Source organism: Terribacillus saccharophilus, from assembly GCF_046592895.1.
Taxonomy (GTDB): Bacteria; Bacillota; Bacilli; order Bacillales; family Amphibacillaceae; genus Terribacillus; species Terribacillus saccharophilus_D.
Genome location: NZ_JAWVPU010000004.1, coordinates 1 through 228,399, shown reverse-complemented (window position 1 = coordinate 228,399; position 228,399 = coordinate 1). Strand labels below are relative to the sequence as shown.

Annotated in this window: 240 protein-coding genes, 1 tRNA gene, 2 riboswitches and 1 other annotated feature (1 of these 244 only partly in view); of the genes, 159 read left to right on the top strand and 82 right to left on the bottom strand. The window is 43.2% G+C overall.

Going from position 1 to position 228,399, the window contains the following annotated elements:
• Nucleotides 1-499: the 3' portion of a YhcN/YlaJ family sporulation lipoprotein gene (locus SFC66_RS13975; RefSeq protein ID WP_411219352.1), read on the top strand. Its footprint begins 113 nt before the window's first position; only the last 499 of its 612 coding nucleotides appear in the window; the start codon falls outside the window, past its left edge; its stop codon occupies nucleotides 497-499.
• Nucleotides 500-532: 33 nt separating this feature from the next.
• Here SFC66_RS13975 and ltaE read toward each other — a convergent pair whose 3' ends face one another.
• Nucleotides 533-1,561 carry a low-specificity L-threonine aldolase gene (gene ltaE, locus SFC66_RS13970; RefSeq protein ID WP_411219351.1) on the bottom strand — a complete coding sequence of 343 codons (1,029 nt, stop codon included), beginning with the start codon at nucleotides 1,559-1,561 and terminating at the stop codon, nucleotides 533-535.
• Nucleotides 1,562-1,783: 222 nt separating this feature from the next.
• On the opposite strand from ltaE, the gene SFC66_RS13965 reads away from it, so the two are divergent.
• Genes SFC66_RS13965 through SFC66_RS13950 form a run of 4 tightly spaced genes read left to right on the top strand, consistent with a single transcriptional unit; the run spans nucleotide 1,784 to nucleotide 4,968 of the window.
• Nucleotides 1,784-2,422 (top strand): class I SAM-dependent DNA methyltransferase, encoded by a 639-nt coding sequence (locus tag SFC66_RS13965; protein WP_411219350.1) that lies wholly within the window; start codon nucleotides 1,784-1,786, stop codon nucleotides 2,420-2,422.
• Between the two features lie 12 nt (nucleotides 2,423-2,434).
• A complete protein-coding gene (locus tag SFC66_RS13960; RefSeq protein WP_411219349.1) occupies nucleotides 2,435-2,899 on the top strand; it encodes an S-ribosylhomocysteine lyase in 465 nt (154 codons plus the stop codon).
• A gap of 9 nt (nucleotides 2,900-2,908) precedes the next feature.
• The gene (locus tag SFC66_RS13955; RefSeq protein ID WP_411219348.1) at nucleotides 2,909-3,835 is read left to right on the top strand and encodes a PLP-dependent cysteine synthase family protein; all 927 of its coding nucleotides are present in this window, start codon (nucleotides 2,909-2,911) and stop codon (nucleotides 3,833-3,835) included.
• Nucleotides 3,832-4,968 carry a bifunctional cystathionine gamma-lyase/homocysteine desulfhydrase gene (locus SFC66_RS13950; protein ID WP_411219347.1) on the top strand — a complete coding sequence of 379 codons (1,137 nt, stop codon included), beginning with the start codon at nucleotides 3,832-3,834 and terminating at the stop codon, nucleotides 4,966-4,968. Before SFC66_RS13955 ends, SFC66_RS13950 begins: the two co-directional genes overlap by 4 nt.
• Before the next feature lie 16 nt (nucleotides 4,969-4,984).
• On the opposite strand, the gene SFC66_RS13945 is transcribed toward SFC66_RS13950, so the two are convergent.
• Nucleotides 4,985-5,755, bottom strand: a complete 771-nt coding sequence (locus tag SFC66_RS13945) for a type 1 glutamine amidotransferase domain-containing protein (RefSeq protein ID WP_411219346.1) — start codon at nucleotides 5,753-5,755, stop codon at nucleotides 4,985-4,987.
• 113 nt (nucleotides 5,756-5,868) lie between these two features.
• Between SFC66_RS13945 and SFC66_RS13940 the strand changes: the two genes are divergently transcribed.
• Nucleotides 5,869-7,236: a dipeptidase gene (locus SFC66_RS13940; protein ID WP_411219345.1), complete on the top strand. Its 1,368-nt coding sequence runs from the start codon at nucleotides 5,869-5,871 to the stop codon at nucleotides 7,234-7,236.
• A gap of 83 nt (nucleotides 7,237-7,319) precedes the next feature.
• Nucleotides 7,320-8,726 (top strand): SpoVR family protein, encoded by a 1,407-nt coding sequence (locus tag SFC66_RS13935; RefSeq protein ID WP_411219344.1) that lies wholly within the window; start codon nucleotides 7,320-7,322, stop codon nucleotides 8,724-8,726.
• A gap of 27 nt (nucleotides 8,727-8,753) precedes the next feature.
• Here SFC66_RS13935 and SFC66_RS13930 read toward each other — a convergent pair whose 3' ends face one another.
• A complete protein-coding gene (locus SFC66_RS13930) occupies nucleotides 8,754-9,119 on the bottom strand; it encodes a thiol-disulfide oxidoreductase DCC family protein (RefSeq protein WP_411219343.1) in 366 nt (121 codons plus the stop codon).
• 164 nt (nucleotides 9,120-9,283) lie between these two features.
• Here SFC66_RS13930 and SFC66_RS13925 point away from each other — a divergent pair, with 164 nt between their 5' ends.
• The 4 genes from SFC66_RS13925 (at nucleotide 9,284) to SFC66_RS13910 (ending at nucleotide 11,543) form a co-directional block, all read left to right on the top strand.
• Nucleotides 9,284-9,592: an MGMT family protein gene (locus tag SFC66_RS13925; protein ID WP_411219342.1), complete on the top strand. Its 309-nt coding sequence runs from the start codon at nucleotides 9,284-9,286 to the stop codon at nucleotides 9,590-9,592.
• A 48-nt stretch (nucleotides 9,593-9,640) separates the two neighbouring features.
• Nucleotides 9,641-10,213 (top strand): nucleotidyltransferase family protein, encoded by a 573-nt coding sequence (locus SFC66_RS13920; protein WP_411219341.1) that lies wholly within the window; start codon nucleotides 9,641-9,643, stop codon nucleotides 10,211-10,213.
• Complete coding sequence (locus SFC66_RS13915) at nucleotides 10,203-10,727, top strand: GNAT family N-acetyltransferase (RefSeq protein ID WP_411219340.1); 525 nt, start codon at nucleotides 10,203-10,205, stop codon at nucleotides 10,725-10,727. Before SFC66_RS13920 ends, SFC66_RS13915 begins: the two co-directional genes overlap by 11 nt.
• Nucleotides 10,728-10,889: 162 nt before the next feature.
• Complete coding sequence (locus SFC66_RS13910; protein WP_411219448.1) at nucleotides 10,890-11,543, top strand: class I SAM-dependent methyltransferase; 654 nt, start codon at nucleotides 10,890-10,892, stop codon at nucleotides 11,541-11,543.
• Nucleotides 11,544-11,575: 32 nt separating this feature from the next.
• Here SFC66_RS13910 and SFC66_RS13905 read toward each other — a convergent pair whose 3' ends face one another.
• Nucleotides 11,576-11,710, bottom strand: coding sequence for a small, acid-soluble spore protein L (locus SFC66_RS13905; protein ID WP_411219339.1), 135 nt, complete (start codon nucleotides 11,708-11,710; stop codon nucleotides 11,576-11,578).
• A gap of 139 nt (nucleotides 11,711-11,849) precedes the next feature.
• Between SFC66_RS13905 and SFC66_RS13900 the strand changes: the two genes are divergently transcribed.
• The 6 genes from SFC66_RS13900 (at nucleotide 11,850) to map (ending at nucleotide 15,814) form a co-directional block, all read left to right on the top strand.
• Nucleotides 11,850-12,602 carry a C39 family peptidase gene (locus tag SFC66_RS13900; RefSeq protein WP_411219338.1) on the top strand — a complete coding sequence of 251 codons (753 nt, stop codon included), beginning with the start codon at nucleotides 11,850-11,852 and terminating at the stop codon, nucleotides 12,600-12,602.
• Nucleotides 12,603-12,681: 79 nt separating this feature from the next.
• Nucleotides 12,682-13,209: a mismatch-specific DNA-glycosylase gene (locus SFC66_RS13895; RefSeq protein WP_411219337.1), complete on the top strand. Its 528-nt coding sequence runs from the start codon at nucleotides 12,682-12,684 to the stop codon at nucleotides 13,207-13,209.
• The gene (locus SFC66_RS13890; RefSeq protein ID WP_411219336.1) at nucleotides 13,206-13,961 is read left to right on the top strand and encodes an SDR family NAD(P)-dependent oxidoreductase; all 756 of its coding nucleotides are present in this window, start codon (nucleotides 13,206-13,208) and stop codon (nucleotides 13,959-13,961) included. The genes SFC66_RS13895 and SFC66_RS13890 overlap by 4 nt, the downstream gene beginning before the upstream one ends.
• 82 nt (nucleotides 13,962-14,043) lie before the next feature.
• Nucleotides 14,044-14,184 (top strand): YjcZ family sporulation protein, encoded by a 141-nt coding sequence (locus SFC66_RS13885; RefSeq protein WP_411219335.1) that lies wholly within the window; start codon nucleotides 14,044-14,046, stop codon nucleotides 14,182-14,184.
• A 361-nt stretch (nucleotides 14,185-14,545) separates the two neighbouring features.
• Nucleotides 14,546-14,968 (top strand): phosphate-starvation-inducible protein PsiE, encoded by a 423-nt coding sequence (gene psiE, locus SFC66_RS13880; protein WP_411219334.1) that lies wholly within the window; start codon nucleotides 14,546-14,548, stop codon nucleotides 14,966-14,968.
• Nucleotides 14,969-15,058: 90 nt separating this feature from the next.
• The gene (map, locus tag SFC66_RS13875; RefSeq protein ID WP_411219333.1) at nucleotides 15,059-15,814 is read left to right on the top strand and encodes a type I methionyl aminopeptidase; all 756 of its coding nucleotides are present in this window, start codon (nucleotides 15,059-15,061) and stop codon (nucleotides 15,812-15,814) included.
• 38 nt (nucleotides 15,815-15,852) lie between these two features.
• Here the strand turns inward: map and SFC66_RS13870 are convergent, their stop codons facing one another.
• Nucleotides 15,853-16,713 (bottom strand): cation diffusion facilitator family transporter, encoded by an 861-nt coding sequence (locus SFC66_RS13870; RefSeq protein ID WP_411219332.1) that lies wholly within the window; start codon nucleotides 16,711-16,713, stop codon nucleotides 15,853-15,855.
• Between the two features lie 118 nt (nucleotides 16,714-16,831).
• Between SFC66_RS13870 and SFC66_RS13865 the strand changes: the two genes are divergently transcribed.
• The 6 genes from SFC66_RS13865 (at nucleotide 16,832) to SFC66_RS13840 (ending at nucleotide 21,678) form a co-directional block, all read left to right on the top strand.
• Nucleotides 16,832-17,056 (top strand): hypothetical protein, encoded by a 225-nt coding sequence (locus SFC66_RS13865; protein WP_411219331.1) that lies wholly within the window; start codon nucleotides 16,832-16,834, stop codon nucleotides 17,054-17,056.
• A gap of 90 nt (nucleotides 17,057-17,146) precedes the next feature.
• Nucleotides 17,147-18,406 carry an MFS transporter gene (locus SFC66_RS13860; protein ID WP_411219330.1) on the top strand — a complete coding sequence of 420 codons (1,260 nt, stop codon included), beginning with the start codon at nucleotides 17,147-17,149 and terminating at the stop codon, nucleotides 18,404-18,406.
• An 82-nt stretch (nucleotides 18,407-18,488) separates the two neighbouring features.
• On the top strand, nucleotides 18,489-18,728 hold the full coding sequence (locus SFC66_RS13855; protein ID WP_411219329.1) for an IDEAL domain-containing protein: 240 nt from the start codon (nucleotides 18,489-18,491) through the stop codon (nucleotides 18,726-18,728).
• A gap of 122 nt (nucleotides 18,729-18,850) precedes the next feature.
• A complete protein-coding gene (locus SFC66_RS13850) occupies nucleotides 18,851-19,687 on the top strand; it encodes a M15 family metallopeptidase (RefSeq protein WP_411219328.1) in 837 nt (278 codons plus the stop codon).
• 314 nt (nucleotides 19,688-20,001) lie between these two features.
• Nucleotides 20,002-21,387 (top strand): class II fumarate hydratase, encoded by a 1,386-nt coding sequence (fumC, locus tag SFC66_RS13845; protein WP_411219327.1) that lies wholly within the window; start codon nucleotides 20,002-20,004, stop codon nucleotides 21,385-21,387.
• Nucleotides 21,388-21,474: 87 nt separating this feature from the next.
• Entirely contained in the window at nucleotides 21,475-21,678 is a 204-nt protein-coding gene (locus SFC66_RS13840) for an alpha/beta-type small acid-soluble spore protein (protein ID WP_411219326.1), read from the top strand.
• A gap of 46 nt (nucleotides 21,679-21,724) precedes the next feature.
• Here SFC66_RS13840 and SFC66_RS13835 read toward each other — a convergent pair whose 3' ends face one another.
• Entirely contained in the window at nucleotides 21,725-22,606 is an 882-nt protein-coding gene (locus SFC66_RS13835) for a PucR family transcriptional regulator (protein ID WP_411219325.1), read from the bottom strand.
• A 113-nt stretch (nucleotides 22,607-22,719) separates the two neighbouring features.
• On the opposite strand from SFC66_RS13835, the gene SFC66_RS13830 reads away from it, so the two are divergent.
• The 8 genes from SFC66_RS13830 (at nucleotide 22,720) to SFC66_RS13795 (ending at nucleotide 31,606) form a co-directional block, all read left to right on the top strand.
• Nucleotides 22,720-23,826 carry a DUF445 domain-containing protein gene (locus SFC66_RS13830; RefSeq protein WP_411219324.1) on the top strand — a complete coding sequence of 369 codons (1,107 nt, stop codon included), beginning with the start codon at nucleotides 22,720-22,722 and terminating at the stop codon, nucleotides 23,824-23,826.
• 73 nt (nucleotides 23,827-23,899) lie between these two features.
• The gene (locus tag SFC66_RS13825; RefSeq protein WP_411219323.1) at nucleotides 23,900-24,250 is read left to right on the top strand and encodes a YlbF/YmcA family competence regulator; all 351 of its coding nucleotides are present in this window, start codon (nucleotides 23,900-23,902) and stop codon (nucleotides 24,248-24,250) included.
• Nucleotides 24,251-24,366: 116 nt separating this feature from the next.
• Nucleotides 24,367-25,596 (top strand): metallophosphoesterase family protein, encoded by a 1,230-nt coding sequence (locus SFC66_RS13820; protein ID WP_411219322.1) that lies wholly within the window; start codon nucleotides 24,367-24,369, stop codon nucleotides 25,594-25,596.
• The gene (locus SFC66_RS13815; protein ID WP_411219321.1) at nucleotides 25,593-28,403 is read left to right on the top strand and encodes an AAA family ATPase; all 2,811 of its coding nucleotides are present in this window, start codon (nucleotides 25,593-25,595) and stop codon (nucleotides 28,401-28,403) included. Before SFC66_RS13820 ends, SFC66_RS13815 begins: the two co-directional genes overlap by 4 nt.
• An 87-nt stretch (nucleotides 28,404-28,490) precedes the next feature.
• Nucleotides 28,491-29,039: a GbsR/MarR family transcriptional regulator gene (locus SFC66_RS13810; protein WP_411219320.1), complete on the top strand. Its 549-nt coding sequence runs from the start codon at nucleotides 28,491-28,493 to the stop codon at nucleotides 29,037-29,039.
• Between the two features lie 67 nt (nucleotides 29,040-29,106).
• Nucleotides 29,107-30,054, top strand: coding sequence for a 3'-5' exoribonuclease YhaM (gene yhaM, locus SFC66_RS13805; RefSeq protein WP_411219319.1), 948 nt, complete (start codon nucleotides 29,107-29,109; stop codon nucleotides 30,052-30,054).
• A gap of 42 nt (nucleotides 30,055-30,096) precedes the next feature.
• Nucleotides 30,097-31,362 (top strand): MDR family MFS transporter, encoded by a 1,266-nt coding sequence (locus SFC66_RS13800; RefSeq protein ID WP_411219318.1) that lies wholly within the window; start codon nucleotides 30,097-30,099, stop codon nucleotides 31,360-31,362.
• Nucleotides 31,363-31,426: 64 nt separating this feature from the next.
• On the top strand, nucleotides 31,427-31,606 hold the full coding sequence (locus SFC66_RS13795) for a sporulation YhaL family protein (protein WP_411219317.1): 180 nt from the start codon (nucleotides 31,427-31,429) through the stop codon (nucleotides 31,604-31,606).
• A gap of 56 nt (nucleotides 31,607-31,662) precedes the next feature.
• Here SFC66_RS13795 and SFC66_RS13790 read toward each other — a convergent pair whose 3' ends face one another.
• Both SFC66_RS13790 and SFC66_RS13785 read right to left on the bottom strand, forming a co-directional pair.
• Entirely contained in the window at nucleotides 31,663-32,541 is an 879-nt protein-coding gene (locus tag SFC66_RS13790; protein WP_411219316.1) for a peptidylprolyl isomerase, read from the bottom strand.
• 153 nt (nucleotides 32,542-32,694) lie between these two features.
• A complete protein-coding gene (locus SFC66_RS13785) occupies nucleotides 32,695-33,231 on the bottom strand; it encodes a metalloprotease family protein (protein WP_411219315.1) in 537 nt (178 codons plus the stop codon).
• Nucleotides 33,232-33,403: 172 nt separating this feature from the next.
• Between SFC66_RS13785 and SFC66_RS13780 the strand changes: the two genes are divergently transcribed.
• Entirely contained in the window at nucleotides 33,404-33,751 is a 348-nt protein-coding gene (locus SFC66_RS13780) for a DUF1878 family protein (protein WP_411219314.1), read from the top strand.
• Here SFC66_RS13780 and SFC66_RS13775 read toward each other — a convergent pair.
• Nucleotides 33,748-34,221, bottom strand: a complete 474-nt coding sequence (locus SFC66_RS13775; RefSeq protein WP_411219313.1) for a GbsR/MarR family transcriptional regulator — start codon at nucleotides 34,219-34,221, stop codon at nucleotides 33,748-33,750. The genes SFC66_RS13780 and SFC66_RS13775 overlap by 4 nt on opposite strands.
• Nucleotides 34,222-34,523: 302 nt before the next feature.
• Between SFC66_RS13775 and SFC66_RS13770 the strand changes: the two genes are divergently transcribed.
• The 3 genes from SFC66_RS13770 to SFC66_RS13760 are packed head-to-tail and all read left to right on the top strand — an operon-like array spanning nucleotide 34,524 to nucleotide 37,506.
• The gene (locus SFC66_RS13770) at nucleotides 34,524-35,720 is read left to right on the top strand and encodes a quaternary amine ABC transporter ATP-binding protein (protein WP_411219312.1); all 1,197 of its coding nucleotides are present in this window, start codon (nucleotides 34,524-34,526) and stop codon (nucleotides 35,718-35,720) included.
• Nucleotides 35,713-36,567, top strand: a complete 855-nt coding sequence (locus tag SFC66_RS13765; protein WP_411219311.1) for an ABC transporter permease — start codon at nucleotides 35,713-35,715, stop codon at nucleotides 36,565-36,567. Before SFC66_RS13770 ends, SFC66_RS13765 begins: the two co-directional genes overlap by 8 nt.
• Nucleotides 36,568-36,618: 51 nt before the next feature.
• Complete coding sequence (locus SFC66_RS13760) at nucleotides 36,619-37,506, top strand: glycine betaine ABC transporter substrate-binding protein (protein WP_411219310.1); 888 nt, start codon at nucleotides 36,619-36,621, stop codon at nucleotides 37,504-37,506.
• 223 nt (nucleotides 37,507-37,729) lie between these two features.
• Here the strand turns inward: SFC66_RS13760 and SFC66_RS13755 are convergent, their stop codons facing one another.
• On the bottom strand, nucleotides 37,730-38,098 hold the full coding sequence (locus tag SFC66_RS13755) for a YtxH domain-containing protein (protein WP_411219309.1): 369 nt from the start codon (nucleotides 38,096-38,098) through the stop codon (nucleotides 37,730-37,732).
• A 73-nt stretch (nucleotides 38,099-38,171) separates the two neighbouring features.
• Nucleotides 38,172-38,597 (bottom strand): HIT family protein, encoded by a 426-nt coding sequence (locus SFC66_RS13750; protein ID WP_411219308.1) that lies wholly within the window; start codon nucleotides 38,595-38,597, stop codon nucleotides 38,172-38,174.
• A 446-nt stretch (nucleotides 38,598-39,043) separates the two neighbouring features.
• Here SFC66_RS13750 and SFC66_RS13745 point away from each other — a divergent pair, with 446 nt between their 5' ends.
• Genes SFC66_RS13745 through SFC66_RS13735 form a run of 3 tightly spaced genes read left to right on the top strand, consistent with a single transcriptional unit; the run spans nucleotide 39,044 to nucleotide 41,723 of the window.
• On the top strand, nucleotides 39,044-39,790 hold the full coding sequence (locus SFC66_RS13745; RefSeq protein WP_411219307.1) for an ABC transporter ATP-binding protein: 747 nt from the start codon (nucleotides 39,044-39,046) through the stop codon (nucleotides 39,788-39,790).
• Entirely contained in the window at nucleotides 39,783-40,997 is a 1,215-nt protein-coding gene (locus SFC66_RS13740) for an ABC transporter permease (RefSeq protein ID WP_411219306.1), read from the top strand. The genes SFC66_RS13745 and SFC66_RS13740 overlap by 8 nt, the downstream gene beginning before the upstream one ends.
• Nucleotides 40,998-41,009: 12 nt before the next feature.
• Nucleotides 41,010-41,723, top strand: a complete 714-nt coding sequence (locus SFC66_RS13735) for an EcsC family protein (RefSeq protein WP_411219305.1) — start codon at nucleotides 41,010-41,012, stop codon at nucleotides 41,721-41,723.
• 34 nt (nucleotides 41,724-41,757) lie between these two features.
• On the opposite strand, the gene SFC66_RS13730 is transcribed toward SFC66_RS13735, so the two are convergent.
• Nucleotides 41,758-42,921, bottom strand: a complete 1,164-nt coding sequence (locus SFC66_RS13730; RefSeq protein ID WP_411219304.1) for a M20 metallopeptidase family protein — start codon at nucleotides 42,919-42,921, stop codon at nucleotides 41,758-41,760.
• 124 nt (nucleotides 42,922-43,045) lie between these two features.
• Nucleotides 43,046-43,507, bottom strand: coding sequence for a ferritin-like domain-containing protein (locus SFC66_RS13725; protein WP_411219303.1), 462 nt, complete (start codon nucleotides 43,505-43,507; stop codon nucleotides 43,046-43,048).
• A gap of 125 nt (nucleotides 43,508-43,632) precedes the next feature.
• On the opposite strand from SFC66_RS13725, the gene SFC66_RS13720 reads away from it, so the two are divergent.
• Nucleotides 43,633-44,265, top strand: a complete 633-nt coding sequence (locus SFC66_RS13720) for a phosphatase PAP2 family protein (protein WP_411219302.1) — start codon at nucleotides 43,633-43,635, stop codon at nucleotides 44,263-44,265.
• 37 nt (nucleotides 44,266-44,302) lie between these two features.
• Here the strand turns inward: SFC66_RS13720 and SFC66_RS13715 are convergent, their stop codons facing one another.
• Nucleotides 44,303-44,797: an antibiotic biosynthesis monooxygenase family protein gene (locus SFC66_RS13715; RefSeq protein ID WP_411219301.1), complete on the bottom strand. Its 495-nt coding sequence runs from the start codon at nucleotides 44,795-44,797 to the stop codon at nucleotides 44,303-44,305.
• A 168-nt stretch (nucleotides 44,798-44,965) separates the two neighbouring features.
• Here SFC66_RS13715 and SFC66_RS13710 point away from each other — a divergent pair, with 168 nt between their 5' ends.
• The 4 genes from SFC66_RS13710 (at nucleotide 44,966) to hemY (ending at nucleotide 50,697) form a co-directional block, all read left to right on the top strand.
• Complete coding sequence (locus tag SFC66_RS13710) at nucleotides 44,966-47,146, top strand: transglycosylase domain-containing protein (protein ID WP_411219300.1); 2,181 nt, start codon at nucleotides 44,966-44,968, stop codon at nucleotides 47,144-47,146.
• Nucleotides 47,147-47,270: 124 nt separating this feature from the next.
• Entirely contained in the window at nucleotides 47,271-48,320 is a 1,050-nt protein-coding gene (gene hemE / locus SFC66_RS13705; protein ID WP_411219299.1) for a uroporphyrinogen decarboxylase, read from the top strand.
• A 15-nt stretch (nucleotides 48,321-48,335) separates the two neighbouring features.
• Nucleotides 48,336-49,283 carry a ferrochelatase gene (hemH, locus tag SFC66_RS13700; protein ID WP_411219298.1) on the top strand — a complete coding sequence of 316 codons (948 nt, stop codon included), beginning with the start codon at nucleotides 48,336-48,338 and terminating at the stop codon, nucleotides 49,281-49,283.
• The gene (gene hemY / locus SFC66_RS13695; RefSeq protein ID WP_411219297.1) at nucleotides 49,276-50,697 is read left to right on the top strand and encodes a protoporphyrinogen oxidase; all 1,422 of its coding nucleotides are present in this window, start codon (nucleotides 49,276-49,278) and stop codon (nucleotides 50,695-50,697) included. Before hemH ends, hemY begins: the two co-directional genes overlap by 8 nt.
• Nucleotides 50,698-50,714: 17 nt before the next feature.
• On the opposite strand, the gene SFC66_RS13690 is transcribed toward hemY, so the two are convergent.
• The gene (locus tag SFC66_RS13690; protein ID WP_411219296.1) at nucleotides 50,715-51,110 is read right to left on the bottom strand and encodes an MmcQ/YjbR family DNA-binding protein; all 396 of its coding nucleotides are present in this window, start codon (nucleotides 51,108-51,110) and stop codon (nucleotides 50,715-50,717) included.
• Nucleotides 51,111-51,216: 106 nt separating this feature from the next.
• Nucleotides 51,217-51,774, bottom strand: a complete 558-nt coding sequence (locus tag SFC66_RS13685) for a DUF6434 domain-containing protein (RefSeq protein WP_411219295.1) — start codon at nucleotides 51,772-51,774, stop codon at nucleotides 51,217-51,219.
• A gap of 157 nt (nucleotides 51,775-51,931) precedes the next feature.
• Here SFC66_RS13685 and SFC66_RS13680 point away from each other — a divergent pair, with 157 nt between their 5' ends.
• The 4 genes from SFC66_RS13680 to SFC66_RS13665 all read left to right on the top strand — a co-directional run bounded on the left by SFC66_RS13680 (nucleotide 51,932) and on the right by SFC66_RS13665 (nucleotide 55,621).
• On the top strand, nucleotides 51,932-52,663 hold the full coding sequence (locus SFC66_RS13680) for an MBL fold metallo-hydrolase (protein ID WP_411219294.1): 732 nt from the start codon (nucleotides 51,932-51,934) through the stop codon (nucleotides 52,661-52,663).
• Nucleotides 52,664-52,754: 91 nt separating this feature from the next.
• The gene (lplA, locus tag SFC66_RS13675) at nucleotides 52,755-53,750 is read left to right on the top strand and encodes a lipoate--protein ligase (protein WP_411219293.1); all 996 of its coding nucleotides are present in this window, start codon (nucleotides 52,755-52,757) and stop codon (nucleotides 53,748-53,750) included.
• A 51-nt stretch (nucleotides 53,751-53,801) separates the two neighbouring features.
• Entirely contained in the window at nucleotides 53,802-54,971 is a 1,170-nt protein-coding gene (locus SFC66_RS13670) for a M48 family metalloprotease (protein ID WP_411219292.1), read from the top strand.
• Nucleotides 54,972-55,096: 125 nt separating this feature from the next.
• Entirely contained in the window at nucleotides 55,097-55,621 is a 525-nt protein-coding gene (locus SFC66_RS13665) for a competence protein ComK (protein ID WP_411219291.1), read from the top strand.
• On the opposite strand, the gene SFC66_RS13660 is transcribed toward SFC66_RS13665, so the two are convergent.
• Complete coding sequence (locus SFC66_RS13660) at nucleotides 55,569-55,958, bottom strand: YhjD family protein (RefSeq protein WP_411219290.1); 390 nt, start codon at nucleotides 55,956-55,958, stop codon at nucleotides 55,569-55,571. The genes SFC66_RS13665 and SFC66_RS13660 overlap by 53 nt on opposite strands.
• 199 nt (nucleotides 55,959-56,157) lie before the next feature.
• Here SFC66_RS13660 and SFC66_RS13655 point away from each other — a divergent pair, with 199 nt between their 5' ends.
• The 4 genes from SFC66_RS13655 (at nucleotide 56,158) to addA (ending at nucleotide 64,743) form a co-directional block, all read left to right on the top strand.
• Entirely contained in the window at nucleotides 56,158-56,805 is a 648-nt protein-coding gene (locus SFC66_RS13655) for a TVP38/TMEM64 family protein (RefSeq protein WP_411219289.1), read from the top strand.
• A gap of 54 nt (nucleotides 56,806-56,859) precedes the next feature.
• A complete protein-coding gene (gene lepB, locus SFC66_RS13650) occupies nucleotides 56,860-57,402 on the top strand; it encodes a signal peptidase I (RefSeq protein WP_411219288.1) in 543 nt (180 codons plus the stop codon).
• 128 nt (nucleotides 57,403-57,530) lie between these two features.
• Nucleotides 57,531-61,034, top strand: a complete 3,504-nt coding sequence (gene addB / locus SFC66_RS13645) for a helicase-exonuclease AddAB subunit AddB (RefSeq protein ID WP_411219287.1) — start codon at nucleotides 57,531-57,533, stop codon at nucleotides 61,032-61,034.
• A complete protein-coding gene (gene addA, locus SFC66_RS13640; RefSeq protein ID WP_411219286.1) occupies nucleotides 61,018-64,743 on the top strand; it encodes a helicase-exonuclease AddAB subunit AddA in 3,726 nt (1,241 codons plus the stop codon). Before addB ends, addA begins: the two co-directional genes overlap by 17 nt.
• Nucleotides 64,744-64,779: 36 nt before the next feature.
• Here addA and SFC66_RS13635 read toward each other — a convergent pair whose 3' ends face one another.
• Nucleotides 64,780-66,099: a DUF2254 domain-containing protein gene (locus tag SFC66_RS13635; protein ID WP_411219285.1), complete on the bottom strand. Its 1,320-nt coding sequence runs from the start codon at nucleotides 66,097-66,099 to the stop codon at nucleotides 64,780-64,782.
• A gap of 173 nt (nucleotides 66,100-66,272) precedes the next feature.
• On the opposite strand from SFC66_RS13635, the gene SFC66_RS13630 reads away from it, so the two are divergent.
• Nucleotides 66,273-66,548 (top strand): GNAT family N-acetyltransferase, encoded by a 276-nt coding sequence (locus SFC66_RS13630; RefSeq protein ID WP_411219284.1) that lies wholly within the window; start codon nucleotides 66,273-66,275, stop codon nucleotides 66,546-66,548.
• Between the two features lie 36 nt (nucleotides 66,549-66,584).
• Here the strand turns inward: SFC66_RS13630 and SFC66_RS13625 are convergent, their stop codons facing one another.
• Nucleotides 66,585-67,199, bottom strand: a complete 615-nt coding sequence (locus SFC66_RS13625; protein WP_411219283.1) for a PH domain-containing protein — start codon at nucleotides 67,197-67,199, stop codon at nucleotides 66,585-66,587.
• A gap of 117 nt (nucleotides 67,200-67,316) precedes the next feature.
• Between SFC66_RS13625 and SFC66_RS13620 the strand changes: the two genes are divergently transcribed.
• The 4 genes from SFC66_RS13620 to SFC66_RS13605 all read left to right on the top strand — a co-directional run bounded on the left by SFC66_RS13620 (nucleotide 67,317) and on the right by SFC66_RS13605 (nucleotide 71,923).
• A complete protein-coding gene (locus tag SFC66_RS13620; RefSeq protein WP_411219282.1) occupies nucleotides 67,317-68,522 on the top strand; it encodes a DUF418 domain-containing protein in 1,206 nt (401 codons plus the stop codon).
• Between the two features lie 60 nt (nucleotides 68,523-68,582).
• A complete protein-coding gene (locus SFC66_RS13615) occupies nucleotides 68,583-68,963 on the top strand; it encodes a YisL family protein (protein WP_411219281.1) in 381 nt (126 codons plus the stop codon).
• 114 nt (nucleotides 68,964-69,077) lie between these two features.
• Entirely contained in the window at nucleotides 69,078-70,925 is a 1,848-nt protein-coding gene (asnB, locus tag SFC66_RS13610; protein ID WP_411219280.1) for an asparagine synthase (glutamine-hydrolyzing), read from the top strand.
• 149 nt (nucleotides 70,926-71,074) lie between these two features.
• Entirely contained in the window at nucleotides 71,075-71,923 is an 849-nt protein-coding gene (locus SFC66_RS13605; protein WP_411219279.1) for a YitT family protein, read from the top strand.
• 33 nt (nucleotides 71,924-71,956) lie between these two features.
• Here the strand turns inward: SFC66_RS13605 and SFC66_RS13600 are convergent, their stop codons facing one another.
• Entirely contained in the window at nucleotides 71,957-72,220 is a 264-nt protein-coding gene (locus tag SFC66_RS13600; protein ID WP_411219278.1) for a NifU N-terminal domain-containing protein, read from the bottom strand.
• A gap of 120 nt (nucleotides 72,221-72,340) precedes the next feature.
• Here SFC66_RS13600 and SFC66_RS13595 point away from each other — a divergent pair, with 120 nt between their 5' ends.
• The 4 genes from SFC66_RS13595 to SFC66_RS13580 all read left to right on the top strand — a co-directional run bounded on the left by SFC66_RS13595 (nucleotide 72,341) and on the right by SFC66_RS13580 (nucleotide 78,002).
• Entirely contained in the window at nucleotides 72,341-72,766 is a 426-nt protein-coding gene (locus tag SFC66_RS13595) for a hypothetical protein (protein ID WP_411219277.1), read from the top strand.
• Nucleotides 72,767-72,861: 95 nt separating this feature from the next.
• Complete coding sequence (locus tag SFC66_RS13590; RefSeq protein ID WP_411219276.1) at nucleotides 72,862-74,430, top strand: diguanylate cyclase; 1,569 nt, start codon at nucleotides 72,862-72,864, stop codon at nucleotides 74,428-74,430.
• Between the two features lie 13 nt (nucleotides 74,431-74,443).
• Nucleotides 74,444-74,806 (top strand): response regulator transcription factor, encoded by a 363-nt coding sequence (locus tag SFC66_RS13585; protein ID WP_411219275.1) that lies wholly within the window; start codon nucleotides 74,444-74,446, stop codon nucleotides 74,804-74,806.
• Nucleotides 74,799-78,002 carry an ATP-binding protein gene (locus SFC66_RS13580; protein ID WP_411219274.1) on the top strand — a complete coding sequence of 1,068 codons (3,204 nt, stop codon included), beginning with the start codon at nucleotides 74,799-74,801 and terminating at the stop codon, nucleotides 78,000-78,002. The genes SFC66_RS13585 and SFC66_RS13580 overlap by 8 nt, the downstream gene beginning before the upstream one ends.
• Before the next feature lie 44 nt (nucleotides 78,003-78,046).
• On the opposite strand, the gene SFC66_RS13575 is transcribed toward SFC66_RS13580, so the two are convergent.
• The 3 genes from SFC66_RS13575 to SFC66_RS13565 all read right to left on the bottom strand — a co-directional run bounded on the left by SFC66_RS13575 (nucleotide 78,047) and on the right by SFC66_RS13565 (nucleotide 79,292).
• The gene (locus tag SFC66_RS13575; protein ID WP_411219273.1) at nucleotides 78,047-78,214 is read right to left on the bottom strand and encodes a DUF3813 family protein; all 168 of its coding nucleotides are present in this window, start codon (nucleotides 78,212-78,214) and stop codon (nucleotides 78,047-78,049) included.
• A gap of 1 nt (nucleotide 78,215) precedes the next feature.
• Nucleotides 78,216-78,359 (bottom strand): hypothetical protein, encoded by a 144-nt coding sequence (locus SFC66_RS13570; protein WP_411219272.1) that lies wholly within the window; start codon nucleotides 78,357-78,359, stop codon nucleotides 78,216-78,218.
• 105 nt (nucleotides 78,360-78,464) lie between these two features.
• A complete protein-coding gene (locus tag SFC66_RS13565; RefSeq protein ID WP_411219271.1) occupies nucleotides 78,465-79,292 on the bottom strand; it encodes a Cof-type HAD-IIB family hydrolase in 828 nt (275 codons plus the stop codon).
• 155 nt (nucleotides 79,293-79,447) lie between these two features.
• On the opposite strand from SFC66_RS13565, the gene SFC66_RS13560 reads away from it, so the two are divergent.
• The 3 genes from SFC66_RS13560 (at nucleotide 79,448) to SFC66_RS13550 (ending at nucleotide 81,031) form a co-directional block, all read left to right on the top strand.
• Complete coding sequence (locus SFC66_RS13560; protein WP_411219270.1) at nucleotides 79,448-80,212, top strand: prolyl oligopeptidase family serine peptidase; 765 nt, start codon at nucleotides 79,448-79,450, stop codon at nucleotides 80,210-80,212.
• Nucleotides 80,213-80,295: 83 nt separating this feature from the next.
• A complete protein-coding gene (locus SFC66_RS13555; protein WP_038559343.1) occupies nucleotides 80,296-80,607 on the top strand; it encodes a metal-sulfur cluster assembly factor in 312 nt (103 codons plus the stop codon).
• Nucleotides 80,608-80,698: 91 nt separating this feature from the next.
• Nucleotides 80,699-81,031 (top strand): hypothetical protein, encoded by a 333-nt coding sequence (locus SFC66_RS13550; RefSeq protein WP_411219269.1) that lies wholly within the window; start codon nucleotides 80,699-80,701, stop codon nucleotides 81,029-81,031.
• Between the two features lie 29 nt (nucleotides 81,032-81,060).
• Here the strand turns inward: SFC66_RS13550 and SFC66_RS13545 are convergent, their stop codons facing one another.
• Nucleotides 81,061-81,240 carry a DUF2929 family protein gene (locus SFC66_RS13545; protein ID WP_411219268.1) on the bottom strand — a complete coding sequence of 60 codons (180 nt, stop codon included), beginning with the start codon at nucleotides 81,238-81,240 and terminating at the stop codon, nucleotides 81,061-81,063.
• 107 nt (nucleotides 81,241-81,347) lie between these two features.
• Here SFC66_RS13545 and SFC66_RS13540 point away from each other — a divergent pair, with 107 nt between their 5' ends.
• Nucleotides 81,348-81,938: a hypothetical protein gene (locus SFC66_RS13540; protein ID WP_411219267.1), complete on the top strand. Its 591-nt coding sequence runs from the start codon at nucleotides 81,348-81,350 to the stop codon at nucleotides 81,936-81,938.
• Nucleotides 81,939-81,958: 20 nt separating this feature from the next.
• Here SFC66_RS13540 and SFC66_RS13535 read toward each other — a convergent pair whose 3' ends face one another.
• Nucleotides 81,959-82,168 carry a hypothetical protein gene (locus SFC66_RS13535; RefSeq protein WP_411219266.1) on the bottom strand — a complete coding sequence of 70 codons (210 nt, stop codon included), beginning with the start codon at nucleotides 82,166-82,168 and terminating at the stop codon, nucleotides 81,959-81,961.
• Between the two features lie 232 nt (nucleotides 82,169-82,400).
• On the opposite strand from SFC66_RS13535, the gene fabF reads away from it, so the two are divergent.
• Both fabF and SFC66_RS13525 read left to right on the top strand, forming a co-directional pair.
• The gene (gene fabF / locus SFC66_RS13530; RefSeq protein WP_411219265.1) at nucleotides 82,401-83,639 is read left to right on the top strand and encodes a beta-ketoacyl-ACP synthase II; all 1,239 of its coding nucleotides are present in this window, start codon (nucleotides 82,401-82,403) and stop codon (nucleotides 83,637-83,639) included.
• A gap of 204 nt (nucleotides 83,640-83,843) precedes the next feature.
• On the top strand, nucleotides 83,844-84,596 hold the full coding sequence (locus tag SFC66_RS13525) for a YjbA family protein (RefSeq protein WP_411219264.1): 753 nt from the start codon (nucleotides 83,844-83,846) through the stop codon (nucleotides 84,594-84,596).
• A 36-nt stretch (nucleotides 84,597-84,632) separates the two neighbouring features.
• Here the strand turns inward: SFC66_RS13525 and trpS are convergent, their stop codons facing one another.
• Nucleotides 84,633-85,619 (bottom strand): tryptophan--tRNA ligase, encoded by a 987-nt coding sequence (gene trpS / locus SFC66_RS13520; protein ID WP_411219263.1) that lies wholly within the window; start codon nucleotides 85,617-85,619, stop codon nucleotides 84,633-84,635.
• Between the two features lie 56 nt (nucleotides 85,620-85,675).
• Nucleotides 85,676-85,881: a binding site (T-box leader), on the bottom strand.
• A 50-nt stretch (nucleotides 85,882-85,931) separates the two neighbouring features.
• Nucleotides 85,932-86,288 carry a DUF3899 domain-containing protein gene (locus SFC66_RS13515; protein ID WP_411219262.1) on the bottom strand — a complete coding sequence of 119 codons (357 nt, stop codon included), beginning with the start codon at nucleotides 86,286-86,288 and terminating at the stop codon, nucleotides 85,932-85,934.
• Between the two features lie 324 nt (nucleotides 86,289-86,612).
• Between SFC66_RS13515 and SFC66_RS13510 the strand changes: the two genes are divergently transcribed.
• The 11 genes from SFC66_RS13510 to pepF all read left to right on the top strand — a co-directional run bounded on the left by SFC66_RS13510 (nucleotide 86,613) and on the right by pepF (nucleotide 99,345).
• Nucleotides 86,613-88,310: a peptide ABC transporter substrate-binding protein gene (locus SFC66_RS13510; RefSeq protein WP_411219261.1), complete on the top strand. Its 1,698-nt coding sequence runs from the start codon at nucleotides 86,613-86,615 to the stop codon at nucleotides 88,308-88,310.
• Between the two features lie 127 nt (nucleotides 88,311-88,437).
• Entirely contained in the window at nucleotides 88,438-89,364 is a 927-nt protein-coding gene (opp3b, locus tag SFC66_RS13505) for an oligopeptide ABC transporter permease (protein ID WP_411219260.1), read from the top strand.
• 3 nt (nucleotides 89,365-89,367) lie between these two features.
• Nucleotides 89,368-90,528: an oligopeptide ABC transporter permease gene (opp3C, locus tag SFC66_RS13500; protein ID WP_411219259.1), complete on the top strand. Its 1,161-nt coding sequence runs from the start codon at nucleotides 89,368-89,370 to the stop codon at nucleotides 90,526-90,528.
• 14 nt (nucleotides 90,529-90,542) lie between these two features.
• Nucleotides 90,543-91,592 (top strand): ABC transporter ATP-binding protein, encoded by a 1,050-nt coding sequence (locus SFC66_RS13495; protein ID WP_411219258.1) that lies wholly within the window; start codon nucleotides 90,543-90,545, stop codon nucleotides 91,590-91,592.
• The gene (locus tag SFC66_RS13490) at nucleotides 91,589-92,533 is read left to right on the top strand and encodes an ABC transporter ATP-binding protein (RefSeq protein ID WP_411219257.1); all 945 of its coding nucleotides are present in this window, start codon (nucleotides 91,589-91,591) and stop codon (nucleotides 92,531-92,533) included. Before SFC66_RS13495 ends, SFC66_RS13490 begins: the two co-directional genes overlap by 4 nt.
• A gap of 185 nt (nucleotides 92,534-92,718) precedes the next feature.
• Nucleotides 92,719-93,918, top strand: a complete 1,200-nt coding sequence (locus tag SFC66_RS13485; RefSeq protein WP_411219256.1) for a putative glycoside hydrolase — start codon at nucleotides 92,719-92,721, stop codon at nucleotides 93,916-93,918.
• A 90-nt stretch (nucleotides 93,919-94,008) separates the two neighbouring features.
• Nucleotides 94,009-94,599 (top strand): GNAT family N-acetyltransferase, encoded by a 591-nt coding sequence (locus tag SFC66_RS13480; RefSeq protein ID WP_411219255.1) that lies wholly within the window; start codon nucleotides 94,009-94,011, stop codon nucleotides 94,597-94,599.
• A gap of 226 nt (nucleotides 94,600-94,825) precedes the next feature.
• Nucleotides 94,826-95,221 carry a transcriptional regulator SpxA gene (gene spxA / locus SFC66_RS13475; RefSeq protein ID WP_093726917.1) on the top strand — a complete coding sequence of 132 codons (396 nt, stop codon included), beginning with the start codon at nucleotides 94,826-94,828 and terminating at the stop codon, nucleotides 95,219-95,221.
• A 281-nt stretch (nucleotides 95,222-95,502) separates the two neighbouring features.
• On the top strand, nucleotides 95,503-96,171 hold the full coding sequence (gene mecA / locus SFC66_RS13470; RefSeq protein WP_411219254.1) for an adaptor protein MecA: 669 nt from the start codon (nucleotides 95,503-95,505) through the stop codon (nucleotides 96,169-96,171).
• Nucleotides 96,172-96,280: 109 nt separating this feature from the next.
• Nucleotides 96,281-97,396, top strand: a complete 1,116-nt coding sequence (locus SFC66_RS13465) for a competence protein CoiA (protein ID WP_411219253.1) — start codon at nucleotides 96,281-96,283, stop codon at nucleotides 97,394-97,396.
• Between the two features lie 131 nt (nucleotides 97,397-97,527).
• Nucleotides 97,528-99,345 (top strand): oligoendopeptidase F, encoded by a 1,818-nt coding sequence (gene pepF / locus SFC66_RS13460; RefSeq protein WP_411219252.1) that lies wholly within the window; start codon nucleotides 97,528-97,530, stop codon nucleotides 99,343-99,345.
• Between the two features lie 14 nt (nucleotides 99,346-99,359).
• On the opposite strand, the gene SFC66_RS13455 is transcribed toward pepF, so the two are convergent.
• The 5 genes from SFC66_RS13455 to SFC66_RS13435 all read right to left on the bottom strand — a co-directional run bounded on the left by SFC66_RS13455 (nucleotide 99,360) and on the right by SFC66_RS13435 (nucleotide 102,637).
• On the bottom strand, nucleotides 99,360-99,545 hold the full coding sequence (locus SFC66_RS13455) for a hypothetical protein (protein WP_411219251.1): 186 nt from the start codon (nucleotides 99,543-99,545) through the stop codon (nucleotides 99,360-99,362).
• 235 nt (nucleotides 99,546-99,780) lie between these two features.
• Nucleotides 99,781-100,578 (bottom strand): alpha/beta fold hydrolase, encoded by a 798-nt coding sequence (locus SFC66_RS13450; RefSeq protein ID WP_411219250.1) that lies wholly within the window; start codon nucleotides 100,576-100,578, stop codon nucleotides 99,781-99,783.
• 102 nt (nucleotides 100,579-100,680) lie between these two features.
• The gene (locus SFC66_RS13445) at nucleotides 100,681-101,559 is read right to left on the bottom strand and encodes a ClpXP adapter SpxH family protein (protein ID WP_411219249.1); all 879 of its coding nucleotides are present in this window, start codon (nucleotides 101,557-101,559) and stop codon (nucleotides 100,681-100,683) included.
• Complete coding sequence (locus SFC66_RS13440; RefSeq protein ID WP_411219447.1) at nucleotides 101,556-101,960, bottom strand: globin domain-containing protein; 405 nt, start codon at nucleotides 101,958-101,960, stop codon at nucleotides 101,556-101,558. The genes SFC66_RS13445 and SFC66_RS13440 overlap by 4 nt, the downstream gene beginning before the upstream one ends.
• A 98-nt stretch (nucleotides 101,961-102,058) precedes the next feature.
• Nucleotides 102,059-102,637 (bottom strand): CYTH domain-containing protein, encoded by a 579-nt coding sequence (locus SFC66_RS13435; protein ID WP_411219248.1) that lies wholly within the window; start codon nucleotides 102,635-102,637, stop codon nucleotides 102,059-102,061.
• Nucleotides 102,638-102,768: 131 nt separating this feature from the next.
• Here SFC66_RS13435 and yjbM point away from each other — a divergent pair, with 131 nt between their 5' ends.
• Genes yjbM through SFC66_RS13420 form a run of 3 tightly spaced genes read left to right on the top strand, consistent with a single transcriptional unit; the run spans nucleotide 102,769 to nucleotide 105,079 of the window.
• The gene (gene yjbM / locus SFC66_RS13430; protein ID WP_411219247.1) at nucleotides 102,769-103,398 is read left to right on the top strand and encodes a GTP diphosphokinase; all 630 of its coding nucleotides are present in this window, start codon (nucleotides 102,769-102,771) and stop codon (nucleotides 103,396-103,398) included.
• 14 nt (nucleotides 103,399-103,412) lie between these two features.
• Complete coding sequence (locus SFC66_RS13425; RefSeq protein WP_411219246.1) at nucleotides 103,413-104,210, top strand: NAD kinase; 798 nt, start codon at nucleotides 103,413-103,415, stop codon at nucleotides 104,208-104,210.
• 5 nt (nucleotides 104,211-104,215) lie between these two features.
• Complete coding sequence (locus SFC66_RS13420; protein ID WP_411219245.1) at nucleotides 104,216-105,079, top strand: RluA family pseudouridine synthase; 864 nt, start codon at nucleotides 104,216-104,218, stop codon at nucleotides 105,077-105,079.
• Here the strand turns inward: SFC66_RS13420 and prpE are convergent.
• Both prpE and SFC66_RS13410 read right to left on the bottom strand, forming a co-directional pair.
• Nucleotides 105,068-105,805 (bottom strand): bis(5'-nucleosyl)-tetraphosphatase PrpE, encoded by a 738-nt coding sequence (gene prpE, locus SFC66_RS13415; protein WP_411219244.1) that lies wholly within the window; start codon nucleotides 105,803-105,805, stop codon nucleotides 105,068-105,070. The genes SFC66_RS13420 and prpE overlap by 12 nt on opposite strands.
• A 62-nt stretch (nucleotides 105,806-105,867) precedes the next feature.
• Nucleotides 105,868-107,046: an FtsW/RodA/SpoVE family cell cycle protein gene (locus tag SFC66_RS13410; protein ID WP_411219243.1), complete on the bottom strand. Its 1,179-nt coding sequence runs from the start codon at nucleotides 107,044-107,046 to the stop codon at nucleotides 105,868-105,870.
• Between the two features lie 232 nt (nucleotides 107,047-107,278).
• Between SFC66_RS13410 and mgtE the strand changes: the two genes are divergently transcribed.
• Together mgtE and SFC66_RS13400 are read left to right on the top strand one after the other, a co-directional pair.
• A complete protein-coding gene (gene mgtE, locus SFC66_RS13405; RefSeq protein ID WP_411219242.1) occupies nucleotides 107,279-108,643 on the top strand; it encodes a magnesium transporter in 1,365 nt (454 codons plus the stop codon).
• Between the two features lie 128 nt (nucleotides 108,644-108,771).
• The gene (locus SFC66_RS13400) at nucleotides 108,772-109,221 is read left to right on the top strand and encodes a CotO family spore coat protein (RefSeq protein ID WP_411219241.1); all 450 of its coding nucleotides are present in this window, start codon (nucleotides 108,772-108,774) and stop codon (nucleotides 109,219-109,221) included.
• A 43-nt stretch (nucleotides 109,222-109,264) separates the two neighbouring features.
• On the opposite strand, the gene SFC66_RS13395 is transcribed toward SFC66_RS13400, so the two are convergent.
• On the bottom strand, nucleotides 109,265-109,753 hold the full coding sequence (locus tag SFC66_RS13395; protein WP_411219240.1) for a CotY/CotZ family spore coat protein: 489 nt from the start codon (nucleotides 109,751-109,753) through the stop codon (nucleotides 109,265-109,267).
• A gap of 221 nt (nucleotides 109,754-109,974) precedes the next feature.
• Between SFC66_RS13395 and SFC66_RS13390 the strand changes: the two genes are divergently transcribed.
• Nucleotides 109,975-110,247, top strand: a complete 273-nt coding sequence (locus SFC66_RS13390) for a hypothetical protein (RefSeq protein WP_411219239.1) — start codon at nucleotides 109,975-109,977, stop codon at nucleotides 110,245-110,247.
• An 86-nt stretch (nucleotides 110,248-110,333) separates the two neighbouring features.
• Nucleotides 110,334-110,615, top strand: coding sequence for a hypothetical protein (locus SFC66_RS13385; RefSeq protein ID WP_411219238.1), 282 nt, complete (start codon nucleotides 110,334-110,336; stop codon nucleotides 110,613-110,615).
• A 4-nt stretch (nucleotides 110,616-110,619) separates the two neighbouring features.
• Here SFC66_RS13385 and SFC66_RS13380 read toward each other — a convergent pair whose 3' ends face one another.
• From SFC66_RS13380 to SFC66_RS13365, 4 genes are all read right to left on the bottom strand, one after another.
• Complete coding sequence (locus SFC66_RS13380) at nucleotides 110,620-111,300, bottom strand: DUF421 domain-containing protein (protein ID WP_411219237.1); 681 nt, start codon at nucleotides 111,298-111,300, stop codon at nucleotides 110,620-110,622.
• 83 nt (nucleotides 111,301-111,383) lie between these two features.
• Complete coding sequence (locus SFC66_RS13375) at nucleotides 111,384-111,806, bottom strand: GNAT family N-acetyltransferase (protein ID WP_411219236.1); 423 nt, start codon at nucleotides 111,804-111,806, stop codon at nucleotides 111,384-111,386.
• 2 nt (nucleotides 111,807-111,808) lie between these two features.
• Nucleotides 111,809-112,321, bottom strand: a complete 513-nt coding sequence (locus SFC66_RS13370; protein WP_411219235.1) for a 2'-5' RNA ligase family protein — start codon at nucleotides 112,319-112,321, stop codon at nucleotides 111,809-111,811.
• 93 nt (nucleotides 112,322-112,414) lie between these two features.
• Nucleotides 112,415-113,140, bottom strand: coding sequence for an alpha/beta hydrolase (locus SFC66_RS13365; protein WP_411219234.1), 726 nt, complete (start codon nucleotides 113,138-113,140; stop codon nucleotides 112,415-112,417).
• Nucleotides 113,141-113,295: 155 nt separating this feature from the next.
• Here SFC66_RS13365 and SFC66_RS13360 point away from each other — a divergent pair, with 155 nt between their 5' ends.
• The gene (locus SFC66_RS13360; RefSeq protein ID WP_411219233.1) at nucleotides 113,296-113,892 is read left to right on the top strand and encodes an HD domain-containing protein; all 597 of its coding nucleotides are present in this window, start codon (nucleotides 113,296-113,298) and stop codon (nucleotides 113,890-113,892) included.
• 105 nt (nucleotides 113,893-113,997) lie between these two features.
• Here the strand turns inward: SFC66_RS13360 and SFC66_RS13355 are convergent, their stop codons facing one another.
• Genes SFC66_RS13355 through pgaC form a run of 3 tightly spaced genes read right to left on the bottom strand, consistent with a single transcriptional unit; the run spans nucleotide 113,998 to nucleotide 116,524 of the window.
• Nucleotides 113,998-114,867: a polysaccharide deacetylase family protein gene (locus SFC66_RS13355; protein WP_411219232.1), complete on the bottom strand. Its 870-nt coding sequence runs from the start codon at nucleotides 114,865-114,867 to the stop codon at nucleotides 113,998-114,000.
• Nucleotides 114,864-115,313, bottom strand: coding sequence for a poly-beta-1,6-N-acetyl-D-glucosamine biosynthesis protein PgaD (pgaD, locus tag SFC66_RS13350; RefSeq protein WP_411219231.1), 450 nt, complete (start codon nucleotides 115,311-115,313; stop codon nucleotides 114,864-114,866). Before pgaD ends, SFC66_RS13355 begins: the two co-directional genes overlap by 4 nt.
• On the bottom strand, nucleotides 115,274-116,524 hold the full coding sequence (gene pgaC / locus SFC66_RS13345) for a poly-beta-1,6-N-acetyl-D-glucosamine synthase (protein WP_411219230.1): 1,251 nt from the start codon (nucleotides 116,522-116,524) through the stop codon (nucleotides 115,274-115,276). Before pgaC ends, pgaD begins: the two co-directional genes overlap by 40 nt.
• Before the next feature lie 297 nt (nucleotides 116,525-116,821).
• Between pgaC and SFC66_RS13340 the strand changes: the two genes are divergently transcribed.
• Both SFC66_RS13340 and SFC66_RS13335 read left to right on the top strand, forming a co-directional pair.
• A complete protein-coding gene (locus SFC66_RS13340; RefSeq protein ID WP_411219229.1) occupies nucleotides 116,822-118,081 on the top strand; it encodes a DUF5068 domain-containing protein in 1,260 nt (419 codons plus the stop codon).
• A gap of 117 nt (nucleotides 118,082-118,198) precedes the next feature.
• On the top strand, nucleotides 118,199-118,486 hold the full coding sequence (locus tag SFC66_RS13335) for a hypothetical protein (RefSeq protein WP_411219228.1): 288 nt from the start codon (nucleotides 118,199-118,201) through the stop codon (nucleotides 118,484-118,486).
• A gap of 130 nt (nucleotides 118,487-118,616) precedes the next feature.
• On the opposite strand, the gene SFC66_RS13330 is transcribed toward SFC66_RS13335, so the two are convergent.
• Entirely contained in the window at nucleotides 118,617-118,919 is a 303-nt protein-coding gene (locus SFC66_RS13330; protein ID WP_411219227.1) for a hypothetical protein, read from the bottom strand.
• A gap of 293 nt (nucleotides 118,920-119,212) precedes the next feature.
• Between SFC66_RS13330 and SFC66_RS13325 the strand changes: the two genes are divergently transcribed.
• The 5 genes from SFC66_RS13325 to SFC66_RS13305 all read left to right on the top strand — a co-directional run bounded on the left by SFC66_RS13325 (nucleotide 119,213) and on the right by SFC66_RS13305 (nucleotide 124,336).
• Nucleotides 119,213-119,285: transfer RNA gene (locus SFC66_RS13325), tRNA-Val, on the top strand.
• 262 nt (nucleotides 119,286-119,547) lie between these two features.
• Nucleotides 119,548-120,795, top strand: a complete 1,248-nt coding sequence (locus SFC66_RS13320; protein ID WP_411219226.1) for an SAVED domain-containing protein — start codon at nucleotides 119,548-119,550, stop codon at nucleotides 120,793-120,795.
• 181 nt (nucleotides 120,796-120,976) lie between these two features.
• Nucleotides 120,977-122,011, top strand: coding sequence for a nucleotidyltransferase domain-containing protein (locus SFC66_RS13315; RefSeq protein ID WP_411219225.1), 1,035 nt, complete (start codon nucleotides 120,977-120,979; stop codon nucleotides 122,009-122,011).
• 6 nt (nucleotides 122,012-122,017) lie between these two features.
• Nucleotides 122,018-123,847, top strand: coding sequence for a ThiF family adenylyltransferase (locus SFC66_RS13310; RefSeq protein WP_411219224.1), 1,830 nt, complete (start codon nucleotides 122,018-122,020; stop codon nucleotides 123,845-123,847).
• Between the two features lie 12 nt (nucleotides 123,848-123,859).
• Nucleotides 123,860-124,336 carry a Mov34/MPN/PAD-1 family protein gene (locus SFC66_RS13305; RefSeq protein WP_411219223.1) on the top strand — a complete coding sequence of 159 codons (477 nt, stop codon included), beginning with the start codon at nucleotides 123,860-123,862 and terminating at the stop codon, nucleotides 124,334-124,336.
• Between the two features lie 616 nt (nucleotides 124,337-124,952).
• On the opposite strand, the gene SFC66_RS13300 is transcribed toward SFC66_RS13305, so the two are convergent.
• The 4 genes from SFC66_RS13300 to SFC66_RS13285 form a co-directional block, all read right to left on the bottom strand.
• Nucleotides 124,953-125,588 (bottom strand): hypothetical protein, encoded by a 636-nt coding sequence (locus SFC66_RS13300; protein ID WP_411219222.1) that lies wholly within the window; start codon nucleotides 125,586-125,588, stop codon nucleotides 124,953-124,955.
• Entirely contained in the window at nucleotides 125,548-125,868 is a 321-nt protein-coding gene (locus SFC66_RS13295; RefSeq protein ID WP_411219221.1) for an ATP-binding protein, read from the bottom strand. Before SFC66_RS13295 ends, SFC66_RS13300 begins: the two co-directional genes overlap by 41 nt.
• 97 nt (nucleotides 125,869-125,965) lie before the next feature.
• Nucleotides 125,966-127,108, bottom strand: a complete 1,143-nt coding sequence (locus SFC66_RS13290) for a site-specific integrase (protein ID WP_411219220.1) — start codon at nucleotides 127,106-127,108, stop codon at nucleotides 125,966-125,968.
• A gap of 55 nt (nucleotides 127,109-127,163) precedes the next feature.
• Nucleotides 127,164-127,349 carry a helix-turn-helix transcriptional regulator gene (locus tag SFC66_RS13285; RefSeq protein WP_411219219.1) on the bottom strand — a complete coding sequence of 62 codons (186 nt, stop codon included), beginning with the start codon at nucleotides 127,347-127,349 and terminating at the stop codon, nucleotides 127,164-127,166.
• A 424-nt stretch (nucleotides 127,350-127,773) separates the two neighbouring features.
• Between SFC66_RS13285 and SFC66_RS13280 the strand changes: the two genes are divergently transcribed.
• From SFC66_RS13280 to SFC66_RS13240, 9 genes are all read left to right on the top strand, one after another.
• Entirely contained in the window at nucleotides 127,774-128,400 is a 627-nt protein-coding gene (locus tag SFC66_RS13280; protein WP_411219218.1) for a hypothetical protein, read from the top strand.
• 99 nt (nucleotides 128,401-128,499) lie between these two features.
• On the top strand, nucleotides 128,500-128,634 hold the full coding sequence (locus SFC66_RS13275; RefSeq protein ID WP_411219217.1) for a hypothetical protein: 135 nt from the start codon (nucleotides 128,500-128,502) through the stop codon (nucleotides 128,632-128,634).
• Nucleotides 128,635-128,802: 168 nt separating this feature from the next.
• Nucleotides 128,803-128,991, top strand: a complete 189-nt coding sequence (locus SFC66_RS13270; protein ID WP_411219216.1) for a hypothetical protein — start codon at nucleotides 128,803-128,805, stop codon at nucleotides 128,989-128,991.
• Entirely contained in the window at nucleotides 128,981-130,288 is a 1,308-nt protein-coding gene (locus SFC66_RS13265; protein WP_411219215.1) for a recombinase family protein, read from the top strand. Before SFC66_RS13270 ends, SFC66_RS13265 begins: the two co-directional genes overlap by 11 nt.
• A gap of 73 nt (nucleotides 130,289-130,361) precedes the next feature.
• Complete coding sequence (locus SFC66_RS13260) at nucleotides 130,362-131,966, top strand: recombinase family protein (protein WP_411219214.1); 1,605 nt, start codon at nucleotides 130,362-130,364, stop codon at nucleotides 131,964-131,966.
• Between the two features lie 687 nt (nucleotides 131,967-132,653).
• Entirely contained in the window at nucleotides 132,654-133,496 is an 843-nt protein-coding gene (gene licT, locus SFC66_RS13255; protein ID WP_411219213.1) for a BglG family transcription antiterminator LicT, read from the top strand.
• 120 nt (nucleotides 133,497-133,616) lie between these two features.
• Nucleotides 133,617-135,485: a beta-glucoside-specific PTS transporter subunit IIABC gene (locus SFC66_RS13250; protein ID WP_411219212.1), complete on the top strand. Its 1,869-nt coding sequence runs from the start codon at nucleotides 133,617-133,619 to the stop codon at nucleotides 135,483-135,485.
• A 52-nt stretch (nucleotides 135,486-135,537) separates the two neighbouring features.
• Entirely contained in the window at nucleotides 135,538-137,010 is a 1,473-nt protein-coding gene (locus SFC66_RS13245; RefSeq protein WP_411219211.1) for a glycoside hydrolase family 1 protein, read from the top strand.
• 97 nt (nucleotides 137,011-137,107) lie between these two features.
• Nucleotides 137,108-137,995, top strand: a complete 888-nt coding sequence (locus tag SFC66_RS13240; RefSeq protein ID WP_411219210.1) for a DMT family transporter — start codon at nucleotides 137,108-137,110, stop codon at nucleotides 137,993-137,995.
• 198 nt (nucleotides 137,996-138,193) lie between these two features.
• On the opposite strand, the gene SFC66_RS13235 is transcribed toward SFC66_RS13240, so the two are convergent.
• Nucleotides 138,194-138,607 (bottom strand): Rrf2 family transcriptional regulator, encoded by a 414-nt coding sequence (locus SFC66_RS13235; protein WP_411219209.1) that lies wholly within the window; start codon nucleotides 138,605-138,607, stop codon nucleotides 138,194-138,196.
• A gap of 534 nt (nucleotides 138,608-139,141) precedes the next feature.
• Between SFC66_RS13235 and SFC66_RS13230 the strand changes: the two genes are divergently transcribed.
• Nucleotides 139,142-140,119 (top strand): alpha/beta hydrolase, encoded by a 978-nt coding sequence (locus tag SFC66_RS13230; protein ID WP_411219208.1) that lies wholly within the window; start codon nucleotides 139,142-139,144, stop codon nucleotides 140,117-140,119.
• Between the two features lie 570 nt (nucleotides 140,120-140,689).
• Nucleotides 140,690-141,787: a Gfo/Idh/MocA family protein gene (locus SFC66_RS13225; RefSeq protein ID WP_411219207.1), complete on the top strand. Its 1,098-nt coding sequence runs from the start codon at nucleotides 140,690-140,692 to the stop codon at nucleotides 141,785-141,787.
• A 198-nt stretch (nucleotides 141,788-141,985) separates the two neighbouring features.
• On the opposite strand, the gene SFC66_RS13220 is transcribed toward SFC66_RS13225, so the two are convergent.
• A complete protein-coding gene (locus SFC66_RS13220) occupies nucleotides 141,986-142,534 on the bottom strand; it encodes a TetR/AcrR family transcriptional regulator (RefSeq protein ID WP_411219206.1) in 549 nt (182 codons plus the stop codon).
• A gap of 218 nt (nucleotides 142,535-142,752) precedes the next feature.
• On the opposite strand from SFC66_RS13220, the gene SFC66_RS13215 reads away from it, so the two are divergent.
• Entirely contained in the window at nucleotides 142,753-143,739 is a 987-nt protein-coding gene (locus SFC66_RS13215) for an LLM class flavin-dependent oxidoreductase (RefSeq protein WP_411219205.1), read from the top strand.
• A gap of 214 nt (nucleotides 143,740-143,953) precedes the next feature.
• On the opposite strand, the gene SFC66_RS13210 is transcribed toward SFC66_RS13215, so the two are convergent.
• Nucleotides 143,954-144,787, bottom strand: a complete 834-nt coding sequence (locus tag SFC66_RS13210; RefSeq protein WP_411219204.1) for an oxidoreductase — start codon at nucleotides 144,785-144,787, stop codon at nucleotides 143,954-143,956.
• A 135-nt stretch (nucleotides 144,788-144,922) separates the two neighbouring features.
• Here SFC66_RS13210 and SFC66_RS13205 point away from each other — a divergent pair, with 135 nt between their 5' ends.
• On the top strand, nucleotides 144,923-145,567 hold the full coding sequence (locus SFC66_RS13205; protein ID WP_411219203.1) for a TetR/AcrR family transcriptional regulator: 645 nt from the start codon (nucleotides 144,923-144,925) through the stop codon (nucleotides 145,565-145,567).
• Nucleotides 145,568-145,960: 393 nt separating this feature from the next.
• Here the strand turns inward: SFC66_RS13205 and SFC66_RS13200 are convergent, their stop codons facing one another.
• A complete protein-coding gene (locus SFC66_RS13200) occupies nucleotides 145,961-147,046 on the bottom strand; it encodes a hypothetical protein (protein WP_411219202.1) in 1,086 nt (361 codons plus the stop codon).
• A 181-nt stretch (nucleotides 147,047-147,227) separates the two neighbouring features.
• On the opposite strand from SFC66_RS13200, the gene SFC66_RS13195 reads away from it, so the two are divergent.
• From SFC66_RS13195 to SFC66_RS13165, 7 genes are all read left to right on the top strand, one after another.
• Nucleotides 147,228-147,560: an ArsR/SmtB family transcription factor gene (locus tag SFC66_RS13195; RefSeq protein ID WP_411219201.1), complete on the top strand. Its 333-nt coding sequence runs from the start codon at nucleotides 147,228-147,230 to the stop codon at nucleotides 147,558-147,560.
• A gap of 18 nt (nucleotides 147,561-147,578) precedes the next feature.
• Complete coding sequence (locus SFC66_RS13190) at nucleotides 147,579-148,847, top strand: NAD(P)-binding domain-containing protein (RefSeq protein ID WP_411219200.1); 1,269 nt, start codon at nucleotides 147,579-147,581, stop codon at nucleotides 148,845-148,847.
• 99 nt (nucleotides 148,848-148,946) lie between these two features.
• Nucleotides 148,947-149,333: a GNAT family N-acetyltransferase gene (locus SFC66_RS13185; RefSeq protein WP_411219199.1), complete on the top strand. Its 387-nt coding sequence runs from the start codon at nucleotides 148,947-148,949 to the stop codon at nucleotides 149,331-149,333.
• 867 nt (nucleotides 149,334-150,200) lie between these two features.
• On the top strand, nucleotides 150,201-150,662 hold the full coding sequence (locus SFC66_RS13180; protein WP_411219198.1) for a hypothetical protein: 462 nt from the start codon (nucleotides 150,201-150,203) through the stop codon (nucleotides 150,660-150,662).
• Nucleotides 150,663-150,958: 296 nt separating this feature from the next.
• Nucleotides 150,959-152,716 carry an ABC transporter ATP-binding protein gene (locus SFC66_RS13175; RefSeq protein ID WP_411219197.1) on the top strand — a complete coding sequence of 586 codons (1,758 nt, stop codon included), beginning with the start codon at nucleotides 150,959-150,961 and terminating at the stop codon, nucleotides 152,714-152,716.
• Nucleotides 152,717-152,816: 100 nt separating this feature from the next.
• Entirely contained in the window at nucleotides 152,817-154,544 is a 1,728-nt protein-coding gene (locus SFC66_RS13170; protein ID WP_411219446.1) for an ABC transporter ATP-binding protein, read from the top strand.
• A 145-nt stretch (nucleotides 154,545-154,689) separates the two neighbouring features.
• The gene (locus tag SFC66_RS13165; protein ID WP_411219196.1) at nucleotides 154,690-155,190 is read left to right on the top strand and encodes a MarR family winged helix-turn-helix transcriptional regulator; all 501 of its coding nucleotides are present in this window, start codon (nucleotides 154,690-154,692) and stop codon (nucleotides 155,188-155,190) included.
• A 273-nt stretch (nucleotides 155,191-155,463) separates the two neighbouring features.
• Here the strand turns inward: SFC66_RS13165 and SFC66_RS13160 are convergent, their stop codons facing one another.
• Entirely contained in the window at nucleotides 155,464-155,658 is a 195-nt protein-coding gene (locus tag SFC66_RS13160; protein WP_411219195.1) for a hypothetical protein, read from the bottom strand.
• 913 nt (nucleotides 155,659-156,571) lie between these two features.
• Between SFC66_RS13160 and SFC66_RS13155 the strand changes: the two genes are divergently transcribed.
• The 5 genes from SFC66_RS13155 to SFC66_RS13135 all read left to right on the top strand — a co-directional run bounded on the left by SFC66_RS13155 (nucleotide 156,572) and on the right by SFC66_RS13135 (nucleotide 162,423).
• Nucleotides 156,572-157,753, top strand: a complete 1,182-nt coding sequence (locus tag SFC66_RS13155; protein WP_411219194.1) for a sensor histidine kinase — start codon at nucleotides 156,572-156,574, stop codon at nucleotides 157,751-157,753.
• 14 nt (nucleotides 157,754-157,767) lie between these two features.
• Entirely contained in the window at nucleotides 157,768-158,421 is a 654-nt protein-coding gene (locus SFC66_RS13150) for a response regulator transcription factor (RefSeq protein WP_411219193.1), read from the top strand.
• Nucleotides 158,422-158,517: 96 nt separating this feature from the next.
• On the top strand, nucleotides 158,518-160,719 hold the full coding sequence (locus SFC66_RS13145; RefSeq protein ID WP_411219192.1) for an MMPL family transporter: 2,202 nt from the start codon (nucleotides 158,518-158,520) through the stop codon (nucleotides 160,717-160,719).
• 131 nt (nucleotides 160,720-160,850) lie between these two features.
• Nucleotides 160,851-161,273, top strand: a complete 423-nt coding sequence (locus SFC66_RS13140) for a MarR family winged helix-turn-helix transcriptional regulator (RefSeq protein ID WP_411219191.1) — start codon at nucleotides 160,851-160,853, stop codon at nucleotides 161,271-161,273.
• Nucleotides 161,274-161,400: 127 nt separating this feature from the next.
• Nucleotides 161,401-162,423 carry an NADH:flavin oxidoreductase/NADH oxidase gene (locus SFC66_RS13135; RefSeq protein WP_411219190.1) on the top strand — a complete coding sequence of 341 codons (1,023 nt, stop codon included), beginning with the start codon at nucleotides 161,401-161,403 and terminating at the stop codon, nucleotides 162,421-162,423.
• 101 nt (nucleotides 162,424-162,524) lie between these two features.
• On the opposite strand, the gene SFC66_RS13130 is transcribed toward SFC66_RS13135, so the two are convergent.
• On the bottom strand, nucleotides 162,525-163,373 hold the full coding sequence (locus SFC66_RS13130; protein WP_411219189.1) for a nucleotidyltransferase: 849 nt from the start codon (nucleotides 163,371-163,373) through the stop codon (nucleotides 162,525-162,527).
• Nucleotides 163,374-163,722: 349 nt separating this feature from the next.
• On the opposite strand from SFC66_RS13130, the gene SFC66_RS13125 reads away from it, so the two are divergent.
• The 4 genes from SFC66_RS13125 (at nucleotide 163,723) to SFC66_RS13110 (ending at nucleotide 167,207) form a co-directional block, all read left to right on the top strand.
• A complete protein-coding gene (locus SFC66_RS13125) occupies nucleotides 163,723-164,232 on the top strand; it encodes a DUF402 domain-containing protein (RefSeq protein ID WP_411219188.1) in 510 nt (169 codons plus the stop codon).
• A 115-nt stretch (nucleotides 164,233-164,347) separates the two neighbouring features.
• Nucleotides 164,348-165,178 carry a glycerophosphodiester phosphodiesterase gene (locus SFC66_RS13120; RefSeq protein WP_411219187.1) on the top strand — a complete coding sequence of 277 codons (831 nt, stop codon included), beginning with the start codon at nucleotides 164,348-164,350 and terminating at the stop codon, nucleotides 165,176-165,178.
• Nucleotides 165,179-165,251: 73 nt separating this feature from the next.
• Nucleotides 165,252-165,821, top strand: a complete 570-nt coding sequence (locus SFC66_RS13115) for a hypothetical protein (RefSeq protein ID WP_411219186.1) — start codon at nucleotides 165,252-165,254, stop codon at nucleotides 165,819-165,821.
• 519 nt (nucleotides 165,822-166,340) lie between these two features.
• A complete protein-coding gene (locus tag SFC66_RS13110) occupies nucleotides 166,341-167,207 on the top strand; it encodes an SDR family oxidoreductase (protein WP_411219185.1) in 867 nt (288 codons plus the stop codon).
• 40 nt (nucleotides 167,208-167,247) lie between these two features.
• On the opposite strand, the gene SFC66_RS13105 is transcribed toward SFC66_RS13110, so the two are convergent.
• The 4 genes from SFC66_RS13105 to guaC form a co-directional block, all read right to left on the bottom strand.
• Complete coding sequence (locus SFC66_RS13105) at nucleotides 167,248-168,213, bottom strand: aldo/keto reductase (RefSeq protein WP_411219445.1); 966 nt, start codon at nucleotides 168,211-168,213, stop codon at nucleotides 167,248-167,250.
• A 234-nt stretch (nucleotides 168,214-168,447) separates the two neighbouring features.
• Complete coding sequence (locus SFC66_RS13100) at nucleotides 168,448-168,615, bottom strand: hypothetical protein (protein ID WP_411219184.1); 168 nt, start codon at nucleotides 168,613-168,615, stop codon at nucleotides 168,448-168,450.
• Nucleotides 168,616-168,734: 119 nt separating this feature from the next.
• Complete coding sequence (locus SFC66_RS13095; RefSeq protein ID WP_411219183.1) at nucleotides 168,735-169,052, bottom strand: antibiotic biosynthesis monooxygenase; 318 nt, start codon at nucleotides 169,050-169,052, stop codon at nucleotides 168,735-168,737.
• Nucleotides 169,053-169,170: 118 nt separating this feature from the next.
• Entirely contained in the window at nucleotides 169,171-170,154 is a 984-nt protein-coding gene (guaC, locus tag SFC66_RS13090; RefSeq protein WP_411219182.1) for a GMP reductase, read from the bottom strand.
• A 154-nt stretch (nucleotides 170,155-170,308) separates the two neighbouring features.
• Here guaC and SFC66_RS13085 point away from each other — a divergent pair, with 154 nt between their 5' ends.
• Nucleotides 170,309-170,962 (top strand): reverse transcriptase-like protein, encoded by a 654-nt coding sequence (locus SFC66_RS13085; protein WP_411219181.1) that lies wholly within the window; start codon nucleotides 170,309-170,311, stop codon nucleotides 170,960-170,962.
• Nucleotides 170,963-170,987: 25 nt separating this feature from the next.
• On the opposite strand, the gene SFC66_RS13080 is transcribed toward SFC66_RS13085, so the two are convergent.
• The 3 genes from SFC66_RS13080 to SFC66_RS13070 all read right to left on the bottom strand — a co-directional run bounded on the left by SFC66_RS13080 (nucleotide 170,988) and on the right by SFC66_RS13070 (nucleotide 171,994).
• Nucleotides 170,988-171,374 carry a hypothetical protein gene (locus SFC66_RS13080; RefSeq protein ID WP_411219180.1) on the bottom strand — a complete coding sequence of 129 codons (387 nt, stop codon included), beginning with the start codon at nucleotides 171,372-171,374 and terminating at the stop codon, nucleotides 170,988-170,990.
• A gap of 100 nt (nucleotides 171,375-171,474) precedes the next feature.
• Nucleotides 171,475-171,756, bottom strand: coding sequence for a hypothetical protein (locus SFC66_RS13075; protein ID WP_411219179.1), 282 nt, complete (start codon nucleotides 171,754-171,756; stop codon nucleotides 171,475-171,477).
• Between the two features lie 109 nt (nucleotides 171,757-171,865).
• Nucleotides 171,866-171,994: a hypothetical protein gene (locus tag SFC66_RS13070; RefSeq protein WP_411219178.1), complete on the bottom strand. Its 129-nt coding sequence runs from the start codon at nucleotides 171,992-171,994 to the stop codon at nucleotides 171,866-171,868.
• 144 nt (nucleotides 171,995-172,138) lie between these two features.
• On the opposite strand from SFC66_RS13070, the gene solA reads away from it, so the two are divergent.
• The 13 genes from solA to SFC66_RS13005 all read left to right on the top strand — a co-directional run bounded on the left by solA (nucleotide 172,139) and on the right by SFC66_RS13005 (nucleotide 186,403).
• Nucleotides 172,139-173,305, top strand: a complete 1,167-nt coding sequence (solA, locus tag SFC66_RS13065) for an N-methyl-L-tryptophan oxidase (protein WP_411219177.1) — start codon at nucleotides 172,139-172,141, stop codon at nucleotides 173,303-173,305.
• 162 nt (nucleotides 173,306-173,467) lie between these two features.
• Entirely contained in the window at nucleotides 173,468-173,638 is a 171-nt protein-coding gene (locus SFC66_RS13060; RefSeq protein ID WP_411219176.1) for a hypothetical protein, read from the top strand.
• 218 nt (nucleotides 173,639-173,856) lie between these two features.
• Entirely contained in the window at nucleotides 173,857-175,362 is a 1,506-nt protein-coding gene (locus tag SFC66_RS13055) for a murein hydrolase activator EnvC family protein (RefSeq protein WP_411219175.1), read from the top strand.
• 85 nt (nucleotides 175,363-175,447) lie between these two features.
• Nucleotides 175,448-176,227: a nucleotidyltransferase domain-containing protein gene (locus SFC66_RS13050; protein WP_411219174.1), complete on the top strand. Its 780-nt coding sequence runs from the start codon at nucleotides 175,448-175,450 to the stop codon at nucleotides 176,225-176,227.
• 689 nt (nucleotides 176,228-176,916) lie between these two features.
• Nucleotides 176,917-177,705 carry a 5'/3'-nucleotidase SurE gene (gene surE, locus SFC66_RS13045; protein WP_411219173.1) on the top strand — a complete coding sequence of 263 codons (789 nt, stop codon included), beginning with the start codon at nucleotides 176,917-176,919 and terminating at the stop codon, nucleotides 177,703-177,705.
• A 13-nt stretch (nucleotides 177,706-177,718) separates the two neighbouring features.
• Entirely contained in the window at nucleotides 177,719-178,738 is a 1,020-nt protein-coding gene (locus SFC66_RS13040) for an ABC transporter substrate-binding protein (protein ID WP_411219172.1), read from the top strand.
• Nucleotides 178,739-178,755: 17 nt separating this feature from the next.
• Entirely contained in the window at nucleotides 178,756-180,462 is a 1,707-nt protein-coding gene (locus SFC66_RS13035; RefSeq protein ID WP_411219171.1) for an ABC transporter permease, read from the top strand.
• Complete coding sequence (locus tag SFC66_RS13030; RefSeq protein WP_411219170.1) at nucleotides 180,459-181,535, top strand: ABC transporter ATP-binding protein; 1,077 nt, start codon at nucleotides 180,459-180,461, stop codon at nucleotides 181,533-181,535. The genes SFC66_RS13035 and SFC66_RS13030 overlap by 4 nt, the downstream gene beginning before the upstream one ends.
• A gap of 87 nt (nucleotides 181,536-181,622) precedes the next feature.
• Nucleotides 181,623-181,994: a DUF2513 domain-containing protein gene (locus SFC66_RS13025; RefSeq protein ID WP_411219169.1), complete on the top strand. Its 372-nt coding sequence runs from the start codon at nucleotides 181,623-181,625 to the stop codon at nucleotides 181,992-181,994.
• A 353-nt stretch (nucleotides 181,995-182,347) separates the two neighbouring features.
• Complete coding sequence (locus tag SFC66_RS13020) at nucleotides 182,348-183,358, top strand: mannonate dehydratase (RefSeq protein ID WP_411219168.1); 1,011 nt, start codon at nucleotides 182,348-182,350, stop codon at nucleotides 183,356-183,358.
• Between the two features lie 30 nt (nucleotides 183,359-183,388).
• Entirely contained in the window at nucleotides 183,389-184,378 is a 990-nt protein-coding gene (locus SFC66_RS13015; RefSeq protein ID WP_411219167.1) for a Bug family tripartite tricarboxylate transporter substrate binding protein, read from the top strand.
• A gap of 55 nt (nucleotides 184,379-184,433) precedes the next feature.
• The gene (locus tag SFC66_RS13010) at nucleotides 184,434-184,886 is read left to right on the top strand and encodes a tripartite tricarboxylate transporter TctB family protein (RefSeq protein WP_411219166.1); all 453 of its coding nucleotides are present in this window, start codon (nucleotides 184,434-184,436) and stop codon (nucleotides 184,884-184,886) included.
• 11 nt (nucleotides 184,887-184,897) lie between these two features.
• A complete protein-coding gene (locus SFC66_RS13005) occupies nucleotides 184,898-186,403 on the top strand; it encodes a tripartite tricarboxylate transporter permease (protein ID WP_411219165.1) in 1,506 nt (501 codons plus the stop codon).
• Between the two features lie 454 nt (nucleotides 186,404-186,857).
• On the opposite strand, the gene SFC66_RS13000 is transcribed toward SFC66_RS13005, so the two are convergent.
• Nucleotides 186,858-187,010 (bottom strand): DUF4021 domain-containing protein, encoded by a 153-nt coding sequence (locus tag SFC66_RS13000; RefSeq protein WP_411219164.1) that lies wholly within the window; start codon nucleotides 187,008-187,010, stop codon nucleotides 186,858-186,860.
• A 74-nt stretch (nucleotides 187,011-187,084) separates the two neighbouring features.
• Nucleotides 187,085-187,354 carry a hypothetical protein gene (locus SFC66_RS12995; protein ID WP_411219163.1) on the bottom strand — a complete coding sequence of 90 codons (270 nt, stop codon included), beginning with the start codon at nucleotides 187,352-187,354 and terminating at the stop codon, nucleotides 187,085-187,087.
• A 223-nt stretch (nucleotides 187,355-187,577) separates the two neighbouring features.
• Here SFC66_RS12995 and SFC66_RS12990 point away from each other — a divergent pair, with 223 nt between their 5' ends.
• The 5 genes from SFC66_RS12990 to SFC66_RS12970 all read left to right on the top strand — a co-directional run bounded on the left by SFC66_RS12990 (nucleotide 187,578) and on the right by SFC66_RS12970 (nucleotide 190,709).
• Nucleotides 187,578-188,180, top strand: coding sequence for a cell wall hydrolase (locus SFC66_RS12990; protein WP_411219162.1), 603 nt, complete (start codon nucleotides 187,578-187,580; stop codon nucleotides 188,178-188,180).
• A gap of 183 nt (nucleotides 188,181-188,363) precedes the next feature.
• Nucleotides 188,364-189,188, top strand: coding sequence for an SDR family oxidoreductase (locus SFC66_RS12985; RefSeq protein WP_411219161.1), 825 nt, complete (start codon nucleotides 188,364-188,366; stop codon nucleotides 189,186-189,188).
• A gap of 117 nt (nucleotides 189,189-189,305) precedes the next feature.
• Nucleotides 189,306-189,761, top strand: coding sequence for a MarR family winged helix-turn-helix transcriptional regulator (locus SFC66_RS12980; RefSeq protein WP_411219160.1), 456 nt, complete (start codon nucleotides 189,306-189,308; stop codon nucleotides 189,759-189,761).
• Nucleotides 189,758-190,402, top strand: coding sequence for a nitroreductase family protein (locus SFC66_RS12975; protein ID WP_411219159.1), 645 nt, complete (start codon nucleotides 189,758-189,760; stop codon nucleotides 190,400-190,402). The genes SFC66_RS12980 and SFC66_RS12975 overlap by 4 nt, the downstream gene beginning before the upstream one ends.
• A gap of 13 nt (nucleotides 190,403-190,415) precedes the next feature.
• Nucleotides 190,416-190,709 carry a putative quinol monooxygenase gene (locus SFC66_RS12970; RefSeq protein WP_411219158.1) on the top strand — a complete coding sequence of 98 codons (294 nt, stop codon included), beginning with the start codon at nucleotides 190,416-190,418 and terminating at the stop codon, nucleotides 190,707-190,709.
• 61 nt (nucleotides 190,710-190,770) lie between these two features.
• On the opposite strand, the gene SFC66_RS12965 is transcribed toward SFC66_RS12970, so the two are convergent.
• Nucleotides 190,771-191,541: an arylamine N-acetyltransferase family protein gene (locus tag SFC66_RS12965; protein ID WP_411219157.1), complete on the bottom strand. Its 771-nt coding sequence runs from the start codon at nucleotides 191,539-191,541 to the stop codon at nucleotides 190,771-190,773.
• A 97-nt stretch (nucleotides 191,542-191,638) separates the two neighbouring features.
• A riboswitch (guanidine-I (ykkC/yxkD leader) is annotated at nucleotides 191,639-191,735 on the top strand.
• A 45-nt stretch (nucleotides 191,736-191,780) separates the two neighbouring features.
• Between SFC66_RS12965 and SFC66_RS12960 the strand changes: the two genes are divergently transcribed.
• The 3 genes from SFC66_RS12960 to SFC66_RS12950 all read left to right on the top strand — a co-directional run bounded on the left by SFC66_RS12960 (nucleotide 191,781) and on the right by SFC66_RS12950 (nucleotide 195,904).
• Nucleotides 191,781-192,119 (top strand): DMT family transporter, encoded by a 339-nt coding sequence (locus tag SFC66_RS12960; protein ID WP_411219156.1) that lies wholly within the window; start codon nucleotides 191,781-191,783, stop codon nucleotides 192,117-192,119.
• Nucleotides 192,119-192,433 (top strand): DMT family transporter, encoded by a 315-nt coding sequence (locus SFC66_RS12955; protein WP_411219155.1) that lies wholly within the window; start codon nucleotides 192,119-192,121, stop codon nucleotides 192,431-192,433. The genes SFC66_RS12960 and SFC66_RS12955 overlap by 1 nt, the downstream gene beginning before the upstream one ends.
• Before the next feature lie 432 nt (nucleotides 192,434-192,865).
• On the top strand, nucleotides 192,866-195,904 hold the full coding sequence (locus SFC66_RS12950) for a metallophosphoesterase family protein (RefSeq protein WP_411219154.1): 3,039 nt from the start codon (nucleotides 192,866-192,868) through the stop codon (nucleotides 195,902-195,904).
• Nucleotides 195,905-196,175: 271 nt separating this feature from the next.
• Here the strand turns inward: SFC66_RS12950 and SFC66_RS12945 are convergent, their stop codons facing one another.
• The 5 genes from SFC66_RS12945 to SFC66_RS12925 are packed head-to-tail and all read right to left on the bottom strand — an operon-like array spanning nucleotide 196,176 to nucleotide 200,394.
• Nucleotides 196,176-196,838, bottom strand: coding sequence for an SOS response-associated peptidase (locus tag SFC66_RS12945; protein WP_411219153.1), 663 nt, complete (start codon nucleotides 196,836-196,838; stop codon nucleotides 196,176-196,178).
• 41 nt (nucleotides 196,839-196,879) lie between these two features.
• On the bottom strand, nucleotides 196,880-197,617 hold the full coding sequence (locus SFC66_RS12940) for an energy-coupling factor transporter transmembrane component T family protein (RefSeq protein WP_411219152.1): 738 nt from the start codon (nucleotides 197,615-197,617) through the stop codon (nucleotides 196,880-196,882).
• Nucleotides 197,610-199,214, bottom strand: coding sequence for an ABC transporter ATP-binding protein (locus SFC66_RS12935; protein ID WP_411219151.1), 1,605 nt, complete (start codon nucleotides 199,212-199,214; stop codon nucleotides 197,610-197,612). The genes SFC66_RS12940 and SFC66_RS12935 overlap by 8 nt, the downstream gene beginning before the upstream one ends.
• Nucleotides 199,211-199,789: an ECF transporter S component gene (locus tag SFC66_RS12930; RefSeq protein WP_411219150.1), complete on the bottom strand. Its 579-nt coding sequence runs from the start codon at nucleotides 199,787-199,789 to the stop codon at nucleotides 199,211-199,213. Before SFC66_RS12930 ends, SFC66_RS12935 begins: the two co-directional genes overlap by 4 nt.
• The gene (locus tag SFC66_RS12925) at nucleotides 199,786-200,394 is read right to left on the bottom strand and encodes a YkoF family thiamine/hydroxymethylpyrimidine-binding protein (protein WP_411219149.1); all 609 of its coding nucleotides are present in this window, start codon (nucleotides 200,392-200,394) and stop codon (nucleotides 199,786-199,788) included. Before SFC66_RS12925 ends, SFC66_RS12930 begins: the two co-directional genes overlap by 4 nt.
• A gap of 78 nt (nucleotides 200,395-200,472) precedes the next feature.
• Nucleotides 200,473-200,577, bottom strand: a riboswitch (TPP riboswitch).
• Nucleotides 200,578-200,719: 142 nt separating this feature from the next.
• Between SFC66_RS12925 and SFC66_RS12920 the strand changes: the two genes are divergently transcribed.
• Together SFC66_RS12920 and SFC66_RS12915 are read left to right on the top strand one after the other, a co-directional pair.
• The gene (locus SFC66_RS12920) at nucleotides 200,720-201,664 is read left to right on the top strand and encodes a magnesium transporter CorA family protein (RefSeq protein ID WP_411219148.1); all 945 of its coding nucleotides are present in this window, start codon (nucleotides 200,720-200,722) and stop codon (nucleotides 201,662-201,664) included.
• Nucleotides 201,665-201,743: 79 nt separating this feature from the next.
• Nucleotides 201,744-203,009, top strand: a complete 1,266-nt coding sequence (locus tag SFC66_RS12915) for an erythromycin esterase family protein (RefSeq protein ID WP_411219147.1) — start codon at nucleotides 201,744-201,746, stop codon at nucleotides 203,007-203,009.
• A 69-nt stretch (nucleotides 203,010-203,078) separates the two neighbouring features.
• Here SFC66_RS12915 and SFC66_RS12910 read toward each other — a convergent pair whose 3' ends face one another.
• The 3 genes from SFC66_RS12910 to SFC66_RS12900 all read right to left on the bottom strand — a co-directional run bounded on the left by SFC66_RS12910 (nucleotide 203,079) and on the right by SFC66_RS12900 (nucleotide 205,277).
• Complete coding sequence (locus tag SFC66_RS12910) at nucleotides 203,079-203,831, bottom strand: PAS domain S-box protein (RefSeq protein WP_411219146.1); 753 nt, start codon at nucleotides 203,829-203,831, stop codon at nucleotides 203,079-203,081.
• 143 nt (nucleotides 203,832-203,974) lie between these two features.
• Nucleotides 203,975-204,199, bottom strand: coding sequence for a sulfurtransferase TusA family protein (locus SFC66_RS12905; protein WP_411219145.1), 225 nt, complete (start codon nucleotides 204,197-204,199; stop codon nucleotides 203,975-203,977).
• 16 nt (nucleotides 204,200-204,215) lie between these two features.
• A complete protein-coding gene (locus tag SFC66_RS12900) occupies nucleotides 204,216-205,277 on the bottom strand; it encodes a YeeE/YedE thiosulfate transporter family protein (protein ID WP_411219144.1) in 1,062 nt (353 codons plus the stop codon).
• 179 nt (nucleotides 205,278-205,456) lie between these two features.
• Here SFC66_RS12900 and SFC66_RS12895 point away from each other — a divergent pair, with 179 nt between their 5' ends.
• The 9 genes from SFC66_RS12895 (at nucleotide 205,457) to SFC66_RS12855 (ending at nucleotide 212,332) form a co-directional block, all read left to right on the top strand.
• Nucleotides 205,457-205,912, top strand: a complete 456-nt coding sequence (locus SFC66_RS12895; protein ID WP_411219143.1) for an immunoglobulin-like domain-containing protein — start codon at nucleotides 205,457-205,459, stop codon at nucleotides 205,910-205,912.
• 11 nt (nucleotides 205,913-205,923) lie between these two features.
• Entirely contained in the window at nucleotides 205,924-206,814 is an 891-nt protein-coding gene (locus tag SFC66_RS12890) for a TIGR01777 family oxidoreductase (RefSeq protein ID WP_411219142.1), read from the top strand.
• Between the two features lie 160 nt (nucleotides 206,815-206,974).
• Entirely contained in the window at nucleotides 206,975-207,448 is a 474-nt protein-coding gene (locus SFC66_RS12885) for a DinB family protein (protein WP_411219141.1), read from the top strand.
• Nucleotides 207,449-207,643: 195 nt separating this feature from the next.
• The gene (locus tag SFC66_RS12880; RefSeq protein WP_411219140.1) at nucleotides 207,644-208,405 is read left to right on the top strand and encodes an SDR family oxidoreductase; all 762 of its coding nucleotides are present in this window, start codon (nucleotides 207,644-207,646) and stop codon (nucleotides 208,403-208,405) included.
• 178 nt (nucleotides 208,406-208,583) lie between these two features.
• Nucleotides 208,584-208,892 carry a DUF2178 domain-containing protein gene (locus SFC66_RS12875; protein WP_411219139.1) on the top strand — a complete coding sequence of 103 codons (309 nt, stop codon included), beginning with the start codon at nucleotides 208,584-208,586 and terminating at the stop codon, nucleotides 208,890-208,892.
• Nucleotides 208,893-209,096 (top strand): helix-turn-helix transcriptional regulator, encoded by a 204-nt coding sequence (locus SFC66_RS12870; RefSeq protein WP_411219138.1) that lies wholly within the window; start codon nucleotides 208,893-208,895, stop codon nucleotides 209,094-209,096.
• A 176-nt stretch (nucleotides 209,097-209,272) separates the two neighbouring features.
• Nucleotides 209,273-210,973 (top strand): DNA-binding protein, encoded by a 1,701-nt coding sequence (locus SFC66_RS12865; RefSeq protein WP_411219137.1) that lies wholly within the window; start codon nucleotides 209,273-209,275, stop codon nucleotides 210,971-210,973.
• Between the two features lie 57 nt (nucleotides 210,974-211,030).
• Nucleotides 211,031-211,243, top strand: a complete 213-nt coding sequence (locus SFC66_RS12860; protein ID WP_411219136.1) for a DUF6366 family protein — start codon at nucleotides 211,031-211,033, stop codon at nucleotides 211,241-211,243.
• A 204-nt stretch (nucleotides 211,244-211,447) separates the two neighbouring features.
• Complete coding sequence (locus SFC66_RS12855; protein WP_411219444.1) at nucleotides 211,448-212,332, top strand: diacylglycerol/lipid kinase family protein; 885 nt, start codon at nucleotides 211,448-211,450, stop codon at nucleotides 212,330-212,332.
• 13 nt (nucleotides 212,333-212,345) lie between these two features.
• Here SFC66_RS12855 and SFC66_RS12850 read toward each other — a convergent pair whose 3' ends face one another.
• A complete protein-coding gene (locus SFC66_RS12850; RefSeq protein WP_411219135.1) occupies nucleotides 212,346-213,389 on the bottom strand; it encodes an LCP family protein in 1,044 nt (347 codons plus the stop codon).
• 146 nt (nucleotides 213,390-213,535) lie between these two features.
• Between SFC66_RS12850 and SFC66_RS12845 the strand changes: the two genes are divergently transcribed.
• Both SFC66_RS12845 and SFC66_RS12840 read left to right on the top strand, forming a co-directional pair.
• Entirely contained in the window at nucleotides 213,536-213,859 is a 324-nt protein-coding gene (locus tag SFC66_RS12845; protein ID WP_411219134.1) for a thioredoxin family protein, read from the top strand.
• A gap of 85 nt (nucleotides 213,860-213,944) precedes the next feature.
• Nucleotides 213,945-214,166, top strand: a complete 222-nt coding sequence (locus SFC66_RS12840) for a hypothetical protein (RefSeq protein WP_411219133.1) — start codon at nucleotides 213,945-213,947, stop codon at nucleotides 214,164-214,166.
• Here the strand turns inward: SFC66_RS12840 and SFC66_RS12835 are convergent.
• On the bottom strand, nucleotides 214,163-214,951 hold the full coding sequence (locus tag SFC66_RS12835; RefSeq protein ID WP_411219132.1) for a serine/threonine protein kinase: 789 nt from the start codon (nucleotides 214,949-214,951) through the stop codon (nucleotides 214,163-214,165). The genes SFC66_RS12840 and SFC66_RS12835 overlap by 4 nt on opposite strands.
• A 125-nt stretch (nucleotides 214,952-215,076) precedes the next feature.
• Here SFC66_RS12835 and SFC66_RS12830 point away from each other — a divergent pair, with 125 nt between their 5' ends.
• Nucleotides 215,077-215,916 (top strand): SPFH domain-containing protein, encoded by an 840-nt coding sequence (locus SFC66_RS12830; RefSeq protein WP_411219131.1) that lies wholly within the window; start codon nucleotides 215,077-215,079, stop codon nucleotides 215,914-215,916.
• Nucleotides 215,917-215,928: 12 nt separating this feature from the next.
• Nucleotides 215,929-216,093, top strand: coding sequence for a type II toxin-antitoxin system antitoxin (locus tag SFC66_RS12825; RefSeq protein ID WP_411219130.1), 165 nt, complete (start codon nucleotides 215,929-215,931; stop codon nucleotides 216,091-216,093).
• Nucleotides 216,094-216,124: 31 nt separating this feature from the next.
• Here SFC66_RS12825 and ilvA read toward each other — a convergent pair whose 3' ends face one another.
• The 9 genes from ilvA to ilvD form a co-directional block, all read right to left on the bottom strand.
• The gene (gene ilvA, locus SFC66_RS12820; RefSeq protein WP_411219129.1) at nucleotides 216,125-217,066 is read right to left on the bottom strand and encodes a threonine ammonia-lyase; all 942 of its coding nucleotides are present in this window, start codon (nucleotides 217,064-217,066) and stop codon (nucleotides 216,125-216,127) included.
• 62 nt (nucleotides 217,067-217,128) lie between these two features.
• Complete coding sequence (leuD, locus tag SFC66_RS12815; protein WP_411219128.1) at nucleotides 217,129-217,713, bottom strand: 3-isopropylmalate dehydratase small subunit; 585 nt, start codon at nucleotides 217,711-217,713, stop codon at nucleotides 217,129-217,131.
• A gap of 12 nt (nucleotides 217,714-217,725) precedes the next feature.
• Entirely contained in the window at nucleotides 217,726-219,141 is a 1,416-nt protein-coding gene (gene leuC / locus SFC66_RS12810; protein WP_411219127.1) for a 3-isopropylmalate dehydratase large subunit, read from the bottom strand.
• Nucleotides 219,142-219,159: 18 nt separating this feature from the next.
• The gene (gene leuB / locus SFC66_RS12805; RefSeq protein ID WP_411219126.1) at nucleotides 219,160-220,245 is read right to left on the bottom strand and encodes a 3-isopropylmalate dehydrogenase; all 1,086 of its coding nucleotides are present in this window, start codon (nucleotides 220,243-220,245) and stop codon (nucleotides 219,160-219,162) included.
• A 22-nt stretch (nucleotides 220,246-220,267) separates the two neighbouring features.
• Nucleotides 220,268-221,809 carry a 2-isopropylmalate synthase gene (locus SFC66_RS12800; protein ID WP_411219125.1) on the bottom strand — a complete coding sequence of 514 codons (1,542 nt, stop codon included), beginning with the start codon at nucleotides 221,807-221,809 and terminating at the stop codon, nucleotides 220,268-220,270.
• Entirely contained in the window at nucleotides 221,787-222,833 is a 1,047-nt protein-coding gene (gene ilvC, locus SFC66_RS12795) for a ketol-acid reductoisomerase (protein WP_411219124.1), read from the bottom strand. Before ilvC ends, SFC66_RS12800 begins: the two co-directional genes overlap by 23 nt.
• Nucleotides 222,834-222,856: 23 nt before the next feature.
• A complete protein-coding gene (gene ilvN / locus SFC66_RS12790) occupies nucleotides 222,857-223,381 on the bottom strand; it encodes an acetolactate synthase small subunit (RefSeq protein ID WP_411219123.1) in 525 nt (174 codons plus the stop codon).
• Nucleotides 223,378-225,111, bottom strand: a complete 1,734-nt coding sequence (gene ilvB / locus SFC66_RS12785) for an acetolactate synthase large subunit (protein WP_411219122.1) — start codon at nucleotides 225,109-225,111, stop codon at nucleotides 223,378-223,380. The genes ilvN and ilvB overlap by 4 nt, the downstream gene beginning before the upstream one ends.
• Nucleotides 225,112-225,428: 317 nt before the next feature.
• On the bottom strand, nucleotides 225,429-227,096 hold the full coding sequence (gene ilvD / locus SFC66_RS12780; protein ID WP_411219121.1) for a dihydroxy-acid dehydratase: 1,668 nt from the start codon (nucleotides 227,094-227,096) through the stop codon (nucleotides 225,429-225,431).
• A 389-nt stretch (nucleotides 227,097-227,485) separates the two neighbouring features.
• Here ilvD and SFC66_RS12775 point away from each other — a divergent pair.
• On the top strand, nucleotides 227,486-228,399 hold a 914-nt coding region (locus SFC66_RS12775), incomplete at its 3' end, for an NTTRR-F1 domain (RefSeq protein ID WP_411219120.1).

The window sequence follows — 228,399 nt, the reverse complement described above, 5'->3', positions numbered from 1 at the left end:
GACTCGGTACAATAATACAGACAATAACTTGGTGCATCGAAACAGCGATAACACAATGGATGTAGATGACCGCCAGAAAAATGGAGATGACCAGCAGCCGCGTTACCAAGTTGCGGATGATGTAGCGAAGAAAGTGGAAGAAGTGGAAGGCGTAGATAAAGCATACGTATTCACGACTGACAATAATGCTTTTGTAGCGGTTGATTTGAATAACAATGACAACGATACAGGAAACAATGATAACAACTCAGGAAATAATGGTGACGGCAATACAGCAACAGGAAACAATGACGTGACTGACAAGATGAAAAAAGACGTGGAAAAAGCAGTGAAATCAGTGGATGAAGATCTCGACAACGTATATGTCTCCACTGACCCGGATTTCCTTGGTATGGCAGAAGATTATAACAATAAAATCGATCAAGGTCAGCCAGTAAAAGGCTTCTTCCTCGAATTCGGTAATATGCTGAATCGAGTGTTCCCGAACAACGAAAGATAAAAACAGAGGCTCCTACGATGGGAGCCTCTGTTTTTAATTTGGCTGTTTTGTCAGGGAGGAAGCAACAGCCAATGCTTTTTTGATGGCACCTTTGCCGACATCATAATGAGTTACAAAACGGACGCTAGTAGGTCCAAAAGCATTAGCCAGGACTTGCTGTTCTTTAAGCAGCTGAACATAAGCGTCTGCTGTCATACCTGTTTCTTTGACATCAGCCAGTACGATATTCGTTTCCACTTTATTAAGAATTTCGATACCTTCGATCTCAGCCAAACCTTCCGCTAACAATTTGGCATTGTCGTGGTCATCCGCGAGACGCTCCACATTATCCAGAGCCACAAGACCAGGTGCTGCCAATATGCCGGCCTGACGCATACCGCCTCCAAGACGCTTTCTCCATTTCCGGGCTTTATCGATGAATACCTTGGACCCTGCCAGGACAGAACCGACAGGTGCTCCCAAACCTTTGGATAAACAAACCTGTACCGTATCGGTAAGCTGCGCATATTTGGCTACACTGATACCTGAAGCGACAGAAGCATTGAATAAACGGGCACCATCCAAATGAATCGGGATTCGATGCTCGCGCGCTATTTGAGCGATCACCATCATATTCTCAATCGGAATGACAGCACCGCCTGCTTTGTTGTGTGTATTCTCCAGGCAGATCAAGCCGGTTTCGGGGAAGTGGATATCGTCCTTCCTGATCGCAGCGGCCAATCCCTCCGGGCATATTGCGCCGCGCTCTCCCTTCAATGTACGCGTCTGCACACCTGCAAATATGGATGTGGCTGCTCCTTCGTAAAGGAAGATATGTGATTCTTCTTCCAGGATGATTTCATTACCAGGGTTGCAATGAGAGAGTACAGCGATTTGATTCCCCTGAGTACCGCTTGGTACGAATAGTGCGGCTTCCTTTCCAAGTAAATCGGCAACCGTTTCTTCTAACTCATTAACAGCTGGATCCTCACCATATACATCATCTCCGACTTCTGCTTCATAAGCAGCTTTTCGCATCGCTTCAGATGGCTTGGTGACCGTATCGCTACGCAGATCGATCATGGCGAACACTCCTCTCTATTTCCTATTATATAGTATGAATTTATAACATTTCCACTATTTTTAAAGTTGTTATAAGGTGTTGTTTTACCGTAGATGGGAATATGACTGACGATGCATCTTTTTATTGAATAAACTATAGTACTATGGTATTCTTCAATCATAAACACTATAATTCTTATTTGATTACTTGGATATTGATTAGATTATTCATGAGGTGATGAAATGGGCCGCGAATTTATCGATATGTTCGATAAATGGGCAGAGACGTATGATGATACGGTCACTGGCCAAGATCCGCAATATAAAGAAGTATTTGATAAATATGACGAGATACTGCAGACAGTCGCAGACGCTGCAGAAGGATATACATTGGAGTTCGGTGTTGGAACAGGTAATCTTTCCGAGAAATTACTGGCTAGAGGATTGCAGGTGACAGGTATCGAGCCATCCAAAGAAATGCGGGAGCATGCTTCCCGGAAATTCCCGCAGCTTCAAATCGTCGACGGAGATTTTCTCTCGTTTCCCGAACCCGGGCAGCAGGTTTCTACCATTGTCAGCACATGGGCCTTCCATCACTTGACGGATGAGGAGAAAGGGCAAGCAATGGAAAGCTACGCAGAACTGCTCGAAAAAGGCGGGAAAGTCATTTTTGCTGATACTGTATTCTCCAGCGCTGAAGCTCGCAGCACGCTGATCCAGGAAGAAAAGGATAAGGGAAATGACAGACTTGTCCAGGATCTGACCACGGAATATTATACGACGATGGAAGTGCTTCGTCACATTTTTCAAACCAAAGGATTTCATGTTACATTTAAGCAAATGAACCGCTTCGTCTACTTGATCACAGCAGAAAAAGCATAAGGAGAGACACTGATGACAAAGAAAATGAATGTAGAAAGTTTTAACCTGGACCATACGAAAGTAGCAGCACCATACGTACGCTTAGTCGGCATTACGGAAGGAACGCAGGATAAAGTATATAAATACGATATTCGTTTCAAGCAGCCCAATAAAGAATATATGGAGATGCCGGGTTTGCATTCCTTGGAGCATTTGATGGCTGAAAATATCCGCAACCACATCGAAAACATCCTCGATATCGGGCCGATGGGATGCCAGACTGGTTTTTATGTTTCCATCTTGAACAATGACAGCTATGATGAGATTCTGGATGCTTTGGAAAAGACATTGCAGGATGTGCTTGATGCGACGGAAGTGCCAGCTTGCAATGAAGTGCAGTGCGGCTGGGCAGCTAACCACAGTCTGGAAGGTGCACAGGAGATTGCCAAGGAAATGCTTTCCAAAAAGAATGAATGGCGTCAAGTTTTCGCCGAATAGAGGGAGAAAATGGCTGTTTACAATTCAGTACACGAACTGATAGGAAATACACCGATTGTGCAAATAACGAACTTTTCTCTGCCGGAGGGAGTTCGTTTATTTGCGAAGCTGGAGTTTTATAATCCTGGAGGCAGTGTAAAAGATCGCCTGGGTGTCAATTTGATTGAGGATGCGTTCCGGACAGGAAAACTGAAAGACAATGGCACGATCATCGAACCGACAGCGGGAAATACGGGTATCGGGATTGCACTTGCTGCACTGAAGCATAAAGTATCCGTCATCTTCTGCGTGCCGGAAAAATTCAGTCAGGAAAAACAAGAGCTGATGCGGGCGCTTGGTGCAAAAGTGATCAATACGCCTACTTCCGAAGGGATGACAGGCGCTATAAATAAGGCTGCCGAGCTGCTTGATGAGATTCCTGGCAGTTATTGTCCGCAGCAGTTTGCCAATCCGGCTAACCCGGAAACCTATTATAAGACACTTGGTCCTGAGATATGGCGGGACCTGGAAGGTAAAATCGATATCTTCGTGGCCGGAGGCGGTACGGGTGGTACGTTCATGGGAACGGCCCGTTACTTGAAGGAACAGAATCCGGACGTGAAGACGGTGATTGTCGAACCGGAAGGCAGTATTTTGAACGGTGGTGCTCCAGGTTCACACCGGACGGAAGGTATAGGGATGGAATTTCTGCCGGAATATATGGATGCTGCTTATTTCGATGCAATTCATACGATATCGGATGATGATGCATTTCATTACGTAAAAGAGCTGGCTGCCGGTGAAGGACTCCTTGTGGGGAGTTCCTCTGGATCTGCTTTCGCTGCAGCGCTTAAAGAGGCGCAAAAAGCGAAACCTGGGACAACGATTGTCACCATATTCCCTGACAGCAGTGAGCGTTATCTCAGTCAGCGGATTTACCAAGGAGGGTTAAAATGAAACGAAAAACAAAAATGATTCACGGTGGCATTACATCTGACGAAAAAACAGGAGCGGTAAGTGTACCGATTTACCAGGTAAGTACGTACAAACAGCCAGGTCCTGGTGAACATACTGGATATGAATACTCCCGTACTGGCAACCCGACACGCCATGCTTTGGAAGAAACGATCGCTGCATTGGAGAATGGTAAAAGAGGCTTTGCCTTCAGTTCGGGGATGGCGGCGATCACTTCAGTGATGATGCTGTTTGAAGCAGGCAGCCATATCGTCATGACCGATGATGTGTACGGCGGCAGCTACCGTCTTGCAACAAAAGTACTGACGCGCTACCAGCTGGGACACACATTTGTAGACACAAGTTCGCCGGAAGCTGTTGAACAAGCAATCACAACGGAGACAAAAGCCATTTATGTCGAGACTCCTACCAATCCATTATTGAAGATCACCGATATCAGTAAAATGGCAGAGATTGCGAAAAAGCATGATTTGCTGCTGATTGTGGACAATACGTTTGCAACGCCGTATTGGCAAAACCCAATCGACCTTGGGGCCGATATCGTTCTTCATAGTGCTACGAAATATATTGGCGGCCATAGTGATGTTGTCTCCGGCCTAGCAGTCGTGAACGACGATAAATTAGCTGAAGAACTCCACTTCATCCAAAACTCTGCAGGTGCAGTACTCGGACCGCAAGACAGCTGGCTGCTGCTTCGCGGCATCAAAACGCTTGGTATCCGTATGGAAGCCATCGAGAAGAATAGTGCCAAGCTTGTCGAATTCCTGAAAGTTCATCCTGGTGTGAGCACGATTTATTATCCAGGTCTGCCAGAGCATAAAGGGCATGACATTGCTGCAAGCCAAGCAGAAGGTTTCGGCGGTATGATTTCGTTTGATGTCGGCAGTGGGGAAAAAGCTGATCAAGTGCTGCGGAAGACAAAATACTTCATTTTAGCGGAAAGCCTTGGAGCTGTTGAGAGTCTGATTTCGCTTCCTGCGAAGATGACGCATGCTTCCATACCGCAGGAGCGAAGAGCGGAGTTGGGAATCACTGACGGTTTGATTCGGATCAGCGTGGGAATTGAAGATAGCGAGGATTTGATTGAAGATCTGAAACAAGCGATGGAAGATTAAGTAAAGCCAGTCCCGATCAAGGGGCTGGCTTTCTTCTTAGGATTTGCTCTTCTTCAGGAATTCTGAGGACAGCGCGGAAGGAACGCGGATTCTCGGCAAAGTCTTTTTGTTCCAAGCGGCTGATGACAGCTTTGGCAACAGCTTTGACGCTAGCAGGATTTTGACCGGTGATCACTCTGTCGTCTGCTTCCACATGTCCCTTGAATGGAACGGCAGCTTTACGATACGTGAGTGCGCGTATTTTCAGGTTTTCCTCCAAGGAATAATGGATTTCGTGTTTGTTCAGGCTGGCAGTTTCTTCCCGATCGGAATACCCTGTCACTGTTTTGTCCTGAAGCAAGTAGGTGCCATCGGAAAGTTTAACATTCAATAATGCTGCTGGTCCGTGGCACACTGCTGCGACGACTCCGCCATTTTCATAAATATCCCTTGTGAGCTGCTGCAGTTCCTCGTTTCCAGGGAAATCCCACATCGTTCCGTGTCCGCCCGTAAAGTAAATGGCATCATAATCGGATGCATTCACATCTTTCGGGGATAGACTATGCTCCAGCAATCTTCTAAAGCCTGGTGCGCGGTAGTATTTTCGCAGCTTGTGACTTTTGAAAAGGCCGGTAAGGCTGCGGTGATCCAATGGAATATTACCGCCTTTTGGACTGATGACTGTCATGATGTGACGATTTTTTAGTTTATCGTAGAAATTAGTCAGCTCACTGAACCAAAGCCCTGTCGTATGAGGTGTTTGCTTCAGGCTGTCGTGGTTGGTTGCAACAATCAATACATTGCCCATTGTTCTCCTCCTGACATACTGTGTGTTTTTTAATAAATTCCACCTGCAAGTACATGCTAAACAAGAATCTGCTTATTTATGCTACACTAGAAAGAAAAGAAAGGGTGGCGCATATGACGAATCAAGTTGTCGCTTACTTACAGGAAAATCGAAAGCAGTTGCTGGAGCGGTTATACACGTATCTTCGCATACCGAGTATCAGCACAGATAGTACATATAAAGAAGATGTTGCAAAGACAGCCGCCTTTACGGCTGATTACTTAAAAGAAATCGGATTCGATAAAGTGACGATTCAGGAAACTGAACGTCATCCGATCGTAACAGGGGAGTATATGGGTGCAGGCCCTGACAAGCCAACTGCACTATTTTACGGCCATTATGACGTGCAGCCGGCAGACCCGCTTCCGCTTTGGGACAGCGAGCCATTCGAACCGACAGAACGCAACGGCCGAATTTATGCCCGCGGTGTGAGCGACGATAAAGGTCAAGTATTCATGCACCTGGCTGTGTTTGAAGCATTCATGAAAACAGAAGGCGCACTGCCGATCAACGTGAAGGTTTGTATCGAAGGGGAAGAGGAAATCGGAAGCACGAATTTGCATGCGGTGCTGCACGAGCAAACCGAGCAGTTCCAAGCCGATTTTGCCATCATCAGCGATTCCGGAATGGTGGAAGCAGGACAGCCAACGATGCTGTACGGTTTGAAAGGTGCAGCTGCACTGGAGTTCAGTGTATACGGACCAGACCGCGATTTACATTCCGGTATGTATGGCGGCGCTGTCCGCAATCCGCTGCAGGCCTTGGCTCACATCCTGAGCTCTTTGAAGGATGAAGAAGAAGTTGTCCAAGTAGAAGGCTTCTATGATGGAGTGGAAGAACTGCCAGAGGAAGAACGCAAACTGATGGCCCAAGCGCCAGGGGAAGACTTCGTCCAGACAGTCGGTGTCCCGGAAGCGGTATCTGAAAAAGGCTACAGTGCAAAAGAACATACGATGGCACGTCCTACTTTGGAAATCAACGGCATGTACGGCGGTTATCAAGGAGAAGGTACAAAGACAATCATCCCGGCTGAGGCAACAGCGAAAATCACCAGCCGTCTCGTGCCTGGTCAAGATCCAGTCGATATCGTCGAAAAGATTACGGCACATATCAAGAAGCATGCACCTTCTGGTGTGCGTGTCGAGGTTAGACCGGAGCCGTTCAAAGCGAAAGCATATAAAGTCGATCCGAATCATCCATTGATTCAAAAGGCAGCACAAAGTCTGACACAGGCATTCGGCAAGGAAACAGTCTTCGTTCGCATGGGCGGATCGATTCCTGTTGTCGAATGGATTGATACTGTGTACAAAATGCCGGTAGTTCTGCTCGGTTTCGGTACCCCGGAAGACAGACTGCACTCCCCGAATGAAAGCTTCCCGCTGGAAAGCTTTGATAAAGGCATGGAGACGCTCGTTTATTATTATCAAAAAGTAAGTGAATAATGAAAAGACGCCCAGTTGGGCGTCTTTTTTCCATTTCCCCGGCATATGTATGAATACTATTACGTACAAAGGGGAGAAAGCCCGTGCTGCAATCCGACCACATCGCATTGGAAAGGGCTATTGGGGAGATCACGGAAATCGCGAAGGGCTTCGGTCTGGATTTCTACCCGATGCGCTATGAAATCTGTCCGCCTGAGATCATTTATACATTCGGTGCTTATGGTATGCCGACGAGATTCACGCATTGGAGCTTCGGGAAACAGTTCCACAAGATGAAGCTCCAATATGATCTTGGCTTGAGTAAGATTTATGAGCTCGTTATCAACAGCAATCCGTGTTATGCCTTCTTATTGAATTCCAATAGCCTTATTCAGAATAAATTGATTGTTGCCCATGTGCTTGCCCACTGTGATTTCTTCAAGAATAATGTCCGATTCCAAAACACCAATCGAAACATGGTCGATAGTATGGCTGCTACCGCAGAACGGATTGCTGCTTATGAAAAAGAATTCGGCAAAAAGGAGGTCGAGGACTTCCTCGATGCCGTACTGGCAATCCAGGAACATATCGATCCATCCTTGCTGCGTCCGAAGCTTGGTTGGGAAGCAGACGAAGAGGATGAAGAAAGTCCGGAAAAAGCAACGGAATATGATGACCTCTGGTTTGTGAACCGAGAGAAATCGAGAGAAAAAAATGAAAGAAAACGAAAAGCATTTCCGCCTCGACCGGAAAAAGATATTCTTTTATTTATAGAAGAATACAGCCGGACGCTGGAAGACTGGCAACGGGATATCCTGACAATGATGCGGGAGGAAATGCTGTATTTCTGGCCGCAGCTGGAAACGAAGATCATGAATGAAGGCTGGGCATCCTACTGGCATGCGCGTATCCTTCGGGAAATGGATCTGACAAGTGATGAAGCGATCGAGTATGCAAAACTCAATGCTGGTGTTGTCCAGCCGTCTCCATCACAGATCAACCCATATTATCTTGGCATTAAGATATTTGAAGATATCGAAGAAAGATTCGACAATCCGACAGATGAAATGAAACGATTTGGTGTGAAGCCAGGTTCGGGCAGGGAGAAGATGTTCGAAGTTCGGGAAATAGAGTCTGATATATCGTTCCTCAGAAATTACCTGACAAAAGAACTTGTACACAGGGAAGATATGTATTTGTTCCAAAAGCAAGGCAATGAGTATAAAATCACGGATAAAGACTGGGAAGCGGTCCGTGACCAGCTGATCACGATGCGTGTAAACGGCGGTTTTCCATATTTAACTGTTGTAGACGGCGATTATATGTCCAATGGCGAGCTGTATTTGAAGCATCATTATGAAGGCGTCGAATTGGATTTGACTTATTTGGAGCGGACCCTGCCGCATTTCTATCAACTATGGGGAAGATTCGTTCATATGGAAACATATATCGAAGGAAAGCATGTACTTTTCAGCTATGAAGGAAAACGCGTTTTGAAGAAGTACCTTTAAAAAAGAAGGGGCGGCCGCCCCTTCTTTTTAAATTGCGCTTAATTCTTTTGTACCGAACCAATCATGGCGGTTATCAGATACCCATTTATACAATGATTCCAAATAAGGATCAAGGAATGGCAGATATAAGATCCATCCCAACACTGCAGTAACCGGCAGCAATGTCAAAATCTTCTTGACGGTTTCATGACCTTTGTAAATGTCGCCTTTGAAAGACATCATATGGATTCGTTCATACACATCACCCTTGGCAAGGAAACGGAAACGTTCGTAATTCTCGATATTCTGTACCGGAATCCATCTAACGTTATCAAGCCAATCCAATTTTTGGATCACTTGCTTTGCAGTCGAACAAAGGGGGCAGCTTGCGTCAAAAAATACAATATGCTTCATCACACATTCTCCTCTCGTTTACTACATAGCCCCTCAGGCATGATGTTAAACAGTAGATGTTTATTAGACTATTTAGGTAGAGTTTATCATACTTCTTTTCCATTTTCACAGCAGATGGAAGTTTGCTATACTAATTGACAGATAGTTCTAAAAAAGGAGGGTATATGATGGATCCCTTCACCGAAAACGTGATACATATCATCAAATCGATACCAAAAGGAAAAGTCATGACCTATGGCCAAATCGGTGCAGCAGCAGGCAGAGCACGCGGAGCCAGGCAAGTATCCCGGATACTGCACAGCTTGAGCCGGAAATATGATCTGCCATGGCATCGCGTCATCAGTGCCGATGGCAGATTGAAGATAAAAGATGTGGAAACAAGGAATGAACAGCTGGAGAGATTGTACGAAGAAGGTTTGGAAATCTTGGATGGGCGGGTGGATTTGGAGGCGTATCGATATGAGCCTCTATGATGTACGCCGAGTAATCCAAAGCGTGCGGCTGTCTGGTGAGGAAAAGTAATGCTAAAGACAAAAGAAGATATAATACTAGCAATCCAACAAGATGAATGGATGATGGAAGTGCTGAAAACAGCAAGTGAACTGCGTCTTCCGGATCAATGGATTAGTGCTGGATTCATCAGGTCAAAGGTATGGGATATACAACACGGATTTAAAAATCGGACGCCGCTTGCGGATGTTGACGTTGTTTATTTCGATGCTTCCAATACAGAGGAAGCAACTGAAAAAAGACATGAAAGTTTGCTGAAGGATATGATGCCATGCGTGCCATGGTCGGTAAAGAACCAGGCACGGATGCATTTAGTCAATAATATGCCCGGCTTCCATAGTGCAGAGCATGCGATTGCCTGCTATCCGGAAACGGCGACAAGTATTGCTGTTAAATTGGATGCAGACGAACTGAGTTTGGTGGCGCCGCATGGAGTGTCGGATTTGATTATGTGCACTCTTGCTCCGACGCCATTATACACAAAAGGATCAAGCTATCATTCTGTCTTTTTGAATCGAATGAAACGAAAGCCTTGGCTCAAGCAATGGCCACAAGTCAGACTGGAGGGATTTTATGGACAATGAAGTAGTAATCAGACCGCCAAGAGAAGAAGACGGCCCTACGCTATGGAAACTGAAATACGGAGAAGAAGAACCGGAATGGAAGAAATGGGATGCGCCATATTTTACATTTCTGCGTTTGCCTGAGGAGGAATTTTTGGCGTGTTTTCGTTATGGGGATGATTCCCCGGAATTATGGGTGATCGAAACAGATGACAAGATCATTGGTACGGTGGGTTATTATTGGGAACATGAGCCTTCCAAATGGCTGGAGATGGGCATCACGATTTTTGAGCCGGCTTATTGGAATGGCGGTTATGGAACGGCCGCGATGAAGCAGTGGATCACGCATTTATTCGATAGTATGCCGTTGGTGCGCGTCGGTTTTACGACTTGGTCGGGAAATAAACGGATGGTGCGTCTTGGAGAGAAGCTCGGGATGACCATGGAAGCCCGCATGAGGAAATGCCGATTTTATAACGGGGAATATTATGACTCCATTCGAATGGGACTGCTCCGCGAAGAATGGAATAAGTGAAGAAATACACAAATTGTAGTAATTATTTCTTTACAATCTTTTTTGTGAATTTCCCTTTCATCCTTGTCTAAACGTGTTACACTATGCTTAGTAAATTCTTTGTAAATTAATTTACCTTAATTATGTATAACACTCTATGCTGGGGGATATGGCGCTGTGAGTATGATGTTACAAACTTACTGGAATAGTCGTTTTGAAGCAGGGGACATTTGGGGTACGGAAGCAACACCATCAGCTGTGATGGCTTATCCGTATTTTGCAGCGTATCAAGCAAAGCAATTGTTTGTGCCTGGATGCGGATATGGAAGGAACAGCAACTTCTTCGGAGAATATTCTTTTGAAGTAACAGCTTGTGATATTTCTGAAGTGGCAATTGAGCGGGCCAGCAGCCACGCGAAATCTGCTGGATTGGCCAATGTAAATCACTTTGTCGGGGATTATTTGAATTTACCGTTTCCTTCGACAGAAAGATTTGATGGCATTTATCTATCGAATATACTTCATATGTATACAAAAGATGAAAGAGAGTCATTATTCAATCATTTCACATCATTGTTGCGTAAGGATGGATTATTGATTTTCTCTTGTCTTTCAGCACGCGATGAAAAACTTTATGGTGCTGGGGTGGAAATGGAAAAGGATACTTTCTTCATGCATGACCGGATCGCGCACTTCTTCCAGGAAGAAGAATTGTATGCAATGCTTGAAAAAGAGTATCAAGTTGTCGAGATGACACTTCATAAACAGCGAGTGGATTTCCAAGCTGGTGCGGAACAAGATGCACAGCTTTGGTTCGTTGTAGCACGTAAAAAGTAAAGCACAGCCTCTAGCTCAGAGGCTGTGCTATTTTATATCTTCGTATTCTTCTTCTTGGCGCGCTGTTCCAGCTGGCTTTTTGGCTCCTGATTAGCAGCATCTTCTGGCAAACCTTGTTTATTCACGCTTACAGCCGCTTTTTCACTTTGGCTCTTTTTTCTGCTCATTTCCAATCACCTCCTGATTAGTATGCTATTTGTCCTGAGTTTTATTAAAAAATTGATGTATATTGTAATGGTTAGTTTGGCTAATTTATAATAGGAATCATGAACATATGCTAATCACCTCAAACAGGAGAATCTATACATGAAGAATAGGTATGTTGTTATTTTAATGTGCTTGGCGGCTTTTTCCCTTGTGCTAGCGATCTTGACTTATCAGAATCGTTCCGATGAATCACGTGCGGATTCAGATATCTCACTGCGGAAAGAAGAAATCTCCGGAAAAGAAGGAAGTATACAAACTTCTGCAGTGGAAGATGGGCCAATGGATGTTCCGCTTATCAATCAGATGGATGCACCGCAACTGTATAATGGCTGTGAAGTGACAAGCTTGGCGATGGTGCTTCAGTATGCAGGCTTTGACGTGTCCAAAACGGATTTGGCAGATCAGATTGCTTATGTACCATTGAATTATGACAATGGTCTGCGTGGTGATCCGAATGAAGGATTCGTCGGGGATATGCCGAACGGTCCGGGGCTTGGCGTTTATCATAAGCCGGTAATGGATATTGCAAAAAATATTGCCGGTGATAAAGCGGTTGATGTGACTGGGAAATCAGTCGAGGAAGCAATATATAGCCCCTTGGAGGCTGGTAAGCCGGTTTGGATCATTACTACTTCCAGCATGGCGCCAGTTGACGATATGGAAACGTGGAATACGCCGAATGGAGAAGTGGATGTTACTTACAGCGTCCATAGCGTTGCAGTCACAGGTTACAATGAGGATAAAGTTTTCGTTAACAATCCATATGGGCAAAAAAACCAGGAAGTGGACCGGGAAAGTTTTGAAAGAGCTTGGGAGCAGCTCGGCAGCCAGGCAATTTATATCAATGCTTAAGAAAAGCACAGCGCTGCTGTGCTTTTTTTGCTTCCTGCCAAAGTGCAAGCTACAATGGAATAGAGCGGGAGGTGCTGAAATGGAACTTGAGCCGATACCGGATCATATCAAAAAGGGATTGCGGCTATTATTCATCGGTTTTAATCCGAGTGTCCGCTCCGCCGAAACCGGTCATCATTACGCAAACCGGAATAATCGGTTTTGGAATATCCTTCACCAAGCAGGTATCACCGAAAGGAAATATGAACCTTCTGAAGACCAGGAACTGCTTGATAGAGGCATAGGATTGACTAACATAGTAGCCAGACCGACCAAGGCAGCGGCCGATATCACGAAGGAAGAATACATAGAAGGGGCGCAGCTGCTCCGGGATAAACTTGCTTATTTTCGTCCGCAGGTGGCGTGCTTTGTCGGTAAAGGTGTCTATCAGCAATACAGTAAAGTGAAACAAACAGGCTGGGGTATACAGCAAGCTTCGGTAACCAAAGACGTGATCGAATTCGTGGCACCATCTTCGAGCGGGCTTGTACGCATGCCAATGAAAGAAATAGTCAGTATCTATGCTGACATACCGAATATTTTACGTGAATTGGAGGAGACAAAATGAAAACTGCAGTCGTAACGGGTGCATCTCGTGGATTGGGAGAAGCAATTGCCAAGCAGCTGATGGATAAAGGGATACAAGTGGTCGGAGTGGCAAGGAAAGATAGTGCTGTTCTTCCTTCTTACAAGGGGCTGAAAGACGCTGGATACACGTATCAATATGGCGACTTGCAGGATACGGCTGAAAGTGCCATAACTTTTGAGAAGCTGGCAGCAAGTATATTTTCCAAAGCTGATGATACTGTCATCTTAGTGAATAATGCTGGTGTTGTCGGACCAATTGCAACAGCTGATGCATACAGCTTGGACGAATTGGAAGCTCACCTGGCAATCAACCTGACCGCACCGATGCTGGCGTGCTCCATTTTTCTCAAATACGCCAAGAAATATAATAAGCCACTAGTGATAGTGAATGTAACATCAGGCGCTGCGGAGCGGTCCGTGCATGGCTGGAGTGCCTATAGTACCTCGAAAGCAGGGCTGAACCGCTATACAGAAACTGTTGCGCTGGAAGAAGCGGAAGCTGGTACAGGTAATATTGCCATCGCTTATAACCCTGGTATCATGGATACGGACATGCAAGCTGACATACGCTCCAGTGAACCGGAGAATTTCCAAGAAGTCCAAAAGTTCAAAGATTATGTCACCAATAATTCATTGAGAGACCCGATGTTCGTTGCCGGTGTGCTGGCAGGGATACTTACAGGAGAGCATATAGAAAGCGGCAAAATATATGCTGTGAAGGATTATGTTTAACTAGGGGTAATAGGTATCTGCCCTTTCCTTTCTGGGTTCTGTACATACAATGCAGTATCCTGTAAGAAAGGGAGGAAGGAAAATGTCTAAAGAATATGAGGGAGGCTTCGGCTTCGCATTTCTTGTTGTACTGTTCATCCTTTTGATCATTGTCGGTTCATGCTACGTTGGTGGCGGGAATAATGGTTACGGCCATGACTACGGATATGGATGCCACTATTGATATATAAACGAAGAAGCTTTGCACTAATCTGTGCGAAGCTTCTTTTTATGGGTTGACGTCTAGCGGTCAGCTGATAGCAGCATCCGTTTGCTGGTAAGGATTAAGGTAGCAAGCAGTCCCTGCTGTCAAAAATATTCAGTAAAGGGATGCGAAAATCTACTGCTGCAGAACATTAGGAAAGCAGGAGTATGGGATATGGTCTGTATCTCCAATGGGATAAGCATGAACAACCGCTTCTGTCTGCTACTCCCACTCTGACTCGATTTCCCGGATCAAAGCTTTTTTTATGAAAGCCATTAACCTCACTGCATATAATGCCAATGCATCCAATATATTTAAGACAAGTCTGGGAGGGGTGCATATGCGTGATTTACAGAGGAAAACAGCTTATATCGCTGTTTTCTTACAAACAGTATTGAATTTTACGCTGACGATCCTCGCGTTGATCCTTGTCGTTTTTCTACTGAAAAAAACTATTTTCATCTTTGATGTGCTCCTTATCCGAAGCGATGAAGTCAGCTATTTTTACTTGGCTGAAGCTATCATCGTTTATTTCCTTTATTTTGAGTTCATCAGCTTGATCATCAAGTATTTTACGCATAATTATCATTTTCCGCTCCGTTACTTTATCTACATTGGCATTACGGCGATCATCCGACTCATCATAATCGATCACCAGCATCCGCACACGATCCTTTTGTATGCGCTGGCGATTGTCCTGCTTGTATTTGCGCTGATGATTGCAAATCAATCCAATTTGAAAGAAGATGATCAATTGGATTGAATACCAGCGTAACGATTTAAACGGATCGGCATAATATGATACACTCTATAGTGGAAAAGTAAGCTTTGTCGTTGGAAAGGAAGAAAAGATATGATCAATCGAAAAAGTGCGCGTGAAATAGAAATGATGCGAGCTGCTGGTGAGCTGCTTGCCAATATTCATAAAGAAATACGCGGTAGGATAAAGCCGGGTATCACAACCTTGGAAATCGACCAGTTTGTGGAGAAATACTTGGAAAAGCACGGTGCAACAGCTGAACAGAAGGGCTACAACGGTTATGCTTATGCTACTTGTGCTTCCATCAATGATGAAATCTGTCATGGTTTCCCAAGAAACGAACCATTGAAAAACGGGGATATCGTGACGATTGATATGGTCGTGAATTTGAATGGCGGATTAGCCGACTCCGCTTGGACGTATGCTGTCGGGGAAATCAGCGAGGCAGCACAGCGCTTGCTGGATGTGACGAAAGAATCATTGTATAAAGGGATCGAGAAAGCACAGCCGGGCGCTCGGATCGGTGATATCGGCCATGCTATCCAGCAATATGCAGAAGCAGAAGGATATGCTGTGGTGCGCGATTTCACAGGTCATGGAATTGGACCAACGATCCATGAAGAGCCGCATATCCCTCATTTTGGCTTGCCGAATAAAGGACCTCGTTTGAAAGAGGGCATGGTCATCACAATTGAGCCTATGCTCAATATCGGCGAATGGGGCAGCCAGATGGATGATAATAATTGGACGGCCCGCACAATTGACGGTTCATTGTCCGCTCAATATGAACATACGATCGTCATCACAAAAGATGGCCCTGTGATCCTGACAAATCAAGAAGAAGAATAAAAGAGGAGCCTATACCGCTGCACCGGTATAGGCTTTTTCTATGGTTCGATATGGATGAAAGTATGGAAGATGTCGTGTTTTTTTACCAATAGCTTTTCCAGCCTTTCCGTGATTGCATGGCTTTCCTTCACATTAAGGGTGGCATCGACGCGGATGATGACATCGACAAGGGATTGATTGCCATGCAGACGGGCCTTGATTTCGACTACTTCCAGGACGTCTTTATCCTCCAGGATGCTATGGCGGATTTTTGACAACCTGTCCACATCGTATCCGTCTGTCAGGGAATATGTTGCATCGTAGAAAATATCCCATGCTGTTTTGCAGATCAGTATGCCGACGATGAATCCTGCCAGCGGATCAAGCCAATAGTAGCCGAATTGCGCTCCGAAAATTCCTACGAAAGCACCTATACTGACCATCCCATCTGAGCGGTTATCCTGGGCGGCAGCCATGAGGGCTGGACTTTTGATTCGCTTAGCCAAGGCATAGTTATAACGATACACAAGCATCATGATTAAGCTTGCTCCCAATGCAGTCCAGCCTGTCAGCATATCCGGCTGGACATAATCCGGCTCAACCAATCGTTCCAAGGTATCGAATAGTACATGCAGTCCAACGGAGATCATAATGAATGCTGCGACGAGTGATGCGATGGTCTCTGCTCGGAAATGCCCATATCTATGGTCCAGATCAGGCGGCTTGCGTGAGATGCGCAGACCGATCAGTACTGCGACAGAGGCTGCGACATCTGTTGTATTGTTCAGCCCGTCCGCAAGCAGAGCATCGGAATCACCGATATAAGCGACGAGCAGTTTGATGAGTGACAGCAGCACGTATGCTGCAATACTAAGTAAAGCCCCTCTCTCACCAGCTCTCAGGTTATCATACTGGCCCATATGTAAAATTTCCTCCGATCTGATTCTGGAGCAGGAACGGTTAGTGCATGTCCAGAATGGGTACAAGATAATACATTATATTCTTATGCTTGACCATTATACGAAGGGGTTGAAAAAAATGAGCCAGGAAAAAATCATCATTGAGGGAAGTTTGGATGGGGTAAGGTTTTATAAAGAACTGGATATCGTAATCGGCCCCGACGAAGGGACACCCGAACGGGCAATCATACGTTTTTACGGAAGTGAAGCAGACAGTTTCGAGAAGCTTGCCAGGGAGAATGGCTGGCGCAATTGCTATTGGACTTATGCTGATGATACGGCTCTGCTGCAGCAGGCCACTTGATCCCAGTCTTTGCTGGGATTTTTTTATTGGATAAAAACCATCTCTCTTGCAGAAAATGAAAGTAGTTTGCGAAAGGCAGGAGAGTAATATATGGGTGAAAAGACCAAATCAACAGGTAAATCTCCAAAGGAAATGCGCTGGGCAATAGTGTCACTGGCATCCATTCCTTTGATCATGACACTTGGGAATTCGATGCTGCTGCCAGTGCTCCCATTGATGGAGGATGAACTGGGTATAACGAAACTTCAATCAAGTTTCATCATAACGTTCTATTCCATCGTCGCTATCATTTTCATACCCATTGCCGGATTTTTGTCTGATCGATTCGGGCGTAAAGCAATCATCCTTCCTTCGCTGGTCATTGCAGGAGCAGGGGGACTGATAGCAGGGATTTTCTCTGTTGGCAGCGATAATCCATACGTATGGATACTGATAGGAAGAATCCTTCAAGGTATAGGAGTGGCGGGAGCAGCACCAGTCGTGCTGCCGCTTGTCGGGGATATGTTTGAAAAAGAAGAAGATGTGAGTGCAACGCTTGGTATCGTGGAAACAGCCAATACATTCGGAAAAGTATTGAGCCCGGTGCTTGGTGCGCTTCTGGCGGGCTTTCTTTGGTATTTGCCGTTTTACGCCATTCCTGTATTTTGTGCAATTTCCTTTTTGCTTGTCTTATTTCTTATCAAAAAGCCGAAAGATGATAAAAAAGGAAATGACTTCAAAACATTTCTTAAGAATACGAAAAAAACATTTCATGAACATGGCGGCTGGCTCACGGCAACCTTCCTGATCGGTGCCATTCTGATGTTCATCCTCTTCGGTATTCTTTTTTATTTGAGTTCGGTACTGGAAGAAAAGTATGGCATGCATGGCATACTGAAGGGAGCCATTTTAGCGATTCCGCTGGCGGCATTATGTCTGGCCTCTTATCTGACAGGTAAATGGATCAAAAACAATGGTAAACTGATGAAATGGATTACTTTCACCGGAGTTACCGTAGCAGGAGTCGTGACAATCGCGCTTTATTTTTCAAAGGGGATTGTCTTCATGATGGCGGTATTCCTCGTAGCAGGCGTAGGAATCGGAGCTGGGTTGCCATGTCTGGATTCCTTGGTTACAAGTAATATGGAAAAGGATGTGCGCGGTACGATCACTTCTTTGCTGAGCGCCATGCGGTATGTCGGCGTGGCAGCTGGCCCACCCGTGGTCGCCGTCTTGTTGAAGACGGAACTTATCTGGCTGATTGTGACGTTTGCCGGAGCGGCATTCATCGCTGCTTTACTCACATTGAAATTCATCAAACCGCCTGATCCAAAGGAACATAAACACCATCCTGTTCCGCATTTACATTAATTTAATTAACAAATCAGAAAATTGTTGCAAAATTAATGTAAATCCCGCATAATGGAAAAAAGGAACCAGGGGGAATCGTTCCATGAAAAAGCATAAAGTTGTCTATCGTCTGCAAAGAACGAAGAGGAAGCGTGCTTATGTTACTGCAAAGCGGGAGATTACATTTGAAGTGAAGCTTGCCACTAGACTTATGCTGGATGAATTTTACTTTACCTGGAATAAAAACAGATTGGAAGTTCTGATTAACGAATGTATCGATAACAGAGATGAAGAACGATTCAAGGAATTGAGTGCAGCTTATCGCCCATATATATTGGATTGATTGATAAATTTCACAGGACCTGCTTAGCCACTCGGACAAGGCAGGTCTTTTTACGTGCGAAAAAAATCTCCGCCTATGCTATAATATCCTAAAAACCAGATGTGCGAAGAGGAGATTCAGCAATGAAGCGTTTGATGCTGTTTGCTGTGCTTAGTGCTGTGTTGGTAGCAGCTGGATGCCAAAGTCAGCAAACAAGCCAGGAACAAGATACGAATGAAAACAAGACAACTGAGAAACAGATGGAGAATCAGCAAGCGGAAAAGCAGGATCAGAGTGATGAGGAAGCAGAACAAACTGCTGATGCAAAACCAGATCAGCATCAAGTGGAAGCTGATGATGTTGTCGGCACCATCGAAAAACCGGTGACTGTTGATAACCCTGACAGCATCGAAGTAGTGGTGAACAAAACAAGAAAATTCCCTGATGGTTGGGAACCGAAGGACTTAGTCGAGCCGAATGTCCCTTTTTACTTTGATGAGCATTTGGAAAAGCGCAAGATGCGTAAAGAAGCGGCTGGGGCATTGGAAGAACTGTTTGCTGCAGCCCAAAAAGATGGAATGGAGCTCGTTGCAGCTAGCGGCTACAGATCGGAAGCAAGGCAAAAAGAGATATACGAAAATAATGTAGCCACGCAGGGACAGGAAGAAACGGATAAAGTATCTTCCCGACCTGGACGGAGTGAGCACCAGACCGGATTGGCCATTGATTTGACATCTGCTGAGATGGCATTGGCTCTCGAGGAAACGTTCATCGATACGGATGAAGGGAAATGGCTTGCTGAGCATGCGCATGAGTATGGATATATCATCAGATACTTGGATGGCAAGTCTGATATAACAGGCTATAGTTATGAGCCATGGCATATTCGCTATGTTGGGAAAGACCTAGCAAAACAGATATATGAAGAAGGAACGACGATGGAGGAGCACTTCCAAATGAAGTCGGATCTTAAATCCTGAAAAAGAGCCACTGCCCATAAGGGTGGTGGCTCCAATTTATGTGATGGGAGGTCACATACATAATCAGCGGCATAAACGGTATGCCTAAATCTTACTTGTCCAAATGTGCTTGCAGTTGCTGCACGAAATTTAGTTCAATGATCAACACAACTTGATTCTACCATATTGCAATCAGGAAAGGTACCCAAATATATTAAATTTTTTCAAAAATGAAAAGATAACCGAACAGCAGATGGTGAGAGCCGCAAAGAGGGCATTTTTTTGATACAATATAAGTGTCTTATCAATAGAAGAATCGGGAGAGGGGAAGTAAAATGGAATTTCGTACGGAGAAAGATACAATTGGAGAAATCCAAGTACCTGCAAATAAGTATTGGGGAGCACAAACGCAGCGCAGCAAGGAGAATTTTCCGATTGGTTCAGAACGGATGCCGAAGGAAATTGTATACGCTTTCGCTTTGCTGAAAAAAAGCGCAGCTAAAGCAAACCATGAATTAGGATTACTTGAAAAAGATAAAAGTGATGCAATCGGCTATGCCGCTGATCAGATTACAAGCGGTGGTTTGGATGATCATTTTCCGCTTGTTGTCTGGCAGACAGGCAGCGGCACACAATCCAATATGAATGTGAATGAAGTCATTGCATTCGTGGGGAATAAATGGCTGGAAGAACAAGGGAAAGAAGTGCGTCTGCATCCGAATGATGATGTCAATAAATCACAGAGCTCCAATGATACGTACCCGACAGCTCTACATATTGCAGCCGTGTCACAGCTGGAAGATACGGTGCTTCCTGCTTTGGAGCAGCTCAAAAACACGCTGAAGGAAAAATCGGATGCTTATCAGGATATCGTGAAAATCGGCCGCACCCATTTACAGGATGCCACGCCGCTTACACTGGGACAAGAGATCAGCGGCTGGCATCGCATGCTGGAAAAATCTGAGCAAATGATCAAGACAAGCCTGCCATATGTACAGGAACTGGCTATCGGCGGAACAGCAGTCGGAACCGGTTTGAATGCACATCCTGATTTCTCCGAAAAGGTCTGTCGGGAATTATCAGCTGCAACTGGTAAGGAATTTCGTTCTGCGATGAATAAATTCCATGCCCTGACAAGTCATGATGAAATCGTATTTGCTCATGGTGCACTGAAAGGGCTGGCAGCAGATATGATGAAAATCGCCAACGATGTCCGCTGGCTGGCAAGCGGCCCGCGCTGCGGGATTGGTGAAATCGAGATTCCTGCAAATGAGCCGGGAAGTTCCATCATGCCGGGTAAAGTGAATCCTACGCAAAGCGAAGCCGTTACCATGGTAGCTGTCCAGGTGATGGGAAATGATGCAGCGATTGGATTTGCGGCGAGTCAAGGGAATTTCGAGCTGAATGTATTCAAACCAGTGATCGCTTATAACTTCATCCAGTCTGCTCAGCTATTGGCTGACAGTATGGTTTCCTTCAATGACCGTTGTGCAGTGGGACTTGAACCGAATCGAGAAAAAATCGCTAAGAACCTGCAAGATTCGTTGATGCTGGTGACAGCTTTGAATCCGCATATCGGGTATGAAAATGCCGCAAAGATCGCCAAAAAAGCATTCGCTGAAAATACAACGCTGAAAAAAGCGGCAGTAGCAAGCGGATTACTGACAGAGGAACAATTCGATTCTTACATCAAACCGGAAGAAATGACGTATCCAAAGTAAATGCCATGTTTGACCAGCAGTTCCAATAAGTAAGCCTGATAAATAGCGCCTTCTTGCCCAAACTATAGGCATAGGAGGTGAACAAACATGGCGAACAACAACAACTCAAATCAATTGGTAGTACCTGGCGTACAACAAGCAATCGATCAAATGAAATACGAAATCGCTCAAGAATTCGGTGTGAATCTTGGCGGTAGCGAAACTTCCCGTGCTAACGGTTCTGTCGGCGGAGAAATCACGAAACGTCTTGTAGCTTCTGCTCAGTCCCAGCTTAGTGGCGGTCAATTCTAATTTCATACTGATGGCAAGAGAGGCACCCTCATGGGTGTCTCTTTCTTCATGGAAGGTTATGAAGTGCCAAGTAAAGCGCAAAAGCATCTTGGAATCTGCGAATGTCGAGCCCTGTTTTTTCTGTCAGTTTCTCTAGCCGATAATTCAAGCTATTGCGGTGTATGTACAGTTTTTTTGCTGTCAGGGTAAGGTTTTGGTTACATAGGAAATACATACGCACAGTCCGCAGCAATTCATCATCTTCATGCATACCTTGTAAAATATGGTGCACGATATTTTGTCGGTCGGTTTCTGAAAGCAGTGCACTGATCAAATCGGGGACAGCATCCTGGAAATAAAGTACATGTTTGGCCGATTGGGCATCAAATTGCTGATAAGCTTTGGAAAGCCATGGATACTGTGCTGCAGCGTTCTCTGCAGAGGACTGCCAAGGACTGATGAAAAGGCGAAGTGAAGCGGAAAGGTCATACATAAGCATATCCAGTATCTCTTCGTAAACAATGAAATCCGCCTGACGGCTTTCGACGATTAGGCCCGTTTGTTTTGTGAACCAAATATATGCAAGCGGATCATCAGTCAAATTATCGATTGCTTCTTGGAATGCTTCTGCTTTGATATGTCCTTCGATCTTAAAGAAAACAAAGCGGCAGCCATTCTCATACAGCGGATCTTTGTCTAATCCTTCCGACTTTCCGCGCTCAAGCAGCAATTCATGCCAAGCAGTATCGAGGCTGCTTCCATTGGGATGGCTCATTGGTGAACCTATAAGATGCAGCAAGGCCAGTTCACGATTGTTCAGCTGATTGGCGGGAAAACCCACCATCTCTCCATCCTCCATACGCAACCAATGGTAATCACTTGTATCGATGCTTTCGAAACTCTCCATCTTCACAACCCCTGGGAATAGCTTTTCCAGTTCTTCAAGCATGTACACCTCTCCTATCTAGACAAGCTGTTTCTTTGTAATTGGTGTTAATTGTATTATACTAAAACCCAAGTAAACAGAAAGGTCGATAAAACATGAATAGTGGAGATATTTGGTTGGTTTTATCCATGGCGATTGTGGGTGCATTGATAGGCGGAGTGACAAACTACATGGCAATCAAGATGCTGTTCAAGCCCCACCGTGCCATTTATATAGGAAAATGGCGTATTCCCTTCACCCCAGGACTGATCCCAAAACGCAGAAGTGATTTGGCACGATCTCTGGGAAAGACAGTGGTCGATCATTTGCTTACGCCCAAGGGGATGCAAGCCAAACTGGTTGATGATGACTTTCAGGCGAAGGTCAATGAATGGGCAAAGCGTGAAGTGCTCCGGCTGATCAGGAGCGAGCGGACACCTCGGCAGCTGCTGTCAGACCTTGATATATCGCTCGATACAGCTGATCTTCATGCAAGGGCAGCACAATTTTTAAGCAAGCAGTTGGAAAAACAAGCAGATAAAGAGCTGGGAAGCTTGTTACCGGAGGAATTGAAAGCTAAAACAGATGAAGCGGCTCAATTGGCAGCCTCACACATTCAGCAGATGCTTGTTGCGTATGTGGATAGCTATGATGGCCGGAGGAAAATACAAGAGCTCGTCCAAAACTTTTTGCAAGGAAGAGGTTTTCTTGGCAGTATGCTGTCTTCCTTTATGGATCCAAACAGTGCCGTCGACAGAATTCAGCCTGTGATCGTGGAATCAGTCGGCGCTGAAGGCACATATCGCTTTCTCCATCAGCTGCTATCCCGCGAGCTGGATAAGCTGATGGAGAAGAAAGTTGGCGATTTAACGGAAACGGTCGGCAAGGAAACGCTCGATGACGCAATACAGCAAGCGGTAACGAAATCGATCCCATTGGATACAATGCTCGATACACCGATTAACGTTTATATGAAGGGTATCGAAGACAAAGTTATCGAGGAGAAGCTATCCTTGCTTGTTCAGCGCACCTTGCTGCGGGTTTCGGAACAGATGCCTGCGATCATGGAGCAAATGGAGTTATCCAAGATGGTCGAAAATGAGGTGTCTGCTTTTCCACTGGAGCGCGTCGAGGAATTGGTATTGGCGATCTCCAACAAAGAATTCAAACTCATAACGTATCTTGGTTTCGTCCTTGGCGGCGTCATCGGGATCTTCCAAGGGATCATCGCACTCTTCATTTGATGGCTTGAACTATACAAGCGACCAGTCGGTTTGTTATAGTGGAACTTGAGTAAAAATGAGGAGGTACGTACCCATGGCTAATATGTACGATCATGCGTATGAACTAGAAAAAGCAATCCGCGAAAGTGATGAATTCAAAGGCTTGAAAGCCGCTTACGATACGGTAATGAACGATCCATCTTCCAAGCAGATGTTCGAAAACTTCCGTAACATCCAACTTGAATTGCAGCAAAAACAAATGCAAGGTCAAGAAATCACGGAAGAAGAAGTACAAAAAGCACAAAGCGTAGTACAAGTCGTTCAGCAGGACGAACAGATTGCTAAGCTGATGGAACAAGAACAGCGTTTGAACATTGCAATCAATGACATTAGCCGCATCATCACAAAACCGCTGGAAGAACTATACAGCCAGCCGGAGGAGTAAGTGAAATCTCCTTCTTGCCTTTAAGGCAAGGAGGTTTTTTTTGTTTTGAAACCGAACGTGCATTCGCAAGTGCGGCGTGCTACTATAGAAGCAAACAGATACAGAAAGGAAAAGCCATGCAGCCTAAATTGACTTTCATCCATGCTGCTGATCTGCATTTGGATAGCCAAATGGAAGGTTTGACCATTGCGCATCCCGCGATGAAAAACCGTCTGCAGAACAGTACATTTCAATCCCTGAACCAGTTGGTGCAATCTGCCATCGATTTTAATGTTGATTTTGTCCTGCTGGCCGGGGATATCTTCGATTCCAATAGACAATCCTTAAAAGCGCTTGTCGCTTTGCGTGAAGCGTTCAGAATGCTTGAAGAGCACCGAATCGAAGTATACATGCAATATGGGAATCACGATTTTACCGGAAAGCAGCCAATGATGAGTTACCCGGAAAACGTACATATTTTCCCATCTGAAAAAGTGGAAACCTTCTTTTATGAAAAAAATGGAGAGCGAGCTGCTGCCATTCATGGATTCAGTTATACAACCAGACATATCGAATCAGGAAAGGTACAGGAATTTCAAGTAGCGGGGCAAGGATTGTATCAGATAGGAATGCTTCATGGCAGCCTGGCAACAGGCGGAGCAGCGGATGTATACGCACCTTTCAGAATCGAAGAATTGAAGCGTACAGGCTTTGATTACTGGGCATTGGGGCATATCCATAAACGGGAAATTCTATCCGAGCAGCCGCCGGTTGTCTATCCTGGGAATATACAGGGCAGACATCGTAAGGAATCAGGCGAAAAGGGCTGTTATCTGGTCGAGATGGAAGGGCAATCCTGTGATATGACTTTTGTACCTTTGCAGGATATCCGATTTGAAGAAGTGGTGTTTGTCTTGAAAGAAGCAATGGCCATCCATGAAGTGGAAAAAGAGTTGATGGAGCAATGCCTGGTATGGGGGGAGAGATTTAGCGAGGCAGTCCTTCATGTATCTTTCCAGGGAGCGGTGCATCAACTGCTGGAATGGGAACAACAAGACAGGCTGGATGAACTGCTTGATATCGTGAATGAACAGCAGCTTTCCCTTGGGAGGCAGCTTGTATTGGCAAGCTATACGATTCTGCCATCGATCGATATAGAGGAAGACCAGCTGCTGGAGCGCAATGATTTCACGGCTGCATTACTGACCAATGAGTATCTGCCGGATGAACTGAGACATACGCTTGGGGAGCTTACGAATAATCGCCAATTTCGTAAAATCAAACAGTACTATTCGGAAAGCGAAATGAAGGATATGCTGGAGGAAGCAAAACAGCTGCTGCTTCAAACGCTATGGGAGGTGAAATGAGCATGATCATCATGGGAGGACATGTATATGCTTTTGGAAAGCTGCATGACTATACTTTTGATTTCCAGGGTAAATCACTCGTCATCATCCAGGGAGACAATGAAGCTGGCAAATCCACATTGAAAGCATTTATCTTTTACATATTATTTGGGATGCGCTCCCGTGAATTGGATCTCTATATACCAAGGAATGGCGGCACACCTGGCGGAAGACTGCAGTTATCGTTCCCTGACGGTGTGGTGACCGTGGAGCGGATCCGCAATCAGCATGATGGACAGGCTGTATGTTATACAGTCATGGGGCAGCAGGATCAAAACTGGCTGGAAAAACGCCTTGGTGGCGTGGATGCCGCAGTATTCCAGCAAGTATTCTCCGTGGATACAGAGACACTTGTTTCCTTGCAGATGACAGACAGAGAACAGTTGGGAAAAGTGCTGCTTGATGCAGGACAATCGGGTGCTGCGGCTATTCATAAACTGGAAAAAAGGCTGCAGCAGGATTTACAGCAATTATTCCGCCCTCAAGGAAAAAAGCCGAAGATCAATAGCATGCTGCAGTCCTATGCTGAACAGGAACGTCTTGTACAAGCGTTGGAGCAAAAGGAGTCAGCCTACCTGCCCGATAAAGATAAGCTGGAGAGAGTGCAAAGGAATATAGCTGACTTGCAAACACAAAAAGCCGACCTTCGGGGAAAGATAAATGTACAGAATCAGATAATGCAAGCCATTCCGTGGCAAAAGAAAATAGCTTTTACAAAGGAGCAGCTGCAGAAGTTGGCTTTTGTGGATACATTTCCTCATGGAGGACTTGAACAGCTACAAGAAATGCAGCATCTGCTACAGCCCCTCGAGGCACAATTGCATGTTCACACAAACGAAGCAGCTGTGATGGATGCAGAGTTGGGGAAGGTACAAAAGCAGCTGATGGATGATGATGCATATGATGAACTTTATGATCTGACCGTCAGGATTGATTGGGATGTGAAGAGAAAGCATATCCATGAGCTGGCAGAAGAGCATGACAGGCTGATGAATCAAGCAAACAGCGTCCGGTCAATTCATCCATTCCCCGAACGATTCATCAACGATGACTCGCTGCAAAGAGCGCAAGCAGAATGGCGCCCGATGCAGGAGGAGGCGATGATCCTCCAGGCAGAAAGCGATCGTACGGATCAATACATCGCGTCGAAAAGACAGGAACTGAATAAACTGGACCAGCTTCAGGAACGGATCCAGCAGGAGCTGCTTTCGGAAAAAGAATATCGGGAGCTTCACAGCGAGAAGGACAAGAAACATGACACATATCATTCTCGGAAGGGGATAGTATCCCCTATCTTGCTTCTGCTAGTTTTTGGAGTGCTATTAAGTGGTATTGGTATTGTGACGGCAAGCTGGATCATGACCGGAAGTGGCTTTTTCCTGCTGGGTGGTGCCGTTTTGTTTTGGCGCAATGGTTCCAAGCTCTCCGGTACATCTTCCTATACGATGGAAAAATTGACGGAACAGCAGGATTTGCGAGTTCGCTCGCGCCAGTTGGAAGAGCAGCGGCATCCATCGGAGATACAGCTGGCGGAACTGCAGCATCAACAGTCTGAACAGTTGATACGAAAAGAAAAACTGCAGCAGAAAGTGGATATGTATCGCAAGCAGCTGCCATTTCTGCAGCATATTCCGCTTGCTGACTGGCTGCAAGCAACACAGGAATGGAAAGCCATGGAGCAGCTGGAGCAAAGTATTGAAAGAGCTAAGCAAGAAAGAGAGCAAGAACGTCATCATTACGAAAGTCTATTACACAGGCTTCGTGCAATAGCAGAAGTATCTGATGATCTAACTGTCGAGGAATGTATCAAACAAGCAGAATATATGCGTGAAACGCAGCAAAAACTAAGACACGCCAAGGAGCAGCTGCTTGGACGGTTGCATGAAAACAAACAGCAGCTGGGTATGCTGAAAAAGCAAATCAAGCCTTTGCAGGAGCAGAAAGCGCAGCTGTTTGCAAGCGCTGGGGCAGAAGATGACCGACAGTTCCAGCAGCTGTGGGAATCCTATCGGAAAAGGAAGCAGCTGGCTGATGAGCTGGCGCATTATCAGCTACAGCTGGAATCAATCCTGCCTGATGGACGATATGTGGAAGAATATCTGTATGAGCCAGAGGTGGTGGAAAAAACTATAGCCAGTCTGGAGATGGAGCAAGAAGTTGTGGAAGCAGATCTGGATGGATGCCGGCAGCAGGCGGCTACGCTGCAAGTCAAGCTGGCAGATCTGGAAGCCGATACGGAAGCATCGGCTGCTTATCACGAATTACAGCGACAAAAACAGCTGCTCACAGCTGCAGGACGAAAATGGGCGGTAAGGAAAATGGCGTATGAAATGCTGCAACAAACTAAACAATCGTTCCAGGAAGAAAGATTCCCGAAGGTTTTGCAGGAAGCAAGCAGGTTATTCGCAAAAGTGACAGACACTTATACAGCCCTCATTTTGAATGAAGAGGGGAAGTTGATCGTAAAAGACGAGCACAGCAGGATGATCGAATTAGAACGATTGTCGCGAGGGACGATCGAGCAGCTATATGTTTGTTTGCGGCTGGCTCTTTCACGTTTTCTTGGTGTCGGTCAAGGCATTCCATTACTGATTGACGATGCATTCAGTCATACAGATCAATCTAGAAGAGCCCGGTTTTTGCCTGTGCTTGAAGCGGCTGCAGATGTCCAGCAGATCATTTTATTTACTTGGGAAAGTCCAACAACTGAATGGATGCGCGATTCTAAAGTGGTTCGGCTTGGAAAAACGCAGAAAACTAGTTTTTGATAGCGCTTTTGCATTCGCAAAAAGGTAAAGATAATGGTAAACTGGTTAAGATAAAAATTGGATTATTGTATGCTGGAGGGTCGGGCAGTGCCGAGTAACGAAGAAAATTGGACTAAATATGAGGAAACGATCGAAAAGTTCATACAGGTCATTGCCAAGAATATGAATTTATATGGTATCACCTCATCTGTTGGACGCCTATATGGTGCGCTTTATTTTGCGGATCGACCAATGACATTGGATGACATGAGGGATGCTCTGGAAATGAGCAAAACGAGCATGTCCACAGGTGTCAGGGCTTTGGCGGATATGAAAATGGTGGAGCCTGCATATAAAAAGGGTATGCGGAAGGATCTATATAAATCGGAGGAAGACTGGTACAAATCTTTTACATCTATCTTCGGGAATAAGTGGGAGAAAAGCACCCAAACAAACTTGGAAGAAGCGGAGGAGACGATTGAGGAGCTGAAGCAGCTGAAAGAAACAGTCGATGATTCCACGCTGATCGAAAAGATCGATCGGGATATCGATCGCTTGCTTTATGCGCGTGATTATTATGAATGGCTGCTGCAATTCATCAATGTAGTCGAATCAGGAGAAATATTCAAATACGTTCCAAAGCCGCCAAAGAGATAAGGGCATTGGAGCATGATGCCCTTGCTAGCATAGTAAGGGCTGTATTTATGAGGGAGGAGAATTAGCGTTGAAAAAAGGGATCGGGTATTTTCAAGTAGGAGATAAGTTTGACAGCTATTTGCTGATCAAACAAGCAGACAAGGCAATTGCAAGTAACGGAAAAGCTTTTTTGACCTTGATACTAGGTGATGATACCGGAGATATCGAGGCGAAGCTATGGGATGCATCACCAGCAGATGAACAACGATATCAACCAGATCAAGTGATCAAAGTCCAAGGAGAGGTGAACGCATTCCGCGGGCGTTTGCAGCTGAAAATCCAGGCTATCCGTTTATCTGAACCAGCTGATGGTGTACATGCACATGATTTTGTCAAACGGGCACCGCTTTCCAAGGAACAGCTGCTGGAGGAATTGACATCATTCATTTTTGAAATGGAGAACCCGAATTTACAACGGATAAGCCGGTATTTCGTTTCCAACCATCAGGAACAGCTGCTTGCTTACCCTGCGGCCGTGCGCAATCACCATGAGTTCGTTTCCGGGCTTGCGTTCCATGTGGTATCAATGTTGAGGATCGCACGTGAATTGAAGAATCTATATCCTGAGATCAATAAGGATTTGCTTTATGCTGGAATCATCCTTCACGATATCGGTAAATTGCGGGAACTTTCCGGTGCGACCAGCCCTACTTATACGGTCGAAGGCAAGCTGCTCGGCCATATTTCCATCATGTCAGATGAAATTGCCCAGGCTGCTCGGGAATTGCAAATTGAAGCCGAGGAAGTCATGGTTTTGCAGCATATGATTCTAAGTCATCATGGCAAAGGGGAATGGGGCAGTCCGAAGCCGCCGCTAGTGCGGGAGGCAGAGCTTCTGCATATGATCGACATGATCGATGCGAAAATGAACACATTGCAGCGTGTGATGGATAAAGTGGCACCTGGGGAATTCTCCGAACGTGTCTTTTCATTGGAAAACCGCAGTTTCTACAAGCCTGCTTTTGAGCGGGAGTAAAAGCAAGGGATAGAGAGAAAACAGTAGAATAGAGGGAATATTATGAGATGGAAGGATTGGGATCGTAATCTTAAGATCCGTTTGCTTGGGGAAGCAATGATGAACTTCCTGTTCTGGGCATACTTCCCGTTCATGACAATCTTTTTTCAAGATGCTTTCGGGAAGGACAAAGCAGGCTGGCTGCTTATGCTTTCCCAAGTACTCTCCGTGCTTGCAAGCTTGATAGGAGGATATTGTGCCGATCGTTTTGGCAGGAGGAGAATGATGAGTATTGCTGTCGCTGGTCAATCCATCACTTTCTTGGTATTTGCATATGCCAATTCACCATGGTTGACTTCTTCAGCTTTGACTTTCCTTGCGTTTAGCTTTCTCGGAATTTGGAGTGCATTGTATTCACCTGCATCACATGCAATGGTGGCCGATGTGGTAGAGGAGAAACATCGGGCTTCTGTTTTTGCCATCTTTTATACTAGTTTGAATATTGCGGTTGTTGTCGGGCCGCTGATTGGCACAGTATTATTTTATACGTATCGTTTCCAAATGCTGATGGCTGGTTTTGTCCTGACAGCTGTGTTGTTTGTCATCATGCAGATTTTCGTAAGGGAAACGGTTCCGAAAAAGGAACAGACCAAAGCGGATCATGCTGTATGGTATAAAGCTGTCTGGCAAGAACTGCAGGCATATCGGATCATTGCCAAAGACCGGACATTCCTGCTGTTCATCGTGGCGGGTGTATTGGTCGCGCAAACATTCATGCAGCTTGATATCCTGATTGCTGTCTATACGAGTGAAGTCATCTCGAATCAGACTGTATTCGCATTAGGTGATTTCAATATGCAAGTGGACGGAAAGCAAGCATTTTCAATCATCCTGGCATTCAATGGATTATTGGTTGCTTTGTTTACCGTGTTCATATCGAAATTCATCACGAAATTCCGCATTGCCCGTGTGTTTGTAGCTTCCAGCATTGCGTATGCTGCAGGCATCTTCCTGTACGGGATGACCGAAAGCTTTTGGATCTTTGTTATTGCCATCACCTTATTTACGATCGGTGAGCTTATGGTAGTTGGTTTACAAGAAAGTTTTGTAGCATCATTGGCATCCGAAGATAGCAGGGGGCAATACTTTTCTGCAGCCAGTCTGCGTTTTACGTTCGGCAAGCTGTTGGCGCCTTTGAGTCTGGTGCTTGTCAGCTACATGAATTATAAGCTGACATTCATTCTTCTTGCTTTATTGGCTCTGGTAAGTGCCTTTGTTTATAATACGATGTTCAAGCGCTATCATAGAGAGCAAAGAACCCTCTCTTGATCTTTGTCATGAATCCTTGTCCGATGGCATAGATATTACACAACAAGGACAAGGGGGTATTACAATGCCAGATATTCCAATGTGGGTCTTGCTTGTTTTCCTTTGCATGATCGGCAGTGGCTTCATGGCATTCCGGACGCAGCGGCATGATTACCAAACAGAGCAGCAGTTCATCGAGCGGGAAGGAAATGTATATATGGAGCGCATGGAGGAAGAAAAAGCGAAACGTGCAAATAAAAAGTAATGAAAAAGACCGAAACGAATTGGGGCCATCCCAATGGTTTCGGTCTTTTTTCATGATCAGCCGGAAGTTGTTGGTGTTGAAGTCATTTTTTCGACTAAATCTTCGTATTTATCGATTTTGATATCAAAGTCTGCATCTTTCAGTACTTTGTTTAATTTCTCTTGTTGTTCAGCGGTATCCACTTTTTGGAGAGCAAGCTGCATCTTGATATCGTCACGTTCATCTTCCAAGGAACCGACTTTCTCTTCTGCATCACGCGTGTCATCCAATCGGATGATATGCCAGCCGAAGCTAGACTCTACAGGATCACTGATTTCACCTTTTTTCAGTTTATAAGCTGCATCCTCGAAGGCTGCATCCATCGTACCTGCAGGGAACCAGTCAAGGGAGCCTTTTGTTTCCACGGATGCTGTATCAGTTGAGTAGTCTTTAACAAGCTTGTCCCAATCTTCGCCGTCATCAAGCTTTTGTTTTACTTCTTTTGCCGTTTTTTCATCCGCAACCAAGATATGGCTTGCGTTCAGATCTGTCTTCATATGATCATAGCGTTTTTGGATTTCGTCATCAGAAACATCGACGCCATCTGTAATAGCTTTTTGCTGAAGGATGTTAGTCTTAACTGCTTCACGCAAATCATCTTCATCCGCAAATCCGGATTGCTGCAAAGCTGCTTCGAAATTGTCTTTATATTGATCCTTCATTTTCTTTACTTCTTTATCAATTTCGTCTTTGCTTGCATCGTATTTATCATCAAGTGCCTTTTCCAGAACCATAGTCTGCAGCACTTGGGAACCGTATTTGTCACTCAGTTCCTGATAATAATCCTCTTTAGAAATATCCCCAGCTTTTGATTCTACCACTGTCTCACCTGAACCACATGCTGATAAAGCGACAACGCTTGTCGCGAATACTGCAGCGATAGCCAATTTCTTCATGAAAACAAACACTCCTAATCCACGTATATTTGATTGGCGGTTCATCCGCCGTTTCCCCATAAGACAATATATCACATAATGACGGGTAAAAGGTAACCTGTACCGGCAATTCCACAGTTTTTCCATATGTAAAAACGCTCCTTGTGAGGAACGTCATTTAACAAGTATATCGTAACTCTTATCTGTACCTGCAATGACGCACTTGCGTGGTGCTTGCAGCAAGTTGCAAAGATAAAAGCCATCTGAAAATGTCATACCTGCATTAAGGCTGACGAGCAGGATACAATATATGGGCATCGTATCCAGGAATATTGCTGCTGACAATAAAGGCAGCGTCAGCAGTATAGTCGGCATCAGTAAGGAAAAGAAAGGAATGAATTTACTTGTTCCGGTACTTACTTTAAACTGCAGCATCGGAATGCAAGATCCGATCCAGCGCAGTTTGTATGCACAGCGCTTCCCCGTTATCCAAAAAGGAATCAAATGTGTGATTACATGGATGAATGGAAGCAAATATAGGGAAAACAATGAAATCAATAGTCCTGTTTCTTCGATTTTCATTTTAGGGTGGATCAGCGTCAGCATCGGATATAGGATGATGAAAGTAAGTATCCCGATCATCGTTGAAATAAGGAAAATCCGATTGGAACCGAGATCTTTTTTTGCATCGACACTTTTCCAGCAGTTCATGTCTGCAGCTCCCTTCAGGCATTAGAATTAGGGTGAGCTTTTCTTCACTTAAGAGATATTAGTACGTTTGAACGGGAAAATCAATAGCTTTCCAGGAAAATTTACTTTAAAATATAAGAACAAGTTCCGTTCTCATGAAACGGCCATTTTGAGAGACAAAGGAAGCGTTTTTATGGAGGAAGAAAAAAAGAGTACGCTATCTTTTCATCTGCAGCTGATTGCAGAGACAGGGGTGCTGGATAAATATCCTTTCCGCAAACTTCTCATTGAACGGGATATAAATGAGGAGGAATATGCTGCTGTTGTGGAAATGCTCCAGCGTCTGAACAAACTATACAAGGAGCAAAAGCAAGAAGGCTTGCTGGATTACACGTCCCTGCTATTGGAATTTGTCGGCATGATGCCGCAGAAGCTTCATTATTGGGATGTGTTGCTTGCGCTCCGGGAAGAAAAACAGGATGATACATACACAGATCTTGTGGGTGAACTGATTCTGCTTGATATGAAAAACCGCTATTAGCTTGAGCTGATAGCGGTTATTTTTTTGAGCAAATCTGCAGCTTGGTTGTGGAAGTTCAAGCTGCTATTCAGTTTTTCCTGTGTGGGTTCACTTGCGGAGTCAGTATTTGGGACGGACTGTGCGATATGCTGCAATGTTTCGAGCTGTCGATTTATTTGTGTATAGCATTGCTTGATGTGCCATGCCATCAATTTTTCATAGACGTGACTGGTGCATCCATAAAAATCTTTTCGTTCCCCTTTTACCCAGATACGTTCTGCAAGCTCTTGATGGGATAAAGTACGAATGGCTATAGAGACAGCTGTTTTACTTTTTCCGATTAAATTCGCCATTTGATCGAGTGTGATGGGACGGTTTTCTACATATAGTATAGCCAGCAGCCGAGCTTCTGTCCCGGAAAGACTGAAGAGCTCTCCAGTTCGCGTCAATTCGCTGATGAATGTTTCACTTAGAGAAGCTTTCTTATCCACTTTGGTTCGCTCCTTTGCTTCGTTCACTTGCTGATAAAACAAGCTTACACGAAACAAGTTTGTAACGGAAATCAGCTATACCATAGTATTTTAGAGCATTTGGGAGGAATTAGAAGCATTTTGGACATATACTTTGTACAGTATATTCTGTACGTACTATACGTTCAGATATAACGCTTAATATCGTTTGATTTGTTTAGTCTTTATGTTTAGTATTAATAGGGTCGAAACAACGTAATAGGAAAATATCCCTGATTATTACATTCAGGTTACAAAAGATTAGTGAAAAAGAGGTGAATACTGTGCCAATTATTAAAGTGGAAAATCTCTCTAAAGTGTTTGGTAAAAACACAAAGGCAGCACTTAAACTAGCAGAAGCTGGTAAGACGAAAGAAGAGATTTTAAAAGAAACAGGAAGCACAGTTGGTGTCAATCGTGCATCATTTGAAGTGGAAGCTGGAGAAATCTTCGTCATCATGGGTCTTTCCGGAAGTGGTAAATCCACTTTGGTCCGACTTATCAATCGTCTGATCGAACCGACTACAGGTGATGTTTACATTGATGGTGAGAACTTAGCGAAAATGGATAAGAAAGAGCTTCGCCGGGTTCGTCGTCAGAAGCTGAGTATGGTATTCCAACGATTCGGTCTATTCCCTAATAGAACAATTTTACAAAATGCCGAATACGGTCTTGAAATTCAAGGAATGAGCAAGCAAGAAAGAAGTGAGAAAGCGAAGACATCCTTGGAACTCGTTGGTCTTGGAAGTTATCTGGATCAATATCCGGGTCAATTGTCCGGAGGGATGCAACAGCGTGTGGGGTTGGCTCGAGCACTGGCAAACGATCCCGAAGTCATGCTTATGGATGAAGCTTTTTCAGCACTGGATCCGCTTATCAGAAAAGATATGCAAGATGAATTACTTGATTTGCAAGAGACGATGAAGAAGACGATTTTGTTCATTACACATGATTTGGACGAAGCGCTTCGCATCGGTGACCGCATTGCCCTGATGAAAGACGGGCACATCGTTCAAATTGGTACGCCTGAAGAGATCCTGATGAATCCGGCCAATAGTTACGTCGAGAAATTCGTCGAGGATGTAGATCGTGCAAAAGTACTTACGGCACAACAAATCATGAAACGCCCGGAAACGGTAAACATTGAAAAACATGGTCCCCGAGTGGCATTGGAACGTATGCGGGAAGCTGGATTGTCGAGTATCTTGGTTGTTGACAGCAAACGAGTACTGCAAGGTATCGTAACTGCCGATGCGGCGAATGAAGCCAGAAAGAACGAAGTAAAAAACCTATCGGAAATCATCCAGCGGGATGTGCCGACTGTGGAGAAGGAAACGCCGCTGCATGATCTGTTTGCTGTCATCCATGACTCTCCAGTTCCGTTAGCAGTCACAGAGAACGGAAAGTTATTAGGAATTATCGTCAGAGGTGCAGTGATCGGTGCGCTTGCTGGTGAGGGTGAGGTGAACGAGAATGCTTAATTTCATGGAAAACGTAGAGGCTTTGCCAGTTGCGGATTGGACAACTGATTTCGTAAGTTGGCTCACAGATACATTTGCTTTCTTATTCGATCCAATCAAGGATGGATTAGGCAATTTGATGGATGTCATAACTTCAGGTCTTGATGCCATTCCTCCTGTCATTTTTATTTTGCTAGTTGCACTATTAGCCTTTTTCATGACAGGCAAGAAATTCGGATTGGCTGTATTCAGTATCGTCGGTTTACTGTTCATTTGGAACCAAGGATTGTGGGACCAACTGATCGATACTTTCACACTTGTACTGACGTCCAGTATTTTGTGTATTATCATCGGTATCCCGATTGGAATCTTGATGTCCAAAAGTAAGATTGCGCAAACAATCATCACTCCGATTCTTGATTTCATGCAGACGATGCCTGCATTCGTTTATTTAATTCCTGCTGTTGCTTTCTTCAGCATCGGAGTTGTACCGGGTATCTTTGCATCTTTAATCTTTGCAACACCACCAACTGTACGTTTTACGAACCTTGGTATCCGCCAAGTTTCCGAAGAGCTGGTAGAAGCGGCAGATGCCTTTGGTTCTACCGGACCACAAAAGCTATTTAAAGTGGAATTGCCTATGGCAAAATACACTATCATGGCTGGTATCAACCAGACAGTCATGCTGGCACTTTCCATGGTCGTCATTGCATCCATGATTGGTGCGCCAGGGCTTGGTCGTGAAGTACTCTCTTCCTTGCAGCGAGCACAGGTTGGTCCTGGATTCGTAGCAGGATTAAGCATTGTTGTACTTGCAATCATCATTGACCGTTTCACACAAAACATTTACAAAGACAAATCTAAGTAATGACAGCCATAACAGGCTTTCAAAAATAAAGGAAAAGGGGAGTTCGATTACATGAAGAAGTGGAAAACATTAGGTGCAGCAACGGGACTTGCATTGACATTGGTAGCAGCAGGATGCGGAAATGACAGCTCCAGCTCAGACAGCTTCAGCGAACAAGTGGATTATACGATTACTGGAATCGAAGCTGGCGCAGGTGTCATGAGTGCGACAGAAAAAGCAATTGAAGATTATGATCAGCTGAATGGCTGGACACTGCAGCCATCTTCCAGTGGTGCAATGGCTACAACTTTAGGTGAAGCCATCAAGGATGAAGAACCTATCATCATCACTGGCTGGACACCGCATTGGATGTTCAGTAAATATGATCTGAAATACTTGGAAGATCCAAAGGGGTCATTCGGTAGTGAAGAGACTATCAACACAATGACTCGTCAGGGATTTGCTGACGATGTACCAGGGGCAAACACCGTGCTTGATCAATTCAACTGGTCAACGGATGATATGGGTGAAGTTATGCTGGAAGTCAGTGAAGGAACAGACCCAGCAGAAGCTGCTCGAAAATGGGTTGATGAACATGCTGATCAAGTAGCTGAGTGGACTAAAGGAGCAGAAGAAGGCAGCGGTCAAGAAGTCAGTCTGACATATGTGGAGTGGGATTCTGAAGTTGCTTCAACGAATGTTATGAAGGTAGTTCTTGATGATCTAGGATATGATGCCAAGATCACTCCTCTTGACAATGCTGTTATGTGGCAGTCTGTAGCAAATGGCGAAGCGGATGCTATGGTAGCTGCTTGGCTGCCGACGACACATGGTGATTTGTATGACCAATACAAGGACCAAGTCGTTGATTTAGGCCCTAACTTGGAAGGTGCAAAAACTGGTTTGGTTGTACCATCTTATGTTGATGCAAATTCTATTGAAGATTTAGAAGCAAAATAATAGATTGAGCCTCTTCCATCGGGAAGAGGCTTTTTGATTTCTAGGAAAAATCGTGAAAAAATCGCAGAATGGGCATATGGACTCGGGGAAGGGAACGGAGACAGGCAGTAGCCAGAACAGGATTGGTTGTCCCTAGCTACATACATAAAGGCAGATTCGATTGAGGATTTAAAACCCAAAGAATAATCAATGAAAAATGCTCTCCATTACGGAGAGCATCTTTTCATTGATTATTTTTCTTGTTTGCTTTCTCTTCCAGTTCTTTCAAGCTTTTCTCGATTTGAGCCAAGCTTTTCTGGATGTTTTTCTGATGTGGTTCCACTGTCCGTTTCCAGCTGTCGATGGAGGTTTTGACATCAGCTGATAGTTCCTTGAACATCGCCGCGCCCTCTTTGGACGTCTTGCTGATTTGTTCTTTTAGCTGTGTTCCTTCATTTTTCAAATTATTGAATGTAACCTTCCATTCGTCACTGCGCTGCTTCGCATCTGCGCGCAGATCCTTGCCGGAGGATGGTGCTGTCAGCAAAGTGATTGCTGCGCTGACTGTGCTTCCCACTAGTATACCTACTGCGATTGATTTGCCACTTGCCATTCTCTCCACTCCTTCCTGCTCTCATTATACTATTTTCTCTTCTTATGTAGCAGTGAAACCTGTTCGTACAAGCTTAGTTGTTTTTACTGCTGATCAATTCCGCCAATTCGCCCAAATGTTCACTTGCAGCAGTGTCGTTCTGTTCGAAGGTGGCATGGAAGCCATCATCTTTTCCGTACCTTGGAATCAAATGGACATGCAAGTGGAAGACGGTCTGTCCTGCTGCTGCTTCCGTGTTGCTCAACACATTCAATCCGGCAGGCGCGAAAGCTTCCTTGATTGCATTCGCGATTTGCGGTACACGTGCAAATACTTGCTGTGCCACTTCAGGCGGTGTTTCGTATATGTTCTTTGTATGAGTCTTCGGGATGATAAGGGTATGCCCCTTGGTCACTTGTCCGATATCCATAAATGCTAATACGTGCTCATCCTCGTACACTTTCGCAGATGGCAGTTCGCCAGCAGCGATTTTACAGAAGATACAATCCTTTTCATGCATACGATCACTCCTTTAACGTGTATACATATTGTATAAAGGAATGGACATGCTTGTAAAGTAAGTAGAATAAAATAGGCAGACATCCCGTAACGGCCGGAATGTTGGAATTCTTCGCGTTTTGGGAGTGTCTGCCCAAGAAGCAAGGTTGCCAAGAGTTAAAACCATTTCGAACTGTACAGCGGCTTACGAATTTGCGCCAGTACACTTTCAGCTTGCTTACAGTTGTAAATCAGCTTACTTTCGGACGTAGCGGTTTGTATCTCCGACCAACACCTCATTTTTTTAGGAATGGGTCTTGCTTGAAGGAAATCCTCTTGGCAACTTCTTTGCTTCTTGAAATTAGTATGTGCAGCATGCTTACGATTATAACCGTTTTATTTTGGCAAATCCGGCCCGCTTTGGTAAACTTTTAGCAGTATAGTGTGTTTTAGAAAGGGGAAAAGGTAATGCAGCCTTTGTTACATATAAATTCACTGACAGGTGGATACACACATAAAAATGTCCTGCATGACATTTCGTTCCAAGTGGATGCGGGGGAAATCGTCGGCCTTATCGGTCTCAATGGAGCAGGGAAGAGTACGACCATCAAGCATATCATCGGCTTGATGCAGCCAAAGGGCGGCAGCATCGAGATCAGCGGCAGTACTTTTGCAGCTTCACCTGAAACGTACCGGAGCAACTTTTCCTACATACCGGAAATGCCGATGCTGTATGACGAACTGACTTTGTACGATCATTTGCGTTTGACCGCACAGGCGTATGATCTTTCGAAAGAAGAGTTCGATAAACGGCTTCCGCCTTTATTGAAAGAATTCCGGCTCGAAAAGAAGCTGAAGATGTTTCCGGTGCATTTCTCAAAAGGGATGCGGCAAAAAGTGATGATCATGTGCTCATTCCTCGTTGAGCCGGATCTCTATATTGTGGACGAGCCTTTTGTCGGGCTTGATCCGCTTGGTATCCAGTCTTATTTGCAGCTGATGAATCAGGCAAAGGATAACGGAGCTGGCATTTTGATGTCTACGCATATTCTGGCTACTGCTGAACGTTATTGCGACCGTATTGTCATCTTGCATGACGGAAAACTCAGGGCAGCCGGGACAATGGACGAACTGCGCAATGAATTCGATATGGCGGATGCGACATTGGATGATTTGTATGTCCAGCTTACAAAGGAAGAAGATGGCCATGTTTAATCCGGAAATATTCTTCAAGCAGCGGTTAACCGATCATATGAAAGAGATGAATCGCTATCTGCGCTATATTTTCAATCAGCATCTATTGATAGCCATGCTATTCCTGATTTCAGGTTTGGCATTTTATTATCAGCAATGGCTTGAGACTCTTGCTCCCGACTTCCCGGCTGCACTTTTGATTGGAGCGGTTTTCGGTCTTCTTGTCAGCTACAGCCCAGTCCGTACTTTACTGAAAGAAGCCGACTTAGTGTTCCTGCTTCCGCTTGAGCCAAAGCTGCATCGTTATTTCAAGCTGACAATCGGATACAGCTTCTTTACACAGCTTTATATGATCATTGTGGCTGCAGCTGCACTTGCACCTTTATTTTTTGCAGCGAACCTTGGCGATGGCTTTACAGCTTATCTGCTTGTCATCGCTGTCATGCTCATTTTCAAACTGTGGAATCTGCATATGAATTGGTGGATGCTGAAAGTCCGGAATGCGAATATCCGACGAATTGAGCAGACATGCCGCGTCGTACTCAATGTTGGGTGTTTTTGGTTCTTTTTACGAGGTGATTTGATCATTGCCGGCGTTTTGACGGTTCTGTTCGTTGCATTGCTTCTGGCAGACTTCAGTATAAGCAGGAAACAAGGCGGTTTGGCATGGGATCTTCTGATTGAAAAGGATCAGGCGCGGATGCAGGCGTTTTATCGGATTGCCAATCAATTTGCGGATGTACCGCATTTGAAGACAAAAGTCCATAAGCTTCAAGCAGTCGTCAATCTGTTCACCAGGAGGGTCAAGTTCGAGCAGAAGTATACGTACGACTATCTGTTCCGGGTGACCTTTGTCAGGGGCGGGGATTATTTCGGTTTATTCCTGCGATTGACCATCCTTTCCGGGGTTATCATTTACTTTATCCCTAATCTTTGGGTCCAGCTGGCGTTTGCTTTGCTGTTTCTTTATTTGACACTGTTCCAGCTGATCGGTATGTGGAAACATCATCGTACCATCGCTTGGATGGATCTTTACCCGGTAGCAGAAGGCACCCGGAAACGGGCATTATTATCTCTTTTGCAGCAATTGGCCATCATACAGGCTGTATTGCTGAGCCTGGTATTTTTACTTCAGGCTGATGTGCTCGGATTTGTCTTGGCGCTCGCTGCCGGAATTGCCTTCGGTTTTGTGTTTGTCCGAATGTATGTGCCTAAACGGCTGAAATAGGAGGGTATTCAGATGGCGGATGACTATTATAAGGAAAGAAAATTGAAGGAAGCATTGTTTTATTTTCATTCTTTGCAGCGTCGCGGAGGCAAGTTCCAACGGTTCTCCAAGGGTGCGCAGGATACCATCACGGATAAGATCCCGACAACTGTGCATCGTGCCATCACGACGGCGATCCGGCAAATGATCGAGCTTAGCCTGACATCCTCCAAATACATCTATCCTATACAAGTCGATCCAAAATGGAGCTTTGAGCAAAGGGAAAAAGAAGTCCGCAAAGTGATAAACCGTTACAAAACAACGGCAAGGGCGGAAGGAGCAGGAACTGGAGCTGGCGGTATCTTGCTTGGAATGGCCGATTTTCCGCTTTTACTCAGCATCAAGATGAAATGTTTATTCGATATTGGCCGGATCTACGGTTTTGATGTGACAGCATTCAGCGAACGGGTATTTCTTCTGCAAATTTTCAGTGCCACTTTTTCCAGCGGTGAGACGAGGGTGAAGCTGTGGGAAGAGCTGCGTCATTGGAATCAATTGACCGGTTCGATCGAAGATGTCAATTGGCGTGTGCTGCAGCAGGAGTACAGGGATCATATCGATTTGATCAAAATGATACAGCTCCTGCCTGGGGTGGGGGCTTTCGTCGGTGCCATCATCAACGGTAAATTTTTGGAGCAGCTGGGTACAGCAGCCATGCATGCCTTCAGGATCCGGATGTTAACATAAAAGAGATCAGCGTGACGTTCACGCTGATCTCTTTTTATTGATAAGCCATGCATGTGCTGAGCAACGTTTTGGCAGCAATGACCATCGCTTTTTCGTCGAAATCGAATTTCGGGTGGTGATGTGGGTAATAATGATCTTCTTTCTTTGCGCCTGTGAAGAAGAACGCTCCTGGCTTGTCATGCAAATAATAAGAGAAGTCTTCACCAGTCATGGTAGGAAGCACCTTATTGGCTTCTTTCACTTCTGCGACTTCCTTTGATGCATCCAGCACCAGCTGTGCCTCAGCGGGGTGGTTGATCACCGGTGGATAGCCTTCGATGTATTCGTATTTATAATCTGCACCGTTTGCTGTTGTGATGCCTTTCAGTACATTTTCGATTTCGGCTTTTATTTGGTCTTGTACAGCAGTATCGAATGTGCGCACGGTACCAGTCAGTTTAGCTGTACCAGCCACAACATTAAAAGCAGCTCCAGCTTCAAAAGTACCGACTGTGATCACTGCTGTGCTTAAAGGATCCAAACGACGGCTGATGATTTGCTGAAGTGCCGTTACTACTTGTGAGCCAATCAATACTGCATCCTTTGTCTGATGCGGCTGTGCACCATGGCCGCCTTTTCCGATGATCTCGATCTCGAAGCGGTCCGCTCCGGCCATGAAAGCTTCATCAGCTGTTTCAATTGTGCCAAGCGGCGTATTGGACCAAAGATGAGTTCCGAAAACGGCGTCGACATCATCAAGGATGCCGGTCTCGATGATCGATTTCGCTCCGCCTGGTGCATATTCTTCCGCGTGCTGATGGACAAATACTAGGGTGCCTGGCAGTTCATCCTGCAGGGCGTGAGCTGCTTTGGCGATTCCGAGTAACGTTGCTGTATGTCCGTCGTGACCGCAGGCATGCATCACATTGGGCACTGTCGATTTATAGGGAACATCGTTTTCTTCTTGGATCGGCAAGGCATCGAAGTCCGCCCGCAGTGCGATTGTTTTACCAGGCTTACCGCCTTTTAGTGTAGCAACGACACCATTGCCTCCGACGTTCTTTTTATAGGGGATGCCGAGTTTTTCATATGTATCCGCGATATAAGCAGCTGTCTTTTCTTCTTTGAAGGACAGTTCCGGGTGCTGATGAAGATACCTTCTCGTGGTGACCATATCTTCATATAATTCATCTACTTTCTTAAATAATTCCGCTAGCATGCTGCACCAGCCTCCTTCTGATATAAATAAGACCAGTATAGCATATATCCTATCAAAAATTATTGATTTATTCAGAAAAGTACAAGGGAAAACCCATAACCAGCAGGTTATGGGTTTGGATGAATCAAGATAGACGAGAGTCGCTCAGAAGACGGTTCAGCTCATCACGATGGTTCGTTTCATCGCTGATCAGATCTTCCAATTTGGTTACAAGCTCTGTCATGTTTAAGTCCTCAGCTTGCTGCTTGCGTTTTTCGTAACGCTCAATCGTATCTTGTTCTGCATCGCGTGCTTCTGTCAGCATTTTTGTCACATCTGTATGATATGGCACTTCTGCCGGAACCGTAGTAGGCGTGCCGCCTAGTGTGACGATTTTATCTGCCAGATATTTTGCGTGGCCTATTTCGTCTGTGATTTCGTCCTCGAAAAATGGTTTCAATACTGTACGATATAATCCGGATACCGCAGAACTGTAAGTGGTGTACATGATGGATGCTGCATACTCATTTGCCAAGTCCACGTTCAAGCCATCAATCAGTTCCTGTAATTGGGAGTCGTCTTTGATTTTTCTGATATTGTCTGCCATGTTTATCATCCTTTCTGATTGGCTATCTATAAGGATATATTCCCCGTGTGTTTGTTTTCTAAACAACCGGCATAGTACAATCAATCAGAGGTGACGAAATGGAACTTCCGAATAGGAAAGTGTATATGATTACATTTAGCATTGCTATCATCATAGCTGCAGTATTTACAATCGATGTCAGTTTGCATAAAGATCCGCTACTGGATCGGTGGACGGCTTCCTTTGCAGAATCCTTACAAGGGACATTCTGGTATGATGTCTTCCGCTGGATCACAGAGTTTGGATCGAGTATCGTTTTAAGTGTGCTTGCTTTTTTGTTCGGTTCATATATAGCTCTGAAAAAGAAGGACTTGATCGGAGCTGGAATCGTATTTACAGCTACAGCATTTGGATATCAATTTAACTTCCTCATCAAGGGACTGGTGGAGAGGGAACGGCCTGCCATCCTGGCATTGGTCGATGGAGAAGGATTCAGTTTTCCATCCGGCCATTCGATGGTGTCTTTTATCACATATGGCATCATCCTGTATTTTCTCTGGCATATTCTGAAGGGAAGCTGGCGGTATTTTGCTGCTTTCCTGGCAGCTTTGATCGTATTGCTGGTAGGTTTCAGCCGTTTTGTCCTCCGGGTGCATTATTTGACTGATGTGCTGGCTGGCTATGCATATGGACTGGTATTTTTGCTGATTTGGATTTTATTATACAAATGGCTGCAGCATAAGCTTGGGAAACGAGAAAAAGTCCGCTCGTATCAATAAAATAAGAGCCTATCCGATTTGAACGGATAGGCTCTTCTCATTCTTCATTATCGATATGATAAGTAGTCACATATGCAGGACCGGCACTGAATGGCGGTCGTTTCGGCTGCTTGTCATCTTTTTTATGGGCATGCTGGAATGCTTCTGACTTTTTCCAGTCTTCAAAACGCTGTTTGTCTTCCCATGCTGTCAACACAAGGTAGGTATTGCCGGATTGAGGCCGCAATACGCGCAGTGCATGGAATCCAGGTGTTTGATCGATTTTCCCAGCTCTTTGTTTGAAAACATCTTCAAAAATCGGGCGGCCTTCATCCGTGACAGGGATATTATTGATGGCAATATAGCCATCATCGGGGATGTCTCCGGTTCCCGTCACATGCTCGTATGTACGGGGTGTTGCAAATTTGGCTGCATGTGGATCCTCTGTATACGCAAGAGCACCTTCCCCCTCGAATACCCAGATCTTTGCTTGTTCTTTATGCTTTAACTGGCGAAGGAATTCCGTTGTACCGTTGGTAAAATATGCATTCATTTGTATTCAACCTCCTGGCGTTATGTTAGAGTCAGTGTAGCAATTAAACAAAGCATCATGCAAGCTGGGTACCCATTTGATAGGAAAGATGGGTAAATGGCATATTTTGTCGTATAATATTGATTATAGAATGAACATGGGGGATACGTAAGAGGTGAAAGAAACGTTATGAAACGATCAGAACATAAGCAGCATGTGCGAATGCGACGCAAGACATGGTATCTTTTCGGGGCAGGAATCATATTGGCAGGAATGACAGCTGTCTATATCCTGTTATTCTTTGGCGGAAGACTCGTCATCGATAAAGATGATCTGACACTTAAAGCTGCTTCCACAGTCGAGAATCAAGATGGAGAAATGATTGCGCAGTTTTATGAAGAAAACCGGGAACCCGTCAAGTTCGATGAGATTTCCGAACATGTGAAGAATGCTTTTGTATCCATAGAAGATGCCCGGTTCTACAAGCATCATGGCATTGACTTGCGAGCGACGGGGCGAGCCTTGTATCGTGACATCATTGCAATGAGCAAAGTGGAGGGCGGCAGTACGATCACACAGCAGACAGCAAAGAATCTGTTCTTTAAAAATGATAAGACATTCACTAGAAAAGCGAAAGAAGCCATGGCGGCTATCTACCTGGAGAGACATTACACAAAGAACCAGATCCTTGAATATTATCTGAATGAAATTTATTTTGCACACGGTCTTTATGGTATCGAATCTGCGGCCAATTATTATTTCAATAAAAGCGCAAGTGATTTGACGCTTTCGGAGAGTGCGATGCTGGCAGCATTATCAAAAGCACCTAATACTTACTCGCCGAATAATAATCCGGATTTAGCAAAAGAAAGACGCAATCTGGTGCTCGATGAAATGGAAGAGCAAGGTTATATCACGGCTGATGAGAAAAAAGCCGCTCAAGCAGAGGGACTTGGTGTGACTGATCCTGAGGAAGAGCAAGAGCGTCCATGGATCGAAAGCTATATCGATTTGGTAGCAGAAGAAGCACAGGAAAAATATGATTTGTCTTTGGAAGATTTGCGCACCGGCGGATACCGAATCATCGTGAATGTGGATGAAGATATCCAGCGTACAGCTTACAAGACGATGCAGGAGGATACGTACTTCGACGGCTCGACTGATGAAATCGAAGGAGCTTTTGTCATGCTGGACCAGAATTCCGGTAAGATCGTCGCCGCTGTTGGTGCACGTGATTTCAAATATGGTGATTTGAACCGTGTGACGGTGCCGAGGCAGCCGGGATCTGTCATGAAGCCGCTGGCGGTCTATGGCCCGGCGCTCGATACCGGGGATTATAATCCGTACAGTGAGCTTCCGGACGAGAAGAAGTCATATGATGGCGGAAAATATACGGTGTCCAACTACAATGATCAGTACGAGGGAAATATCACGATGTATGAAGCATTGCAGGAGTCGAAAAATACGACGGCTGTTTGGCTGCTGGATCAAATTGGCATCAAAACAGGAAAGTCTTATTTGGAGAAGATGCATATCGATCTGCCGGATAAAGGGCTATCGATTGCACTTGGCGGATTGGAAGAAGGTTTGACGCCATTGCAAATAGCAGAAGGCTTCCGCACTTTCGCCCATGAGGGACAATGGATCGAATCGCAGTCGATCAATGCAATTTATGACCGTAATGGGGAAGCTGCCTTTAAGGCTGAACCGCAGACAAGCGACGTATTCTCAGAACAGACAGCCTGGGATATGACACGTATGCTGCAAAGTGTCATATCCGGCGGTACTGGAACGGCCGGTACCTATTACGATGCGTTGGCAGGAAAGACGGGCACGACACAGCATCCAAATGTGGAAGGTGCAGATAAAGACGCTTGGTTTGCTGGTTATACACCGGAATATGTCGCGGTAAGCTGGATGGGCTATGATAATTCGACGAGAGAGAACTACTTGGAAAGCGGCAGTTCGATGCCGACGGCGCTCACGAAATCCATTTTGCGTCAAGTCTCGCAATATCGAACCATGTCCACAAGCTTTGAGAAGCCGGAGAATGCAGAAGACATCGGCGGTCCAGTCGAATTGCCGACCATTACGGATGCTTCGATTTCGTATGGTTTCGGAGGTTTGCGACTCGTCAATGCCGAGCTGACGTGGACAGCGAGCGATGATGAGCGGATCATTTATCATATCTACAAAGAAACGAATGATGGTGCAGAGAAAATCGGGGAAGTCCAAGGTGAGGGAAGCTTTACCGTGGATAAGGTCAGCTTGCTGAAAGACACGTCATATTATGTGGTTCCATTCAACCCGCTGACAGATGAAACTGGCGCTGAATCCAACCATACCGTGCTTTCCGGTTTTGGTTTCTGACGATTTTCACGACTCTGACACAATTCGTCAAAAAATAGGGTATTTATGAGTCAAATGCTATACAAATGCTCATGAAATTTCGTATAGTGGGAACGGATAATGAGGAGACGAAGGAGAACGATTTATGCCTAAGATCAAAAATGACACAATGCTGCGTGCATTCCGGGGCGAAATGACGGATTACACACCAGTATGGTATATGCGACAAGCAGGGAGATCACAAAAAGAATACCGTGAGCTGAAAGAGAAATACTCCCTTTTCGAAATCACGCATCAACCTGAGCTTGCCGCTTATGTGACAAGACTTCCGGTTGAACAATACAATGTCGATGCAGCAATTTTGTATAAGGATATCATGACGCCGCTGCCAGGTATCGGTGTCGATGTCGATATCAAATCCGGGATCGGACCGGTTATCGCCAACACGATCACCAGCTTGCAAGATGTGGAAAAGCTCGGCAAGCTTGATCCGCAGCGGGATATCCCGTACATCCTGGAAACGATCAAGCTCCTGACAGAAGAACAGCTGGAAGTACCGTTGATCGGATTTTCCGGTGCGCCGTTTACATTGGCGAGCTATATGATCGAAGGCGGACCATCAAAGAACTACCATAAGACGAAATCGCTTATGTACAGTGACCCTGCTGCTTGGTTCGCGCTGATGGATAAACTTGCGGAGGTATCGATCACTTATGCAAAAGCACAAGTGAAAGCAGGTGCATCCGCTATCCAGATTTTCGATTCATGGGTAGGGGCCTTGAATGCTGCTGATTACCGCGCTTACATCAAACCTACGATGGAACGGATTTTCAGCGAACTGCGGGAAATGAATGTTCCGCTGATATTGTTCGGTGTAGGAGCAAGCCATTTGATCTTGGAGTGGAATGATCTGCCGGTGGACGTCATTGGTCTCGACTGGAGACTATCCATCAAGGAAGCAAGGGATATGGGTATAACCAAGACGCTTCAAGGCAATCTCGACCCAGCATTGCTTACAAGTGACTGGAACGTGCTCGAGGAGCGCACAAAAGCGATCCTGGATCAAGGCCGCCAAGCTGGTCCGCATGTATTCAACCTTGGCCACGGCGTGACACCTGAAATAAGCCCAAGTGTGCTGAAGAAGCTGACAGCCTTCATCCATTCGTATTCCGCAAAACAAAATTCAATACTATGACCCGAGGTGTAAGACATGACAAAGAAAAAAGTTGGTTTACTAGTTATGGCGTACGGCACGCCTTATAAAGAAGAAGACATCGAACGTTATTACACGGATATCCGGCATGGACGTAAGCCTACACCGGAAATGCTTGAGGATCTGACCAACCGTTATAAAGCAATCGGCGGCATCTCCCCGCTTGCACGTATCACACAGGAGCAAGCGGACGCACTGGAAGCTGCTTTGAACAAATACCAGGATGTCATCGAATTCAAAGCATATCTAGGGCTTAAGCATATCGAACCTTTCATCGAGGACGGTGTGGCGGAGATGGCGAAAGACGGGATAACGGAAGCTATCTCGATCGTCTTGGCACCGCACTACAGCACTTTCAGCGTGAAATCCTATAATGAGCGTGCTCATAAAGCGGCTGCAGAAGCTGGGAATCTTCAAATTACGTCTGTTGAGAGCTGGTACGACGAGCCAGGTTTCATCAAATATTGGTCTGATAACATTGCAGAGATTTTTGCTGGCATGGACAAAGAAGAACGTGATAAAGCTGCACTTATCGTTTCTGCACATAGTCTTCCGGAAAAAATCCTTAAAAATGGTGATCCATACCCAGATCAACTAAAACGTACAGCAGATTTGATCCAAGAGCAGACTGGCATCAAAAATGTCGAGCTTGGCTGGCAGAGTGAAGGGAATACACCAGATCCATGGCTTGGACCGGATGTACAAGACCTTACGCGTGAACTTTATGAGCAAAAAGGCTACCGCTCTTTCGTATATGCACCGGTCGGTTTCATCACGGATCATTTGGAAGTGCTGTATGACAATGATTATGAGTGTAAGGTCGTATGTGACGAATTAGGTGCAAAATACTATCGTCCGGAAATGCCGAACACAAATCAGCAGTTCATCAATACATTGGCGAAGGTGGTATTGGAACAGCAGGCAAGAGTTGAGCGCCATGGCTGAGAAAAAACAGATTGCCATCGTCGGTGGCGGTATTGCAGGTCTGACGACAGCTTACTATCTTCAGAAGCAGATTCGTGCCTATCGTCTGGATTATGAAGTGAAATTGTTTGAGGCCTCCAGCACTCTTGGCGGGAAGATCGACACCCTCAAGAAAGATGGGTTCTTGATTGAACGCGGCCCTGATTCCTTCTTAGCGCGAAAGGAATCAGCGTCCCGTCTGATTCACGATATCGGCATGGAAAAGGATCTTGTCCGGAACAATACGGGACAATCCTACATCCTTGCAGGCAGGAAGCTGCATAAGATGCCGAAGCGGGCTTTCATGGGTGTGCCGACAGAACTGAAGCCGTTTTACCAGTCACGCCTGCTTTCCACGAAAGCCAAAGCACGCATCAGTGTAGAACCTATGCTGCCAAAAGGAAAAGAAGCTCAAGACCAATCCATGGGATTGTTCTTCCGTCGTCGTTTCGGTGACGAGCTGGTAGAAAATGTCCTGGAGCCGCTTTTGTCTGGTGTGTATGCCGGAGAAATCGATGAGTTGAGTTTGATGGCCACTTATCCGAAGTTCTATGAAGTGGAACAGCAGTATGGAAGTGTGATCAAAGGACTACAGGCAACGATGCCAAAACCGCCGAAACAAAAGAAAGAAGTAAAACCGCCGGGTGCATTCCTTTCTTTGAAAGACGGATTGCAATCGTTGGTCGATGGTTTGGAAGCGAAGCTTGAACCAGGAACTGTGCAGCTGGAAACAAGCGTCGATCATATCGAAAAGAAAGTCGATCATTATCATTTGCTGCTAGGAAACGGGGAAGTATTCCGTGCCGATGCCGCAGTGCTCGCTTCACCTTTCTTTGCCGTACAGCGTATGCTGAGTCAATATGATTTCATGGAGCAGCTGAAAGAGATGAAAGCAACATCCGTTGCAACGGTAGCAATGACATTCGATGCTTCTGCCATCAAGAAGGATATCGATGGGACAGGCTTTGTTATATCCCGCAACAGCAAGTATCGCATTACAGCATGTACGTGGACGCATAAAAAGTGGGAAGGCACAGCTCCTGAAGGCAAAGTCATGCTCCGCTGCTACGTCGGCAGACCCGATGACAGCGGAGTGGTGGACTTGTCGGATGAGGAAATGGTCAACATCGCGTTGAAAGATCTGAACAAAATCATGAAGATAAAAAGCAAGCCGCTATTTTCCGTGGTCAGCCGCTGGAAGAAAGCGATGCCGCAATACGTTGTCGGTCATCTGCAGCGCGTCGCTGATGTGCGCGCCAATATGTCCATTCACCTTCCAGGTGTATTCCTGGCAGGAGGATCTTATGATGGCATCGGTATCCCTGATTGCATCGACAGTGGCGAACAAGCTGTACAAAATGTACTTGCTTACTTGCGTGAAAAAAGCTTCTCCTGAGGGAGAAGCTTTTTGCGTTATATAAGTTGTTGTGGATTTATCTCCCGTTGTGCTTTTTTCGTAAGCTTCTGGAAAACAAGTTCATAAGAATTTTGGAGCAGCTCTGTAATCTCGATGTCGGATAATTGTTCACTGCACAACAAAATCGAATTCCAATGCTGTTTATTGGCATAATAGCCAGGTACGACGTCACTATACCTCCGCCGTAATGAAATGTTGTCATCGGGTACCCCTTTGATAGTCAGTACAGCTTTTTCATTTGCTTCTTTACTCATCAATCCGAACTGTTTACCAGCTAAATCAAAATAATAAACATCCCAGTCTTCGCGGTAATAAACCTTTGCTCCAGGTAGTACATTCCCAGCTTCTTTAAACAATGCCATCCGCTCTTGTACAAATTGTTTATTCAGCATAAGTTCCACACCTATCAGAAATATGGTATATGGAACTCTGTTTTAGTAGATAGCGTTAATAAATGTGTTCCTCCAGATTCGGTCATCCCACTCAGAGTATATAAAATCAGGAACTATGGGAATATGGTCTGCTTTTTTTCTTGTTCCAAGCATCGATAGCTTGTGAGCGCGTTTTGCCTATATTGGCAGGATTTGAAAAGAAATTATGGATGAAGCGGTTATATTCGAACTGTGGAGCTATGTCCTTCTTGTAAGCAGGATCTTTTTTGCGGATTTCTTCTTCATGCCATGCAGCGATGGCATCTTCATATGTTTTGCCGATGTTTTCACGAAAATAGTTTTGTATGTAAGTGGAAAAGTGAAAATGCTCGCCGATTTCCTTTTTAAAGAATGCTCGTACGTGCTGGCTGCAGCGATGTTCTTCGGTGATGATGGTGGAACGGCTGAGCACATCGGCTGTCTTTTTTCTTCTGCGGGATTGTTTTTGCTTCGGTTTTTCGATTGTACCGTTACGCAGGAAGCTTTCGATCCTGGCGGTTATCTCCATTTTGGAACCAGAGACGGGCAGTTCGTTTACGCGACAAAATTGAACAAGTTCTTCTTTCAGCCAATAATAATCCAAAAAATCTTCTGCTTTTGTCATTCGTGTCAATTCTGGTCTCATAACATATCCCCCAATATGCGTTTTTTTCCTCTTTTTGTTATATTATGTCATATATACGCGAAGGAGACCAGCCCTTCTTGGGCGAACTCTTCTGAAGCAGGTGGTTTATGTGCATGAAATTCGGAAATGGTAGAAGTAGAAGGAGAGGTGCAAAAAAATGAAAGTTACAGTGATAGGTTTTTGGGGAGCATATCCAGGCAGGGAGAGTGCCAGCTCATGTTACTTGGTGGAGAAGGACGGGTATTCCTTGCTGCTGGATTGCGGAAGCGGCGCATTATCCCGAATGCCGGCATTCATCGATCCAAAAGACTTGGATGCAGTCGTCGTGAGCCATTATCATCCGGATCATGTTGCTGACATCGGGGCATTGCAGCATGTTTGGCAGGTCCAGAACAGCTTGAAAGGAACAGAAGACATGCTGCCTATTTATGGGCATGGCGAAGATGAGGCAGGATTTAAGAATCTAAGTCATAAATTCACCGATGGTATTCGTTATGAGCCGGATGAGGTTTTAAGTATTGGGCCATTTGCTATTACCTTCATGAAGACCAAACATCCCGTACCTTGTTATGGCATGCGGATTTCGGATGGTGTTTCGGACATGGTTTATACAGCTGATACCAGTTACTTGGAGGAGTGGGCGGAGTTCAGTAAAGATGCAGACCTGCTCATCACTGATTGTAATTTTTATCAGCACCAAGACGGGGAAGCAGCGGGCCACATGAACAGCCTGCAAGTAGGCGGCATTGCGGAGCAGGCAAGTGTGAAAAATCTCTTTTTAAGCCACTTGCCGCATTTTGGCGAACATCGGCAGCTGCTGGAGGAAGCGAGCAGTGTGTACAGCGGGAACGTAAAACTGGCATATGAAGGATTGACGTGGGAAGGGTGACTCCTTCCCATTTTGTCTGAATTGATAATACGTCGATGATTCGGTAAGATATTACTGGGATAAACAATTTTTTACACTGGGGGTCTTTATTTTGCGTTTTATCGATAATGAAGGAATTACAGATCCAAGGATTAACCTTGCGATCGAGGAATATGTGCTGAAAAACTTCGGCAAAGATGATACATACCTGCTTTTCTATATCAATGAACCATCCATCATCATTGGCCGCAACCAAAATACGATCGAAGAGATCAATACGAAGTATGTAGATGATAATGGTATCAAGGTCGTGCGGCGATTGTCTGGCGGAGGAGCGGTTTATCATGATTTGGGGAACTTGAATTTCAGCTTCATCACACAAGATGATGGCAACAGCTTCCAGGATTTTGCGAAATTCACGAAACCAGTGACAGATGCGCTGAACAAACTTGGTGTACCTGCAGAATTGAAAGGACGCAACGATTTGCTTGTCGGCGAGCGGAAAATTTCCGGTAATGCACAATTCTCCACACGAGGACTGATGTTCAGCCATGGGACATTGATGTATGACTCGGAAATCGAGCATGTTGTTTCTGCCCTGAAGGTGAAGAAGGAGAAAATCGAATCCAAAGGCATCAAGTCGATTCGCAGCCGGGTGGCGAATATTTCTGAATTCATGGATGAAAAGATTCCTATGGATGAATTCAAGGAAATTTTGCTTCGTTATATCTTCAATGTGGAAGATACGAAGGATGTACCGCGTTACAAGCTGACTGATGAGGATTGGAAAGCCATTCATAAAATCAGTGAAGAACGTTATCAAAAATGGGAATGGAACTACGGCAAATCGCCGAGCTTTAATATCCAGCAAACGCATAAATTCCCATCAGGCAATGTCGATCTCCGTCTTGATGTAAGAAATGGCATCATCGAACAAATCCGTGTCTTCGGTGATTATTTCGGTGTCGGCGAAGTAGGGGAGTTAGAGGAAAAACTAAAAGGTGTCCGTTATGAACGGGAGTCAATCAAGCGTGCATTGTCTAATGTGAATGTGAGCCATTATTTAGGTAAAATCGAAAAAGACGATTTTATCGACCTTATGTATTGATAAGCTAAAGAGGCGGCCGGTGTGCCGTCTCTTTTTTACAGGAGGAATCGGATGAAAAAGGTAATGCTTGTTTATGCTGTTTACCTGGCTGTGATTTGGATCTTCTTTCCATTTGGGTACCCTGAATGGAATCGTGATGCAAGCGTGTATGCCAGTATCGGTCATGCTGTTTATTTCTCCAGGCTGCCGCTATTGCCAATCTTCATCTATGTCGTCTGGAAGAATGACAGATTGCAAAACATTGCTGCGATGATGGAACATCGGCTGCCAAAGCTTTTGGCAACGGCAGGATATTTGCTTATCTTAACAGGATTGTATGGCATTGTGCAGCTGCCGTTTCGTTTGATTGGGTATTGGAATGCTCGGCAAGCACAAACCAGTGTACAGCCATTTTGGGATTGGGCAGGGGAATATTTGCTAAGTTTATTCCTTTTTTACTTGGCAGTTACAGCAGTGGTATATATATCGCAGCTCTTAATGAAAAGGTTTCGCAAGAATTGGTGGATCATACTGTGGCTCCTGCTTGTTCCGGGTGCAATCTTCATCGTCTATGTGCAGCCGATATGGATCGATCCGCTGTATGAAGATTTTAGTGATCTGCCAGCAGGGGAGCTGCGCACGGAAATCGAGCAATTGACGGAAGAGGCAGTCATTCCAAATGCGACACTCCTGGAAGTGGATAAAAGCGCCAAAACGCTGACTTATAATGCATATGTGACGGGTGTATTCGGCAGTGCCCGTGTTGTTTTGTACGACACGACAATCGATGGCTTGAATCAGGATGAGGTGCTCTTCATCGTCGCGCATGAAATCGGTCATTATGTCATGCACCATGTGTACTGGGGGACAGCAGGTTTCCTATTACTTGGATTCCTTCTCCTTTGGGTGACGAAGAAAGGTTCGGTCAAACCGCTTGCTAAACGCAGGCTGTCTGCTTACCAGCTGCGAGCGGTGCCGCTTTTTCTTTTGATTTTAAGTATGCTGCAAGTTGCCAGTGAACCTGTCTCGCTTTATGTGTCACGTGAAATGGAGCGCCAGGCGGATGCTTATGCGCTTGTGCATGCTCCGGATAAGGAAGCAGGTATCCAGATGTTTGAGAAGATGCAGCAAGTTTCCAAAAGTGATCCAAATCCTTGGCCGGTCATAGAATGGCTCCGTTCCACGCATCCTTCCAATCAGGAAAGAATCGAAACGATAAAAAATCATGAAGAAAACAGGTAGGGACTTATATCTCTGCCTGTTTTGTAAGAATTATATTAAGAAAAAGGAATTTTCCTGTTTTTCTATCCCTTATTTGCTATTGTAGAAGCAATCCCTCTTTTCCTGCATCAGAAAGGATTGTGAAGATGCAGCAGATAGAACAAAGCACTACAGTAGCTGAATTGACTCCCCTTACCATGGCCATACTGCCGAAGCGACTCGAAAATGGTCAGCCGGGCTGTGAAGTACTCGAGACGGAAGGAAGCTTCATCTTTCGCACCTCTCCCAGCAAATTCATCGATTTGGCCTGCAAGTTCTATGGCAGCAGCTTAAAAGGTAGACAAGCTGGCGTGAAAGACATTTGCGGTATCACGCATAAAGCACCGATATCAATCGACCCTGTCAGCGGTATGTATTTTTTCCCCACATCTTCGCCCCTTGCTCATACATGCTCCTGGATTTCCCATTCCCATATCAAAAAAATCGAAGCTGCCGCTCATCAGCGGACGAGTATTACTTTCAAAAATGACCATACCCTCATCCTGGATGTTTCGTATGGATCGATGATGAATCAAGTCCAGCGCACGGCTCAGTACCGATTCCTGCTGGATAAGCGTATCAAGCATTTGTGGAAGTACGGCGGGGACCAGATTGCGGAACCTTTTGCGTAAGCTCCATCAGGATTTCTTCGACTTTATTCCGGATTGCCGGATTGAAGTAATTGCGCTTTTCCTCACATTCCTTGGTGATGAAGAGGAATGTGGTGAAGGTGTCGTTTTTCTCTGCAGTTACGATCTTCATATTCTGCTGACGAAGTTTGATGCGCAGCTGGCGGCGTTCCTCCATGGCGGTTTTCTCCATCGATTGTAAATTATGTAATAGATACGCTTTTATCTTGTGCTCTCCTTTTTCCACGATCCGGATGTCCTGCTGCAGGACGACGATGGCCATCGACAAAAACAAAAATCTTGATCCCAGTTTATATTCCGATTCACTAAGACATCGCATATGCCTTTCCTCCTAATGCGAACATTTGTTCTATTATACCCCATGCTTGCTAAAGTGAAAACAGGATACTGCAGGTAATTTTCAAATGACTACCAAATGCAGGGAAAGCAGGGATTGTCCTGTCAGACTTTGCAGGCTGTGGCTTTTCGTTTAAAATGGTAAAAAGATGTTTTTTAGCTGGGAATAGGAGAATGGTTAGATGGTCTTAGGCTTTGGATGGAACGATTTGATGGAAATGTTCCGCAATGGAACATGGGACGATTATGCGAAGTCCCTGCTTGATCGATATGAGAATCTAGGTCCTATACCCGGTATTTTGCTTCCTTATCTGGAAGCTTTCCTGCCATTTCTGCCGCTTGTTGTTTTCGTGCTCACGAATACAGTGGCTTACGGATTGCTATGGGGTTTCCTTTATTCTTGGATAGGTACGTCGCTTGGTGCCATCACTGTTTTTTGGCTGATACGGCGGTATCGCCATACACGTATGATCAATTGGCTTCGTCATAATAAACAAGTGAACAAAATTACCGAGTGGCTGGATCGGCATGGTTTCGGTCCGCTATTCATTCTGTTATGCTTCCCATTTTCCCCGTCGGCTATCATCAATGTCGTTGCCGGTCTGTCAAGAATCAGCGTACAGCAATTCGCATTGGCAGTTTTTCTCGGCAAAGCGCTGATGATCTTCTCGATTGCTTATATCGGGGACAGTCTGACCTCTTTTGCAGAAAATCCGATTAAGACAGTCGTAGTCGTCATTGCGATCATCCTATTCTGGATGATCGGGAAGTATGTGGAAGGAAGATTGAAAAAGAAGAACGGGGAGCAGGAACAGCCGGATAAGGATTAAAGCTGTCCAAGCCGGGGTAAAGGGTTCCAAACCACTTACACCGGAGGAGAGCGCATGAAAACTAAAATACGCTGGAAGTATGTTTTCCTGCTTGTCGCCATCGTGATTTTGCTCTTCTGTTCGAAGGAACTGATTTTCGCGGATTACCGAGTCGAAGGAGAGTCGATGGAGCCGACTTTGCAGGATGGCAACTTTTTGATGGTAAACAAGTTCATGGATGATGCAGATAGCATTCAGCGTTTTGATGTCATTGTGTTTCACGCTACCGAAGAAGAAGATTATGTGAAACGGGTCATCGGAATGCCAGGAGATACACTCGAAGTAAGGAATGACAGATTGTTCGTTAATGGGCAATACAGACCCGAACATTATTTGGAGAATTACCGGGATGATGTGGACGGGCAGCTGACATATGATTTTACATTGGAAGATATTACGGGACGGGCGACAGTGCCGGAGGGCATGCTGTTCGTCATGGGTGATAATCGAAGGGACAGCATGGACAGCCGCGCATTTGGTTTTATCCCGATCAAGCAAGTTGTCGGGAAGGTGGATGCTCAATATTGGCCGATGTCCTCATCTGGACTTGGTGTATAGCTCCTTATCTTGGATAAGGAGCTTTTCCAGTATATGCAAGCGAACAAATGTGCGCATCCGTTTTCCTTTCATCAGCGGAACATGGTAGAATAAGAGTACTAGTTTGGAAGACAGGAGTGAAAGTTAGAATGGGTGTACGTTTTATCATCGGACGGTCCGGGTCGGGAAAAACCCGCAAAAGTCTCGAGGAAATAGCGGCTAAATTGAAAAATGATCCGATGGGACCGAATATCTTTTATCTGGTTCCCGATCAGATGACCTTCCAGCAGGAGCAGGCACTCATACGGCAGACCGGTGTGGAAGGCAGTATCCGTGCCCAAGTATATAGTCTCTCGCGGCTGGCATGGTATATCCTGCAGGAAACTGGCGGTGCGACCAAGCAGTTCATCACCTCGACAGGTATTCAGATGATGCTTCGGAAAATCACGGAAGAACGCAAATCCGACTGGAATGTCTTCCAGAAAGCGATCGAGAAAAATGGCTTCATGGGTCAGCTTGAGAGCATGATCACAGAGCTGAAGCGTTATCGTGTGACGCCAGAGCTCCTTCATGCCCAGATACAGGAGATGGAGCAGTTCCAAAAGCAGCATTCCCCGGAACGGACGCTCCGGGATAAACTGGAGGATATCAGTTATATTTATGATCGTTTGACGGCGCTATTGCGTGAAAAATATCTGGACAGTGAGGATCAACTGCATGTATTGGCATCCAAAATACCATTCTCGCAGTCTGTCAAAGGATCGGAAATCTATCTGGATGGATTCCATCAATTCACGCCGCAGGAGTTGGAAGTGATTGGTGCGCTGATGACAGAAGCAGAACAAGTTACCGTGACATTGACGTTGGATGCGGCCAATCGCATGGATGTTGACGAGCTCGATTTATTCGCGCGGACGCATGATACATTTCTGCAAATCAAACAGACGGCCCAGGAGCGCAATGTGCCGATCACTTCTGTCGAGCAGCTAAGCCCTGAGGATGGACGTTTCGGTCATAATCCTGCTTTCCTTCATTTGGAGAAGCACTTGGAAACTCGTCCGGCGCCATCATTGAAGCAAGAAGTGCCGATTACGTTGGCGCAGGCTGTCCATCCAAGAGCAGAAGTGGAAGGAGTCGCGCAGGAAATCGTCACGCTTGTGCGGGAGAAGGGCTATCGCTATCAGGATATCGCACTGCTGCTGAGGCAGGCGGATGTCTACCACGAACTGATCGAAACCGTGTTTGCAGATTACCATATCCCTGTTTTCATCGATCAGAAGAAACCGATGATTCACCATCCGCTGTTGGAATTGATTCGTTCCGGCATGGAAGTTGTCGATGGAAATTGGCGGTATGAAGCTGTATTCCGAGTTTTGAAGACTGGGCTCATCCCAGCAAGTGACGACGTGTATCCTTTGACAGAGGAAGCGATAGACGAATTGGAGAACTATTGCCTGGAATATGGCATTCGCTCCAGGGACCGCTGGCTGCAAAAAGAAGATTGGATTTTTCAGCGCTTCCGCGGCTTTGATACGACGCGGCAGACGGATAAGGAATTAGAGGCACAAAAGCGGATCAATCATTATCGCCGACAGGTAGCCGAGGCGATGAAGAAATTTGACCGTAAGCTTCGGGAAGGCAAAACATTCCGTGAACGATCGATTGCAGTTTATGAGTGGCTGGAACAGCTGAAAGTACCGCAGCGACTGGAGGAAATGCAAGTCATTTTCGATGAGCGCGGTGAATTGGAAAGAGCGAGGGAGCAAGACCAGGTCTGGGATGCTGTGCTGCAGCAATTGGATGAAGCCGTTGAAATAGTCGGCAGTGAGCGCGTTTCCCTGCAAGTTTTCCGCCATACGATGGAGACAGGTTTTGAATCGCTGGAATTCGCCCATATTCCGCCTAGTCTCGATCAGGTGATTGTCGGTACCATCGACCACAGTAAAGTGAGCGGTCTGAAGTGTGCCTTCTTACTTGGTGTCAATGAAGGTGTGTGGCCGATGAAACCGAAACCAGATGGACTCATCAGTGAAGAAGACCGGGAAGTGCTGGCAGTGTACGGCTTGCAGCTTGCAGCTGGAACGAAACGGCAGCTGCTGGATGAGAGCTTTTATATGTATCTTGCTTTCACGGCAGCTAGTGAGCGGCTTTGGGTGAGTTATCCGATCAGTGATCAAGAAGGAAAGGCGAAGATGGCTTCTTCGCTTGTGCAGCGGATGAAAGATTTATTCGATTGGTGCTGCGATGAGCGGATGCTCCAGGATCCGGAAGACAGTCTGGATACAGCTAGATTTGTTGCGACGATCGATCAGTCCCGGTCGGCGCTGACGACCCAGCTTGCCCGCAAGATGCGGCAATATCCAGCACATCCGGTCTGGGACAGTGTGCTGAACTGGTTCATTCGTCATGAGGGCAGGAATGAATTGACAGGGCGGATCCTGCAGAGTCTCTTCTACCAAAATGAAACGGAAGACTTGGCAGAAGAAACGAAGGAACGATTATTCCCGAAAAAAGTAAAAGCAAGTGTATCCCGTTTGGAAACATATTACCGATGCTCGTATCAGCATTTTGCCAAATACAGCCTCGGACTGGAGAATAGACGGACGTATAAGCTGGATGCTCCTGACATTGGACAGCTTTTCCACGAAGCGTTGAAGCAAATCACCGATTGGGTGCAGATGGAAGGCAGGAATTATGCTCAGCTGAATAAGGATGACGCAGCCGGTTATGCCAAACGGGCAATGGGGAACTTGGCACCAGTCTTGCAGAATCAGATTCTCCACAGCTCTAATCGTTTCAAGTATATTCAGCAAAAGCTTCAGGAAATCATCGCGCGTGCTGCTTACACATTGAGTGAGCAGGCAAGGCAGAGTCACTTTTCCCCAGTCGGACTGGAACTCGATTTCGGAGAAGACAAAACACTGCCTCCGATCGAGATCACGTTGCCAAACGGATATGATGTGCAGCTGAGAGGGCGGATCGACCGTGTTGACAAGGCGATCGATCAGGAAGAGCTGTTCCTGCGGATAATCGATTATAAATCCAGCAGCAAAGCTTTGAATCTTACGGAAGTATATTACGGTCTCGCCCTTCAGATGCTCGCTTATTTGGATGTTGTCCTTTCTCACTCAGAAGAGTGGCTCGGTCTCAAGGCGACACCAGCCGGGGTATTGTACTTCCACGTACACAATCCGCTGATTTCGCAATCCAGCAGATCACAGGTAGATATAGAGGAAGAGATTTTCAAGAAATTCAAGATGCAAGGCATGCTGCTCGAGCAAGAATCGGTAGCTCGTATGATGGATACTTCACTGGATACGGGCATGAGTAAAATCATTCCGGCAGGTCTGAAGAAAGATGGCGGCTTCCGGTCCGGATCCCAGACGGCAGACCAAGATACGTTCCGCGCATTGCAGCAGCATACTAGATTTTTGATGGAGCAAGCAGGCCTGGATATAACGAATGGCGGTGTGCATTTGAATCCATATCGCCATCATGATCAGAGTGCATGCACATTCTGTGATTTTAAATCGGTTTGCCAGTTCGATGCATCACTGGCCGGGAATAAATATCGTGCAATCAAAGATATGAAGGATGATGAAGTGTTGACTAACATCAAAAAGGAGGTGGAACGACATGGTGAAGTGGACTAAGGAACAGCAGCTGGCGATTGATGCAAAAGGTCGCGATATCCTGGTTGCAGCAGCTGCTGGATCAGGTAAGACGGCTGTCCTAGTTGAACGGATCATACAAAAGCTTGTGAATCAGGAGGATCCGGTGGATATCGACCAGCTGCTTGTCGTGACATTCACGAATGCAGCAGCACAGGAGATGCGCAGCAGGATTGGGGCGGCGCTTGAGAAAGCTTTGGAAGCCAATCCTTCCTCCCAGCATCTGCGCAAGCAGTTATCACTATTGCAAAATGCATCCATATCCACGCTTCACTCGTTCTGCCTGGATGTTGTGCGAAAATATGCGTATATGCTTGATTTGGATCCGGGCTTCCGGATTGCAGATGATTTGGAAGCGGATTTGATACGCCAAGAAGTGATTGGGGATTTGCTGGAAGAATGGTATGGCAAAGAAGGCGAAGAGCAAGCTGCTTTCTTTGGTGTGGTCGATCGTTTCAGCAATGATCGCAATGACTTGGAAGTGGAAGATCTTATATTGAAATTATATGATTTTGCCACCCAGAATCCATATCCGGAAGCTTGGCTGGATCAAATGGCGGAGTTGTATAATGTTTCGGATGTGAAAGATGAAAACGACCTTCCGTGGCTGCAAGTGTTGAAGCGGGAAGCAAGCGACCAGCTACAGGCAATGATGCAGGAAGCAGACCAGGCACTTGCGCTGACACGGGAGCCTGATGGTCCATATCATTACGCAGAAACCTTCGAAACCGAAAGAGAATTCATCGCAAAAGCAATCACACTCGTTCAAGGCAGCTGGAATGAGGCTGTCAGCTTCATCAAAGAACAGTCGTTTGGCAGACTTTCCGGTAAAAAAGTGGAATGTGATGAAACGAAGAAAGCACGGGCAAAAGCGCTGCGTGATTCATATAAGAAGAGATGGGGAAAGCTTGCTGGGGACTGGTTTGCCCGGAAACTGGAAGTATATCTGAATGATATGCTCGAATTATATCCATCGATCCAGCAGCTGGCTTTGCTGGTCAAGCAATTCCGCAGCCGCTATCAAGTGGAAAAGCGGGAACGGGCGTTGGTCGATTTCTCGGATTTGGAACATTTTTGTCTGGAAGTATTGATTGGGGAAAACAGCACACCCGATCAGATCATTCCTTCGAGTATTGCCCAAAGCTATCAAAACAAGTTCAAAGAATTGCTTCTGGATGAGTATCAGGATACAAACCTTGTGCAGGAGACGCTTGTTACATTGCTGTCCGATCGCAGCGGCAGCGGGAATATGTTCATGGTCGGAGATGTCAAACAAAGCATATATCGTTTCCGGCATGCTGAACCAACGTTGTTCCTGAATAAATACAAAGCATTTTCCGATGATGATAATCCTGGAATGCGTATCGATTTGGCCAGCAACTTCCGCAGCCGGCAGCAGGTGCTCGAGGGAGCAAACTACATCTTCCGTCAGCTGTTTTCAGAAGATGTCGGGGAGATGCGATATGAGAAGGAAGCAGAGCTTATTTACGCAAATAAGATGTATGATGATCTGGACCATACGAATCCCGACGTCGAGCTGGTGATCATCAATCGCGACGGGACAGAAGAAACAGAAGAAGCGGATACAGACACAGAAATGGTCGAGGACTTGGAGAAAGCTCAGCTGGAAGGGCGTGCCTACGCCAAGATGATTCAGCAATGGATCGGTCATGATGGTCATGGGCCGATGCAGGTGGTCGATAAATCCACACAGCAGCAACGTGATATCCAATATCGGGATATTGTCATCCTGCTGCGTTCGATGACTTGGGCGCCGAGCATCATGGAAGAGCTGAAACAGCAGAATATTCCTGTTTATGCAGAGCTTTCGACAGGTTATTTGGAAGCCATCGAAATCAAAGTGATGATGAGTGTGCTGAAAATCATCGATAATCCATTGCAAGATATTCCGTTCGCAGCTGTGCTTCGTTCGCCGATCATCGGCTTGAAAGAAGATGACCTTGCCAAAATCAGATTGACCGACCAGCGGAGCAGCTATTATGAAGCCGCCCGGTCGTATGCGAAAATCACCGATGATGACATAGCCATCAAAATAGAGCGACTGCTGGAATGGCTGCGTTCCTGGAGGATGGAAGCAAGACAAGGAGCATTATCGGCGTTGATCTGGAGCATCATGCGTGAAACTGGCTACTATGATTTCGTGGGCGGCATACCTGGCGGCAGACAGCGTCAAGCGAATTTGCGCGCACTGTATGACCGAGCACGAAATTATGAAAATACGTCCTTCCGCGGCTTATTCCGGTTCGTGAAGTTCATCGAACGGATGGAAGAGCGCGGTGATGATCTTGGTGCGGCGAAGGCTTTGGGTGAGCAGGAAGATGTCGTTCGGATCATGACGATCCATAAAAGTAAGGGACTCGAATTCCCGGTCGTCATCACAGGTGCGATGGATAAAAATTTCAACCAGCAAGATCTAAGGCAGCGCTACTTATTGCATAAAGATCTTGGCTTTGGCAGTAAATATATCGATCCCAAGAAACGGCTTATGTATCCTACTTTGATTTATCATGCCTTGAAAGCAGAAAAACAACGTGAATCACTTGCCGAAGAGATGCGGGTGCTGTATGTTGCTTTGACGCGCGCAAAGGAAAAACTGGTCATGGTAGGCAATGTCGCTTCACTGGAGAAGAAAATGCAAAAGTGGCAGCAAATTGCGGATCACCCGGATTGGGTGTTGCCCTCTCATTTCAGATTGGAAGCAACTTCGTATTTGGACTGGGTAGCACCAGCTTTATTGAGGCATGAACAAGCGACAGAGCTCAGGCAAGCAAATCTCTCTTTACAACTGCCGGCAGAAATTACGTCCGATAGTTCCAGATGGCGGATTTCCTTGAAGGAAAGCAAAGATTTTTTGACGCTGAGTGAGCAAGAGGAAGAAGCCAATCAAGAGCTGCTGGAGCGCATTGCCGACTGGAAGCCTGGTGAAGAAGATATGAGCTGGAAGGAAGAAGTGGAGAACCGCCTTACTTATCATTACCCCCATATAGAAGCTACAAGGTTCCGGGCTAAGCAGACGGTGACCGAAATCAAGCGGCAACGGGAAATCCGGGATAGCTATAGTGACAGCAGAGTGATGAATCGCATCCAGCAAAGAGCACCCATTGCCAGCAGACCTCGTTTCCTGCAGGAAGCGAAGGAGCTGACACCAGCCGAACGCGGCAGTGCAGTGCATGCTGTCATGCAGCAGCTTGATATCCGGAAAGAATGGGATAAAGATAAGCTTGAAGAATTTTTGCAAGAGCTAGTCGATAAAGAATTTCTGCAGCAAGAAGCGACAGCAGTGATAGATGTGGAACGGGTACTCGATTTCCTTGCTTCTCCCGTAGCGGAACGGATGCGTCAGGCAGTGCGTTTCTACCGGGAAACACCTTTCACATTAGCATTGCCTGCCAACGAAATATACAATGATTGGACAGGTGCAGCTTCTGATAAAGTGGTTGTACAGGGAGTGATCGATCAAATCATCGTGGAAGAAGATGGACTTGTGCTGCTTGATTATAAAACCGACACTCTCTACGGAGACGATCCTATCAGAAGAGCTGAAATTCTGACAGAGAAATACCGCGTGCAAATCGAATTATATGCAAAAGCGATTGAGCGAATTTGGAAAAAGCCGGTCAAAGAGAAGTATCTCTATTTCTTCGATAAAGGATTTTTACGGCAAGTATAAGAAAACAAAGGAGACAGCGCGAATGCTGTCTCCTTTTTAATGTACTTGCAGATGCTTTTCCAGTTCGTAATAATCCATGTCATGGTCGGTGACTTCTGCCAGTCGTTTCAAATAACCCAGGAGCTGAAGCCGATCTGCTCGGTAAAAAGCGGTTTGCGGAATATGCATTATGGTATCATGAGCGAACTCCCAGATGATCGAGTGGTTTTTCTTGGATACAGAATCTGTCATCCGGATGAAAATCTGGATCATTTCCAATATCAAAAGATAATCTTTTTGCGTGTAATGGCGTATTCGACCAAATCCTTCATGCAAATAAGTAGAGAAAGTCACGCTGTTATATACAACTCTTGTCTGTTCGTCTTCATCCTGTAAATATGGATGTAATGTTGTCGATGCATCCATATTGATCATCAAATCAGCCATTTGATGGAACGTATTGATGGCGGAATTTGGGTCATCATTTCCAATTGATTTGATGGCAATTTCACTAAGCTTATTCATGCTCATATCAACGTCTTGAATTTCGGAGCGTTTATGTCCAGTCTGGATCAATTTGTTATATTTCTCAATTTGCAGATCTTGTGCGCCTGGACCGCGATAACTGAATAAACGATTGCCTTTCAGGACAAAATCCCCTGCTTTTGCATCCAGTTTTACAACAACATTGTCTTCCTTGGCTTGTTTGATCATATCCACAAAATTAATCAGCTGGATATAACCTGAACTCGAAGCTTTATAGGTATACCCAGGATAATCCTCAAACGTATAACCCGGTTCATCACAGCGATATGGCTCCAATTCATCGATCAGCGTAGATTGGATGATTCTTTCGGATTCACTTTTCATTGCGTCCACGACATTGTGCATTTGCATCCAAGTAGTCGTGTGATTCACAAATACAGCAAAAGCGATGACGGCTGCCAAGGTGACAAGTGTACTGGAAATCGGTACAGCTGTGAAATAATCCCTTGAGCTATTCGTTACGAACAAGAAAGAAACGAGCATGAAAACAAAGCTTCCGTAAAAAAGCCCGAGAATATGCTGTGTTGTCCGGTCGGAAATGAAGTTAAAGAGCATACGTGGTGAATATTCGGAACTGAAGCTGGTCAAAGCAACCAATATGGAGTTCAAGGTATAAGCTGCCAAGAGCAGGGTGCCGCTGACGAGCGCACTTACAAGGGTGCTGGTGTTTGAAGCGGAAGCATTGAAGAATCCATTTGCCATGGTTGGTAAGTTGAAATATAGATCCAATGATAAAGGAATCGCAACCAGTACAAGTGTCGCCAAGATGTATATCGTTGGCATCATCCAAAGATTCATTTGTGCCTCATGTTTACGCTGTCTACGTGTCATATGTAGATATTTTCTGATAGATCGCGGAAAAAGTTTGATTAGCATGGTGGACGCCTTTCTATTATGTATTATCATAAGATTTTACCCTGTATAAAGACAAGGCAAACCCTTGTCCTTCTGAGGAATACCGGGCTGGCAGGACGGGTAGAGTAAGAGCAGGAAGGAGTGGTACTGTGGCTGATATAAAACAAGAAGAAGGACGATTTTATCTTGGGGAAAGCGAAATGCCGGACGCCGAGGTAACATTCAGGGAATCGGATGATATTGTCATCGAGCATACGATGGTAGTCGAAGATAAACAAGGGTCCGGTATCGGGACGGATCTGATAGATCACGTTGTTGCATATGCGAAGGAACAGGGCAAGAAGATAGTTCCGGTATGTACATTTGCCCATGAAATCCTGAGTTCGGATAAGAAATATGAAGGCGTATGGGAAGGACCATTATAAAGAAGAGTGACTCGCACTATACGAGTCACTCTTCTTTTAATTATTGATATATTTTTCGTATACAGCACCGAAATCATGTGTGTGATACTTGCTTTTTGTAGTGGAGAGCCATTCGAAACCGAATTCTGTCAGCTTCCGGTATGTCTCATCCAAAGTCCCGTCTGTATAACGGGATTGTTCGAGGATGGCAGCAGCTTTATCCAAGCTAGTGTGCGCCATGTCCGTATATAAGCTATTTTCATAGTTTATCTCTGCAATGCGGAGCAATGCTTTGTACAAATCCTTCAGCTGATCGATTTGATCTTTTTTGACGTCGATGCTGATCACTTGATCGTCGATGGAGAATTTTATTTCGATATCCAAATCGACTTTTCCGGCAGTTTCCAAATACACATTGCTGATGCGATGCTGCATATAAGGATATCGGCGCAGTGTACGCTTGGAGGAAACTGCGCTGTCACCGTCCACATGAATGATGGAAAGGTTCGTAAAGCAATATTCATCTTGTCTTGTTTTGATTAGAAAGTAGATTTTTTCGTTATCTTCATTCATCACATAATCATCAGCGTCTGTCTTGTCATAGTCTTTGGGGGAAATGATTGTGCCAATGTCGGAAAGGCCTAAAGCATCGGAAGCAAATTTTTTAAACATAATTTAACCCTTTCTGCTATGTAGCTTGTGATATACTAATTTTAGCAATTTTTACAGACATCATCCATATTTATTTTGTAAAGGATGCATCTGAATTTAATGAAAGGCGGTTGGGAAATGGAAAATGACTTGAGACATATGCCGCAGACACAGCGGCTTCATTGGATCGATGCAGCAAGAGGACTGGCCATACTCGGTATTTTCATGGTGAATGCGCCCACCTTCGGATCTCCGTACTTCATGCCTGGTTATGATTCGCCGGTATGGACTTCGCAGCTGGATCAGTTTCTGATGGGGATGATAGATATCTTCTTCCAGGCAAGCTTCTATACGCTGTTTTCCATCTTGTTCGGTTTCGGCATGCAGCTCATATTCGACAGTCGAAAGCGCAAAGGCGTAAAACCGGGCTGGTTTCTGAGCAGAAGGATGCTTGTGCTGCTCGGACTCGGAGCGATCCATGCCTTCTTGATATGGTATGGTGATATTCTTTTTACATATGCGATTCTTGGATTGGTGCTGATACCTTTTCTTTATACACCGAGATGGGTTTTGCTGATGATGATTCCGCTTTTATTGATTCCTGGAATCCTCTTCAGCATGCTGACCATATTGGGTGCGTCACTCATGGGCCTGGATATGGAAGAGCTGATTTTCAGTATGATGGACATACCGAATAAGATGGCTGTCTATGGAAATGGCACGCTTGCAGAAGTTCTGCAGCAAAACATGTCGGAATGGGCAGCGAACGGAGGCATCACCGGTATCATAAGCGGTATCTTCATGCTGCTGCCATACATGCTGTTTGGTGCCTATCTTGCACGTGTGAAGCTGTTTCATGATCCAGTGGCCAATCGGCGCAAACTGGTGTGGTTCACTGTGATTACCGGACTTCTTTTCCTTCTATTCAAGGCCGGACCATATTTGATCGGAGTACCGCTTTGGCTGACTATCATCCAAGATTCGATTGGAGGACCAGCAAGTGCAATGTTTTATCTATCAGTCATAACACTTGTGTCACATCTTCCGGTATTCAGCTGGATTGCAAGGCAGCTGAGTTATGTCGGCCGCATGTCGCTGTCCAACTATCTCTTCCAATCTATCTTGATGTTCCTCCTATTTTATGGAGTCGGATTTGGACTTTATGGACAATTAACCTTGCTTGGTTTTGTCGGCTTTGTTGTAGGTGTGTTCATACTCCAAATCATCTTCAGCCGCATCTGGTTCCGCTTCTTCACATTCGGGCCAGTTGAATGGCTATGGCGTATATTGACATACGGCAAAATCCAGCCGCTGCGGAGAAAAAATATCGAACGTGTGTCTTGATGCCGAAATAAAGGGAATCATGGTATGATGGACGGGAACTAATACATAAGGAGGCACATCATGGACGGAATGATACTTACACACATTATCGGCTGGGGTCTTGGTCTTGTACTCTTTTTCGTCGCACTAGTGCTATATAGCGAGAAAAAGAAAAAGCAAGCAACCATGCCACATATGATCCTGCGGCTGGATTATCTGCTGATCTTGTACACTGGATTTGTCCTTTTATGGAGATATTTTGACGAAGGTGGTTCTGCTTTCACTGTCCAAGCAATCATCAAAGGTGTTGCCGGACTGGTCGTCGTTGTCTGCATGGAGATGATTCTTGTAAAAATGAAAAAAGAGAAGTCGGCAAAGATTTGGTGGATCATCTTCTTGATAGCACTGGTTGTGACATTGCTGCTGGGCTTTGGTATCCTGCCGATGGGATTCCTGCCGTAAACCTGCCTGTTTGGCAGGTTTTTTTCTTTTGCTCACGTTTAGCGCTGCTTTTCATATGTTGTAGAAGTAACGGCTTGAATATGACATAGGCGAGTAAAGGAGTAGAGCGGGCATATGTGCGGTATTACCGGGTGGGTTAATTTTAAACGCAATCTGTTACAGGAGAAGCCTGTAATCCAGAAGATGGCGCAGACACTTTCGAAACGGGGTCCGGATGAGTATAACGATTGGGGCGCATCACATGTCCTGTTCGGTCACCGACGTCTGATTGTAGTGGATGCTGCTGGGGGCAAACAGCCGATGCAGCACAGCGATGAACGAGGGACTTATACATTGGTATACAATGGAGAACTGTATAACACGGAAGATATCCGGGATGAACTGAAACAGCGGGGCTGGTCTTTCAAAGGGCATTCCGACACAGAGGTATTGCTGAAGAGCTACATCGAATGGAAAGAAGCATGTGTCGAGAAGTTCAATGGGATTTTCGCATTTGCCATTTGGCATGACGAGACGGAAACACTCTTTTTTGCAAGAGACAGACTGGGCGTAAAACCGCTCTTTTTTATGGAACAAGATGGCGGGCTGCTGATTGGCTCGGAGCTAAAAGCAATCCTTGCTCATCCAGAAGTGGAGGCGGTGCTTGATAAGGAAGGCGTATCCGAAATTTTGGCTCTCGGTCCATCCAGGACTCCTGGGCATGGCGTTTTCAAAGGAATAAAGGAATTACGTGCAGGTCATATCGGGAGATTCGATCGCAATGGCTTGAAGCTGACACGTTATTGGAATGTTGAAAGCAAAGAGCACACTGATTCGATAGAAGAAACTGCGGCGAAAGTAAGGGAGCTGCTATCGGATGCAGTCATCCGTCAGCTCGTTTCGGATGTGCCGCTTGGCACTTTCTTATCAGGCGGAGTCGACTCCAGTGCAATAACGGCAATTGCTGCGAATCATTATAAAGAGACAGGCAAAGGGCCGCTTTCGACGTTCTCGATTGATTTTGACGGAAACGATACATTCTTCAAAAAGAGCGATTTTCAGCCGGCGAGCGATCAGACATTCGTCAAGAAAATGCAAAAGGCATTCGGCACGAACCATCAAACGCATGTGATGGATAATATGCTGCTTGCTGCATCACTCAAAGAAGCAGCTATCCTGCGGGATTTGCCTGGTATGGCAGATGTGGATGCCTCGTTGTTCTGGTTTTGCGAACGAATCAAAGAAAACGTGACAGTTGCGTTGTCCGGGGAATGTGCAGATGAAATTTTTGGCGGATATCCCTGGTTTTATCGAGAGGATGATTTAAATCGTGAAGGGTTTCCTTGGATCCGCTCTGCAGAGGTCCGTAACGGTCTTTTGAAAAAAGAATGGCAGCATGACCTTGATTTGCATGGTTATATGCTGGACAGATATCAGCAGACAATCGATGAAACGCCGTTGCTGCCGGGAGAAGAAGCGGAAGCAGCGAAACGCCGGCAAATGTTCTATCTGAATATGCACTGGTTCATGCCAACATTGCTGGATCGAAAAGACCGCATGAGCATGGGTGCAAGCTTTGAGGCACGTGTTCCTTTCAGCGATCATCGTCTAGTGGAGTATGTGTGGAATATACCATGGGAAATCAAGACGTATGGCAATAAAGAAAAAGGTATTCTTCGCAAAGCGCTGGAAGGAATCCTGCCGGACGAAGTTTTGTACAGAAAGAAAAGTCCGTATCCAAAGACGCATAATCCTGTATACACAGCCGCAGTCGTCAAGTGGATGGAAGAAATACTGCGGGATGATGATGCGCGGTTATTCGACTTGTTCGATCGCCAGTCCATCACGGCACTTGTCAAAAGCAAAGGGCAGGATGTGACTGCACCATGGTTCGGCCAATTGATGACAGGGCCGCAGTTGCTTGCCCACTTAGGCCAAATCGATTTTTGGCTGAAGCATCATGATGTTAAGATACGAGTATGATTTACGGAGCTGACTATGGCTCCTTGCATACAAAACTATTTTCATTCCGATGAATTTCGGCTATAATGATTCGCAGGCTTTGCGCAGAATAGCTTTCAGCCGTTCTGCGCAAGCTTTTTAATGTATGGGACTTATAAGGAGGTACATAATTGTTCTATTTCGAAGTGAAACGTATTGTGGTCGTCATATTCGGTGCCTTGCTAAATGCGGTGGCGCTGAACTTCTTCCTGATACCAGCGAGTGTATACGGCAGCGGCTTTACAGGGGCTGCGCAGCTTTTATTCGACTTCTTCTCACAAGTGCTGGGTATCACGTCCATAGGTACAGGAATCTGGCTTTTCATATTGAATGTTCCAGTGGCTATTTTAGGCTGGATGAAGGTAGGGAAAGGCTTTACTATATATAGCCTCTTTTCGGTAGCGTGTATGACTGTGATGCTGGAGCTGCTCCCGATTCATGCATTATCGGACGATATCATCCTGAATGCAGTATTCGGTGGCGTGATCGCTGGTGTCGGAGTCGGACTGACGCTGAAATGGGGAGCTTCCACGGGTGGTATGGATATCGTGGTCATGATATTATCCCGTTTGAAAGACAGACCGGTTGGCACGTACTTTTTGCTGCTGAACGGCGTGATCATCCTGTTGGCTGGTATACTCAATGAACCGGCGAATGCATTGTATACGCTAGTTACATTGTATGTTTCGACTCGAGTGATCGATGCGATCCACACACGTTATGAGAAAGTGACAGCCATGATCGTCACCACCAAGTCGGACGAGCTGTCAAAAGCGATCTATAATAAAATGGTGCGTGGAATCACAATCATCCCCGTCAAAGGCGGATACACACAGCAAGATAAAAATATGCTGATGCTTGTCATTACTCGTTATGAATTATACGATCTGGAACATATCATCAAGGAAGTGGATTCATCCGCTTTCATGAATGTTGTCGAAACGGCAGGTATATACGGATTCTTCCGTAAAGATAAATAAAAGCTGAGGAGCAAAGTGTGCTCCTCAGCTTTTTTAATAGCCTGCTTCTTCCATGACAGCGACGACTTTCGCGGAAAGCTCGTCCCAATCTGCATTTGGAAGTTTATTGATAGTAATGAAATTTTGAAAGCCGAATACATTATCGACACCTTCAACTGTCATCAGCTGGTTCATGATGTCGTATTCGCTTGTTTGTCCGGGCATGACAGAAACACTGCCATTACCTTCAAAGATAAGTTTATCGGTAGTGTATTTCTTAGCGTTCGGATTTGGGGTATTCTCAATTCTTATACTCATGCTTGACCTCCTAGCGTCCATACTTATCCCTATCATAGCAGATAGGGAACGATTAAAAAAGCGAAAATGACTTGCTAAGTTTGTTGAAAGCAGGGTAATGAGAAGCAAGGAGGAATCGTGATGATATTTCGTGCAGTGGTCTTAGGCAGTCTGGCTGGTCTGATATTGTCAGGTTGGATGTTTCTTTGGCAGCAGATGACTGGTATTGGAATATACACTTTATTGATGAACGTCGATTTCATTCCAATAGTCAATCAAGTGGAATGGAATGGAGTCATGCTCAATCTTTTCCATCTTGTTATTTCCTGGGCAATTGTTTGGATTTATCTTTTGTTTATCCATAAAAGCAGCTGGAACAAGTGGATGCTTGGCTTAGCGTTGAGTAGTGGTGCTGCTTGTGTTTATTTCCCATTATCCCTGCTCGCTGTTCAGGATGTTCCTGGGATCGATGATTGGCTGGCAATCTGCATTTGGTATGCAGGACATATACTGTATGGCATTTCAGTGGTGAAACTGACAGATTTATTTTATAATAGTAAATTTTGAGGGATGGGCAGATGCCATTTCGTAATATGGTATAATCAACCTGCAATCTTAGCTATTACACCATGTTAAGTGCAATAAAGATAGAGGTGTGAGGATTGAAGAAATACCAAGTGATTTTCAAAGAGAGATTAAATGAAAGTTTTGCGATGTTCAAGCAGCAGGAAACGATCCTTAAAGGAGATCTGTATCAGCTTGTACATCAAATCAAGGGAACAGGAGCTTCAATCGGGCTGCATGCGCTGTCGGTAATAGCAGAAACCCAACTGAACCGCCTAATCGACATTAACGAAGAACGGCTGCCGAAACATATTTGGCTGCCGATAATAGATGAAATCGAAACGGAACTGCAGCAGCAGGCCAAGCTCCCGCCTCTTCCAAAAGAGCTGATCAGGCAAGAGCCTATACTGCTCATTTCCAGTGATAATGATTGGCTGATGCGGGCACGGGATAGTATTGAAAAAGCTGGACTTCAAGTCATCGTGGCAGCTGATAAAGAACGGGCTGTGGCACATCTTTATGATGCCCATCCTCTCATTACGCTGATCGATGGCAATTGGAGGGAACATATCACGAAAGAAGATGCCGTTTATGTGCAGCAGAAGATGTTCTCATTCATCATGTTCATCGGCGGGAAACTGGATGATGATGAAAAACGCCGTTACTGGCGCAACGGCATCACAGACATCATTGAGGATCCGGAAGTTGATGATTTGGTGATTGAACTCATTTTCAATCGCTTAAGTCTTTTGGATACGATGAAACAGCGCGTGATGATCGATCCTTTGACTCATGTCTATAACCGATCCTTTTTGGCTGGATTCCCAGCTGGACGGGTGTCGGAACTTTCGTGTGCGGTACTTGATATCGATAACTTCAAACAAGTGAACGATACATATGGTCATGCAAGCGGGGACATCGTCCTTCGGAACTTTGCGGGTTATTTGAAAAACGCGGTACGCGAAGAAGATTATGTGATCCGTTATGGCGGCGAGGAATTCCTTTTGCTGATGCCGGATATTACAGCGGGAATGGCTGCAACCCGACTGCGCGGGATACTCGATGGCTATCGGCACCAGCCGCAAGAATTGGCGCAAACGACCATCTACACTTCTTTCACAGCGGGAGTGGCATCAAAGGAAAACGAAGAACATCTTGTGCTGGACCAATTGATAGAACAAGCAGACCAAGCGCTTTACTTTGGAAAGCGCAATGGGAAGCAGCAAGTGAATGTATTTGATTCCAACTGTCACCTTGATGAAGGAGACCCATATAAGTCTCTCTATCTATCTGTCGTCGATGATGATAAAATCATCCGCTCCTTGCTTCATGAAAATCTGGAAGGGCTGCAAATGGAGGGATACCGAACCCAGTTAAGAACGTTTGCAACAGGAAAATCATTGCTGGAATCAGATTGGATCAGACAAGCTGGCAAGCATATCGTATTGCTGGATGGCGTGATGCCGGATATGGATGGATTGGAAGTACTGACCGAACTGCGTACATATCCGAATGAAAAGAACCTGTTCGTGATGATGCTGACAGGGAGACAGGATAACCAGGATGTGGTAAAGGCTTTAGAGCTTGGTGCTGATGATTATATGACCAAGCCATTCCATGTCGATGAAGTGGCAGCCAGGATCAAGCGGCTGACACTCCGCACGTAAGAGGAGGATGAAAATGGCTAAAATCTTAGTGGCTGATGATGAAGAAGTTCTACGGATGCTCATAACAGATACGTTGGAAGACGAAGGATATATGATTGAAAACGCAGTTGACGGAAAGGATGCATTGGATAAGATGCAGACGGGCGGTTATGATTTGGTGATCCTGGATAATATGATGCCCGGTATGACAGGTATCGAGGTTGCGCAGTCCCTGTCAGCAGAATGGAAGCAAAAGCATCCAATCATCATGCTGACAGCAAAGACGCAGCAATCCGATATCGAGGAAACGAAAAAAGCAGGCATTTCCTATTATATGGCTAAACCGTTCAGTCCGGCGCAGCTGATATTGCTGGTAGAGGATATTCTCGATGCCTAATTATTTTCGTAAATCGATCAAACGGCAGTTCTTGTATATTCTTTTCTTTGTTCTGCTGGCGACGATGCTTGGTATAGCGGCATTCTTTTATATGCACAATACCGCGAATAAAAATTATGAAGAAGATCGGGATATATTAGTCGAAAAGCGCACCGTCCTGCAGAATATCAAGACCGATCTCAGCGATATGGCCTTACATATGCGCGGATTTGCTTTGTATTCCAATGAGCAGGAAAGACAGAGTGCAGAGGATGCACACGCTGGCTTGGAGGAAAATCTGACAAAGCTTGAGGATTTTGATCTATCCCTGCAGGAAAAAGAAAATCTATCGCATCTTAAGCGTTTCGAGGATCTGTATTGGAATACGTATTATCCGCAGCTGATTCAAGCCATGCAACTGGATAACTTCGAGCAAGCGGCACAAGAGGCATCCAATGAAAGAATCGCAGAGACCAATGAGGCTTTGGGCCTGACAGAAGACTTAAGGCAAAGTAATGAGGACGCTGTAACCGATTTGCATAATCAATTCATGGCAGACAATAACCGGGAATCATTTATGCTGTTATTGTTCGTCCTGCTCATATTCGGTGTTCTGTTATTCTTCAACCGCCAGTTCACACGCAATATCGGCAAGCCTTTATATGACTTATCCGTTGCTACTTATGATGTGGCGCAAGGAAAGGATGTCACGATCGCTCCTCTTGACCGCAAGGATGAAATTGGTATTCTATCGGATGCTTTTGGCGATATGACCAAACGGATACGAAACCGGGAACAAAATCTTTCCGAGAAAAACAATCGTTTGACAAAACAGCAAGAACAGCTGGAAAGCTATGTCAATGATTTGCGTAACTTGAACTGGGCGCTGAATGAATCCTCCATGGTGATCGTCCTGGATAACAAAGGCACCATCAAACATGCCAATGCGAATTTCAGTTCCATATCCCAGTATCCTGAGAAAGAGCTGATCGGCAGGAATTTGCTCAGTATCACATCCAATGAAGACAATGTAATGGAAATTCATCAAGCTTTCCCGGAGCTATTCAAGGGGCAGGCTTGGAGCGGGACTTTGGAGCATGTGAAAAAAGATGGGACATGCTGCTGGGTTCACGCAACAATCGTACCTTATCTGAATGAAGAGCAAGTGATGGAACAGCTGATTGTAATCGAACAAGACATCACCCGGATTGTGGAATCCGAGCGCAAGCTTCGTGACTCTTTGCGCGAGACGGAGGAAACGAAGCAGGGCATCGAGCGGATGAACCGGATGAATAATACATTATCCGTCACGATGGAAAGACAAGCACTTCTGGATACGGTCATAAAAGAATTGGCTGTCCTTTATCGATACGACTATGGTGTCATCTTCATGACGGATTCATCGGAATGGGCTGCAATCGGTTTGACGAAGCAACTCGAAGAACCAGTAACGAAACATTTCGAGACGATAATCAGTCGTCTCAAGGAATCGCCTGAACCGTTTGTCCTCGAAAGACAAGCTGAAAAAGGTGAAGCAGGGTACCGCGGGAACGCGACTTGTGAGGATTTGCATATTCCGGTTCACAATTCGGCGGGTGAACTGGTTGCAGTCTTCGTTGCCACCCGATTCCAGCATCCATTCCGCGATGCCGAGCAGAAAGAACTGAGCTGGATACTGAAGCGACTCAGTCTTTTCCTGGACAAGATTGCATCCTATGAGCTGACGGAATACAACAGACAGTTGAATCAGGATATCATCGATAATGTCAATGAAGGGATTCAATTTGTCAGCACCAGTGGAGAACTTCTGCAGTACAATGCCAATTGGCAGGTATATTTGCAGCTGGATGCAGTGAATTCCAGGCGCAATGCTTGCAATGAATATGCATCTTGGATGGACTATACCAAAGTCAATATCGAAAATAAGGAAGAATACGAAGCTTACATCAAACAAGCAGTTTTCGAAAAGGAGCAACCCGAGGGCGGATTGCGGCTGCGTGTCAGCGGTATGCAGAATAAAGTGCTGCTGCTCTACCATGTTTCGATTAAGCGCCAAGATGATAAGATCGGAACATTGTTCGTGTATCGCGATATCACTGCGGAATACGAAGTGGATCAAATGAAATCCAATCTGGTCAGCACGGTAAGCCATGAATTAAGAACTCCACTGGCCAGTGTACTAGGCTATACAGAGCTTATGATCAACCGGGAACTGAAGCCAGAGCGTCAAGCCAGATATTTGCAGACCATCCATCAGGAAGCAACGAGACTGACCAACCTGATCAATGATTTCCTGGACCTGCAGCGCATGGAGGCTGGAAAACAGGAATATGTGAAAGAGCAACAGAGGTTCACACCAATCATGGAACAGGTGATCGAGAACTTCCAGGCAACGGCTGGAAAACATAATCTGGTACTACAGCAAAATAGTAAGTATGATTGCGTAGAGGTAGATCGTGACAAAATGATACAAGTACTCACGAATTTACTCAGCAATGCGATCAAATTTTCCCCGGAAGGCGGGGATGTGGTCATTTCCGTCCAGCAGCAGGACCAACATCTTTACGTCCATATTTCCGATGAAGGAATCGGTATCGCTGACCAAGAGCTTGGAAGGCTGTTTCAGAAATTCAATCGACTCGACAACTCCAGCAGCCGTAAAATCGGGGGAACTGGATTGGGTCTGGCCATTTGCAAAGAGATCATCGAGGCGCATAACGGAAAAATCACGGTCCGATCCGCTGAAGGGGAGGGCAGTGTCTTTACTGTCGTGCTGCCATTGGTTGAGACGGATAAGCATGTCGCACCAGATGATGTTTCCGGTCGGCAGATCATTTTATTGGAAGATGATCGCAGTTTGGCACTTCTACTCGAGGATGAACTGAAGGATGCTGGATTTGCGGTAAGCCGCTTCATTTCCGGTGAGACGCTTATCAAACAGCTGCAGCATGTAAAACCTGCAGCGTTCGTTGTCGATTTGATGCTTGGGGAAGGTGTGGATGGCTGGGATGTCATCCATAAAATCAAACAGCATGAAGAGCTGCAAGATGTTCCGATTTTCATTTCCAGTGCCATTCAGGAAGTGGAAAAGGCAAAGCAGTATCAAATCAATCATTATCTGATCAAACCATATCCACCGAATAAGCTGTCGACTGTCATTTTGCAGTCCATTCTCCAGCATGGAAATAAAGGTATCATCGCCTTTAAAAAAGAATAGCGAATAGTAAAGGAGCAGACCCCGATGGGATCTGCTCCTTTTTGTTACTGGTCAAGCTTCTGCTGGAAATCTTCCAACTGCTGCTTTTCTTCACCAGTCGCATCGTTGAATGCGGATTGGATGGCTTCCTGCGCTGCTGCAGAGTCATCCTGGCTTGGCTTATTCGTCAAGCCTTGTACTTTTTGTTTGGCTCTTTCGAAGAAGTTTTCCATCCTAAAACCCTCCATTATGGCTTTCTGATTGCTGCTTCTTCACAGTATCGCTGTAGCGTTCCCGATAGACGAAAACATCGTCATGCTGCCTGACCGATTGCGCTCCTTGATTTGTGAACCGTTTGGATTTACTTCTCTTGCTCATCCGTTACCCCTCCGAACGTCTTAAGAAGTAAAAGCATAACCGGCTTTACCCGATTACGCTTTTATTTTGCTCCTTGTACAAAGGAATTATGTTTTGAAAAAATTGTTAATTTGCCGGAACTTCCAATTTAAGATAAGAGTTCAGGAAGGTAGCAATGCCATCCTCCATATTCGTTCCTGTCGTATGGTTGGCAATTTCTTTTAGCGGCCCGATTGCATTGCCCATCGCAACGCCAGCTCCTGCGTACTCAATCATCTCCAAATCATTATCTTCGTCACCGAAGGCGATGATATTTTGCTGCGGAATACCATAGTAATGAGAAATTTTCTGTAATCCGATGGCTTTGCTGAGTCCTTTGCGGATGATCTCTATGATATGGTATGGTGCTCCCCAGCGGCGATGCTCGATTATTTCTGCATGCTCTTTCTCGAGCGTCTCCCGAATCGATGCAACCTGGTTTTCATGCGGATAAATAAGTATGGAAGTGGGATCGACCTGCAGCGCTTGAGTCAAGCTCCCGACTTTGATCGGATCCTCTTCTTCTTCCAAGTGGAACAAATCCAATAAATGCTGGTCAAAGCGATCGATATATACATCGTCCATCACTTCAGCAATGATATTTTTGACATCCAGTTTATTGCAGGTATCCACAATCTTACGTGCAGTACGGACTGGCATCGGGGAGTGGATTGCATCCCATTTCTTGTCATCAGGATGATGGATGAGCGCCCCATTGAAATTCACCATTGGTGTAGTGAGTCCGAGTTCCCGGTAATAAGCCAAGGAAGCGCGATGAGGTCTGCCTGTGGCAATGACGACAACATGGCCCTCATGTATCGCTGCCGCTATCGCTTCTTTGTTTTTTTCCGAGATATGTTTATCATCTGTCAAAAGTGTTCCATCCAAATCAAGTGCTATCAAATGCTTTTCCATTTATTATCACCTCTGTATTGTACATTATAGTGTATCCAACTCATCTTAATCTGTAAAGAAATCGTCAAGACGAAGGAGTATCGATTTACAAAAGCAGGCGGAACATACTAAGATGAAGCAGTAGGTATCGGAAAACGTTGAAAAGGATGAAGCAGATGATCGTCATTAAAGAAGAGGTCTTGAACGATGTACCAGTGCTCCGCGTAGAGCAAGAAGGTAACGAAGATCAAGCACTTCCTGTATTTACATATTTCCATGGATTCACGAGTGCCAGGGAGCATAATTTACCAATAGCATATATGCTGGCAGCCAAAGGCTATCGGGTTATTTTGCCAGAAGCGCTTCATCATGGCATCCGGGAAGATAACATCAGCAGCGGTAAACGACAAATGGAATTTTTCGCAATCGTGAAAGAGAACCTGCACGATTTACAGCGAATTCATCAATATGCTTCTGATAAAGGGTGGATCCAAGAAGGTCGTTTTGCTGTCGGCGGTACGAGTATGGGCGGTATTGCGGTCTGTGCAGCATTGACACAGTTCGATTGGATCAAGGCTGGTATGGTGATGATGGGCTCGCCGAAGATTGCAGCATTCGCCCGCGGCATGGTTGAAGCGGTCAAGAAGTCAGGTGTCGACATGCAAATATCCGAGGAAGAATTGGAGAACTTGTTTACATCACTTGAAAAAATCGATCTTTCCCTGCATCCCGAAGCCATTGGTGACCGACCGATGTTCTTCTGGCATGGTGATCAGGATCCCGTTGTCCCGTACACCCATTCCCGCAGCTTTTATGAAACACTGGAGTACGAAGCCCAAGATCAAGGTCAGTTCACTTATATCACGGAAGCAGGATCTGGTCACAAAGTATCGAGAAAAGCGATGCTTGCTGGAACGGATTGGCTGGAGAAGGTACTGTAGCAGTATATTTCTATTTTGGCGAAAATATGTTTAAATAGATGCAGACAGGCAGTTTATTTAACTGGCATAAAGGAGGAACAAAAATGGATCAAGCATTGGAAGAGAATATGCTCGGTGCACTGGAAAATGTAATCGATCCCGAGCTTGGGATCGATATCGTCAATCTTGGCCTTGTGTACGGTGTGGACATAGATGAAGATGGTACTGGAATCGTCACAATGACATTGACGGCGATGGGCTGCCCGCTGGCAGGCCATATCGAACAGGATGTCAAACGGGTCCTTATGGATATTCCGGAAGTGAAGGAAACGAAAGTCAATATTGTATGGAGTCCGCCATGGTCCAAGGACCGTATGTCCCGCTATGCGAAAATAGCGCTTGGGATTCCGGATTGATGAGAAGTCCTCTTGCAATGCAAGAGGGCTTTTTTTGCACGCTCGGCATTTCCCCGGCATAGGCTGAAGGTGTAAAGGGGGAAGGTTCATCGTGACAAATTCGTATGAACAAACATATCCGCAAACGCATCAAATGATGGATATGTGCAAACAGCATCAGCATCAATATGTTCGTGTTCAGCTGATGGATGGTTACCAGCTGGAGGGCATCATTTTAGACTCGGATGATGAGTTCGTCCAACTCGCAATCCCGGCAGACGAACAATATGATTATGTAGAAGGCGATGACGACGATGATTATCGCAATCCATATGGATACCCAGGCTATGGCTACGGGTACGGATATGGATATCCAGGCGGCCGTTTCCGCCGGCTTGTCTTGCCGCTTGTCGGATTGGCAGCACTAAGCTTGATTCCGTGGTAAAAGAAAAAACCTTGCCGGCTGGCAAGGTTTTATTCATGCTTTTCTCCTTTAGGCAGAACAGCTGCTACAGCCCAGACACCTAGACTGAAGACAATGGTCATCACATAAACTAGTGACATATCGTATTCTTCACCGCTCATGCTTCTTAAAACGAATGCTACGACCGCACTAAGGACGAATGCCCAAATAATGGTTACAATAAACCGCATTAGTATCACCTCTATCATTCACACATATACTTCTATAATAGCAGGTTCCGGTCAAAAAGAAAATGTTTCTTGTGCAAATACTCACATGAATGGGAGAGGTGGGTTTCATGCAGTTCCTCGTCAATCAATGCTACACTTGGGAAGGTTATCATCTCGTTCAGGCGCTATTGGAAGATGGACATGAAGTCACAGGGTTACATGAAGAAGATTTGTCGGAAAAAGAAATGCATTTAAGTATGTATCTCGCTCGCCATGCCATGTTCAGCGAAGGGCTGCAAGGAAAGCAATATGATGCAGCAATCGGTTTTTTCGGTTCAGCTGCAAAGAGAGCTGAATCAAATCGTCATGTGGATATCAGTTATGAAGCAGCTGAAGAGTCAATGCGCGGGAATCAAATTTTGCTTCCTATATTATATGGTGAATGGATGCCCAGGAATGAGGAGGCTGTAATATGGAATGACCGGCTTATTCCGTTCCAAGACGATTATTTCCTGCAGCATGCACTTCCGATAACATCGGTGATGCAAACGATCAGTAAACTGTTAGCCGCAGGGAGAGAAATGGAAGGATACCGAATCTATGCAGAAGAAGTATGTCCGGAGCAGGAGGATCGATCGATAATCGCCATAAAACGAAATATATCCGATGATTTAAAAGTACTGCACAAGCACTATGGCCAATACAGCCGCTTTTATTAGTGAACCTGCTCCGTACTCATTCATTTTTTCTTCGACATGAATTTCTTGGCATGGTTTCGCAGATGTTTTACATATGGAGAGAGCTGCTCATAGGTTTGCATGATGGTGCCAGCTGTCTCCATTAAATTGAAATCTTTCTTCGCATCTTCTTTTTTTGGCTCTTCTTCAACTTGTTTCGTTTTTCTTCTTTTACCAAAAAGAAATTCATCCATCCGGGAATCGTCTCTCATTTTTTCATCTCCTCCATACCATACAATATGTACCATCATGGTATCTTGTCTATGTGTTTATCCTATAATTTTGCAGTGCAGATATTTTGTTTATACTAAACAGCTTACAGAACAAGAAAAATACGTTACAATATATTTCAGATTAAGCACTTTATCATGGTCATTATAATAAGCAGACCAGTCAGAACAGCTTCAGCATGATCTTTTTGCTGAAGAAGGAGGAAACAATCGTATGGAAAAGAAAAGAGTCGTTGTCACGGGTATAGGTGCGGTGACACCAGTTGGAAATGACGCCGCTACAACGTGGCAGAATCTCTTGGAAGGTAAATCGGGTGTCGATGTATTGACCCGTGTGAATAAAGATGATTACCCTGCGAAAGTGGCAGCGGAAGTGAAGGACTTCAATCCAGAAGACTATATGGAAAAGAAAGAGTCCAAGCGTATGGATCTTTTCACGCAATATGCGGTAGCAGCAAGTAAGATGGCTGTCGAAGACGCAAAGCTTGAAATAACGGAAGATAACGCTAATCGCATCGGTGTATGGATCGGTTCCGGTATTGGCGGAATGGGAACATACGAAGAACAATTCGAGAAGCTGATGACAAAAGGACCCCGCCGAGTAAGTCCATTCTTTGTACCAATGATGATTCCGGATATGGCTTCTGGCCAAGTATCCATCCAGCTTGGTGCAAAAGGGATCAACTCATGCTCTGTCACGGCATGTGCATCCGGTGCGAACTCGATTGGGGATGCTTTCAAAGTGATCGAGCGTGGTGATGCGGATGCAATGATCACTGGCGGATCGGAAGCACCTCTGACAAAAATGGCTTTTGCAGGGTTCTCGGCTGCCAAAGCGCTTTCCTTTAATGATGATCCGAAGACAGCAAGCCGCCCATTCGATGCTAACCGAGATGGTTTCGTCATGGGAGAAGGAGCGGGAATCTTGATTTTGGAATCACTTGATTCCGCTTTGGAACGCGGTGCAACGATTTATGCTGAAATCGTCGGTTACGGTGCATCTGGTGATGCGTATCATATCACTGCACCAGCTCCAGAAGGCGAGGGTGCTGTACGCGCGATGCGTCAGGCGATGGACGATGCCGGACTGCAGGCTGAGGATATCGACTATGTCAATGCACATGGGACAAGCACGGAGCTTAACGATAAATTCGAAACAGCAGCTTTAAAACAGCTACTGGGTGATCATGCTTATCAGACGGCGATCTCTTCGACGAAATCCATGACAGGACATATGCTTGGTGCTGCTGGAGCAGTGGAAGCGATAATCTGTGTCAAAACAATCCAAGAAGGCATGATTCCGCCGACAATCAATCAGATGGAAAAAGATCCGCTTTGTGATTTGGATTATGTACCGAACGTGAAGCGAGAGAAGCAAGTCCGTGCCGCTTTGAGCAATTCACTCGGCTTCGGCGGCCATAATGCAGCGCTTGTATTCAAACGATATCAGTGATGTTTTACAGACCTCCCATTTTAGCGGGAGGTCTTTTTTATTTTCATCAATCATATAATACAAGAATAATTCCTTGCTGGTTGGTCATAATGTATCCTACTACAAGCCACACGGAACACGCTCCTACACCCAAGAACCAAAGCTGCATGCAAGTGTGTTCCGATGTCGGAATAGCAGAATCGAAAAGCAAAGTGAGGGTTATCTATGTTATTTATGCATGATATTTGGGTGAATTGGTTTGAAGGTGAAGAAAATGGCTACAACGTATGTTCGTTTCACGAATGGCGAAAAGAAGATGGCATCGAACTGCTCGATCAAGTACCATTACTCTACATAGAAGATGCGCTTTTCGCATACATTGAAAACGACTTGCAAGAGCTTCCGAAGGCAATGCTGGACAAGATATACCGAAAAGCTTTCTTGCGAAAGAACCAAGAGCGGATCAGCATCGATTATGCATGCATCGTAACGAACGGAAAAGCAATCCTTGCGATTGATACGATGGGGTATATCACCCCTGTCAGGAAAAGCAGACTCATTCCGCGTCAGGAAAGACTTGTTTATCAAATGATTGAAGATATTGAGCCTGAAGCATTCGACTGGAGGGCAGAAGGAGAGGAAAAGGCGTATCATATCCTATCTCTGAAGCCGGATTTGATGGTCGGTTTGACAAGGAAGGAAAGGCAGCTGAAACAGCTCTTGATGATGGCGATGGACCAGCTTGAAACAAGTGAGAATCTGGATCAAGTCAGATACTGGCTGACAGAATGGACACCGGAAGAGTATCACGTGAACCGTTCCTTGGAATTCCAGGATGCGTGGCAGAAGCTGTATGATGGTGTCTCTGTTGGCTGGAGCAAGAAACAAGAGGAACTATGCGAAAAAATGGTAAAGGGACAGCCATTTTATGAAAAACTTTGGGAACTTGAGCAGAATGATCAAGCAAAAACATCATAAAAATATCCCCGGCTATCATCCTGCCGGGGATATTTTTTATTTGCCGCGACCTAATCCCATCGCTTTTTTGGCTTTGCGCAACGTTTTATTTGCTACTGCTTGTGCGCGTTCTGCGCCCTTATCAAGCACTTCATCCAATGCATCGCTTTCCATCCATTCATAATAACGCTGCTGGATAGGGGAGAGCATGTTCACCACTGCTTCCGCAACTGCTTGTTTGAAATCGCCATAACCACTGCCTGCAAAATCCTGTTCGCTTTCTTCGATTGTTTTATTAGTCGCAACCGAATAGATTGTAAGCAAGTTGCTGACGCCTGGTTTGTTTTCTTTATCAAATCGTACGACACCCTCGGAGTCAGTGACCGCACTCTTGATTTTCTTCTCGATTTGCTTTGGTTCATCCAAGATGAAGATGGAGGCTTTCAAATTCGCATCGGATTTACTCATCTTTTTCGTTGGTTCCTGCAAGGACATGATCCGTGCACCAACTTTTGTGATTTGGATATCCGGTACTGTGAAGATATTATTGAAACGATTGTTAAAGCGTTCCGCTACATTGCGCGTCAGCTCCAGATGCTGTTTTTGATCGTCACCGACAGGTACGATATCTGTATTGTATAGTAGAATGTCGGCAGCCATTAGTGGGGGATACGTCAGCAGAGCAGCTGAAACACCATCTTTACCATCCGATTTATCCTTGTACTGTGTCATTCTTTCCAATTCACCGATATAACTGATCGATTGAATCATCCAGCCCAGCTGCGTATGTGCAGGTACTTCGGATTGAATGAAAAGGACGGATTTCTCCGGATCGATACCTGCAGCCAGATAAAGTGCTGCCAGCGAGCGTATTTGCTGCTTCAGCTTCAGTCTGTCCTGCGGAACCGTGATCGCATGCTCATCCACGATGCAAAAGTAACATTGATTGTCATCCTGCAAAGCAGGGAACTGGCTGAGTGCTCCAATATAATTGCCAAGCGTCAAGCTGCCGCTCGGCTGGATGCCTGAAAAAATAGTTTTCATCTTAATCTTCCTCCTAAAAAAGACACAAAAAAATCCATTCGCTTTCCTGCAAATTCTGCAGGGACGAATAGACCGCGGTGCCACCCTATTTATCCTTCCTTACGAAGGATCACTTGATGCAGTTAACGCCTGCTAAAACGGCGGGAGTTTACCCCGCAGCTCCAAAAACCCAATTTCCGCTACCCATGGTACTTGTTCACACCAGCCACAAGCTCTCTTTAACCAGAGGAGTAACGTACTACATTTTCTTCGTCGCTTTTTATTCTGTTAGTTATTTATTATATGCATGTTGCGACCGGTTTGCAAGTTGGGTCAGATAAGATAAAAAATCGCCAGAAGTATAAGCATCAGCCCGATAAGTACAGCAGCCTGGCATAACATATAATGCAGGAATGATTTGTTGACCCATGCAGAAGGATCTCCATTCTCTTCAAAATCAAGCGTTCCCTTGCTCATCATCTTACTGAATCTACGAAAACTTCTGGTTATGCCATCAAGCACCCTTCCTTTAATGACGAACAATAGAAGGCCGATGATAAAGTAAAAGAAAGCTACATAAAAGATGGAATTTATCAGGGAAAGAAGATTTTGCTGATCTGAAAGGAAGAACAGTACAGCTATGATCGCTAAGTTGATTAATAGTAGAATCAAGTTCCGTTTACCAAACAAAATATATTACCGCCTTCTAAAGATTATGAATAATTATAGCACAGAAAATGGTGAACATTTATTCCTAAAAGATTGAGTTAATCTAAAAAGCCATTATACTCGCAATTGTGTAAAAAGCATAAAATTAATTAATAAATCAGTAAAATAAACTAGTTAAATAGTCCTGTTTTTTGTTATGAAAATGCAATGTTTTCGCACTTTTGTAAAATTGCTATAAATTTAGGGGTGCACAAATTGTGAGAAAACTTGTATAATTCTAATTGCGAACAAGTTGTTCGTTGAAAAGTGATAAAATTTAGAATTTTTGGGGAGGTCATGTTTTACATGAGAAAGACGAACTGGTTATTACTTGCACTTGTTTTAGTACTTAGTTCCTTCCTTGCTGCATGTTCCGGGGGCTCTAGCGGCTCAGGCGGAGATGGTGGCAGCGGAGATAGTGCGGAAGGATCCGCGAATGGTGATCAGGTATTCAATTTGGAGGAAGCTTCGGACATTCCTTCCATGGACCCGCAGATTTCAACGGATACAGTTGGTAGTCAGTGGATTACAGAAACATACGAAGGGCTTTATCGTATGAAAGATGGGGAAATCGCTGAAGGTATCGCTACAGGCGATCCTGAGGTCAGTGAAGACGCTTTAACTTGGACTTTCAATCTTCGTGAAGATGCCAAATGGAGCAATGGCGAACCTGTTACAGCTCATGATTTTGTTTATGCATGGCAAAGAGCCGTTAACCCAGACACTAAATCAGAATACGGTCCATACTTGATGGGCGGCATCATTAAAAATGCTGATGCCATTGCCAAAGGTGAAAGCGACGTATCTGAACTTGGCGTAAAAGCTGACGGAGACTACAAGCTTGTAGTGGAACTTGAAAAACCTGTTCCTTACTTCCAATCACTTACAACTAATTCCACATTCTTCCCTGTATACCAAGACTTCGTGGAAGAACAAGGTGACCAGTTCGCACTTGAAGCAGATAATATGATCTCAAATGGTCCTTTCAAAATGACAGAATGGAACCACGGAAGCAGCTTCAAATTTGTAAAAAATGAAGACTACTGGGATGCTGAAACAGTTCAATTAGAAGAAATCAATGTACAAATCGTCAAAGATGCAGCAACAGCTGTTAACTTGTATGATACCGGAAAGCTTGATCGTACTCCGATATCTGCTGAATTCGTTAATGAAAGAATCAATGACATTGGCTTCCAGCAGTATCTTGAAGCGGGTCCTTGGTATTTGAAATTGAACCAAGAGCGCAATGGTGAAAAAACACCTTTAGCTAATATCAACGTCCGTAAAGCTATTGCACAAGCGATTGACAAAAAAGGTCTAGTCGATGTAGTACTTAATAACGGTTCAACAGAAATCAACGGTTTGATTCCAAAAGATTTCTACACAAGTGAAGATGGTGAAGATTTCCGTGAAGCAAGCGGAGATTACCTGTCTTACAACGTAGATGAAGCTAAAAAAGCTTGGGAAACAGCGAAAGAAGAATTGGGTACAGATGAAGTGACGGTTGAAATCCTTACTGGTGATACTACTACTTCTACTAATATGGTTGACTATTTCCAAGAACAATTGGAAACCAATCTTGATGGTCTTACAGTTAAGACTTTGAAAGTACCTTTCCAACAAAGATTGGAATTGGATACATCTGAAGACTACGATATTGAAGTCGCAGGCTGGAATCCAGACTATGTAGATCCTTATACCTTCCTAAGTATGTTTGAAACTGAGGGAGAAAATAACCACATGAACTACTCTAGCGAGGCATATGACACTGCAGTTGAGCGATCTGTGAATGAAAATGCACTTGATCCGGAAGCTCGTTGGAATGATGCACTAGAAGCAGAGAAAATATTGTTGGAAGACGCTGCGATTGCACCAATTTATCAGGATGGACGTTCATACTTGATCAGTCCTAAAGTTAAGAATGTTTATAAAAACCAGACTGGTTCACGCTGGGAATATAAATGGGCTTATGCTGATAATGCTGCCGCAGAAAATGCACAATAAGTTTACTGCTACATTTTATATGGGATGATGGTTGAAGGGAGTATAAACGATCACAGTTTATACTCTCTTTCCCATTTCAGGGTATTTTCATAAAAAAAATAAAATTCAATTAATTCAGGAGGGCATTATGGTTAGGTATATTGGACAACGGTTGATATACATGGTTATCACTCTATTTTTAATAGCTACAATCTCTTTCGTCTTAATGAAGTTCCTGCCAGGTACACCGCTATCTGCTGCAGATAAACTTAGTCCGGAACAGAGAGAAATAATCCTGGATAGTTATGGTTTGAACGATCCGATTCCTGTTCAATACGGTAAATATTTACTTGGTCTTGTGCAAGGGGATTTAGGGGTGTCTTTCCAACTTGATAACAGACCTGTAACTACCATCTTGGCTGAAGGTATTCCGGCCTCTGCTCAGCTCGGTATACAAGCCTTGCTGGTAGGTTCCATACTTGGTGTGGCTTTAGGATTATTATCCGCAATTTATCATAATGGTATTACGGATTATGCATCGACAGTTCTTGCCGTATTAGGTACATCGATTCCTTCTTTTATTTTTGCGGGGATTTTACAATATTTCATCGGTGTAAAGCTTGAACTATTACCGGTTGCCACTTGGAATGGTTTCGCCTATACCATTTTACCGACTATTGCGCTGGCGATATTCCCACTGGCCACTTGTGCGCGTTTTGTAAGAACAGAAATGATTGAAGTTTTGAACCAAGACTATATCACGACAGCTAGAGCGAAGGGCTTAGGGGGCACAGCCATCGTCTTCAAACATGGTATCAGAAATGCTTTGATTCCATTGGTTACAGTTCTAGGACCTTTGGCAGTCAGTCTGTTGACAGGTACTTTGGTTATCGAACAGATATTCTCAGTACCAGGAATAGGTCAGCAATTTGTTTCCTCTGTTAATACGAATGATTTCCCTATCATCATGGGTACTACACTATTTTTTGCAGTTGTATTCATCGTGATGATACTGATAATCGATATCTTGTATGGAATTATTGACCCTAGAATCAGAGTATCTGGAGGCAAATAACGCATGGAAAATAAAAAACGATATGACTCGAAACTATTTAAACCTGTAGATCGCTCCAGAGACCAAAGTGATAGTATCGTAAGAGAAAGTCGCACATTGATGCAAGACGCTTTTAGGAGCTTACGAAAGAATGTATTTGTCATGATTGCTGCGATTATCTTATTGTTCATCGTGCTGATGAGTATTTTTGCACCAATTGCTAGTGATTATTCTTCTCGTGAACAAGACTTGAATAGGTCGTTGCTATCACCTAGGGTCCCTGTTCTTGAAGATATTTCTTGGCTTGGACTTGATGGCATGGAGACCAAGCATTTCAATGGTAATAATGTAGAAACTGCAGAACGGAAAGCATATATGCAATATGATATTGATGACAGCAATGAAGAATTCATCAAAATCGATGTTGTAAATGAAGGAAACGGTAATCCCAATTCTGCTGAAATAAAAGCTACTTATGATAAGTATGCAGCCAAAGGTTATGAAGATACTTATTTTTACTTCGGGACAGACAGACTTGGACGTGATCTGTGGACCAGAACATGGGATGGAACAAGGATCTCCATTCTTATCGCAGTCATAGCAGCTGCAATCGATTTAGCGATAGGTGTACTTTATGGCGGTATTGCAGCATATTACGGCGGTAAAGTCGATAATATAATGATGCGTTTCCTTGAGATTGTCATGGGTATTCCTAACTTGGTAGTAGTAATCTTGATGATTTTGATTTTGGACCCAGGTCTATGGGCTATCATCATAGCGCTGACCATTACAGGTTGGACTAGTATGGCCAGGATTGTCCGGGGTGAGGTCTTGAAACTGAAAGGACAAGAATTCGTCTTGGCTTCCAGGACACTCGGTGCTCCCGATAGAAAAATAATACTAAGGCACTTGATTCCGAATGTGATGGGACTTATCATCGTCAACACTATGTTCTCCATCCCATCAGCCATATTTTTCGAATCATTCCTGAGTTTCATCGGTCTAGGTTTACCTTCACCAGCAGCATCACTGGGAACGTTGATAAACGACGGTTTTAAAGCTTTACAGACATCACCATATGTTCTTGTATTCCCAGCGATACTCATTTCTTTGATAATGATCGGATTCAACATTCTTGGTGATGGTATCCGGGATGCATTTGATCCAAGACTAAATAAAAAATGATGGCGGGTGAAAATATGGAGAGACTACTAGAAGTCAATGACTTACATGTTTCTTTTAAAACGTACAGCGGAGAAGTACAAGCGGTAAGAGGCGTGAACTTCCATTTGAATAAAGGCGAGACACTAGCAATCGTGGGTGAATCAGGGTCTGGTAAATCCGTCACTACAAAAGCGTTGATGGGTCTGCTTCCAAAGCCGCATGGCTTCATTAAGCAAGGATCCATTAAATTGGATAATAAAGATATTGGGAACATGAAAGAAAAAGAATTACAGAAAATTCGTGGGAAAGAGATGGCGATGATCTTCCAGGATCCAATGACTTCCCTCAACCCGACAATGAAAGTCGGTACGCAAATTATGGAAGGCCTGCTGAAGCATCAAAATTTAGGCAAAGAAGCAGCGAAGAAAAAAGCGATTGAACTGATGGACTTGGTTAAGATCCCAAATCCGGAAGCTCGTATGAAGCAATACCCGCACCAGTTCTCGGGTGGTATGCGCCAGCGTGTCGTCATCGCTATGGCACTTGCTTGTAATCCGCGTGTATTGATTGCGGATGAGCCGACTACAGCATTGGATGTAACCATCCAAGCCCAAATTTTGGAACTGATGAAAGATATCCAGAAAAAAGTCGATACTTCCATCATCTTCATCACACATGACCTTGGTGTAGTTGCCAACGTAGCGGACCGGGTTGCGGTAATGTATGCCGGTAAGATCGTCGAAATCGGTACAGTGGATGAAGTGTTCTATAATCCGAAGCACCCGTACACATGGGGTCTGCTCGGTTCCATGCCGACACTTGAGAGTGACGAAGAGGAACTGTTCGCGATACCAGGTACACCTCCTGATTTGATTGCACCTCCAAAAGGGGATGCCTTTGCAGCGCGAAATAAATTCGCACTGGAGATTGATTTTGTGGAACAGCCGCCGATGTTCAAGGTGACTGACACGCATTATGCAGCGACTTGGCTGCTGCATGAAGATGCTCCGAAAGTCGAACCGCCGGAATCAGTGAAGAAGCGGATTGAGTCAATGGACCATTCTGAGGAGGCGACACAAAAATGAATCAGGAAAAATTACTTGAAATCAAGAATTTGAAGCAGCATTTCAAACTTGGCAGAAATAACGTCGTCAAAGCGGTGGACGGACTGACGTTTGATATTTATAAAGGAGAGACATTCGGTCTTGTAGGTGAGTCTGGCTGTGGTAAATCCACAACCGGCCGCTCTATCATCCGTTTGTACAACTCCACAGATGGGGAAGTACTTTTCAAAGGTGAGAATGTACAAGGGAAGAAGAATAAAGCAGATTTGAAGAAGTTCAACCGCCAGATGCAAATGATCTTCCAAGATCCTTATTCTTCTTTGAATCCACGTATGACAGTCATGGATATCATTGCAGAAGGTATCGATATTCATGGCTTGGCGAAAAATGGCGAAGAGCGGAAAGCGAAAGTGTATGAACTGCTGGAAACTGTCGGCTTGAACAAAGAACATGCAAGCCGTTATCCGCATGAATTCTCAGGAGGTCAGCGCCAGCGTCTTGGTATCGCACGGGCGCTGGCTGTGGAACCAGAGTTCATCATTGCCGATGAACCAATTTCCGCACTTGATGTATCCATCCAGGCGCAGGTAGTGAACTTGATGAAGCAGCTTCAAAAAGAGAAAGGTCTCACATACTTATTCATCGCCCATGACCTTTCCATGGTGAAATACATCAGTGATCGAATCGGCGTTATGTACTTTGGTAAATTAGTTGAGCTTGCCGATGCGGATGAGTTATATAAAAATCCGATTCATCCGTACACACGCTCCCTGCTTTCTGCGATTCCGCTCCCTGATCCCATTTATGAGCGCAGCCGCAACCGTATCGTATATGATCCGAGTCAGCACGATACAAGTGAAGAGCCGGAATTCCGTGAAATCAGCCCACGCCACTGGGTGCTTTGTACATCAAAAGAATTCGAAGCATATAAAAAAGAACAGCAAGATAAAGTCACTAATTGATGATAAAACCGCAAGTTTCATACTTGCGGTTTTTTTGTGCATTCCCAGGTTTGCTTTAAGGGGATTAAGGTTAATAACCAACAGGGGATATTTAGACAATTTTTTGGTTATTTCGTCTTTAATCGGTTTCATCTTCCAAATATCTACCTTATAATGAAACTAACACCAAATAGGAGATTGATAGAATGGGAAAATTCAAAAAGACGATGTTGACAGCCGCTTTTACGGTCACTGCTTTGCTTCCGACAGCTGCATTTGCTGCTAATGAAGAAGAACAATTGGAAGGTAAGAAGCTGACAGCTCGCTCTTCGACAGTACAGACATATGAAGTGCCACAAGTCATGAAACGATTTACATACTCATCAAATCTTTCCTTTGAATACCCCGATGCTGTCAGAGGCATTTATGTAACAGGCCCAAGCGCAGGAGGGGAAAAATTCGACAGTTTGGTGAAGATGGTCGATGAGACAGATTTGAATGCAATGGTCATCGATATCAAGGATGATCATGGGAACATTACATACACACCTGATGAGAATTCTCCATATTACGACATAGCACAAGATTACATCGACGATCCGCAGGAAATGCTGAAAGTACTGGAAGAACATGAAATTTATCCGATTGCACGTATCGTTGTATTCAAAGATACATTGTTGGCCGAGAAGAAGCCAGAGCTTTCTTTCACGAATGCTGATGGAAGTGTCTGGAAGAACGGGCGCGGGGAGGCTTTTGTAAGCCCATTCCAGCATGAAGTATGGGAATACAATGTCGAATTGGCAAAGGAAGCCGCAATGATGGGCTTCCAGGAAGTGCAATTCGATTACGTGCGCTTCCCTGAGGGCTTTGAAACGAAAGATGATGAGCTGCAATATGATCTTGGTGAATACACAAAAGATGATACAGACAATGTACAAAAACGAGTCAATGCGGTTACGGATTTTGTTGCTTACGCCAAAGAGGAATTGGCAAATTACGATGTGCAGACCTCAGTTGATATATTCGGTTATGCAGCGACACTTGATGAAGCACCGGGAATCGGTCAAAACTTCTCCAAGATATCATCGAATGTAGATGTGATTTCATCCATGATCTATCCAAGTCACTGGACTTCTTATTTTGGACTGGATGTCCCGAATGACCATCCGTACGAGCTGACAGCAGAGTATGCAAAAGTAGAGAACGAAGTATTGGGCAAATTGGAAAATAAACCTGTGTCCAGGCCGTGGATCCAAGATTTCGAAGCACCATGGGTATCTTCCAAACAGTACGGCAAGCAAGAAGTGGAAGATCAGATTCGGGCGCTAAATGAGAATGGAATCGATGAATTTCTCATTTGGAATGCTGGTAACAGTTATACGGAAGGTGTGGATTTCACGCCTTGAAGCAAAACAGCTCCCTGATGGGTGCTGTTTTTGTTTAGGGCATTGCTCTTCGGGTATAACTAAGCTATCACCGTGCTGAAGGAGATTAATATGGATTGGTATGAGAAATTAAGCAGATATTTTCCGGTAGAGGAGATGAAGTCGAAAGAGCATATGCAAGTATTGCTTCAAGAAAAAGCAGATGTGTACTTTAAAGATGAAAGTGAAGACCATGTTCTCATGTATGCGGAATTCGACCATTTTCTTTTCATCGATTATTTATATGTAGCTGGTAAAACCAGAGGTAAAGGAATCGGCGGTAAGCTGATCGACAAGCTGAAACAAAAGGGAAAGCCCATCCTTTTGGAAGTGGAACCGCTACAATATGATGATACAGATTCCGAGAAGCGACTGCGCTTTTATGAAAGGCATGGGTTTCAGCATGCCCAAATGATTGGCTATAACCGCCGATCACTGGCGACGGATAAAGAAAATCCGATGGAAATCCTTTATTGGGCGCCAAATGGTGAGACAGAAGAGCAGATTTTCGAAGCCATGCGGGATATGTACGAACAAATCCATACTTACAAAGATGAGCAGCTATATGGGCAACCCTACCAGCTGGCGGATGAAGTGCTGACATTCTCATCAACCGCAGCGAAAGATAGCATTTTTGATAAAGCAAAACAAAAAGAAAAATAATTTATCAGATTAGGTTTTAAACATTGTGTACCGGGTAAACAGTAACCATAACGACGATACAAACGTATATTTGTGTAAAAACTGTGGTATCTTTCAGGAAGCCTTTCATTAACTTGACCGCTGTAGTATACTTGTACATAGAGAGATTACATTAAAATCATTTTAAATAAAATCTTTCCATGGGCAACGAAATAGAAACATATTCTGTATTGAGGAGTGAAGTTTAATGGTAACACTTTATACCTCACCAAGTTGTACATCTTGCCGCAAAGCTAAAGCTTGGTTAGAAGAGCACGATATTCCGTTCACAGAGAGGAACATCTTCTCCGAGACATTATCACTTGAAGAAATCAAGGAAATCCTGCGTATGACAGAGGATGGTACGGATGAGATCATCTCTACGCGCTCGAAGGTTTTCCAAAGCCTAAATATGAACTTAGATCAATTACCATTGAAGAAGTTATATAGCTTGATTCAAGAAAACCCTGGCCTTTTGCGACGTCCGATCATTCTTGATGAGAAACGTTTGCAGGTTGGTTATAATGAAGACGAAATTCGCCGCTTCTTGCCAAGAACTGTGCGTACTTTCCAGTTGCGCGAAGCACAGCGGATGGTCAACTAACTCTTAACAGATAAAGGGCGTGGATCCTACGGGATCCACGTCTTTTTTCTTATCAGCTCCTGAGATGACAAATTATCTGAAATGCGCTACAATGAACAGAATCCAGCTAAGGCATTCGCCTTTTTTCGGCATATGTAAGCCTTTCTGTTTTCCATACAGCAGGATTTATCATAAAATAGAGTCATACACAGAAATAGTTAGATTGAGGGTAAGGGAATACGGGAAGTGTAAAGGCAAGAGGGCGTTTTTCACCTGACACTTTACTGGAGGGAGAGAAAACCATGGAAATAGAAAGAATTAATGAAAATACAATCAAATTTTATATATCTTATATAGATATTGAAGATCGCGGCTTTGATAAAGAAGATATTTGGTATAACCGCGAAAGAAGTGAGCAATTATTTTGGCAGATGATGGATGAAGTCAATTATAAAGAAGACTTCAGTGTCGATGGTCCGCTATGGATTCAAGTGCAGGCCATGGATAAAGGACTGGAAATCGTCGTGACAAAAGCCCAGCTTTCCAAAGACGGCGAGAGCTTGGAACTGAATGTGGACGATAAAACGATCCAAACATCAGTGGAAGAAAAAGTTGATTCTGTCCTTGAAGACAAATTCGGCTCTCATGAGGAAGATGGTGAAGAGTCTGAGGAAGAATTATCTTTCGTCATCCAATTCCGCGACTTTGAAGATGTGATTCAGCTTAGCCATTACTTTGAGGAAACGTATGGCATCGAGAACAGACTATACCATTATAAAGAGAAGTATATGCTTTATGTGGAATTCGATGACACTGTACTCGGGGATGATGAGCAAGAAGACATTCTAAGTCAATTGCTCGAATTCGGCTATGATTCCCAGACAACGATTTACCGATTGGAAGAGTACGGCAAGGTGATCTTCGCTGATGATGCACTTACACAAGTGAAGCAATACTTCCCTCTCAAATAGACATTCGCTTTTAGAATGTCTATTTTTTTTGTGCTAAAATGCTTTTTTTCGGCCATTTTTCAGTTGTATAGGTTTATTGGTATATACTGAAGCCACGGAGGTGAAAGATATGCTGCAAGCCCAATTGGAAGATGGCGGGCTGGTGCTGCTCGCTTTATATCGGCCAGAGCAGATTCGTGAATTAAGGAAGCAGCGTTTTCTCTGCCCTGCCTGTAAAAAGCCTGTAATCATTCGAGCGGGTAAGAAAGTGGTTCCTCATTTTGCTCATGATAAGGTCGATGCATGTGATCTGCACCACGGAGGTGAAAGTCTTTATCATATGCAAGGGAAGTTACAACTTTTTCACTGGTTCAAAAAACAAGGCTACAGCGTCAAATTGGAAGAACGCGTCGAGAAAATTGACAGGCGTCCGGATTTACTTGTATACACAAAGAGCGGAAGGATGCTGGCAATTGAATATCAATGTGCTGCCATCTCAGATGAAGAATTGCTCAGTCGCAATGAAGCTTATGCGCACAATGGCATAACACCCATTTGGATACTCGGCGGCAATCGCATGAAGCGTACATCCACTTATATGTTCGATCTGCCGAAAAGGGAACAGCGCTTTTTGATGCGATACAAGCAGGACATGCCGCTGCAGCTGCTGTACTATTGCGCTGATAACGAGAGCTTTTGCAATGTCCAGCATATCTTGCTGACAGGAAAGAAACAGACGATCGGCCAGTTTTATTTCCGCAACCTTCATCAACTACATTTCCCCGATTTATTTAAAACGCTTCCCATCAACCTTCAGCAAATCATGCAAACTTGGCAAGACTTCCAAACGAGGATAGTGGCCAAACCGCTCACGCATGCTCCAAGTATTGTGAAACGGTGGGTAATGAATTTATATAACAAAGGGCTGCTGCTTCAAGATATCCCGGCAAATATATTGCAGCCAGTGGACACGCAATATCGTCTGTCTGTTCCCCCATATATTTGGCAGACGGACTTGTGGCTTGAGCAGCTGCATCATCTTCCTCTGAAAGAAGAAGTATCGCTTGAGCGATTGATTTCGATCACAGGAAGATGGGAAATAACAAGTAAGCCGTTTGCCATCTCAGTCGAAACCCATCCAGCAGAATCGTATATGAAGCGGCTGTGCCGGGCAGGCTGGTTTGAACCAGTCGGATCCGATATGTTCAAAAAGAAAAGGAAATCTCCGTTTGAAGGGGCAGTATAATCGTTTTCTTCGCATGATTATACTGCTTTTATATATAATATAAGAGAGAAAATGCTTGTGACTGAAGGATTTTCCCTGCAAAAATACGAAATAGTCTATAGTACAGAAAAGGTAAGCAGCAATGGAGGAGGATGTTCGTGTCAAAATCAGCTAAATCTTTACCAAAACGAAGTGAAGTACCAGCAGAAAAAACATGGAAGCTGGAGGATATATTTGCGACTGATGAAGCATGGGAAGAAGAGCGCAAAGCATTAGCGGAGGATGGTAATCAAATTTCTGCCTTCCAAGGCAAACTGGGCGAGTCAGCAGATACTTTATATAAGATGTTCAAACTTCAGGATGAGCTTTCGGAGCGTATCGGTAAGCTTTATACATACGCGCACATGCGGTATGACCAGGATACGACAAATGGACATTATCAGGCGCTGCAATCGAAGGCTGAATTGGTGATTACAGATATTTCTAGTAAGATGAGCTATATTGTGCCGGAATTGCTTGCAATCGATGAGAATCGCATTCAAGCGTTTCTCAAGGAAAATGAAGCACTCAGATTGTACGAGCATACATTGAATGAAATCAGCCGTCAGCGGGCGCATGTGCTGTCTGAGAAAGAAGAGACACTGCTTGCCCAGGCATCCGAAGTGACTGATAATGGTTCCGCTACTTTCGGCATGCTCAACAATGCCGATTTGACATTCCCTAGCATCAAGAATGAAGATGGGGAAGAAGTGGACGTGACGCACGGCCGCTATGTCACATTCCTGGAATCCAAAGATCAGCGAGTGCGCCGGGATGCATTCAAATCCATGTATGATACTTTCGGCCAGTTCCGGAATACTTTCGCTTCAACGCTTTCCGGTACGGTGAAGAAGAATAACTTTTATGCCAAAGTAAGAAATTATGAGTCTGCCCGCCAGTCTGCCCTGGATAATAATAAAATCCCGGAGCAGGTTTACGATAACTTGGTAGAAGCCGTCAATGAGCGTCTTCCATTGCTTCATCGTTACGTGGAACTGCGCAAAAAAGTCCTCGGCATCGATGATTTGCATATGTATGATCTCTATACACCGCTTGTCAAAGATGTTGATATGAAAGTATCATATGATGAGGCGAAAGAGCTTGTCCTAAAAGGTCTGAAACCACTAGGTGAGGATTATCAAAGCATCCTGAAGGAAGGATTCGAAAACCGCTGGGTCGATGTGGAAGAGAATAAAGGGAAACGCAGCGGTGCCTATTCTTCCGGTGCTTATGGAACGAATCCGTATATCTTGATGAACTGGCAGGATAACGTCAATAATTTATTCACATTGGCACATGAGTTCGGCCATTCCGTGCACAGCTATTATACGCGGAACAACCAGCCGTATCGTTACGGCAACTATTCCATATTCGTAGCAGAGGTTGCTTCTACTTGCAATGAAGCTTTGCTGAATGAATATATGATCAACAATGTGGACGATGAGCAGGAGAAGCTATACTTGCTGAATCACTTCCTGGAAGGGTTCCGCGGTACCGTTTTCCGCCAGACGATGTTTGCTGAATTCGAGCATATGATCCACAAGCATCAGCAAGATGGAGAAGTGCTGACTGCAGAGAAACTGACGTCGATGTATTATGATCTGAATAAGAAATACTTTGGCGAAGGATTGACGATCGATGAAGAAATCGGTTTGGAGTGGGCGCGCATCCCGCATTTCTATTACAATTATTATGTGTATCAATATGCGACAGGTTACGCGGCTGCCACGGCATTATCCGCTAAAGTCCTGGAGGAAGGACAGCCAGCTGTTGACAAATACATCGGCTTCCTGAAGGCCGGAAGCAGCGATTATCCAATCGAAGTACTGAAATCTGCAGGAGTGGATATGACTGACAAACAGACAATCCTGTCTGCACTGGATGTGTTCGAAGCAAAATTGGATGAAATGGAAAAGCTATTGCAGAAATAAAAAGAGAACCGGCGCTAACGCGTCGGTTTTTTCGTGCCTTTATATGTTCTTTTACGTGTAAAGAAATAGCAAGCGGCGAATAAGGACAAAAACAATAAAGGTAATGTAATCACCATGGAAACAAGCTGAAGCATACCGAGAATATTTAAAATCAAAGCAAGTAAGACCCATGTAATCAATAAGATCCCGATTCCTTTCATCGTAACACCTCCGGCTACCACCACTTTATGCAGAGGCTGAAACAACTAGACTAAATGAGCTTGTGACTTTTTTGTGAAATAATGCACATAACAGTTGCTATTACATAATATATTTGGTACATTATATTTGTGAGAAACATCACAAACAAGTCCCCTTTGTTTGGATTATTGTTCTCCCATCCCCTCAGTAGAAGTTATACATGCAAAAAGGTCTGCCGAAAGGCAGGCCTTTTTGTTATGCTTTGAACTTTTGAAGGAAGGAATGAATAGAAGCGGTGAAGCTGTCCAAATCCTCGAAATGGATGGAATGTCCACATTTTTCAAATTGTTGTGCTTGTGCTTCAGGGCGCAACTGTTTCATCTCTTCCCATACGGCCTCTGACAAGATAGGGGAGTGTGATCCGCGCATGAGCAGCGTTGGACAAGATACCTTCTTGAACGCGTCTGTATAATCGCCATTCAAGTAGTCCTGGGATGCTTTTATCCCATTGGTATCAAAGCATAGCTGCCAGCCATCGTCTGCTTCATAGGCGCTCTCTGTGTAGTACAGGAAGTGGTTTTCATTTTGTGCTTGGTCGATGCTGTTTGAAAGTGCAGCTAAAGTATCCGCAGGCTGCTGGAATTTGTAAGCATAATTAAGTTCACCAGAAACCTTATGACCCATATCTTCTACGATCAAGCCATCTACACGCTCTGGATGTTCGGCTGCATATTGATAAGCTGTGACGCCGGACAGGGAATGGCCAAGCAGGACAAGCCGTGCTGTTTCCCCGATGTCATCGAGCAGTGCTTCCAAATCCTCTAGATAGGAATTGCGGTCATAGTCGGTCACATCCGCACCATGATCGCTTTTGCCGTGCCCCCTTAGATCTGGGGCGATGATTCGCCAGTCCTCGGTTTTTTTCATAAAAGGCTTATAAAGTGTACTGCGTGCAAATAAACCATGCATCAGCACCAGAACATGATCGGATTGGACACCATTATCCAAGTAAGCCAATTGCAAACCATTCGATTGGAAGTATTTCTGTATCATCTGTCTTGACCTCCTTTATGCATCGTCATCATATTCCCGGAATCGGACAATGAAAAACAGCCGCACAAGGCTGTGCGGCTGTTTGGGATGAGTGCTTAAATATCATTCGGCTTTTGATGTAATATTATATCTCCAAAACGTATCATGCTTGATAGGGATGCGTTCCACCATCTGTTTCAATTGCAGTTTCTTCATTTCCTTTTCCGTCTGTGCGTTTGTCCAGTCATAAATCAAGGAGATTTCCCTGCTTGCAACAAATTTATAGCTGGAAAGAAACTCCTCTACAGGCGGCTTTTCAGCTGGCTGCGGATCTCTTTGCAACATTTGGTGCAGGACATTGACATAGACGTCGTAGTTGTACAACCCGGAAATCTTGATGCCGGAGTCTTCCTCTGACTCATTGAAGAATACCATGGAAGGCGATTCATCGATTTCCAATTCCTTCGCGAGTTTCACATCGCATTGGAACGCTTTTTTAGCTGAAGCGGAGTACATATCCTCGCGGAACTCCTCCAAATCAAGATTAGCGATTTTGGCACATTCAAGCAGTATCTCATCCGCTGTTATATCTTGTTTGTTCAAGAACAATGCTTCCTGGATGGTGCGGAGGAAGCGCGTACCAGCTTTGCGGCCTTGCAGTTCTGCAGCTTTGACAGCAAGGGATGTACGCCACGGGAAGGAGACGGCATTGTTCAATAAAAGATTATCAGGCTGCAGGACAGCTTTCGGATAAGTGCATTCGCTGCGTTCCCGCCCGAGGGGTTGATAATCTCCCGTCAAGATCGGACGCAAAGTGAAATATTGTCCATATTCCATGGAAAGTTTTTTGAGAAAAGGCTCGAGTGACCAGCAGTCCTCGCAAAGCGGATCGATAAAAACGTAGATCTCCAATGGTTTATTGGAGGCAGGAAACAGCCCGCAAAATCCGCCACAGTCATCCTCAAGCTTTTGCTGTTTTGAATTAGAAGATTCCCAGCTCATATCGATTCTCCTTTCTCTTTGTCTGGTGTATTCATCATATGATGTGCGGTCAGCGCAAGTCGTTCAAATATTATGCTATTATACGGTTCCTCTATGCCAGTTTCCTCGAGGGAAGCTGCCATGCAGGAAAGCCATGCATCCTTGCGCGTTGGTGTGATTTCGAAAGGTAAGTGCCGGTATCTTAGCTTCGGGTGACCGTGCTCTTCTGTATAAAGCGGCGGGCCACCGAAGAATTGTGTCAGGAACTGTTGTTGTTTGCGGCGGGTTTCCGTGAGATCATCCGGGAAAATCGGCTTCAAATCAGGATGCACTGCGACACGCCGGTAGAAATTATCCACCAGTCGTTTCAGTGTTGCTTGCCCGCCGATACCATCATACAATGTTTCAGCTTGATTCATGATTCTTCCTTTCTTCGTGCAAAGAGCAATCAACATAACATCTTCCCCCATTGGGAGTTGACTGTAATTTATTTTATCAGCCACTTGCTTGGTTGGGCAACTTATCTGTTTTGAAGGCTGTCATAGAAGCGCTGGATTTTGTTTGGCGTTTCCCTTTTTCCTATCCCATGCTCGGATAAAACTGATTGGAAAACATGCTCTCCATGCGCATAGCTGTGCGCCTCAAGCTCTAATTCATAATCCGTCGTGCTTCCGTACGTGCTTTTATCGAGGACGACTGTCGTCTCTAGATAACGTCGCTCCCGGCGTACTGTCTCCAATGCACCACCGTAAACCAATTCGGCTGCCGATATACCGAGCTCCTGCAGCTGTTTGCTGATTTCGGGTCCAAGCGTTATCTTACCTTGCAGCCAAGCTTTTGCTTGCTGCTCTGTCAACTCATCATGTGTCTCCAATAGACCGTCAGCATGCGGCTGTTTTAAAGTGGATTGAAACTTTCCGTTTTTTTCACGAATCCTGAGGGCGGATCCCAGTTGTTTCAGCTGAAAATCCTTCGTTTCGAAGTAGTGGTTCACTTGCTGGATGACTGGTGTATTTTCCATGTCCAAAGATTTATATAATTGATTGAATTCCGCTTCCGTCAGCAGATTCTTGAATTCAATTTCGATTTCTTGCGGCATATTGATACCCCCTGTGCGTACAACTGTGTTTTCGATTGTTATGCCTAGCTGCTTTTATGATACACTGAAAGCAGATAGAATGCATCTGGAACAACTAGACGCTGCTGGGAAGAAAAGGGGCAATGTAGAGTATGAACTGGGAAGTGTTTTTAGCACCATATGGTCAAGTAGTAGAAGAATTGAAAGTAAAATTGAAGGGAATGCGCTCGCAATTCGAAAACGAGTCGCGCCATTCTCCCATCGAATTCATCACTGGCCGGGTCAAGCCGGTACGAAGCATCCTTCAAAAAGCAGCAAATAAGCAGGTTACAGTAAGTGCGCTGCATCAGGAAATCCAGGATATTGCCGGTCTGCGCATCGTGACACAATTTGTTGATGACATCTACACAGTGGCAGGCATGCTGAAAGCCCGCAATGACTTCGAAATTGTCAATGAGATTGACTATATCGTCGAAACGAAGGAAAGCGGCTATCGGTCTTATCACATGATCATTGAATATCCAGTCGAGACGATTCATGGAGAAAAGAAAGTACTTGCCGAGATTCAGATTCGGACACTTGCCATGAATTTTTGGGCTACAAATGAGCATTCCCTCAATTATAAATACGATGGTCAAATACCGGCCGAATTGAAAACAAGATTGAAAACGGCAGCTGAAGCTGCATTCCGGCTGGATGAAGAGATGTCCAAAATCCGGGATGAAGTGCAGGAAGCACAGCGGATCTATCATGATCAGCAGCAAATCAAAAAGCATAAATAGGGGTGTAAGCAGGGATGAAGTATACGGTTCTTTCACGGGGAGATGAGAAGTCTGATCGTATCAAGGAAACGATTATCGAACATCTGGCTCATTTCAATTTCGAATATGATGAAAAGGAGCCGGATCTCGCAATATCCGTCGGCGGAGACGGGACGTTCCTCCAGAATTTCCATACATATGTCCATAGGCTCGATAGTACGGCATTTATCGGTATGCATACGGGCCATTTAGGATTTTATGCAGATTGGGTACCGGAAGAATTGGAAAAACTGCTGCTGCAGATTGCCAATAAACCATACCATATCGTAGAGTATCCGCTGCTGGATATTTCCATCACTCATAAAGACGGCAGGGTGGATGAGCATCTTGCATTGAATGAATGTTCCGTCAAGACGCCGGATGGTTCCGTTGTCCTGGATGTGTCCATCAAAGGCGAACATTTTGAAACGTTCCGGGGTGATGGTCTTGTCATTTCGACACCTTCAGGGAGTACGGCTTATAACAAGGCCTTGAATGGAGCCATCATTCATCCATCATTGGCATCGATCCAAGTCACGGAGCTTGCTTCCATCAATAATCGCGTATTCCGGACGATCGGCTCTCCGCTCATTTTGCCGAGCCATCATCCATGCACGCTCCGTCCGACATTGGATAAGAGTTTTTTGATTGCCATTGATCATATGACGGAAAATCACTCGGATATCGAGTCGATTACATGTTCTGTAGCAAAGCAGCGTGTCCGTTTTGCTCGCTTCCGTCCTTTCCCATTCTGGAAACGGGTGCATGACTCATTCATTGCAGATAAGAGGTAAAAAACATGAAATTAAGCTGGACCTTGCCAGAGGATATCACAATCAAGGATTTCCTGAAGATGCAAGGCGTTTCAAGAAGACTATTCAAGACACTCAAAGAGGAGCCGCAGCTGGTCACACTCAACCAGCAGACGGCGCCTCTTTGGCTTATCGGCAAGACTGGTGATTGCCTGGAAGTGGAGCTGCCGGAAGAAGAAGCAGGTACCTACATGCTGGCAGAGAAGCTTGCTTTGCAAATCGTTTACGAAGACGAGCATGTGCTAGTACTGGATAAGCAGCCAGGAGTGGCGGTGATACCGTCCATGAACCAGCCATCAGGCACAATTGCGAACGGATTGCTTTGGCATTACCGCGAACAGAATCTCCCTTATACAGTCCATATACTGACTAGATTGGATCGTGATACATCGGGACTGATGCTTGTGGCGAAACATCGCTATGCGCATACATTGCTGGCAGCAGACCAAAAACAAGGGAAGATTCAGCGGTCTTATGCGGCACTTGCGGAAGGCTGCCTGACAGAAGCTTCCGGTACGATCTGTCTGCCGATCGGGCGGAAAGAAGGCTCGATCATCGAACGGGAAGTGAGGACGGATGGACAAAAGGCAGTCACCTATTTCCGCAAGCAGATGACTTTCACCCATCATACATTGCTGGAGTTGAAGCTGGCGACAGGCAGGACGCATCAGATCCGTGTGCATATGGCATTTCTTGGCCACCCGCTGGCAGGGGATACGCTATATGGCGGGAAGAGGGATGCAATCAACAGACAAGCCCTGCATTCCCAGCAGCTGCGTTTCATCCATCCATTCACAAAACGTGTGCTCACTTTTCATTCACCGGTCCCAGCTGATTTCTTAATCGAATGAACGGAATTTTTCTTCGACATAAGGCTGCTGGGACGGAACACTGTGAAGACTCCTTTCAGGAAAGCGGCAGGCAGTCAGTTTATTGCCGAATACGCAGCCTGTATCAATATTGATTGTATGGTGGATGATACGGGCGTTCAAGACGGGCGTATGACCATAGATGATCCAATCATCGCCATGATAGTGCTTGGCCCAGTCCAGTCTCACCGGACGGCCCAGTTCATCCATTTCCCCTGTTGTATCTCCATACAGCACGAAGCTTTTCACTTTATTGCCTTGCTTACCGATCAAGGACTCCTTGATGCCGGCATGTGCAGCCACTGCTCCGAGTTCTGGTATCTGCTTATAAAGCGGAGCTTTTTTGTAAAGCTGCATGAACATATTTGAAACCTTACGGCGTAGGTTCGGCTCACTATGCTGCAGTTCGGCTACAGTCGTTTCCAATCCATGTGTTATTTGCACGTTATTCCCGAGCAGATATCGATACAGCTTATCACAGTGATTGCCAGGCACATAAAAACCGAGCTCCTTTTCAACAAGCTGATAAACGAGTTTTATCACACCGAGTGAATCAGGACCGCGATCAGTCAAATCACCGATGAAAAATGGTCGCCGGCTTTCTGGATGCACTGGCAACCCATCTTTCATTGTATAGCCAAGTTCTGCAAAAAGCTCCAAAAGCTCTGGTAGACACCCGTGAACATCTCCAATGAAATCCAACTTCATACGTATCACTCCTATATATAAAAAGGGAAAGCTTATAGTAGCTTTCCCTTTTCTTATGATGCTTATCGCTGTGATTCGAACATGAACGTGCGTGTCCTGGAATGGATATTGAGCACGATACCAATCGCAATCATATATGCAAGTGTGGAACTCCCTCCATAGCTGAGGAAGGGCAGCGGAAGTCCGGTGATCGGGACGAGTCCCACGGACATCCCGATATTTTGGAATATCTGATAAGTGAACATCCCGATGAAACCGGCTGCCAAGTAACTGCCGAACGGTTCATTGCTTTCCAGTCCTACTTGTATCATCCTGTAAATCAAGATGAAGAATAAGAACAGGACAATCGCCGATCCGATGAATCCGAATTGTTCAGCGATCGCTGAGAAAATATAATCTGTATGCCGTTCCGGAATGGAGACTTGGAAATTGGAAGCCCCTTTTCCGAATAAGATCCCCGAACCGATGGCCATCAGTCCCAATCGGTACTGATAACTGGAATCCGGATATTTTTCCGGATAAAGCCAGCCGAGGAAACGGCTTTCAACGTGCTTGAATATCGTTTCCTGCAAGAAGGAACCAACCTGGTTCGGGAAAATATATGCCAAGATCCCGACAAATAAAGAAATGCCAAGGATAATTCCTAATATTGTCAGCAACAGGCGCCAACTGATACCGGATACTAAAATCGTAGCGCCGAGAATGGAGGATAATACAAGGAAACCGCCAAGGTCGGGCTGTACAGCAATCAGACCCATTGGTGGCAGAGCCACCGCCAACAGCTTACCAAGCAGGAACAAATCCGTTTTATTCGTTCGAACGGTATTCTTTTCATTATGTGACATGATGACATGCGCCAATGCGATGACAACGAAAACTTTCACAAATTCAGCAGGCTGCATCGAACCGATACCCGGCAGGATGAACCAGCTGGTCGCCCCGTTCGCTTCATTTATGATTGCCGATGGGAATTTGAAGAATAGCATCAAAAGCATGACGATTCCAATACCATAAAAAATCCAGACTAGCTGCCGGAGCCTGTCATAATCAAGCAGCATCATGACAGTGATGACGACTCCGCCCACAATGTACCACATAATCTGACGAGGCATATATTGGGTCTGGGCTGCAATACCGGATAGTGTCGGCTGCAGTTCGTGTAAAGTGAATGCAGAGACGATACCCAGCAGGATCAAAACTAATATAATTGTTAGATCTAACCGAAATTTGTTAGAATTCATACACAAAACCTTTCTTTCGTTCCTTCCGCATCTCTAGCAGCTATTAAAAGCGATTAGATTTTGCAAATGAGTGGAATATAATCTTGTTCCAGTTTACAACAAAATGACGGATAAATTAAGTGAACTCTATTAAAGTTTCTTAAACCTTTTATAGAGTACCCCTTTTTCCGTTGACAAAAGGCAAGATGTTAACTATTATTAAATGTTATTTGCGAGCGAGGAGGAAGCCCATATGGATCATTTGGAAAACCAAGAAATTTTACTATACCAAAATAAAATCAGAGAAGCACTAGCTAACCAGCAAATCGATAAATTTCGTGCGGAATACCTAGAATTGCACCCATATGATCAAGCTGCTGTATTCGAGGAACAGCCCGACGAAATTCGGAAACAGATTTATTCCTATCTTTCACCTGACGAGACAGCGGAAATCATGGAAAACGTGAACTGGGAAAATGCGGATGTTTATTTCACGGAAATGTACTCCCGTTATGCAGCGCAAGTATTGGCGGAAATGTCTGCCGATGATGCCGTCGATATATTGAAGGAAATGGATAAAAACAAGGTTGCGAGTTTTATCACAATCATGGATAAAGAGGCAGCCGACGAAATAAAGCACCTGCTTCATTATGAAGATAAAACAGCCGGCAGTATCATGACGACGGAATTCGTCAGTGTCAGTGCTGCTGATACGGTACGCGAAGCGATGCTTCATCTGCGGGCGGAAGCACCGGATGCGGAAACGATCTATTACACGTATGTCGTGGACCAGGATAAAAAGCTGGTCGGTGTCATTTCTTTGCGTAATTTGATCATTGCCGAAAAGGATTGGCTCATTTCCGAGGTGATGAGCGACAGGATCGTCAGTGTCGCCGTGGGGGATGATCAGGAACATGTGGCGCAAATGATGCGGGATTATGATTTCCTGGCACTGCCGGTGGTGGATTTCCAAAACCACATTCTTGGGATCATCACAGTCGATGATATACTTGACGTCATGGAAGAAGAAGCGGATGAGGATTACAGCCGTTTAGCCGGTGTCAGCGATACGGAAAGAGGCGAGGACAGTGCTTTTGTTTCCGCTCGCAAGCGACTGCCATGGCTTATCGTATTACTCTTTTTGGGTATGATCACCGCCAGCATGATCAGCCGATTTGAAAATACGCTCAGCCAAGTGGCCATACTGGCAAGCTTCATCCCGCTTATCGGAGGGATGGGTGGTAATACAGGTACACAAGCGCTGGCTGTTGCAGTCCGAGGCATGGCGACAGGTGATGTTGCCAAGCGCGGTAAAATGCGGATGGTCCTGCGGGAAGGCCTGACTGGAATCATGACTGGTCTCAGCTGCGGGATAGTCATCACCTTGGTCGTGACAATCTGGCAAAAAGACTTTTTCTTAGGACTTCTTGTCGGCTTATCCATTTTGGCCACCTTGATCATTGCGACACTTGCCGGAGCAATCATCCCGCTCCTCATGCATAAGCTGAACATCGACCCAGCCATAGCTTCTGGACCGTTCATCACGACGATCAATGATATCATTTCGATTTTAATCTACTTTGGACTTGCAACTGCTTTTATGGGACTGCTGACATAATCGGAGATTGCAATTACGAATAGGAATCAAGACTGTCTACGGGCAGTCTTTTTTCTTTTGCTTCTGGGCACCATCATCCGGCTGATGCATATACTGAGTAAGAAACTTAATGCAGAGGAGGATATGGCATGTCCAAAGAAAAGGTACGAAGCCAGCAGCCGCTGCTGTTCATCGCCCAGCCCGAGCTCGAACTGCCAAAGGCAGAAATGCAACAAGCATACCGTACGACCAAGGGGAAAAAGAAAGAAGTAAAACCAGCAGAAGCGGAAGGAAAGCAACAAGGAGAAATACAGGAAGGTGTTAAGCTTCATGATGAAAAACAAGCGGGAAAGGAAAATTCATCCAATAAAAAAATGAATTTCAAAGACTTAACAACAACTGAGAAAGTGGATTACTTTTTAAATCTTCCAACACAGCTTCCTCGCATGAAATGTGAACTCATCACAAAAGACGGCAGTTTGATTGGCATCATTTCCGGCGCAGCTGATGATATCATCCAATTCAAATCCATTCGACGTCCATTTAAACGAGAAGTGAAGCTGGAAGATATCCAGGATATCAAATTACTAGGTTTTTAAGAAAAAAGTTCAATCTTGGATTCAAGATTGAACTTTTCCTTTTTTAGCCTTCGTCGCCAAATCTGCCGCTTGTGAAAGCAGAGATTGCTGGCAATGTAGTGATGTGTGCAAAACGGTTCAAATCAACCGTGAAGCAGATGCCTGTAGCAGTCAGGCCAGTGACGATTTGATCGTCAACGCCTGCTGGAATCAGGGTGATGTCAGCTGGGCTGCGAAGCAATTCCAATACGGCAGCATTGTCATCATAAACTGTTTTCACGCGGAAGTAGTAGCTTGCAGCTACCGGGCCAAGTGTTCCTGGAGTTGCTCCTGGTGCTACACCATATCCGCGGAAAATTCCGCCTAGGTCGTTATACAAGCAGATAGGTACTGTATCGAAACCGGTTGATCCCCCGAAGTTGCCTAGAAGATCATTGATGGATTGTTCTGCACTTGTTGCACAGCATTCGCTATGGATATCTCTTTGCGCATTGGCGATTTCCCTGATGATATCCACGACGACTGAGGATCGTTCTGGCGTTGCGTTGCTCATGATTTAACCCCTCTCGAAATGATAAAGTAATGACGTTTCGTCTTTAATAAGATATGAGGAGCGCCTTGTTGTGTGTGGGCATTTTACTGTATTATGCAAGAAGTTGACTGGAATATTATTGTAAGTTAAAAAATGACTGAATGGGCGTACATAGCACACCTTAACCAAGCAGGTGACATAAACTATCAAGACCATGAGTCCAAGAAAAGGGAGTGAATGAAATGTCTGAAGAGAAAAAAATCATCCATGTCAAGAATCTCATCATCAAAGCTGATAAAGTGATTCTGGATACTGACGATATAGAAAAAGATAAAGATGACCATAAACATGATCACGATCATGACCATGATAAAAAGCATGATGATAACGATCCGATTTTTGGTTTCCGCAGAAAAAAAGATGACGATGGCCATAAGCATGACGAAAAACATGACCATGAAGACAAAAAAGACGAAGACGATAAAGACAAAAGACGCCGGAACTTCTGGTTTTGATCAAAGCAGCCTTGGGGCTGCTTTTTTTGGTTAGAAGAGGATAAAAGTGGGGAAGAAGAGAATAAAAAGATAAAGGAGGCGTCGTTATGAGCTGGACTGTACCAGTACCCGCATATCAATACATGGATTATCAAAACAGGACAATCGGATTGAACAAGCAAAATAGATATACGATCGAGAGGACAAATTCGATCATGCTGGAAAGACGCCCTGATACATTTGAACAGCGCGTCCAGGATCGACTAGATTATCAAGCATCGATGCAGGCTTCTGAAAGAAAACAAGAAAAAACCAAACAGACGCCCTTGGACAAGCAGACATATAGTCTTTTGACCGGGAAAGGGCGGCATATAGATACAGTTTGTTAAGTTTTCAATGGTAAGCTCTGGTGAATAGGCCGTTGTCAGGTGTCCATTCTGCATATGCCACATCCGACGCAGAATCAAAGCCTTGTTTTGTGATTTCCTGCTTCAGCCATTCCACCGTTTTGCCGCCATTGATAACGTTATCTTCAATGATTTCCCCATCAAGGATAAAGGATACAGGAAGCGGATTAGCTTGATCCTTCAATTCCAAATCACTGCGTGTCGGTGTTTGATAAGCACTTTTCTTTAACACGCTCAGACTGCCGTCTGCTTCGATGATGGCATAATCGACTTCGGCAAGTGAAAACACATTATTGGAACGAAGCTGATGCATCAGCTGATTGAAATCCATCTTATTGACTTTCATATCTTTGTATTGAATTTCTCCGCGCGAGATGATGACAGATGGTTTTCCTTCAAAAAATCCCCGCGTCCGCTTGAAACGCTGCGTGATCTTTTCAATGACCAGCATCAGGATGCCCCATGTGATAATGGCCACAGCAATTTCAGGTATCCCGGCCTCCGGATCGAACAAAGCATTCCCGAATAGTTCGCCGGCTGCAATCGCGGCGATGAAATCAAATGGTGTGATTTGATTCATTTGTGTTTTTCCAAGGATTTTCGTCAATAAGAAAAGACCGATAAAACCGAATATCACTTCCACAATTATTTCAACATATCCGTTCACGTACGACCACACCCCTTCTAAAAGAAGCATGCCCAAAGACAGATGAGCTATGCAAAAAAAAAGACTCCCCAAAGAAGAGAGTCTCATAACTGCTTTGTCATTGTTTTATGCGGGATGCCAGCATCCATGAATTCTTCAGACACGGTTGTATATCCTAATCGTTCATAGAAGGGAAGCGCCTGGATCTGTGCATTGAGCTTTGCTTTTTTCATGCCGCGTTTTTTCGCTTCTTCTTCCATAGTCCACATCAGGTCATTGCCGTAACGCTTACCACGGAAGTCTTTCAATATGCAAATCCGTTCAAGCTTCGCATAGCCATCGACGAATCGCATGCGGCCAGCTGCACCGGGAATGCCATCTTCGTAACCGACAAAGTGGATGCTTTCGTTCTCCAATTCATCTATTTCAAGATCGGCCGGCACTTTTTGTTCTTCAACGAATACTAATGTTCTTACTTGAAATGCGTCCTGCTGCTGGATGCTGTTTTCTGCTACGATGATTTCCATATTCATTCCTCACCTAATGTAAAAGTTTCTTTCACGATCCACTTCTCGTCTGCTTGCTGCTCCAGCAAGTGAAATTGAGTAGCTTGTTCCTCATATTGAAATTGCTTAAGCTTCAGCGTGCCATACAAATCAGCATATTCGCCATTCGAAATGTCTTGGGCAATCGTGATATGGGGGATGAAAGCATACGCTTTTTCACTTTCAAATAACCCATGGTACAGCTTCTCATGCAATGTTTTCAGTTCTTCGGAAGCTGTCACTTTCAAATAAAGCGTATTATGTGCAGGTGCGAACGTACTTACTTTCTCTATCTTATAGGAGAAAGGAGCCGTTTCGCGTGCGATTCGCTTCAATTCACTCACCGCATCGATCAAATCATTTTCATTCAATGTAAAAGGCTGTCTCACTTTCATATGCGGTTTGATGAGAGCATAAGCGGAGTCAAACCGTTTGCGGTACGAATTGGCTTCTTGCTGCACGTGCTCGGATGGGAAGATTGCTACCGTGTAGTTCATCTCAATACCTCCAATTATGAAAGAATAATGCGCATCGTCTGCATTTGTTCCTTATTATACCAAAGATGATACCTGCTGTATGCGAAAGAAGGTTCAGCCAAACACATCTGTCAGTACTTGCTTCATGTCACGCTGCCAGTACTTCCAAGTATGATCAGCACCTTCTAATTCCCGGTAAGTATAGTCGATATTCTTGGATTTGAAATATTCCTGCAGGTCCCGATTCGGTTCGACGAAGTCCATTTCCTTATCAAAGGATGTAGGGACAAGTGTTTCAGCCGTACCGATAGTGTGATAAATCGACAAGCTATCCAGCTGCTTTGCATTCTTGACTTCCCTCAGGACAGCATCATCCACCAGCGGGGATTGCATCACAACGCCTCCGAACGTATGCGGGAAACGGAGGGCTGCAACAAGTGAGAGGGTGCCGGCCAATGAATCACCCATCAATGTTCTGGCGGCTCCCATATGTAAAGTCGGCAGATCATCCTCCAAAACCGGCAGTGCTTCATGTAACAAAAACTGCAAAAAAGCTTCGTGCTTTTTACCATCTGGATGATATTTATCGATACGGTCATAGCGGTCCCGATAATGAATGCCGGCAAATACCGTATTTTTGATCAGGCCGTCACGATGCAGCTGATCACTCAGTGTTGCAATCCGACCCATTTGGAAATAATCGTTTCCATCCTGCATGATGCATAGCTGATATTTATATAAGGAAGAAAACGACTCGGGCTTATACCAGCGCACCTCCAGGCTCTCATCCAAATAAATGCTGTCGATGATGGCACTTTCCATCTTACCATTTCGTTTCATATGCTAAACCTCACTTTGTGGAAGGGATGTGATGCCATTTTAACACGAATGCAGGGGATAGGAATGAAAAAAGCAACAGACTGCGTACCTTGGTATGAATGAGGGAGGAATCGTGCAAGAAATTTATGGTAATATAATCAGGAGGTGATGATACAATGAAACAATTCAAAGGAATCATGCAAGTTTTGAAGCTTGCCGAGAAGCTGAAGCTTGAAATGCTGCACAGTTGGCTTTCCAACGGCAGACAGGAAAGCGTAGCAGAACATACATGGCGCGTTGGATTGATGGCAGTGCTGCTTGAACCTTACATAGAAGAAACATTCGACATGGCGAAATTAATGAAGATGATCATGATTCACGACCTTGTGGAAGAAGAGGCGAAGGATGTACCTGCTTTTGATACATTGTATGATCCAGACAGAAAAGAACAGAAACGTTTGGCAGAGGAACAAGCGATGGATAATATCAGATTGATGCTGGAGGAAATCCCGGGACAAGAGCTGCAATCCCTTTGGCTGGAATTCGAAGCGAAGGAATCCTTCGAAGCTAAAATAGCCAATGCCTTGGATAAGCTGGAAGCGCAGCTGCAGCATAATGAAGCGTCCTTGGATACATGGATTGAGATTGAGAAAGAAATGGTGTATTTGCTTAAGCCGCACACTGCATTCCACCCCGTACTTGAGGAAATGCGACAAGTGATAGTGGAAGAAGCGGAGCAAAAGCTGAGCGAGGGTGTTTTTGCTAAGACCTAAGACTTACAGGAGCAGCAGAGTGATTAGTCTTTTTTTCAAAATGTACGCGGGCACCTTGCAAGAACGCTTGGAATCATAAGAAAAAGGGTGAAGCTGACATGAGCTTCACCCTTTTTCTTGTTCTTCTAAGTAAGGTAAGACAATCGATTCAAATGTTTCCGGATTGGTGACGATCCTGTTCAAATAATACGGGTCATCTTTTACAGTGATGGATTGCGGTGCGAGGATGGCAGCTTGATCGAAGCCGGCATCTTTCACCACTTTGGCGACTTTATCATTTGTATTTCCATACGGATAAGCAAATGTGACAGGATCGATTCCTAGATGTTCCTCAATGGCGTTTTTACTCTTGTCTAAGTCCTCGGCGAAACGGTCCAGATTTTTATCATCCAGAAACAACGGCTTATCTGCTTCCAATCGGTGCATATCATATGTATGCGAGCCGATTGTCGCCAGACCGCTGTCCGCCATTTCCTCAAGCTCTGGCCAAGTGGCCATCTGCAGATTCTGGAAATTCTTATCGCCAACATGCCCTGCAATGACATATAGCGTAAATGGAACATTTTCCTCTTCCAATATCGGAAAAGCATTTTCATACACAGTCCGGTCGATATCATCGAAATTGATCCAAACGCAGCGATCGGGAAAGCGGCCGTCCTTTTGATAACGATTGATATCCTCTGGTGTCACAAAAGTGGCATCCATGCTTTTGAGCGTCTCCAACTGTGCTTTGAAGTCATCGGTATACACACTATAGCGTGTCAATTCGTCTGAGCGGGTAACGAGGGAAACTGTCTTGTTAAAAATAGTTGGGCGTCTTACCCTATGATAATTCAAGCCAAGACAGCCATCTTTGTTCAATGCGTGATCGATTTTTGTTTCTTCTGCCACATCTGCCTCGAACAAGTGAATGGCGTGGTAAGAAATCAGCCCCACAATAAACACTCCGACAAGAATCAGCAGAATTTTTTTCATTTTTCCAAGTCCCTTACTGGATTTTTCTCAAATTCAATATAATTGCTTGTTTGCAGTTTCTTGATGGTTTCGGCAGGAACGAGCCCCAGCTGATTCAAATCATCCACTGTGACGGGCATAGGCTGCCGCCGTCGTGTTTTATTCCCGAAACGTTTTTTGTTGTACGTTCTCCATAACAAAAAGTAAACAAGGAAGGCTAGGAAGATACATACACCAATCAGCATGAATTTCCTGACTTCACCATTCGTCGTTTTAAAAGCAATCTTTAAAATGCCGCTGTACCGGTCATTCGTATCGAATAAAGCTGAAGTAAAAAACCAGACAACAAACAGACTGTAAATCCAGATGAGCAGTGTGAACAAAAGACTGATGATGAATCGCGGCAAAGATTGCTTCTCCAGAATGATTACTTGTTCTTGCTGATCCCGCGGTCTGGGCTTTTCCATGTCGCATAGCCTCCTTTATAACGTGATGCAATGGCACGAGGCAGCGCACTGATGACAACCCCGGTATTGACGATCCAATAGATGGCAGGATACCAGGATGCCCACAGATAAAAGCGTTTCACTTTGTCATATTTAGAGTCGATCTGTAGTGAAATGAACAGCTGAATCAAACTCATGAATACAAGCGCAAACGACGTGAATGTAATCCAAATCAGCATCTGCTGTAACGTTGTAGCAGTCAAAAGAAGTGTCACTGTAACGAAAACCCAAGCGAATGCCCAAATCGTACTGATCCATTGTTCTAAGTACACAGGCCAGATACGGCGCTGATTCCAGCGGAACAATACGCGCCAGTGGCGCAGCATGACTTCTTGTCCGCCTTGTGCCCAGCGCACACGCTGCTTCCAAATTCCACTGAGGCTTTCCGGAACAAGCATCCAGCAAAGCGCACGCGGTTCATAACGAATGTCCCAGAAACGCTGCTGCAATTTCCAGCTGACAGCGATATCTTCCGTTATCATATCCCGATCCCATAATCCAACGTCCAAAAGTGCACGTTTTCGGAAGGCTACGACCACCCCGGAAACGGTCATCACTTTTCCAAGGATTCGCTGTGTACGCTTGATGGCGCCAATGATCGAGGAATATTCCACAAGCTGCATCCGACTGAGCAATGTATTCCGGTTCCGAATCCGCGGATTACCGGTAACCGCACCAAGCCGCTCTCCCTTATGCAGGAAGTGATGTATCAAATAATACGGCGCATCATTATCAAGGATCGCATCCGAATCCAAGCAAAGCAAATATTCCCCGCGGGCCGCATGTGCACCAAGATGCAGCGCATTTGCTTTTCCGCGATTTTCGTAAGACTGGATCACACGAATGTCAGGATGCTCCTGGCTTAACCGTTTCAGGATGGCAGCCGTATCATCCTTGCTGCCATCATTAATCAAAATGATTTCTTTCTTCGGATAATCCAAACTTAATAAGTTATGCAATGTTTCTTCTATAGTATCTTCCTCGTTATAGCAAGGAACCAAAAAACTGATCAGCGGCCAATCAGTCTTCTCAAAATCAATCTTCTGATCTTTATCACGAAACCAAATATAGACTAGCGTACCAGCAATCCAAAATAGCGACATAACAAATGGGTACCAAAAGACGAAACTGGCAATGCCATTCAGCCCAGGTACAAAAATTTCATCGAACATGTAATTGTGCCCACCTTCATGTAATCGCATATGCGTTATCAAAGTATAATAGATTGCCAGATAAATAGCACGAAGAATTTTGCGCAAATATGTAAAATAAATCTAAATGTATAGGTATATTATACTGTTAAAATGCATGTTGCACCTATAATATTGCAAAACTCGTATGTAAATATGATAGCGTCCATGTCATACCTCGAATATGCCTTATCAGGCGCGCCTTAATACGCTGCTTTTTACTTATATTGTAATTTTTTGAAGCGTGTTACCATAGTGATAGGTTGATTGGAGGTTGAAATGTTGACTGGAAAATGGATGTTTCTTCTCGGAGCCGTGCTTGCGATGGTCATTATCGGAGGCTGCAGCGGTGACAATCAAGAAACAAATGCAGATAAAGACGAAAATACTGCCGAGCAATCAGGACCTGCAGATCATGTAAATGATACAGAAGCAGAAACTGCAGCAAATTCAAAAGAGATAGCAGAATTCCCTGAAGTAATAGAATATATGAGAACGGAAATCGAGGCAACAGATGCAAGAGTGCTTTATGAAAACAATGAGCCGCAAGCATATGAAATGGAAGGTGTGACTGCTTCGCTGGATGCTTATTCGCTTATAGAGATGAAGGATTTTGATGCCAATCACAGCTATTCCTTCGACGATGAAACGAGTGGAGCGATCCTGCTGGGTAAATTCACTGTAACGAATGATACAGATTCCAAAGTTTATTATATGCCATCATTCGCGATAACTTATTCCAGCGAACAAGGGTATAAAGGTGATTATCTCCATATAGTGCCTAAGAATCAGCAGCTGTTGATGAAACTTCCCCCTGATGACAACTATACTTTGGAGGCTGGTGAATCGGTCACTGGTTATATGGCATACCCATTTGGAACATCGGCTTTGGAAACAATCATGGACGAAGGATCAGCTTTCATCACAGTTCCTGTTGCACTGACAGCACCAGATGACTACGATAGCGCCATCGGCAAAGAAGGTAAATTCACGGTCAATTTTGATGCTGCAAGTGCTGAAAAAAGTAAAGCCGATCAAGCCTTTTACCAAGACCTGGCATCACATGATAATATGGGCGAAAAGAAAATGATCGAGCAAAAAGAAGATATCGCACAAAGTAAAGAGCTTGCAGATGCAACGATCACACTGGACGGTTACCAGTTCACAGAATTCACGCCAAATGAATTTGAAGCACCGCTATTTAGGAACTTCCTGACGGGAGTCGTGCTGCTGACCGTCCAATTCACTGTTGATAATAAAAGTTCTGCTGACATAGGATTGGAGAACAGTGAATCCACATTATATGTAAACGATGGAGCACAATCCTTGATAAACGAAGCCAGGCTATCACCGTACGAGTTTCAGGAAACAGTTGCCAGCGGTGACACTGCTGAATTGCTGCACGTATATGTACTTGATAAAGAACAATATGAAAACATTTGGAAAGACAAAGCATTCGAGATTGAGCTTGGTCCATTATATGATGAGAATGCAGAAGAATTATCAGAAGGAAATAAAGTTACATTCAAAATAAAATAAAAATAATATCAGACTTGTTTGGAAGGATAGCTGAATTTCATTCAAATCGTTGTTTTTTCAGTTTGATGTCGGGGAAAGAAATGATATGGAATTAAATTACAGCGGGGAGGGAAGCAAGTGCTAGATAAAAATACGGATAAGAAGCTTGGAAAACTTTTCACACGTATAAAATTATTCATGCCCATCTTGATAATCGGCGGAATAATCATACTTGTGCATGAGATTTTGGATGGATTTTATGTATATGTGCCATTCATTTATTACGCCGGTATCGTGTCATATTTTGTTGTCGGTTTAGGTGTTGCCATATTGCTTTTCGATTTGGTCCGGATGAATAAAAAATTAAGTAAGATCCAGAATGACTTAAAGAGAGAAGAAGAAGCCAAAAAAAATCCTGGTAGATAACACCGCAAAAACCGCGAAGCTAGAAGCTGCTTCGCGGTTTTGTTTGAGCATATCCATAGTTTCAATGGAAAGTATGTTTCAAAGTTGGATTACTTGCTAGAAACTGACCTAAGGTCGCCTGCTGCCCTTTTTAGGGCTCTGAAATTCCCAATACGTCGTTTTCCGGGGTTAAGTATGCTTCTTCCATGGACGGATAACCATTACCAAGTTTAATTCCGGCATATTCGAATGTATTGTTTTCTTTCACTACTACAAGCAGCATGATATCATCTCGCAAGCTCATATTGACTGGATCCTGAAATGAAGGACCTAATACGGTTTGCATATCCTCTTCTTCTGTGTAAGGAGTGAATAGATATGCTTTTTCCCAATCATATGTAATGAAATCTCCGACATGAACAGAAGTGGGAGCATCTTTAAAACTTTCATTCAAACTATTCTCTAAGTTTTTATCGTGTTTCACAAAAAAGTAAGGCAGGATAAAGTATAGTAGCAGTCCTGTTATAACAAGGATAAACAAAGTGAAAATTAGTGTCTTTTTTCTAGTGATAGGAATCAGCTTCTTTCTGAGTATATATTTACCATTATAGTATAATATGAACTTTATTGGATTTATTTTTGAGGAAACATCATGTGTTAAAGCTTAAAATATATTGCACTTCATAAAAAACGTTGACAATTTTAGAGTTATTTAATAAAATAATACAAGACGTCACATTACATATTGATTCCGTAGCTCAGTTGGGAGAGCATTACCTTGACAGGGTAGGGGTCGCTGGTTCAAGTCCAGTCGGAATCACTACAATAAAAAAGCCTGTAACCCTTATGTATCAAGGGTTACAGGCTTTTTGGTTTTTCTGGTACAGTGGGGTCCTAGGGGTATTAGAGTGGCAAATGCTAACATTTTGCTAACATTGATAACGTAAAGCAACGTTTTACTCTTACTCGTATATTGCTCATTTATTTTGCGGATGAAAAAAGACTGAAATACAGGACTTTGTAATGATATAATACTGGGGTCTTGATCAATATATAACTAAGGATACTGCGAGGAGCTAATAATGGGGCATTTAGTCGAATTTTTAATGAATAACCCTTTTTTGTTGACTACAGCAATTATATTGGGATTTTTTATATGGTTTTCAATATCTAAATCAAAACAAAACAATGAAGTAGGTCTTTCATTTACATTTGGAGGTTTAGGAACGTCTTTAATTGTAGGGGCTTTCGGCGGGACACCTTGGGATAAAACATTAAATTATATAATAAGCATTGAACAGCAAGAGGGCACTGATTATGTACAGTTATTAACAGGCATTGCTCTTGTAATACTTTCGGTGGTTCTGAATAGATCAGCCAAATCTAAGGAGAATATTTTGAACCTTTTAGGAGTGAAGGAACGGAAAATTGCTGACTATCAAGAAGAATTAAAGTTAAAAGACCTCCACTATACTGAAAGAGAAATACACTTACAAAGGTATGCCACAGCTGGTGTTGAAATGACAAAAGATCGGTTCGAAGATGCTACCGTACATATTCGTAGTCAAGTTGAGAGTTACTGCTCGGATAGCAAGTATTCGAAAAGAGGATATACGGGAACTGCTGCTATACCGCTAACTATGTTTGCTGGATATTGCTTTAAGGGTCCAGATATAAACAATTTTTACGAATATAATCGTAAGACCGACTCCTACGAGGTCATTAAAAAAGAGAAAATTAAAAATAACTTTATTAGAAACTTTATTAGTAAAATAAAAAAAAGCAATTCACAAAATCAAGAATTTCAAAATGACTTGCAAATTGTTAAAGAATTGAGTGATATGCCAAACGACATCAGTGAAGTAGTAATTGGAGTAAGTGTTACTGAGGAAATTAAAGAAGATCAATTATCTCAGTTTGGAGCACCATTTTTGCACTTAAAGGTTAACGAGCCTAAAGCCAATTATATTAGGAATATGCAACAGTTAAATTGTTATGTTGATACCATCTTTAAGACTTTAGTGGAAGCTAGTAAGATAAACTCAATAAAAAAAATTCATCTAATTATATCATCGCAGAGTTGCTTACCGTTTAAATTGGGAACTAAACTCACAACTAATACTTATATGAAAGAGATTATTTCGTATCACTTTGTTGCAAGCAAAGAACCTTGCTATCCCTGGGGGATAGCATTTGGAGCTAATGGCATTCGGCTTATTTTATCCAATAAAGAAACAGGTCCTCATTCTAATTCTACGCCGTTAAGAAGTATTCTTTATTCACTGAGTGATTTACTTGCGGCTAAGTTTGAAAAGAAAGACAGTATTTAAAGTAGCCAAGGAAAATCCTTGGCTACTTTTATATTTATATATGTATTAATTCTTAATATGTTTTGAAATTTAGAACGGAGGTTCTTGACCTTTTATACCTAATTTATAGCAGTGTATTTAGCTACTAATGGTAGAATAATAATGCTATAATTACATAAATTAGTAAATTAGGGGGTTCAGAATGGTCTTATGTCAAAGTGATTTTAAAAAATTCCATAATAAAATCAGATTGTTAGAGGAAAATGAAGTCCTTAGGGAGAGAAGACAAGAAGTTATGGACCTGATTAAAGAAAAGGTTGATAAAAGCCCTACACCATTTAATCAAGGTTCATACGCAATGCACACAGGAATAAAACCCCTAAAGGGTGGAGATTATGATATTGACATAGGATTGTATTTTGATATCTCTAAAGAAGATTATGAGCCGCTTGAAGTTAAAGAATGGGTTTTCGATGCATTAAAAAATCAAGGAGAATCTGTAGCCATCAAAAAGCCTTGTGTCACGGTTGAATATTCGGATGGATATCATATTGATGTTGCAGTGTACGCTAACAATAATGATGATGGGAAAACTTATTTAGCTAGAGGTAAAAGATATAGTAGCGAAACTGAAAAAGTTTGGTTTGAATCTAATCCCAAAGAATTGATTCAGAAAATCACAGAGTACTCACCTGATTCTGGAGATAGAGAACAATTTAGAAGAGTAGTTCGTTACTTAAAGAGATGGAAAGATCTTACTTTTAAATCCGTTAATGGAAAGCCGAGTGGTATTGCACTTACTTGTGGTGCGGAAAAATGGCTCTCTCCTCAAAAGGATGTAACTTATTTACCTGATGGAAATTCATCAACTTCTTACAGAGATTTGGATGCATTAATATATCTAGTAAATTCTATGATTATTAATTTCCTTCCGGAAGCCCGGAATTTAGAGGGTTATATTGTTACTGTATATAGACTTAGGATAGAATTACCAGTTGCTCCTAACTCCAACCTTCTTGAGAAAATGACAGATATACAAATGGATAATTTTAAGCAGAAATTGGAGTATTTGTTAACCTGTTTAAATGATGCAAAAGAAGAAGAAGACCCCGTAGAAGCAGCTGAGATATTGAATGGTGTCTTCGGAGAAGATTTTATTGTTCCAGACAAAAAACAAACTTCCGCTAAGACTGAATATAATTCATTAACTCACAATGCTCAATCTTCCAAGGAGTGATTAAGAATGGAAGACTACACCATAGAAAGAATAGCAGATGAATTACCATACTACCATAACCGCGATATAGAGTCGCTTTTACCCACGGACGGAGACCCGTATTCTGGATATATAAAGACGAAGCTAAATGAAGAATCAGTGCTGATTAAAGTTGATATCAGCACTGATTTTCCACATAAGTTGCCAATGTTTACTGATATAGAGAGAAAATTTACTGGTCTGCCGCATATCCTCTTTAATGAAATATGTTACTATCAGCAAGATTCACTTATTATAAATCCACAGGATCCTACAAAAGTGTTTATTGATGCTTTTGAAATGGCTATGAAGACTATAAAAGATGGTCTTAGTGGAATAAATTTTACTGATTATTATGTTGAGTTTGAAGAAATATGGAAATCAAGTGGTCGTCTTGTTAATAAACAATTTGGAATTGTATCTGCTGATTTAAATGTTAATGATACAAGCGTGAGAACTATAGATTTAATTTCAATTGAAAATAATCAATTTATTGCAACAGAGTCTTTAGATGAAATTGATAAAGAAACAAGTATTCCTTTAGAGCAAATATTTAATAAGGACTTAAAAAGGATAAAGAAACGTAGAGGAAAATACTTTAGAACATTGTATTTACCACTTGAAACAAGTATAAAGCCGCCTGCAGAGGATAGTTTTTGGTCGTATGATGAAATTAAATCTATTCTTCTTAGAAGAATACGCCAAAAAGACATAACAAAAATTAAACGGGATATGGTAATTGAAGCACGAGCTGCTGAACAAACAATTGTCGATCTTGTTATTGTGAGTATACCTACTGTTAATGATGAAAGAGCATTTTTTGGTTTAATACTTAAAGGTATTAAGGAAAAAAAAGCATTCTATGGAAAAAACGTTTTTCACCATAGTTTGTTTGACAAGCCTAAGAACTTAGAGATACACAAATTAATTGTGTATAACTGGAGTACAGATTATCTTCTTAAAAGAACGAGCGGAAGTATAGGGATGCAAAATAAGAATGTTTTGGTGGTTGGTGCAGGGTCAGTTGGTAGTGAGGTGATTCTTAAACTAGCTAAGGGTGGAGTTGGAAAAATAACTATTGTTGATAACGATTATTTTTCTAGAGATAATGTTCTAAGACATCGCTTAGGCTTTGATAGTGTTATAAACAAAGAAAACATTTTTCCGGAAACAAATTTTAAAGTGGATAAGATAGCAGATGAATGTAGGAGTAAATATCCACATACGATTATAGATCCTCACTCTATAACTTTCGAAGAATACTTGAATAAAGAGAAGACCATTATTAAAGATTACGATTTAATTATCTTTGCAATTGGTTCACCAAATACAGAGTTAGAAATATCGAAAAGGCTAAGATCTGAAAATAATGTAGTACCTCATATTCATTCCTGGTTGGAACCTCTAGATATTGGTGGACACGTTTTAGTATCTGGGAATAATAATGCTAGTGGTTGCTATAACTGTATATTCGAGAGTAGCAAAGAAGGCCATTTAATAAATAAAATTAGTTTCTCTTCCTCGGGACAAAATTTTATTAGAAAAATTACCGGATGTGGTAGTGCATTTACTCCATACAGCTTTTTAGATAGCGAGAGAATTGCAATTGCTACTGTTGATGCAGCAATAAAGCTATTAAGTGGCACAATTGTAGACAATCCATTATTTTCGGTAAAAGGTGAAGGAGATATATTTTTCTCACAACAGTTTAGAGCGACCGAAAGGTACTTAAACAATACTCAGGAACAGTTAAAACAAGACTGTCTTTCTTATAAAGCTGACTCTTGTCCTGTGTGTACTGATATGAGAAAAGGGTAGGTTGCGAATAATATGCAAAGAAAATATCGTCTACCAAATGGTAAAAAACTAATCATTAAGAATCAACCTTTGGTTGTTTTTGAACAGTACAAACAAATAAGGGGAACTGACCCCGAATCTGGGGGTATCTTGATAGGAAGAATATTAGTCGAAAACGGTAATTATATCTTAGATACAGTTACTGAACCAATGTATGATGATAAACAAACTAGATACAGTTTTTTCAGATCTTATAAAGGACATAACGAGTATTACGAGGAGTATCTAAAGAAGATGGACTACCGAAGTTTTTACTTTGGTGAATGGCATACACATCCTGAAGCTGATCCTACTCCATCTACTGTTGATAAAAGAGATTGGGAGAGAATCTCAAAATTACAATACGACTCACAATATCTATTCTTCGTAATTCAAGGTATTCAAGAAATTCGAATATGGTGTGCAGATTTGTATAACAAACAATTAACACCATTATATGAAATAAAATAGATGCCAAAAAGGCATCTATTTTATTTGCTGGGCTATTTTAAAAAGTAATTTTTAGATCTTATTTTTGAAGACCGCTTACCTATGCTATTTAAAAGTATACAGCAATTAGAAATTAAAAAGCTTTCTTAAATTCTTCTTCTTTCTTTTCTGTGTGTCGATATGAAGGTCAGCTATTTTACCTAAAGTTTTAGTTAAATCATTCTCAAATTCAATCGTCACATCATCTGTTCCAGTAAATGCGTGAACAAGCTCGTGCAGCAATGTTCCCGTGAATGCTTGTACGTTCGAAAGTTGACTACGTTTAATGATTATTCGTTAGTTTTCTGGCTCCCATAAACCTAGTGCATCGTCTCCACTATAATTATCCTGCCGCATTGTTTCAGAAATCACGATAGTTTTTACTGTTTTTCTTTGATGTGGGAACCAATTTAGAATAGTGTCTTTATGATCAAACACTTCTTTTTCTCTCTTACTAAGCTTCTTGTAATCTACTAGCTTAAACTCAAAGTTCTGATACCATTCAGCGGCGAAAACATCTAAATCACGGAATTCATTGCCATTTAAATCTCTACTGGATTGCAGTTTTAGCGCAAGATTTTCCGGAACCGTTACTATCCTAATACCTTCTTCTTTGGCAGTTTATATATTTGCCGCCATCCATCAAATCATAGGCAGTTAGGAACAAGACTTTCTCTTTACTGCTAAGTATTTTGCAGGCGTGAAGTTGAACATCTATCCATTGCAGTTCATCGTGTGTTACACCAGTTTGCATATTCTCTAAGTCATCAACTAGTAGTTCAGCAGATTCGTTGCTTTTACACTCAAGCAATATTGATTTAACTCTGTCAGTATAAGCGCCTCTGCCAACATTACTTCTTTCTCTGTTTAGCGATTGTAGGAGTTTCTTTGTAGGAGATGTAATATTGTAGCTGAACAAAAAGTTCTCCTCTTCTGCTACACAAATTCCATTTACATATATTCTGGCGCTCCTCTTACGGCTAACATATATAGAACCATACTTAGTTTCTTCAATAAGTTTGTCACCAGAGTAGAGTAGAAAGAAGTCCTTTGCCTCGTTTATATCGCTATCTTGAAGACCGGAGAAGATAAATTCTGTACCCACCATTTCAGGATTAGTCGGTTCTTTTACAATAGGGTGTAATGTTACAACGTCTTCAAAGTCACCTTTTGGGGCCTTTTCAATTGTAATATCATCGAGAATGAATGGTAACTTCGATTTGCCGCCGATCAAAAGTAGCTAGTGCGTCTTTCAACCCCACACCAAATTTTCCAATGACTTTGTTTAGATTTTCTGTCTTCTCTGTATTCTCATTCTGAGTAAGGTGTTCGTATTTTAGCCCGCGGCCATAATCTTTAATATGCCACAAACCATTGTTGTCCTTATGTATGAGAGGTTGCTTAGTATTACTTAATATTGACTCATCAAGTGCATTTGCAATAATCTCTCTCAGTGCGTGGGCTATAGACCAATGTTCTAAGACCTTTTCGATATTCAAATCGAACTTCTTCACAGTTTTCCTTCTCTCTAATTATGTCTTTTTTCCTATCTTTGGTATTAGGATATAGCTTTTGATAATAAAAGAGAAGGTGTTTTGTGAAATTTTTCCTTTAACCTTCAAAGAGATCTTTGCTCAATGCTTTACTAAAACGATCAGCAGCATTGTTATTCTTATTGGGGACTAAATGCGCATAAGTTTCCAAGGTAGTCCTAGGGTTTGTGTGACCTAATCGACTAGATACCTCAACAACATCTATACCTTCAGATAAAAGAATAGAGGCGTGGGTATGTCGCAAATCGTGGAACCTAATCATAGGCACTCCAGCTTCTTGTATTAGTCTTTTCATCACTCTTGTTACATTACGTAAATCCTGCTCTTTACCTTCAGTAGTGCAAATTACCAGGTCATTGTCTATATAGGCATTTCCAAATGCATTAATAATCTTCTCCTGTTCTTTTCTATGTTGAAGAAGAGTTTCTGCAACGTCTTTACTTATGGTTATATTTCTTTTGGATTTTTTAGTCTTTAATTCTTTGTGTAAGTATCCCTTACCAGGGATATTGGACAAAGAGCGTCTTACATTTATAATTCTTTTGGCAAAATTAATATCAGACCATTTAAGAGCCAAGAGTTCTCCTTTACGCATTTCAGTATGAATTGCCAAAAAAAATAAAATATATAGCCGCTCATTTCTTATGGTAATTAAGAACTTATTGATGTCAGCAGAATTCCATATCAGGAATTCTGCCTTTTTTATAGATGGAGGATCAGCACTTGCTACAGGATTTGAAATAATCATATTCCATTTTTGTGCTTGTCCTAGGGCCTTATTCAGTAAGTTATGCAGCTTACGAACTGTACTTGTTGAAAGACCTTCATTGAGTTTATATCCGTAAAAATTGTCTATATCCCTAGTAGTTATTTTAGAAATTTGTTTGTTTAGAAATGGATTATTGTTAAGAAGGTGTTTGTTAATCGTATAAGTGCTTATGCTTGTAGTTGTTTCACTAACCCGAAATCTGTAATGTGTATTAAGCCACTTTTGCATAAAAGTTGAAAAGTTCTCTTTTGATGGTGAGTGAAAGTCTTCTTTTTCTAATACATCTAAAGCCTTTCGCAAAGCTTGTTCGGCCTCTTTCTTTTTCTGAAAGCCACCCTTGGATTTTTGCTTTCTTTGGCCGGTTTCAGGATCTCTCCCAACGTCAATTACGTACGTATAAGTCTTCCCGCGTTTATAAATATGACCTTTCATAGACATTGACCACCTTAATAGATTAATAGATTAATATTTGTAGGTTAGACAATGTTCAACTGATATATTCAATGAATTTATCTTTTAAGACCCTTTTTACTCTATATGTGCCATTAAGCTTAATTAGCGGAAAATCGGGAGCGTTCATAAGAGCATAGGCTGTTGATTTTGAAACTTTGAGTATATCCGCGACATCTTCAGCGGAAAGTATTATAGGGTAATCTTCATAATTCTTGTTCATTTATATTCTCCTTTTTGCACTAATTATTTGATTTTAAGAATTCACTTCTAACAAAATCGGTAAAACTCTGCTTCTAATGATAGAACCAACGAAATAAGAAGTGGAAAAAACTTTTTTTCAGAAAAGCTCTGCTTCTAATGATAGAACCAACGAAATAAGAAGTGGAAAAAACTTTTTTTCAGAAAAGCTCTGCTTATAATGATAGAACCAACGAAATAAGAAGTGGAAAAAACTTTTTTAGAAAAGCTCTGCTTACAATGATAGAACCATTGAAATAAGAAGTGGAAAAAACTTTTTCAGAAAGCTCTGCTTATAATGATAGAACCTCCAGAGTAAGAAGTGAAAAATTATAGCGGTTGAAAGTTAGGTATAAATCTCTTGTTCTTAGGAAAATAATTGTTCTAAGAACAGGGGGAATGTAAGAATGGAATGGAGTAAAGAAAGAAAGCGAGAGTTTATAATAAATTCTCAGGGTTATTTTGTAAGTACAGATTTAATTGTTTGGGTGTCTGTTAGAGAAACACTAGACAGTAATTCATTCCCTGCTAGGAAGACATTCTATTTTGTAGACTGGTGTAACTATTTGATTAATCTTAAAGAGAATGTCTCTTTCTCACAGGTGTATACAGAAGGACCGGGTAAACAAATTTTAGGAAATAAAATATCTTATACAGATTTTTTTCTTGAGGTGGTTGATTCTAATGGCCGTCGCTTACTTAGAACAAAGTGTGGAAAACTAAAGGAAGTGGACGTTACTCTTGCTAACCAGAATCCTACTCAAAAACAATTCTTAAATTGGGGATTTGTTAGTAAGCCTAACTTAATTCGATATTTTGTTGAATACCACCAAAAAAAGTGCGGACAATTTCGTTTTATAAGCTGGGATATAGAGGAGCACAATCGTCGAGCTGCTTATAAATTAAAGAGGATATGTAATAATTCACCCCGATTCAGTACTGACCGAGACTTAGAGTTTAAAAAATACAAAAAAAAATTAGCAGGCGCTGAAGTACTGGGCCTATGCAGTTTTTACGAAGATTATATCGCCTAAGGCGATATTTTTTTTGTTTACCCCTTATTTACCTCTTGAAAATCAAAAGTACTGAGAGGTATAACATAATATCTAGTTTTAATAAGGGGAGATTTTAATTTGAGTGATCTTAATACAAGCAAAGAATGGATTGAAGCAATCTTAAAGGTATCAGAAGAGGCTGGTGTCAATAAGAAGGTCATTCAAGATTTTATGGTTGATATTCTGGGGGACAAAAATGAAAAGCTTAATTAATCTTCTTGAGGAAAGCTTACTGAAAAAAGGAAATACATACGAAATAGTAGTGCCGCTAAATAAAGCAGAAACTATAGAAATACAATTGGAGCTTAAAATAGATTAATAGTTTATAAATCCCCCTCTTTGCCAATACTTGTCCTAAAAGTATTAGAGAGGAGAAGATTTATGTCTGAAATAAAGATACTAAAAGTAACAACAAACGAAGAACTAACAAAAGAATCATTTCATTTCATCAGAATGATTATATATCGAACAATTATTAAAGAATTGGATATCGACTTAGATCTCCAGGCGGAGTTAATGTCACCAGATTTTTATCAAATTTCTAAAGGAGAGAATCAAAATGAAACATAAAGCATTTCGAAAGGGAAAAGTAGCTATTTACACTAGAGTTAGTAGCAGAGGTCAAAGTGTGGCGATGCAACTAAAATTAGCTAAGAACTATATAGCTTCTAACAATCTAACGAATATTGAATTCTTTAATGATTTTGCTGTTTCTGCGAATAAGGTAGCAATTAAGAAAAGACCTGAACTAAAGAAATTACTTGCACAGGTTGAAGCAGGTAATATCTCAATAGTAGTAGCCTATTCGAGAGATAGATTGGCAAGAAATTTTTATGAATATATGAATATTATAAAGCTTCTAAACAAGCACGAAGTCGAAGTAGTTTTTACTGCAGTTGAACAAAGTCCTTATACTGTTGATATAGACTCCGAAGGCATGCACGGCATCTTTACTCAAATGGATGGCCGCAATATTGCAAATCGTTCACGTGACGCAAGAAAAATTCGCCCGACACAAGTTTATGGTTTTGACAGAGTAAAAACCACCAAAGATAAGATTAAATTTATTGCCAATAAAGACAGTGATTTTCTAAGAAGACTTTACGAGTCTTTTATAAAGTCGAGCGATGGATTAGAGGTACTCAAAGTAATAGAAAAATTCGCCGCCGAGTTAAGAAGTAAGGATTACTTGAGAATTATGAAATATTTAAGAAACCCATTTTTCGCTGGTTGTGCGGATATAAACGGTAAGTTACAAAGATTGGATCACGTAGAAGAATTAGTGTCAGTGGCTGATTTTAATAAGGTACAGTCGAAACTAGAGAAAAACAGAGACATAATTAATAACGCACTCGAGGAATATTCAAAAGAAAATATAATTATTCCAGAATGCGCGATTTGCAAAAAAAGTATGAGTAGAAGAAGAACATTGTCTAATCCTGCAGTATTCTACTGCAGGAGAAAACATAAAGAAATCACAATAACACGTCAAGCACTATTAGAAGAAGTAGAGGTAAAGCTGCGCTCTTATGTATCAAATTTAAATCTAAAAGAAGTGTACAAAGAATGTAATGCAGTAATAGTAGAATTACAAAAGCAATTGAACACGTTAAAAAATAACAAAAGACTTGAAGTAGATAAACTCCACAACAAGATAGTCAGGAATATTATGAGAGATAAATTAAGTGATAATCTATTACTCTCTGAAAAAGATTTAATGAACCAGATTGATGAAATCGATCAGCAACTCATTCGATTAAGTGAGGCAAAGATGGAGTTATCTGATTTAGCTGAAGTTGTAAAGGACCATCTGTTGGAAAGATTACTAGTTACTAACACGAAGGTTCTAATTCAATTCTTCATTTAATCTATAGAAGTAAGTGAAGATTTCATAAGGATAGTGTGTAATTTTGGAGACTATGTACAGGAGGAAACTGATAATGCAGCAATTATTCTTTAATTATAACTATCTATATAATGGAATTAGCCTTCACACAGATATAGCTATAGATTTGCCAGATCTTAACATAGTAACTTCAGTGGACAAGACAGATTTATATCCTTTGGGGATTGCTTATATACGGTGGTCTGATCAGAAACAATCTGATAAGCATTCTCTAGAAATCCAACTAAGGTATATAGTGAGTAAGGCGAAAAAAGAAGGGTATCTCTCTTTAGTGTTATTTATTGATAAAGCTACTTCAGCGTATCATACAATGGTTTATAACCGTAAGAGTGCTACTGAAATGATAAAGTTTATAGAGGAGAATGAAACGGCCCAAGCTTTATTTTTTTATGATGAGTCAAGAATATCCCGCTCAATCACTGATATTAATGATATATATGTAACGATAAAATCATTCCGTAACAGTTTTAAATTCTTTTCAAGCTTAGATGAGACTGAATGGGATCCTAACGATCCTATAACACAATATAAAGTTGTAAGAGCTCATAGTGAATCAGAGAAAAAATCGAATACAGCAAAATCATATATCAATTCTATTTTAGAAAGAGAGAAACCAAAGCGACCAGGGTCAAAGGCACCCTTTGGTTATAGTTACAGCAGCGGGGCAAGAGAGGAACTAGTACCAAATGATGACGCTAAGGTAGTGGTACTAATCTTTCATTTATATAGTAACGGATATAGCGATAAGGATATAGCTCTTCTTCTAAGCAAATCTCCTGTTCTCTCCCCAAACAATAACGAAAAATGGGAGGATTCCAGTGTACGCTATATCCTCAATAATCGCTGGTATATTGGTGATATGACTTGGAATGCACGTACTGGGTACCATAATAGTAAAAGGAAGCAGTTAGAACAGATTAGCCTTTTCCAGAATCACCATCCCGCATTGATTAGTGAGGAAGTATGGGAGATTACACAATCGTTCAGGAAAGATAAGTCTTTAAGAGGCCGTTTTAATAGTCCCTTTATCTTAAAGGGGGTAGTTAAGTGTATGAAATGCGGTAGGACCCTCGCAACCAAGAATGCGACGCCATCGGGATCAAAAAAGCAATACAACTATTATAGTTGTGTCAACTGTAAATATAATGTTGATAAAGAAGATCTTGAGTCTAAGGTTATTGGGAATCTGTCTTCAAGATGGAATGGATCTTTATATAATTACAAGGATGTTTATAATCAAACCATAACTCAATGGGCGAAGAATCTTAAAAATAGAATAGAGAAAATTAATGAGGATTTGCAGACACTAAGATACAAATTTAGTGTAATGGAAGGAAGGTATACTCGTATCATTTCTTTTGATAAGATAGAGTTGGAGAAAAAAGAAGCTGAAATGGTATCCCTTAAGTTACAAAAACTACCCGCTGAATGTTTCTTTGAAGAAAAGGTAATGCGGTTTTCCAGGAATATCAATGAATACTCTTCAAGAGAAAAGAGAGCATTCTTGAGGTTAGTTTTAAATTGTGTTACTTACAATAATGAAAGAACAGGTATTCAGGTTGATTACAGATTAACGCCATTCGTTGAGATTGAGGATTATATGAATTCTTTAAGTGAAGAGACCGAAGGAATAGTATAACCTCTAAAATTAAGGTCGTTCTTTAAAAGAACGACCTTTTAAATTGTCCAAAAGAATGATTGAATTTTATCCGCCACAGATTTTAGCTGCTTGTATTACCGAGGATAAAAAATGAATGCTACTTACATTACCGAAAAAACTTTCAAGATTAAATAATGAAGAGTGAAAGGAAATGAGAAAACCCTTGATATCAAGGGTTTTTGGGGGTAGTCACTCGGTTTTATAAGCATCGAGGGATACTGAGATACTTGTAATGCCGAATTCGAATTTGTCTGTTGCTCATATTACCGAATGAGAATATGGCCAATATAACTTGTATTGTGGCTAGAATAATTCTTAATAAATAGTTGCTGGCTTAAAACCTAATTAAGCACTAATACTTGGAGTTATATTTCGTTTGTAGAACGCCGCTATAATAAGGTTAGGTTCAGATGATACTTTCGATAATTACGACTGTTTCTTAGCTGAAAGAACAATATCAAACCGTCTAGGACCGCTTGCTATTACAATGATAAGAAAGGGTTTACATTTTTAGGGCTATAATGTATTATAAGTATAAAATAAATAATCTTTTTGGAGATTGTTACTGGTAATCAGGCAAGACTTCAACTAAACGTGGAATGGTATCCATTTCATGTTTGTTGAAGTTTTGCCTTTTTAGTTCCTAGGAGAAGGGGGATGTAATATATGGTGATACATCAGGTTATTAACAATAATATTGCCATAAGTATAGATTCCCAAGGAGATGAAATAATTCTTATTGGTAAGGGGTTAGCATTTAACAAAAAGAAGGGCGATGAAATCGACACCAAGAGAATAGAGAAAAAATTCTACGTTGAAGATAAGGGATTGTACTCGAAATTCAAAAAACTGTTGCAAGAAGTCTCTATGGAAGAAATTAATACAGCGGATGATATAATAAGCTTGGCTAGAAGAGAACTAAAAAAAGAATTAAATGAAGGTATTTATATATCATTGCCAGATCATATTAGCTTGGCAATTAAGAGAATACGAGAAGGCCTTAACATCAAAAATGGTTTACTATGGGAAATAAAGAAGCTGTACAAAGAGGAATATGCTGTCGCAGTTAAAGCTGTAGAAATGATTAATAAAAGATTTGAAGTTGATTTGGGAGAAGATGAAGCGGGCTTTATAGCTTTTCATTTCGTAAACGCTCAATTAGGCGGAGATATGAATTCGGTTACAAAAATCACTGACTTCACAAAAGAGATACTAAACATTGTAACTTACCGCCTTAGAATACCTATTAACGAAGAGTCATTGAATGTATTTCGATTTATAACTCATTTGAAATTTTTCGCTAATAGAATCTTTACAAATGAAGTGAATGAAAGTGTTGAGGATCCAGTTCTATTTGAGATGGTAAGGAAGAGGTATTCTCAAGCATTTGAAATAACTGAGATTATAAAGCAGCACATTATTAAACAATATGCATATGAGATATCTGATACGGAAGCAACTTACCTGACTATTCATATTCAGCGCTTAATGGATAGGAAAAATAATTAAATATTGTATTCAAACTTGTTACTCTTCGGGAGGCTAGACTTGGATCTAACTGAAAGGTTGTCATAATCAATCAATTTCAGTTATAGCCAAGTCTTTTTTATTTATTAGGGGGTGTTTTAGATGGAATTTCAAAAACTAGGTAAAGATATTGTAGAGAATATTGGTGGAAAAGAAAATATTGCTGACTTATATCACTGTGCAACTCGCTTACGGTTCACTTTAAAAAATGATAAAAAAGCAAACAAGAGTGCAATTGAAGATTTAGAGGGTGTTATTACAGTTACAAAGGGCGGGGGAATGTTCCAAGTTGTTATTGGAAATAACGTAGCTCGTGTACATGATGCGATAATAGAACAGACTGGAATAGAATCCTCAAACGCATCGGAAAAAGATGATGATAATGGAGCTCCAAAAGGAAATTTGTTCGCGAAATTTATTGATCTGCTTTCTGGTATATTCAGCCCTATCTTAGGTTTATTGGCAGCTTCAGGTTTGATCAAAGGTCTGAATTTTGTTTTAGGCAATTATGGAGTCCTTGATCCAGAAGGTGGGACTTATAGAATCATAGCTGCAGCAGGTGATAGTTTTTATTACTTTATGCCATTGATACTTGCCATCACGGCATCCAGAAAGTTTAAAACAAACCAGTTCATTGCAGTTGCTTTGGCAGGTGGATTAATTTATCCAGACTTAGTGAATGCTCTTAACGCAAGTGAAGCGCTTACTTTCTTGGGCATCCCTGTTGTTTTAGCGAAGTATAGCAGTACTGTAATACCAATTATCCTAGCAGTATGGGTATTAAAGTACGTTGAAGGATTTTTCATGAAGAGGCTTCATGAAAGTATTAGAAACTTATTGACGCCATTCTTTGTTCTGCTCATTATGTTACCGTTAACATTAATTGTTATAGGTCCACTTGCAACGTATACTAGTTCTATTATAGCTTCTGGCTACCTATTTCTTTATAATCTAAGTCCAATTGTATCAGGGGTGATTTTAGGAGCAGCTTGGCAGATATTGGTTATTTTTGGCTTGCATTGGGGATTTGTTCCAATCATGCTGAATAATATTACGGTTTATGGACGGGATTCAATCAATGCCATGATCGGACCTTCCGTTGCCGCTCAATCTGGTGCGGCCCTTGGAGTATTCTTTAAGACTAAAGATAAAAAAATGAAAAGCTTATCTTTATCTGCCTTTTTCTCAGGGTTAATGGGCATCACCGAGCCGGCTGTTTATGGAGTTACCTTAAAATTAAAAACACCATTTATAATTGCATGTACTGTGGGTGCAATTGGTGGTGGAATCGTCGGTGGTTTCGGCTCTGCTGCAATCGCACAAGTACAAAAAAGTCTCTTAACAATCCCAGTCGTTGCACATGGAATGGTAGGCTACATTATTGCGTATTTCTTCGCTCTAATCGCTGCGTGTATTCTAACTATATTAATTGGATTTAAAGAGGAGAAAACAGAAGAAAAAAATGAAAAAGAACAATCTTCAAAACAAGAAATTGCAGCAGAGAAGTCATTAGTTAGGCATGAAGAGATCAGCAGTCCATTGACAGGAAAAGTTCAACCTTTGTCAGAAACTAACGACCCTGTATTTGCAGGTGGAGCTATGGGTAAGGGTATTGCAATCGTTCCCGAAGTAGGAAAATTGGTATCTCCAGTTGATGGGAATATTACGCTGGTATTTGCTACAAAACATGCATACGGGTTCACATCAGATAGTGGGGCAGAAATATTGGTTCACATTGGTTTAGATACAGTTCAATTAAACGGAGAAGGTTTCACTTGTCATGTACAAGAGGGAGCAAAGGTTCAAAAAGGCGATTTAATTGCTGAATTCGATATACAAAAATTAAAAGACCTTGGCTATGATACAACTACTCCAATAGTTGTGACCAATTCAGATAGATTTTTAGATATACTTCCTACAGAGCAAGAACAGGTAGTGCAAAAACAAGAAATACTATCACTAATAGTTTAGAAAGTAAAATAAACAATTAAAATAAGGATTTAATTAAATGGAGGTAACTAATATGATTAATTTGCGAACTACTTTTCCGGAGAATTTCTTATGGGGTGGAGCCACAGCAGCAAATCAACTCGAAGGTGCTAGTGATGTAGGCGGAAAAGGTCTTTCCCTATCAGACGTATATGTATTTGATGAAAATGTTCCGAAAGAGCAATGGGCTGATCAATGGCATATGATGACACATAAACAAGTAGAAGAAGCACAGGATCCATCTAGTACAAAGTATTATCCTAAAAGGAATGGTATCGATTTTTATCATCATTATAAAGAAGATATCGCTTTATTTGCCGAGATGGGCTTTAAAAGTTACCGCATGTCTCTTGCATGGACCCGTATATACCCAAATGGTGATGAAACGGAGCCTAATGAAGAAGGATTGGCATTTTATGATCGCGTATTTGATGAATTAAACAAGCACGGAATTGAACCAATTGTCTCCCTATCACATTATGAAATGCCACTACACTTAGGTACAAATTACGGCGGATGGGTGAATAGAAAAGTAATAGACTTTTATGTTCGCTTCGCCACAACTGTGTTTGATAGGTACAAAGATAAAGTGAGATACTGGATGACTTTTAACGAGATAAATTGTGTAAAACATCATCCGTATGTAAGTTTAGGTGTAGTGGAAGAAGGTCACCCTCATATTGAACAAGCAAAATATCAAGGTGCGCATCATCAATTTGTAGCAAGTGCACTTGCTACAAAGGCATGCAAAGAAAGTAATCCGGATGCCAAGGTAGGCTGTATGATCAGCTACCAGCTGCTTGTCCCTTACAGCTGTGATCCAGACGATATCCAAGCCACAGTAGAGAATCAACGTACTTCTTTATTCTTCAGTGATGTACAAGCAAGAGGTTATTATCCAGCTTATGCTGCGCGTATGTTTGAAGAAAAAAACGTTGTATTAGAGACGCAGCCTGAAGATGAAAAGATAATCAGAGAATATCCGGTCGATTTCGTTTCATTTAGCTATTATATGTCAAGCGCAATAAGTGCACATCCCGAAAAGCTCGAAGGAGCAGTGGGCAACCTTATTACAGGTGGAATAAAGAATCCTTATTTGCCTACAAGTGATTGGGGTTGGCAGATTGATCCTAAAGGTTTACGAACAGCTTTGAATCAACTTTACGATCGCTATCAAAAACCATTGTTTATAGCAGAGAATGGTTTAGGTGCTGTTGATGAGTTGGAAGAAGAAGATGTAATTCAAGACGATTATCGGATATCTTATCTTAGAGACCATATTGTACAAATTAAAGAGGCAATAAAAGATGGTGTAGATATATTCGGTTACACTAGCTGGGGCTGCATTGATATGATTAGTGCATCGACTAATCAAATGAGCAAACGTTATGGTTATATTTATGTAGACCAAGATGATATGGGAAGAGGAACGAAGCGCCGTATAAAGAAGAAGTCTTTCCATTGGTATAAGAAAGTTATCGCAAGCAATGGCGAGGATCTAGACTAAGTCTAAAATGGCGGAACAAAAGAAAAAGGACCAGTTGGTCCTTTTTCTTTTAACCGTGATTAATGATTATAGGTATTAAAAAACAAGAGGTGAAGAAATGAACTGGCTTATTCTAGGATTATGCGTTATTTGGGGATTTAACTTTGTTATCATGAAACTAGGTAATGATGTATTTTCACCTGTAATGTTTGCCGCGTTAAGGTTTTCCTTCGGTACAGTTGTTCTCATAGCAGTTTTATTAATCAGAAAAATTCAATTGCCAAGTAAAAGACAATTGAAGTGGTATGTTGTTTGTGGTCTTTTACAAACAACATACTTCAACATTGCAATTCAAGTATCCTTAAATTACATAAGCTCCGGACTTACATCTGTTTTAACTTATAGTATGCCTTTGTTCTTATCTATAATGGCCCATTATTTTATTCCAGGAGAAAAACTCAATATGTTAAAAATGATTGGAATATCTCTTGGAATAGCTGGGTTGATTTTAGCAATGGATGTGCAAACTGGAGGAAATGTTCTTATTCCATTATTTGCTTTAAGTTCTGCAGTTGCTTGGGCACTATCAAATGTAATATTGAAAACAAAATTAAGTGGCAGTAACCCTATTCAATTCACTGCCTGGCAAATGGGCATTGGTTCGATTCTGCTCTTTTTATATTCCTTTAGTTTTGAAGATATCCGTGTACAGTGGAGTGCAGAAGCTATAACCTATCTTCTCTATTCAGGAATAATAGCGTCGGCCCTGGCATTTGTTATATGGTCCTATGTTCTTTCAAAAGTAGCGGCAAGTAAAGCATCAATTTCTTTGCTTATTGTACCGCTGGTTGGAACGCTATGTGGAGTAATCTTTTTAAAGGAGAACCTACAAGCCATTACAATTGTGGGGATTGTTCTTGTATTAGCAGGTGTCATGCTTGTCAACCTTAAGCAATCTAGTCATCCAGTCGTACAAAAACGTGAGTTAAAAAAACAAAAGGTATAGCTAATATATGGGCGGGAAAATAATGATATGAACAGGAGAAAGCCTTGATTCTACTAAGGAAGAATCTAGACTTTCTCTTATTTATTTTGAATTGAAATCTATCAGGGAATATAAGTATTCTCTGATTTGTTTATTTTTTTGTCGTAAATATAATATCTTAAGATAAAGATAAAGCTACGTCATCAAATTGAAAATTGATTAATTTTTATTATCTAATATATCTTGCAAGGTATAGCTTTCCAGGACATCTTGGAAATCACGTTCTGCCTTTGAAATGACAAGTGATATGAATTGTTCAGCTCCAATTGATGGTACCGACCAATATGGAACAATTTGTGGGTTACCAACAATTAAATATACATTTTTAAAGGTGATTTCTTTAGGATTTTTGATCAATTGATAACCGCCGTATCGTCCACCTTTTGCCTCTACATATTTTTGTTCTACAAATTTGGCTAAAATCTTCCGAATAAAAGTAGCATCTTCTTTTAATTGTTCTGCAATTTGATTACTTTTAATCAAAGTATTGGAATCTGTTAATAGTACTAATATTCTTAAAGAAACATGAAACCATTTTGGACCTAAATCCCCAGCCTGATTTAATAATTGCATTGATATAAAAACACCCTTCAAAGAATTCTTATAACCATTGTACCACGTGGCTTAATTTTTAAAATTTAAGTAAGGTGTAATGTTTCAAGATATATTTGGATTATGCCTTACCCAAATAAAAAATGAGTCGAGTTGGGGATGAGAATATAATATAAAACGCACATAATACACAAACTATACATCATTAACAAAAAACATCCGTGAAATGGTAAACAATAATTATGTATTGACGTGATACTAATGAGATGGTAAAATCCAATTGTGAAAAATTTATCTCAATTGAAACGTGATCGTTCTTGTTCGTTTGATTGCGGAGTAGCTTATTTCACTTATAGACTCAGGTTTATATTGATAGAGGATGTACGAAGTATAATTTTTCCTATAATTAAAGTATTCCAATTGAAAAAGGTAGAAATTTTGATGTCTAAGAAATATTAAAATACTACAGTAACTTTAAATTAGTTGATGGTGGTTAGGAATCTGGTAAATAGGTATTCTTAAAATCTAACAAATATCAAACGATAGGGTGATTTTGTGTCGAATAAAAAAAGAAGCGCGCATTTATTAGATAAAGATTTAAAAGCAATTGTCGAACTTATTCCTGATAGTGAAGTAAATATGGATAATTATCAATTTGTCCGTCAAACAAGCAATGATCAGTTTGACACAAGAATTCCAGATAAGCTACATGTTCACATGGAGGAAAAGTATATTCCAGGACCAGATGGAGCTCCCGATGTTCGTGTGTTAATTTTTAAACCTGAAAATGCTAAGCCTAATCGACCTGCATATTTAGATATTCATGGTGGGGGGTTCTTCTTAGGAATTCCTGAAATGCAAAATCCTGAAAATGCTTTAATAGCAAGCGAACTTAGCTGTACAGTTGTATCAGTAGATTATCGATTAGCACCTGAGACAAGATATCCTGGTGCTATAGAGGATTGTTATGCAGCATTAAAATGGATTCATGATAATGCAGAAGAGCTAGAAATTGATCGTAGTCGTATTGCTATAGGTGGTTCAAGTGCTGGAGGCGGATTAACTGCAGCTTTAGCAATCTTAGCTCGTGACCGAGGTGAGGTAAAGGTTGCATTTCAAAATTTAATTGTACCTATGTTAGATGATCGTACGGGAATTAAGGAACCACACCCTTATGCGGGAGAATATGTATTTACGCGTCAAAATGATTATTTTGGATGGTCCGCTTTATTAGGACATGAGCCTGGAATCGATGGCGTATCCCTATATGCATCTCCTGCTCGTGCTGAAGACCTTTCAGGTTTACCGCCAACTTTTATTTGTATTGGTGCATTGGATTTATTTATTGATGAAGGCATAGAATATGCTCAAAGATTAATTCGGGCAGGAGTTCCAACTGAATTTCATGTTTACCCTGGTGCGCCACACGTTATTCCAAGTGCTATTCGTGATGCTCGTGTTTCTAAAGCGCTTATTAGAGATATGCTAAATGCAAATAATCGTGCATTTTATGATGGTATAGAAGAAAAATGAACAGTTTAGAACATAATGATTTGAAATGTTTAGCATGAAATGCGCATTTTTCAATGGAAATTATCATTACCTCGATTGTTAGGCATTTGAACTAGTGAACTCTTCCCTGTCAAGTAGACAGTGAAAATAATAAGAATGCTAAAAATGGCTTGGTCCCTGTATTGTAGGGGATCAAGCCATTTTTAGCGCTATGGATGTAGAGTTTGCACGCATTTTCCGTTACGGTTCTTTTCTCGCTGAAGTCTGAAATGTTCTATCTTAATAGCTTAGTTCGAACTACAATGGCAATCGCAGCAAGCAGTAACCAAGCGATTCGATGGAGGCATTACCTCCTGGTACTCAAACGAGGAATAAATAGAACCTCGATCACAATGAAAGTTTTCTCTAGCAATAAGGGCAGCTGAGCCAGTTTATAGTAGCTAAATCAATAAATAATTAACATTTAATATGAATTTGTGCATTATTACACAGATTGCAGGGCATTGGTAATTGAAAATCATATCACTCTATTTATAATAGTACTTTAAAAGGTAATAGTTTTACAGATTATATTTAAGGAGACAAGTTAAGATGAATATGATGGAAAAAGACAAAAAAATTAGAGTGGGAATCATCGGTGCTTCTCCTGCAAACTTCTGGGCAACAAACGTACATCTACCTGCACTTTCTATGTTACCTCAATACGAAATTACTGCAGTTTGTACCACAAAAATGGAAACAGCAAAAGAAACAGCACGGTTGTTTAATGTACCCTACGCTTTCAATGATGCTGAAGAAATGGTTAACCATCCTGATGTAGATTTGGTTGTTATTACAGTAACAACTTTCAGACACGCTGAACTTGTGCGATTGGCGATTGCAGCAGGAAAAGACGTAATGTGTGAATGGCCGCTTGGCATTTCGTTAGAGGAATCCAAGGAATTAGCACAAGAGGCCGAAAACGCAGGTGTACGAGGGGTAATAGGTCTTCAGAGACGATTCGATCCGGGTGTGCAATATTTCCGAGACTTAATAGCAGCAGGATATATTGGCCGACTTCGCTCAGTTAAATTCCGTATGGAAGTTGATTACTATGGTGGTTACTATACCTCAAGAAGTAAACAACTTGCTGATAAGAAAAAAAATCATACACTTGTTAATGTAGTTGGCGGCCATTTCCTTGATCCAATACTTTCAGCTGTTGGTGAAATTAGAAGTCTTAGCGGAGTTGTGGCTCAGCAGTTCGATCACGCAGAAGTTATCGAAACTAAAGAAATTATCCCAGTTTCAGTTCCCGATCAAGTCTTAATAAGCGGTACTCTTACTAATGATGCTGTTTTCTCTGCACATATTGAAGGTGGAAAGCGAAATGGTAGCACATCTCAAACTATCGTAACTGGAACTAAAGGGGATCTTCTTTTATCAGCTGACTATACTATATCAGGTGCTCAAGGGGATAGTAATAGTTTAATGCCTATAGAAATCCCTAAAAGTTACTTAAAAGTACCACAGGGTGATTTACAGAAAGAAGTTTACCAAACTGTTTTACTTTATAAAGCTTTAGCGGAAGATCTTACAAAGGGAACCCAGGTTGTTCCTACATTTAAAGATGCCTGCCGCATGAATTTTATGCTTGATTCTGTCATAAAAGCATCTATCACAGGTCAGCGACAAGTTTTAGAGAGTTAAAATTGTGTTTGAGAGAACTTAAAACCGTGATAAAACGAAGACAAAGAAGCGCATAAAAAAGTCGCCATTAAGGCGACTTTTTGCTTTATAGAAGAATCTTCTATGAGTATAAATAGGTTTTGTATAGCTATCGTTTGGACAATTCAGCTATTATTCTCTTAAATTTAGAGACAACAAAATATAATTCAATAACATGTACTAGTATTTCAAACTGCAAAAAGAGTTGAGATAGATACCTACTTGTTCCGCCATATGCAAGGGAGATAAAGGTATGTTATTTCTAATCCACCATTCCACTAACCCAACTGAAGCTGATCCCATAAAATGAACAAAAGCCTCTTGTTCTATAGAGTGATTTTCTCTGTTTGTAATATTATGTTTGTTGGTTTCTTGTATGACAAATTCAAGGAATCGACTTCTAAAAATTGTAGCACCATCACTAGCTAACATTGTTGAAAAAAAATCGAAATTTTCCTCGAAATACTTAAACCACAGCAAATTAGTATCTTTAAAGGTGAGGTTTTCCGCTTCACATATGCGTTTGAGTTCCTCCATGTGGCCTTTAATCAATTGTTCAAGAAGATCATATTTGTCTTCATAGTGAAGATATATAGTTCTACGACTTACATTTGCTCGATCGGCTATATCTTGAATCGTAATTCGATCAAATTTTTTTTCGAGCATGAGTTCCACCAGAGCTCTCTTAATCGCTTCTTGTGATTTAAGTATTCTTCTGTCTGTTTTCAATATGAACCACCAATCCTTAATAATTAATTATCAAATAGTGCCTTTTTGTGCATTAATGCACATTACATACATCATTGGAAATTGATAACGTACTAACAATATATATAATAATACACACACGTAACTTATTTTATCAATGTGTATTTACTTTAAGGACAGTTTTCAATATTTGGTTAAGGTTACGTAATCAAAAAAGTAACATATAAGGAGATGCAGATATGGTTAAACTTAGTGTATTGGAACATGGATATATGAAAGAAGGATTCGAAACACATGAAATCTTACAAGAAGCTACCGAGCTTGCTCAATATACAGAAAGCCTAGGTTATAATAGATTCTGGGTATCCGAGCTTCATGGGATACCAGTATTCTCATTTACTTCACCTGAAGTTATGATTGCACATTTAGCATCAAAAACATCTAAAATTCGTGTTGGTTCAGGTGGAATAATGGTACCTCACTATAGCGCATACAAGGTAGCTGAAAACTTTCGATTATTAGAGGGTCTATACCCAGGAAGAATAGATCTCGGTATAGGTAGGTCAACAGGAGGTATGCACCTTGCAACTGTAGCATTGAATGAAAACAGGAAAATGCCAGAGTATTCAGAGCAAATAAATGATTTAATCGGGTATCTATACGAAAATCTCGGTGAAAATCACCGTTTTAGCGGTTTACAAGCAATTCCAAAAGTTAAAACAGTACCTGAATTATGGTTACTTGGATCTAGCAGCGACAGTGGAATGCGTGCAGCAAAACATGGGGTACCATATTCATTTGCTCAATTTTTTGGATCACGCGGAGAAGAAGCAATGTACCAATATGTATCCCGCTTTGAACCGTCTGTTGTTGCAACCGAACCGAGAGGAATGATTGCACTTCAAGTCATATGTGCAGATACTGAAGAAGAAGCACGTAAACTGGCAGCTAGTTATGAACTATTCACTACAGCTGGGGACCAAATCGGTGCACTTCCATCTCGAGAGACGGCATTAAATTATCCTTACACATTTGAACAGAAAATGTTTCTGAGGAGTCAGTCACACCTTAATATCGTAGGAAATCCTGAACAAGTGAAGGAAAAAATCATGGAGAATATAGGTATTTATAAAGTAGATGAAGTTATGATAGTCTCGCCTATCCATGATTTTGAAGCAAGAAAAAGATCTTTTAAACTAATTGCAGAGGCTATGCAGGAAGTCTAATATTTTTTATAAGGCTCTGTTAGTCATTAACGTTCATATGAAAATACTGGTCGGGAATTCTATTACTATTGCTGATTTTAGAATATACCATAATGAAGAGTCCCTAAAAAAAAGAATTCACATCGTTTGTAATACGATGTGAATTCTTTTTTTCTTGTGATCTCTTGTGTAGCTGACTTTATATGCAAGGCCCACTAACCTTAGTAAGAGATAATCACTTGAAATCTGTTGAAGAAGTAATACTTTCCCAAGTTTTCAAATCTTTTAATTGCCCTTCAAGTTTGTTTTGTATTATATCAAGCGTATCCGAACCTAAAGGTAATCTTAACGGCGGATTTGAATGATTAGTAATTTGAATTATAGCTTTGGCTGCTAACGACGGGTCACCTGTTTGATGACCGACAAAATTCTCCATCATCTCTTTCATTGAGCTCGTAGAGTACTCTGGCATAAAAGTATCTGCATATTTCATAGAGCGTCCTGCCCAGTCAGTTCGGAAAGCCCCTGGTTCGATAATAGTTACCTTTATGCCAAACGGTTCTAATTCTTGAGCAAGAGATTCGGACAATCCTTCTAGAGCGAATTTACTAGCTCCATACATTCCGAGTGAAGCGCCAGTAGATATGCCGCCAACCGATGAAATATTAATAAAATGACCAGATTGTTGCTCTCGGAATAAAGGCAATGCTGCTTTGGTTACATTGATAACACCAAAGAAGTTTGTTTCCATTTGATCTCTAATATTTTGTTCGGAAAACTCCTCTAATGCTCCGAGCAGACCATATCCTGCATTGTTAACAACAACATCAAGTTTTCCAAAATGTTGTCTTGCAAAATCCACTACTCTGATGGATTGCTGTTTGTCAGTTACATCTAGTTTAAAGGTTTTAACAAGATCAGGTGCTTTTTCTGCAAGGTCCGATATACTTTCCTCGTTGCGAGCAGTTGCCAATACATATTCACCATTCTCAATTAATTCTTCCGCCAAAGCTCTCCCAAAACCCGATGAAGTTCCAGTAATTAACCAAACTTTTTTAGCATTATTCATAAGTATTCTCCTCTAGTATCAGATTTACAACTTATTCTATCAAACAGGGTTTACTAAAACAACTAATATAGTTCATTTTGTACATTTTTTTTATATGGTATAATAATGATATGTAGATTTTCGGAGGTTTAAATAATGGTCAAAAATAAAGAAACTAGAGAGACATTAGCAAGCAAGCTAGTTTCCACAAACAGAAGTATAAACATTACTTCGTTAAAAGTAGATGAGATCGCGAAGATTATGGAAGTTAGTAAAGTAACTATGTATAAATATTTTTCTTCAAAAGAAGAGATTATGGAGACAATTTCAGAAATTTTTGTTCGCTACATTCGAAATGGTGCTAACATTAACTTAAATGATGGTAATTTCTTTGATCAATATTTAAATGTATTTGAGCAGTCAATATATTTGGTCTATTTTACTTCAAATCATCTAAATAACTTTAAAGAGTACAAAATTGAACTTTATAATAAATTGTCACAAGCTAAACAGCACCGCGCAAAACAAATTTCTGACTTCTATACAAAAGGAGAGAATCTCGGTTTTTTTCATCAAGTAAACGCTTCACTGCTTATCTTGAGCGATGAACTGATTTTGACTCAAATTTTAGATCCTTCTTACTTAATTCAGAATGGACTCTCACTTGAGCAAACTTTGCTTGATTATTATCAACACCACAAAAGGATAGTTGTATTAGATAAATATAAGACATCTGTGGATGATCAACGTGCAGTTAATTTCATAAACAAGTTTATTACGAAAAACTCACATAACTTATAATGATTTAGAACTTTACACCGACTATTAAATTCAAACTATATAAAATGTGATAAGCCTTATAGAAGTATTCATTAATTTTCGATTGCTTCTATAAGGGCTTTCTCATTACGAGGATTATTAGTGAAGTTCTTTTATGTTTGGATTATATTATCTAGCAGAAGGTGAAAGCGTCCAAGAGTGACTTACTTGAAAAAAAGATTGTTCGGGAAGTGAAGAAATCGCTTGAAACCTTTAAAATTAAGGGGTTCAAGCATTTTTGATTTTCAGGAATTTAGTGATCCAGGCGGTAGCGGACTAACATCTAACGTTTTCCTAACATCTCCTTGAAAGTTCAAAGAAAAGAGGATGTTATCTCAGAGTATTATGTGATAGGTAGAAAAAAGAACTTTTCGTTTACCTGGAAGGTTTATTGAATAGTTTTGTTCTAGACCTTCTAAGTATCTTCTCAAAGTCATTCATACTTTTATAAGATTTTATGTTGATATTTCCTGAGATACCTTTCCTGAGAGGAATGATATAATCCATAAACATAATTTCTAATAGGTCATCGACGTATTGAGGATTTGTAATTAACTGCTGAGTAACGTAATCATAAAAATTTATGCCGCTATTGTTATAATGCAACATATTTCTAAGGACTTTCATCTCAACTTGAAGTGTATTAGTATATTGCTCAATTATGTTATCTATAGCGCTATAATTAAGTTTTTTCCAATACTGTCCAAGTCGCTTACGGACATCTAAAATATTCCTCATAACCTCAAACAATTTTATAGATGTTAAGCGCAACAAGATATACTTATCAAGATTTAATATTGAGGATTTATAATCTAAGTGATCCGCCATCCATATACAAGTAGTTAATTCGTTTTGTATAAGGAGGATTCGGGTTATAAATACGTTATACGTTATATCTTCCGTAAAGAAGATTCTATCCCAAATGTCTTTAGTCGAATATTCTTTAGCATTATAAACTTTCAGAGGCTTAGATTCCAAATAAATCGGATGGTTTATCCAATCGATAATTAACTGTATTAATGCTCCCACTTCACTTGAAAAACCTCGAACGGTGTCTTCGTCACGACTATCTTGTAGAGGTGTATCAGCAAAAACAAATGTCGGGAACAAAGTAGAGCCAGCCAAAGTTTCACCATCTATATAAAAACCCAAGTTGTCAATATCGTCACCGAATATACTCTTATGCCCCTTAAGGAGCTTATTAAATATATCTCTGTTTTTTATACCTTGATTTGTTTTTACTTTATGCCGAACCTCTTTAATTACCTCCATATTAGGCAAATCAGCTTGTATTATGCCCGAATCTTTTAAAACTTTATTTGCTTCATAAAGTATTACACATATGTCACGGAAAAATGAGTAGCCGGATGTAGAGTTGTAATTTATGGATGTCGGTCCCTCCATGAATAATTTCCTTATACCCTGCAAGTCGTGGTTTAAAGTTTTTAGGTATTCCATCATAATTCAACCTCACATATAAATGATATAAAAAGTAGGTTACAACAGTATTATATATACCTTTACTATTAAAGAGCTAACTAACTTGAGTATAAAAAATAATTATAACTCTTTTAAATCAAAAAAAGTTGATGTATTATATAATTCTAAACATCAAGAAAATTTGATTTAAGTAGGTGGCGTTATGGAAACGAAGGAGCTTGTACTAAGTGATTATCAGAGAATATTTAAAGCTTTAGCCGATACTAACCGTTTGGAGCTACTACAGTTATTATCTGAATCATCAGAAGAACCTATTTGTGTTTGTGACCTTACTGAATCGATGGAAATGGCTCAGTCTAAGCTTTCTTACCATCTAAAGATTCTTCTCGATGCTGACTTAATTACGAAAGAAAAGCGTGGTACGTGGAATTACTATGGTTTGAATCCATCTGTTTTGAACCATATACTTTCGGAAGAACTTTGCTGCTTATTCAGAGGTCCAGCGGTAAAAGCAGAGAAATGCTGTACTAACTAGATTCAAGGGGGGAGTAATATGATCAATCAATTACCTGTAGTAATTATTGGTGCTGGTCCTGTAGGCTTAGCGGCTGCGGCACATTTAGTGGAATATAATTTACCTTTTGTGATTTTGGAAAAAGGAGAAAACGTAGGCAGCAATATTCTAGAATGGGGTCACGTTCAACTATTTTCTCCTTGGGAGTACAACACGAATCAAGCAGCAACGAAGCTATTATCTGAAACGGAATGGCAACATCCGGATAAGGATAAGTTGCCAACTGGACAAGAGTTAGTAAATGAATATCTAAAACCACTTTCACAGCTACCAGTAATGCAAGAGAATATACGCTTTTATTCCGAGGTTGTTGCTTTATCTAAAGATGATGCGGATAAATTAAAGTCTGATAACCGAAATGAACGAGCGTTCGTTGTCCATTATAAAAATGAATCTAAATTAGAGAAGGTAAGGGCTTCAGCAATCATAGATGCAAGCGGAACTTGGCAAAATCCAAATCCCCCTTATGCTGATGGTGTGTGGCTTGATTCTTCTATAAGAGATTCAGTACATACAAATATACCGGCAGTGAAGCAGCAATCAGAAGTATTTAAAGATAAGCATACTGTTGTGATTGGTTCAGGACACTCTGCATTGAATACATTGCTAAACTTAGCGGAGCTGAAAGAAAATCATCCTTCAACGAAGATATCTTGGATTCTTAGAAGAGAATCACCGGTATCTGTATTTGGAGGAGAGGAACAAGACCAGCTTGCAGCTCGAGGTGCACTAGGATTAAGCGCCCATAAACTTGTGGAACAAGGTGTTATAGATGTATTTGCTCCGTTTAATGTAGAAGCAATTGATTATGACGGATCCAAATATACATTAAGCAGTAAGGAAGAGAATATTATCTCATCCGTAAATGAAATTGTAGTTAATACAGGAGCGCGACCAGATTTTAGTTTTCTTCGAGAAGTGCGATACGTTATTGATCCGATTGTAGAGAGTACACCAGCATTAGCGCCGCTTATCGATCCAAACTTGCATAGCTGTGGTACAGTTCGTCCGCACGGCGAGGAAGAATTGAAACACCCGGAAAAAAACTTCTACTTCGCTGGAGTTAAGAGCTATGGGAGAGCACCTACATTCTTGCTTGCTACAGGTTACGAGCAGGTAAGATCTATTGTCGCTTCTATTGCAGGTGACGTTGAATCAGCTAAGCAAGTGAAATTGAAACTTCCAGAAACGGGTGTATGTAAGACTAATATCGTTACTGCAAAACAACAAAGTTACTGTGGGTGTTAAGGCAATGAAATCAGCTCAAGTACGTGATTTAGTTAAAAACGATGGGAGCGTGTTAGGGACATTTACAAGATCGGTATAGATAGTGGAAACGCTACTTTTGTGACTAATGCTCCCGATTGGGGTTATTGGAACAACAGCAAGTTGTCGTTTGGCAGACTGGTTGCAGAGATTGAGAAAAAGATAGTGGGTTGGGTAGCACTATCCCCTTATTCCTCTCGCCAAGTATATAGCGGTGTTGTAGAAGTCGGCATTCACGTTGACCCTGACTTCCAAGGTAATGGTATAGGGACTGCATTGTTAGAAAATGTGCTTAGTGTTTGCAAAATAGAAGGTGTGTGGACTGTGCAGGCAAGTATTTTCCCTGAGAACGCTCCAAGTTTGGCACTGCATCAAAAGTTCGGTTTTCGTGTAGTCGGCAGGAGAGAGAAAATTGCACAGTTAAATGGCAAATGGAGAGATGTTATGCTGATGGAGAAGAAATTATGATTATAAATAAAGGTGGAGTTTTGGGGAAAAGTATTTTATTTCGTATCTTAAGCTTGTGAAGAACTCCTTAAATTGCAGTAATGAAGAGGCGTACAATATTACTTTTTCAAGACTATTTAAGGATGACCCGGGTACTTTAGGTAATAAGAGTTACGAAACTTTTCAGCAAGCTTTTATTCATTTTAATGAAGGAACTGCCCTAAATGAAAGAAGTCCTAGTACTTAAAACGAGATCTGTATTACTGCTGTTTTTCTGATATAAGTAATACAGTTGATTGATGAGACGTTTGCTAACGCATTTGCTAACGTAATTAATTTTTTTGAATCATTTTGGTGGACTATATGGACGTAAAAGACGTAAAAACCCCCTATAAATACACTATTTTCGACCGTAACAAAATTGACAGGGTAGGGGTCGCTGGTTCGAGTCCAGTCGGAATCACTAACTAATAAAAACTTGAAATCCTTTGTACATAAGGGTTTCAAGCTTTTTTTGCTGTTCTGGTACAAGATGATACAAGAGGGTAAGTGTTAATATTTTGCTTCAAACTCATCTAATGAATGAAGATTTAAAATGATACTGTTCGAAAATTGGTGCGGTGAAGAGAAAAAATCCCTAGTTTATACAATCCGCTATGATCTGAGTTTTGATCACAAGATTATGTAACTATGACATCAGCTGGCAGAACAACTGTAAAAAGCAGAAATGATTAAGAGATGTCATGAATTCTATAGATTTGTTCATGATTCAGGTTATGTGCTGAAAATATTTATTGTATGAGCGCAAACATTGATTGTATTGTGAATTTGAGAGTGTCTACAATCAATCCTTTAACTTTATTTGAGAGAGTGAGGTCTGTGGTCTGCATGAGTAAAAAAGGTATTTTAATAGGATTTACATTTAGTTTTTTGGCAGCAGTATTATGTGCAATAGCATTTACAGTTATTGCGGTACTTCCGTTTATAGTTACACTTGAACCTATTGCGTTTCTATTTGTTTTTGTACAGTGCATAGTGCCATTTTTTTTAATATTTCCTTTAGTTGGTGGATGGAGTAGACAGATACGGTTATCGAGCCAACTAATTAAATGGTTAATTAGTTGTGGGATGGCTATTATTGTCGTTATGTATGCAGGAACACTCGGTTCTTTATCATCCCATACCCTAGTATTCGGTAATTCAATAGAGGAATTAAATGTAGATGGCATACTAGTTTGGGGAATGGCATATCCATTTATATTATTGCCATTAACTGCTCCATTGGCATGGGGAATATTACATTGGTTTCTCAACATCTGTTTTCAATATGATACATGTAGAGCAGAATGAATTTTAACAAGATTGAAGCTGCGGAATCAAGTGGCAAGAATTTTGATGTGATGGATGATGTACGATTATTCCGAAACCCATTCCATGTACTGTGTAAGATGATTTCTCACTCTTGACATATCTTTTTCAAGCCATTAATGTAATCGTATACGATGTATCGTGTACGATTTATTTTGTGTTTTTTAATTTTGGTTAGCATCTGTACAAATAGTGATGTCACAGGTGGGTCGTGAATAGTTTTTTGGGTGAATAATATACAGGACAGATGCAGGGCTCGTTAAGAGGGGGAGAATTTTGTGTTAAAAATTTTCAAACATTTTCAGAAAAAGGACTGGGTATTAGTTTCTTTTGCCTTCATATTCATTCTTGTGCAAGTATGGCTTGATTTAAAACTTCCGGATTATATGTCTGAGATCACAAGGCTGGTTCAGACGGAAGGAAGTGAAATTAGTGATGTTCTTGCCCAAGGCGGTTTTATGTTGTTATGTGCAGTGGGGAGTCTGGCAGCTACAATCATAACTGTTTATTATGCGGCGAAAGTGGCAGCAAGATTTTCAAACCGATTACGGGCTTTGGCATTTGACAAGACACTTTCTTTTTCCATGGAGGAACTATCCAGGTTTTCTACGGCAAGTTTAATCACGCGTTCCACAAATGATATCATGCAAGTTCAAATGCTCATCATTCTTGGTTTGCAAGTCATTTTGAAAGCACCTATATTAGCGGTTTGGGCTATCCTGAAAATCATGGGGAAAAGCTGGCAGTGGACAGCTGCGACAGGGGTTGCTGTTTTCGTTCTTTTATTGTTGATTATGGTCATTGTTTTTATCGCATTGCCGAAATTCAAGGTGATCCAAACTTTAACAGACAATCTAAATATGGTTACAAGAGAGAATTTATCCGGAGTTCGCGTTGTTCATGCTTACAATTCCACTGCGTTTCACGAAGATAAATTCAAGAAAGCGAACGACGATTTAACAAAAAATAATTTGTTTACGACGAGGACAATGGCAATCCTAATGCCGACTATCACCCTTATTACGTCAGGCATCAGCCTCGCCATTTATTGGATTGGTGCAGTCTTGATCAATAACGCACCAATATCAGACCGACTGACCATATTCTCTGATATGGTCGTATTTTCTTCATATGCGATGCAGATAATCATGGCCTTTATGATGGTTTCGATCACTTTTGTATTGCTGCCTCGCGCGGCTGTTTCTGCAAAGAGGATCAATGAGGTTCTTGATACTGAAGTTAGTATCAAGGATGGAGAGGAAACAAAAGGAACTACTGAAGCGGAAATTGAATTCCGGAATGTCAGCTACAAATACCCTGGATCATCAGAATATGTTCTGCGCGATATAAGTTTCAAAGCGTCCAAAGGAGAAACCCTCGCTATCATCGGGTCGACTGGAAGCGGTAAGAGTACACTAGTCAACTTGATCCCGCGTTTTATGGAAGCAACAGAAGGAGAGATCCTTGTGGATGGTGTGAATGTGAAAGATTACAAGCTGGAATCACTGAGAGACAAACTCGGCTATGTATCCCAAAAGGCAGTCATGTTTAGGGGCTCCGTTTCCTCCAATGTCACTTTGGGCGAAGCAGACAAAAAGTCATCAGCTGAAAACGAAATAATGAAAGCTGTTGAGATAGCTCAAGGAAAAGACTTTGTGGAAAAGATGGATCAACAATATCAAGCACCTATTTCACAAGGCGGGACTAATCTTTCAGGTGGGCAAAAGCAAAGATTATCGATTGCACGTGCTATCTATAAAATGCCTGAAGTATATCTATTCGATGATTCTTTCTCTGCCCTGGATTATAAAACCGATCGTGTGCTGCGCACAAAATTAAAGCAAGAAATTAAAGATGCGACTTCCATTATTGTTGCCCAGCGGATAGGTACGATTAAAGATGCCGATTGCATTCTTGTACTGGATGAAGGAAAAATTGCAGGAATGGGCAGTCATGATGAATTAATGCAGACAAGTGAGGTTTACCAAGAGATTGCATACTCACAATTGTCAAAGGAGGAACTTGAAATTGGTTGAAAAAAGTCAATCTGGTCCTGAAACATCACGTAAAGAATCAGTTAAACAATCAAGAGATGATAGCAATCATGTTTCTCAAAATGGCAAGAGCGTAAAAAGCATAAAAGATCTGGTTTCGTATTCGAAGGCTTATTTTCCGGCAATAATCATTGCCCTGATACTTGCTATGTCGGCTGCCATTTTCAATATTGTCGGCCCTAACCAACTGAGCAAGATGACGGATCTTATCACAGTGGGATTAGGCGGAAGTATTGATATGCATGCGGTTTTCAAAGTTGCCATTTTACTGGTGTTTTTATATGGCTTAGGATTTATATTCAATTACATCCAAGGCTATATAATGGCTACAGTTACACAAAGAATTTCCAAGCAACTAAGAAAAGATATTTCCGTCAAGATAAATAAACTGCCTTTGAGATACTTCGATTCTACTACTACAGGAGATGTCCTGAGCAGAGTGACGAATGATGTGGATATGGTTGGTCAGACAATGAACCAAAGCATCAGTGGTCTGATTACAGCCCTCACGATGTTTTTGGGATCTTTATTCATGATGTTTTATACAAACTGGATCATGGCCATATCAGCAGTACTTTCAACCGTAATTGGGTTTGTACTGATGATCTTTATCATTTCGAAGTCCCAACGCTACTTTGCGCAGCAGCAAAAAGACCTTGGCAGGCTGAATGGTCATATCGAAGAGACATATTCCGGTCATCATGTCGTAAAAGCATATAATGGAGAAAATCAATCGAAAAAGGATTTTTCTGTCATTAATACGAGCTTATATGATAGTGCATGGAAATCACAATTCTTGTCTGGTTTGATGATGCCATTAATGATGTTCATAGGGAACTTTGGTTATGTAGTGGTCTGTATTGTTGGAGCAGCCTTGGCAGTGAATGGCACGATATCATTCGGTGTGATTGTTGCGTTTATGCTGTACATTCGTCTATTCACCCAACCACTTCAGCAGATTGCCCAAGCAGCAACTAACTTGCAATCGACAGCAGCGGCTAGTGGGAGAGTCTTTGAAATCTTAGCTGAAGAAGAGCTTGCTAAGGAAAGTAACAAAATGGAGAAATTGGAAAATGTCAAAGGTGATGTGAAGTTCGAAAATGTTCAATTTGGATATGAGGAAGACAAATTAATCATAAAGGACTTTTCCGTAAGTGTGGAAGCAGGGCAAAAGGTAGCCATCGTTGGCCCAACAGGAGCAGGGAAAACAACGTTGATAAATTTGCTTATGCGTTTTTATGAATTAAGCGGCGGTAAAATCACTATTGATGGTATTGCCACAAATCAGATGACCAGAGAGTGTTTGCACGATTTATTCTGCATGGTGCTTCAAGACACATGGGTGTTCGAAGGATCTATCCGTGATAATATCGTCTATTCCAGAACGGATGTAACGGATGAAGAGGTAGAAGCAGCTTGTAGAGCTGTTGGACTTGACCACTTCATTCAGACGCTGCCTGACAAATATGACACCATTTTGGATGATAAATCGAGTTTGTCTGCAGGACAAAAACAGCTGATTACTATTGCGAGGGCAATGGTGAAAATGGCCCCGCTTCTTATTCTTGATGAAGCGACAAGCTCTGTAGATACGCGCACAGAAGTGCTGATCCAGCAAGCAATGGATAAACTGACGGAAGGGAAAACATCCTTTGTCATCGCACACAGACTGTCCACGATAAAAAATGCCGACCTCATTTTAGTGATGAAAGACGGCGATATCATTGAATCAGGGGATCATCAAGAATTAATCCGTAAAGGCGGTTTCTACGCAGAACTTTATAATAGTCAATTCGAAACTGCTTCGTAATAGAGAAAGCTCGTTCTGCCGTGACGAGCTTTTCCGGATACATAACTTTTTAAACTGCATGGAAGAAAATGATCAGGTGAACAGATGGATTTATCCAACTTATGTCCGTGATCATAATACAGAGCGAATTATGGAGGGGTGCTGAATGATAGAAAAAGCAGAGTACATTCGTGCATCAATAGACTTTCTGCAACGTTTCATAGCCAAAGGTAATCAAAAGCGCGCTGAGGGCTTTGGTCTTACAGTTCCCCAAATGAGGGTCATTGTTGAAGTGGCAAAAGATAAAAACATCAGCATCAAACAGTTGACTCAAAATCTGAAAATGACTCAAAGTACAGTCTCAGAAATAGTTGAACGATTAATAGGAAAAGGAATTGTAACGAAAACTCCAAATCCGCAAGATAAACGATCCGTCATAATTACATTGACTGAGGCTGCTGAAGAAGCAATAAATAAAGGTGATAATGATTATTTGAATCACATGATTCTCGACGTCTTAAATCAATTAGAAGCAAATGAACAGGAATCATTCGTGCATGGGATGCATTTATTCGTAGAGGCAGTAAAAGAAAAAATGGTATCTGAGGGTATGGATTATGAAGATTCATATGATGTGTTGAATTTGCCTAAAAAAACAGATGAATAAGTTGTTATATTCAATTGAAGATCACACAGATAAACGATAAGCACTGAACTTCTGGGTATTCCTTTTGCTGTAATGACGGTTGAAGAATGCTTACTGGGGAAATGCATTAGACTCAAAAAAATGGACAATGAGTCACTGGAGATTGAAAGGATATATAAGAAGCAAACCCCAAAAATTGTCTGGTTAAGGTGCTGATGAACAGAGAGTTAGACAGCATGTAATGAAAAAAAGAACAACAAGCTGAGTGCTTGTTGTTCTTTTTTCATTGCAAGTTTATATTTGATTTCGCAACTTGGGAACGTCGGAATTGCTGCTATTGTTTCTAGTAGAATTTATGTAGTGTGCTGCATCTTTTTTAGCTTTTTGGGCTATGGCTGCAGAGATTTCGTCTGGAGAATGAAAAAGATTTTTAGGAGTGGTGACAGTTATGACAACTACAACAAGCAAGCCGATTAAAAGCAATAACATCTTACGTCTCCTTTTGTTTTTTCTAATTATTCTCATTATAAATTCCGCTTGTGTACATTATGTGTTGTCTTGCTGCTCTTTTTAAAATAAAGTTTTCTTGACATGAAATCGATCTCAGGATATATGCTTCTTTCGTAATTACCTATAGGAAAAAGCTATTGGATATACATATTACTGGTACAGGCTAAAGTATTGTCGGGAGGAGAGTCTTAAAAAGAAAATCGAACATATAGCGATCTGGGTGAAAGATATCGAGAGAATGAGGGGATTTTATGGAGCGGAGAGTAATAAGCTGTATGTAAATGAGAGGAAGGGTTTTGCTTCATACTTCCTGACCTTTTCGAATGGCGCCAGATTGGAATTGATGCAGCAGACAGGAGTGTATAAGGAATCACAAATGAATCAGTTAGGGTGGATGGATATCCAGTTACTTAGACTGTAGTGAATGATTACTGATAAAAGAAGCTTGTAATGTCAGACTAGTAGAATAGCATGGCGATCTCTTCAGCACTCCAATGGAATGCTTTACGGAAACAATGCGGAATGCTGCAGATGGATGAAATGATGAATCAGATTATCAGCATATAAAATTCGACGTCATCTTGACGAGTCTTTAAGCGTCTGCAAACGGATCATATTGATTCCGATGTGACTTGGGAAGAGATCTCTGGAAGAGCCGGTCTAAGCTAATAAACAAATATATCTATAAGATAATAGGAGGAAGAGCATCCTGCAAGATAAGGAGCTATTCCTCCTGTTATAGTGTTACAAATGGTGACCAACGCTCTTTTTCCTGACTAGCAGCAAGAAAGAACGACCACATCAGCTGTAATGCTCCGACTGCCCGAATGGGAAAGACAGAATAGATTATAATGGTGCATAATAAACGTACATATATTTTAGGAGACATGATATGGACAATTATATAGAGAAACAGAACAATATAAAGCAAGAGAACAATAACATGGTGGCAGCAAGAATACCAGGCTTGATCTGGATTTTTATTGCTTTCATTGCGTCTATGTTTCTGCAGATTGAAGCGGGCAGCTCTTTCTTGCTTTATGGAACATTCAGCTTACTTATACTTATTTTTAGCATCTTATACTGGTTCTCAGATCGCTTCCTGCCAAAAAGGGCTTGGATGTATTTTGTCGTGCAAGGAATGATCGTATATGGCAGTGCTTTTTTCATGTACGATCTCTATGCGACAATCATTGCATTATTCCCCCTGTTGTTAGGACAAGTGGTAGGGATGGTAGGACAAAAAAGGATTGCGTTCTTTCTTATATTGATAAGTCTTTCCATCATTGCCTCCGTCATCATCGTTCCAAAAGAGAGTTTGTTCATTTTCTTTGTTGGAGCCATTCCATCCACGGTCATCATAGTTGGCTATGCCGCCATCTTTTTCAAGCAGGTCAATGGACGAATCAGGACGCAGCAGTTTTTGGAGGAGTTGGAGGAGGCGCATCATCAGGTTGAGAATTTGACATTGCATCACGAAAGGCAGCGGATGGCGCGTGATTTGCATGATACGTTAGCGCAAGGAATAGCTGGGATCAAGATGCAGCTTGAAGCCATCAATGCACACCTTACCAATGGAAATTACGAACGTGCACAGCAGATAACGCATTTGGCGATAGAAGGGGCCGGCACGGTACTGGCTGATAGTCGTCTTGTGATCGATGATTTGCGTCTGCATGAGGAAAGTACGGATTTGGAATATATATTGCGTGATAATATCCAGCAGTTCACGACTGCTACCGGTATTTCCTGTCATTTGGATTTTGCGATAGTGCACTCCGTATCACCTAAAGTGACAGAACACTGTTCCAGGATTGTAAGTGAGTGTTTGCTCAATGTAGCGAGGTATGCCAAGGCGACTGAGGTAACTGTCATTGCAACGGCGAAACATGGTAAAGACATTTATTTGGAAGTCAGTGACAATGGAATCGGGTTCCAGGTAGATCAAGTTCTCCACAAGCAAGGTCATTATGGATTGATAGGGATGAAAGAGCGCGTACGCATACTAGGTGGGCGTATCACGATAGACAGCCAAATTGGACAAGGAACGAAAATAGCGGTCAGCATACCATGAAGGTGGGAAATAGAATGGCACGAAAAGTACTTATAACAGATGATCATGTTGTTGTCAGGGAAGGACTCAAGTTACTGATCGAAACAAATCCAAATTACCAAACCGTCGGCGAAGCCGGCAATGGTGCAGAAGCAATCGAGTTGGTGAATGAATTGAACCCGGATATTGTGCTGATGGATTTGTATATGCCGATCATGAGCGGGATGGAAGCAATCCGGAAATTGTCTGTGACACATCCAGACTTACCAATCATCATTTTAACGACATATAACGAAGACCAATTGCTAGCAGAAGGATTCGACCTGGGAGCAAAAGGTTATTTGCTGAAAGACACGAGCTTGGAATCTTTATTCCATTCCATGGATGCAGCGATGAATGGAGAAACATTGATTAAAGATGATATGCTGAAAAGAATCCGTAACTACCAAGAAAAAAGGCGGAATATAAAAGAAAAAGTGCAGCTATCCCGATCAGAGATAATCATCCTCCAGGCTGTGGCACGAGGGTTGACCAGTAAGGAAATTGCCTTCGATATGGGGGTTTCGGAAAGGACCATCAAGTCCAGACTGACTGCGATATTCAATAAGCTTGGTGTGGATTCAAGGACGGAAGCAGTTGCAGTGGCAATTGAAGCCGGCTTGATACATTTGAACAATAATAAATTTTAATTTTTTTTGATGTTCTGCCCAAACGTACATCTCCTTCCTGTTTTATTTGGTTAAAATGATTAGGTGAGATAGTTAGAGGCTGGAAGGGAGATTTTTATGTCAACGTTATTATACAAATTAGGAAAATGGAGTGTATTGCATAAGAAAGCTGTTCTAGCAGCTTGGGTAGTCCTGATTGCAATCATCTTCACCATAGCATTGATTTTAAAACCAGCTTTCTCGGACGATATGAGTATTCCAGGTACTCCGTCAGAGGATGCGAGTAAGTTATTGGAGAAAGAATTCCCGAGCGGGCCGGACAAAGGTTCCCTGCGGATCATTTTTGGTGCTGGGGATAACGAGGATGTAACGTCTGAAACTGCTCAGCAAGCCATTGCTGATGTGCTGGCTAAAGTAGCTGAAGATAAAGAAGTCGAGTCTGTCGCAAGTCCATTTGAGGCACAAACGATAAGTGCGGATGGAACTGTGGCTTATGCAGACGTAACGTATAAAGAAGCGGCTGCAAAGGTACCGGAATCCTCTTTGGAACATGCACAAGACAGCGTTAAAGGTGCTCAAGATGACGGACTGCAAGTTGAAATGTCCGGTTCCATCATGCCATTTGAACTTGAGATCGGAGGAATCTCCGAAGTCATCGGTATTGTAATGGCCTTCATTGTATTAAGTATCACATTTGCATCCTTCTTGGTTGCAGGATTGCCGATTTTGAACGCCTTGCTTGGTTTGGTCACCAGCATAGGTCTGACACTGATCGGTTCCAGTATTTTCGATATCACATCCTTCAGTTTGTCACTTTCTGTCATGATCGGATTGGCTGTCGGAATAGATTATGCGCTATTCATCTTCTCGAAACACAAACAGCAAGTCAGAGATGGAATTGAAATCAACGAATCCATTGCAAGAGCTAATGGCACGGCCGGCGGAGCTGTCGTTTTTGCAGGTTTGACCGTCATTGTCGCTCTATGTGGTTTAACGGTAGTAGGTATTCCATTCCTTGCGGCGATGGGTATCACGGCAGCATTAAGTGTCCTATTTGCAGTGCTCGTTTCGATTACTGCTGGACCTGCAGTTCTGGCACTTATCGGCAACAAAATCAATAAGAAAAATCGCCTTCTAGGCAAGTTTTCCAAAGAATCCAAAGGAAATGCAGAATCAAACGGATGGGGACGATTCGTTACCAAGCATCCGTTTATTGTTGCAATCATCAGCATCGTCATCCTATTGGTAATCAGCATTCCAGCTACGGATATGCGACTCGGGTTGCCTGATGACGGGATGAAAGCTGAAGACAATCCAGGACGTCAGGCGTATGATTTGCTGGCTGAAGGTTTTGGTGATGGATTCAATGGAACTTTGGCTGTGCTAGTCGATGCGTCGGATACGAGCGGAGACCAAACAGCTCAATTCCAGAAAGCGACAGAAGAAATCGGCAAGCTGGATAATGTAAGTATGGCTACACCAGCAATGCCTAATGAAGACGGTCGATATGCCATCATTAGCGTCACGCCGGAAACAGGTCCAAACGATAGTGGAACAACTGATCTTGTTCATGAAATAAGAGATCTTTCATTGAACGATGGTGGAGAGGATATTAAATTCCAAGTCACAGGTTTGACTGCCATCAATATTGATATTGCCGAAAAATTGAATGATGCGATTCCTATCTTTGGTGCCATCATCGTCGGCTTTGCTTTCATTTTACTGCTGGTTGTATTCCGTTCCTTGCTTGTACCGCTTACTGCAGTGGCAGGATTCTTGCTTACGATGACGGCAACATTAGGTTTCTCAGTCTTCATTTTGCAAGATGGTAATTTGAACGGATTGTTCGGAATCCCGCAAGCAGGTCCGATATTGGCATTCCTGCCTATATTGGTTATCGGTATTCTCTTTGGTTTAGCGATGGACTACCAAGTGTTCCTCGTCAGCCGCATGCATGAAGAATACACGCTTACAAAAGATCCGGTAAGATCAATCCTCGCAGGTCTCAAATACAGCGGTCCTGTCGTTACAGCAGCCGGTTTGATCATGATCTTCGTATTTGCTGGATTCATTTTTGCGGGAGATACGATGATCAAGTCAATGGGATTGGCATTGACATTCGGTGTCTTGTTCGATGCCTTCATCGTACGTCTGGCAATCATACCAGCCGTGATGAAACTATTGGGCCATGCAACTTGGTATCTGCCAAAATGGCTTGATAGAATCATCCCGAATGTTGATATCGAAGGACATAAACTGTCTGAGAAACTCAATGAACAACAACATACAAGCTCTAGTAAACAGGCAAGTTCAAACTAGGCTTCAAACAGACCATGTACTCCTGATGTACATGGTCTGTTTTCTTTTTGTGCTAAATTGGGTTTGAGCTCCCCTTACAATTACAGTATAGTAAACGTATAGTATGCGAGACACGAATAGGTGGAATTTCTATGATGACAAACCATGCATTCATGGATGATTGGTTGGCTTTGGACAATCTACAACTGAAAATAAAAAAAGAACTCGAGTCGGCTCTGCAAAAAGAATGCAGTCTATCGATAAAGGAGTTTTATGTACTATATCATCTCTCAAAAGCACCAGAGAAAAAACTCCGGCTTCAAAAGCTGCAGGAACTGATCGGTCTGAGTCAAAGTGCTCTTTCGAGATTGGTCGGGAATATGGAAGCAAACAGCTGCGGCGCTTTGCAAAAACATGTGTGTACAGATGACCGGAGAGGAACATATACACAGCTCACAGCTTTGGGTGAAGATAAATTACATCGCGGTTTGCCGTGTTTTCATGAAGTGATTCAACATAATATGAGTCAAATCGACCCGGAAAGAATGATAAAGCAATTGCTGGAGAAATTATAAGATGTACATGAAAAGTACCTGTTTAGGTGCTTTTTTGTTTGAGCTTTTCGTTTGACTGGAAGTTTGAAAAACGATAATTTAAATGTATGCGTTATGCATATATTTTATGATTAAAGGAGTCTTGAATATGGAAAATCTGTTCAGTACATATAAAATAAAAAATCTGGAATTGAAAAACAGGGTGGTCATGCCCCCAATGTGTCAATATTCCGTGGACAAAAAAGACGGTATCGCCAACGAGTGGCACTATCAGCACTATATCAGCAGGGCAGTGGGCGGAGCAGGTTTCATCATTGTGGAAATGACAGATGTAGAACCGGACGGCCGAATCACGGATTATGATTTAGGTTTATGGTCTGATGAACAGATTCCGGCTCTTGCCAGAATCGTGGATGCAGTCCATAGTCATGGAGCGAAAATCGGAATCCAGATTGCTCATGCAGGACGCAAGGCAGAAGATGCAGCTGAGCCTGTAGCACCATCTGCCATCCCATTTGACGAAAACTCCAAAACACCACGAGCTCTTACGACGGAAGAAGTAAAAGAGATGGTCAAAAAATTCGGCTCAGCAGTAAGACGTGCAGTGCAAGCTGGCTTTGATGCCATTGAAATACACGGTGCCCACGGATATCTTATCCACCAATTCCATTCACCACTCACCAATAAACGAGATGATGAGTACGGCCAGGATCTGACGAAATTCGGCCGTGAAGTCATTGGAGCCGCTAAAGCTGAAATGCCGGCAGATATGCCATTGATCATGCGTATTTCGGCTAAAGAATATGTGGAAGGCGGCTACGATATCGAAGAAAGCATCGAGTTTTCAAAAGCTTATAAAGAGGCCGGGGCAGATGTGTTCGATGTTTCCTCTGGCGGGGAAGGTCAGATTGCTGCTTGGGGAAGACCGGGCACGCATGCTGCTTATCAAGTTCCGTTAGCGCGACAAATCAAAGAAGCATTGCAAATTCCGGTTATGGCTGTCGGCAGATTGGATGATCCGATTTTGGCCAATGCAGTCATCGGAAATGAAGATGCAGATCTTGTGCAAGTTGGCAGAGGTATGCTCAGAAATCCTTATTGGACATTGGAAGCTGCTAAACTGTTGAGAAAAGAGACAAACGTTCCGAAGCAATACGAAGCTGGATTCTAATTATAGGTTTATTTTCACCCGCTTGATTCAGAATCAGGCGGGCTTTTTTTGTATACCGTATTTCCTACTCTTCAATGAAGGAGAATTTTGTTTACACTTTACTAAAGATTCATGAGCATATTTTTTATCCTTGATGGGTTATGCGCTGCTAACCATTTTTCGGACTCTTTTATCATCCATCCCCCGAACTCATCTAGAAAAGTAGTTAATTGTTCCGTATCAGTGATCGGATTGATGGCATAATCCAGTGCTTGTCTCATGTTCTGTTCCTGGTCAGCAAAATATTTGGAAAACGCTTTGTATGCTGGATATAAATCCCGCGTATACTGTTTTTCTTTTTCCAGTACCAGAGCCAATCCTCCTCTGACCATGATTTTCATGATCCAAACACAACAATCCAGTATATCTTCTATATCCTCATTTCCCTGGAGTTCATCTCTGGCTATATTCAATAAAGTCTGCAAGTTGAAGATATGATCGTTGGCGAGTGCATGATCTGCTTTATAAGAAGGCAGATGGTTACGCACATCATCGCCATAAACGCAAACGCTATGTGTTTTGATCATAAAGGGAATGATGGTGAAAGACTTTGTAATACAAATTTCATCGATGTGATGGAAGCTCAACTCCACTCCATTCACACAGTCAAAGTTTTGATTCAGCTCGTTTTCAGCTTGTTCAACCCACGTTAGATCTAAATCTGCAACTTTGTATTTCGTAAGGCAAATTGTATCTAAGTCAGACACACCACTGATTCCCACTCCACGCGGAATAGATCCCCTGATATAAATACTATGAAGGTTGGCTCCCAACTGCGTTTTATAAACGTGAATCATATTCCTTATCACATCACGATAGACTCGGTGAATTCTTTCAAGGCTTGCTTCATTCACGATGTAACCTTGTTCGTCACTCATGCAAAAGCGCCCGATTGCTTTGATTTGTACCACGTATTCAACTCCTTTGGTATAAATTCAAGAACACGGCAGGCGAGATGGAAGAATTACATGCATTGATTTGAATATGTTTTCTATCCGCTTTAATAGGAAGGAGGGTAAATACTATAAAATTCAGTTAGATGATAAGCCGTAGTTCAAGAAATCTTATGTTAAACTGATTTTATCAGAATTTACCAATCAATTGTAGGTATGTCAGCAGTAATGCAATAACCAGGTTATAGTTAATATCGTATGAAAGCAGGCTTAAGTGTCATATATGAATTAATTATCTGTGGAAAAGGGCAATATCAATAAGGTTGCAAAACACAGTCATTCAAACTACTGAAAGAGGGAGGAACACATGCAAAAGGTGATCCAGATGAAATCATTGAAGTATCCTGATATTCCACATTATGAATGGAAAGGACACTTATTGAAGCAAACTTCCGATTATATTATAGTGCTCTGCCAAAGTGGAAGGAAACTGATACACCATACAAAAAACAAAACGTTCACGATACCTGTCACATCTTTGGAATATTTCTTCTTTCATGAGGGCTACACAGTGGCTATGGAAATGGTAGACGGAAAGGTTAAATCCTATTATTGTAATATTGCTCAGCCTTCAAAGCTCCAAGGTGACAAACTCTGTTTTGTTGACTTGGATTTGGATCTAGTGAAAAGTCGTGATGGAGAATGGGAAGTTGTAGATATGGATGAATTCGAGGAAAACAGTTTGAAGTATGGATATCCCGCTGAACTAAAAGCGTATGCCTGGGAATCGCTTGAGGAACTGAGGATGAAAATAAGCAGTGGTGCATTTCCTTTTGATGGAAGCGGATTAGCGTTGTTAAAGGCTTACGAATTATGATATGAGGAAAACTGTGCTTTAATCACATGTTGAGAAATATCATTTTCTATAATTCTATTGATGAGTCGTAAACGTAGTTGTAAGTTTTTTCTTATTATGGTAGTTTAGTAAAGTTATGAAAAAAATATTTTATTGTTTTAGTTTACTCATTTTATTCATCCTTTCTGCTTGTGCATCTGCGAGCAACGAGGAAGGACAAAATGATAGTTCACCAACATATAAACCATTAATAATTGCGCATCGAGGTGCATCAGAACTAGAGCCTGAACATACTTACTTATCTTATGACCGTGCAAAAACTGATAACGCAGATTATATAGAGATCGATTTGCGTCAAACGAAAGATAATCAATTAGTAGCCATCCATGACGAGGAAGTAGACCGAGTCACGGATGGTTCGGGCTTAGTAGAGAACCTTACACTTGATCAGTTAAAAGATCTGCACGTAACCAAAGATCAGAAGATCCTTACTTTGCAAGAGATCGTCAACCATTACAAAGACTCTGTCAATTATTATATCGAGACAAGAACAGATACTAAAGGCAACATCGAGATGGAAGAACAAGTAGTGTCGATATTGGAAAGTCAAGATCTTATAAACAAGGGCAAAGTTATTCTAGAGTCTTTTTCAGAAGAAAGTATGATAAAAATCCATGAATTGAACGAAGATATTCCCTTTGTTCGATTGCTGCGCAAAGCAGAGGTGGAAAAACTTGATGACCATACTCTTCAGCACATAGGTGATTACGCGGTTGGTGTGGGTATCTACGCAGGTAGTGTTGATGCAGACCTGGTTACGAAGATACATGATAACAATCTAAAATTACATGTTTATTATTATGACGATGAAAGGAAACTGACAGATAAAATGCTGGCATTGAAAGTTGATGGCATATTTACAAACAACCCTGAATATGCAATTTCGAAAGTGGACTCTTTAAATTAAGAGTCTGCTTTTTTTGAATAACTTTTTTTGGAACGGGAAATTACACTTTATCTATCGTTAGCTGAGGTGAAACATGTTGCTTACAAAAACAAAGTCTTTCAATAAACTGCGTTTGCAGTACAATTATAAAAAAGGAAATCTGGATCAAGTTAAAAGTGAATTGCAAAAAGGCGATATCATTGTAACGAAGAGTGTTGGTTTCAATGGATTCATCGGTCATGTCGGTATTCTTGTGAGTTCGACGCAAATACTGCACACATCCAGGTGGATAGGTTATCCATATCCGAAATTGATCACAGTGGAGAGCTTTAAAAAAAGATACAATAAAATCATCATAATCCGTCCTAAATCAGCACATATCGGTCGGAAAGCCGCTGACATTGCGCTGGAGCATTTCTATAACAAGGATATCAGATATAAAATAACGAGAAACCCTAAGCTAAAGAAGGATAGTACGTATTGCAGTGAGTTAGTGTGGTTTTCATATTATAAGGCCGGATTGGAATTCAAGGTGATCAGTAAGACTTATCTTAAAGGAGGAAGCTGGGTATCCCCCGGAAGAAAGGGGTTCATTTATCCTTATGATTTTGCTAACCCCTTGCATCTCAGATTCAATGGTTTCAAGTATATACACATCTCTTAAGTTGTCTCTATAGGATATATTCTTGCCCCTTACTGATGTATGAGTCTAGGTGTACTTCTTTATCTTCATTCAAGTAATAGTAATAAAGTTTCTCATCTCCTTTAATGGAAACCGCGACCAACAGCTTCCTTTTACCCTTCAGAAATGAAATGAAAGGCTTGATATAAAGAATGGTATTTCTCTTGAAACCATTATGTTGAAGATGGTCATAGACAATTTTCTTTAAATATATCCTCCTTATCAGAATGGAAAGTATGATGGATAGCGTAGTGATTGTGATTATAAGCATCATGCATCTTCTCCCGGACATCTATTGTTCATCAAATGTAATGATAAAAATTTCTAGTTATATTTACCCGGTGTAAATTAGTGAAAAACCCAAGAAGCGACCATTTGAGTACGAATCGAATTTATGAAGATAGGTTGAGAATCATATGATACCTTTTTACCTCGCCAGGTTTATAGTTATGAAAAAGTGGAACAGGTATCCATGATAGAAACCAGTAAAGGAGATTGATCATGGAACCTAAAGATATGCAAACAAATGGTACACCGGAACAAGAGCAAGATCGCCAGCCTGGCATTGAAGCAAGGATGGAGCCGCTGCCGCACCAGCCGCTCAACTATAAAGGCGCCGGCAAACTGCAGGACAAGGCAGCTCTTATCACTGGGGGCGATTCAGGAATCGGCCGTGCGGTAGCAATCCTCTATGCTAAAGAAGGCGCCGATGTGGCAATTTCTTATTTGGATGAACAAGAAGATGCAGAAGAGACGAAGCGCTTGGTGGAGGCAGAAGGTCGAAAATGCTTATTGCTGCCAGGAGATATAAAAGATGAAGCGCATTGCAATGACTTGGTGGAAAAAACGGTAGCAGAATTCGGCAAGATCAACATCTTGGTGAGTAATGCAGCGATTCAGTATGTTGTTGAAAATGTAGAGGAAATCTCCAGTGCGCAATTCGAAGAAGTATTCCGGACTAATTTCTTCCCGTTATTTTATTTGACGAAGGCAAGCGTCAAACATATGCAGGAAGGGGATTCGATCATCGCAACTTCTTCCATCAATGCCTTCCAAGGAAATGCCATCTTCATGGATTATTCAGCAACGAAGGGTGCAATCACTGCGTGGATCCGCAGTATTGCGCAAAGCCTGGCAGGAAGAGGCATTCGTGCGAATTCCGTTGCGCCTGGTCCGGTTTGGACACCGCTTATTCCAGCATCCATTCCAGCAGAACATATCGAAAACTTCGGTCAAAGCAATTTGATGGGGCGTCCCGGTCAGCCATCCGAACATGCATGGCCATATGTGATGCTTGCTTCTGCTGAGAGTTCATACATGACAGGCCAGACGATTCATATCAATGGAGGACAATGGACTTCCTCTTGAATGAAAGAAGCACCAGCCACATCTTGGCTGGTGCTTCTTTTTATGCTTTGACTTGTGATCTTTCAGCTGGTGCATATGCATCCAAGTAATTGCTGCTCCAATCATCGATGTGCAGCTTGAGTATTTGATCGATGGCAAGCAGGTTTTCTTTACTTAGCGTCCAGTCGGTGACACCTGTCACTTCATTCAGCTGCTCTGGAGAATATGCACCCCAAAGGGCTACATCGACACCATCTTGCTCCAATACCCAGCGCATCGCCAGCTGTGCTACCGTTTTATCCCGATTCGCAGCGAAATTCTTCAATTGCTCGACTGCATCAAGGACAGCTTCGAATTTACCTGATTCAAATAAAGGATGGGAAGCTCGGAAATCATCTTCTGAGAAAGTCATTGATTTGGTGAGTTCCCCCGCCAGCAATCCATGTGCCATCGGTCCCCAGGCCAATCCGCCGATTTGATGACGCTTTGCATAATCGAACCATTCCCAAAGTCCGCGCTGCAGCATATTGTATTGATTTTGTGTCACATGAAGTGGTGCTTCTTTTTGGAATGCTTCCATTTCCTGCGGTGTAAAGTTACTTACCCCGATAGCGCGAATCTTTCCTTTATTGTAAATGTCATGCATGACGCCGGCCAGTTCCTCCATCGGCATGTCGTGGTCAGGCCAATGTACCTGATAAAGGTCCAGGTAATCGGTGCCCAGGCGTTTCAATGTCAAATCAAGCTCTTTTTCCACGCTCTCAGGGCGCATATCACGGAACAGTTGGATGTCATCGGTCCAATTCACACCAGGTTTCCCTGCCAGGATCAGTTGATCGCGCGGAATGCTTGCATCCTGCAGTGCTTTACCGATGAATTCCTCAGATTTACCAAGACCGTAATCAGGTGCTGTATCGATAAAGTTGATTCCTTGGTCAAGTGCAGCATGGACAGTACGTTTAGCGCTTTTCTCATCAGCGTCACGTTCCCACATAAAACCGCCCATAGCCCATGTCCCTAACGCAATTTACGTCACTTCGAGTTCGCTTGTACCCAGCGTTACTTTTTTCAAGTTCATTCAACCTTTCCCATGTGTATTTGCAAATTGTGTTCCCGTCTTTTGGGAAATGAAACACAAGGGATAATAGGTTTCATTGAATATATCCATGCCAAAAAGCCACTTGAATTCAGATGGATTGTCTGTCTTTAGCAGAGTGATGATAGCAAGTGTGTTGCGATTTTTGATGTAGCTACCCCTGTTTCAAGGTCCGTTCTGCAGCAAGCGCATGACGCCTCTTGCCATCCAAAGGAGGAAGCGTAACGGGTATAACAGTAGTTCAGGGACCCATAGGAAAACCTCGATTACATCCCATCTATAATCTGGATTTTCTTCTTTTTTGCGCTTTTTCCTTCGCTCCCGTAACGTCATTACGATTTCCTCCTTCATGATAAAATTATAATTCCCTATATTTTAACTTAAATATATACCATAAGTTTCCAAACGACAAATAAAAAATCCCCTTCTGTCCGGCAGAAGGGGATTGTTAGTTAAGCGAAACTCGCTTCCTCATATTGCAGCAATGTTTTCGTCATGACAGGAGCTTGGTCTTTTTTCTCCTTGCGCATGGCACGGTGCTCAGCAACGTGGGATTCACGGGAAATCCAAGCTACGAAATCCGCTTTTTCATTCCATTTGGTTACGATGCTGTATGCGATTGTGTCGTTATTTTTCGTATCTTTATTCCAGCATTCAGCTGAATTAAGACCAGCTACATCTTGCAGCTCTTCCATCGTATGCTTCACTTTATTTATAATTTTATCTTGGGCGTCGACTGCGCCTTCGAAAATAACTTGGTTCACAAACATAGGATTGCCTCCTCAAAAAAACTTGATCTTCTTTAACGCTACCAGAAAGAGAGGAGGCAGTCAATGAGAATGATTATCAGCATTTGAAAAGGAGCTGCACGAGGCAGCTCCTGAATGATCAATATACTTTATCACCATTGAAAATGCTGTTTTTCACGACCACATAATCCACATTGCGGATTGCGTCCAATTTCGTCCCGCCAGCATAGGAGATGGAAGATTGAAGATCTTGTTCCATTTCCGTCAATGTATCCTGAAGGGAGCCTTTATGCTCGACGAACATTTTCTTGCCTTCGACATTTCGTTTTTCACCTTTTTGGAACTCAGATGCAGAGCCGAAGTATTCTTTGTAAAGCTTGCCGTCTCTTTCCACTGTGTCCCCAGGAGACTCCTCGTGGCCGGCGAACAATGAGCCGACCATGACCATGGAAGCGCCAAAACGCACTGATTTGGCAATGTCGCCATGTGTACGTATACCGCCATCGGCAATGATTGGTTTGCTTGCTGCTTTTGCGCACCAGCGCAATGCAGCAAGCTGCCATCCGCCAGTACCAAAACCAGTCTTGATTTTCGTGATACACACTTTACCTGGTCCGATACCAACCTTTGTTGCATCCGCACCGGCATTTTCAAGCTCCCGGACAGCTTCTGGAGTACCGACGTTACCGGCAATCACAAAGCTTTCAGGCAAATGCTTCTTGATATGCTGAATCATTCGGATAACAGCGTTGGAGTGACCATGTGCGATGTCGATAGTGATGAATTCAGGTACCAAAGCCTTGCTTGCAAGTGATTCAATGAAACCATATTCGTCTTCTTTTACGCCGACACTAATGGATGCAATCAGATTCCGTTCCTGCATTTTCTTGATGAAGGCTTCTCTTGTTTCAGGTTCGAAGCGATGCATAACATAGAAGTAATTATTTTCAGCCAGATAAGTGGCAATGTTTTCGTCGATGATCGTCTGCATATTGGCTGGGACGACTGGCAGACGGAATGTATGGTTTCCAAGAGTGGCAGTCGTATCACATTCTGAACGACTGTCCACTACACATTTCGCGGGAATTAGTTGAATATCTTCGTAATCAAATACATTTTCCATTATTATACCCCTCTAAAGGCGAATTATTTTTAATGATGTCTTTCATTTCGTTCGCCCTTTGGTACTATACAATAATTCTGAAAACAAAGCAAAGGTTTTGTGATTAAAATTGAAAAATAAGTAGATGGGTATGATAATAAGGAGAGGTGATTTCGTGAAATTAAGAATGAAAATGATATATCGCACGCCAAAAGGTACGGAAGCAGAATTCTTATCTGATTATTTGCCGCCGGGGGCAGTTCTTTTGCTGATGGAAGATATGCAGCAGAGTGCCAGAATACACCGGACAGAGTTAATCGATCAGTATGATACAGAGTGGACGATGAAGGAACTGCGCAATTACATGAAAGAATTGGAAACGGAACCGCATCAAGTCAGGATTTATGCGGATGGAGGTTTTGATAAGAATACGGGCAAAGCTGGTCTTGGCAGTGTGATTTTCTATGAACAAGACCAAAAGGAATACCGCATTCGCCGGAATCAGAAAATGGAGCAGCTTATATCCAATAATGAAGCAGAATACGCAGCTCTCTATCATGCGATACGAATTTTGGAAGAAACAGGTGTGAGGGATCAGGAAATTGAGGTATTAATGGATTCGCTTATCGTTGTCAATCAGATGGGATCCGATTGGCCAGTATATGAAAAAGAGCTGAAATATTGGGCGGACAAAGTGGATGACGCATTACGTGCGCTCGGTTTATCTGCAACTTATATCCACGTGGATCGAAAGCAGAACAAAGAAGCCGACCAGCTTGCAAGCCAAGCCCTGAAAGATATCGAGATAGACAGCACCATACAAAAATAACCGCCCTGGGTCAGGGCGGTCATTTTTATTTGGAAGTTTGTTGATCGATAGCTTCGATCAAGCTGGTTTTGGTTGAACCAGTTGCTGCTTCCACTAATGTCTGGAAACGTTCTGTCAGCAATTCCTTGTTTTTATACTCCTGCGGATGGTTCTGATTGTAATAGAAACGGAAGACATCTTCCTCAGGGAAGTGTTGTTTACCGGTCTTGATCATAAATCCTACAGGAAGCTTATCATAAGCATATGCTGCTTTGGTTTCGGCTGGCTTAACAGCTGCAGTAGTTTGAGTATCGGTAGATAACTGCTGCATGGCCTGCTTGATGAATTTTTTGCGAGCCCGTTTTTTCTTGGAGCGCATGTTCATCTTAGCAAGTACATTATCCAGACTTTCGGTTTTCGTAAGTACTGTCACGACTAAAAACTCCTCTATTATTGTCTGCAACCTCTATCATATGATATTTTCGCAGATTTTAGAAGACTAGCATTAGAATTGCTAACTTTCTGATAAGTTATCAATAATAGTATGTGTTGGAATTGACCGGATCTGTTTCAGGGATAAGTGCGACACCGACAATTGTAAAAATAATAGAAATGATGAAAACAATCACGAATCCAGCAACACCGACGATGAATGTAGCAATAGCCCAATTCCTTCTAGGGTTCGTTTTGTCGACAGCCCAAATGATCAGCATGACGAGGTTTACGATAGGGATTGCTGTCAACACCAAAGTCCATACCCACTGCATGATTTTCATTTGATCATTATTTTGTGTTTCTCTGTACTGAGGTTCCATAAATATACACTCCTGACATAATTGAATAATTACAGACATTACTATAAGGGATAATTTATGTTAATTCAACCATCTCCAGAGAAGCTGAAAATGCTGTCCTAAAGCCATTTTAGGGACTTTTATCCTGATTCGTCAATCGTTCCAGCCTTTGTTTCATTTCCAGTAATTCCACACGCATCATCGGGTCGAATTGCCCTTCTGCCAGCGTCTGATCTATATATTGGATAGCTTTATCCATTTCATTATCCAAATTTCATACACTCGCTTTCTAGGATTTCACTCCTATTTGAATTTTGATCACTTCCAGTATGATGGCACATAAACGCAACCTTTATACTAGTAAAAAAGCAGGTAATCATTACATAAATGGAACTTGTTCGCAATGGACGCTTTCGTTATGCTTGTTATATCGATTGCTGAGGTGAAAATTATGACATATGATTGCATCATTATCGGAGCAGGAACAATGGGGATGAGTGCAGGCTATCAACTTGCGAAAAAAGGGCAAAATGTGTTGATGCTGGATAGCTACCATCCTCCGCATGTACACGGAAGTCATCACGGGGAAACCCGGATCATCCGCTATGCGTACGGAGAAGGAGAAGCATATGTACCATTTGCGCTCCGTGCAAAAAAGCTATGGAGAGATTTAGAGCAGGAACTTGGTCAGGATATCTTGGTGGAGACTGGTGTCCTGAACAGCGGGCCATATTCCAGTCCTTTCATTCAGAATGTTTTAAAAAGCGGAAGCAAATATGCTTTGGGCGTGGAGGAGCTTTCTGCTGATCAAGTGAATAAGCGTTGGGCTGGTTTGACTTTGCCAGATGATTTTATCGGAGCATTTGAAAAAGAGGCTGGGTATCTGCTCACAGATTCTATCCTGAATGGTTATAAGAAGCTTGCTGGTTCCTACGGGGCAAAGTTTGCAGGGGGCCAGCGAGTCCAAAAGGTCCAAATCAAGCAAGGCAATGTCCATGTGAAAACACAGGAAAAGATGTATGAGGCGAAGAAACTTATTATCACAGCTGGAGCGTGGGGGAGCGAATTATTGGCTCAGCTTGGCTTGCAGCTGCCGATCACAGTCATCCGAAAGACTTTCGCATGGCTGGATGCAGATGTTATCTTCCAGGAAAGTATGTTTCCTTGTTTTAGTTTCGATACTGATATTGGTACATATTACGGTTTTCCGGATATCAATGGGGCAGGTCTCAAGATTGGACGTCATGACACGGGTGCACCAATACACCCCGACCACAAGCGCGAGCCCTTCCAAAATGATGATGCAGAAGAATTGCAGCACTTTTTATCCCGCTACATGGGCAAGGGGAGCTTTCGGCTGCGGGAAGGAAAAACATGCATGTACAGCATGACACCAGATGAAGATTTTATCGTCGACCATCATCCGGATTATCCTGAGGTCATGTTTGCTTTAGGGTTTTCAGGTCATGGTTTCAAATTTGCCAGTGCAGTAGGTGAAACTTTGAGTGAGATGGTGCTTGAAAAGGAATTGACAGTGGATATGACGCCTTTTCGTCTTAGCAGATTCTGAGTGGATGGTTTAAACAGCAGATGATCAGTTGCAGGTGATGACACATCATGTGCGAGCATCTTTTAGCGTTTTGTTAAGGAATGGACATAAATGACGGCAGTGGGTCTCTATGTCATGCTATAATAAGGGAATAGATTATTTTTTGTAAGGAGATGCTGTATCATGCCACCAGGCGTGCGTTTGATTCTGATATTGGCGGTTGCATTGTTGACTGTCGGGCTCTTGATATACGGAGCTGTTAAAAGTAAGCAGATGCGAGTGCCATTCACGATTTTAGCAATATTCTTGGCAATAATTTATATTGTCTCTTTCATTGTATTATTTGTTTTATGACAAAGCATGCACAATCTTGTGTATGCTTTTTTAATTTTCTACAGAAAAGCTAATCTGTTTGCATATTCGACCTATGCAATTGAAATATTTTTGTAATGTTTTGTCACACTTTCGTATAGTATACTATTTCCGGAGATTACTTTATTTTCTATATTCATAACAGATAAATCATACCAGGCGATCATGAACAAAAAAATAGATTCACAGGGGGAACACAATTGAGAAAAAAATGGCTGCATATTGGTTTGGCTGCAGTGATCGGATCTGCTGCGCTAGTCATGCCGGTATCAGGAAATGTTGCATATGCCTATGAAGATTTGGATGAACAAAGAGATGAAGTCGAACGGAAAAAATCAGACAATGATAAGCTGCAATCAGATAAATCAAAAAAACAGGATGATTTGCAGGCGGCAGCAGAAAAACTCCGGACTGAATTGGAAAAGATCGACGGAGAAATCGGAGAGACAAATACAAAACTGACAGACACAGAGAACGAGATTTCTGGATTGGAAAAAGATATTGAAACGCTTGAGACTGAAATCGCCGACTTGGAAGTCCGCATCGAAGAACGCCATGTCCTTCTGAAGGACAGGATCCATTCCTTGCAAAAGAGCGGCGGGCAGATAAGCTATTTGGATGTCATCATGGAATCGAAGAGTTTTTCGGATTTCCTGAATAGAGTCGATGCTGTCAGTACGATCATGGGGGCAGATCAGGATTTGATGGATGCCCAGCAACAGGATCTGAACGACGTGGAGTCGAAGAAATCTGATCATCAGACAAAATTGACGCGTGTAGAGAATCAGGCAGTAGTTCTGGAAGAGACAAAGCAGGCACTAACGGAACAGCAAGAAGAGAAAGATAAGCTGATCGCAGATGTCATGGAGGAGTATGATGTGACTTCTGAGGAGCTTGTCAGTTTGAGCGAGGAAGCTAACTTGCTTGCAGCTCAAGAGGAAGCAATCGCGGCTGAAGTAGCGTATCGTGATGAACAGAAAGCCGAGGAAGAAGCACGCAAGGAAGCAGAACGTCAACAGGCCGAAGAGGCTGAGCGGGCAAAGCAGGAGGAAGCTGCTATTTTAGCAGCGGAAGAAGAAGCTGCCGCCCAAGGTGAACAGGAAGCGGAGCCTGCGCCAGAATCAGCTCCAGCAAAAACACCTTCTGCAGCAATTGAACCAAAAGCACCGCAAACGCCGAAGCAAGAAACTGCTGAAAAACAGCCAAAAGCTGAAAAGCAGCCAGCGTCCAACCGAGCACCTGCTAAAAAGCAGCAAAGCTCTGCGCCAAAACAGGACAAGCAGACAACGTCCCAAGCACCAGCATCAAGTGCTTCTTTCATCACGCCTGCACCAGGCAGTATAACGTCTGGTTTTGGACCAAGGTGGGGCACTTTCCATTACGGAATCGATATTGCGAAGCGCGGATCCAATGTACCGATTTGGGCTGCGGCTTCCGGAACGGTTTCACAAGCCTATTATTCTTCCAGCTATGGAAATGTGATTTTTGTGACGCATTCCATCGATGGCAAGACGTATACAACAGTGTATGCTCATCTGACATCAATGAATGTGAGTGCCGGCGATCGTGTGTCTCAAGGTCAGCAGATCGGAACAATGGGTAACACTGGCATGTCCCAGGGACAGCATCTTCACTTCGAATTGCACACAGGTCCTTGGAATGGCAGCAAATCAAATGCAGTTAATCCAGTTCCTTATTTGAATTAAATTTTGATATCCAGCACCCCGAAATGGGTGTTGGATTTTTTTATTGGCTAGTGTAAAGTTATGGGAATATATGGGGGTGGGTTTGATGCAACAAGCCGCAATTGAGGAATTAACCAGAATTCTCTCGCGTGAGCAGGAAGTAAAAGCAGTATTTTTGAAAGGGTCTTTTGGAAGGGGAGAAGGAGATCCGTACTCTGACATAGATTTGTATTGTTTGCTGAATGAAGAGGATGTAGATTTATTTCTGCCAAAGAGGCTGACTTTACTTTCCGGTTATAAAGAAGTCCTCTACAGCGAGGAACTTTTTATCATCGCGCCGCAGCTGATAGTCGTCTATGATAACCTCCTGCATGTGGATTTGTTCACTGTCACTGAAAAAACGTTCAAGCAAAGTGATTATTTTCATGTCCTTTTTGACCCTGATCAAGTGCTGGAGCAGTTCAGGTCATCACAAACACTTACGATGACAAAACAAGAATATGGCGATCAGATGATAGATTTGATATGGTTTTTGTTTCAATACCGCAAGGCTGCACTTAGAGGCAACGGCGTGTGGGCAGCTGCAATGCTGCATCAGGTGTTAGAACCACTTGCCAGAATGCTGTTGCATCACTATTGCCCGCAACAAGCGCAGCTAGGGTTGAAGCGAGTAAAACAGCTGCTGCCGCAGCAGATTTACAACAGATTCCATGAAGTCTTGAAAAATGTGACTCCTGAACACCATCAAAAAGCAGCAACAGCAATAATGCAGCTGCTCGAAAATGAATATTCCTTTATAGAAGAGCATCTATGCGGAAATGAGAGACAGGAAATCTATCGGCTTTATCAAAAACTGATAATCGACAAATTCCTTGTAAATGAATAAAAGAAGCCATATCCATCAAGGATATGGCTTCTAATCTATGCAAGCTTGAACTGACCACTGCACGCTATTGATAGTCTGTGCATTAAGCTTTTCCATTAATTCTGTTGCTTCCGTTTCGTCACGGAACAAAACATCTGAAGTTGAGTTGGAATGTTTTAGGTAGGTTTTCGTTCCGTTCGCTTCTCGAACAATTTTAAAAAGCATCGAACACACTTCCTAACCTATCAAATTATGTTTCTAATGCAATTTTCTCATATTAGATGCAGAATGTATACAGACTAAATTGAATATACTGTTAATAATATGTGGAAAATTAGTATAATATGCATTTTGATAGAATATAGAGTAGGTAAATAATGGCTGTTTTACAGGGTTAGGAGGATATTTCTATAGAAATGTCCTCTTTGTGTTTTTATTGTAAATGGTTTACAAAAGGATACTTCTTTACTTGTGCAAAGACTGACTTCATGGGTTTTGAGCGATATCCGCAATGCTCTTAGTTTTACAACAATTAAACATAACTTCACAAAACTTTAAACACTAGCTTCACAAACTGCTTGTAAAGTTAACAATATAGGAACAAATGAAAGGAGTAATGCTGTGAGAATGAAACAATTTTCGTCAATTATCTTAAGACGCGGGGCACTGGAACAGCTTAACAGGCTTTACGCTTGTGAAGGAGATGCCAAATGAAGATTCTGGTTACGAATGAGGATGGGATTTTCTCACCGGGCGTTGAAGCGATGATTGAAACGCTGCAGCATTTTGGGGAAGTTTTTGTTGTGTGCCCCGACCAGGATTCTAGTGCAGTCAATCCATATAACAGCATGCGTCAGCCTGTACGTGTAAAAGAGATGCATCATTTTCCAGGTGTAGCTGGTGCTTGGAGTCTGAATGGCTCTCCAGCCGATTGTGTAAAGCTTGGAGTGGAGGTGCTGCTGCCGGATAGACCGGATTTCTTATTCTCTGGAATTAATTTTGGGCCCAACCTTGGGCGGGATATATATTATTCGGGCACTATGACTGCTGCGGTGGAAGCTTCTCTATATAATATCCCGGCTGTTTTCGTCAGTCTCAACAGCAGATCACCGCACAATGTCAACTATTCCAAAATCAAAACACTATTCTACCAGGTTGCTGAAGTCCTGCTTCAGCACAAAACCAAATCAGTCAGCTTACTGAATGTCAATCTTCCGAATATTGATAAACGTGAATTTAAAGGAATTCAGGTATTGCCGATGGATATGAGTGTATCGAGGTATCGATTTGTCGGGATGCATGATCCGCATGGAGAAATGTATTATTGGCAAAAGGATCAGCTGCAGGAATTGGAGCCGTTTCATCCGTCGAGTGATTATCCATTGCTGAAAGAAGGATACATAACTGTTTCACCGATCGAGCTGCGGCCGCATTTCAAACGAAGACAGGAACAGGTGGAACGCTGGTTCAAGTCCATGGAGACAAATACTACTGATTAAAGGAGAGATTGGGATGAAAAGAAAATGGATGGCAGGTTTCATGGGAACAGTGCTGCTTGCACTGACTGCGTGCGGACAGGATGATGCCGGAAGTACTGCAGGGGCATCGGACGGTGAAATAGCCGGCACACTCAGCTTCTATACATCCCAGCCTGATGCGGATGCACAGAAATTGGTGGAAGGCTTTGAGAAGCGCTACCCTGAAGTGACAGTGGAAACGTATCGTTCTGGTACGGAAGAGGTTATCTCCAAGTTGAACGCCGAAAAGATGGCAGGGGATATACAAGCGGATGTTCTGCTTGTGGCGGATAGTGTGACATTTGAAGATTTGAAAGAACAAGATATGCTGCAGGCATATGAGTCAGGGGAATTGGACGGCGTACCAGATGAATTTAAGGATAAGGACCATTATTATACTGGTACGAAAATCATGGCGACAGGCATTGCAGCGAATACGGAGTCGGGAGATGTCCCTGTAAGCTGGAGCGCGCTGACGGAGGACAATGCCAAAGATCAGGTTGTCATGCCAAGTCCTCTCTACTCCGGGGCAGCTGCGTATAATCTCGGTGTATTGACCAGACAAGATGATTTTGGCTGGGAATTTTACGAAAAACTGAAAAGCCAAGGAACATCGGTTGTCAAAGGTAATGGTGATGTGTTGAAATCGGTTGCGTCCGGTGAGAAACAATATGGTGTGATCGTTGACTATCTTGCTGCCAGGGCTAAAGCTGACGGTTCTCCAGTGGAACTAGTTTATCCGGAGGAGGGTGTACCGGTGATCACCGAACCAATCGGTATTACCAAGGATGCGAGTAATGTCGCAGCAGCGGAAGCTTTTGTCGATTATGTATTATCCGATGAAGGTCAGGAGCTGTCTGCGGACTTGGGATACACGCCGATCCGCGAAGGAATCGAAGCACCTGAAGGATTGAAGACTTATGATGAGATGACTGTGCTGCAAGCAGATACGGAAGCATTGTATACATCTCGTAATAAAGATAAACAACAATTTGAGGATATATTCGGGAAATAAGCAGAAGGAGGGCAACCATGCAACTGGCTATGAAACCTAGGAAGCTTGCAGAAGGGGGATTTTCCTCCTTCCGCAAGCTACCTATACTGATCGGCTTGCTAATCCTAGTGTTCTTTTTTCTGCTGCCGATAATACGCCTTCTTTTCATGAGCTTCACTTCCGGTGAAAGTCTGACTATAAGTACATATTCCGAAGTGCTGAAAGAATCGGTGACTTGGAAAACGCTTGGAAATACCCTTTATACTGTAGCTGGAAGCACGGTTTTATCAATGCTGCTTGGAATTTCGATGGCTGCTGTGATGGCATACACAAATATCCGGGGCAAGTCTGTGATGCAGCTGTTCATCTATTTGCCATTCATCATCCCATCTTATATTACGACGCTTGCTTGGGTGCAGTTCTTCAGTGAATCTGGTCCGCTTGGGTGGATGCCGGATTGGATGATTCCCAATTTATACAGCGTTGGCGGTATCATTTTTGTACTCGGCATATCACATTATCCGCTCGTTTATTTAATGACAGTACAAGTTTTCAGAAGAATCCCGCGTGATGCAGAACTTGCTGCTTCCGTTTCGGGTGCATCACGTTTCACAAGCTGGAGGAAAGTGATCCTGCCGATGGCTCTTCCAGGAATCTGCAGCGGCGGCTTGCTGGCTTTCCTGTCTAATCTGGATAATTTCGGAGTACCTGCTTTTCTGGGGATACCAGCAAACATCCGTGTGCTGAGCACTTATATTTATGAACAAGTCATCGGATATGGACCAAGTGCTTTCAGCAGGGCGGCTGTTCTTTCCGTGCTGCTTGGTATTGTTGCGATAGCTGGCACACTGGTCCAATTATGGTTTGTCCGAAGAAGCAAGGTGACCGAAACGACAGTACCAGATGACGAACCTCGCATCGAACTAAGATCTGGCCGCCGCAAATTGATGGAGGCAATTCTATGGATCTTTCTGTTAGGAACGAGCCTGGTGCCGTTTTTGGCAATGGCTGCAGTCAGTCTGCTTCAAGCGTATGGAATTGATCTTAGTTGGCAGAATTTGTCCTTGGAAAATTATCGCTATATTTTATTGGAAGATGAAAAAGTGCTTCGTTCTCTAGGAAACAGTCTGTTACTTGGTGTCATCACTGCCGCTATTTGTTTGGTTTTTGGTACATTGTTTGCATATTACCGTTCGACCAATACAGGCAAATTGCCCAAAGTGATGGAAGCAATCATCACGACGCCTTATGCACTTCCAGGTACTGTACTGGCGCTTTGCATCATTTTGATGTGGATGCAGCCATTGCCGGGGTGGTATCCGGGTGTATACGGTACACCGGCTATCCTTTTGATTGCGTACATCACCCGCTTTTTTGTCCTGCAGTTCCGGGGCAGCTATACGGCTTTTACCCAGCTTGATGTGCGAATGGAGGAAGCAGCCCGGACAAATGGCGCGAACTACTTCACCAGATGGAGACAGATCATTCTCCCATTGATCCTGCCTGGTGTCTTAAGCGGTGCATTACTTGTATTCCTTACGTCTTTGACTGAGCTCACTGTATCGAGCATGCTGTGGTCCAGCGGAGCCGAGACAGTTGGTGTGATCATTTTCAGCTTTGAGCAAGCGGGCTACAGCACGTACTCGACAGCATTTTCTTCATTGATTGTATTGGCGATCCTGCTTTGCGGCATATCCTACCTCGTCATGCAGCGTAAATGGAAACAAAGGGGGAAAAGACTGTGATTATATTGCAGGGACTAGAAAAACATTATGGGAAAACGGCAGCATTGAGTCAAGTCGACCTGACGATACAAGATGGGGAATTCCTGGCCATACTCGGTCCTTCCGGCTGCGGTAAGACAACGTTGCTCCGGTTGCTTGCCGGTTTCATGAAACCATCTGCCGGTAGAATTTCATTTGGTGAAACGGAAGTTGCCAATAGTAGGAACGCCAGCAAGCCTGAAAACAGGAATATAGGAATGGTGTTCCAATCCTTTGCCCTTTGGCCGCATATGACAGTGGAAGAGCATGTGCATTTTGCCTTGAAAAACCACCGATTTGCCAAAAAACGCACTGTAGCGGAACAAGCAGAAAGAGTGTCAGAAGTACTGGAACTGGTCGGGATGGAATCCTTCAGAAAGCGTTATCCTGCTGCTTTATCAGGAGGGCAGCAGCAGCGTGTAGCCTTGGCGCGGGCCATTGCTCCGGAACCTGATATGTTGCTCATGGATGAACCGCTGAGTGCATTGGATGCGGAATTACGGGTCAGTATGCGAAAGGAAATCAAGCAAATTCACAAAAAGCTTGGTGCTACGATCATCTATGTCACACATGATCAAGGAGAGGCACTGGCGATGGCTGATCGAGTGCTTGTCATGCAGCATGGTAGGATTGAGCAGGCAGCAGGACCCGAGGAAATTTACCAGTGTCCCGAAACGCCCTTTGTAGCAACATTCGTCGGCAAGGCAAATTTAATGGCCGGAAAATGGGAAGATGATTATTTCATTCCTGAAGGAAGCAGTTATCGATGGCGTGACAAAGGGGTTTCAGAACAATTAAAACAAAAACAGCTTTTCCCGGTCAGACCTGAGGAGTGGCAGTTGATATCAGCCGAAGCAGATGGATTGAAGGGCCGCATCATCTTAAGTCAGTTTCAAGGTACAGAAAGGCATTATGTCGTCCAAGTACAGAACCAGGAAGTCCAGGTATCTCTTCCCATCGCTGAATCCGCATGGCAGGAAGGCGATGATGTGACCTTGCAAGTGCTCGGATCAGATGCCGCTGTTTTTGAAAATAAGCAACTTGTATTGAAATGAAAAATCTCCAGACTCCCTCAGGAAGGGAGTCTTTTTTTGAAGGAATATCTTATAAGAGGCAGAAATAAAGGAGTAGAGGTGAGGCCTTTGAAACGTGATATGTCTTTAATCAGGAATCTCTTGCTGGACATCGAATCAGAGTATACAGAAGGCGGTTTTGCGCTGGAAGTGACAGAAGAAGATGAGTATTCCGAAGAGGAGATGAATTACCATCTGCAGCTGATGAAAGAAGCGAAATTGATCAAGCTGGAAGCAGTATTTGATGAAGAAGAAGAGGAAGAGGAGCTGCTTATTTACGGACTGACATGGGAAGGACATGAATTGCTGGACAGCATCCGAAATGAAGAAGTCTGGCAGCAGCTGCTCCACAAGATGAGGAAAGAAAAAGGCAGTATCCCCTTTTCTGTCTTACGCAAACAAGCAGCAAAAGCGGCGGAGGCATTTTTTGGATCTGAATGAATAATAAGGAAAACAAAGAGAAATACCTGTACTTCAGCAAGAAGTATATAGCAAAAACCAGCGCCACGCAATAAAAGCTGGTTTTTTGCATTTAATTAAGGTTATACCAATCTAAGACACATAGGATGTAAGAAATCCAGTTATAAAAAAAATAGATTGTATTTCATATTTGAAACATAATTCTGAAATTTTAAAATTCACTTGCACTTGATCGATGTCTAGGATAATATAATGTATGAAAATTGAATTGTATATTTGTATTACAAAAGGACGCTTCAAGTAAGACTGCATCTAAAAAGGGTGGATGTTCAGGATGATTTGATAACGCTTACTTAATTGGGAGGGGATTTCTGATGGTTATGAAGGTATCTGTAACTGCCAATTCATTCGCTCTTACAGATAGAGACTTGAAACAGATGAGTCAATTGGGAGTTGACTGTATCGATTTTGGTAATGGCTCATCCTTTCCTGGTGTAAAAGAAGAGGGTTTTCCGGATTTGGATTCTTTGTTGAAGGAAAAGAGAAGGATCCGGTCATTCGGTCTGGATATTAATCGAGTGACGCTGCCGAATATCTCCGCGGCTTATATGCGAGATGGAGAAAATGCAGAACATATAATTGAAAGCGCTATCAATTCGGTCAAGGTGTTTGGGGAAGCAGGTATGAAAATAGTCAGGCAACGGTTTGAGGGTGATGTTTTCCATAATCTTTCGGAGCCTTATATTGGCTACCAAAGGGGAGGGGCGATTGCCAGGGGAGAAAGTTTACTGCATGGGAAAAATCCAGATATCTCGCATGAAGAGTTGGAGAAGTGGAGGGAAAGATATCGGGACGTGTACCGCCACATCATACCTGTTGCTCAGGACTATGAAGTGAAGGTTGGCATGCATCCTTCAGATCCCCCACATCCGAAAAGCCCTTTCGGCGGCATGGGCTATCACCGTATCATAGACGAGTTTCCAAATCAGAATGTGGGATTCATTTACTGTATCGGTACACGTGCTGAAGAGGGCGGTGGAGCACTTGTTCGAGATGAAATTTCACATTATGGTCGGAAAGACCGCATCTTTCTAGTGCATTTTCGTAATGTTCGCGGGAGTTTGGCTACTGCCAAGGCATTTGAGGAAGCATTGTTGGATGATGGTGATCTAAACATGTGCAGCCTTCTACTGGAGTTGAAAAAAGTCGGATTCAACGGCTGTCTGAACCCGGATCATGTCACGATCCTAGAAGGGGATCAGCCGGACTCGATGGAGCATTTTTCACATTCCAATGTTGGCTGGCGTCATTCTAGTATAGGATTTGCTTATTCTATCGGATATATCAAAGCTCTGATAGCTGCGCTGCATGAATTCACTGGTTGATAAACTTTTACTATATAGGGGGATGTTGTAATGAAAAAGAAAATAGGATTTATTTTAGCCGGTCTATTCCTGTTCGCTATCCTTGCTGGCTGTGCCAGCAGCTCTTCCTCGGACACTGGTGCAGAATCTAGTGATTATCCAAAGAAGCCAATAAGTATCATCGTTTCTTATGATGCAGGCGGAGGGACAGATACTACCGCCCGTACATTACAGCCTTATCTAGAAGATGAATTGGGAGTGGCGGTGAATATAATCAACCAGCCTGGTGGAGGCGGCTGGGTAGGCTGGAACGAAATTGCGAATGCAAAGCCGGACGGCTATACCATCGGATTCTTGAATTCCCCCAATATAGCATCAGGATTGGTTAATCCGACAATGGAAACGCAGGTTACATTGGATGATTATACGTTCATAGGCAACCATGTGGCAGATCCAGGAGTTGTTGCGATTCGCGTGGATGATGAGCGTTTCTCGGACTTCAATGAGCTGATCGAATATGCAAAAGAGCATGAAGTGACAACAACCGCTACCGGTATTGCCGGGGATGACCATTTAGTCACACTGAAATTGAACGAAGAACTTGGAACAAAATTCAAAGCAGTGCAGTTTGAAGGAACGTCAAAATCAAGAGCTGCATTTCTTGGCGGACACGTGGATGTACTGATTTCCAGCGTAGGTGAGGCTTATCCGATGCATCAGGAGAAACAACTTAAGATAGCAGCTGTCACAGCAGCGGAAAAGTCCCCTTACCTTCCGGATGTTCCGACTGTGGAAGAAGCTGGTTACGGTGAAATTATCCAGCAATCCACTCGTGGTCTCGTGGCACCTGCCGATGTAGATCCGGAGATGATTGAGAAACTGGAAAGTGCTCTGGAGAAATCCGTTAATAATCCAGACCATATTGAAGATATGAAGAAAATCGGAACGCAAGCTTCCTACATGGATGGAGAAACGTATAAGGCATTACTGGAAAAAGATCAAACAGACATTGAATCATTAAAGCCATTGTTAGGCTGGTAACTGTGTCAGCCGGTTCTTTAGGAATCGGCTGTATTTTCGGAAGGAGGTAATAAGAATGAAAAACTTTAAGGTTTGGGTAGGAATAGTCCTTCTGATGTTTTCCGTTTTTATTTTTTATACTTCCAGACAATACAGCTACTACAGTGAATATGGGCCTGGAGCAGGTTTCTTTCCGGCATGGCTCAGCGGATTATTGGGATTATTTTCAATCTTGTTTATCATAGATTCGCTCCGCAAAGGCAATCATGTTTCTTTTGCTGATGTGCTGCCTCCGCGTAAGACACTGTGGAAACTGCTGAAAGTAGTGCTTTCCATTCTCGTTTTTATCTTTCTGTCGCCATTCATAGGTTATGTCATCACTAGCATATTGGTCATGTTCATCCTATTGGTTCCTGATTTCAAATGGAGCACGTCCTTGGTAACTGCTGTATCTGTAACACTCGTTCTGTTCTTTGTATTTCAAACCTTTTTGGATGTACCGCTGCCGAATAATCCTTTAGGTTTCTAGGAGGTGAAGGAATGAACACGCTAGAGCTGCTGATGAACGGATTTATGACTGCACTGACATGGCAGAATATATTATTTTGTTTGATTGGCGTTTCGGTCGGGATGCTTGTTGGAATTTTGCCGGGACTTGGGCCGAGCGCTGGAACAGCTATCTTGATTCCGCTAACGTTTGCGATGGATGCTACTTCGGCTATTATCATGCTGGCAGGAATATTTTATGGATCGATGTATGGAGGCACAATCACGACTGTACTCGTGAATGTTCCCGGAGAGGCTGCATCGGTCATAACTAGTATGGACGGCTATCCGATGGCTAAAAAAGGTCGGGCAGGTGTCGCTCTTGGCATTTCTGCCATCGGCTCATTCGTTGGCGGGGTCGTTGGTATCATCGGTGTCGCTTTTGTGGCTCCACATCTGGTGCAATTTGCTTTGTCATTCGGACCGCCAGAATACTTTGCATTGATTGTGTTTGGAATGACGATGGTCATCGGTTTAGCCGGGAAATCGATTATCAGGGGATCCATTGCGGTATTGATCGGACTGGTTTTGGCTATGTTCGGCCTTGCTCCGAGCACTGGTGAACTTCGTTTCACATTTGGGTCACCCTTTCTGATCGAAGGCTTTGATTTCGTCACGATTGCCATGGGACTATTCGGGCTTTCGGAGATATTGCTTGGATTGGAACAGCAGATGAAAAAGCCGGAGGCTCCTCCTAAAGTGAACAAACTTATGCCCGAGAAAAATGAAATACGGCCGTCTGCGATGTCCATTGGCAGAGGGACCGTACTCGGATTCTTCCTTGGGCTCATTCCTGGACTGAGCTCTGTCGTTCCGGCTCTGATGTCTTATTCCATTGAAAAGAAACTGGCTAAAGATCCTTCCAGATTCGGAAAAGGTGCGATTGAAGGAGTAGCCGGACCGGAAACGGCAAATAATTCCTTTACTGCCGGAGCACTGATTCCATTATTTTTACTGGGAATTCCAAGCTCGGCGACAATGGCTGTGTTATTAGGGGCTTTCGTTCTGCATGGTTTGCAGCCAGGCCCGACGATGTTCGTGCGGGATGGCGATTTTGTATGGGCGGTCATCGCCAGTATGTTCGTTGGAAACCTGCTGCTGCTCATCATGAATTTGCCTATGGCTAGGATGTGGGCGAAGATTGCAAGTGTACCGTTTAAAATGCTGTTCCCGATCATCATCGCCATTTCCATTGTCGGTACGTATAGCATCAACAACAGCTTATGGGATGTAGGGGGCTTGCTAGGCTTCGGCTTGCTCGGCTATTTCCTTAAAAAGGCGGATATACCTGTTGCACCGATTGCACTCGTTTTTATACTGGGTGGCATGATGGAAGAATCATTGCTGCAATCGATGGTATTATTCGAAGGAAATCTGACGCAGATTTTCACTCGGCCAATAGCCGGTACGCTGCTAGGATTGTCGATTTTAGGTTTAGCAATCAGTATTTACGCAGGATTGCGTAAGAAGAAAGACCACTTGGAGGATACAGAAGTTTAACTTGTCCTTGAAAACAGTCTTACTTCTGACAGTGCAAAGTGTCTTGTGGAAAAAATGGATATTTCTAAGAAATTTCTAAAAAAAGAAGTTTTATATTCAAATAACTTGGCAAAACAGTAGTATCAAACAATGGGAGGGTTGAGCATGCTCTGCATCTTTTCCGCAGCAAGGGATAAATTCCGCGAAGATTACTTGAAGCAACAACAGCAGCAGACAGCAAAGCAAGGTGCAAAGACAGCTTCAGCGAGTAAGAAATAACAGGAAGACTGCGCACTTATAAAAACAGCATGCTTAGTCAAGACTACGGATAAAAAGCAAAAGAGGTGCAGGCAGGTGCGCAGTCGGTCTACTTTTATCAAAGGATTTATGCTCGGAATTGTTATTGCCCTGGCAGTATGGTTCGTCGTTACTTATATTGCTTCTAAATTCATATGACACGGAAAAACACAGCTTGTCAAAGCTGTGTTTTTGTATGCTTGTGTGCATGGTTTTCATATTCTGTTTCCGGGTGGCCATAATTTCCATTCATCACTTGCTCATCTTGGTCCAAACCGATAGCTTCAGCTGCTTCATCATGCTGCTCTGTTTTGTTCTGTTTTTGCTGCATCCTACCCACCTCCTGCAAATAGTTTGGCACTTCGGGCAGTAATTATGTAAGGGCAGGCAAGCTGCCCCTCTATATCATCGCTGTTGCGTAGGATAGTAATAACTGTTGTACGGATATGGTACTGGATAAGGATACGGCATCGGATATGGTACTGGATAAGGTGCATTATAGACTTGTTTATAGCCATAACCCGGACCGCTTACCAACGCGCTGCCAAGAAGTCCTCCCGCAAGACCGCCGATGAACGGCAAGAAAGCAAATCCGAATCGCTGATCTTCATGGTTTGTTCTATCGTCTGTTGTATGAGTTGTATTTCCATAAGGATGCGAGTAATAGGTGTACATCAACATTCCTCCTGTCCCTTTACTTTATGCACAAATGTCCAGGATAGGGTGGGCAAGTATCCAGACGTCGGAGAAAAGATTTCCATGGATGATAACCATTGACAGGACTAGTCTGTACGAGTACTTCATACACTAGAGATGGGACATCCATGTTTGTGAGCCAAAGTGACTGGGTATTAACCGTTATGACTTGTTTATATACATACTTAACGGAGAAAAGGACATGATTATGCAAAAACTTCTAACGCTTTTTCTATTGGCTTTCTTTTTCGTCAGCAATCTTTGTGTTGTTTTCTATTTGCCATTCCAGAATTTAAAACAAAATATCTATCCTGCGAAAGTTTATGCCGATGCAAGAAAACAGCCAGAGCTATCTGCAAGGGAAACTGATTCATTGAATAAATCCAACATCATATTAACCGATACCACTGAATTGACCGAAGCGACCATCGAGCAAAAACAATATACGATAGAAGAAATCGAGCTTCTGCAAAAGTTGGTCCAAGCGGAAACGAGCGGAGAAGATTATCCTGGGAAAGTGGCCGTGGCGACCGTCGTACTCAATCGTATCGAAAGTGATGACTTCCCTGATACCATCGAGGATGTGATCATGCAGGAAGGGCAATTTCAGCCTGTAAGCTCTGGTATTATATGGAAAAGCGAACCAACCGATGAAACAGTGCAAGCAGTAGCGGATGCCTTAGTGCAAAAAGATGATATGCAGGATATTGTCTGGTTCATGAACCCGAAAACTTCCACGACAAATTGGATTGCAGATACACAGGAGCAAGTGAAGCAAATCGGCAATCATGTCTTTTATCGCTGATATTCAAAATGGACAAGCTGCTATAATAATAATTTTGACGGAGATTATTCGAAGTTGATAAAAAGTGATGAAATGTACGGATCTTTTCCCTCCAATCAAATTGCTGATTTCTTTGAAAGTATGTTTGGCATCCCATCTGTTCGGTAAAACAAAAGGGGAGCATACGAAAAGGAGATGTTAGCAATGGGGAAATTAGCAAACCAAATCGCTGTCGTGACAGGCGGAGCTACCGGCATCGGCCGGGCAACAGCTGCATTGTTCGCCAAAGAAGGCGCGACGGTGCTTGTTGCAGATATCAAAAAAGAGGATATGACTGATTTAGTGAATGATATCACATCCGGCGGAGGCAGCGCAGAAGCATTCGAAGTGGATGTCACCGACGACAAAAACATCCAGCGATTCGCCGATCACATAAAGGAAACATACGGAAAAATTGACGTACTTTTCAATAACGCAGGCATCGACCAAGAAGGCGGTAAAGTACACGAATATCCTGTTGAATTATTCGACAGCATTCAAAAAACAGATCTTCGCGGTACTTTCCTGATGAGTAAGTTCCTCATCCCGCTGATGCTCGAAAATGGCAAAGGTGCAATCGTCAATAATGCCTCCATGAGCGGCAGTTTCGCGGATTTGGACCGTTCTGGTTATAACGCGGCCAAAGGCGGCATCATCAATTTCACCAAAGCTACAGCAATTGACTATGGAAGACAAGGCATTCGGGCAAACTCTGTTTCTCCGGGTACAATAGAGACGCCATTGATCGATGAATTGGCAGGTTCTGAGGAAGAGGATCAAGGAAAAGAATTCCGTGAATCCAACAAATGGCTTGCTCCATTGGGCAGATTGGGTGTACCGGAGGAAATAGCTAAAACTGTGCTGTTCTTAGTATCCGATGACAGCTCCTATATTACTGGTCAGGACCTGATCGTTGACGGTGGACTGACAGCTTATACATGGCCAGGTAAAATGGTGATGGACAATAGCTGGAAGGAAACGACAGAATAAGAGCGGTTACATTGCCGTTCTTTTTTGTGAGCAGGTGAATTGACATAGCATTCAATTGGATATATTATTGACATGTCAATAATTGACGCATCAACTAATTTTGGAGGGATTTTATCGATGACAGCTTGTTCCGTCCGTTTACAAATCTTCCTGCAGCTGCAGGCAGTGAACAAAGAAATCTGTTCAAAGTTCGAAGCATGCTTGGGGGCGAGTACCTCTCGAGTGGAGATTCTTCACTATTTGCTGCAGCATGAAGAAGTGACCCAGTCAGCATTGCAAAAAGAAGTGAATATTGATGCGGCCGCTGTTACGAGGCATTTGAAGCAGCTTGAAGCTGCCGGGACAATCGTCCGCTTTAAGAAAACAGAAGACCAGCGTGCGACATGGGTGAAACTGGAGGAGGAAGCAAAACGTCATATCGAGCAATCCTACCAGGAAAAAAGCAAGTTCGTCCAAGAGACGCTATCAGGCTTTTCAGAGGAAGAATTGCAACAATTCCTGCGCATGCTGAGCAAGGTAAGCGAAAATGTCTCACATGTCTCCAAGAGTCAGCTAGAAGGAGAAATGAAATGAGCACTGCACCTGTATATAATAAAGAAGCATTCCTGCAAATCGTGCAGGACCGTCGTTCCATCCGTACGTATGATGAGAACGTGAAAATTAGTAAAGAAGAAATGTCTGAAATGCTCACGGCAGCAACCAAGGCCCCATCTTCGGTCAACTTGCAGCCTTGGCGTTTTGTTATCATTGAAAGTCCGGAAGCAAAAGCAAAACTTGCTCCGCTTGCCAGATTCAATCAACAGCAAGTCAAAACATCTTCAGCTGTGATCGCTGTTTTTGCGGATATGAATAATCTTGACTACTTGGAAGAAATCTATGGAAAAGCCGTGGAACATGGCATGATGCCACAAGAAGTCAAAGATCAGCAAGTTGTTGCGATAAGTAATTTGCTTGCCGGGATTTCAGAACAAGGAAACCGGGAAACTATCTTGATTGATGGTGGTCTGGTATCCATGCAGTTGATGCTGACTGCCAAAGCATACGGCTATGACACAAATCCGATTGGCGGTTTTGAGAAGGATCAAATCGCAGAGGCATTCGATTTGGATAAAGACCGTTACGTTCCTGTCATGCTTTTATCCATTGGTAAAGCAGCAGATGCAGGGTACAAGTCTTACCGGATGCCAGTAGAACAAATCACAGAATGGAAATAAGGAGAGAGAAACGATGATCATCATCCATGCTAGAATGTCAGTTAAACCAGAGAAAAAAGAAGAGTTCCTTCAAGAAATCGAAGCAGTGATGGCCGGAAGCCGTGCCGAAGCTGGCAATAACAGCTATGACCTGTTCCAAGATCCAAAGAATACAAACAGCTTCATCATGGTGGAAAACTGGAAAGACATGGAGGCGGTGCAAGCTCACAATGCGAGCAGCCACTTCCAAGCTTTCAGTGCAGCTGCTAAAGAAATGCTAAGCGCGCCTTTGGCAGCAGATGTTTATCAAGGTGAGAAATTGAACTAAGAATTAGGGATGGCCATCAAGGTCATCCCTTTTTTTGTTTTATATAGGAAGACCGGAGTGATTACGACCGCTGCATTCCAAATATAGCATCCAACAATTCTTTAAATTCCTCTTCGTCAATCGTCCGCTTAGCAGAGACACCCTTATGCCATTCCGTAAAAGAAGCAGCTGTTAAGATATATCGTCCATCTTCATTTCGCTTTGTAACCAGTGGCGATTTATTAAAGGGCGAAGCTGGATGGTTTTCGATCGTCTGCTGCATTTGTTCCAATCCAGATATTTCTGTGATTGGTTCTTCAGAAGAGAAACGATAGCCTATCCGCCAATCGCTGTCATTGCCCTCCAATTTCATCTCCATGAGATATCCTTCGGCAGCAGGTTTGATTCGAAATTGACCATTGCTCGTTGTTATGACTTCACCAGACATGGGCAGGGGAGCTAACGGAATATTCGCCCCAAAACCAGCATCTACTATAAATGCTGTGCTGTTCATTTTTAAAAGAATGACAGCATGTGTATTGCCGGTGGCACTCCATTGCTGTGATTTTTGATCATATATACATGCCGACAGCAGCAAAACATCGAATCCACATTCTTTTAAGTAATGATAAAGAAGTGTATTCAGTTCATAACAGACGCCGCCTTCGTTCTGGATCAATATTTTCTGCTGCAAGTCTTCTTTGGAAAGCAAGCTTTGCCGCCGGTCGATGATCCGCAAGTTTTCAAATGGTATCGTTTCGGCAAACTTCTGCAGCAATATAGGCAGTGTGCTGAAGGTTATTTGTTCATTCATGTTGATGCGCTGTTGAAATTGTTCTTTGAATGATTGCATGGTGATTCCTCCTGACGTATTTAGTATAAATAGTTTCATGAGGAATTGCTTGCATCATGTTTTTGCATCCTTTATAATCACAGGGAAAAGCATACGGCAGATAGTTTTCTAGGGTTCCGCAGCATAAGCTGGTCTGGTCCGAGAGAAAACGCACAGCATGGGCTGTGACACGGAGGGACAAAAGCCTGGGAGATTTCTATCTCCCAGGCTTTTTTTATAAGAATTGGAGGAATTGTAATATGACAAGGCAGTGGTTAAGTGTCGTGCTGGCAGGCTTGATCGAAGTATTATGGGTCATCGGGTTGAAGCACGCAAACAATGTTATCGAATGGGCAGGAACGATCATCTGTATCCTGCTGAGCTTTTATTTGATGCTGCAGGCAAGCAAACATATGCCTGTCGGAACAGTATACGCAGTATTCGTCGGAATCGGCTCGACGGGTACGGTGATTGTTGACATGCTGTTCTTCGGTGAACCATTCAAGCTGGCAAAAGTCTTATTGATCGCCGTTCTGTTGGCAGGTGTGATCGGCCTTAAGCTTGTGACAGGCGATAAACAGACAGAGGAGGGTGCCTGATGGCTTGGATCGTACTTGTCATAGCAGGGATGTTTGAAGTTTTGGGTGTGACCATGATCAATAAACTCAATGAGAAGCCCAATTTTACGAACATAAGTATATTTATCTTAGGATTTGCTGGAAGCTTCGGATGCTTATCATACAGCATGTCGTATTTACCGATGGGGACAGCTTATGCAATTTGGACTGGAATCGGAACTGCCGGCGGCGCAATTGTCGGAATGCTTTTCTTCCATGAATCGAGAGATTGGAAGAGACTTGTATGTATCGCATTGATACTCGCTTCAGCTATCGGGTTGAAGTTGATAGCTTAAATTATTTGGGAGGTGTGGGGACACACCTCTTTTTTATGTTTTAAAACTATGTGCAGCAAAAGCGTAATACAAATTTAAACTGAATGAATCCCCTCATAAAGTGGTCTCTGCACCTTAAACAAGAGGCATCGCATAATTGGATAATAGCAGACAATTCCAACTGGGTAGATTTACATATTTTTTCTTTAAACTTTCATTCGAGGTTTTGTGCAAAGTTTACCTTTTTTTCAACTGAATCTCACAAAATATTACTATACTTATTTTATGGGAATGATAGTCTACGAGATTACTCCACCCTCATCCTAGGAAAGACTTCATAATGCACTTCATTTTTTAACACATCAGTTTACCATTCCCGCAACAAAATTGATAAGGAGGTTAGAGATAAAGCAAGATCAGTCAATCCAGAAAAATAGGAAAGGGAGTAGGTATATGAAGCTTAAAATTTCGATGTTCGTTGCCTTTTTGGTTGTTTCGCTTGCTTTCTTGCAATTTGGTAATACTGCCGAAGCTGCAGAGTCAAATTCATCCTTAGACACTTTACATAATAAAGTGGAGCATGTACTTATGGATGAAGAATCCATAAGCGAAACACAAGCAAGTGAAGCAGTGTCAGCGGAAACCGAAGACTCCCGATTGAAAACAGACATACAAGAGAGCCAATCCGAAGCTGCTTTTGCGGAATCTGCAAAGGAGAATCCAGCCGCTGATGCTGCAGAATCAAGTAAATCCGCTGTATCCAATGAAAAAGTCAGCGAACAGGCCGGCGAAGATAGTGAGCATAATAAAGAAGAGGTATCATCAGAGGAAAGCAAAGATAAAAATGAGTTAGAAAACAAATCAGACGTAACAGAAGAACAAAAAGTAACGGATAAAAACGAACATGTCGAGGAAGCAGCTGCTCCTGAAGAACCAAATGCTCCTGACGAAAAAGATGACAAAGAACGAAGCAATATTGCTGGGCAGGAGAAACAAGAGAAAACAAAGCCAGAAGAACAGAAGGTGAATGCACCTTCCGATGAGAAGCATAAAACAGAAAGATCTGTAATCAGCTCATCGACTGAACGGAATGACAAAGATCCTGAAGTTGTCTCAGATGCACAGATACCTGAGGAAATTGATGAAGATACGCAAGTGAAAATCAGCGTCATATCTGATGTTCATGTTTTGCTTGAAGAAATGATAGGAGATAATGCAGCGTTCGAATCAGCTTTGAATTCCGATCGTAAAATGTTTGCGGAGTCACAGGCTATTTTTGATGCTGCTTTGGTTGATGTGAAAGAAAGCAATTCTTCGATTCTGTTCATTACTGGAGATTTGACGAAAGACGGAGAGTTGAAAGGGCATGCGTATATTGCAGAAGAGCTGCAGAAACTGAAAGCGGAAATCGAGGCAGAAGGCAGGGACTTTCGTGTATTCGTGATTCCTGGCAACCACGATTTGAATAATTTGAATGCAAAAGACTTTTCCGAGGCAGATGATGCGAAAGATCATACAGAAGCTCCAGCTGTTGAAAGTGCAACACCGAATGATTTCAAAGAACTTTATTATGATAGTGGGTTAATGGGCGAGGATGTTGCGTATTATACAGATTCTTCCCATTACAGAGCGTATTTGAAAGAAGTACAGCAGCGTTTTTCCGGCCAGGAATATGCACACGGTAATCTTTCTTATGTCACACGTATCGATATGGGAAAGAACGCGGGAACAAAAGGACTAACCATCATCGGTTTGGACACATCGAAGCATAGTGCAGATGTTACTGAAAGCGGTAAGAATATTCAAGAAACAGGCGGTGTTATTACTAGACCTTTATTGGATTGGGCACTGGAAAACATTGAAGCTGCCAATAAGCGATTGGATTCGATCATGCTGCTCGGACATCATGGGATCATCGCTCATTTCGATGGACAAGATTCCATATTGGCGGAATACCTGATTGATAATTGGGATGTGAAAGACCCGGGAACAGGTAAAACTCCTGCTGAAGAATTAGCTGATGCAGGGTTGCATTATGTATTCACGGGCCATATGCATGCGAATGACGTGGCACAATTAACGACCGAAGCCGGAAATACCATATTTGATATTGAAACAGGCTCTACCGTTTCTTATCCTTCTCCAATTCGTACAATGGTGCTTACAAACCTAGTGGAGGATGGTACACAACATGAATCTTTGGTGATCGATACGTCTACCGTGTCCAATGTTGATTTCATCGATCCTGAGACAGGGAAGCCGATTGAGGATTTGAAAGACTATGGCAATCAGCTTTTAATAACTCCGGAACTTATTCAGGGGTTAACAAAGGGGATTTTCACAAGTCCTGCTTTCGCGCAACTGCAGGAACAGGGTATCGGCAGTTTGATTGAGGATTACGCTGGTAAAACGGCTGGAAGATTTGTTGCTGATTATTTGCCGCAATTGATCGGTACAGACCTTGAATCCAGCATGGAAGTTGCCGGGATTGCGAAAGTGTATTATGACACATCATTGGATCAAGTGATTCTGAATGCTATGGGAACTGATTTATTTATCACTGCTGAAGATTTAGGGAAAGTAGTCGATAATTTACTTGCTCAGTTCCAGGAAAAGTATATCAATGATACAACTTATCTCGAGAATCTTATAGGAAGAGCAGGAGAGGTTCTGCTGAATTCAGAGTTGGGTTTGATAGGGGATCCCAGCAAGACATTTGGTGATTTGGCCAACTACCTTTATAGCGGTCATTTAGAAGGCGATGAGAATGATAGGATCAATGATAATGAATGGGTGAATGAAGGGCGTGAAGCTGTACGTTCTGGACAAGCACTCGATAATGCGGTCCAAAATTTAGTCCCGATTTTAACGGAAGCAATTGGCGAAATGGCGTCCAGTTTGACATTCGATCCTTCGGTTGATGAAATCCTGCAAGGCGGTGGATTCCTAGGGGGCATCGTTAAATCCGCTATTGCCGGATTCATCGGTGACAATGCAGGCGGCCTGATTGGTATGGTCGATTTGGGAAGTTTTATCGAGCCGCTGCTTACTCAATTAGACTTAAGCTCCATAAACGATACGTTAATACAAATTGTGGATGGAATGTCATACGAGGAATATGCATATGCACATCCATTCGATAATAGCTTTACTGTAATATGGAATAAAACCTTACCGACTGTAGAAAAACCAGAAGAGCAAGAACCAAACGAAGAACACCCAGAACAGGAAAAACCAGAAGGGCAAGAACCTAACGAAGAACAACCAGAACAAGACAAGCCTGAAGAGCAGGATCCAAGTGAAGAACGACCAGAGAAACAGCAGACTGAAGAGCAATACCCAAGCAAGGAACAGCCGAAAGAACAGCTTGAAGAAAAAGATCCGAGTACAGGAGCATCAGAAGAACAGTCTGCAGGACAAAATCCAAGCAAGGATCATGCAGGAGAAAAACAGCCTGAAGCTAGGTTTGCAGGCGAGGAGCCTCAAAAGTAAGTTAAAGATGGGATAGTACCAGTTATCTCATCTGAGGATAATGGTCCAGGAACAGATAAAACTAGTGTTGGTTCTGTGATCAATGGTACGCTGCCTGATACGGCTACTAACATATTTAATCTGCTTTTAGCTGCCTTTACACTTATTGTTGCAGGTGCTATTCTATGGACTATCAATAGAAGAATGTCAGTGCGATAGTCTTCGATCTGAGGATTTTTTTGAAATGACCAACATGAAAGAGAAAGGAGCATATCACTTGGTATGCTCCTTTTTACAATGGATTAATCAATTCTTCACTATTATTCTTTGGTGAATTCACCAGCGCAGAAACGGGGTAAGCTGTCAACTCTTCGGCATAAGGATGCAAAAGTGTCTGCAGCTTTTCCGGATCTTGTTCTTCGCGATCAAGCCAAATGTCCTGGGAGTCCGCGGGCAGGATGACTGGCATGCGATGGTGAATCTGCTTCATGAAGCTGTTTGCTTCGGTGGTGATGATGGTGCATGTAAAGATATTGCTGCCGTCTTCATCCTGCCATTTTTCCCATAACCCTGCAAATGTGAGAGGAGTCTTATCTTTGTTCTGGATGCGCATGGGTTGTTTTTTGCCGTCTATTGTCTGCCATTCGTAGAAGCTGTCGGCGGGTATGAGGCAGCGTTGTGTTCGGAATGCTTTCTTGAAGCTGCGCTTTTCCATGATTGTTTCTGCTCTGGCATTGATCATTTTACTTCCGATTTTTTTGTCAGGGGCCCATGAAGGGATCAACCCCCAGTGCAGGCTTCCTAAACGCCGCTTTTTTCCGTCAGAGATGACAGCTGCAACTTGTTGGGTTGGTGCGATATTATAACTTGGCTCAAGTGCGTCCATCTCTGACACAGCGTCATAGTTGCGCAGAAGTTCTTCCCAGGGAGTGAGTAGTGTGAATCTGCCGCACATGTTCATCTCTCCTTTTTACTCCAGTATAACCGTTATATGCTTCACTGAAACGATTTGGATATAACGGTACAGAGGATGATTGCTCCCAACATCATGGCAGCGAAGGCCCAATCAGTCCAGCGTATATAGTAGGAACGATAAAACGTTCGGTCCCGCTCCCCGGTGAACCCTTTTGATTCCATGGCTATGGCTGTTCGTTCAGCCTTGCGGATGGCACTGGCAAGCAGCGGGATGGTGTATTGTTTGTACCTTGTCAAACGGCTGGCGTTCGTTCTGGCTCCGCGAATAAGATGGGCGGAACGGATGGTATCCAGTTCCTCCTTTAATAAAGGCAAAAAGCGGTATCCTGCCAATATGCCGTATGCCAGCTTCGGAGAAACACGGCATTGCTGAATCAGGCTTAAAATGAACGCGACTTTATCTGTTGTCAGGATGAATAGAAGGGACAACGTGGCGTAGCTGAAAACGCGGATTGCCAAGGCAAGAGCGTCCTGAACAGATTCTTGCGGCAATTCCCAGAAAAGGAACTGCTGGGTGACGGCCGGGTTTTCCGGTGTTTTGGCAAACACAAGCGTCGTGATCAGCATGCCGAGCGCAAACAACGTAAAAGGAATCAAATAAAGGAGATACTTTTTGATCTGCACCTTGCCAAATAACAACGTCACAGCGACTGTCCAGCCTATATATATAAGAAGTGCAATCGGATCGAACATAAATGCGATGATGATTGCTGCCAGCATCACCGTGCCGGCTTTGATGCTTGGATTGATATTATGCATAAGTCACGTTCTCCTGGTTGCGTCTTGCGTAAACTTCTCTTGCAGGGAGTGAGAGACCATAGGCAGACAGATTGCTTCTATCCCATATATCAGCTGGAGTGCCGTCCGAAACGATGCTACCTTGATCAACTACTAAAACACGTCTCGCAAAATGATCCACCAGCTCCATATCATGTGTGATCATGATAATGGTACAGCCGCGCTGCTGTTGTTTCCTGATAAGTTCCATCAACACATCAGTCGTATAGCTATCTTGGCCGAAAGTAGGCTCATCCAGCACGAGCAATTGCGGAGACTGGACAAGCATCGTTGCAACGCTGAGCCGCCTTTTTTGTCCTTGGCTCAAGGTGAATGGATGCTTGGAACTCTGTGCGGCCAGACGGATTTCGTCCAGCAGCACTTTGATTTCTTGTTCGTCTGCAGGTTGACCAAAAGTTATTTCGCTCCATACAGTGTCAGTAAGAAACTGGTGCTCAGGATTTTGAAATACATATCCGATATGCTGATAAAGTTCATCCGCCTTCCATTTGCTGAGACGTTTACCTAGAAAGCTGACAGAACCGGCTGCAGGTTTGAGCAGGCCAGTCAGCAGACGGGAAAGAAGTGTTTTTCCGCTGCCATTTTTACCTGTTATCGCTAAGAATTCCCCTTGCTGGATGTTTAGATCCGGTATGTTAAGCAATGTTTTTCCTTTATGCCGAAAAACTGCATGATCCACACGGATGATATCTGTCTCTGTTTGAAACACTTCCGTATGTTTGGAATGAAGCTGCAATCCACCCGGGAGCAAGTCTATCGAAAGCGGCCATGGTCTTGGCAGCTGTGCCTGTTTGGCAAGCTGAACAGCTTCAGGCAGCCATATGCCGCTCTGCTGCATTTTCTCCGCATGGATATTGATGCCATCCTGCAAGTCCCCATCAAAGAATAACGAGCCGTCTTGGTCCAGCAGCAAAGTCCGGTTCACCACGGGCAGCCAATAATCAATATTGTGTTCAATGATCAACAGCGTAATTTCCTGCTGTTCTTTTAAGCGGCGGATTGTTTCTGCCAGCTCCTGGCTGGCAGCGGGGTCCAGATTGGCTGTCGGCTCATCGAGAATGAGCAGACGAGGAGCGAGTGCCAGCACAGCTGCCAAGGCAAGCTTCTGTTTCTGCCCGCCGGAAAGCGTGTGTATATGATCTTTCCTTCGATGGTGCAAGCCGACAAGAGAGAGGACGCGGTCGATTTCGGCATCCATTTTCCCTTGTGGCATTTTCGTGTTTTCCAGACCAAAAGCAATTTCATCTTCCACTGTCAGCATGCAAAACTGCGTTTCGGGATCTTGAAATACGGTTCCAATCTCCAAGTTGATCGTTCCACTTGCAAAGTCTTCCAGATTGGATCCGCTGAAGAAAATATTCCCGCTCATTTCCCCATCAAGCTCTTTCGGATACAGACCGTTCAGACAGAAGGTGAGTGTGCTTTTCCCGGAACCGCTCGGACCGAGCAGCAGGATAGTGTCACCTGTGTTAATGGTGAAACTCAAATCGTTTAAAGCAGGAGAACTCTCTTCCTCGTAAGTGACAGTGAGTCGGTCGACTTCCAGTATCGGTTTCATCCTGCTTTTCGCTGCCGATGCACTTTGCCGAGTGGGAAGCTCGTCAATGTACCTGTTTTAGCCAGCGCCTCACTGATTGCTTTCCCGATCAATCCGCTGATGACAGCACCGCTGATGATCCGGACTATGAGCATCAGGATGACATAACTCGGATCAAGGGCAGCGAATCCCCCGCGGAAGTACCCCCAAATGAAACTTGTGATGGCTGCACCGACGCCGGCGCCCATCAACACAAGCACATGGTAAGAACGATAACGTGTCAAAGCAAATGCGGCTTCGGCACCAATTCCTTGCACAGCGGCAGAAAGGATGATGATCGGACCGACACTGCTGCCGATCAACACTTCAACCACACCGGCAATTGTCTCGGACATGAATGCAACACCAGGTTTTTGGATGATATAAGCTGCAACGATGGAGACAAGGAACCAGACACCAAATATGATGTCAGTTCCAATCGGACCGATAACGCCCATCAAGACGACGTTGACAGGAAGGAATAAAAGGTACACGATACCGAAGACGACGGCAAGCGCTGCCATGACGACAATATCTTTCATACGCCAGCTTTTCATTTGATCACGCCTTTTGCAGACGGACTGTTGGCAGACATCGTGACTGTCATCACGGTATGAGAGGAACCGGAGGCTTCTGTTTCCGTAAAGACATGTTCCAAACCAGTGAATACATCGATACTATTGCCATCAAGACGGGTGGAATAATGTGATTTGGAAACCGTGATTCCACGAGAGCGCATATTTTCAATCTGACTATAGATTGTATCCATGTAATTGCCGCCGCCCAAAGGATAAAGCGAAAATTTGGAAGCAGTCTCTAGCTTGCTGCTTTCTGCATTATGGAAGTTCATCTTTGTTTCATCTTCGGCCATATAAACGTCGCCAGCGGAATCGCCGGGACAGCCGATGGAGTAGGTGCCATTGAAGACGACATGGTCGCCACCTTTTGCAGCTTCTAAGAATATAGCGGATGTAACATCGAATACATGTGGAATCCTTCCGCGTACGAGTGTTGTCACATCATCTGTTTCCATCCATACCTTTGACGTGTCGACTGCTTGCAATGCTTCCAAAATGATTGCCTTGAATCTGTCTGCCATCGGGTAAATTGAAAAGCTGCAGCCAGCAATCCTGCTTGTTCCACAATAGTTTTGCATTTCCATGATGATTCCTCCTATTTTTTGCATATAAAAAGCGACCGCACCATAGGGTGCAGTCGCAGAATATACAAAGAAATAGAGTGATTCTGGGCTGCACTTCCCCACGCTGGTATTATCCAGATCGAGTTCAAAGGGTCAGAATCAAAAGATTCCTCTCAGCCGTTGCCAGCTCCCCTAGTGCGTCGCTACTTATGCAATTGATAAATCAATAGTAAAAAAAGTTAGTGAATTTGTAAAGGGTTTCTTTCAGCAATATTCTGATTCTGTTGGGCAGAGATTATCCAACAAGCTCACAGGGAAGTAAAGATAGAAAGGAGGAGAGCGCTATATGGAGAAGCACATATTTTCTGATGCAACATGGAAGTGGCTTCAATTTGATTGGCATGGAGATAGTAAGGAAAAAGCTGAATTATCCCGCTATACGGGAAAAGTATCCTGGCAGCAGCATGTGGATGCCGCTGAGACGAATAGTCTGCAAATGGACACAACCAATCATGATTCATTAGCTCTTTGGGGGTCGCTCATCTATGTGCAAGAAGCAGATGAAGAAGAGAAAAAGCATCTATTTCACTTTTTTGTGAGAGAAGATACTCTGCTGACGACGGCGCTCGATTTCAAATTACTCCCGACTACAACAGAGAAAGAAATCCTGGCCAAAATGAAATACGCTACCAATGCAATTGAAGGGTTCATGATTCTCCTTGGTGAAATCATTTCTGTTTTCTTACATAAAATCGATCAATATGAAGTCAGGTTACATGATTTGCTTTGGCAAGTGAAAAGTCATAATGATACAAAGCTTCTTAATAAAATCGCAGAAAACCGCCATGAGATATTGGTATGGAAAAACTTTTTGATTCCTTTTATAGAAGTGAAGACAGGCGTATTAGAAGCTTTTGGCGACAAATACGCAGAGAATATGCATTTTAAGCGAACTAGTTATCGATTTGAACGCTGTCAGAATTTAGTCCGGGCGTATGAAGAAGAAATCAGAGGCCTTATTGATTTTGAGGATGTTGTTTCTTCTTTCAGAGGTAATGAAATTATGAAAACACTTACCGTTATGACGGTGCTTTTCACACCTGTCATGGCGCTAGGTGCCTTGTGGGGCATGAATTTTGAGAGCATGCCGGAACTGAAATGGAAATTCGGTTATGCGAGTGCCTTGATACTCATTGTCATGTCGACACTTCTTGTATATGTGTTCTTAAAAGCCAAAGGCTGGACAGGAGATATGCTAAAGTCCAAGAAAAAGCAAAAGTATGTAGATTAAAAAGAGTCAAAGGTATTTTTTTATACGTTTTATCACAATCTAACCCTAACACAGCTCAGGAGAGAAAGATGGGGTTTGTATGGATTTAAAGGTGATACAAGCAATTAAAAAACATGCTATTCCATTAACAGGGGAATCAGACTTAACTATCATCAATGAAAAGGCAGCTAAAGCAAAGTATGTTCTGCTCGGAGAAGCATCACATGGAACCTCTGAGTTTTATACAGTACGAGCTGAGATAAGCAAAAAATTGATTACCGAGAAAGGATTTACCTTTATAGCCGTGGAAGGGGACTGGCCGGCTTGCCAGGCTGTGAACCGCTACATAAAAGGCTATGATAAGGAAAACAGTTCAGCCAGGGATGTACTTCATCATTTCAATCGCTGGCCAACTTGGATGTGGGCTAACGAAGAAATCATTGATTTGATCGAGTGGATGAAGGAGTATAATAAGCGGGACGACGTGCAGCCTAAAATAGGGTTTTACGGAATAGATATGTACAGTCTTTGGGAATCGATGGAGGAAGTGATTGCCTATCTTACGAAGATTGATTCCCCGGATGTGGAAATTGCCAAAAAAGCTTTCACCTGTTTTGAACCGTTCAATCGGGACAATCAGGAGTATGCAGTCTCGGCAGGAATATATTCTGAGGGCTGCATCGACGAGGTTGCCAAGCTGCTTGCGGCGATTCAAAAAAAGAAGAACCAATACCCATGTGAGCAAGAACAGCAGTTGAACCTTGTAGTTAACGCACTTGTAGCATATAATGCAGAGCATTATTACCGGTCGATGGTTGTACGTGATGAAGAATCATGGAATATAAGGGATACACATATGGTGCATGCCCTGAATGAGGTAATGAAGTTTTATGGATCAAAGGCAAAGGCAATTGTATGGGAACACAATACACATGTTGGTGATGCCAGGGCTACCGATATGGCAAATAACGGGATGGTTAATGTAGGTGAACTGATTCGTCAGCAGAACAGTCCTGAGGATGTGTTTATCATAGGATTCGGCACAAACAGAGGAACTGTCATCGCTGCCGATGAATGGGGAGTTGACCTTGATGTGAAAGTTGTTCCGAAGGCGGTGAGAGGATCATGGGAGGATCTTATGCACCGTGCGGGTGCGTATGACAAAATGTTGTTCTTTGATAAAGAAAATGAGCATCTATTCGAGCAAAGAATTGGGCATCGCGCTATCGGGGTTGTGTATCGGCCGGAGTTTGAACAGTTCGGAAATTATGTGCCTTCCATTATGTCCGAACGATATGATGGATTCATTTATATTGATGAATCAAGTGCTTTAAAACCTTTGGCAGTAGAAAGGGTTTTGCTTTGAGCTATATATTTAGTATAGTGATCATCGAGGAGCCGTTAAAGTTCGGCTCCTTTTTGAATTCACGGCAAATCAATGAACGCCAAGATAACTGAGTGCATCTTTTACTGTCGACATTGTTGGAGAAGATAACAAGCTAATATCAGTCTGCACTGCTTCAATCGCCAGTTTTGGTCTCAAACCAGTGAAGATACATGTAATTCCGAGCAAAGAAAGAACATGATTGATTTTGAAGAGATAATCCGTTACAACATTATCTAACTGGAAAATAGCGGAGAAATCAATGATTAAAAATTTCACATCCTGCTGCTTTGCTTTCACAGGGACCAGTTGTAATAGCTGTCTTGCCCGTTCTTCGTCAATCGACCCAACTAAAGGAAGGATGGCTATTCCATTTAGCAGAGGGACGAGTGTAGCAGAGAGCTCATTTATTTGATGCGCTAATTGTTTACTTTTTCGTTCGTATGCTTTTTTCTCAGAGATATCTCTAACATACGTTTGGATCGCCTTTGTCTCTCCAATGAATACAGGGTGGCAGTATAATTCAACTTCTGCTTTCGAACCGTCCAGCTTGAAGATTGTTTCCTCAATCACCTCAGCAGGCTTGGCATAAGCAGACTGAATTCTTTTATGTATCGCTGATTTGGAACTCTCTTGAAAAATATCTAACGGACTTGCTCCAACGATGTCTTGTCTATTTCCTTTGAAAAAGACTTCAGCAGCGTGATTGACATAAATGATTTTTAAGTCAGTATGTACGATTAAGGGATCCAGTGAATATTCAATAACTTCGCGGTAATTTATTTTAGATATGTCTTCATTCATTATATCCCCTCCTAGTGAAAGTATAGAGAACTTTGAATACGTTAACAAGCTAAGCATCCTCGGTATCGTTACATCATCTATTTTTTCTTACGACCCAATAGAAAAAATCGCAGGGAAACGAAAAATCTCCCCTGCGATTATTTTTAATTCTTTTTAATTGTGATTGTCCAAGCTGCTTCGCCCAGCTGCTCATATGCTGTTACTTCATGACCAGCCTCAGCAGCCCACCTTGGGATGGATTCTGTACCTTGTGTGCAGTCGAATTGAACTTCCAGCTCATCGCCGGACTGTATGTCTTTGATGGCTTCCTTTGCTTCCACTAATGGGAAAGGACAAACCATGCCCATCACTTCCAATGTCTTTTTCATATGTGTACACTCCTTTTTATGCTGGTACAGCATGTGCAGATTGTTTTGCTTTCTTCTGGGGTCTTACAAATACAAAGTAAGATGCGGTCCACGTTCCTAAAATCATAAAACCTAAGGATATCCAGCCTTGCCACGTCATCATGGCGGTCATGACCAAACCATTACCGATGGAGCAGCCACCGGCTAAAGCTGCCCCGAATCCCATCATCAAGCCACCGCTGAAGCTTTGGATAGTTGTTTTCAGATTAGGCAGTCGGAATCTGAATTCGCCGCTCATTTTTGCGGCGAACAAAGAACCTAAAAAGATACCTAGTACAAGGAATACACCCCAATTGATAAAGCTCAATTCCCCAGTCACTAAAAATTGAAGGATGTTAGCGGAAGGCGTTGTAATACCCAAGCCGGAAATACGACCAGTCGCTACGCTTAACGGCCATGCCAGGATAGCTATGAGCCCAATAAGGATGGCAGTGACGAATGGGTGCCAGCGCTTTTCGAAGAGTATATGCGCAAGTCCTGTTTTTTTCGGCTTCAAACCTGGGATCTTCACCTTAGGTTTTCTCAATGTACGGAAGACAACGAATCCAACTACCGCTGTGAGAAGACCAATCAAGATCCAGTTGTTTATCCCGAATGTAGCAGCGATAGAGTTATTTTCAATCTGAACCTCTTTCACTGCCGTATCCACAGGCAGTAAAACACCTGTTTTCATCATGGCTGCTACAAGCATATAACCTGCTAATGCAATCCAGCTGCCGATTAAGCCTTCTCCTGCACGATACCAAGTGCCTGTTGCACAGCCGCCGGCAAATATGATGCCAATTCCGAAGATGAAGGAACCGATAATCACGGCTATGATCGGCAGTGTACCAGCACTGAATTCAAATACTCCTAAATTAATCATTGTATATACACCAATGCTTTGAATTACGATGGCAATCAGCAAAGCGTAAAACATACGATTATCTTTTGATAAATACATATCACGGAAGCCGCCCGTCAAACAAAAACGACCACGCTGCATGACGAAACCAAGCAGAGCTCCGCAAATCAAACCCGTCAATATCATTTGAAGCATGTAAGCACCTCACTTAATCCGAGTATTCGTATAGGTTTTTATGATAATACGTAGTCTCCGTATATTCAACCCCTAATTTGATATATTCTGAATTTTATATTGGCATTGAATTTAAAAGGTGATTGGCTATTTTTGTAAAGAATAGATTGTGATAAAGTTGGTTCATAGGGGGGGGCTGTATGATGAGAAGTGTCATTCCTTTTTGCTTATTGTTCTTTTTAGTTGGGTGTGGAACAGAGCTTGAACCGAGTGAGTACGGAAACGATATAAAGAAAACGGACTCTGCAGTGACAATTGAAGTACAAACTGACACAAGAACAGTCCCCAATGAGATACCTTATATAATAAAAAATCAAAGTGACCATCCGTTAACAGAAGGAAGGGCATTTGTAATAGAAAAATATGATGACAAGCAAAAAAAATGGCTGCAAATTCCTTTTAAGAAGAACAGTGCACATCAGCTTGATGCTTGGATTATTGATCCGGGTTCTGAAAGCGGGGGAATTGTTAACACAGATCAGTTGAATCGCAATTTGACTGATGGTGATTACCGTCTGGTTAAAGATCTATCTTCTGATGGAGACAGGATAGTCGTTTATGACGAATTCACAGTTGAGAATGACATCATACAATAAGGAGTGAATTTATGAAAAAAGTTATCCTGGCAGGCGGGACTGGTTTTGTTGGGAAATATCTTGCTGAAAGATTCCAGCAATCAGGGTTTGAGGTAATCATCATTTCTAGGCAGAATCAGCATATCGCCTGGAGTGACAAATCCGCTTTAAAAGAAGCGTTGGAAGGGGCAGGATTGCTTATCAACCTTGCTGGTAAATCCGTGAATTGCCGATACAATGAAAGAAATAAGAAAGAAATTATGAACTCCAGGATAGAGACGACGAAGATATTGGGGGAAGCAATACAGGCCTGTACCAATCCTCCTGAACTCTGGATCAATAGCAGTACAGCAACCATCTATCGACATGCAGAGGATCGTCCGATGACAGAAGCAGAAGGAGAAATCGGTTCAGGCTTTTCAGTTGATGTTGCCACAAGCTGGGAAGAGACCTTTTTTTCCTATGATCTTCCAGAAACAAGACAGATTGCTTTGCGAATTTCCATTGTATTGGGTAAAAACGGAGGCGTCATGACACCATACCGGAACCTGGTCAAATTCGGACTTGGAGGGGTGCAGGGATCGGGAAAGCAAATGTTCAGCTGGATACATATCGAGGATCTATTTCAAATCATACTGTTCCTAAAAGATAGAAAGAACTTGAACGGTATCTTCAATTGCGCCGCACCGAAGCCAGTCACAAATCGAGAACTGATGAAACAATTAAGAAGTAAAATGAATGTTTCATTTGGGCTGCCTGCCAGTAAGTGGCTGCTGGAGATAGGATCAGCATTCATCCGAACGGAAACAGAATTAGTTCTGAAAAGCCGCTGGGTCATTCCAGATAGGCTGGAGCGTGAAGGGTATACATTCAGTTTTAATACCTTAGATGAAACTTTGGAGGATATTTTGGTCGTAAAATAAGTAGAAACAGCTCATGAAAATCAGAGTGTACGACGCATCAGTTCATGTACAGGAAGAATGACTTGCATGGTAATGCTGAAAAAATGTAGTCGGCAGTATAAGGATCTGCGTTCTTTATAAGTATGTGATATGAAATTATTCTTGATTGGTGGGATGTTACTTGCAGCTGTTTTTCAAATACAATTGGATGATAAGGGAAGACTGGTATTGTTGGTGTGAAAAACTGAGTGAGGACGAACTGCTTCGAAATCGCACAGGCGGACAAGGCAGTATACTACATACCCTTTTTCATATCGTTGACGTCGAATGGAGCTGGATTCGTCGCTTGCAAGGTAAATCAGATCATCAGCCTAGCTTTGACAGGCATAATAGCCTGGAAATGATACGCAAATTGGATGCTGCGTTTCATCTGGAAGTAGACGATTTTGTGTCTAATTGGGATATTGGTTTGGAAGATCGCTTATTTTACGATACCTTACCGGACGGAAGAATTGATGCGGATACTTGGGGGGAGGTCATGCGGCATATCATTGCCCATGAAATCCATCACATAGGTCAATTGTCCATATGGGCGAGGGAAATGGGATTAGAGCCTGTATCAGCTAATTTTATCGGACGAGGGCTTTCTAAATAATTTATATAATTCCAATAGGACTGAATGCGTGGAGAGCGATAAGCTGGCGAAGCCCCAAGAAGGCAGGAGTTTAGTTGTCCCTTGTTTTTTTGCTTGGTTAATTTTCATTACAAAAAACCAAATGTTTGATGATAAATTTGCAGATGGGATAAAATAAGCATGCTTACTTAGTTTATCAGGAATGAGGTTCACAATATGAATGTAGCAGGAAACACAGTACTGATAACCGGCGGTGCTTCTGGTATTGGTTTTGCTTTTGCAGAAAGATTCATAAAAGCGGGCAGCAAGGTTATCATTTGCGGTCGTCGGGAGGAAAAACTCCGCGAGGCAAAGGAAAAATATCCGGATATCATTACGCGTGTAGCGGATGTTTCATCAGAGGCGGATCGCTTGGATCTATTTGATTGGATAACGGAAAATCATCCAGAAGTGAATGTCCTTGTGAACAATGCAGGTATTCAGCAGCGCTATAATATCTTGACAGCCGATGCGAAAGATAATTGGAGCTACTTCAATCAAGAAATCACAGCAAATATCGAGGCTCCTATGCATCTTGCTATGCTGTTTGTTCCACATTTTGCTCAAAAAGACAAGGCGGCCATCATCAATGTGACGTCCGGTTTAGGGTTTACACCTATGGCAATCGCACCGATTTATTCGGCTACAAAAGCAGCGATGCATTCCTTCACAGTCAGCATCAGGCATCAGCTGTCTGAGACGGCAGTGGATGTGATCGAAGTGGCACCACCGGCAGTGAATACAGATCTTGGCGGTGTTGGACTGCACACCTTCGGGACGCCTGTCGATGAATTTGCTGATGCTATCTTTGAACAAATCGAAGCGGGCAGCTCGGAAATGGGATATGCTCGCTCTGAAAAGGCAAGGAAAATGACGAGAGAAGAGATTGATCAAGCTGTTGCCGGGATGTATGAGAATATGAAAGACAGCATCAAATAAATCTGAAAGGACCGAGGTGAACGGCTGAGTTCATTATTTGGTCCTTTTCTTTTTGTTTTCAGTTTTTTACCTTCTTGTCATCAATTACGTGATGTAAAAAGCATTTGACATATTATGGTCTATCGCTATAATGAAAGTGTCAAATACTTTTTACACTTTTTCGAGGAGGAAACGAAAAATGGATTGGGTGAAAATTGTGTATGCGGTCATATTGTTAGTCTGCGGAATTTTGATCATAGGTGCGATATTTTCTAAAAAAGATGATGAAAGAAAGAAGTTCATCAAGATGAAAGCTCAATCATATGCGTTTGTCGTGGTGATAGGTTCATTGCTCATACATGTTGTAGAAACGATTTATTTAACTGTTCAAGGACATACTTTTTATAATGTGAAAGGGTATGGGATTTCACCTTTGGTATCTTTGACATTGCTTTTAATTACTTACCTCATAACAATCCTGATTTACAGGAAAAAATATGGTGATTGAGTGAAAAACAATATTAAGGAATTAAGGAAATCAGCTGAATTATCACAGGAAGAATTAGCCAAACGCTGCAAGGTTTCCAGACAAACCATAAATGCGATCGAGAATGATAAATACGACCCCACATTACAATTGGCGTTTGATATAGCGTTTGTATTGCATACCACAGTTGATGAACTATTCATCAGCAATCCAGATAGTAAATGAACAAGTCGGCCTCTTACCCGAGGCCTTTTCTTATGTATTGCGCACGAATGGAATTTCTTTTTTTGTCGTTCATTTTTAAAGAAAGTAAGGTACCTGCGGCATAAATAATGGTCATAGACGAAACATTTTACATTCATGAACCGTATAAGTATGACGACACCAAAAGGAGGAACAGCATGATTTTTCTTATTGCACTAGCCAGTTTGGCTGGCTTTATACTGATAGCTCTAACCGACTTGGCAGTTGGTGGAGGAAAAGCAAAGCTCAAGCAATACTTGGCGGCAGGGATCACTGCTTACATCGTACTGCTCGTTATCATTTATTTCGTATTACCTGCATTCATCATCCAAAACATTCTGTGGCTGAATGCGATTGGCATCTTTTTTGCAGCTCTTCCGCTTCTGGCCAGCAAGCAAGAGAAAAAAGCGAGGAATACAGGCATGTCACTTGCAGGGGCATTATTGGCAATCCTCGTGATCGGCGCAGTAGTTTGTGTGATAGCCAATTTCGCAGTGTATCAATCGTCTTATGATCATGTCGTGAAGTCGGCAGAAGAAGAGGCAAAGCCTTTGGATGAAGATAAAACGCCGATAGCCATTGCGCCAAGCTCTGTCCGGAATAAGATGAATAAAAGGATGAGTGTGGTACCGGACACGCAGCTATATCATCTGGGCAGTCTTCAAACACAAACTGTGGGCGGGACCAATGAATATATCGCACCGGTGGAATTCGATGGTTTCTTCAAATGGTTAAAAGGCGGGGAAACGACAGGTTACTTTGTGATCGATGCTACGGATCTTGGAGCTCAGCCGGAGTTCGTTGAAAACAAACTGTCTTATGTTCCATCTGCATACTTCCATAAAGATTTACAGCGGATCATCTATTCCCATTATCCTTCGTATATCCAAGAAGGAGAAGCGCGCTTGGAAGTCGATGAAGAAGGCAAAGCATGGTATGTTCAGACGGTCTACCAGCCGAAATTGTTTACTACAAAAGCAAATGGCGATGATATTCAGGTTGTCGTCGTGAACCCGTACAATGGCGAAGTGAATATGTATGACGCAGATGAAGCACCTGATTTCATCGAAAACACGATATCGCCTGAAATGGCCAGCAAGCTGAACACGTATTATGGGGAATACAGCGGCGGGTTCTGGAATCGCCACTTTGGCAAAGCTGGTGTTAAAATCCCGAATGATAATGGAACGGAACATGGTGTCACGGCAGTTTTCGCTGAAGATGGCAGCATTCAGTATTTTACGGATTTTAAATCTCCAAAGGAAAACATCGATTCAGCACTTGGCTATAGCATGGTGAATGGTCGTACCGGGGAAGTGACCTTCTACGGCGGGGAGAAGAATAATGGCATCATGGATTCCTCAGGTGCTGTGCAAGTCGTGGAAAAAGAATATCCAGAGAAGAAATGGGAAGGAAAAATGCCCGTTCTGTACAATATCGACGGCAATCCCACTTGGGTGATCAGCGTGCTTGATACAAATGGAATATTCAAGCAGTATGCTTATGTGCGTGCAGCGGATTCCGACTATGTCGTCTTTGGTGACAATGCAAAAAGTGCGCTGGAAGCGTACAGACTGCAGCTGAGCACGGATACAAGCACCGCCGAATCAACAGGTGGTGCTCCTGTGCAGCAAGTGAGCGGGGAAGTGAACCGCCTTTACATTTCAGGTGATAATGCCGGCGGGAAAACGATTCAGTTCTTGCTGAATGATCAAGATGTGATCTACAGCATCAACTCTGCAGATGCGCCTTATGCGATCTTCCTGAAAGAAGGCGATCAAGTGAGTTTTGAGGCTGCGATGCAAGATGGTGCAAAATCTGCGACGATACAGCAAATATCCATAGAAGGATTAAACTAGTCGCAGTAAAGAATCTTTTCATGGAATAGTGGTTCTCAATCGGATAGGAGGGCTCTTATGACGAAACATAAAGAAACTCCGGAAATGCGCAGGGAAAGATTGCGTCAAGAAGAGATAAGGCGAAATCCAGCTGGCAATGCAAGCGATGCATTCGACAGAAACGAAAATGCAAATATGGCAGATTTAGTCGGCGGATTGAACTGGAAAGTCACAGGGATTATCCTGGTAATTCTGATAGGTTTTGTCGTGGCATTGCTATTTCTTGGTTGAGGCTGGCTGAGCTAATTGAGCGCCGGACTATATACGAATCTCGGAAGGGAGATTTGTATATAGTCCGGTTTTTTTGATGATTTTTAGTGAAATTTGATTATGTTCATAATGAAAAGCTGTCATGCAAGGCTTTAAATTGTTTGGTTCACTTCCGATCAGGGGTATATGATATGAAAAAAGAAAGAGGCGGAAGCTGTGCGGGCAATGTTGATCATCAATCCTTCGTCAGGGAAGGAGAAAGCACTGCAATATGAAGAACAAGCTGTGGCTATACTTGGTAAACGGCACGAACTGGTGGTCGTCAAGTATACGGAAAAAGAGGGAGATGCGACAGATTTTGCTGCATCTGCTTGTGATGGTACATATGAAACACTGCTCGCCATGGGCGGAGACGGAACAATCAATGAATGTATCAGTGGTTTGGCCGAGAAAGAACAGAAGCCTAACTTTGCTTTTGTTCCCTTAGGTACGGTGAATGACTTTGCCCGTGCATTGCAAATCCCGCGTAAGCCAAAGCAGGCGCTGGCATTGTTGGAAGATTATCACCTGCAGGCAGTCGATATTGGTAAAGTCGAGGATCGCTATTTCATGAATGTACTGGCAGTCGGTGTGATAGCCGAGGCGGTCTATGATGTCACACCGGAATTGAAAAGCAAATATGGTCATTTTGCGTATTTGTTTGAAGGAGCGAAAGCATTCCGGGAGAAAACGCCTTTTCATCTGCATCTGAGAACGGACGAAGAGGAAGAGGTATACAACGATAAATCGTACATGATGCTGGTTGCACTGACAAGTTCCGTGGCTGGATTCGAGAAGTTTGCCCAGCAAGCAGAAGTTGATGATCATCTTTTCCATGTTTTTATTCTGGAAGAGCTGTCCGTCCAAAAGACCGCTAAATTGATTCCGGATATTCTCACAGGCAAATTGGCAAAAAATGAACAAGTGGCTTATTTCAAAGTGAAGGACCTACAGGTTGCTTCAGATACAGAACTTGTCGTCAACATCGATGGCGACGAAGGAATCCCCCTTCCATTCAAAGCCAAGGTACTGCCGGGGGAGATAAAAGTTGTCGTGCCAAAAAAAGCATAGAAAAAACCTCGCCTTATTGAGGCGAGGTAGTAGATGTGGAAGTTGTTGTATCGAGAGCTGGAAGCTCCAATTGGTCACGCAAAGTTTGGGTAGCGTTGGCCAAGGATGTTGCATCCGGCACAAATGCATAAGCGTTATAACCAGGCACGATGCCATTGCCGCCTTGTCCATCAAGCTTCAGGCTTTCCATGGCTAAATTATTATTCACGCCATAAGAAATGAAGCTCTTCATTTCATCAAACGTCATGTTCGTCTGCATATTGCTTCCGACTGCATCAAGCAAATCAGAATACTTCAGAACAGAGCTCACGTCTGTCGCTTTATCCATCATCGCTTCGATGATTTGCTGCTGACGATCGCTGCGGGCAAAGTCACTATCTTGCTTCCGTGTCCGAGCAAGGGCAAGCGCTTCTTCCCCATTCAGTTCCTGTACACCAGGCTGCAGGTGGATGGCTTCTTTTTCATCCTTGGAATTCATTTCTTTCAGTTCATATGGCACATCGACTTTGATGCCGCCCAATGCTTCAACCACACTGATGAAAGCTTCAAAGTTAACATCGATATAATAATCTACCGGCACCTGGAGCAATTCTTCCACTGCGTCTACAGTAGCTGTTGCGCCGCCATTATAGGATCCGTTGATCTTTGTATTACGCTCCAAATAAGGGACGTACGTATACGTATCGCGCGGTATGCTGAGCATCTTAATGCTCTTATCATCTTTATTGAATGTAGCGAGGATCATCGTATCGGAACGTTTACCGATATTATCTTGTTCCCGTTTGGCACTGGAATCAGAACCGATGAATAAAACGCTGACGCTGTCTTTTGCAGGATCGACTTTGCTGTCGCGAAGAGACGATTTGTCCCGGCCATCGTCTACGAAGGAACCATCGGCTAGATTACCTGCTTTCACATAAAGATAACCAGCATAAGCTGCCGGAATGAGAAGCAAAAGTAGTACTATCAGAAATATATTACGGATGACGCGCTTCTTGCGGGATTTTTTCCGCTTTTTCTGAGAGCGGCGCATCTCCTGTCGTTCATCTTTTGGCATATATATGTTTCTCCTTTAATCTGCTAATCTGGAATTTTGTCAAAATTTGTTTGAATATCCCCAGAGTCTACTATATCATATCATTCGCCATCAAGGGGCATGATTCTATATGATGGAACTAACAACCAGGAAAACAGGTGATCAAGATGAGATTGCGAAACATCGACGAAGTGGAAAAGTTCATCAGCACCGCTCAACATTCTATTTTATTCATTTCTTCACCGGGTTGCAGTGTATGTCAGGCATTGCTGCCCCGTATAAAGGACATGCTCGCAAGATACCCAGATGTAAAGCTTGGGCTTGTTGATGCGAGCGAGGTGCAGGAAGTGGCAGGCAGATTTTTAGCATTCGAAGCACCGACTATCCTCGTCTTAATGGAAGGGAAGGAACAGTTCAGGGAAGGACGTTTCATTCGGATGGAAGAATTCGAAGAAAAGCTGAAGAAAATCAGTTCACCTGACAATTATTAAGAATTTGTAAAGAAACATACTTCAAGGAATTATCATGGTATTATTTTTGTTAATGAACTAAATTGCAGCACATGGAGGGAATTCTATGTTCAAGAAATTCATCCGTAAACTAACAGAATCTGGTCGCAGCAGCAGCCATCGGCGCGGCAGAAGATATGACTCAAGCGGTCATCGCGGACGCCGGTATGATTCAAGCGGTCATCGCGGCAGAAGGCATTATGGCTCCAGTGGCAGTAGCGGTTATAACCGTAATCGATATGGCGGCAGCAGCCGTTACAAGCGCCGTGGGTATGGAAGCAGCAGTTAATCTGCTGCTTCTTTTGCTTTCTCCAAAGCATTGATTGCCTCAGAAGCAGTAAGGAAAGGGTCCTTGATGCCTAATAATCTTTCAACTATATATTTGCATGCAGGTGTTAATGTAAGCTCTTCTGTCCATGGAAGAGCTTTTTTATTTGTTTTCTCGTAAGTTGTATACAAAAGATAAAGCAGTATATCTCCTAAATCGAACAGATCTTGTACCATTCTGTTCTGTTCTTCTGTGTTTCTCTTGCCATAAAATGCTTTGGCCAATCCAAAATCTATTAAATACGCACGACCATCTGCCAGCATGACATTCGGGATCCTGATATCGCCGTGATAGATACGGCGGCTGTGCAGATAGTCTACTGTGTGGGCAATATCGATTGTAAGCTGAAGCGCTTCATTTTCGGTGTATCGCTTTTTTGCATCGAATATATGCTGTTCCAGATTCTCCCCATCAACAAAATCCATGACGAAGAAATACCCATCATCGGTATGGAAAAAGGAGGTGGCAGCTGGAATGGAAGGGTGACTCAGCTGTTTGAGCAAATCGTATTCCTGCTGAAACATATTGAAATACTTCTTGCGTTTTTGCCGGCTGCGCCTGAGCTGCTTGACGGTGCAAGTTTTGAACTCGCTGGTATCGTTACACAGATAAGTCGTACCATAGCTGCCTGAACCAAGTTTACGGATAACTTGGAATCGCTCAGTAATATATGATCCTTCAGGATAGATTTTATCGACAAGATGTCGATGCAGTAAACGGAATGGTCTGATGACTTCATACAGCATATGTAATCCCCGATCTTTTTTCTTTAAGTATATAGGCTAGTCCGCAGGTTGCAAAGTTTGTTGTCAGAATATATAATAATATTAAAGTGATATCACTTTAATATGAAAATGTAGGAGTGACGTGTATGCAAGAAAGAAAAGCTATCGCCTTTAATGGTTTTCTCGGGGTACTGATCATCCTGATTTGTGCAGGGGCTGGCGTATACAGCTTGATGCAGCAAGTGATTGTTCCCGCCATCCTTCTGTTTATAGTGGCTGTACTGTTGATGACCGGAGTCGTTATCGTGCCTCCCAATCAAGCCTACGTTGTGACATTCTTCGGTAAGTACGTCGGTACGATCCGTGCAAACGGCCTGTTCCTGACGATTCCTCTGACTACGAGACAGCGGGTCACGTTGCGTATCCGCAACTTCAACTCCAAGACGCTGAAAGTGAATGATGTCGAAGGTAACCCAATTGAAATTGCAGCAGTGATTGTGTATCGTGTAATAGATACAGCAAAAGCCGCCTTCAATGTGGATGATTACGAAGAATTCGTCGCCATCCAGAGTGAAGCAGCCGTAAGGTATATCGCATCCAATTATCCGTATGATAATTTCAATGAAACAGGTTATTCCTTACGTGAAAATGGCGATGAAATCACTGGTAAGCTGCAAGCAGAGCTGGAGGCACGATTGAATGAAGCAGGAGTGGAAGTGATGGAAGCACGCTTCACGCACCTGGCCTATTCGACTGAAATCGCCCAGGCGATGCTGCAGCGCCAGCAAGCTTCCGCTATCATAGCTGCCCGCAAGATGATAGTCCAAGGGGCAGTGGGCATGGCGATGGACGCTGTTGAAGCTTTGAATGAAGGTGAACTGGAGCTGGATCCGGAGCGCAAGGCGCAGATGGTGAACAATTTGATGGTGGCCATTGTTTCCGACCGCGGGACACAGCCCGTCGTGAACAATGGAACACTATATTAAAGCAGGGGTAATATGGCAAAGAAAAAGAGTTTTCCGTTGCGTATCAACCAGGAGATCTATGATATGGTACAAAAATGGGCAGACGATGATTTTCGCAGTGTGAATGCTCAAATTGAATATCTGCTTCGGGAACAGCTGAAGCAGTCCGGCAGACTGAAGCCGGAAAAAGAAAAATAGAGCAGGAAGCGCGAAGCTTCCTGCTCTTTCTTTAGGCCATGCTATTGGCGGGGAGGTGCGTCGTTAGTGCATACAGCTCTGACAGCTTTTGAAGATCAAAGTTCCCACCACTGATGATGACACCGCAATGTTTGGAACGGATACTTTCGTGATGGCGTAATAAAGCCGCAAATGCAGCAGCGCCAGCGCCTTCTGCCAGCGTCTTGTGCCGTTCCAGCAGATATAAGATGGCTGAAGCGATATCGCGCTCTGAAACAGTCACAACATCATCCACATACTGCTGGATCAATGGCAATGTCAGTTTGCCAGGCTCCTTGACGGCAATCCCTTCTGCAATCGTTGCACAAGTGAGGGAAGGCAGCAAATGTTTGTGGTACGCATGATATGTTGCACAAGCATTTTCCGTCTGCACCCCGATGATCCGGATCGAAGGCTTGATTTGCTTTGCAGCATATGCGATACCGCTGATGAGCCCGCCGCCTCCGATCGGGACGATGATACAATCAAGATCTGGCATATCAGCCAGCATTTCGACGGCGATCGTACCTTGACCGGCAATGATATCTGCATCATCGAAAGGATGGATGAAAGTTGCCCCTGACTGCTGCTGCTCCTTTTGAGCGGCGAAAAGAGCTTCTTGGAACGTTTCACCTGACAGCTCGACTTTTGCGCCATAGTTTTTCGTTGCTTCCACTTTTGGCATCGGTGTGTGGATCGGCATGTAAATTTTAGCTGGTATGGCCCGTTTGGCTGCTGCCAAGGCAACACCTTGGGCGTGGTTGCCAGCAGATGCAGCTATCACACCCCGCTTAGCATCTTCTTCGGTCATGCTGCCAATCTTGAAGCAAGCACCGCGTGCTTTGAACGCTCCTGATTTCTGCTCGTTTTCCATCTTCAAATAAACGTTCCTGCCCATCATTTTGTCCAAGGAACTGGATGTCCTGATAGGTGTATGATGTACCAAATCCTTCAAAAAGTCTGCTGCTGCTGTTATCTTTTTCTGACTTAAGCAATCCCCAATGCCTTCACACTCCTTTAATTATGTGTTTGTTCAAAATGTGTTATCTGATCGGCATAAGACAATGTGATGCCAATCTCGTCCAGTCCATTTAATAGCATATGCTTATTATAGGAAGGAATGTCAAAGCTTGCCTCAAAGCCTAGCTTATCATATATGACTTGTTTTTCCAGATTTATTGTCAGCATATATGCATTCTTTTCCGCTTGATCGAGCAGATAGTCAACCTTTTCCTCAGGTAGCTTGATAGCTAGTATGCCATTTTTTGTCGTATTATTATAAAAAATATCGGCAAAACTCGGTGCAATGATCACTTTAAAACCATAATCCAAAAGCGCCCAAGGGGCATGTTCGCGAGATGAGCCGCAGCCGAAATTATCACCGGCAACCAACACGGATGCCCCATTGTATTTTGGCTGATTCAAAGTGAAGTCCTGACGCGGCTGTTCTTTTTCATCAAAACGCCAATTATAAAAGAGGAATTGACCAAATCCAGATCGTTCGATTCGTTTCAGGAATTGCTTCGGAATGATCTGATCGGTATCGACATTGCGCTTTGCCAAAGGGTAGACAAGTCCATCATGTGTGCTGATTGGTTCCATATAGCATCCTCCTTATCCAGTTGGTGCGGCAACCTGCCGGACATCTACGAATCTTCCTTCGATTGCTGCCGCTGCCGCCATTTCAGGACTGGCCAAATGGGTGCGTGCCCCAGTACCTTGCCGGCCTTCGAAATTCCGGTTGGAAGTGGAAGCGCAGCGTTCGCCAGCAGGTACGACATCATCATTCATTGCCAAACACATGCTGCAGCCAGCATCACGCCATTCAAATCCTGCATCGAGAAAGATTTTATCCAAACCTTCTTGTTCTGCCTGCATCTTGACAGTGAACGATCCTGGTACGACCAAGGCCCGGACAGAAGGGTGGACTTTCCTTCCTTGTATGATGTTTGCAGCTTTACGCAAGTCAGTGATTCGCGAATTTGTACATGAGCCTATGAATACATGCTGGATATCGATGGATGTCAGCTGCTGATTCGGCTCAAGCCCCATATAAGCCAAAGCTTGCTCGACCGATGCTCTTTCATCCTTATCCTCTATCAGTGCCGGATCTGGAACATTGGACGATATCGGCAAGCACATGCCTGGATTTGTGCCCCAAGTCACTTGCGGCTCGATTTCCGATGCGTTCAAGCGAACGGTATGGTCATAAACGGCACCTTCATCGGTTGCAAGCTGTGTCCACTCGGCAACTGCTGCATCGAAGTCAGATCCCTCCGGGGCATATCTTCTGCCACGTAGATATTCGAAAGTAGTGTCATCCGGGCTTATCAAACCAGCTCGAGCTCCAGCTTCGATCGACATATTACAAACTGTCATGCGTTCCTCCATCGACAAATTCCGGATGGCTTCACCGGTGTATTCAAGAACATAGCCGGTACCGAATTTGACACCGAACTTCCCGATGATGGCCAAAATCAAATCCTTGGCAGTCACACCTGTCCCAAGTGTGCCTTCAATGCAAACATTCAGCGTCTTTGGTTTGTTTTGCCACAGTGTCTGGGTGGCTAGCACATGCTCCACTTCGCTTGTACCGATACCAAAGGCCAGTGCCCCGAATGCACCATGAGTGGAAGTATGACTGTCGCCGCATACAATCGTCTTACCAGGCTGCGTGAGACCAAGCTGCGGTCCGATGACATGCACGATTCCTTGGTCAGGGTGATCAATATCAGCGAGCCTGATCCCGAACTCTGCACAGTTGTTCCTTAGTGTTTCCATTTGCGTGCGGGCAATTTCGTCCCTGATCACCGAACGATGTATGGTCGGCACGTTATGATCGACAGTCGCATACGTTCGTTCCGGCTGCCGTACTTTCCGGCCAGCCAGACGCAGTCCTTCAAAAGCTTGCGGGGATGTCACTTCGTGTACGAGGTGTAAATCGATATACATCAGATCAGGTTTATTGGGCTCTTGCACAACTGTATGCTTCTCCCAAATCTTTTCGACAATCGTCTTTGGTTGCTTCATTGTCCTCAGGTCCTTTCCTCAAGAACTCACTTTTGCTTCCATCAGCTGCTCAATGACAAGTGATGTCATTCTCGCGGTTCCGACAATGTTTGCTGTATCTACATGCATATCTTGTGTCCCATATCCGCTTTGCAGCACATTGTCGACAGCTGCTTCGATGCTGTCTGCTTCTTCTTCCATCCCGAAGGAATAGCGCAAGAGCATGGCAGCGGATAGGATGGCACCGAGTGGATTGGCAATATCCTGTCCGGCTATATCCGGAGCGGAGCCATGGACTGGCTCATACAAGCCTAATTCATCGTCCCGCAGGCTGGCAGAAGGGAGGAGGCCAAGCGAACCAGTCAGTACGGACGCTTCATCGCTCAGGATATCGCCGAAGAGGTTTTCGGTAACGATGACATCAAAGTAAGTTGGATTGGTAATAAGTTTCATGGCTGTCGAGTCGACAAGCATATGCTCGACGGCCACTTCTGGATAATCCTTACTCTTTTCGTCAACGATCTCCCGCCATAGTTTACTGGATTCCAGCACATTGGCTTTATCGACGGAAGCTAGACGCTTATTCCGGAGCATGGCACTCTGGAAACCAGTTTCGACGATCCTTTCAATCTCTTTTCTTTCATATAAAAGGGTGTCAACCACTGTTTGCCCCGCGTTCCGGCGTTCGCTCGGCGTACCGAAATACAGACCGCCTGTCAATTCCCGGACAATCAACAAGTCGCTTCCTTCGACGATTTCCTGCTTGAGCGGTGAACTGGATAGCAGGGAGGGAAAGGTTTTGACTGGACGCAGGTTTGCAAAAAGGCCCAGGCCTTTTCTTAGCTGCAGCAGTCCTTTTTCCGGTCGCAGATGAGGAGGATTCCGTTCCCACTGCGGCCCGCCTACGGCACCGAGTAAAATGGCGTCTGCATCCTGGCAAGCCTGAAGTGTGTCTGCGGGCAGCGGTTCCCCGGCAGAATCTATTGCAGCGCCGCCGATTGCTTTTTTATCGAATTTAAATGTGTGGGAGAAATTGTCGGCTACCTGCTGCAGAACCGATGCAGCAGCTTCGGCAACGGCAGGCCCGATTCCATCTCCGGGAAGCAGTACGATTTTTTTTTGCATAGTCAGCACTCTCCAGGTCGGTTTAGATTGATGCTTGAAATTCCTTCAGTGTGGCAGCTCTTAAAGCACGGTTTACGCCGTTGACATAGGCATGACTTGATGCTTTCAGGACATCATTCGCTGTACCGCGGCCGGTGTATGCTTCGCCGTCGACTTGTATTTGAACATGAACCTCGGCAAGTGCATCTTCGCCCTTGCCAACAGAGTGGATGCGGTAATCCAGGAGTGTCACTTGTTCGTCGATCAAAGCTTCCAATGTATTGTAAATTGCTTCAACTGTCCCATGTCCTGTCCGCGCTGTTTCCTTTATGCCTTGGTGTGGTGTCTGCAAGGCGATTGTCGCTGTCGGCAGATTTTGTGTTCCCATTGTCACTTGAAGTGCTTTTACTTCATACGTCTTAACAGGATCATGCTTTGTCTGGATATCCAGCGCAATGGTGAAGAGATCCTCATCGGTTACTTCTTTTTTCTTATCCGTCAGCCGCTTGAACCGGTCGAAAGCTTCCTGCAGCTGGGTTTCCGCAAGAGCAAACCCAAGCTCTGCGACTCTCGTATTGAAAGCATGGCGGCCGGAATGCTTGCCTAGTACTAGATTGGTAGCATTCATACCTACAAGTGCAGGTGTGATGATTTCATACGTTTCGGCATGCTTCAGCATACCGTCTTGGTGGATACCCGACTCATGGGCAAAGGCATGGTCTCCGACGATTGCTTTATTGCCTGGTACCGTCATGCCAGTCAATTTGCTGATCAAACTGCTGGTCCGTTTGATTTCTTTAAGTACAATCCGGGAGGTATGCTCATAAACGTCTTTCCGGATATGAAGGGCGACGGCTATTTCCTCGAGGGCAGCATTACCGGCACGTTCGCCGATGCCATTGACTGTTCCTTCGATTTGGGTCGCACCATTTTCGATAGCAGCGATGCTGTTGGCAACAGCCATTCCCAAGTCGTCATGGCAGTGTGCGGACAGATCCGCTTTTTCGATATTCGGGACATGTTCCTTCATATAAGCAAACATTCTTCCGTATTCAGCAGGTGTCGCATATCCGACAGTATCAGGAAGGTTCACAACTGTTGCGCCGGCATCGATGACTGCTTCCACAACACGTGCGAGGAATGGCAGCTCGGACCGTGAAGCATCCTCAGCGGAAAATTGGACGATTGGAAAGCGTTCCTTCGCATACGTGACCATATCGACAGCTGTCTGCAATACTTCTTCCGGTTTTTTCTTGAGCTTATATTCCATATGGATGGGGGAGGTGGCCAGGAATACGTGGATTCTTGGCCGCTCCGCATCTTTCAGTGCTTCCCAAGCAATATCGATGTCGCTTTTCTTTGCCCGTGCCAATGCTGTGACGGTTGTTGTCTTGATGGTACGGGAAATTTCCTGGACGGCGAGGAAATCCCCCTCGGAGGAAGCGGGGAAGCCCGCTTCCATAACATCCATTCCGAGGCGTTCCAGCTGCCGGGCGATTTCGAGCTTTTCCAGTTTGTTAAGATTGACTCCGGGTGTCTGCTCGCCATCACGCAGCGTTGTATCAAAAAATTTTATTTGAGCCATGGACAATCACTTCCTCAGCCGATTGTTTTTTCTTTCCCTGTTTGACGAATGGCATCAATTCGCGGAGTTCGCGGCCGACCGTTTCGATTTGGTGATTTGCTTCTTTGTTATTGATTGCATTGAATTGCGGACGGTTGGCTTGGTTTTCCAAGATCCATCCTTTCGCGAAAGTGCCGTTTTGGATATCTGTCAATACGTCTTTCATGCGGGCTTTCGTATCGTCGTTTACTACGCGCGGACCAGAAACGAAGTCACCCCATTGTGCTGTATCGGAAATGCTGTAACGCATGCCTTCCAAGCCATCTTCATACATAAGGTCGACAATCAATTTCAGTTCATGCAAACATTCGAAGTAGGCGACTTCCGGCTGATAGCCAGCTTCTGTCAACGTTTCGAAGCCTGCTTTGACAAGACTTGTAAGTCCGCCGCATAGGACAGCTTGCTCACCGAACAAATCGGTCTCTGTTTCTTCCTGGAATGTTGTTTCCAAGATGCCTGCGCGGCCTGCGCCGATACCTTTGGCATATGCAAGTGCGATATCTTTTGCTGTGCCGCTGACATCTTGATAAATGCCATATAGGGCAGGCACGCCAGCACCTTCTGTATACGTACGGCGTACAAGATGACCAGGACCTTTTGGTGCTACAAGAAATACATCCACATTGGATGGAGGTGCGATTTGATTGAAGTGAACGTTGAAACCGTGGGCAAATACAAGGGCATTCCCAGTTTCAAGGTGCTGCTCGATGCTAGCTTTGTAAATAGCAGGCTGCAGCTCATCTGGTACGAGCATCATGATGATATCGGCAACTTCTGCAGCTTCCGATGCAGATCTTACATCATGTCCATCTTCGACTGCCTGATCCCATGATTTCCCTTGGCGAACACCGACCACTACATCAAATCCGCTTTCTTTCAGATTCTGCGCGTGGGCATGACCTTGGGACCCATAACCGATCACTGCGATTTTTTTACCTTTCAATACCTCTTCTTGAATGTCATTGTGATAGATAACTTTTGCCATAGTTCTGTCATTCCTCTCCATTTTTAATTGGTTATAAGTGAATACGTGTTTCCGTCCGCAGCTTGCGGCTGGTGCCCACGTAGGAAGGCTGTAACTCCAGTTCTCGACAATTCTTTGATGCCATATGGACGGACTAGCTCGAGAAAGGCTTCGATTTTTTCCGTATCGCCAGTCACTTGAACGATCATGCTATCCTTGCTGATATCGACTGTGCTGGCACGGAAAGGAGAAATGATGCTTTGCAGCTCGCTCCGGCTGGCAGGAGGGCAGACAACTTTTACGAGTGCCAGTTCCCTTGCCACGATGGCACTATCGGTGATATCGGCAACCTTCAGGACATCAATCTGCTTGTGAAGCTGTTTCGTTAGCTGCTCCAGCTTCTGCATGTCTTCCACTTCGACGACGAATGTCATGCGGCTGATTTGATCCACTTCGGTTTTACCGACCGAGATACTATCGATATTGAACTGCCTTTTTTGCATCAAACCGGTTATCCGGTTCAGCACGCCGCTTCGATTCTGGACAGTAGCTGTAATGATTCGCTTCATCGGCTCACTCCAATCATTTCATGCAATCCTTTTCCAGGTGCAATCATCGGGAAAACATTTTCCTGTCGCAGCACGCGGCAGTCGATCACGACAGGTTCGTCGGAATGCAGCAGGGAAGGGAGTTCTGCCACGAGCTGTTCCTGGGTGTCGAGACGAACGCCTTTGATGCTGTAGCTATCCGCCAATTTGATGAAATCTGGCTGCACATCCAGCAATGATTCGGAATACCGCTCCTGATAGAAAAACTCCTGCCACTGCCTTACCATGCCGAGACTTTGGTTGTTTACGATCAGTATCTTGACCGGCAGCTTTCGTTCCTGGAGGACGGAAAGCTCCTGCATCGTCATCTGGAAGCCGCCATCGCCGACGATGCTGATGACTGTACTGTCGGGACTAGCAAGCTGTGCTCCGATTGCTGCTGGGAAACCAAATCCCATTGTGCCGAGTCCGCCGGATGTCACCCAGCGATTCGGCTGGTCGAAGCCGTAGTATTGTGCGGCCCACATTTGATGCTGTCCGACATCTGTTGTGACGATGGCATTTCCTTTTGTCGCCTTGTGTACGGCTTCCATCACCCACTGCGGGATGAGATCTTGAGCCGGGTTGTTATACCAAAGCGGGAATTCTTCCTTGTACTGCTGCAAGTGGTTGCGCCAGGTCTGGATGTCAGGCTGTTCAGCTTCTGCTGCTTGAAGCGCCTGCAGCGCAGCTTTTGCGTCTGCCACGACCGGAATCGCAGTAGGGATGATTTTACCGATTTCAGCTGGATCGATGTCGATATGGGCGATTGTTGCATGCGGTGCAAAATGAGCTAAGTTGCCAGTCAGCCTGTCATCGAACCGGGCACCGATATTGATCAGCAAATCGCATTCATACAATGCCCGATTGGCAGCGTATGTCCCATGCATTCCAGCCATGCCGAGAAACTGTTCGTCACTTGCCGGAAAAGCGCCTAGTCCAAGCAGGGTGGAGGTGACGGGAAGCTGAAAACGTTTGGCAAATGCGAGGACTTCCGCGGATGCCTTGGCATGCACGATGCCTGCACCTGTTAGAAGAACAGGACGTTTTGCATGTACGATTGCTTGCACGAGCTTCTTGATTTGATTGCTATTTGGTTTTGTGGTCGGCTGATAACCTGGAAGATGAATGCTTTTTGCAGCTTCAGATATCTCATAAGCTTCACCGGAAATATCTTTCGGAATATCGATGACGACCGGTCCGGGTCTTCCGGTTGTTGCGATATAAAAAGCTTCCTTGATGATCCTCGGCATATCTTCTTGTTTTTGCACCTGATAATTATGTTTGGTAATTGGGGTGGTGATACCAATCACATCCGATTCCTGAAAAGCGTCCGTGCCGATGACACTTCTGCCGACTTGACCAGTGAAGACGACAAGTGGCAGGGAATCCATCATGGCGTCAGCGATTCCAGTGATAAGGTTCGTAGCACCAGGTCCTGACGTCGCAATGACTACACCAGGCTTCCCGGAAACTCGTGCATATCCTTCGGCTGCGTGGATGGCTCCTTGTTCATGACGAGTCAAGATGTGCTGGAAACGCGGTTCTGCACGATACAAGGCATCATATATCGGCAGCACTGCTCCTCCCGGATAGCCGAAAATCGTATCTACTCCAGACGCTTGCAATGCTTCTACAAAAAGATCTGCACCTGTCTTCGGAACTTCAGCAGCAGGATTTCTTTCCTGTACGGCTTGCGCCTTCACCTTCATGGTTATATCCCTCCAGTAAATTTTTGTTATATAAAAAAGCCTTTTTCTCCATTCAAGCAATCTTGCAAGAAATGGGGAAAAAGGCTTTGCTTTTTCGGTACCACCCACGTTCGCAGCTCCCTTACGGTAAACTGCCTCGTGGAGCTGTGATTACAGCTCCGTTTTGGTAACAGGTGCCGTACACCTGGCTATGCCTACTAGTTGTTTCAGCAGAGCGCTCGGGGAAGAGAATGACGGATTATATTGCCAGGCTTTCAGCATCCCTGGCTCTCTGTGAATATAATGCTTCCGTCACTATGGTCCCGTCTTCGTTTTGGTTATATTTTCATGACGCCGCCAGTATTGGCAGAGGTTACGAGTTTGGCGTATTTTGCTAAGTAACCGGATTTGATTTTTGGTTCGGGTTGTTTCCAATTTTGGCGGCGTGTATGGAGAACATCTTCATCTACAAGCAATTCGATGCTGCGTGTCTCCAGGTCGATCAAAATTGGATCGCCGTTTTCTACTAATGCTATCGGTCCGCCCTCAGCTGCTTCCGGTGAAATATGACCGGCGGAAATGCCCCGAGTCGCCCCGGAGAAGCGGCCGTCGGTAATCAAGGCGACTTCTTTAGCCAATCCCCGTCCGGCTATAGCGGAAGTGGGGGAGAGCATCTCCGGCATCCCTGGTCCGCCTTTTGGACCTTCATAACGGATGACGACAACATGACCCGCCTGGACCGTTCCATTCGTGATTCCTTCTTGAGCTTCATCTTGCGAATCAAAGACGATTGCTTCACCAAGGAATTTCTTAATGGAAGGATCGACAGCACCGACTTTGATGACGCTGCCGTCGGGAGCCAGATTTCCATACAGTATACTCAAGCCGCCGACTGGGCTGTATGGATTATCCAAAGGACGGATGACATCTTTATTCAGGATCTCATAATCCTCCACATTCTCAGCTATCGTCTTGCCAGTGATGGTTATCCGTTCTTTGTGAAGCAAACCGTCAATTTTACATAACTCATTGATTATTGCACTCACTCCGCCAGCCAAGTGAACGTCATGCATGGAATAGTCCGATGCAGGACTGATTTTTGATAAGTAAGGCACTTTCTCGGCAATCTTATTGATATCGGCCAGATTATATTCAATGCCCGCTTCATGCGCGATGGCGATTGTATGGAGGACTGTATTTGTTGATCCACCCATGGCCATATCCAAAGCAAATGCATTATCGAAGGTTTCCTTCGTCATGATGTCACGGGGGCGAATGTCTTCTTTGACAAGCCTGATCAGATGCCGGGCAGCCTCATAAATCAGCTCATGCCGTTCGTCTGATGTTGCGAGTAAAGTTCCATTTCCAGGGACGGTCATACCGAGCATCTCCATCAAGCTGTTCATGGAATTGGCAGTGAACATCCCGGAGCAGGAGCCGCATGTCGGACAGGCAAGTGTCTCGATCGTAGCCAGTTCCTGTTCAGTCATGGTCCCATTCTGGACGGCACCCACACCTTCGAACATGGAAACCAAGTTCAACGGCTTTCCATCGGGGCTTACACCAGCTTCCATCGGTCCTCCGGAAACAAAGACAGATGGGACATTCGTTCTTGCTGATGCCATCAGCATACCCGGAGTGATTTTATCGCAGTTCGGGATATAGAAGACGCCGTCGAACCAGTGCGCTTGTATGACAGTCTCTGCACTGTCCGCAATGATCTCCCGGCTCGGCAGGCTGTAACGCATACCGATATGCCCCATTGCAATGCCATCATCCACGCCGATGGTATTGAACTCGAAGGGAATACCCCCAGCTTCGCGGATTGCATCTTTTACCACTTCGGCAAATTTGTTCAGGTGCATATGTCCTGGAATGATATCGATGTAGGAGTTGCATACACCGATGAATGGTTTTCCTAAATCAGATGTTTTTACTCCGGTCGCATGAAGTAAGCTGCGGTGCGGAGCTCGGTCAATCCCTGTTTTGATCATGTCACTGCGCATTGGATCAAAACACCTCCCAGCTGCAAATGTTCTCTTTTTTAAGTGATGAGTTGTGAAAAAACATGAGAATTGAATAATTTGAAAATTCATTTATTTGATTAATTGTCAGTTATCATAACGCCTAACCACAGCTAGGTCAACAGCAAATCAGATAAATTTTCAGATTCTTTAAACAAGTCAATTAATTTGTAAGCGTTACCAATACGGTTGTGTTGGGATTGACTGTCAGATAATCTGGCAAAAAACTTTTTTATAGCGTTTGCTATTTTCTGAAAATAGACTTGTACACAAAGTGAAGATTGGAGGAACATAGGGCAAACAAGGGTTCATCCAGCTATTACACGGAATAGTTATAGGAGAGACATCTTTGAAGGAGGCAGAAGAAAACAATGCCTGAACGGAATATCGTCGTGAATGGCGGGTTTGAAGCTGGCAGCTTGGAACCGTGGGTCTCATCTTTTGCAACAGTCACTCGGCAAATTTCTTACAGTGGGAATTTTGCAGCAGTACTCGATGGGACACAAGAGACAGCTTATATAGCGCAATACGTCACTCCTGTCATAGCAGGCTATAATTATGATTTATCAGTCTATTTGGCAAGGGGAAGTGAGTTGCCAGCACCAGCAGCTCAAGTACAGATATATTTCTTGACAAATGATTATCAATTGAATGGAAGGGGGCTGCTGCTTGATATCCCGGCGGAAAGCATCCCTGTTGCTTCTCAAGAAGGCTGGGCAAATGTAACAGGGGTTTCCGTCACAGCTCCCGAAGGTACCGCGCAAATTTTTTTGTTGATTAATACACTGCCTAATCCAGCAACCGGCAATATCTTAGTGGATAATGTAAGTGTGACTATTTTTGGAAGCGGAACAGGTGTGACCGGGGCAACCGGTCCTGCAGGGGCTACGGGAGTCACAGGGCCGACCGGAGCACCAGGATCAACGGGGGTTACGGGACCTGTCGGAATCACGGGGCCAACCGGGCCAGCAGGAATAACAGGACCTACTGGTGCAACAGGAATAACGGGAAATGCTGGTATCACCGGGGCAGCCGGAGCAGCGGGGCCAACTGGCTCTACTGGGGTTACTGGACCAACCGGAGCAGTCGGGATCACCGGTCCAACCGGGATAGCCGGAGCGACCGGACCCGCTGGAGTCACTGGTCAAACAGGAGCAATAGGAACGACCGGACCTGCGGGAGTCACTGGACCAACGGGCTCAACGGGAGCGGACGGAATAACAGGCCCCGCTGGTGTTACCGGTCCAACCGGCATCACTGGCCCGACTGGAGTAGCCGGAACAAC

Excerpts from the sequence above, each read along its gene's own strand:
- SFC66_RS12975 (WP_411219159.1), top strand. The coding sequence starts at position 189,758 with ATGAGCACTGCACCTGTATATAATAAAGAAGCATTCCTGCAAATCGTG.
- SFC66_RS12955 (WP_411219155.1), top strand. The coding sequence starts at position 192,119 with ATGGCTTGGATCGTACTTGTCATAGCAGGGATGTTTGAAGTTTTGGGT.
- SFC66_RS12960 (WP_411219156.1), top strand. The coding sequence starts at position 191,781 with ATGACAAGGCAGTGGTTAAGTGTCGTGCTGGCAGGCTTGATCGAAGTA.
- SFC66_RS13625 (WP_411219283.1), bottom strand. The coding sequence starts at position 67,199 with ATGTTTAAAAAATTTGCTTCCGATGCTTTAGGCCTTTCCGACATTGGC.
- SFC66_RS13825 (WP_411219323.1), top strand. The coding sequence starts at position 23,900 with ATGGCTAATATGTACGATCATGCGTATGAACTAGAAAAAGCAATCCGC.
- SFC66_RS13280 (WP_411219218.1), top strand. The coding sequence starts at position 127,774 with ATGGAATGGAGTAAAGAAAGAAAGCGAGAGTTTATAATAAATTCTCAG.
- SFC66_RS13535 (WP_411219266.1), bottom strand. The coding sequence starts at position 82,168 with ATGAGAGACGATTCCCGGATGGATGAATTTCTTTTTGGTAAAAGAAGA.
- SFC66_RS13760 (WP_411219310.1), top strand. The coding sequence starts at position 36,619 with ATGAAGAAGTGGAAAACATTAGGTGCAGCAACGGGACTTGCATTGACA.
- SFC66_RS13635 (WP_411219285.1), bottom strand. The coding sequence starts at position 66,099 with ATGACACGTAGACAGCGTAAACATGAGGCACAAATGAATCTTTGGATG.
- SFC66_RS12865 (WP_411219137.1), top strand. The coding sequence starts at position 209,273 with ATGATTTTTCTTATTGCACTAGCCAGTTTGGCTGGCTTTATACTGATA.
- SFC66_RS13205 (WP_411219203.1), top strand. The coding sequence starts at position 144,923 with ATGGTCAAAAATAAAGAAACTAGAGAGACATTAGCAAGCAAGCTAGTT.
- pgaD (WP_411219231.1), bottom strand. The coding sequence starts at position 115,313 with ATGGAAAAGCCCAGACCGCGGGATCAGCAAGAACAAGTAATCATTCTG.
- mgtE (WP_411219242.1), top strand. The coding sequence starts at position 107,279 with ATGGATCATTTGGAAAACCAAGAAATTTTACTATACCAAAATAAAATC.
- asnB (WP_411219280.1), top strand. The coding sequence starts at position 69,078 with ATGTGCGGTATTACCGGGTGGGTTAATTTTAAACGCAATCTGTTACAG.
- SFC66_RS13240 (WP_411219210.1), top strand. The coding sequence starts at position 137,108 with ATGAACTGGCTTATTCTAGGATTATGCGTTATTTGGGGATTTAACTTT.
- SFC66_RS13585 (WP_411219275.1), top strand. The coding sequence starts at position 74,444 with ATGGCTAAAATCTTAGTGGCTGATGATGAAGAAGTTCTACGGATGCTC.
- SFC66_RS13620 (WP_411219282.1), top strand. The coding sequence starts at position 67,317 with ATGGAAAATGACTTGAGACATATGCCGCAGACACAGCGGCTTCATTGG.
- prpE (WP_411219244.1), bottom strand. The coding sequence starts at position 105,805 with ATGAAGTTGGATTTCATTGGAGATGTTCACGGGTGTCTACCAGAGCTT.
- SFC66_RS13785 (WP_411219315.1), bottom strand. The coding sequence starts at position 33,231 with ATGAACTGCTGGAAAAGTGTCGATGCAAAAAAAGATCTCGGTTCCAAT.
- SFC66_RS13910 (WP_411219448.1), top strand. The coding sequence starts at position 10,890 with ATGATGTTACAAACTTACTGGAATAGTCGTTTTGAAGCAGGGGACATT.
- SFC66_RS13595 (WP_411219277.1), top strand. The coding sequence starts at position 72,341 with ATGATATTTCGTGCAGTGGTCTTAGGCAGTCTGGCTGGTCTGATATTG.
- SFC66_RS13370 (WP_411219235.1), bottom strand. The coding sequence starts at position 112,321 with ATGAACTACACGGTAGCAATCTTCCCATCCGAGCACGTGCAGCAAGAA.
- SFC66_RS13035 (WP_411219171.1), top strand. The coding sequence starts at position 178,756 with ATGCAACTGGCTATGAAACCTAGGAAGCTTGCAGAAGGGGGATTTTCC.
- SFC66_RS12915 (WP_411219147.1), top strand. The coding sequence starts at position 201,744 with ATGGATTTAAAGGTGATACAAGCAATTAAAAAACATGCTATTCCATTA.
- SFC66_RS13755 (WP_411219309.1), bottom strand. The coding sequence starts at position 38,098 with ATGGCAAGTGGCAAATCAATCGCAGTAGGTATACTAGTGGGAAGCACA.
- SFC66_RS13200 (WP_411219202.1), bottom strand. The coding sequence starts at position 147,046 with ATGATGGAATACCTAAAAACTTTAAACCACGACTTGCAGGGTATAAGG.
- SFC66_RS13355 (WP_411219232.1), bottom strand. The coding sequence starts at position 114,867 with ATGAAAAAAATTCTGCTGATTCTTGTCGGAGTGTTTATTGTGGGGCTG.
- SFC66_RS12880 (WP_411219140.1), top strand. The coding sequence starts at position 207,644 with ATGAATGTAGCAGGAAACACAGTACTGATAACCGGCGGTGCTTCTGGT.
- SFC66_RS13110 (WP_411219185.1), top strand. The coding sequence starts at position 166,341 with ATGGAACCTAAAGATATGCAAACAAATGGTACACCGGAACAAGAGCAA.
- SFC66_RS12800 (WP_411219125.1), bottom strand. The coding sequence starts at position 221,809 with ATGGCTCAAATAAAATTTTTTGATACAACGCTGCGTGATGGCGAGCAG.
- opp3C (WP_411219259.1), top strand. The coding sequence starts at position 89,368 with ATGGAAAATAAAAAACGATATGACTCGAAACTATTTAAACCTGTAGAT.
- hemY (WP_411219297.1), top strand. The coding sequence starts at position 49,276 with ATGGCTGAGAAAAAACAGATTGCCATCGTCGGTGGCGGTATTGCAGGT.
- SFC66_RS13540 (WP_411219267.1), top strand. The coding sequence starts at position 81,348 with ATGCAGTTCCTCGTCAATCAATGCTACACTTGGGAAGGTTATCATCTC.
- SFC66_RS13290 (WP_411219220.1), bottom strand. The coding sequence starts at position 127,108 with ATGAAAGGTCATATTTATAAACGCGGGAAGACTTATACGTACGTAATT.
- SFC66_RS12825 (WP_411219130.1), top strand. The coding sequence starts at position 215,929 with ATGGCAAAGAAAAAGAGTTTTCCGTTGCGTATCAACCAGGAGATCTAT.
- SFC66_RS12895 (WP_411219143.1), top strand. The coding sequence starts at position 205,457 with ATGATGAGAAGTGTCATTCCTTTTTGCTTATTGTTCTTTTTAGTTGGG.
- SFC66_RS12930 (WP_411219150.1), bottom strand. The coding sequence starts at position 199,789 with ATGAAAAGCTGGCGTATGAAAGATATTGTCGTCATGGCAGCGCTTGCC.
- SFC66_RS12845 (WP_411219134.1), top strand. The coding sequence starts at position 213,536 with ATGAGATTGCGAAACATCGACGAAGTGGAAAAGTTCATCAGCACCGCT.
- SFC66_RS13710 (WP_411219300.1), top strand. The coding sequence starts at position 44,966 with ATGAAACGATCAGAACATAAGCAGCATGTGCGAATGCGACGCAAGACA.
- SFC66_RS12835 (WP_411219132.1), bottom strand. The coding sequence starts at position 214,951 with ATGCTGTATGAAGTCATCAGACCATTCCGTTTACTGCATCGACATCTT.
- SFC66_RS13565 (WP_411219271.1), bottom strand. The coding sequence starts at position 79,292 with ATGGAAAAGCATTTGATAGCACTTGATTTGGATGGAACACTTTTGACA.
- SFC66_RS13190 (WP_411219200.1), top strand. The coding sequence starts at position 147,579 with ATGATCAATCAATTACCTGTAGTAATTATTGGTGCTGGTCCTGTAGGC.
- ilvC (WP_411219124.1), bottom strand. The coding sequence starts at position 222,833 with ATGGCAAAAGTTATCTATCACAATGACATTCAAGAAGAGGTATTGAAA.
- map (WP_411219333.1), top strand. The coding sequence starts at position 15,059 with ATGATCAATCGAAAAAGTGCGCGTGAAATAGAAATGATGCGAGCTGCT.
- SFC66_RS13685 (WP_411219295.1), bottom strand. The coding sequence starts at position 51,774 with ATGAGACCAGAATTGACACGAATGACAAAAGCAGAAGATTTTTTGGAT.
- SFC66_RS12945 (WP_411219153.1), bottom strand. The coding sequence starts at position 196,838 with ATGTGCGGCAGATTCACACTACTCACTCCCTGGGAAGAACTTCTGCGC.
- SFC66_RS13360 (WP_411219233.1), top strand. The coding sequence starts at position 113,296 with ATGAAACAATTCAAAGGAATCATGCAAGTTTTGAAGCTTGCCGAGAAG.
- SFC66_RS13060 (WP_411219176.1), top strand. The coding sequence starts at position 173,468 with ATGCCACCAGGCGTGCGTTTGATTCTGATATTGGCGGTTGCATTGTTG.
- SFC66_RS13545 (WP_411219268.1), bottom strand. The coding sequence starts at position 81,240 with ATGCGGTTTATTGTAACCATTATTTGGGCATTCGTCCTTAGTGCGGTC.
- SFC66_RS13310 (WP_411219224.1), top strand. The coding sequence starts at position 122,018 with ATGGAAGACTACACCATAGAAAGAATAGCAGATGAATTACCATACTAC.
- SFC66_RS13940 (WP_411219345.1), top strand. The coding sequence starts at position 5,869 with ATGACGAATCAAGTTGTCGCTTACTTACAGGAAAATCGAAAGCAGTTG.
- SFC66_RS13040 (WP_411219172.1), top strand. The coding sequence starts at position 177,719 with ATGAAAAGAAAATGGATGGCAGGTTTCATGGGAACAGTGCTGCTTGCA.
- leuC (WP_411219127.1), bottom strand. The coding sequence starts at position 219,141 with ATGAAGCAACCAAAGACGATTGTCGAAAAGATTTGGGAGAAGCATACA.
- SFC66_RS13690 (WP_411219296.1), bottom strand. The coding sequence starts at position 51,110 with ATGCTGAATAAACAATTTGTACAAGAGCGGATGGCATTGTTTAAAGAA.
- SFC66_RS13020 (WP_411219168.1), top strand. The coding sequence starts at position 182,348 with ATGGTTATGAAGGTATCTGTAACTGCCAATTCATTCGCTCTTACAGAT.
- SFC66_RS13390 (WP_411219239.1), top strand. The coding sequence starts at position 109,975 with ATGTCTGAAGAGAAAAAAATCATCCATGTCAAGAATCTCATCATCAAA.
- SFC66_RS12900 (WP_411219144.1), bottom strand. The coding sequence starts at position 205,277 with ATGCTTCAAATGATATTGACGGGTTTGATTTGCGGAGCTCTGCTTGGT.
- SFC66_RS13495 (WP_411219258.1), top strand. The coding sequence starts at position 90,543 with ATGGAGAGACTACTAGAAGTCAATGACTTACATGTTTCTTTTAAAACG.
- SFC66_RS13580 (WP_411219274.1), top strand. The coding sequence starts at position 74,799 with ATGCCTAATTATTTTCGTAAATCGATCAAACGGCAGTTCTTGTATATT.
- SFC66_RS13435 (WP_411219248.1), bottom strand. The coding sequence starts at position 102,637 with ATGCCGCAAGAAATCGAAATTGAATTCAAGAATCTGCTGACGGAAGCG.
- SFC66_RS12920 (WP_411219148.1), top strand. The coding sequence starts at position 200,720 with ATGGAGAAGCACATATTTTCTGATGCAACATGGAAGTGGCTTCAATTT.
- SFC66_RS13835 (WP_411219325.1), bottom strand. The coding sequence starts at position 22,606 with ATGCTTGAAGAACTGGAAAAGCTATTCCCAGGGGTTGTGAAGATGGAG.
- SFC66_RS12890 (WP_411219142.1), top strand. The coding sequence starts at position 205,924 with ATGAAAAAAGTTATCCTGGCAGGCGGGACTGGTTTTGTTGGGAAATAT.
- SFC66_RS12905 (WP_411219145.1), bottom strand. The coding sequence starts at position 204,199 with ATGAAAAAGACATTGGAAGTGATGGGCATGGTTTGTCCTTTCCCATTA.
- SFC66_RS13000 (WP_411219164.1), bottom strand. The coding sequence starts at position 187,010 with ATGCAGCAAAAACAGAACAAAACAGAGCAGCATGATGAAGCAGCTGAA.
- SFC66_RS13450 (WP_411219250.1), bottom strand. The coding sequence starts at position 100,578 with ATGATACAGAAATACTTCCAATCGAATGGTTTGCAATTGGCTTACTTG.
- SFC66_RS13270 (WP_411219216.1), top strand. The coding sequence starts at position 128,803 with ATGTCTGAAATAAAGATACTAAAAGTAACAACAAACGAAGAACTAACA.
- SFC66_RS13420 (WP_411219245.1), top strand. The coding sequence starts at position 104,216 with ATGAAATTAAGCTGGACCTTGCCAGAGGATATCACAATCAAGGATTTC.
- SFC66_RS13600 (WP_411219278.1), bottom strand. The coding sequence starts at position 72,220 with ATGAGTATAAGAATTGAGAATACCCCAAATCCGAACGCTAAGAAATAC.
- SFC66_RS13140 (WP_411219191.1), top strand. The coding sequence starts at position 160,851 with ATGATGACAAACCATGCATTCATGGATGATTGGTTGGCTTTGGACAAT.
- SFC66_RS13740 (WP_411219306.1), top strand. The coding sequence starts at position 39,783 with ATGTTTAATCCGGAAATATTCTTCAAGCAGCGGTTAACCGATCATATG.
- SFC66_RS13655 (WP_411219289.1), top strand. The coding sequence starts at position 56,158 with ATGGTCTTAGGCTTTGGATGGAACGATTTGATGGAAATGTTCCGCAAT.
- SFC66_RS13570 (WP_411219272.1), bottom strand. The coding sequence starts at position 78,359 with ATGAGCAAGAGAAGTAAATCCAAACGGTTCACAAATCAAGGAGCGCAA.
- SFC66_RS13750 (WP_411219308.1), bottom strand. The coding sequence starts at position 38,597 with ATGCATGAAAAGGATTGTATCTTCTGTAAAATCGCTGCTGGCGAACTG.
- SFC66_RS13965 (WP_411219350.1), top strand. The coding sequence starts at position 1,784 with ATGGGCCGCGAATTTATCGATATGTTCGATAAATGGGCAGAGACGTAT.
- SFC66_RS13665 (WP_411219291.1), top strand. The coding sequence starts at position 55,097 with ATGCAGCAGATAGAACAAAGCACTACAGTAGCTGAATTGACTCCCCTT.
- SFC66_RS13455 (WP_411219251.1), bottom strand. The coding sequence starts at position 99,545 with ATGAAAGGAATCGGGATCTTATTGATTACATGGGTCTTACTTGCTTTG.
- SFC66_RS13195 (WP_411219201.1), top strand. The coding sequence starts at position 147,228 with ATGGAAACGAAGGAGCTTGTACTAAGTGATTATCAGAGAATATTTAAA.
- pgaC (WP_411219230.1), bottom strand. The coding sequence starts at position 116,524 with ATGTTCGATGAAATTTTTGTACCTGGGCTGAATGGCATTGCCAGTTTC.
- SFC66_RS13850 (WP_411219328.1), top strand. The coding sequence starts at position 18,851 with ATGAAGCGTTTGATGCTGTTTGCTGTGCTTAGTGCTGTGTTGGTAGCA.
- SFC66_RS13800 (WP_411219318.1), top strand. The coding sequence starts at position 30,097 with ATGAGATGGAAGGATTGGGATCGTAATCTTAAGATCCGTTTGCTTGGG.
- lepB (WP_411219288.1), top strand. The coding sequence starts at position 56,860 with ATGAAAACTAAAATACGCTGGAAGTATGTTTTCCTGCTTGTCGCCATC.
- SFC66_RS13905 (WP_411219339.1), bottom strand. The coding sequence starts at position 11,710 with ATGAGCAGAAAAAAGAGCCAAAGTGAAAAAGCGGCTGTAAGCGTGAAT.
- SFC66_RS13865 (WP_411219331.1), top strand. The coding sequence starts at position 16,832 with ATGAGCCAGGAAAAAATCATCATTGAGGGAAGTTTGGATGGGGTAAGG.
- SFC66_RS12950 (WP_411219154.1), top strand. The coding sequence starts at position 192,866 with ATGAAGCTTAAAATTTCGATGTTCGTTGCCTTTTTGGTTGTTTCGCTT.
- SFC66_RS13895 (WP_411219337.1), top strand. The coding sequence starts at position 12,682 with ATGGAACTTGAGCCGATACCGGATCATATCAAAAAGGGATTGCGGCTA.
- SFC66_RS13235 (WP_411219209.1), bottom strand. The coding sequence starts at position 138,607 with ATGCAATTATTAAATCAGGCTGGGGATTTAGGTCCAAAATGGTTTCAT.
- SFC66_RS13715 (WP_411219301.1), bottom strand. The coding sequence starts at position 44,797 with ATGAATGCATATTTTACCAACGGTACAACGGAATTCCTTCGCCAGTTA.
- solA (WP_411219177.1), top strand. The coding sequence starts at position 172,139 with ATGGACGCTTTCGTTATGCTTGTTATATCGATTGCTGAGGTGAAAATT.
- ilvB (WP_411219122.1), bottom strand. The coding sequence starts at position 225,111 with ATGAAGGTGAAGGCGCAAGCCGTACAGGAAAGAAATCCTGCTGCTGAA.
- SFC66_RS13260 (WP_411219214.1), top strand. The coding sequence starts at position 130,362 with ATGCAGCAATTATTCTTTAATTATAACTATCTATATAATGGAATTAGC.
- SFC66_RS13725 (WP_411219303.1), bottom strand. The coding sequence starts at position 43,507 with ATGGCAGACAATATCAGAAAAATCAAAGACGACTCCCAATTACAGGAA.
- SFC66_RS13250 (WP_411219212.1), top strand. The coding sequence starts at position 133,617 with ATGGAATTTCAAAAACTAGGTAAAGATATTGTAGAGAATATTGGTGGA.
- hemH (WP_411219298.1), top strand. The coding sequence starts at position 48,336 with ATGACAAAGAAAAAAGTTGGTTTACTAGTTATGGCGTACGGCACGCCT.
- ilvD (WP_411219121.1), bottom strand. The coding sequence starts at position 227,096 with ATGCGCAGTGACATGATCAAAACAGGGATTGACCGAGCTCCGCACCGC.
- SFC66_RS13265 (WP_411219215.1), top strand. The coding sequence starts at position 128,981 with ATGAAACATAAAGCATTTCGAAAGGGAAAAGTAGCTATTTACACTAGA.
- SFC66_RS13375 (WP_411219236.1), bottom strand. The coding sequence starts at position 111,806 with ATGGAAATCATCGTAGCAGAAAACAGCATCCAGCAGCAGGACGCATTT.
- SFC66_RS12940 (WP_411219152.1), bottom strand. The coding sequence starts at position 197,617 with ATGCATAATATCAATCCAAGCATCAAAGCCGGCACGGTGATGCTGGCA.
- SFC66_RS13445 (WP_411219249.1), bottom strand. The coding sequence starts at position 101,559 with ATGAGCTGGGAATCTTCTAATTCAAAACAGCAAAAGCTTGAGGATGAC.
- psiE (WP_411219334.1), top strand. The coding sequence starts at position 14,546 with ATGCGTGATTTACAGAGGAAAACAGCTTATATCGCTGTTTTCTTACAA.
- SFC66_RS13815 (WP_411219321.1), top strand. The coding sequence starts at position 25,593 with ATGAGCATGATCATCATGGGAGGACATGTATATGCTTTTGGAAAGCTG.
- SFC66_RS13925 (WP_411219342.1), top strand. The coding sequence starts at position 9,284 with ATGATGGATCCCTTCACCGAAAACGTGATACATATCATCAAATCGATA.
- SFC66_RS13900 (WP_411219338.1), top strand. The coding sequence starts at position 11,850 with ATGAAGAATAGGTATGTTGTTATTTTAATGTGCTTGGCGGCTTTTTCC.
- guaC (WP_411219182.1), bottom strand. The coding sequence starts at position 170,154 with ATGGAAAATGTATTTGATTACGAAGATATTCAACTAATTCCCGCGAAA.
- SFC66_RS13075 (WP_411219179.1), bottom strand. The coding sequence starts at position 171,756 with ATGGAACCTCAGTACAGAGAAACACAAAATAATGATCAAATGAAAATC.
- SFC66_RS12970 (WP_411219158.1), top strand. The coding sequence starts at position 190,416 with ATGATCATCATCCATGCTAGAATGTCAGTTAAACCAGAGAAAAAAGAA.
- SFC66_RS13410 (WP_411219243.1), bottom strand. The coding sequence starts at position 107,046 with ATGAATTCTAACAAATTTCGGTTAGATCTAACAATTATATTAGTTTTG.
- SFC66_RS13165 (WP_411219196.1), top strand. The coding sequence starts at position 154,690 with ATGATAGAAAAAGCAGAGTACATTCGTGCATCAATAGACTTTCTGCAA.
- SFC66_RS13525 (WP_411219264.1), top strand. The coding sequence starts at position 83,844 with ATGTTATTTATGCATGATATTTGGGTGAATTGGTTTGAAGGTGAAGAA.
- SFC66_RS13840 (WP_411219326.1), top strand. The coding sequence starts at position 21,475 with ATGGCGAACAACAACAACTCAAATCAATTGGTAGTACCTGGCGTACAA.
- pepF (WP_411219252.1), top strand. The coding sequence starts at position 97,528 with ATGTTCGTGTCAAAATCAGCTAAATCTTTACCAAAACGAAGTGAAGTA.
- SFC66_RS12980 (WP_411219160.1), top strand. The coding sequence starts at position 189,306 with ATGACAGCTTGTTCCGTCCGTTTACAAATCTTCCTGCAGCTGCAGGCA.
- licT (WP_411219213.1), top strand. The coding sequence starts at position 132,654 with ATGGTGATACATCAGGTTATTAACAATAATATTGCCATAAGTATAGAT.
- SFC66_RS13395 (WP_411219240.1), bottom strand. The coding sequence starts at position 109,753 with ATGAGCAACGCAACGCCAGAACGATCCTCAGTCGTCGTGGATATCATC.
- SFC66_RS13745 (WP_411219307.1), top strand. The coding sequence starts at position 39,044 with ATGCAGCCTTTGTTACATATAAATTCACTGACAGGTGGATACACACAT.
- SFC66_RS13095 (WP_411219183.1), bottom strand. The coding sequence starts at position 169,052 with ATGTTTGTGAACCAAGTTATTTTCGAAGGCGCAGTCGACGCCCAAGAT.
- SFC66_RS13945 (WP_411219346.1), bottom strand. The coding sequence starts at position 5,755 with ATGGGCAATGTATTGATTGTTGCAACCAACCACGACAGCCTGAAGCAA.
- leuD (WP_411219128.1), bottom strand. The coding sequence starts at position 217,713 with ATGGAACCAATCAGCACACATGATGGACTTGTCTACCCTTTGGCAAAG.
- SFC66_RS13615 (WP_411219281.1), top strand. The coding sequence starts at position 68,583 with ATGGACGGAATGATACTTACACACATTATCGGCTGGGGTCTTGGTCTT.
- SFC66_RS13145 (WP_411219192.1), top strand. The coding sequence starts at position 158,518 with ATGTCAACGTTATTATACAAATTAGGAAAATGGAGTGTATTGCATAAG.
- SFC66_RS13480 (WP_411219255.1), top strand. The coding sequence starts at position 94,009 with ATGGATTGGTATGAGAAATTAAGCAGATATTTTCCGGTAGAGGAGATG.
- SFC66_RS12935 (WP_411219151.1), bottom strand. The coding sequence starts at position 199,214 with ATGAAACCGATACTGGAAGTCGACCGACTCACTGTCACTTACGAGGAA.
- SFC66_RS12850 (WP_411219135.1), bottom strand. The coding sequence starts at position 213,389 with ATGCCAAAAGATGAACGACAGGAGATGCGCCGCTCTCAGAAAAAGCGG.
- SFC66_RS13485 (WP_411219256.1), top strand. The coding sequence starts at position 92,719 with ATGGGAAAATTCAAAAAGACGATGTTGACAGCCGCTTTTACGGTCACT.
- SFC66_RS13210 (WP_411219204.1), bottom strand. The coding sequence starts at position 144,787 with ATGAATAATGCTAAAAAAGTTTGGTTAATTACTGGAACTTCATCGGGT.
- SFC66_RS13950 (WP_411219347.1), top strand. The coding sequence starts at position 3,832 with ATGAAACGAAAAACAAAAATGATTCACGGTGGCATTACATCTGACGAA.
- mecA (WP_411219254.1), top strand. The coding sequence starts at position 95,503 with ATGGAAATAGAAAGAATTAATGAAAATACAATCAAATTTTATATATCT.
- surE (WP_411219173.1), top strand. The coding sequence starts at position 176,917 with ATGAAGATTCTGGTTACGAATGAGGATGGGATTTTCTCACCGGGCGTT.
- SFC66_RS13465 (WP_411219253.1), top strand. The coding sequence starts at position 96,281 with ATGCTGCAAGCCCAATTGGAAGATGGCGGGCTGGTGCTGCTCGCTTTA.
- SFC66_RS13860 (WP_411219330.1), top strand. The coding sequence starts at position 17,147 with ATGGGTGAAAAGACCAAATCAACAGGTAAATCTCCAAAGGAAATGCGC.
- SFC66_RS13155 (WP_411219194.1), top strand. The coding sequence starts at position 156,572 with ATGGACAATTATATAGAGAAACAGAACAATATAAAGCAAGAGAACAAT.
- SFC66_RS13870 (WP_411219332.1), bottom strand. The coding sequence starts at position 16,713 with ATGGGCCAGTATGATAACCTGAGAGCTGGTGAGAGAGGGGCTTTACTT.
- SFC66_RS13115 (WP_411219186.1), top strand. The coding sequence starts at position 165,252 with ATGTTGCTTACAAAAACAAAGTCTTTCAATAAACTGCGTTTGCAGTAC.
- SFC66_RS13960 (WP_411219349.1), top strand. The coding sequence starts at position 2,435 with ATGACAAAGAAAATGAATGTAGAAAGTTTTAACCTGGACCATACGAAA.
- SFC66_RS13010 (WP_411219166.1), top strand. The coding sequence starts at position 184,434 with ATGAAAAACTTTAAGGTTTGGGTAGGAATAGTCCTTCTGATGTTTTCC.
- SFC66_RS13730 (WP_411219304.1), bottom strand. The coding sequence starts at position 42,921 with ATGCTAGCGGAATTATTTAAGAAAGTAGATGAATTATATGAAGATATG.
- SFC66_RS13575 (WP_411219273.1), bottom strand. The coding sequence starts at position 78,214 with ATGGAAAACTTCTTCGAAAGAGCCAAACAAAAAGTACAAGGCTTGACG.
- SFC66_RS13315 (WP_411219225.1), top strand. The coding sequence starts at position 120,977 with ATGGTCTTATGTCAAAGTGATTTTAAAAAATTCCATAATAAAATCAGA.
- SFC66_RS13225 (WP_411219207.1), top strand. The coding sequence starts at position 140,690 with ATGAATATGATGGAAAAAGACAAAAAAATTAGAGTGGGAATCATCGGT.
- addB (WP_411219287.1), top strand. The coding sequence starts at position 57,531 with ATGGGTGTACGTTTTATCATCGGACGGTCCGGGTCGGGAAAAACCCGC.
- ltaE (WP_411219351.1), bottom strand. The coding sequence starts at position 1,561 with ATGATCGATCTGCGTAGCGATACGGTCACCAAGCCATCTGAAGCGATG.
- SFC66_RS13150 (WP_411219193.1), top strand. The coding sequence starts at position 157,768 with ATGGCACGAAAAGTACTTATAACAGATGATCATGTTGTTGTCAGGGAA.
- SFC66_RS13400 (WP_411219241.1), top strand. The coding sequence starts at position 108,772 with ATGTCCAAAGAAAAGGTACGAAGCCAGCAGCCGCTGCTGTTCATCGCC.
- SFC66_RS12875 (WP_411219139.1), top strand. The coding sequence starts at position 208,584 with ATGGATTGGGTGAAAATTGTGTATGCGGTCATATTGTTAGTCTGCGGA.
- SFC66_RS13070 (WP_411219178.1), bottom strand. The coding sequence starts at position 171,994 with ATGGATAAAGCTATCCAATATATAGATCAGACGCTGGCAGAAGGGCAA.
- SFC66_RS13955 (WP_411219348.1), top strand. The coding sequence starts at position 2,909 with ATGGCTGTTTACAATTCAGTACACGAACTGATAGGAAATACACCGATT.
- SFC66_RS13160 (WP_411219195.1), bottom strand. The coding sequence starts at position 155,658 with ATGTTATTGCTTTTAATCGGCTTGCTTGTTGTAGTTGTCATAACTGTC.
- SFC66_RS13245 (WP_411219211.1), top strand. The coding sequence starts at position 135,538 with ATGATTAATTTGCGAACTACTTTTCCGGAGAATTTCTTATGGGGTGGA.
- SFC66_RS13005 (WP_411219165.1), top strand. The coding sequence starts at position 184,898 with ATGAACACGCTAGAGCTGCTGATGAACGGATTTATGACTGCACTGACA.
- SFC66_RS13100 (WP_411219184.1), bottom strand. The coding sequence starts at position 168,615 with ATGACGTTACGGGAGCGAAGGAAAAAGCGCAAAAAAGAAGAAAATCCA.
- SFC66_RS13820 (WP_411219322.1), top strand. The coding sequence starts at position 24,367 with ATGCAGCCTAAATTGACTTTCATCCATGCTGCTGATCTGCATTTGGAT.
- SFC66_RS13285 (WP_411219219.1), bottom strand. The coding sequence starts at position 127,349 with ATGAACAAGAATTATGAAGATTACCCTATAATACTTTCCGCTGAAGAT.
- SFC66_RS13670 (WP_411219292.1), top strand. The coding sequence starts at position 53,802 with ATGAAAAAGGTAATGCTTGTTTATGCTGTTTACCTGGCTGTGATTTGG.
- opp3b (WP_411219260.1), top strand. The coding sequence starts at position 88,438 with ATGGTTAGGTATATTGGACAACGGTTGATATACATGGTTATCACTCTA.
- ilvN (WP_411219123.1), bottom strand. The coding sequence starts at position 223,381 with ATGAAGCGAATCATTACAGCTACTGTCCAGAATCGAAGCGGCGTGCTG.
- SFC66_RS13915 (WP_411219340.1), top strand. The coding sequence starts at position 10,203 with ATGGACAATGAAGTAGTAATCAGACCGCCAAGAGAAGAAGACGGCCCT.
- SFC66_RS13125 (WP_411219188.1), top strand. The coding sequence starts at position 163,723 with ATGCAAAAGGTGATCCAGATGAAATCATTGAAGTATCCTGATATTCCA.
- SFC66_RS13735 (WP_411219305.1), top strand. The coding sequence starts at position 41,010 with ATGGCGGATGACTATTATAAGGAAAGAAAATTGAAGGAAGCATTGTTT.
- SFC66_RS13780 (WP_411219314.1), top strand. The coding sequence starts at position 33,404 with ATGGAGGAAGAAAAAAAGAGTACGCTATCTTTTCATCTGCAGCTGATT.
- SFC66_RS13510 (WP_411219261.1), top strand. The coding sequence starts at position 86,613 with ATGAGAAAGACGAACTGGTTATTACTTGCACTTGTTTTAGTACTTAGT.
- SFC66_RS13180 (WP_411219198.1), top strand. The coding sequence starts at position 150,201 with ATGAGTAAAAAAGGTATTTTAATAGGATTTACATTTAGTTTTTTGGCA.
- fumC (WP_411219327.1), top strand. The coding sequence starts at position 20,002 with ATGGAATTTCGTACGGAGAAAGATACAATTGGAGAAATCCAAGTACCT.
- SFC66_RS13120 (WP_411219187.1), top strand. The coding sequence starts at position 164,348 with ATGAAAAAAATATTTTATTGTTTTAGTTTACTCATTTTATTCATCCTT.
- trpS (WP_411219263.1), bottom strand. The coding sequence starts at position 85,619 with ATGAAAACTATTTTTTCAGGCATCCAGCCGAGCGGCAGCTTGACGCTT.
- SFC66_RS13765 (WP_411219311.1), top strand. The coding sequence starts at position 35,713 with ATGCTTAATTTCATGGAAAACGTAGAGGCTTTGCCAGTTGCGGATTGG.
- SFC66_RS12965 (WP_411219157.1), bottom strand. The coding sequence starts at position 191,541 with ATGCAATCATTCAAAGAACAATTTCAACAGCGCATCAACATGAATGAA.
- SFC66_RS12925 (WP_411219149.1), bottom strand. The coding sequence starts at position 200,394 with ATGGAAATGCAAAACTATTGTGGAACAAGCAGGATTGCTGGCTGCAGC.
- SFC66_RS13305 (WP_411219223.1), top strand. The coding sequence starts at position 123,860 with ATGCAAAGAAAATATCGTCTACCAAATGGTAAAAAACTAATCATTAAG.
- SFC66_RS13720 (WP_411219302.1), top strand. The coding sequence starts at position 43,633 with ATGATTACATTTAGCATTGCTATCATCATAGCTGCAGTATTTACAATC.
- addA (WP_411219286.1), top strand. The coding sequence starts at position 61,018 with ATGGTGAAGTGGACTAAGGAACAGCAGCTGGCGATTGATGCAAAAGGT.
- SFC66_RS12860 (WP_411219136.1), top strand. The coding sequence starts at position 211,031 with ATGACGAAACATAAAGAAACTCCGGAAATGCGCAGGGAAAGATTGCGT.
- leuB (WP_411219126.1), bottom strand. The coding sequence starts at position 220,245 with ATGCAAAAAAAAATCGTACTGCTTCCCGGAGATGGAATCGGGCCTGCC.
- SFC66_RS13920 (WP_411219341.1), top strand. The coding sequence starts at position 9,641 with ATGCTAAAGACAAAAGAAGATATAATACTAGCAATCCAACAAGATGAA.
- SFC66_RS13015 (WP_411219167.1), top strand. The coding sequence starts at position 183,389 with ATGAAAAAGAAAATAGGATTTATTTTAGCCGGTCTATTCCTGTTCGCT.
- SFC66_RS12985 (WP_411219161.1), top strand. The coding sequence starts at position 188,364 with ATGGGGAAATTAGCAAACCAAATCGCTGTCGTGACAGGCGGAGCTACC.
- SFC66_RS13930 (WP_411219343.1), bottom strand. The coding sequence starts at position 9,119 with ATGAAGCATATTGTATTTTTTGACGCAAGCTGCCCCCTTTGTTCGACT.
- spxA (WP_093726917.1), top strand. The coding sequence starts at position 94,826 with ATGGTAACACTTTATACCTCACCAAGTTGTACATCTTGCCGCAAAGCT.
- SFC66_RS12855 (WP_411219444.1), top strand. The coding sequence starts at position 211,448 with ATGTTGATCATCAATCCTTCGTCAGGGAAGGAGAAAGCACTGCAATAT.
- SFC66_RS13890 (WP_411219336.1), top strand. The coding sequence starts at position 13,206 with ATGAAAACTGCAGTCGTAACGGGTGCATCTCGTGGATTGGGAGAAGCA.
- SFC66_RS13385 (WP_411219238.1), top strand. The coding sequence starts at position 110,334 with ATGAGCTGGACTGTACCAGTACCCGCATATCAATACATGGATTATCAA.
- SFC66_RS13320 (WP_411219226.1), top strand. The coding sequence starts at position 119,548 with ATGGGGCATTTAGTCGAATTTTTAATGAATAACCCTTTTTTGTTGACT.
- SFC66_RS13680 (WP_411219294.1), top strand. The coding sequence starts at position 51,932 with ATGAAAGTTACAGTGATAGGTTTTTGGGGAGCATATCCAGGCAGGGAG.
- SFC66_RS13855 (WP_411219329.1), top strand. The coding sequence starts at position 18,489 with ATGAAAAAGCATAAAGTTGTCTATCGTCTGCAAAGAACGAAGAGGAAG.
- SFC66_RS12995 (WP_411219163.1), bottom strand. The coding sequence starts at position 187,354 with ATGTACACCTATTACTCGCATCCTTATGGAAATACAACTCATACAACA.
- fabF (WP_411219265.1), top strand. The coding sequence starts at position 82,401 with ATGGAAAAGAAAAGAGTCGTTGTCACGGGTATAGGTGCGGTGACACCA.
- SFC66_RS12990 (WP_411219162.1), top strand. The coding sequence starts at position 187,578 with ATGATTATGCAAAAACTTCTAACGCTTTTTCTATTGGCTTTCTTTTTC.
- SFC66_RS13555 (WP_038559343.1), top strand. The coding sequence starts at position 80,296 with ATGGATCAAGCATTGGAAGAGAATATGCTCGGTGCACTGGAAAATGTA.
- SFC66_RS13365 (WP_411219234.1), bottom strand. The coding sequence starts at position 113,140 with ATGAAACGAAATGGTAAGATGGAAAGTGCCATCATCGACAGCATTTAT.
- SFC66_RS13560 (WP_411219270.1), top strand. The coding sequence starts at position 79,448 with ATGATCGTCATTAAAGAAGAGGTCTTGAACGATGTACCAGTGCTCCGC.
- SFC66_RS12830 (WP_411219131.1), top strand. The coding sequence starts at position 215,077 with ATGCAAGAAAGAAAAGCTATCGCCTTTAATGGTTTTCTCGGGGTACTG.
- hemE (WP_411219299.1), top strand. The coding sequence starts at position 47,271 with ATGCCTAAGATCAAAAATGACACAATGCTGCGTGCATTCCGGGGCGAA.
- SFC66_RS13135 (WP_411219190.1), top strand. The coding sequence starts at position 161,401 with ATGGAAAATCTGTTCAGTACATATAAAATAAAAAATCTGGAATTGAAA.
- SFC66_RS13215 (WP_411219205.1), top strand. The coding sequence starts at position 142,753 with ATGGTTAAACTTAGTGTATTGGAACATGGATATATGAAAGAAGGATTC.
- SFC66_RS13340 (WP_411219229.1), top strand. The coding sequence starts at position 116,822 with ATGTTGACTGGAAAATGGATGTTTCTTCTCGGAGCCGTGCTTGCGATG.
- SFC66_RS13490 (WP_411219257.1), top strand. The coding sequence starts at position 91,589 with ATGAATCAGGAAAAATTACTTGAAATCAAGAATTTGAAGCAGCATTTC.
- SFC66_RS13660 (WP_411219290.1), bottom strand. The coding sequence starts at position 55,958 with ATGCGATGTCTTAGTGAATCGGAATATAAACTGGGATCAAGATTTTTG.
- SFC66_RS13050 (WP_411219174.1), top strand. The coding sequence starts at position 175,448 with ATGCAACAAGCCGCAATTGAGGAATTAACCAGAATTCTCTCGCGTGAG.
- SFC66_RS13795 (WP_411219317.1), top strand. The coding sequence starts at position 31,427 with ATGCCAGATATTCCAATGTGGGTCTTGCTTGTTTTCCTTTGCATGATC.
- SFC66_RS13885 (WP_411219335.1), top strand. The coding sequence starts at position 14,044 with ATGTCTAAAGAATATGAGGGAGGCTTCGGCTTCGCATTTCTTGTTGTA.
- yjbM (WP_411219247.1), top strand. The coding sequence starts at position 102,769 with ATGAACTGGGAAGTGTTTTTAGCACCATATGGTCAAGTAGTAGAAGAA.
- SFC66_RS13790 (WP_411219316.1), bottom strand. The coding sequence starts at position 32,541 with ATGAAGAAATTGGCTATCGCTGCAGTATTCGCGACAAGCGTTGTCGCT.
- SFC66_RS12910 (WP_411219146.1), bottom strand. The coding sequence starts at position 203,831 with ATGAATGAAGACATATCTAAAATAAATTACCGCGAAGTTATTGAATAT.
- SFC66_RS13425 (WP_411219246.1), top strand. The coding sequence starts at position 103,413 with ATGAAGTATACGGTTCTTTCACGGGGAGATGAGAAGTCTGATCGTATC.
- SFC66_RS12840 (WP_411219133.1), top strand. The coding sequence starts at position 213,945 with ATGTTCAAGAAATTCATCCGTAAACTAACAGAATCTGGTCGCAGCAGC.